Below are 166,293 nucleotides of genomic sequence, written 5' to 3' on the forward strand. Positions count from 1 at the left end.
ACAACACCGGTATGCCCGAGGTCTTCTCACCGCAGCCGGTGTTCACGCTGGTCGACTACCAGGTCACGAACGTCGACATCTTCGTCATCGTGGGGGCCATCGTGCTCATGGTGATCCTCGACCAGTTCGTGAAGCGCTCACGCCTCGGACGAGGCATCCGGGCCGTCGCCATGGATCCCGAGGCCGCCGCGCTGATGGGCGTCAACCGCGACCGTGTCATCCAGGTGACCTTCCTCGTCGGCGGCGTCATGGCCGGAGCCGCGGCGGTCTTCTACATGCTGAAGATCGGGATCACCCGCTACGACGTCGGCTTCATCCTCGGCGTCAAGGCCTTCACGGCAGCCGTCCTCGGCGGTATCGGCAACCTGCGCGGTGCCCTCCTCGGCGGCTTCGTCCTCGGCCTCGCGGAGAACTACGGCTCCGCCCTCGTCGGCACGCAGTGGAAGGACGTCGTCGCGTTCGTCCTGCTGATCCTCATCCTCCTCTTCCGGCCCACCGGCCTGCTCGGTGAGTCGCTCGGAAAGGCCCGCGCATGAGCACCACGAGAACCGTCACCGGCCCCACCGTCAAGGCGCCCCGCCCGGGGTTCAAGGAGCGGGTGGACTCGCTGCCCAAGCCTGCGAAGATCGGCCTCTGGGTCCTGTTCGCGATCTTCCTGTTCCTGCTGCCGATGCTCAACATCCCCGTCATCACCACCGAGGGCTCGGACTTCGGCGGCGTGCTCTTCACGGTCTCCACGTATGTCCTCGTGGCGCTGGGCCTCAACATCGTCGTCGGCTACGCCGGCCTGCTCGACCTCGGCTACGTCGGGTTCTACGCCATCGGCGCCTACACCGTCGGTGTCCTGAGCTCCGAGCACGCCAACCTCTCGTGGATCGTCGTGGTGCCCATCGCGATCGGTGCGGCCATGCTCTCGGGCGTCATCCTCGGCGCCCCGACGCTGCGGGTGCGTGGCGACTACCTCGCCATCGTCACGCTCGGCTTCGGTGAGATCGTGCGCCTGTGCCTGGTCAACTCGCAGTGGCTGGGTGGTGCGCAGGGCATCTCCAACATCCCGAAGCCCCCGAGCCTGATCGTCTTCAGCGTGCCCAGCATCGACTGGAGCGGCGGCGTGCCGGTCGTCGACCTCAGCACGACGTCGACGTTCCTCAAGTTCGGGATCAGCGACTTCGTCCCCTACTACTGGCTCGCCCTCATCGTCATCGGTCTCGTCCTGCTCTTCGACATCCTCGTCAAGAACAGCCGGGTCGGGCGGGCCTGGGAGGCGACGCGTGAGGACGAGGACGCCGCAGAGCTGATGGGCGTGCCCACCTTCCGGTTCAAGCTGCTCGCCTTCGCCCTCGGTGCCGCGATCGGTGGGCTCTCCGGGGCCCTGTTCGCCACCAAGGCGGGCTTCATCTCGCCCGACAGCTTCATCCTGCTGCTGTCGATCCTGTTCCTCGCCGCCGTCGTCGTCGGTGGCGCCGGCAACCGGTGGGGCGTCATCGTCGGCGCGATCGTCGTCGGCTACTTCCCGGAGCGATTCCGTGACTTCGCGGACTTCCGCGTGCTCGTCTTCGGCCTCGCCCTGATGCTGCTCGCGATCTTCCGCCCCCAGGGCCTGCTGCCGCCGAAACGCACGGTCCGTGCCAAGCGTGCCGATGCCAGACAGGCCGTCCTCGAGGAAGGAGAAGACAATGTCTGAGGCAGTCCAGCCCGACCAGACCGACCAGCCCGACCAGACCGACCAGACCGACCAGATCGACCAGACCGACCAGCCTCGCCAGCCGTTGTCCGTGGACGAGGTCACCGAGATCAACCCCGACGTCGTCATCGCTCCCGAGGACATCGGCGTCCCGGTCGTGGCCGAGGGCGAGAAGCTGCTCGAGGTCGACGAGGTCACCCTGCGCTTCGGCGGCGTCGTGGCGCTCAACGAGGTGAGCTTCCACATCAACAAGGGCGAGATCCTGGGCCTCATCGGTCCCAACGGCGCCGGCAAGACGACCTGCTTCAACGTCATGACGGGCGTCTACCAACCCACCTCCGGTGCGGTGCGCTACCTCGGCGAGCCGCTCGGCAAGCGCAAGAAGTTCGCGATCACCAAGCTGGGCATCGCGCGCACGTTCCAGAACATCCGGCTCTTCGCCAACATGACGGCGCTCGAGAACGTCCTCGTCGGCGTCGACGCGCACCACACGACCGGTGTCGTCTCGGCGATGTTCCGCCTGCCGAAGCACCGCAAGGAGGAGTCGCAGGGCTACGAGCGGGCCATGGAGCTGCTGACCTTCATGGGGCTCGACGGCAAGGCCGACGAGCTCGCGCGCAACCTCCCTTACGGCGACCAGCGCCGGCTCGAGATCGCGCGTGCCCTGGCCACGAGCCCGCAGCTGCTCTGCCTCGACGAGCCGGCGGCCGGCTTCAACCCGGCGGAGAAGGCCAAGCTCATGGAGCTGATCCGCACGATCCGCGACCAGGGCTACACCGTGCTGCTCATCGAGCACGACATGAAGCTCGTCATGGGGGTGACCGACCGGATCGTCGTCCTCGAGTTCGGCCGCAAGATCGCCGAGGGCTCGCCTGCGGAGATCCGCGACAACCCCGCGGTCATCGCCGCCTACCTTGGAGTTGATGAAGAAGATGCTTCTTGAGGTCAGCGGCCTGTGCGTCAACTACGGGCGCATCGAGGCCATCCGGGACATCAGCTTCACGGTCGAGGAGGGCGAGATCGTCACCCTCATCGGGGCCAACGGTGCCGGCAAGACGACGACGATGAAGACCGTCTCGGGACTGCGCCCTGTGCGGGCCGGCACGGTCTTCTTCAACGGCAAGGACATCACCCACACGCCCTCGCACGAACGGCCGGTCCTCGGCATCTCGCAGTCACCCGAGGGCCGCGGGTGTTTCGTCGGCATGACGGTGATGGAGAACCTCGAGATGGGCACCTACGCGCGCCCGGACCGCAAGAGCAAGGCGGTCAAGGACGACCTCGAGCGCGTCTTCGAGCTCTTCCCACGCCTCAAGGAGCGCAGCAACCAGGCCGCCGGCTCGATGTCGGGCGGGGAGCAGCAGATGCTCGCGATGGGCCGTGCACTCATGGCGAAGCCGAGGCTGCTGCTGCTCGACGAGCCCTCGATGGGCCTCGCGCCGAAGCTCATCCAGCAGATCTTCGACATCGTGACGGAGATCAACAGCCAGGGCACCACGGTGCTGCTCGTCGAGCAGAACGCCGCCCAGGCGCTCAAGCGGTCGCACCGCGCCTACATCCTCGAGACGGGCGAGATCGTCCGGGAGGGCACGGGCCGGGAGCTCGCCGACGACCCCGCTGTCAAGGCGGCCTACCTCGGCGGTGACGTCTAGGCGCCTTCTCCGCGTCGGCGGCCACACGGCATACCGGCGCAGAGGCCGCTTCGGAATCCGAAGGGGGGTGCCACGACGGCGGTCGTGGCACCCCACCTCCGGGAGGAGCGACCTGCCGATTCCTCTTCCGTCCGAGCGTCTATGGTCGTAGTCTCAGCCGGGTGACCTCAGGGCTGGAACGGGAGGAATGATGGGGCGAGCAGTGGTCTCGGTTCAGCGCGTCGACGAGGGGTTGCACTCGCAGTTCATCGAACTGTGGATCACGCACCGGATCGAGGGGGGAACCACCCCGGAGGCGGCCCAGCGCCTCGCGCTCGACGGCACCCTGCGAAATGCCTTGCAGCGCAACGACATCTGCGCCTTCATCGCGTTCATCGATGATCGTCCGGCGGGTTACGTCGTCCTCGCGGACTCGACACGGAGCTTGCTCGTCGACTCGCCGTGCGTGTCGATCGACATGCTCTTCGTGCACCCGGACTTCCGCCGCCAGGGCATCGGGCGCTCGTTGCTCTCGTCGGCCAGCCGCTACGCAGACCGTCAGGGCTGCGAGCACCTCGCCAGTGCGGTTCCCGCAGGTGACCGCGAGGCAAACCGCTTCTTCGCGCGTCTCGGCTTCGCCCCCGAGACGGTGCGTCGCGTGGCGTCCTCCGCGGCGCTCCAGCGCAAGCTGGCGGGGGAACCGCGACCCCAGCGGGTGTCGCTCGACCTGCTGCAGCGTCGCCGTGACCTGCGGGCGAGGGCGCGGGCGCCGCGGCACGACCCGAAGATCGCCGGCTGACCGGGCTCCTCTGCTGCTCGTCCGTCAGGCCCCGGGGGCTACGTCCCGCAGCAGGCAGGTGATCCTCGAGGTGCAGAGGCGCCTGCCGTCCTCGTCGGTGACGACGACGTCGTAGCTGACCAGCGTGCGCCCGGCGCTGAGCAGGGTCGCCGTGCCGGTCACGACGCCCGCCCGGGCGGCGCGGTGGTGGGTGGCGTTGATGTCGAGGCCGACCGCCACCCGTCCCGGCCCGGCGTGGAGCTGGGCGCCGATCGAGCCGAGCGTCTCCGCCAGGACGACGCTCGCGCCGCCGTGGAGCAGGCCGTACGGCTGGGTGTTGCCCGCGACGGGCATCGTCGCGACGAGGCGGTCCGGAGACACCTCCGTCAGCTCGATCTGCATGCGCTCGAGGAGCGTGCCCTCCGCCATGGACCGCATGTCGTCGAGGGTCTGGCCAGCCGCCTGCGTCGAAGAGTCAGTCATGGGCGCGATCGTATGCGCCCACGCGGGCTTCGCCCCCGTGCGCCCCAGAAGACCCGCGTGGTGGCCGTCCATCCAGGCCGGCTCGGTGCCGCGCATCGTGGCGTCGGTGGGCGCCACTAGGCTTCCGGTGTGAGCCGACTTCTCCTCCTCGACGGACACTCGCTGGCCTATCGCGCGTTCTTCGCGCTCCCCGCCGAGAACTTCTCCACGAGCACCGGGCAGCACACCAACGCCGTCTACGGTTTCACCTCGATGCTCATCAACATGCTGCGCGACGAGGAGCCGTCGCACGTGGTGGTGGCCTTCGACAAGGCGCGCCACTCGTTCCGCACCGAGGAGTACTCGGACTACAAGGCGGGCCGCGCCCGCACTCCCGACGAGTTCCAGGGGCAGATCCCGCTCGTCAAGGAGATCCTCGACGCGCTGCGGATCACGTTCATCGAGCTCGACGGCTACGAGGCCGACGACATCATCGCGACGATCGCCACGCAGGCCGAGGCCAAGGACGTCGACGTGCTCATCTGCTCGGGTGACCGTGACACGTTCCAGCTCGTCTCCGACCGGGTCACGATCCTCTACCCCGTCCGCGGCGTCTCCGAGGTGTGGCGCATGGGTCCCAAGGAGGTCGAGGAGAAGTACGGCGTTCCCCCGACCCGCTACAGCGACCTCGCGGCCATGGTCGGTGAGAGCTCCGACAACCTCCCCGGCGTGCCCGGGGTCGGCCCCAAGACCGCCGCGAAGTGGATCACCCAGTACGGCGACCTCGACGGCATCGTCGCGAGCATCGACAAGATCCCCGGCAAGGCGGGTCAGTCGCTGCGTGACCACCTCGACCAGGTGCTGCGCAACCGGCGCCTCAACCAGCTCGTCAAGGACAGCCCGGTCGGCGTGGAGATCGAGGACCTCCAGCGCAGCCAGTGGAGCCGCGAGGAGGTCCACACGGTCTTCGACGGTCTCGAGTTCCGCGTCCTGCGCGACCGCCTCTTCGCGACCGTCGAGGCAGCCGCGCCCGAGGCCGAGGAGGGCTTCGACGTCGACGGGCAGGTGCTGGCCCCCGAGGCCGTGCCCGCGTGGGTGGCCGAGCACCTCGCGGCGGACGAGCGTTCCGGTCTGTCCGTCGCCGGCACCTGGGCCCGCGGCACCGGCGACGCGAGCGGGATCGCCGTGGCGGCTCCGGGAGGCAGCGCCGCGTGGATCGACCTGCAGACGCTGACCCCGGAGGGCGAGGCCGCGCTGGGCGCCTGGCTCGAGGACGCCACGCGCCCGAAGGCGATGCACGACGCCAAGGGTCCGATCGAGGCGCTCGCCGCCCGCGGCTGGTCTCTCGGTGGGCTGACGAGCGACACCCAGCTCGCGGCATACCTCGTCAAGCCGGACCAGCGCACCTACCACCTCGACGACCTCGTGCTGCGCAACCTGCACCGCGAGCTGAGCGGGTCGGCCCCGACCGACGGCCAGGGCATGCTCGACTTCGGCGGCGACGCCGACGAGCAGGCCGCCCAGAAGGAGATGGTGCGCGCGACGGCCGTGCGTGACCTCGCCGCCGTGCTCGACGAGCAGGTCGCCGCCACCGGCGGCGAGCAGCTCCTGGCAGAGGTGGAGATCCCGCTCGTCGACGTCCTGGCCCGCATGGAGCGCACCGGCATCGCCGTCGACGTGCCGGGCCTCGACTCCCTCGAGGGCGACTTCGCGGCCAAGGTCGCGCAGGCCCAGCAGGACGCCTGGGACGCGATCGGCGGCGAGAAGATCAATCTCGGTTCGCCCAAGCAGCTCCAGGAGGTGCTCTTCGGCACCCTCGGCATGCCGAAGACGAAGAAGACGAAGACCGGCTGGACCACCGATGCCGACGCGCTGACCGACCTCTTCACCAAGACCGAGCACCCCTTCCTCGAGGCGTTGCTGCGTCACCGTGACGCGGCGCGCCTTCGCGTCACGGTCGAGGGACTGCAGAAGTCGGTGGCCGACGACGGCCGCATCCACACCACCTACCTTCAGACCATCGCGGCCACGGGCCGGCTCAGCTCCACCGAGCCGAACCTCCAGAACGTCCCGATCCGCACCGAGGAGGGGCGTCGCATCCGCGAGCTCTTCGTCGTCGGCGAGGGCTACGAGGCGCTCATGTCGGCCGACTACTCGCAGATCGAGATGCGCGTCATGGCGCACCTGTCCGGCGACGAGGGGCTCATCGAGGCCTTCCGCACCGGTGAGGACCTCCACAAGTTCGTCGGCTCGAAGGTGTTCGGCGTCGAGCCCGACGACGTCACGTCCGCCATGCGCTCCAAGGTCAAGGCGATGTCCTACGGCCTCGCCTACGGCCTGTCGGCCTTCGGCCTGTCCAAGCAGCTGACCATCAGCACCGAGGAGGCGCGCGGGCTCATGGACGGCTACTTCGAGCGCTTCGGTGGCGTCAGCCACTACCTCAAGGAGGTCGTCGCCGAGGCCCGGGGGACCGGCTACACCGCGACGATGTTCGGCCGTCGCCGCTACCTGCCCGACCTGACCTCCGACAACCGCCAGCGCCGCGAGATGGCCGAGCGGATGGCGCTCAACGCCCCGATCCAGGGCTCGGCCGCCGACATCATGAAGGTCGCGATGATCGGGGTGGACCGGGCGCTGGTCGCGGCCGGGGCGAAGTCCCGCATCCTGCTCCAGGTCCACGACGAGCTCGTCCTCGAGGTGGCGGCCGGCGAGCGCAACGACGTCGAGAAGATGGTCCGCCACGAGATGGGTCATGCCGCCGAGCTGGACGTGCCGCTCGACATCAACGTCGGGGTCGGGCACTCCTGGCACGACGCGGCGCACTAGGCCGTCACCCCGGAGCGGGCGGTTCGAAACATCCCTTAGATCACGGTTTGGAAACAGCTGGGCTTCTTGTCCCATTTGTCGCACCGTGATCGACCCCCACGGACATACTGACCGGTAACTTGCACCCGCCAACGGAGACGGGTGCTTTTACTGTGAGGTGGACATGGTCAGAAGCCTGGTCACAGGTCTGTGTCTCGCCGTCTTCGCGGCGGTCATCATCGGGCTGAGCAGCGTGCTCGGTCTCGACCTCGAGCACGTCGCCCTTCTCGGCGCGGCACTCGGTGGTGTTCTCGGGCTCGTCCCACACGCTTCCACCTGGGGAAAGGTGGCCGGCTTCCTCGCGGGCTTCCTCCTCGCCTGGCTCGGCTTCGGGCTGCGTGCCGCCGAGCTGCCCGACTCGTCGGCCGGTCGCGCCGTCGCGGCGTTCGTCGTCGTGGCACTCATCGCGGTCGTCACCGCGGCGAGTCGTGGCCGCCTGCCGCTGTGGAGTGGTCTGGTCGGTGCCGCCTCGATCGTGGGCGCCTACGAGTCGGTGTACACCAACGCTCCGTCGCAGTTCCTCAGCGAGTCCCCGGCGGCGGCCACGACGGTGCTCCTCGCCGTCGGTCTCGGTTACCTGGCAACGAACCTGCTTGCGCCGCAGGCGAACCCGTCGCACTCGGCCGCACGGCATCGTTCGTCGGCCGAACGGGCCGAGGAGTCTTCACCGGACTCCGGCACAACCACCGATCTCGATGGCCTCATGACAGGAGCCACCCGATGAGCAAGCGGACCCTCGCCACCATGGTCGCCGGACTGGCGGCCATGCCCACGCTTCTCCTGCTCGCTGCGTCACCGGCGGCCGCCGCCGGTGACGGCTCGGTGCAGGTGTCCAACACGGAGACGGTGCAGGCCTACCTCGACGCGTCGGGCAAGGTCGACGTCGCCCGTGTCTACGAGCAGGTCGCGATGAAGGGCCGGGGCACCGTCGACCTGCGCAACCCGGTCGAGGCGCAGGGCCTGCGCAACCTCGACGGCTTCGGCGCCTTCGAGGTCAAGGACGGCGTCATGCTCGGCCACTTCGACGTCGACGGCGAGCAGCAGCTTCGTACCCTCAGCGACTTCACGAAGAAGCTGCCGCTCGAGGTGCAGGTCACCTACCTGCTCGACGGCCGGCCCGTCGAGCCCGGTGACGTCCTGGGCCGCAGCGGTCATCTCGAGGTCCGCTACGCCGTCAAGAACGTCACCGGGACCCCTCAGGTCATCACCTTCGACGACGGCACCGGCCACAGTGCCTCTGCCACCCAGAGCGTCGTCATCCCGATGGTCGGCTCGCTCACGACGACCCTGCCCGACACCTTCACGAACGTCAGCTCCAAGGAGGCCAACGTCGCCGGCGACGGTCGAGGCGGGACGAAGCTGACCTTCACCATGACGCTCTTCGGCCCCATCGGCACGCCCACCGCGACCTTCGGCTACGCGGCCGACATCGTCGACGGCACGTTGCCCAAGGCCAACGTGTCGGCGCTGCCGGTGAGCCCGCTCGACAGCCCGTCCTTCAAGGGCGGGGCCGCGAGCTACAAGAGTGGTGCCACGACCGGTGCGACCCTGACCGCCGGTGCCACCGAGATCGACGCCAACCTGCTCAAGCTCCGCGACGGGGCGAGCACGATGCTCGCCGGTCTCATCCAGCTGCGCGACGGTGCGAAGAAGCTCGACGCGGGTCTCGGGGCCCAGGCCCTGCCTGGGTCACGCACGCTCGCCAGCGGTGCCGGCCAGCTCAAGGACGGCACGTCCAAGCTGCGCTCCGGCGCCGGGGTGGCGAAGGACGGCTCGTCCAAGGTCGCCGACGGAGCCAGCCAGGTCGCCGGCGGGGCCGGCCAGCTCGACGCCGGCGCGAAGAAGCTGAGTGGTGGGGCCGCGCAGGTCGACGGCGGTGCCGCGCAGGTCGCGGGCGGTCTGCACCAGGTCGGCGACCAGGCGCCCCAGCTGCTCGACGGTCTCGCCCAGGTCGCCGACGGCCTCGACCGGGTCGATGCCGGCCTGACCCAGCTCTACGACGGCGTCGGCGGGCTCCCCGAGCAGGCGAAGCCGCTCCACGCCGGCATCGCCAAGCTCCGTGCGGGCCTCGGAGCCAAGGGCCAGGAAGGCACGCTCATCGACGGCGTCGACCAGATCCGCTCGGGCCTGGCGACAGCCACCGAGGACGGGGGCAGCCTCGACCAGCTCAAGGGCGGCGTCGACCAGTCCAAAGCCGGTGTGGACCAGTCCAAGGCCGGAGTCGACCAGGTGCGCTCAGGCCTGGACGACGCCCTTTCCGCCGGCGGCGGCATCGACCAGCTCGCTGGCGGCGTCGCGTTGGCGAAGAGCGTCGACTGTGGGGACACGTGCAAAGGGATCCTGGCGCAGGTCCAGTCGGGACTGACCGACCTCAGGACGAAGACCGGGACCGCTTCCGGCGGACTCGACCAAGTCTCGGCAGGTCTGGCCAAGGTGTCGCCCGGCCTCGGCCAGGTGTCCGATGGCCTGGGCCAGCTCAAGGGCAAGCTCAGTGACGCCGCCTTCGGTCTCGCCAGGGTCGAGTGCGGGCTGAGCAACACGACGCTGTCCGTCTGCGACCCCAAGGTGCCCGGCCTGCTCGAAGGCGTCGACCTCGTCGACACCGGCGTGTCCACGCTCGTCGACGGTGTCGTCGGGAAGGTGCAGGGCGGCATCGGAGGGCCGAAGGACACGCCGAAGAACCTCACGCTGCGCGGTGGCGTCAACGGCCTCCAGGACGGCGTCGACCAGCTCGGTCTCGGTGGTCTCGACCTGCTCGACGCCATCGACCAGCTCACGGTCGGGGCGGACCAGGTCCACGGTGGAACCTCGCAGGTCGCGACGGGGGCCAAGGACCTCGGGGCAGGTGCCGCCAAGCTCGCGAACGGGTCCAGTGACCTGGCGACCGGCGCCGGCCAGCTCGATGCCGGAATCGGCACGCTGGCGGACGGCGCAGGACAGCTCGATGACGGGGCCGCCAAGCTCAAGGACGGCGCCGGTCAGCTGTCCGACGGCCTCGCCGATGCGGCCGACGGCACCAGCCAGCTGGCCGCGGGTCTGTCGGACGCCGCCGCGGGCGCGCCACAGCTCAAGGACGGGGCTCAGCGCCTGTCCGACGAGGGGACGAAGAAGCTCGTCGAGGCCGGCAAGGCGACGGCGGCGGACTACGGCGAGAAGTACGCCCTCATCGAGGTCGGTGCCCGGCGCGCCAAGGCCGAGGGCATGGCCTACGGCGCCCCCGAGGGTGCGGCCGGTGCGACGGCGTACTCCTACGAGCTCGCGGGTGTCGACGGAGAAGGTTCTGCGAACGCCGGTCGCGCGGCTGCTGCCGCAGGCGTCTTCGGCCTCGCGGGTGGCTCGGTGCTGCTGAGGCGACGCTTCCTCTGACCGCTGTTGTCGGGAGGCCACGAACCGGGACCGGTTCGTGGCCTCCCGCCGTTTCCTCTTCGCAGATCGTTCAGCGGGGCTTGCGGCAGACGAAGATCGCCGTCCCGGGGATGACGCGCCCGCGCAGCGGCGACCACCCGCCCCAGGGCTCCTCGTGCCCCACGGGCCACTCCGGCTCCACGAGGTCGACGAGCACCAGCCCGGCGGCCGAGATCTCGCGCACCCGGTCCCCGAGCGTGCGGTGGTGCTCGACGTACGTCGCCCGCCCCGCGTCGTCCTGCTCGACGTACGGGGTGCGATCGAAGTACGAGTGGCGGGCGGTGAGGCCGCCCGGCCCCGGATCGTCGGGGAAGGCCCACCGCACGGGGTGGGTCGTCGAGAAGACGAACCGCCCGCCGGGCCGCAGCACCCGGGCGGCCTCCGCCATGACGACGTCGGAGTCTGCGACGAACGGCACGACGCCGTATGCCGTGAAGACCGTGTCGAAGGACGCGTCGGCGAAGGGGAGGGCACGGCCGTCGCACTGCACGAACGGCACGTGGACGGTGGCGTCGAGGGCGGTGTCGAGGCTGTCGTTGACGGCAACCCCGGTCGCGACCATGCCTGCGGACAGGTCGGTGGCCACGACGGTCGCGCCGTGGGCGGCGAGCCAGCGCGAGCACTGGCCGGAGCCGGCGCCGATCTCGAGGACCACCGTGCCGGCAGGGTCGCCGAGCAGGCGCGCGTCCTCCTCGCGCAGGCGCTCGGGGCCCCAGACGAAGTCGGTGTCCCCGAGGAACGACCCGTGCTCGACGTAGTACGACGTGGCCTCCCGGTCCCACCACGTTCGGTTGGCCGTGGCCGTCTCGGCCGGGGGAGCGGGACGTCGGGTGGCCTCGGTGGGCGTGCTCACGGCATACGTGCTCTCTTTTGACCGGGTACTGACAGCGCGGATAGGATTGCCGAACACATTCGTGTGCGCACGATCAGTTGTAAACCTGTCCACAAGGCATCGGGGCGCGGGCCGTCAGGTCGCCGTCGCGAGGTCACCAATCTAACCGTCCACAATCGGAGTTCCTACTACATGACTGCCAACACGGTCGAGAAGACCGCGCCTGAGATTGCGATCAACGACATCGGCTCTCAGGAAGACATCCTTGCGGCGATCGACGCCACCATCAAGGACTTCAACGACGGCGACATCGTCGAGGGTGTGATCGTCAAGGTCGACCGGGACGAGGTCCTGCTCGACATCGGATACAAGACCGAGGGCGTCATCCCCTCGCGCGAGCTGTCCATCAAGCACGACGTCGACCCCGGCGAGATCGTCAAGGTCGGTGACGAGGTCGAGGCCCTCGTCCTCCAGAAGGAGGACAAGGAAGGCCGTCTGATCCTGTCCAAGAAGCGTGCGCAGTACGAGCGCGCCTGGGGCACGATCGAGAAGGTCAAGGAAGAGGACGGCGTCGTCACCGGCACCGTCATCGAGGTCGTCAAGGGTGGTCTCATCCTCGACATCGGCCTCCGCGGCTTCCTGCCCGCCTCGCTCGTCGAGATGCGCCGTGTCCGCGACCTCCAGCCGTACGTCGGCAAGGAGATCGAGGCCAAGATCATCGAGCTCGACAAGAACCGCAACAACGTGGTCCTGTCGCGCCGTGCCTGGCTCGAGCAGACGCAGTCCGAGGTGCGCACGACGTTCCTCAAGGAGCTCCAGAAGGGCCAGGTCCGTTCGGGCGTCGTGTCCTCGATCGTCAACTTCGGTGCGTTCGTGGACCTCGGCGGCGTCGACGGTCTCGTCCACGTCTCCGAGCTGTCGTGGAAGCACATCGACCACCCGTCCGAGGTCGTCGAGGTCGGCACCGAGGTCACCGTCGAGGTGCTCGACGTCGACATGGACCGTGAGCGTGTCTCCCTGTCGCTGAAGGCGACGCAGGAGGACCCGTGGCAGCACTTCGCTCGCACGCACGCCATCGGCCAGGTCGTCCCCGGCAAGGTCACCAAGCTCGTCCCCTTCGGTGCGTTCGTTCGCGTCGAGGACGGCATCGAGGGCCTCGTGCACATCTCCGAGCTGGCCGAGCGCCACGTGGAGCTGCCGGAGCAGGTCGTCAACGTCGGCGACGAGATCTTCGTCAAGGTCATCGACATCGACCTCGAGCGTCGTCGCATCTCGCTGTCGCTCAAGCAGGCGAACGACCAGGCCGTCTCGGCGTCGGAGTTCGACCCGACGCTCTACGGCATGGCCGCCGAGTACGACGAGCAGGGCAACTACAAGTACCCCGAGGGCTTCGACTCGGAGACGAACGAGTGGCTCGAGGGCTTCGACGCCCAGCGCGAGAAGTGGGAGCGTCAGTACGCCGAGGCCCACGCCCGCTGGGAGGCCCACAAGGCGCAGGTCGACGCCGCGACGAAGGCCGACGCCGAGGCTGCGGCCAACGCCGGCTCCGCGACGTCGTACTCGTCCGCGACCGGTGACGTCGCCGAGGCCGGTGACACCGACCGTGGTGACCGTGGCGAGCGCGCTCCGCGCAACGCTCCGGCTCCCGTCGAGGGCACCCTGGCTTCGGACGAGGCGCTCGCGGCGCTGCGTGAGAAGCTGACCGGCAACTGAGCCCCACCGCTCAGGGCTGACCGCTCTGGAGAAGCCCCGGACCCCACAGGGTCCGGGGCTTCTCCGCGTCCCGGCTGCGGTGAGGGCTGAGGGCCCCACGCCAGGAGTTCAGACACGCGTTGAATGCCCGACGTGGCAAAGCCGCTCTCGGTGCATCCGCGCCGCTAGGTTGGCCGGGTGCAGTCATCGCTGACCGAACCCCGCAGCCCCGCGCCCGAGGTGGGGCCGCCGCCGGAGGTGGGGCCGCCGCCGCGGCGCTCGAGCGGACGGGCCTGGGAGTGGACGCTCGCGGCGCTCCTGCTCCTGCCCAACCTCGTCCTGCTCATCGTCTTCACCTACCGCCCGCTCCTCGACAACATCCGGCTGTCGTTCACGGACTGGAACATCTCCTCGCCCGTCGCCAACCCCGTCGGGCTGTCGAACTACATCGAGTGGTTCGGGCGGGACGACACGAAGATCATCGTGCGCAACACGGTGGTCTTCACCGTTGCGACGGTCGGCATCTCCATGGCGCTCGGCCTGGGGCTCGCGCTCCTGCTCGACCAGAAGCTCCGGGGTCGCAACCTCGTGCGGTCGGTCGTCTTCGCTCCCTTCGTCATCTCGGGGGCGGCGATCGGGATCGCCTTCCAGTTCGTCTTCGACCCGCAGTTCGGGCTCGTCCGGGACCTGCTCGCGCGGATCGGCGTCGCGTCGCCGGACTTCTACCAGCAGCCGGGCTGGGCGCTGTTCATGGTGACGGTCACCTACATCTGGAAGAACCTCGGCTACACGTTCGTCATCTACCTGGCGGCGCTCCAGGGGCGACGGGCCGATCTCGACGAGGCGGCCGAGATCGACGGCGCCTCCGCCTGGACGCGCTTCCGGCGTGTCCTCATGCCACAGCTGCGCCCGACGACGTTCTTCCTCTCGATCACGGTGCTGCTCAGCTCGGTCCAGGTCTTCGACATCATCAACGTCATGACCCGGGGCGGCCCCCAGGGCAACGGCACGACCACCCTCGTCTACCAGGTCTACCAGGAGACGTTCGTCAACCAACGCGCCGGCTACGGCGCCACCGTCGCCACCGTCATGTTCGTCATCCTGCTCGCCGTGACGGTCGTGCAGGTGCGGTTCATGGACAGGGGGAAGCAGGCATGAGCACGTCCACGGTCGTCGAGGACCTCGACGAGGAGAAAGCCCCTGAGGTGCACGCGCGGCGCCGGCGACGCCGCGCGGCGCACAACGTCGAAGCCTCGACGCACCACCGCGGGCCCGCCTGGACGGCAGCGGGATACGCCGGCATGGTTCTCATCGTCCTCGTCGTCGCCGTCCCGCTCTTCTGGATCCTCATCACGTCCTTCAAGGAGCGTGGCGACATCTACGTCCGCCCCGCCCAGTGGTGGCCCAACCCGGCGACCGGCGCGAACTACAGCGAGCTGACGACCCGCATCCCGTTCTTCGACTATGTCCGCAACTCGGTCATCATCACGTCGGCGACGTCGGTCGCGAAGATCGTCCTGGGCGTTCTCAGCGCGTACGCCCTGTCGCTGCTGCGTTTTCCCGGACGCTCCATCGTCTTCCTCGTGGTCATCGCGGCCCTCATGGTGCCCAACCAGATCACCGTCATCAGCAACTACGCCCTCGTCGCGCAGCTGGGCTGGCGCAACACCTACCAGGGCATCATCATCCCGCTGGCGGGCGTCGCGTTCGGCACCTTCCTCATGCGCAACCAGTTCCTCAACCTGCCCGGAGAGATCATCGAGGCGGCGCGCCTCGACGGAGCCGGCCCGATGAAGCTGCTCTGGCGCGTGGTCCTGCCGATGTCGTGGCCGACGCTCGTCGCCTTCGCCCTCATCACGGTCGTCAACGAGTGGAACGAGTACCTCTGGCCGTTCCTCATGTCCGACGACGAGACGACGGCGCCCCTGCCGGTCGGCCTGACGTTCCTGCAGAACAACGACGGCGTCACGAACTGGGGCCCGGTCATGGCCGGCACCGTGCTGGCGATGCTGCCGATCCTCGTGCTGTTCCTCTTCCTCCAGCGACAGATGATCAAGGGACTCACCGCCGGGGCTGTCAAGAGCTGAACCCGCAGCTGCTGCAGCGCGATTCGCCGTTCATCCACGTCCCACCGACCCAACCCACCACCACAGGGAAAGGCACCATCCATGAACGAGTTCTCACGCCGAGGATTTCTCGGCCTCGCCGGTGCTGCCGGCATCGCCGGGCTCTCCGCGTGCGCCGGCACCGGCACGGCCCCGTCGACGGGCGGCGGAGGCGGCTCGAGCAACACCGTCGAGTTCTGGAGCAACCACCCCGGCAACAGCAAGCCGGTGGAGCAGGCGATCATCAAGGCGTTCGAGGCCGCGAACCCGAGCCTCAAGGTCAAGCTCGTCGACGCCGGCAAGAACTACGAGGAGGTCGCGCAGAAGTTCAACGCCTCCCTGGCCGGTGGCCAGCTGCCGGACGTGGTCGTCGTCTCCGACGTCACGTGGTTCAACTTCGCGCTCAACAAGCAGCTCGCCCCGATGGACGAGCTGCTGTCGTCGGCCAAGATCGACACCAGCGACTACGTCGACGCGCTCTACAACGACTACAACCTGGGCGACAAGCACTACGCCCTGCCGTTCGCGCGGTCCACGCCGCTCTTCTACTACAACAAGGACCTCTGGAAGGCTGCCGGCCTCGAGGACCGCGGGCCGAAGGACTGGGACGAGTTCCTCACGTGGGCACCGAAGCTCAAGGCGGCGGCGGGCTCGGACAAGATCGTCATGGAGCTCCCCGACGGCTCGAACTACCTCGACTGGGTCTTCCAGAACATGGTGTGGGGCTACGGCGGCGCCTACTCCAAGGAGTGGACGCCCACCTTCTCGGACCCCAACACCGTCAAGGCCGGCGCCTACCTGCAGAACCTCGCCAAGAGCGGCTTCCTCAAGCTCTCGAAGGACCCGGCGCCCGACTTCACGGCCGGCATCGTCGGCTGCAGCATGATGTCGACCGGCTCGCTCGGCGGTGTCGCCAAGGACGCGAAGTTCCAGTTCGGCACGGCGTTCCTGCCCGGTGAGGGCAACTGCCCCACCGGCGGCGCCGGCGTCGGCATCCCGGCGAACATCTCCGACGAGCGCAAGAAGAACGCCCTGAAGTTCATCGAGTTCCTGACGAACGCGCAGAACACCGTCACCTTCACGCAGGCCACCGGCTACATGCCCGTGCGCAAGTCGGCCGTCGACCTGCCGGCGGAAAAGGCGTTCCTCGCGAAGAACCCGAACGCCAAGACGGCCATCGAGCAGCTGCCCAAGACGCGGTCCCAGGACAACGCGCGCGTGCTCCTGCCCGGCGGCGGGGCACGCATCGGCAAGGGCCTCGACCAGATCGTCCAGGGCCAGGACGTGGCAACGGTCTTCAAGGGTCTCGACGCCGAGAGCCAGCAGGTCTTCGACTCGCAGATCAAGAGCAAGCTCAGCGCCTGACGTACTGCGCGACCCGGTCGCATGCCGTCCGGCGCGTTCCGCACGGAGCCGCCGGACGGCATTCCGGACCCGACCAGAACGACCCGAGAGGCCAGCACATGGCAACCGTGTACTTCGACGAGGCGACTCGTCGGTTCTCCAAGGACGACAGCCCCGCCGTCGACAGCATCACACTCGACATCGCCGACGGTGAGTTCCTCGTCCTCGTCGGGCCCTCGGGCTGCGGCAAGTCGACGACGCTGCGCATGCTCGCCGGCCTCGAGCCGATCGACGGAGGGCGGATCCTCGTCGACGGGCACGACCAGAAGGGTGTGCGGCCGCGTGACCGCGACATCGCCATGGTCTTCCAGAGCTACGCGCTCTACCCCAACATGACCGCGGCCCAGAACATGGCCTTCGCGCTCGACAACGCCAAGGTGAGCAAGTCGGAGACGAGGCAGCGCGTCACCGAGGCCGCGAAGATCCTCGAGCTCGAGCAGCTCCTCGACCGCAAGCCGGGCCAGATGTCCGGCGGCCAGCGCCAGCGCGTCGCCATGGGCCGCGCCATCGTGCGCAACCCCAAGGTCTTCTGCATGGATGAGCCGCTGTCCAACCTCGACGCCAAGCTCCGGGTGTCCACCCGCTCGCAGATCGCCGGCCTCCAGCGTCGTCTCGGCATCACGACGGTCTACGTCACCCACGACCAGGTCGAGGCCATGACGATGGGTCACCGCGTCGCGGTGCTGCGCGACGGGAAGCTGCAACAGGTCGACACCCCGGAGCGGCTCTACGACCACCCGGTCAACACCTTCGTCGCGGCCTTCATCGGGTCACCGGCGATCTCGCTCGTCGAGTCCGTCGTCCGGGAGGGCGTCGCCCGCGTGCACGGCGTCGACGTGCCCCTCGACCGCGCGGTGGCCGGTCGGGCAGGCGAGAAGGTCGTCGTGGGCCTGCGCCCCGAGTCATGGCACGTCGTCGGGACGCCGGAGCAGGGCCCGGGCGCGACGTCGGTGGCGCTCAACGTCGAGCTCGTCGAGTCGCTCGGGGCGGAGTCGTTCGTCTACGGCCGTCCGGTCGATGCCGACGAGACGGCGGATCGGGTCACGGTCCGCCTCGACAAGCGCACCCACCTGCGGGTCGGGGACGTCGTGCACGTCGAGCCGAACCGTGGCGAGGTGCACCTCTTCGACGCCGGGTCGGGCGAGCGGATCGAGGCCTGAGATGCCCGCACGCCCCGGTCCCTGGGCCGCCGGCCGGTTCGACGTCGAGGGCCATCGCGGGGCCCGGGGCCTCGTCGTGGAGAGCACGCTCGCCGGCTTCGGGGCCGCCTACGACGCGGGCGTGACCGGAGTCGAGCTCGACGTCCGGCTCACCGCGGACGGCGAGGTCGTCGTCTGGCACGACGCCGTGCTGCTGCCGGAGAAGTGCCTCCCGACCGGGCGCGACCTCGTCGGGGCCCGGGTCGCCGACCTGACGCTGGAGCAGCTGCGCACGGTCGACGTGGGCAGCCGGACGCTGGAGGGCTTCCCGGACCAGCGTCCTGCGCCGGGCGCGCGCATCTCGACGCTCGGGGAGGTCCTGGCCCACGGGCTGGAGCGTGCTCCGGACGTGTGGTGGACGATCGAGCTCAAGATCGACCCGCGCGACGCCGCGGAGTCGGCGGGCCGGCGTCGACTGCTCGAAGGCGTGCTCGCGAGCGTGCACGCGGCGGGGCTCGAGCACCAGTGCTTCGTGCACTCCTTCGACTGGGCGGTCCTCGAGCTCTCGGCGGAGCTCGCACCGGGCGTGCTCCGCTCCGCGCTCGTGGCGCCGGAGACGTGGGTGCCGGGAAGCCCGTGGACGGGCAGCGTCGTGGTGGGGGAGTCGCACGACATGTGCGACGGCGCCGTCGCCGTCGGGGCGCAGGTGATCTCGCCGGCGCACGAGCTCGTCGACGAGGGCCTCGTCGAGCGGGCCCACACGGCGGGACTCGCCGTGCTGCCGTGGACGGTCAACGACCCCGGGCGCATGGTCGAGCTCGTCCGGGCAGGGGTCGACGGGCTCGTCACCGACTATCCCGACCGGGCCGCCTCGGCGCTGTCACGCGCCTCCACCTGACCCCTCGCGGCAGCGAGGGACCGGACCGTGGTCCGGCCCCTCGCTCCCCCTCCGTTGCCCCTTCGGGCGGGAGCCGGGGCGCTCGTGGCACACTCGTGCGATCGGCAGATAGCGGTCGCAGCCGCGAGTGCAGCAGCTGGATGGGGACCCCTGGACCCCACCCATTCGCTAGAACGCCGTTCCAGCGAACTCATGATGCTTTTCGAAGGGCACCGATGTCAACAGACCGGGCGTACGACAACCGCTCGCGTGCGGAGGCGGCCCTGGCGACCCGGCGCCGGATCATCGACGCAGCCCGGGCCATCCTGTTGCGCGACGGCTACCACGCGATGTCCGTCAACGCCCTCGCGTCGTCGGCCGGGGTCAGCTCGCAGACCGTCTACAACGCCATTGGCGGCAAGGCGTCGGTCGTCAAGGCCGTCTACGACGTGCTGCTCGTCGGCGACGACGCCCCCGTGGCCATGCAGGACCGGCCGGAGTTCCGGGCCATGTCACAGGCTCCGGACCGCGAGGGTTTCGTGCGCGCGTATGCCGCCCTGTGCGCCATCATCTACGAGCGCGTCGGACCGCTGCTCGGCGTGCTCCTCGCCCAGGGCTCGGGCGGTGACACGGGCCTGCAGGAGTTCGTCGCGACGATCGACCTCGAGCGCCGCGTCGGCAACACGAACGCCCTGACAGCCCTCGAGGCGGCCCACGGGCTCCCGACCCGGTTCGACCGCGAGCGGTTCACCGACACCGTCTGGACCGTGACCGCCCCCGAGATCTACGACCGCCTCGTGCGACGCTGCGGGTGGACCCACGCGATGTATGCCGCGTGGCTGGCCGACGCGCTCGTCGCGACCTTCGACCGTGCCAGCACCGGAAGCCAGGAGGACTGACCATGCCCCGGCAGATCGCCACCAACACCGACGTCGACCGTGAGGCGATGCTCGACTTCGTGCGCCCCCGCCACTCCATGGTGCTCATGACGCAGCGCTCGGACGGCCGCCCGCAGGCCTCCCCGGTCACCGGCGGCGTCGACGAGCAGGGCCGCATCGTCATATCGACCTACCCCGAGCGGGCCAAGACGGCCAACGCCCGCCGCCGGCCCCAGGTCAGCGTCCTCGTGTTGTCCGACGACTTCGGCGGCGAGTGGGTGCAGCTGGACGGTGACTGCGAGGTCATCGACCTCCCGGAGTCCGTCGAGCCCCTCGTGGACTACTTCCGCGCCATCTCCGGCGAGCACCCCGACTGGGAGGAGTATCGCCAGGCGATGCGCGACCAGGGCAAGTCGCTGCTCCGGGTCACCCCCACCCGGTGGGGTCCGGTGGCCAAGGGCGGCTTCCCCGCGCGTCTGGCCTGAGACGTCCACGGGCCCGACGCCCCTAGGCTGGCCGAATGCTGCGCGTCGGGGTCACCGGAGGAATCGGTTCGGGCAAGTCCACGGTCTCGCGTCGACTGGGCGAGCTCGGCGCGCACGTCGTCGACGCCGATGCCGTTGCGCGTGAGGTCGTCGAGCCGGGCGAGCCGACGCTGCAACGGATCCGGGAGCGCTTCGGCGAGGGTGTGATCCGCGCCGACGGCTCGCTCGACCGGGGGTCTCTGGCCGCCATCGTCTTCCCCGACCGTGACGCCCTCGACGCCCTCGACGCCATCACCGGGCCCGCGATAGCGTCCCGGGTTGCCGGGCAGCGGGCCGCCGCTCCCCGTGACGGTGTCTCCGTCTACGACATGCCCCTCCTCGTCGAGCGCGGCCTCTGGGTGCACGAGCACCTCACCGTCGTCGTCGAGGCCGACGTCGAGACCCGGGTGCGCAGGCTCGTCGAGCAGCGAGGCCTCCAGGAGGAGGACGCCCGACACCGCGTCGCCGCGCAGGCCACCGACGCACAGCGGCGGGCCGTCGCCGACGTCGTCCTCGACAACTCCGGCACCCCGGACGAGCTCGAGCGCGCCGTCGACGCGTTGTGGGCGGAGCGCTTGCAGCCGTATGCCGTCAACCTCGCGTCCGGCACCCGGTCCCGCCGCTCGGACCTGGCAGCCGACGTCATCGTCGCGCCTCGCGCCGACTGGGAGCCCCGCGCCGAGCGCGTCGTCGCCCGAGTCGCCGCGGCGCTCGCGGCCACCGGCGTCGTCACCGAGGTGTCGCACATCGGCTCGACGTCCGTGCCGGGCCTCGTCGCCAAGGACGTCATCGACGTCCAGGTCGGGGTGCACCACCTCGCCGACGCCGACCGTGACGACGTGCGCGCAGCCTTCACCGACGCGGGCTACGTCTTCAACCACGGCATCCACACCGACACGCCCCACTCCGGTGGCGCCGACCCTGCGGAGTGGCGCAAACGCTTCCTCGGTGGGTGCGACCCGGACAACCACGTCCACGTCCATGTACGCGAGAAAGGCTCTGCGGGTTGGCGATTCGCGCTGCTCTTCCGAGACTGGCTGCGCCACGAGCCCGCTGAGCGGGACGTCTACGCGGCCGAGAAGCGGCGCCTGCTCGCACTCCACGAGAGCACGTCGGACTACGTGGCGGCCAAGGAGCCGTGGTTCGAGGGCGCGTGGCAGCGCGCCACGGACTGGGCCGAGCGCACGGGGTGGCAGCCGCGCTAGGGAGGCACCCGGCATACGCACGCGGTGCGTGGTGTTGTGGCTGGCATGCGCGGTGAGTACAAGGTTCCCGGTGGCAAGCTCGTGGCGGTCGACCTCGAGGAGGTGGATGGGCGGCTCGCGGGAGTCAGCGTGTCCGGAGACTTCTTCCTCGAGCCCGACGAGGCGCTCGGCGACATCAACGCGGCGCTGACGGGGATGCCCGTCGACGCCGGTGTCGAGCAGCTGGCCGGGGCCGTCACCGGCGCTCTCGCCGATGACGTGTCGCTCATCGGCTTCACCGCCGAGTCGATCGGCATCGCGATCCGCCGCGCCCTCGGCAAGGCGACCGGGTGGGACGACCACCACTTCGACGTCATCCCGGCCCGCGTGCTCGACCCGGCCCTCCACGTCGCCCTCGACGAGGTCATCGCCCACGAGGTCGCCTCGGGGGAGCGGCCCCCGACGCTGCGCTTCTGGGACTGGGACAGCCCGCTCGTCGTGATCGGCTCCTTCCAGTCCGTCCGCAACGAGGTCGACCCGGAGGGCGCGCAACGACACGGCATCGACGTCGTGCGTCGGGTCTCCGGAGGGGGCGCGATGTTCATGGAGCCGGGCAACACCATCACGTACTCCCTCGCCGTGCCGACCTCGCTCGTCGAGGGCCTGAGCTTCGAGCGCTCCTACTCCTTCCTCGACGAGTGGGTCATCGAGGCGCTCGCCGACATCGGAGTCGACGCGCACTTCGTGCCCCTGAACGACATCGCGAGCGACCGCGGCAAGATCGGCGGCGCTGCCCAGAAGCGCTTCGCCTCCGGCGCCGTGCTCCACCACGTGACGATGGCCTACGACATCGACGCCGACAAGATGCTCGAGGTGCTGCGCATCGGCCGCGAGAAGATGAGCGACAAGGGCACGAAGTCGGCCAACAAGCGGGTCGACCCGATGCGCTCGCAGACGGGCATGACGCGTGACGCCATCCTCGAGTCGTTCGCGGCGTCCTTCGCGCGTCGCTACCGCTCGAGCGGCTCCGACTACCGGCCGGACGAGCTGGCTGCCGCCCAGCGGCTCGTCGACGAGAAGTTCGCGACCCCGGAGTGGACCCACCGCGTGCCCTGACGTCGAGGACGGCGTGTCGGCTCCGACGTCCCTCCCGAAGCGGCAGACTGACCGCTCGCGAACCGAAGGGACCACCCATGAAGTACGTCATCCTCATCCACTCGAACCCCCAGCCGTGGGGGCACCCGACCGGTGACTTCGTCGCCGAGGCGCTCGCCCGGCCTCAGGAGGAGCGCGACGCCGGGGGCGCAGCCTTCGACGCGATGCTCGAGGAGCTCTCGAAGAGCGGGGAGCTCAAGGGCGGCGAGGCCCTCGGCGACCCCACGTCCTCCCGGCTCTACCGTTGGGCTGCCGACGGCACCGTGGCCACGGACGGGCCGTATGCCGAGAGCAAGGAGCACCTCGCGGGCTTCTTCCTGCTCGACGTCGCGTCCCGGGAGCGGGCGGAGGAGATCGCGGTCAACTTCGCCGGGCCCGGCGACACCGTCGAGCTGCGCCCCGCGTATGTCTGGGACGAGTCGCCCGAGGGCTGACGGCCGCGCCGCCCGGGGGACCGAGCGCATCGGCCGCGGTGGGGTCGGTCCGGGTCGCTCCGGGTCGGGCTCGGGGTCTGGGTCTGGGTCTGGGTCAGAGCCAGCACGCGTGACGCACGGCGACCGCCACGGCCGGCGCCAGGGGCAGCCGTGGGACCAGTGTGGCGCCGACGGCGTGGTAGAGGTCGGCCTTGCCGGGCCACACGGTGTCGGTGGGCACGTTGTGCTCGTCGAGCTGGTGGTGCCAGGAGCCGTGCACGTCATCGACGAGCGCCAGCCGGATGTGGTCCCACCACGTGGCGTAGTGGTCGGCGTAGGCCTGCCGTCCGGTGCGCTGGTGCAGCGCCGCCGCTGTGGCGGTGGCCTCGGCGGCCACCCAGTGCATGCGGTCGCGCACGACCGGGGCTCCGCTCCAGTCCGTGGTGTAGACGAAACCCGGGTTGCCGTCGACGTCCCAGCCGTCGGCCACCGCACGGTCGAAGAGCGACTCGGCGGCCCGGAGCAGCGCCGGCGACGCGGCATCCCCTGCGGCGAACGCGGCGGCCTCCCCGTGCAGCATGAGCCGAGCCCATTCGAGGGCGTGACCGACCGTCGCCCCGTAGGGCTTGAACGGGTCGTCGGGTCGGTCGGCGTGGTGTTCGAGCTGCACCTGCCACCTGTCGTCGAAGTGCTCCGGCACGCGCCACGCGTTGTCGGCGGCCCAGGCCGCGACGCGGTCGAGGATGCCGAGTGCCCGCGCGCGGCAAGTCGCGGCCGTGTCGCCGTCCCCGAGAACGTGGGCCAGCACGTCGGAGGCGGCGAGCATCGCCTCGGTCGAGTGCATCGCCGCGTTGATGCCGCGGTAGCCGTCGAGCTGCTCGAAGCCGGTGTCCCAGAGGTCGACAGGCAGCTGCTCGTGTGCGTCCCAGAAGCGGGTGTCGAAGACGGCGAGTGCGTCGCGCAGCAGCTGCGCGGCGCCGGGGCGCCCCGCCGCCGTGGCCGTCGATGCGGCGAGCACGACGAACGCGTGGTCGTAGCACGCCTTGCCGGTCGCAGGGCGGCCCGTGGCGTCGAGCGAGGGATACCACCCACCGTGCTCCGGGTCGCGCAACGGGCCGGTGAGGCCGGCCAGTGCGGCGTCCGCGACGGGTCCGCTGCCTGGCAGTCCGAGGAGTGCGCCGAGCGAGTAGACGTGGACCATGCGTGCCGTGATCCACGTGTGCAGTCCCCGCTCAGGAGCTGGGCGTCCCCGATCGTCGAGCCACCATGCGCCCCCGCCCTGTGCCGCGCACTGCGCGCCGAAGGCGAGCAGGTCCCGACAGTGGTCGTCGAGCCAGGCGCGGTGTGTGGCCTGACCGAACCACGGCACGGCCGCGCCCGTCACCGCGCCCGTCACCGCGCCCGTCACCGCGCCCGTCACCGCGCCCGTCGCAGGCGGAGCGTTGCGAGCTGGAACGGGCGGAGCGAGAGCCGCCCGTCGGCGTCGAGCAGCACCGAGCCTTCCTCGAGCGGTCGCTCGAGCAGGTCGGTCTCGACGATCTCGGCCACGTCGAAGCCGGGCACGAGACGAGCCTGCGCCCGACCACCGTGTGCCTCGTAGAGGCGCACGACCACGTCACCGCTCCGGTCCTCGGCCATCTTGACCGCCTCGACGACGACGGCCTCCGACCCCTCCACCCGGACCAGGGGGTCGGGCACGGCCGCGCCTGTCACCCGCCGCAGGGGGAGGTTGATGCGGTAGCCCTCACGCACGGCCTCGGGGATGCCGGCACCGACGACGAGTCCGACACGCAGCCGGTGGCGGCCCTGGTCGGCCTCCGGGTCCGGGTAGGCCGGGGCCCGCAGGAGCGAGAGGCGCACTGTCGTCGTCGTCCCGCCGGACTCCCGCGTCGCGCGGCCGATGTCGTGACCGTAGGTCGAGTCGTTGACCACGGCCACGCCCCAGCCGCTCTCGCCCACGTGCACCCAGCGGTGCGCGCAGGTCTCGAAGCGCGCCACGTCCCACGAGGTGTTGCTGTGCGTCGGACGGTGCACGTGGCCGAACTGGATCTCGGAGGCAGCCCGTTCGGCGTGCACGTCGATCGGGAAGGCGAGCTTGAGCATCTTCTGGCGCTCGTGCCAGTCGATGTCGAGGTCGAACCCGATCACGCTGCTGCCGGCCTCGAGCGTGATGAGCTGCTCGATCCGGGAGGAGCCGAAGGAGCGCACGACCAGGACCCTGGCGCGTGAGTCCTCACACGCGTCCACCTTGACGACGTCCGCGGACACGAGGTCGGTGGTGTGCCGCCGGTAGTGCTCGTCGATGTCCCACGCATCCCACTGCGTCGGGGTGTCCCGGTGCAGCTGGAGCAGGCCACCCCTCGTGCCCGGCGCGAGCGTCTCCCGGGCGCCGGCGCGCAGGTCCAGCACCGAGGCGAGCAGGCCGTCGGCATCGACGACGGCTCGGACGATCCCGTTGTCGAGGACGATGCCGCCTGCGTCATCGTGCTCGACGGTGACGGGCTGCCTTGTCGCGTGGACGTCTTCGGGGTCACTGCGGGTCCCGCGGTCATCTCCCGCCTCGGCCTCGGCCGCGGCTGCCGCCCCGGCCCCGAGCGCAGCCGCGCCGTCGACGGCATACGGCGCCGCGTTGAAGACGAGGGGTTGGCCACCCTCTCCGGCTATCTCGGCGAGCGAGGTGGAGATGAGCGCCTCCAGCCGCTCCGCCACCTCGGCGTAGCGCTCCTCCGCCTCACGGTGCACCCAGGCGATGGACGTGCCGGGCAGGATGTCGTGGAACTGCTGGAGCAGAACCGTGTGCCAGGCCTGCTCGAGCGCGTCGTAGGGGTATGCCGTGCCGCCCCGGACGGCGGCCGTCGTGGCCCAGAGCTCCGCCTCGCGCAGCAGGTGCTCGCTCCGGCGGTTGCCGCGCTTGGTGCGGGCCTGCGAGGTGTAGGTGCCACGGTGGAACTCGAGGTACATCTCGCCGCTCCACACGGGCGGGTCGGGATACTCGGCCTGGGCGTCCCGGAAGAACTCGTGGGGGCCTCCCAGCTCGACCCGGGGCGAGCCCTCGAGGTCCCTGGTGCGAGCGGCGGCGGCTAGCATCTCGCGGGTGGGACCACCGCCACCGTCGCCGTAGCCGAAGGGCAGCAGCGAGGTGTTGGCCCGGCCCTTCTCGGCGAACTGGCCCTCGGCCCGGGCGAGGTCCTCGGCCGACACGAGGGAGTTGTAGGTGTCAGCGGGCGGGAAGTGGGTGTATATCCGGCTGCCGTCGATGCCCTCCCACCAGAAGGTGTGGTGCGGCATCCGGTTGGTCTCGTTCCATGACGGCTTCTGCGTGAGGAACCACCGGGCCCCGGCAGCGGTCGCGATCTGCGGCAGGGCGGCGGTGTAGCCGAAGGAGTCCGGGAGCCACACGTCGAGCGGCTCTACCCCGAGCTCCTCGGCGAAGAAGCGCTTCCCGGCGACGAACTGTCGGGCGAGCGCCTCACCCCCGGGCATGTTGGTGTCGGACTCGACCCACATGCCGCCCACCGGCACGAAGCGGCCTTCGCGCACCCGGGCGCGGATGCGCTCGAAGAGCTGGGGCTGCGTGTCCTTGACCCAGGCGTACTGCTGCGCGGACGAGCAGGCGAAGACGAGGTCGGGGTTCTCGTCCATGAGCGCGAGGACGTTCGAGAAGGTGCGGGCGCACTTGCGGGCCGTCTCGCGCGTCGGCCACAGCCAGGCGGAGTCGATGTGGGCGTGCCCGACGGCAACGACCCGGTGCGCCGTCGCGTCGGCGCGAGCGTCCAGGACGGCACGCAGCGCGTCGCGGCCGGCGGTGGCGGTGCCCGCCACGTCCTCGGGGTCCACGGCGTCGACCATGTCCTCGAGCGCGCGGACCACCGTGGCCCGGCGGGAGGACGTCGGCGGCAGCTGCTCGATCAGGCCCGTGAGCGCGATCACGTCCTGGTGCAGCTCCCACACCGTGACATCGAGCTCGGCGAGGTCGGCCGCACGCCAACGGTAGAGGGGGACCTGACCAGCGGTGGCGAGGTCGCCGAGGCGGGTCGGCTCGAAGGTGAAGGCGCCGCCGCCGGCGACGTCGGGATTGGCCGAGGCCTCGAGCAGCAGGTCGACCGAGTCGCCGGGGGCGGCGTCAGCCTGCCGGATGTAGCGGTTGCGCGGGTGCAGGCCCTTGATCACCGTGCCGTCCGGCCGGTAGGCGGTGGCCTCCGCCTGGAAGCCGGGGTGCGTGTCGGAGTAGCCCAGGTCGACGACGACCTCGACCCTGGTGCCCTCGGTGCCCCAGCCCGCTGGCACGTCTCCCGTGACCCGGAACCACGTCGTGCCCCAGGGGCGACCCCACGGTGTACCGGGCTCGATTGGCTCGAAGTCCGAACCGACGGCCTCGGCGAAGGGGACCGGCTCGCCGGGCACCACCCAGTGCCGGGTCGACAGCGCCTCACGGCGGCGGTAGAGCGAGGGGATGACGCGCTCACGGACGAAGCGGTCGACCCGCATCTCGACGAGCTTGGTGTTGTCGTGCACGACGGAGGATTCCTCTCAACCTTTGACGGAGCCGGCGAGGGCGAAGGAGCCCCCCGCGAGGCGTTGGACCAGCAGGTACAGCACGAGCACCGGCACGGAGTAGAGCACCGAGAACGCGGCCAGCTGGCCGTACGCGATCGCGCCGTTGGTGCCGAAGAAGGTGTAGATCGACACGGCAGCAGGCTGTTTCGCCGGGTCGAGGAGCAGCACGAAGGGGACGAAGAAGTTCCCCCATGCCTGGGTGAAGACGAAGATGAAGACGACGGCGAGGCCAGGTCGCATCAATGGGACGACGACCCGGCGCAGCGCCTGCATCGCGCTGGCGCCGTCGACCCATGCGGCCTCCTCGAGCGAGACCGGCACGCTGTCCATGAAGTTCTTCATCATCCACACCGCCATCGGCAGCGACGTCGCCGCGAGGAAGAGGATGGTGCCGGGCATCGAGTCGAGCAGGCCGAGGGTGACGAAGAGTGCGTAGACGGGCACCATGACCGCGGTGATCGGCAGGCAGCTGCCGAAGAGGATCGTGTAGAGGAAGCTGCGGTTGAACCGCATCCTGTACCGCGAGAGGGGGTATGCCGCGAGGACCGCCACCAGGACCGTGATCAGCGCCGTGCTGCCCGAGATGACGAGCGAGTTGAGCAGCGGTGTGAAGGTGAGCTCGGGCGTCAGCACGGTGCGGTAGTTCTCGAGCGTTGGTGACGTGGGGACCGTGACCGACACGGTGGCAGAGGGGTTGATCGACGCCAGCAGCAACCAGGCCAGCGGCACGATGAACGCGACGGCGACGATGACGAGAGCGGCACCCGCAGCGAGGGAGGACCCCTTGCGCGTGGGCGACGACAGCTGTGGCGGAGCCGGACTCGGCGCCGGGGCAGCGACGGTGCCCGCCGCGGCGGCCACGCGCGACGGCTCGCGGCGCGAGGCCTGGGTGGTGGACTCGGTCATCAGTCGACCTCCGGCTTGAGGACGCGGACGTAGACGAGGGCGAAGGCCGCGCCGATGACAAGCGTCACGGTGGCGATGGCGGTGCCGTAGCCGACCTGGGCGAACTTGAAGGCCTGCTGGAAGGCGAGAACGGGCAACGTCGAGCTCTTCGTGCCGGGGCCTCCTCCCGTCATGACCCAGATCAACGTGAAGACGCCGAGCGTCTGCAACGTGGTCAGCATCATGTTCGTGGCGATCGCACGCCGGATCATCGGCAGCGTGATGCGGCTGAAGCGCTGCAGGGCGTTCGCGCCGTCGATCTGCGCCGACTCGGTGATCTCCGGTGGGACCTCGGCCAGGGCGGCGTTGTAGACCATCATCGAGAAGGCCGTGCCGCGCCACACGTTGGCGAGGATGACCGAGAGCATCGGGAACAGGATCAACCACGACGGGCCGTCGGGCCCCAGCCAGCCCAGGGCGGTGTTGAGCGTGCCCTGGGAGGAGAAGAACGCATACAAGGTGAAGGCGGCGACGATCTCGGGGAGCACCCAGGCCATGACGACGAGGGCGCTGACGAGGGAGCCGAGCCGCTTGGGACCGGCGCGCAGCAGCAGCGCCAGCGCCATCCCGAGGACGTTCTGGCCGATCACCGCAGAGGCCACGACGAAGAGCAGCGTGAGCCAGGCCGACTCCCAGAACTGGCCGCTCGACAGTAGTCGCGTGTAGTTGTCGAGACCGACGAAGTCCGGGTTGGCGGCACGGTAGCCCGACATGGCCGCGTTGGTGAGCGAGCCGTAGAGCGCGTACCCGATGGGGCCTGCGAGGAAGATCGCCATCAGGACGATCGCGGGGCTGAGCGGCAGCAGCCGCAGGGCCGCCCGCGCCCGCCCCTTCACGGGTGCGCCGGGTCCGCCGGGACGGGAGCCGACCGGAGCCGGCTCCCGACGCGTCGGGCCCTGAGTGTCCAGGGCGGTCATCTCAGCCTGCCTGGGTCTTGTCCTGGCCGACGATGCCCAGCAGGCTCTGGTCGTACGTCTGCGTGGCGGCGTCCGGAGTGGCGGCTCCCGTCGCCACCGACTCGACGGCGACCTGGATCGCACCGGAGATCTGGCTGTAGTCCGGCGTCGCGGGGCGGAAGTGCGTCACCGGGACGAGCGACGAGAAGAACTTGAAGGACGGGTTGTAGGCGAGGTACTTGGGGTCGCTCGCGACATCCTTGCGCACCGCGATCTGGCTGTTCTCCGTGTCGTACTTCAGCGCGTTCTCGCGGTTGAGCGCCACACCGATGAAGTCGACGGCGGCCTGCTTGTCGGGCGCGTGGGCGCCGACCGACAGCAGCCAGCCTCCTGACATGGACGTCGAGCCCGGCTGCTGGCCGTTCTGCGTCGGCATGGGCGCGTAGCCGATCGACTGCTCCCACTCGGGCCAGGCGTTGTCACCCTTGATCCACTGCCCGGGCATCCACGAACCGTCGAGCGCGATCGCGAGCTTGCCCTTCGGCAGCAGCTCGGTGGAGACCCGGCTGCCGACCGTGGCATCGAGGGCGAGGTCGAGGTTCGGCCCGAGCTTCTCGCCGTACACGGTCTTGTAGAAGCCGAGGGAGTCCTTGAACCCCTTGGAGCCCGTGACCCACTTCTTCGAGCTGGTGTCGAAGAGGGTGCTGTCGGTGCCGTAGAGCAGCATCTCGAAGCCCTGCATCGAGGTGCCCTCGCCGTTGGACTTGCCGGCGTAGATGTTGAGGGGGGTGACGCCAGGGAGCTTGGTCTTGATCGTCCGGGCAGCGGTGAGCACGTCGTCCCACGTCTTCGGCTGCCACTGCGTCGGGAGCCCGGCCTGGGCGAAGAGCTTCTTGTTGTAGTAGAGAGCACGGGTGTCGGTTCCCATGGAGACGCCGTACGTCTTGCCGTCGTCCCCGAGTCCGGCCTGCTTCGCGGTGTCGTCGAACTGCGACCAGTCGGCCCACTTGGCCAGCTGCTCGTCGATGGGGGAGAGGTAGCCTGCCGCTGCGTCGGAGCGCACCTGGAAGCTGTCCTCGTAGATGACGTCGGGAGCGGTGGACGCCGAACGGTTCATCAGGGCGAGCTTGGTGAAGTACTGGTCCTGCTCGGCCTCGATCGGCACGAGGTTGACCTTCTTGCCCTGGTGGGCTGCCTCATACTCCGTCTTGGCCTTCTTGAGGACGGCGTCGAGCTGCGTGAACTGCGACGTGCGCTGGTAGGCGACGGTGAGGGTGTTGGCGTCGCCACCACCCTGTCCGGGGGCGCCTGAGCTGGAGGATCCGCAGCCCGCGAGGACGACGGAGATGCTGAGGGCGGCGGCGCTCAGCGCGACGGCACCGTGTCTGCGGTTCATGAGTGATGGCCCCTTTGCTCCGGTCGAGTCGTCTTTGACTCGCGTTGCGGCCTTTTATACATCAAATGGAGTTATTGGTGTCAAGGGCCTGATCGCACCTCGGGAGGGCTCGCGCCGACGGCCCACGTTCTCGGGAAGGCGGGGCGAATCGAGAGCCCGCCTGGGCCTAGCGGGTCACGAGCAGGGTCGTCGAGCGAGGGCTGAAGGCCTCGTCGAGCACGAGGCAGGCCGCTCCCACGGCGGCGACATCGGCACCCACGCTCGTGCCCCGCACCGTGACGGAATGGATCGTGGAGGCCGCAGCCGACGAGCGGAGCAGGTCGGGCAGGATGCGGAGGAAGACGGGCGCCAGTCCGTCCCAGAGCGGGCCCCCGAACACGACCTCGTCCAGGTCCAGCAGGTCGACCACGTCGGCGGCCGCCTTTGCGAACCGTTCGGCCATGGCCTCGAGCAACTGGATGGCGTCCGCGTCCCCGCCCCTCGCCAGCTGACAGAGCCTGCCGAAGGCATCGCCGATGACATCCCGGTGGTCGACGTCCACAGCTCTGCCGTCGTCCTCGGTCATTCGGTCAGGTGGGTCGAGCGGGCCGATGCCGCGACGGCGTGCCGTCTCGACGAGGACGCGTGGAGAACACGCCTCACCGATGCAGCCACGCTGACCACACGCGCAGAGAGGGCCGTCGGGATCGGTGAGGAGGTGGCCCATCTCTCCGGCGTTGCCGGACGGGCCACGGTAGACCTCGCCACCCAGGACCAGACCCGCACCCACTCCGGTCCCGATGTAGAAGAAGACAGCACTGCCCCGCTCTCCGATCGCGCCGGTCCAGAGCTCGGCGACCGCGGCGGCCACGACGTCCTTGTCGAGGAGGACGCACAGGTTCGTCGCTGCGCTCAGGGCGTCGCGGATGGCGACCCGGTCCCAGCCCGGCAAGTTGGGGGGACGGACCAGGGTGCCGGTCGAGGCGTCCACCGGTCCCGGTGCGGCCACCCCGAGGCCGACGACTCGATCGGGTTCGACTCCGGAAGCCGTGATGAGGGCGGACACCTCCTGGGCGACCTCGGTCAGCACCTGGTCGGGGCCCAGGCCCGGACGGAGCGGCCGCACCGAGCGGGCCACGGGACGGCCGACGAGGTCGAGGACGACGAAGGTCATCAGAGCCGGGTCCAGGTGGACCCCGACGGCGAACCGGCTACGGGGGGCGAGGCGAAGCAGCGTTCGGGGCTTGCCGGGGCCGGCCACGCGTTTTCCCGCCTCCACGACGAGCCCGGTCGAGAGCAGACGGCGGCAGATGTTGGAGACCGCCTGCGGCGACAGGCCCGTCAGAGTCGCGATCTCCACCCGGCTCAGTCCTTCGACGCGGTGCCGGATGGCCTCCAGGACGACCACCTGGTTGTAGTCGCCGACGCGTGGCAGGTTGGAACCGCGCCGGGCAGTCGCCGTCTGCGAGGCGGGCGTCGCGGTCCCGGAGCGGTTCACGGGCTCATGGTGACACGCGCCGTGAGCGGAGCCGCGAAGGCCGCGCGATCCCGGTCCGGGAGTGGGCGCTGTCGGAGGTGCGACGTACGGTTGAGCCATGCGTCCCACGACCGACCTCCAGCGCACGGTGGCACCCTTCGAGGTGATCTCCGAGTACACCCCGAGCGGTGACCAGCCGACGGCGATCGCCGAGCTCGCGCGGCGCGTCAAGGCCGGCGACACCGACACGGTCCTGCTCGGTGCCACCGGCACCGGCAAGTCGGCGACGACGGCCTGGCTCATCGAGCAGGTCCAGCGGCCGACCCTCGTCATGGCGCCCAACAAGACGCTCGCCGCGCAGCTGGCCAACGAGTTCCGGGAGCTGTTGCCCAACAACGCCGTCGAGTACTTCGTCAGCTACTACGACTACTACCAGCCCGAGGCCTACATCCCGCAGACCGACACCTACATCGAGAAGGACAGCTCGGTCAACGACGAGGTCGAGCGGCTGCGGCACTCCGCCACCAACTCGCTGCTCACCCGTCGCGACGTCATCGTCGTCGCGTCGGTGTCGTGCATCTACGGTCTCGGCACCCCTCAGGAGTACGTCGACCGGATGGCCCGGCTCAAGGTCGGTCAGGAGGTCGTGCGCGACGACCTGCTGCGGCGTTTCGTGGAGATGCAGTACACCCGCAACGACCTCGCCTTCACCCGCGGGACGTTCCGCGTCCGGGGCGACACGGTCGAGATCATCCCGGTCTACGAGGAGCTCGCGATCCGGATCGAGTTCTTCGGTGACGAGATCGAGCGCATCTACACCCTGCACCCGGTGACGGGAGAGGTCGTCAACGAGGAGCAGGAGATGTACGTCTTCCCGGCCTCGCACTACGTCGCCGGACCGGAGCGCATGGAGCGGGCCATCCGCGGCATCGAGCTCGAGCTGCAGGACCAGCTGGCGCTCTTCGAGAAGCAGGGCAAGCTCCTCGAGGCCCAACGCCTGCGCATGCGCACGACCTACGACCTCGAGATGATGCGTCAGGTCGGCTTCTGCAACGGCATCGAGAACTACAGCCGCCACATCGACGGCCGCACCTCCGGGTCCGCCCCCAACTGCCTCATCGACTACTTCCCCGAGGACTTCCTGCTCGTCCTGGACGAGTCGCACCAGACGGTGCCCCAGATCGGTGCGATGTACGAAGGCGACATGTCCCGCAAGCGGATGCTCGTCGAGCACGGGTTCCGACTGCCGAGCGCCATGGACAACCGCCCGCTGAAGTGGGAGGAGTTCCTCGAGCGCATCGGCCAGACCGTCTACCTCTCGGCGACGCCGGGGGAGTACGAGCTGGCCAAGTCCGGCCCGCCGGTCGAGCAGATCATCCGCCCCACGGGCCTCATCGACCCCGAGGTCGTGCTCAAGCCGACCAAGGGCCAGATCGACGACCTCATGCACGAGATCCAGGAGCGCACGAAGCGCAACGAGCGCGTCCTCGTCACGACCCTGACGAAGAAGATGGCCGAGGACCTCACCGACTACCTCCTCGACAAGGGGATCCGGGTCCGCTACCTCCACAGCGACATCGACACCCTGCGCCGCGTCGAGCTGCTGCGTGAGCTGCGCACCGGGGTCTTCGACGTCCTCGTCGGCATCAACCTCCTCCGCGAGGGGCTCGACCTGCCCGAGGTCTCGCTCGTGTCGATCCTCGACGCCGACAAGGAGGGTTTCCTCCGCTCCGCCCGGTCGCTCATCCAGACCATCGGGCGCGCGGCCCGCAACGTGTCGGGCCAGGTCCACATGTACGCCGACAAGATGACGCCGTCGATGGAGCAGGCGCTCGACGAGACCAACCGGCGCCGTGAGAAGCAGATCGCCTACAACACCGAGCACGGCATCGACCCGACGCCGCTGCGCAAGAAGATCGCCGACATCACCGACCTGCTCGAGCGGGAGGACGCCGACACCCAGGAGCTGTTGGGCTCGGGGCGCATGCAGTCCCGTGGCAAGAGCGGCTCTGGGCGCGGCGCGATGGCGGCCGACGTCGGGGTGTCCGCGGGCGGCTCGACCAACCGTCCGGCGGACATGGCCGCGGCGGACCTCGCCGGGCTCATCCAGGAGCTCACGACGCAGATGCACCAGGCGGCGGCGGAGCTGCACTTCGAGCTGGCCGCCAGGTTGCGCGACGAGATCGGCGAGCTGAAGAAGGAGCTGCGGCAGATGAGTGCCGCGACGCGGTGAGGAGCGGACGATGACGAGGGGGGTGTCCCAGGGACAGGTGGCCGCCCGGCTGCGGGCCGCCGCCCTCGCTCTTCCCGGGGCCTGGGAGGACTCGCCCTGGGACGGTGACACGGTCGCCAAGGTGGGCGACAAGATCTTCGTCTTCCTCGGCGCGGAGTCGATCGGGGTCAAGAGTGCCCGCAGTCGCACCGAGGCCGACGAGTGGCTGCACCGTTACCCGGGCGACGCGACCGTCATGGCCTACATCGGCCGACACGGCTGGAACACCCTGCGCACCACCGGGGCCATCGACGAGGACGAGCTGCTCGAGGCGATCGAGAACTCCTACGACATCGTCGTCTCCGGGCTTCCACGGCGTTCTCGCCCGGGCACCGCCCACGGGGAGCACTGACACGGGGAGCACTGACCTGGACCGCCGCCGCGCCCGAGGGGCGGTCCTGATTTGAGGCACGACCGCCGGAGTGAAAGACTCAGGCGTTCACGGAGGGGAGTATCCCCGACACGACGGGCTCGTCATCACGGAGTGGGTCTCACCGCCTCTCCCGGTCCCGTCGGTCCGACTCCAGGTCGGGCGGGAGAGACCTCCGGTTACTGATCTGGTGACCGGAAGGTTGTGCCCAATGAACATTCCCGTTTGGGGTTGGTTCCTCACGATCGGCCTGATGGCCGTGTTCCTGCTCATCGACATCTTCGTCATCGCGAGGCGTCCGCACGTCCCGTCGATGGCCGAGGCAGGTCGACACCTCGCCTTCTACGTCGGGGCGGCCGTGCTGTTCGGCCTCTTCGTGTGGTTCGAGTGGGGCGGCCAGTACGCCGGCGAGTTCTATGCCGGCTGGCTGACGGAGTACTCCCTGTCGGTCGACAACCTCTTCGTCTTCCTGCTCATCATGGCCAGCTTCAAGGTGCCGCAGAAGCTGCAGCAGTCGGCGCTCATGGTCGGCATCGTCATCGCGATCATCCTGCGCGGCATCTTCATCGCGCTGGGAGCCGTCGTCATCAACGCGTACTCCTGGGTCTTCTACATCTTCGGCGCGTTCCTCGTCTACACCGCCGTCAAGCTCGCCACCGGCGGCGAGAGCGACGACGACGAGTACCACGAGAACCGCCTGATCCTCTGGATCGAGAAGCGCTTCCCGGCCACCAAGGAGTGGAACAGCACGCGACTCACGGTGATCGAGAACGGCAAGCGCCTCATCACCCCGATGCTCGTCGTCATCCTCGCGCTCGGCACGACCGATCTGCTCTTCGCGCTCGACTCCATCCCCGCGATCTACGGGCTGACGAAGGAACCGTTCCTCGTCCTGACGGCCAACATCTTCGCCCTCATGGGTCTGCGGCAGCTCTACTTCCTCATCGGCGGCCTGCTCAAGAAGCTCGTCTACCTCAGCATCGGTCTGGCCGTGCTGCTCGCCTTCATCGGCGTCAAGCTCGTCATGCACGCCCTCCACGAGAACAACCTGCCGTTCATCAACGGCGGCCGGCCCATCGAGGGCGTGCCGGACATCCCGATCCTCGTGTCGCTGGGAGCCATCGTGCTCATCCTCGGTGTCACGACCGTCGCCAGCCTCTGGAAGTCAGCTCGCGACGCCCGACTCGAACCGGCGGACGCCGCCCGCTGAGGGTTGCGTCCGAGCGCCGGGCCGCCCTCGACGCGCAGGCGACGCACGACGCTCCGTGAGGCTGCGCCGCGGGAGCTGAGTCTCGGGCTCCGGACCTACGAGCCGGCCACCGGCAACCGGAGGGTGGCGCGCCGTCGGCGCAGGCTGGCGATGACGGCGCGCTGGTGCCGCAGCAGTAGACGCCGCTCGGGATTGGTGACGAGTCGTCCACCCATCGGGACGAACGTGGGCAGGTGACGCAAGCGGTCCTCGGTGGACTTGAGGGCGCCGATGAGCTCGCGGATGCTCATGTCGGACATGTTCGCGGTCGATTCCTCGGCGGGAGCGAGCAGGTTCTGCAGGTTGGACATGTGAACTCCAAAGCCGTGCTGGGCACGGCCGGTGTCGTCAGCTGGGAGGGGAAGCGCGGCCCACACGTCGCGCCCCGATCGGGTGGCGCTCGAGGTGTGGGTCGTGACTGCGAAGATACGTTCTCTCCACTCCGGGCGGCAGGGACCTAGGTCCCGAACCGGACGAACGACTTTCGCCCCCAACGTGGACCGTCAGCCCAGGTCGGGCGACGGTGCGGTGCCTCCGCGGACCCGGTGGGCGACGACCCAGCCGATGAGGGCGGGCACGACCATGACGGCGAAGACCACGGCATACGCACCAGGAACGGCGGAGCCGGCGCCGGCGAAGACGATGGCCGATACGGCGATGGCGGTGGCAGCACCCGAGGAGTCGCCGATCTGCAGGGCCGAGCTGACGAAGCCCTGCTCGCCCGCCCCGGACCGGGCGAGGGCCTGGGCCGTGACCCGCGGGTAGAGCGTGCCGATCCCGAGGCCGACCGCGGGAAACAGGGCGATGACGACCCAGGTGGGGGCGGCGAGAGCCACGGCTGCGGCGAGCCCGAGGAGGGAGAGCGTGATGGCACCCAGCGACACCGCAGCCGTGCGGCCGATCTCGAAGTGGCGGTCCCAGCGGCCCTGCACCCAGGAGCCGACGAACCACGTCACGCCGGTGATCGTCAGCGCGACGCCGGCGAGGCTCGGGCTCAGACCGTCGCGCTCCGTGAGCAGCCGCGGGAGGTAGACCTCCGCGCCGCTGAAGGCGGCGAAGGCGAGCGCGCGCAGGGCGATGTCGGTCGGCAGCCCACGGGCCGCCCGCAGGGTCCCGCGCGGCGTCAGCGGCAGGAGGGTGAGCGCCACGACGACGAGCGCGAGCACCCCGGACGTGATGCCGAGGGGGTCGAGGCGGCCGGCGGCCCCGTTGAGGGCGAGCACGGCGACGGCAAGGGCGACCGACGCGGCGATCGAGCGCGTGCGCCACGGCACCTCGACCACCTCCTGCCGCAGCCCGGCGAGAATGCGCCCGAGGAGCACCGCGGCGACCACGAGGACGACGAGGGCCAGGCCGAAGACCCAGCGCCAGCCGATCGTCTGGGTGATGAGCCCGGCCACGAAGGGGCCGGCTATTGACGGAACGACCCAGGCCGCCGAGAAGCCGGCGAGGATCGCCGTGTGCAGGCGCTGCGGGTAGACGCGGGTCACGAGGACGTAGAGGGCGGTGCTCGTCATCCCGGCTCCCAGACCCTGCACGACCCGTGCGGCGACGAGGACCCCCATCGACGGCGCGAGCCCGGCGACGACGAGACCGGCGGCGAAGAGGGCCAGGCCGAGGAGCAGGGGCAAACGGGGACCTCGACGGTCGGCGAGGTTGCCGGACCAGACGATGCTGACGAGGCCGGACGCGAGCGTCGCCGTGAAGGCCATGGCGTAGAGGGAGGCGCCGTCGAGCTCACGGGCGATGGTCGGCATCACCGTCGTCAGGGCCAAGGCCTCGAACGCGTGCAGGGAGACGAGGGCGAGCACCCCGACGGTCGTGGCCCGCAGCGCGGCGGACATGATGCCGCCACCGTCGTCGGGGACGGTCGAGGCCGCGTCAGGGTGCATCGTGCCCGAGGCCATGCGGCGAGGCTAGGACTTCGAGCCGACGTGAGGTCAACCCCGTCATCACCCGGGGCCCAGGGCTGCGTCGGGTGACTCGGCACGCGACTGTGCCCCGAGCACGACCGCACTGGCGAGCACGACGAGCACCATGCCGGCCACCTGACTGCGGTCAAGGACCTGGTGGAGCACGATGAGACCGGCGAGCGCCGCCACGACGGGCTCGAGGCTGAGCAGGATGCCGAACACGTGCTGGGCGAGGTGGCGCAGGGCGACGAGCTCGAGCGAGTAGGGCAGCACCGACGACAGGACGGCGATGCCGAGGCCCAGGGCGACGTCGGCCGGCGTCCACCGGTCTACCGAGGTCAGGCCCAGCGGAGCGACAGCGACCGTCGACACGATCAGTGCGAGCGCCAGACCGTCGAGGCCTCCGAACGCCTTCCCGGTGCGTTGGCTGAGGACGATGTAGGCGGCCCACATGACTCCGGCGAGCGCGGCGAAGCCGACACCGACGAGGTCGAGCCGGTTCCACGACGTGTGCAGCACCCCGGACACGAGCACGACGCCGACCGCGGCCGCGGCGACGGCGATGACGTCCCGGGGACGTCTGCTCAGGGCGGCGGCGAGCCCGAGGGGTCCGAGGAACTCGATCGTCACGGCGACACCGATCGGCAGGTGCGCCAGCGAGGCGTAGAACGAGGTGTTCATCGCGGCGAGCGCCAGTCCGAAGAGCACAACCGTGCCCCAGTCGGACCGGCTGCGTCCACGCCACGACGGCCGGGCGACGGCATACAGGATGACCATGGCGAAGAGCAGCCGCAGGAGCACCGAGCCGGTGGCTCCGATCCGCGGGACGAGCGTGGCGGCGAAGGCACCGCCGAACTGGACGGAGACGACTCCGGCGAGGACGAGCAGGGGGGCGCTGCGGCGATCGACGCTCACGGCATCGGCAGGCGCCCGGCGGCCACGAGGGTGGCCACGCGGTCCGCCGGGAGGTCCTCCTCGACGAGGACGCCGCCGGTCTCGGACGCGTGGACCATGCGACCGGGGCGCACGACGATGCCGACGTGGTGGATCCGCCGGCCGGGTCGGGCGAAGAAGTAGAGGTCGCCCGGCCGGACCGCGTCGAGCTCCACCGCTGCCGCGAAGTCGGCCTGCGCGTACGCGTCGCGAGCCACGACCACGCCCATCCGTCGCCACGTGTGCAGGACGAGGCCGGAGCAGTCGAAGCCGAAGGGGGAGACGCCGGACCAGAGGTAGGGCAGCCCGATGTGCCGGCGGGCCTCGGCCACGGCCGGGTGGGCGGCGTCCTCCCCGTCGGGCACCGCGTCGTCGAGCTCGGCCGTCGGGGCGGTTACCGGGGTGGACCCGGCGACCGGGGTGAGATGGGCGCTCGGCACCCAGCCCGGGTAGCCGCGGTCGTCCTTGGGGGAGAGCTGCCACGGGGCGACCACCCGGGACCACGAGCCGGAGGTGTCCGTGACGCAGACGGGCTCACCCTCGAGCAGCTGCGTCTCGACCCGGCCGTGCAGACCGAGACGGCCGTCGCCCGACTCGTCGTCGGCGGTCCTGGCGTCCAGGGCGGCCAGCCACCCTTCGACGTCCGGGTCGTCGGCCACGACAGGCGCGTCGACGAGGCGCGGACTCTCGGGGCTGGACCAGACCGTCGTCACCGGGACGCGGACGACATGGGTGGACGTGACGGGGCTGACGGCGACGGGCGAGCTCACGCCCGCCATCCTCGCACCACGGGACGACGGCGCTCGGGCGGCCCGGACGGTGGGACCCACCTCCCGCCACAGGGACGTGTCGGTTCTCGAACGAAATGCGTGCCGACCTCGACGATCCACTGGTCCGCAGTCCTCCGGAGCCGTACCGTCAGAGGTATGGCAGAGCGAATCACCCTCGAGGGATTCGATCCCCCGAAGAACCGACGACACAGCCCCGACGGCGACCTCGTCGACGTGCAGGGCTGGCTCCACGCGCCGGTGGACTGGACCGGTGGCCCCCGCCTGGAGCACGCCTGGCGGGAGCGACACGGCCGGTCCCGCCTCGGTGTCGGCCTCTCGGTCGCGAACAACCCGAGGCGGCACCTCCTCCTGACCAACGTCCCGGCGGACCTCGACTTCGTCCGGTCCGAGCTCGAGTCGCTCATCGCCGCGCTCGACCCGGACACCACGTCGGACCTCGAGGACGCTCAGTAGCCGGCGCCACCCCTCGACGAGGCGCACCCACCCTGCCGTGCGCACCTCGCGGGCGTGAACCCCGTCGTCCCGCCCCCGACCCGTGGGTCGCGCTCGTACGCTGAGCGAGTGGCCAGACCGGCGATCATCACCGTGGACGACGACGCGCCGGTCTCGGCCGCGATCGCGAGGGACCTGCGGGCCCGCTACGGCGCCGAGCACCGCATCCTGCGCGCCTCCTCGGGGGCCGAGGCCCTCGACCTGGTGGCCCGTCTCGTCCTGCGTGGCCAGCCCCTCGCGCTCGTCGCCTCCGACCAGCGGATGCCGGGGATGACGGGCATCGAGCTGCTGGCCCGGGTGCGGGTCGATGTCCCGGACGCCAAGCTCCTGCTGCTGACGGCGTATGCCGACACGGACGTCGCGATCTCCGCGATCAACGACATCGGGCTCGACCACTACCTCCTCAAGCCGTGGGACCCGCCCGAGGACCGGCTCTACCCCGTCGTCGACGACCTGCTCTCCGACTGGCACAACGCGCACCCCGAGCACACGAACGACGTCCGTGTCGTGGGCCACCGGTGGTCCGAGGCGAGCCACCTCGTGAAGACGTTCCTCGCCAACAACCACGTGCCGTACGTCTGGCTCGACGTCGAGCGGGACGAGGAGGGGGCTCACCTGCGCGACCTCGCGGGCGCCGGGCCCGAGGACCTGCCGCTCGTTCTCGTCCCCGACGGCGACACCCTCCGCTCCCCGACACCGGTCGCCGTCGCGACGGCCCTGGGGCTGCGCACCCGCGCCGAGCGCGCCCTCTACGACCTCTGCATCGTCGGCGGCGGTCCGGCCGGCCTCGCTGCCGCGGTCTACGCCGCGTCCGAGGGCCTGAGCACCGTCGTCGTCGAGCACGACGCCCCCGGCGGGCAGGCAGGTCAGAGTGCGGCCATCGAGAACTACCTCGGCTTCCCTCGCGGGCTGTCCGGCGCCGACCTCGCCCAGCGGGCCATCGCCCAGGCCCGTCGGTTCGGCGCCGAGATGGTGCTGGCCCGGGACGTCGTCGCCCTCGAGGCCCGGGGCCCCGTGCGCGCCGTCCGCCTCGAGGGCGCCGACGACATCGAGGCCCGCAGCGTCGTGCTCGCGACCGGCGTCTCCTACCGTCGGCTCGACGCCCCAGGCATCGACACACTGGCCGGGCGCGGCGTCCACTACGGCTCGAACGCCGGCCAGGCAGCGGCCTGCGCGGGGGACGAGGTCTACGTCGTGGGCGCGGCCAACTCCGCCGGTCAGGCGGTCCTCAACCTGGCCCGCTATGCCAGCCGCGTCACGCTCGTCGTGCGCGGTGAGGCGCTCGAGGCGAGCATGTCGCAGTACCTCGTCCAGCGGATCCGGGCCGACGAGCGCATCCGCGTCCTGTGCCGCACCGAGGTCGTCGGGGCGGCCGGTGACGGCCACCTCGAGCGGCTGACCCTCTCGGACCGGCACACCGGCGCCACGACGGAGGTCGACGCCGCCTGGCTCTTCGTCTACATCGGCGCCTCGCCACGGACCGACTGGCTCGGTGCCGACGTCGTGCGCGACGACCACGGCTTCGTGGTGACCGGGCACGACCTCGTCACCGGTCGGCAGGCACACCGGTGGGCGCTCGCGCGTCCGCCGTTCGCCCTGGAGACGAGCCTGCCCGGCGTCTTCGCCGCGGGCGACGTGCGCTCGGACTCGATGAAGCGGGTCGCCTCGGCCGTCGGTGAGGGCTCGATGTCGGTCTACTTCGTCCACCGCTACCTCGCCACCATCTGACCAGCCGACCGACGGGACCCCCGCGATGCTCGAGCTCTCCGACCTGCGGACGGTGCCGCTCTTCGACGGGCTGCGCGACGACCAGCTCGAGGAGCTGCTCGCCGGTGGCGCGGAGGTTCCCATCGTCCCCGGCGAGGTGGTCTGGACCGAGGGCGACCGCGCCGACTACTGGTGGGTCGTCGTCGACGGGACGCTCGACCTGTCGCGCCACATCGGCCGTGAGGACGTCGTCGTCGGCCGGATGGACGTGCCGGGTCGCTGGGCGGGCGGCTTCCGGGCCTGGGACGAGCACGGCGTCTACCTCGCGACGGCGCGGGGCGTCGTGGCGGGCCGGCTGCTGCGCGTCCCGGCCGAGCGCCTCCACGAGCTGGCCAACCTGTGGTTCCCCTTCGCCGCGCATCTCGTCGCCGGCCTCTACGGCACGGCGAGGTCGATCGAGGCGACGGCCCGCCAGCGCAGCGGACTCGTCACGCTCGGGACTCTCGCAGCCGGGCTGGCCCATGAGATCAACAACCCTGCGGCAGCGGCCGCACGCTCGGCCGCCGAGCTCGAGCGCGCCTGCGACGGCCTGCTCGACGCGTTGCGCCAGATGGCGACGAGCGGCGTGACCGCGACGCAGTTCGGCGAGCTCGACGCCTTGCGTCGCGAGCTCGCGCCCTTGACGGCGCTGCCGGACCCCCTCGAGACGGCCGACCGGGAGGAGGAGCTGGGGGAGTGGCTCGACGGCTCCGGGGTCGCGCGCCCGTGGGAGCTCGCGGCCTCCCTCGTCTCCGCCGGCGCCGACGTCGACTGGCTCGAGCGGGCGGCCGCGGTGTCCCCGGGCGACGGGCTCGAGGCGTCGTTGGGCTGGGTCGCGCGCACCATCGACGTCTCATCGCTGCTGGCGGAGGTGCGCGAGTCGACCCGTCGGGTCTCCGAGCTGGTCGCCGGGATCAAGTCCTACTCCCAGATGGACCGGGCCTCGCACCAGCGGGTCGACGTCCGGGAGGGACTCGAAAGCACCCTGCTCGTCATGGGCCCGCGGCTGCGGCCCGGGATCACGGTCGTGCGTGACTGGGGCGCCGACGTGCCGCTCGTCGACGGCCTGCCCGGCGAGCTCAACCAGGTGTGGACCAACCTCGTCGACAACGCCGTCGACGCGATGGACGGGACCGGCACCCTCACCGTCACGACGCGTCGGGACGGGGACGCCGTCGTCGTCGAGGTCGGTGACACCGGGGCGGGCATGCCCCCCGAGGTGCAGCAGCGCGCGTTCGAGCCCTTCTACACGACCAAGGAGGTCGGGCGGGGGACCGGCCTCGGCCTCGACATCGCCCACCGCATCGTCGTCGAGCGCCACGGCGGCTCGGTCGAGATCGAGTCCCGGCCGGGCGACACACGCCTGCGGGTCCGGCTGCCCGTCGAGGGCCCCCACGCACCGTCGCCCTGACGACGTCGTGGACGCGACGGCATACGCCTTCACCCGGGCATCGCGGGAGTATGCCGTCCGCTCGGCTCAGCGGGTCACCAGCCGCGGGCGCGCCACTCGTCGAGGTGCGGTCGCTCGGCGCCGAGCGTCGAGTCGTCGCCGTGCCCGGGGTAGAACCACGTGTCGTCGTCGTAGACGTCGAAGACACGGGTCGTGACGTCGTCGATGAGCGAGTCGAAGCTCTGGCCCGGGTTCTTCGTATTACCGACGCCACCGGGGAAGAGGCTGTCACCGGTGAAGAGATGGGTGTGACCGGCCGCGTCGTCGGGGTCGGCGTAGGCCAGGGCGATCGAGCCCGGCGTGTGGCCGCGGAGGTGGACGACGTCGAGGGTGATGTCGCCGAAGGACACCATGTCGCCGTGCGCGACACGCACGTCAACCGGGACGGGGAGCGCGTCGGCATCGTCGGCCCCGGCGACCGTGCGGGCACCGGTCGCCGCCACGACCTCGGCGAGCGCGCCGACGTGGTCGTGGTGCTGGTGGGTCGTGACGACGGTGGCGAGTCCCTCCCCGCCCGAGGCGACGAGCTCGAGCAGCCGGTCCGGCTCGGCGGCCGCGTCCACGAGCAGCTGCTCACCGGTCGACCGACAGGTGAGCAGGTAGGCGTTGTTGCCGAAGCCGCCCACCTCGCACTTGCGGATGGTCAGGGCGGGCAGCCGGCGCACCCCGGCCGGCCCGGCGGCGGTGACGTGCCCGGTGTAGGAGTCGTCCTGGTCGGTCACGGTCAGCCTCCGAAGGGAAGGGTCGGGACGGGCCCGTCGAAGCGGACGCCGTCGGTGCGTCCGCGGGCGAGCCACAGCAGCACCTGCGCAGCTGAGCCCGTCACCCGCGTCGCCCCTCCACCCACGACGTGGTCGTCGCCCTCGTCCGTGACGATGTGGAGCGAAGGCGGCGCGTCGGCGTGGGCGAGGCGGTTGGCCGCGTCGCGTACGAAGAGCGCCACGACCTCTGCGGGGGCGCTCGCGAAGGTGTAGCCCGCGTCGAGGTCGACGTGGTGGAAGACGAGCTCGCGCAGCCGCATGAACGGCACGACCCCAACCGCGACGGGAAATCCGCCGGGAGTCCGCTCGACCCGCACCTCGGAGTGCTCGGGTCGCAGTGCCTCGAGCCGCTGGGCGAGGCGCGCCGCGGTGGTCCGGAGGTCGGAGGCCTGGTCGTCGGCCGCGCGGCGGGCCCCGCGCTCGATGTCGGCGTCTCGCGACGCGACATCGTCGTACATCGTGCCGGGGCTGCCCGTCAGGGCCACGTCGCACACGCGGACGAGGGCGTCCGCGTTGCGGGCGAGGTGCGACAGGACGTGGCCCCGGGACCATCCCTCGCACAGGGACGGCGCGAGGACGGCGTCGTTGCGGAACGACGCCGCCGTCGAGACCAGGCGGTCCGTCTCGGCGGCGACCAGCTCGGGTGTCACGTCAGCGTGCCGCATGCGTTGCCTCTCTCGTCTCCACTTTGGCCGCCTTCGCCAGCGCCAGCGCGGCGCCGACCAGCGTCAGGTGCGAGAACGCCTGGGGAAAGTTGCCCACCATGCGCTCCCCGATGGGGTCGTACTCCTCGGACAGCAGGCCGACGTCGTTGGTCAGGCCCACGAGGCGGTCCATCAGCTCGGTGGCCTGCGTCGTCATACCCGCCCGCGCGTAGGCCGTCACGAGCCAGAAGGAGCACGCCAGGAAGGGGTGCTCGTCGCCGGAGAGGCCGTCGACGCCGGTGTCGGTCCGGTAGCGCAGGACCAGCCCACCGCGCATCAGGTCGGCCTCGACGGCAGCGATGGTGCCGAGCATCCGCGGGTCGTCGCCGTCGACGATGCCGATGGACGACAGCATCAGCAGCGACGCGTCGACCTCGGTCGTGTCGTAGTGCTGGACGAAGGTGTTCCGTTCGGCGTCGAACCCCTTCGTCAGGACCTCGTCGCGCACCCGGTCGCGCAGCTCCCGCCACCGCTCGACGGGCCCGTGGAGACCGTGCTCCTCGACAGCACGGACGGCACGGTCGAAGGCGGCCCACACCATGGCGCGGGAGTGGGTGAAGTGCCGCAGCGGGCCGCGGATCTCCCACAGTCCGTTGTCGGCCTCCTCCCAGTGCTCGGCGAGGTGGTTGACGAGGGCGCACTGCAGGTTCCACGAGTCGTCGGTCTCCTCGAGCCCGCGCGACCGCGCATGCCCGAGTGCGATGAGGACCTCGCCGAGCACATCGGTCTGTCGCTGGTCGACGGCGGCGTTGCCGATGCGCACCGGACGCGACGCGGCATACCCCGGCAGGTGCCCGAGCACCCGCTCGGGGAGGTCACGTCCGCCGTCGACGCGATACATGATCTGCATGTCCTGCGGGTCCCCGGCGATGGCTCGCAGCAACCAGTTGCGCCACAGCGCGGTCTCCTCGAGGTAGCCGCAGCCGAGCAGCGCCTCGAGCGTCAGCGCGGCGTCGCGCAGCCAGCAGAAGCGGTAGTCCCAGTTGCGCTCGCCACCGAACTCCTCGGGGAGGGAGGTGGTCGGCGCCGCGACGATGCCGCCGGTCTTCTGGTGGGTCAGACCGCGGAGGACGAGGAGCGAGCGCGTCACGGCCTTGGCATAGGGACCCACGTAGTCGCTGTGGGCGGCATACACCTCGCTCCGCGCGATCGTCTCGCGGATGCGGGCCCGGACCCGCAGCGGTGGGGGGATGGGGTCGTAGCTGCGGAACCACGTCGTCGAGAAGGTGAAGGTCTGGCCGGCCGTGACGTCGAACTCGTCGACGTGGTGGCCCTTCTGGGCGTGGGGGAGCCGGGCGCCGCGCAGCACGAGCATGTCGGGGCCCGCGATGGCCGTGATCACCTCGTCGACGCGGTCTCGGCGGTCGTCGGTGTGCCGGGCCACCCAGGGGCGCGTGCGGCCGTAGTCGAACCGCACCGTCCACTCGTGGAGCACCCGGACGGTTCCCTCGAGGCCCTCGACGCGGCGCAGCAGGTCGGAGCGACCGTCACCGAGGGGCATGAGGTCCGTCACGCGGATCCGCCCGGTGGCCGTCTCGTGGGTCGTCTCCAGCACGAACGAGTTGCCGACGTAGCTGCGGGTCGTCACCGCGTCGGGGTCGGCTGGGGTGATGAGCCAGCGCCCGTTGTCGGGGGTGCCGAGCAGCGCCGCGAAGCAGGCCCGCGAGTCGAAGCGGGGCAGGCACAGCCAGTCGACCGAGCCGCGACGGCTGACGAGGGCGGCGGTGCCGAGGTCGCCGAGCACGGCGTAGTCCTCGATCGGCGTCGGCACGTGCTGACTCATGGGATCGAGTATGCCGTCCCGCCGGGGCGAGCGCGGGAGGCTCGGGAGGCGTGTGGGCGGGGTGGACGGGAGGTGTCCGCAGGCGCGTGCCTTGTCCACCCTTGCGCTGCCGATGAGGGGACTGTCGGTGACCCCACCTAGCATGATGCGCGTGACTGCTACACCCACCGGCAACGCCCACTCCCTCGTCGTCCGCGGCGCGCGCGAGCACAACCTGCGCGACGTGTCCGTCGACCTCCCCCGAGACAGCCTCATCGTCTTCACCGGACTCTCGGGGTCGGGCAAGTCGAGCCTCGCGTTCGACACGATCTTCGCGGAGGGGCAGCGTCGCTACGTCGAGTCGCTCTCGGCCTACGCCCGGCAGTTCCTCGGACAGATGGACAAGCCCGACGTCGACTTCATCGAGGGTCTGTCGCCCGCGGTCTCCATCGACCAGAAGTCGACCAACCGCAACCCGCGCTCGACGGTCGGCACCATCACCGAGGTCTACGACTACCTCCGCCTGCTCTTCGCCCGCGCCGGCCGGCCGCACTGCCCGGTCTGCGGTGAGCCGGTCACCCGCCAGTCCCCGCAGCAGATCGTCGACCAGCTGCTGACGCTCGAGGACCGCACCCGCTTCCAGGTGCTCGCCCCCGTCGTGCAGGGTCGCAAGGGCGAGTTCGTCGACCTCTTCTCCGAGCTGCAGACGAAGGGCTTCTCGCGCGCCCGCGTCGACGGCGAGGTCGTCTCACTCACCGAGCCGCCGGCCCTCGAGAAGCAGAAGAAGCACACCATCGAGGTCGTCGTCGACCGCCTCGTGGCCAAGGGCGACGACAGCGGCTCGAAGCGTCGCCTCACCGACTCGGTCGAGACCGCTCTCGGCCTCGCCGGTGGCGTCGTCATCATCGACTTCGTCGACCGGGACGCCAAGGACAAGGAGCGCGAGCGGCGCTTCTCCGAGAAGATGGCGTGCCCCAACAACCACGCCCTGGGCATGGACGAGATCCAGCCGCGGTCCTTCTCCTTCAACTCGCCGTTCGGCGCGTGCCCGGAGTGCACCGGCATCGGCACCGAGCTCGAGGTCGACCCCGAGCTCGTCGTGCCCGACGACGACCTGTCGCTCGCCGAGGGCGCCATCGCCCCGTGGGCCCAGGGCTCCGGCTCGGCCGAGTACTTCCAGCGCGTCATGGGGGCGCTCGCCGAGGACATGAAGTTCTCGATGGACGCGCCGTTCCGGGCGCTGCCGTCCCGCGCCAAGGAGGCGCTGCTGCACGGCCAGAACTACAAGGTCCACGTCAAGTACAAGAACCGCTACGGCCGCGACCGCTCCTACACCACCGGCTTCGAGGGCGTCGTCCCGTTCATCAAGCGCCGTCACTCCGAGACCGACTCGGAGTGGAGTCGCGACCGCTACGAGGGCTTCATGCGCGAGGTGCCGTGCCCCGTCTGCAAGGGCGCGCGACTCAAGCCCGAGTCGCTCGCCGTGCTCCTCGGCGGCAAGAACATCTCCGAGGTCTGTGGGCTGGCCATCAACGAGGCCGCCGGCTTCCTCGACACGGTCGACTTCACGGCACGCGAGAAGCAGATCGCCGAGCGTGTCATCAAGGAGATCGACGCCCGTCTGGGCTTCCTGCTCGACGTCGGCCTCGACTACCTCTCGCTCGACCGTCCCGCCGGCACGCTCTCGGGCGGCGAGGCCCAGCGCATCCGGCTCGCGACCCAGATCGGGTCCGGCCTCGTCGGCGTGCTCTACGTCCTCGACGAGCCGTCGATCGGTCTGCACCAGCGGGACAACCACCGTCTCATCGAGACGCTGACGCGCCTGCGCGACCTCGGCAACACGCTCATCGTCGTCGAGCACGACGAGGACACGATCGCGACCGCCGACTGGGTCGTCGACATCGGCCCGGGCGCCGGTGAGCACGGCGGCCACGTCGTGCACTCGGGGTCCGTCAAGGGCCTGCTCGAGCACCCCGACTCCCTGACCGGCATGTACCTCTCGGGTCGCCGTGAGATCCCGTCGCCCGAGGTCCGCCGCGGCCACGACGGTCGCCAGATCACCGTCTCCGGGGCCCGCGAGAACAACCTGCAGAACGTCTCGGTGAACTTCCCCCTGGGCAACCTCGTGGCGGTCACCGGTGTCTCCGGCTCGGGCAAGTCGACGCTCGTCAACGACATCCTCTACAACGTCCTCGCCAACAAGCTCAACGGTGCGCGCCACGTGCCCGGCCGGCACAAGACCGTGACCGGTCTCGACCAGCTCGACAAGGTCGTCCACGTCGACCAGAGCCCGATCGGACGCACGCCGCGGTCGAACCCCGCGACCTACACCGGCGTCTTCGACAACATGCGCAAGCTCTTCGCCGAGACGACCGAGGCCAAGGTGCGCGGCTACCAGCCGGGCCGGTTCTCCTTCAACGTCAAGGGTGGCCGCTGTGACGCGTGCTCGGGCGACGGCACGATCAAGATCGAGATGAACTTCCTGCCCGACGTCTACGTCCCCTGCGAGGTGTGCCACGGGGCGCGCTACAACCGGGAGACGCTGGAGGTGCACTTCAAGGGCAAGACGATCGCCGACGTGCTCGACATGCCCATCGAGGAGGCCGCCACCTTCTTCGAGGCGGTCCCCGCGATCGCGCGCCACCTCAAGACCCTCAACGACGTCGGCCTGGGCTACGTGCGCCTCGGTCAGCCGGCGCCGACCCTCTCCGGTGGCGAGGCCCAGCGCGTCAAGCTCGCGAGCGAGCTGCAGAAGCGATCCACCGGACGCACCATCTACGTCCTCGACGAGCCGACCACCGGCCTGCACTTCGAGGACATCCGCAAGCTCCTCGACGTGCTCCAGGGGCTCGTCGACAAGGGCAACACCGTCATCGTCATCGAGCACAACCTCGACGTCATCAAGAACGCCGACTGGATCATCGACATGGGGCCCGAGGGTGGCTCCGGTGGTGGCATGGTCATCGCCGAGGGCACCCCCGAGCACGTCGCCGAGGTGGCGGCCAGCCACACCGGGCGCTTCCTCAAGCCCATCCTCGAGCGGACCGCGCGCACGACCGCCGGCGGCACGACGCGCACCCGCACGAAGAAGGCCCAGAGCGCGGCGGGCTCCCAGCGAGCTGACGGCAAGAGCACAACGAAGTCCCGCACAGTGAAGTCGACGGCGGGTGGGCGCGCACGCGCAAGCTCCACCACGGCCGCTGCGAAGAAGACCACGTCGAGCACGACCGTCAGCAAGACGCGGTCCTCCACCACGACCCGGAAGAGGAACGCATGACCGAGGGCACCCCCCACCCCGCGTCGGACCGCGGACTCCACGAGCGGGTCGGCGCCCTCACCGACCGTCGTGGCGTCCTCAAGGTCGTCGGCGTCGTCGTCGGCGCCGGGGCCCTGGCCGCCTGCAGCAGCCCGAACGCCACCCCGTCCTCGGACGGGGCCTCGCCGGGATCGGGCGGCAGCACGCCGACGTCCGAGATCCCGGTGGGCGGCGGCAAGGTCTTCGCCGACAGCCAGACCGTCGTCACCCAGCCGACCGCAGGCACCTTCAAGGCGTTCGACGCGGTGTGTCCCCACCAGGGCTGCACCGTCGGGTCCGTCGAGGGTGGGCAGATCATCTGCCCCTGCCACCAGAGCCACTTCGACGCCGCCACCGGCAACGTCGTCTCGGGTCCCGCGCCCACGGGCCTCACCGCCAAGAAGATCACGGTGACGGGCGGCACCTTCTCCGTCAGCTGAGGGCCCGGGCGGCGTGCGGGGGCGTCGGTGGCCCGACATAGGGTGGGACCGTGGCGGACCCGACGACCTACCGACCGAAGCCGGGGGAGATCCCGACCGACCCGGGCGTCTACCGTTTCCGCGACGCGCACGGCCGGGTCATCTACGTCGGCAAGGCCAAGTCGCTGCGCCCGCGTCTGTCGTCCTACTTCCAGGACATCACCGCCCTGCACCCGCGCACGGCCACGATGGTCACGACCGCCGCGTCGGTCGAGTGGACCGTCGTGCGCACCGAGGTCGAGGCGCTCCAGCTCGAGTACTCCTGGATCAAGGAGTTTGACCCGCGCTTCAACGTCAAGTACCGCGACGACAAGTCCTACCCCTTCCTCGCCGTCACGATGGGCGAGGAGTTCCCGCGCGCCCAGGTGATGCGCGGCGCCAAGCGCAAGGGCACCCGCTACTTCGGGCCCTACGGCCACGCGTGGGCGATCCGCGAGACCCTCGACCTGCTGTTGCGCGTCTTCCCCGTGCGCACCTGCTCCTCCGGCGTGTTCAAGCGCGCGGCAGCGAGCGGGCGGCCGTGCCTGCTCGGCTACATCGACAAGTGCTCGGCGCCCTGCGTCGGACGGGTCACGCCCGACGAGCACCGGGCCATCGCCGAGGACTTCTGCGACTTCATGGGCGGCAACACGGCCCGTTTCGCCAAGCGACTCGAGACCCGGATGAAGCAGGCGGCGGCCGAGCTCGACTTCGAGCAGGCCGCACGCCTGCGCGACGACATCGGCGCCCTGACGAAGGCGCTCGAGAAGCAGACCGTCGTCCTCGGTGACGCCACCGACGCCGACGTCTTCGCCCTCTCCGACGACGACCTCGAGGCCGCGGTCCAGGTCTTCCACGTCCGAGGCGGTCGTATCCGCGGCCAGCGCGGGTGGGTCGTCGAGAAGGAGAGCGAGGACGTCCCGACGCTCGTCGAGCACCTGCTGCTGCAGGTCTACGGCGACGCCGACCGCGACGCGATCCCGCGGGAGGTGCTCGTGCCCGCACTGCCCGCCGACGTCGACGCCGTCACCGAGTGGCTGTCGTCGGTCCGGGGCTCGGCCGTCAGCGTCCGAGTGCCCCAGCGCGGTGACAAGCGCACCCTGATGGAGACCGTGCGCCGCAACGCCGACCAGTCGCTCGCCCGGCACAAGGTGGCCCGCGCCGGCGACCTGACCCTGCGCAGCAAGGCGTTGCAGGAGCTGCAGGACTACCTCGGCCTCGACGACGCCCCGCTGCGCATCGAGTGCTACGACGTCAGCCACGTGCAGGGCACCAACGTCGTCGCCTCGATGGTGGTCTTCGAGGACGGTCTCGCGCGCAAGAGCGAGTACCGCCGCTTCATCGTCCGAGGGGCCACCTCGGGTGACGACGGTGCCGAGCCCGTCACCGTGGACGACACGGCCGCGATGCGGGAGGTCCTGACCCGCCGGTTCCGGCGCTACCTCGAGGACGCCGAGGGGGCGGGTGACCTCGACCTGTCCACGGGGGTCGTCGGTGCCTCGTCCGAACCGGCGCAGACCTCGGCCAACGACTCGACGAACGGCTCGACGAACGGCTCCAGCGGCTCCTCCGACGACGACGACGAGCCCTCCGCCTCCGGGCCCATCGACCCCGAGACGGGCCGACCGCGACGCTTCGCCTACCCGCCCAGCCTCGTCGTCGTCGACGGCGGACTGCCCCAGGTCAACGCGGCGCAGGCGGTGCTCGACGAGCTCGGCATCGAGGAGGTCGCCCTCGTCGGCCTCGCCAAGCGTCTCGAGGAGGTGTGGTTGCCCCGGGAGGACCACCCGGTCATCCTGCCGCGCACGAGCGAGGGTCTCTACCTGCTCCAGCGGCTGCGCGACGAGGCGCACCGGTTCGCCATCACCTTCCACCGCCAACGCCGGTCCAAGGCCATGACGACGTCCCAGCTCGACGGCATACCCGGCCTAGGCGCCAGTCGTCAGAAGGCGCTGCTGCGCCAGTTCGGTTCGGTCAAACGCCTCCGCGCCGCGGACATCGCGGACATCATGGCCGTACCGGGCTTCGGCCGGTCGCTTGCATCAGCGGTCGTCAGCCACTTGGCTGAGGGTGCACCCCAGGAGCCAGCCGTGAACCTCACGACGGGAGAAGTGCTCGAATGACCGCCGACAGCAGCCCAGCCGCCCAGACGTCCCTGGCCGATGCCCCCATCGTCATCGTCACCGGCATGAGCGGCGCCGGCCGCAGCACCACCGCCAACGTCCTCGAGGACCTGGGCTGGCTCGTCGTCGACAACCTGCCGCCCCAGCTGCTCAGCCATCTCGCCGAGCTGCGCGACGAGGCCCGGGCGCGCAACCCCGAGGCACACCTCCAGCAGGTCGCGGTCGTCGTCGACGTCCGCGCCGGTGGGTGGTTCTCCCAGCTCGAGGACGCCATCGGGGCGGCCCGGGCCCGGGGCGAGCGCCCCAGCCTCGTGTTCCTCGACGCGACCGACGAGGCGCTCGTGCGGCGCTTCGAGAGCGTCCGTCGCCCGCACCCGCTGCAGGGCGACGGCCGGCTCCTCGACGGCATCCAGCGCGAGCGCGAGCTGCTCCTCGACCTGCGCTCGACCGCCGACGTCGTCATCGACAGCTCCGGCCTCAACGTCCACCAGCTGAGCGCCAAGCTGTCCTCGCTCTTCGCCGGCGACCGGCGCGTGCAGCTTCGGATCGCCGTCATGTCGTTCGGGTTCAAGTACGGCCTGCCGCTCGATGCCGACGTCGTCTTCGACATGCGCTTCCTGCCCAACCCGTACTGGGTCCCCGAGCTGCGGGCCCTGACCGGACGTGACACGCCGGTCAGCGAGTTCGTCATGCGGCAGGAGGGGGCCGACGAGTTCCTGAGCCGGGCCGGCAGCCTGCTCGACACGATGATCGACGGCTACGTCCGCGAGGGCCGCCGCTACGTCACGGTCGCCGTCGGCTGCACGGGTGGCAAGCACCGGTCCGTGGCGATCGCCGAGGCGCTGAGCGGTCGGCTCCGGGGACGCGACCGCGTCGACACCTTCGTCGTCCACCGGGACCTGGGCCGCGAGTGAACGGGTGACCAGTACCTTCTCCGTGACTTCTTCACGTCCACCCCTCGGCTCTCCACACCAGCGCCGCATCGTCGCGCTAGGCGGTGGACACGGGCTCGCCGCTGCCTTGTCCGCCCTCCGGCTGCTGACCGACGACGTCACCGCCGTCGTGACGGTCGCTGACGACGGCGGCTCGAGCGGGCGCCTGCGCGAGGAGTTCGACGTCCTCCCGCCCGGCGACCTGCGCATGGCGCTGGCGGCGCTCTGCGACGACAGCGACTGGGGCCACACGTGGCGCGACGTGCTGCAGCACCGTTTCGCCGGGACGGGTGACCTCCAGGGCCACGCGCTCGGCAACCTCATGATCGTCTCCATCTGGGAGCTGCTCGGCGACACCGTCCAGGGACTCGACCTCGTCGGGCGTCTCCTGGGCGCCCGGGGGCGGGTGCTGCCGATGGCCGCCGAGCCGTTGGAGATCGTCGCCGAGATCCGCGGCCACGATCCCGACCGGCCCGAGGAGACGGTCGAGGTGCGCGGACAGCACCGGGTCGCGTCGTCTCCGGGCATCGTCTCCTCGATCGGCATCGTCCCGACCTGTCCCGAGCCCTGCCCCGAAGCCCTGGCCGCCGTTCGCGAGGCCGACTGGGTGATGCTCGGCCCCGGGTCGTGGTTCACCTCTGTCATGCCCCACCTGCTCGTCCCGGCCCTCGCCGATGCACTCGTCACGACGTCGGCCAGACGCCTGCTCAACCTCAACCTCGAGGTGCACATGGGGGAGACCCGCGACTTCCGGGCCGAGGACCACCTCGCATCCTTCGCGGCCAACGCCCCCGACGTGCGCCTCGACGTCGTCCTCGCCGACCCCAGCGTCGTTCCCGACGACGCGTCCCTGCGGGCCGCCGCGGCCGAGCTCGGCGCCGAGCTCGTCGTCTCGCCCGTGGCGGCCAAGGGCGAACCGGGTGTGCACGACCCCCTGCGGCTCGCGGCGGCGCTGCGCGACGTCATCTCCTGACACGACCTGACGCGACCGGGCCGGTCGGCCGGAACGAACCGGCGAAACGGCTCCCACGGGCCTGGTGCGGCGCTCGGTCCGGTCGGTTGCACCACCTCGCGCCGACCGAGCCGTCATTGCCGTCACCAGCCGTCACGAGCCGTCACGAGCCGACGACGTATGCCGTCCCGCGGGCTCGGCGACACGGCATACGCCGGCGTCGGGGAACAGACACGACGACAAAGCCCAGCACCTCGGGCGCGAGGGTGCTTGATCGGGGTGGCAGGATGGCGCCCATGGCCATGACAGCAAAGGTGAAGGACGAGCTCTCGCGCCTCGAGGTGACCAAACCCTGCTGTCGCAAGGCCGAGGTCGCCACGATGCTCCGCTTCGCCGGCGGCCTGCACATCATCGGGGGACAGATCGTCGTCGAGGCGGAGCTCGACACCGCGAATGCCGCGCGACGCCTCCGCCGCAACATCGCCGAGGTCTACGGCCACAAGAGCGACATGCTCGTCCTGGCCGCGGGCGGACTGCGCCGCGGCTCGCGCTACGTCGTCCGCGTCGTCGAGGAGGGGGCGACCCTGGCCCGCCAGACCGGGCTCATCGACACCCGCGGTCGCCCCGTCCGCGGTCTGCCGCCCAAGGTCGTCAGCGCGGCGACGTGCGACTCCGAGGCCGCGTGGCGAGGCGCCTACCTGGCCCACGGCTCGCTCACCGAGCCGGGCCGCTCGTCGGCGCTCGAGGTGACCTGTCCCGGGCCCGAGGCCGCGCTCGCCCTCGTCGGCGCAGCCCGGCGGCTCGGCATCCAGTCCAAGGCTCGTGAGGTCCGCGGCGTCGACCGCGTCGTCATCCGTGACGGTGACGCCATCGGAGCGATGCTGACGCGCCTCGGCGCCCACGACGCCGTGATGGCGTGGGAGGAGCGTCGGATGCGGCGCGAGGTCCGGGCCACGGCCAACCGACTCGCCAACTTCGACGACGCCAACCTGCGCCGTTCGGCGCGGGCTGCCGTCGCTGCCGGCGCACGGGTCGAGCGCGCCATGGAGCTGCTCGGGGAGGACATCCCCGACCACCTGCGCGAAGCCGGTGTGCTGCGGCTCGAGCACAAGCAGGCGAGTCTCGAGGAGCTCGGCCAGCTCGCCAAGCCGCCGATGACCAAGGACGCCGTCGCCGGCCGCATCCGACGATTGCTCGCCATGGCCGACAAGCGCGCCGAGGAGCTCGGGGTGGCCGGCACCGACGCGAACCTCACGCCCGACATGCTGGAGAGCTGAGCGGTTCCGTCACCCCGCCCGCCGCTTCGCCGGACGACCTCTCGCGCGCTGAGCGGATGCTCACCCAGCCCTGAGACTGCCGCCTCGCCGGCGTCGGTGACGCACTAGGGTGGATGTGATCGCGGTCGCAACGGGGCGGCCCTAGGTCTGGCTTTTCCGTCCGAAACAGTCTCACCGAAGAGGTGCACAGCAGTGACCGTTCGCGTTGGTATCAACGGCTTTGGCCGCATCGGCCGCAACTTCTTCCGCGCCATCGTGGCGTCCGGAGCCGACATCGAGGTCGTGGCCACGAACGACCTCATGGACAACAAGACCCTCGCCCACCTGCTCAAGTACGACTCGATCCTGGGCCGTTTCCCCGGTGAGGTCTCCTACGACGAGACCTCGATCATCGTGGACGGCAAGGCCATCCGTGTCTTCGAGGAGCGCGACCCCGCCAACATCGACTGGGCCGGCGTCGGCGCCGACATCATCGTCGAGTCCACCGGCTTCTTCACCGACGCGCAGAAGGCCAAGGCCCACATCGACGGTGGCGCCAAGAAGGTCATCATCTCGGCCCCGGCCAAGAACGAGGACATCACCATCGTCATGGGTGTCAACCACGACCTCTACGACGCCGACAAGCACACCGTCATCTCCAACGCCTCGTGCACGACGAACTGTCTCGCACCGATGGCCAAGGCGCTCAACGACGAGTTCGGCATCGTCAAGGGCCTCATGACGACGATCCACGCCTACACGCAGGACCAGAACCTGCAGGACGCGCCGCACAAGGACCTCCGCCGGGCCCGTGCCGCCGCCCTGAACATCGTCCCCACGACGACCGGTGCCGCCAAGGCCGTGTCCCTCGTGCTCCCGGAGCTCAAGGGCAAGCTCGACGGCTACGCTCTCCGCGTCCCCGTGCCCACCGGCTCGGCGACCGACCTGACGTTCGAGGCCGGCCGCGAGACCACGGTCGAGGAGGTCAACGCCGCGGTCAAGGCCGCCGCCGAGGGCCCGCTCAAGGGCTTCCTCGTCTACACCGAGGACCCCATCGTGTCCAAGGACATCGAGACCGACCCCGCGTCGTGCATCTTCGACGCCGGCCTCACCAAGGTCATCGGCAACCAGGTCAAGGTCGTCGGCTGGTACGACAACGAGTGGGGCTACTCCAACCGCCTCGTCGACCTCGTCGCGCTCGTCGGCACCTCCCTCTGAGCCACCCGGCCACCGTCCTCGGTGCTCCTCTGCGAGCATCCGGGACGGTGGCCGCACTCGTGTCCAGCCGTGCCCGGCTGAATCCCCAACTGACGAAGAGGCATCCAGCGTGAAGACCACCAGCGACCTCGGGGACCTGCGCGGCAAGCGCGTCCTCGTCCGGTCAGACCTCAACGTGCCGCTCGACGGCTCGACCATCACCGACGACGGCCGCATCCGCGCCTCGGCCCCGACGATCAAGGGCCTGGCCGACGCCGGCGCCCGCGTCATCGTCTGCGCCCACCTCGGCCGCCCCAAGGGCGCCCCCGAGGCCAAGTACTCGCTCGCCCCCGTCGCGAAGCGCCTCGGCGAGGTGCTCGGCACCGACGTCGTCTTCGCCGAGGACACTGTCGGCGACGACGCCAAGGCCAAGGCCGCGGCGCTCGAGGACGGCCAGGTGCTGCTCCTCGAGAACCTTCGTTTCAACGCCGGCGAGACCGCCAAGGCCGATGACGAGCGCGCCGAGTTCGCCGGCGAGCTCGCCTCTCTCGCAGACGTCTTCGTCTCCGACGGCTTCGGGGTCGTGCACCGCAAGCAGGCCTCCGTCTACGACGTCGCCCGCCTGCTCCCGCACGCGACGGGCGACCTCGTGTCGACGGAGGTCGACGTCCTGCGCCGCCTCACCTCGGACCCGGAGCGGCCGTATGCCGTCGTCCTCGGGGGCGCGAAGGTGTCCGACAAGCTCGGCGTCATCGGCAACCTCCTCGGTACGGCCGACCGTCTCCTCATCGGCGGCGGCATGGTGTTCACCTTCCTCGCGGCCCAGGGCCACGAGGTCGGCAAGAGCCTGCTCGAGACCGACCAGATCGACACGGTCAAGGGCTACCTCGACCGCGCCGAGAAGGAGGGCGTGGAGATCGTCCTGCCCGTCGACGTCGTCGCTGCCGACGCGTTCAGCGCCGACGCCGCTCACGAGGTCGTCGCGGCCGACGCGATCCCGGCCGACCGGATGGGCCTCGACATCGGACCCGAGTCCAGCGCGCTCTTCGCCGACAAGCTCGCCGACTGCCGCACCGTCTTCTGGAACGGACCGATGGGTGCCTTCGAGATGGCGCCCTACGCCGCCGGCACCAAGGCTCTCGCGCAGGCCCTCGTCGAGGTGACGAGGGCGGGCGCGCTCACCGTCGTCGGCGGTGGTGACTCCGCTGCGGCGGTGCGCCAGCTCGGCTTCGAAGACGACCAGTTCGGCCACATCTCCACCGGCGGCGGCGCCAGCCTCGAGTACCTCGAGGGCAAGGAGCTGCCCGGTCTCACCGTGCTCGAGGAGGGCGACGCCTGATGGCGAAGAACACCAAGCCGGTCGGGCGCGTGCCGCTCATGGCCGGCAACTGGAAGATGAACCTCGACCACCTCCAGGCGACGCACCTCGTGCAGAAGCTCGACTGGACGCTGCGCGACGCGAAGCACGACCACGCAGCCGTCGAGGTCGCCGTGCTCCCGCCATTCACCGACCTGCGCTCGGTCCAGACCCTCGTCGAGGGTGACAAGCTCGACCTGAAGTACGGCGCGCAGGACCTGTCGCCGCACTCGTCCGGTGCCTACACCGGCGACATCTCGGGCGCCTTCCTGGCCAAGCTCGGGTGCACCTACGTCGTCGTGGGACACAGCGAGCGACGCGAAGGGCACGCAGAGACCGACGCGGTGGTCAACGCGAAGGTCAAGGCGGCATACGCCCACGGCCTGACGCCGATCCTCTGCTGCGGCGAGGGGCTCGACGTGCGCAAGGAGGGCCGTCAGGTCGAGCACGTCGTCGCGCAGCTGCGCGAGAACCTCGCCGGCGTGCCCAAGGAGCAGGCCGCGTCGATCGTCATCGCCTACGAGCCCATCTGGGCCATCGGCACCGGCGAGGTCGCGACCCCCGACGACGCGCAGGAGGTGTGCGCGGCGATCCGCACGTTGCTCGCCGAGCTCTACAGCGGCGACGTCGCCGACGGCGTCCGCGTCCTCTACGGCGGCAGCGTCAAGGCGAACAACGTGGCGGCGATCATGGCCCAGGAGGACGTCGACGGCGCCCTCGTGGGCGGCGCCTCGATCGACCCGGCCGAGTTCGCGTCGATCTGTCGCTACCGCGACCACCTCGCCACCTCCTGAGCGGCTCCTACGGCCGGACGGACTCCGACGGGTGCGTTCGGCCGTAGGGGCCTCGGGCAGGTATCCTTGCCCGAGCCCCGGAACATGTGGGGGAGGGGCCGACCGGCCCCACCGACCCCCGGGACCCCGACGATTTGGAGTGACCACGTGGATGCGGTTCGCATCGTGCTGCAGGTCCTGCTGGTGCTGTCCAGCCTGGTCCTGACCTTGTTCATCCTGCTGCACAAGGGCAAGGGTGGCGGCCTGTCCGACATGTTCGGCGGGGGCATGTCCACGTCGCTCGGAGGGTCGTCGGTCGCCGAGCGCAACCTCGACCGCTTCACGGTGGCCGTGGCTCTGGTCTGGGCGACATCCATCATCGGGCTGGGCATGCTCGCCCGCTTCGTGAGCTGACAGGAGACGTAGATGGCCAGCGGTAACGCCATTCGTGGAAGCCGGGTCGGCGCCGGCCCGATGGGCGAGGCAGAGCGTGGCGACTCCGCCCCTCGCGTGCACATCTCCTACTGGTGCGCGAACGGGCACGAGACGCGCCCGAGCTTCGCCGAGGAGCCCGGCATGGTCCTGCCCGACACCTGGGACTGCCCGCGCTGCGGCCTCCCGGCCGGCCAGGACAAGCAGAACCCTCCGGCGGCGCCGAAGGTCGAGCCGTACAAGACGCACCTCGCCTACGTGAAGGAGCGCCGCAGCGACGCTGACGGCGCTGCGATCCTCGACGAGGCCCTCAGCACCCTGCGCGAGCGCGGTCTCATCCAGTGACCTCAGTGGCCGTCCCACCAGGGCGGCCGCACGACGAAGGGCCCGGGAGATCCTCCCGGGCCCTTCGTCGTGCCACGCGCGGTGCGACGACGTATGCCGTCCGCTGGCGGGGCGCTTCCTAGTCGAGTCGCGAGGCAGCCGGGGCGTCGAGGAGCCACAGCGTGGCGTCGCCGCCGCGGGGACCGGCCGCCGGGACGTCCCACCGGTCGGCGTCAGGAGCGAGCGCAGCCTTCACCGCGTCGGCCTTGTCGTCGCCGGCGACGAGGAACCACACCTCGTGGCTGCGCTCGAAGCACTCGAAGGTGAGGCTGACGCGATCGGGTGGCGGCTTGGGCGAGTCGTGCACGGCGACCGCGATAGCGTCGGTGAGCCGCTGGGCGGGGTGGTGCGGGAAGAGCGACGCGACGTGACCGTCGGGACCCACGCCGAAGAGCACGACGTCCCAGGCCTTCTGGCCGTGCTCCCGGATCGTCCGACCGTACGCCTCGGCGCTGGCCTCGGCGCTCTCGGACGTGTCGGGTCCGGCCACCCGGTGCACCTTCGCCGGGTCGAGCCCCAGCGCGCTGAGGCCCGCCTCGTCGTTCTGGGTGTCGTTGCGATCGGGATCGCCGGCCGGGAGGTAGCGCTCGTCGCCCCACCAGACGCGGACCCGCGACCAGTCGACGGCCGAGCGGCCCGGCGTCGCCAGGACCGAGGCGATGATCGCCGACCCCATCGACCCGCCGGTGAGGGCGACCTGCGCCTCGGGGTTGCGCGTCTGGGCGTCAACGAGCGCCGTGACGAGCCGGGCCGCGGCGCCGTCGGCGAGGGCCCGCTTGTCCGGGTGGACGACGACCCTGGGCTCGGCACTCACGAGGACGCCGCCCCGGAGGCGCTCTTGGCCGTGGCCTTGGTGGCAGTCGCCCTCTTGGTCGTGGCCTTGGTGGCAGTCGCCCTCGTGGCCGTGGCCTTGGTGGCAGTCGCCCTCTTCGCCGTGGCCTTCTTCGCCGTGGCCCTCTTGGCGGTGGACTTCGTCGTCGCCGTGGAGGTCGCCGCCGAGGCCGTGGCCTCCTTCGCCGTCGTGGCCTTCTTCGCCGCCCCTGTGCCGTTCGCGGCCGCCTTCTTCCGGGCCTTGTCCGACTGCTTCTCGCGGGGCGTGCGCTTGCCGGCGAGCTTGCGCGCCGTCGCCGTCCGGACCTCCTCGGTCTCGGCGTGCTCGGGTGCCGGTGGCGCGGCGATCATGGCGCTGGCCTCCTGCGCCGACTCGTCACGGCCGAGGCGGGCGGCGAGACGACGCGACTCTGCGGGGTCGGGCGCCTTGCCGGCCTTGGCCGCCGCCGCGGCCGTGAGACGCACCGGCTGGAGGGCGCCGAGGCCGTGCAGGAGCGCGTCCTCGTAGGCATCGTCGGGGTCGAGGCGACGGAGCTCGTCCGCCAGGCACTCCGGGAGCTCGCGGCGCGGGAGACTGATGCGCCGGTCCGGCTGGCCCGTCTGCGACAGGGTCGCGACGACGTCTCCCGGGCGCACGAGGTCGATGGGGCCGCTCTTGCGCTCGAGACGCACCGAGGCGATGCCCGAACCGCGCGGCGTCGACACCCGGTGAACGGGCACGCGGAGCCGGCGCGAGAGCCAGGCCGCCAGCAGGTCGGACGACGGGGAGTCGGGGGCACCGCTGACGACGGCGCCCGTGATGGGCTCGTAGGGCGGCTGGTCGAGCGCCGCTGCGAGCAGGCCACGCCAGCGGGTGATGCGGGTCCAGGCGAGGTCGGTGTCGCCCGGCGCGTAGCTCGCCGCCCGCTTCTTCAGCATCAGCCGGGGGTTCCTGTGCTGGGCCACGTCGGTGATGCGACGCTGGGCCATCGCGCCGATGGGATCCTTGCCGACGTCGGCCGGGGCCTCGCCGGGCCACCAGGCGACGATGGGGGAGTCGGGCAGCAGCAGCGGCACGACGACGCTGGGGCCGTGGTTGGCCAGGGCGCCGTAGAGCCGCAGCACGACGATCTCGCTCGCTCCGGCGTCCCCACCGAGGCGGATCTGGGCGTCCAGGCGGTTCTTGCCGCGGCGGTCGCCCGCGATGACGACGACGATGCGACAGGGGTGCTGTCGGCTCGCCTGGTTGGCCACCTCGATGGCGCTGCCGGCGTCGGTGTCCTCGACGACGACGACGAGCGTCAGCACACGCCCGAGCGCCAGCGCGCCCACCTCGTTGCGCAGGCGCACCAGGGTCTTGCTGATCCCGGTGGTGGTGGTGTCGGTCAGGTCCCGGATCACGGCATCCTCCACGTACGTCCATCGCGTTCGAGCATCCGGTCGGCCGAGGGCGGTCCCCACGTCCCGGCGGGGTACTGCTCCGGCTTGCCCGACTTGGCCCAGTGCCTCATGAGCGGGTCGAGGATCCGCCAGGAGGACTCGACCTCCTCGTGTCGGGGGAAGAGCGGCGGGTCGCCGAGGAGCACGTCGAGGATGAGGCGTTCGTATGCCTCGGGCGAGGCCTCCGTGAACGACGAGCCGTAGCCGAAGTCCATCGTCACGTCACGGACCTCCATCTGCGCCCCGGGCACCTTGGAGCCGAAGCGCAGTGTGACGCCCTCGTCGGGCTGGACGCGGATGACGATGGCGTTCTGGCCGAGCTCCTCCGTCGCGGTGTGCTCGAAGGGAAGGTGTGGCGCCCGCTTGAAGACGACCGCGATCTCGGTGACCCGTTTGCCGAGGCGCTTCCCGGTGCGCAGGTAGAAGGGAACACCCGCCCACCGGCGGGTGTCGACCTCGAGGGTCACCGCGGCGAAGGTCTCGGTGACAGACGTCGGGTCCACGCCCTCCTCGTCGAGGTAGCCGACGACCTCTTCCGCGCCCTGCCAGCCGGCGGCATACTGCCCGCGGGCGGCTCCCTTGTCGAGGTCCGCAGGGAGACGGACCGCGGAGAGCACCTTCTCCTTCTCCGCGCGAAGGTCCTTGGCGTCGAAGGAGACCGGCTCCTCCATCGCCGTCAGCGCGAGGAGCTGGATCAGGTGGTTCTGGATGACGTCGCGTGCTGCACCGATGCCGTCGTAGTAGCCAGCGCGGCCGGCGATGCCGATGTCCTCGGCCATCGTTATCTGCACGTGGTCGACGTAGTTGGCGTTCCACACCGGCTCGAAGAGCTGGTTGGCGAAGCGCAGGGCGAGGAGGTTCTGGACCGTCTCCTTGCCGAGGTAGTGGTCGATGCGGAAGACCGAGTCGGGGGGGAAGACGCTCTCGACGATCTCGTTGAGCACCTGGGCGCTCTTGAGGTCGTGGCCGAAGGGCTTCTCGATGATGACGCGTCGCCAGCTGTCACCCTCGGCGGTGGTCAGACCGCACCGCTCGAGCTGCTCGCACACGGTGGCGAAGAAGCCCGGCGGGATGGAGAGGTAGAAGGCGTGGTTGCCACCGGTGCCGCGATCCGCGTCGAGCTCCGCAACCGTCTTGGCGAGCAGGTCGAACGCCGCGGGATCGTCGAACGTGCCGGGCACGAACCGGAAGCCTTCGGAGAGGTTGCGCCACACGTCCTCGCTGAAGGGCGTGCGGGCATGCTGCTTGACGGCGTCGTGGACGACCTGGCCGAAGTCCTGTGTCGCCCAGTCACGGCGGGCGAAACCGACGAGCGAGAAGCCCGGCGGCAGCAACCCGCGGTTGGCGAGGTCGTAGATCGCCGGCATCAGCTTCTTGCGGGCGAGGTCACCGGTCACCCCGAACAGCACGAGTCCACAGGGTCCCGCGATGCGGGGGATGCGCTTGTCCTCGGCCGTACGGAGCGGGTTGTGACCGTGCGAGATCCGCGCGGGACTCATGCACGCCCTCCTGCCAGCAGCACCTCGCGCAGCTGCGCGAGACCTGTGTCGTGGTCGGTCAGGTGGAGCTGGAGCACGGGACGACCGTGGTCGGCGAGGACCGCGGCGTCGCCGCCCGCCTGGGAGGCGATGAAGTCGCCGAAGGTGAACTCACGACCGGGGATCGAGAGGTCCTCCTTCGGGGCGGTCGTCACCTGGACGTAGACGCCGACGGCCGGGCCGCCCTTGTGGAACTGACCGGTCGAGTGCAGGAAGCGGGGGCCCCAGCCGAACGTCGTCGGACGCTCGGTGCGGCGCGCCAGAGGCACCCGGCACTCGGCCAGCTCGGCGTCGGCGAGCCGGTCGAGGTAGGCCATGACAGAGACGTAGCCGCGCTGCGGGTCGAGCTGCGCGAAGAGGGCGTCGAGAGCAGCCGGCACGGTTCGGGCGTCGCCCAGCCAGCCGTCGGGGCCGCCCAGGGTGCGGATCTCGATGGCCCCGTCCGTCGCGGCCGGGTCGGCGGTCGCGGCGGTGCCCTGGTCGAGCAGGGCACGAGCAGCCTTCTTGGCGCTCTCGACGTCGGGCTGGTCGAACGGGTTGATGTCGAGGAGGCGACCGGCCACGGCCGTCGCCACCTCCCAGAGGAGCAGCTGGGCACCCAGGGCGCCGCCCACGCGTACCTCCGACGCGACGTCACCTCCGGCAGCGAACTCGCTGTCGGCGGACACGAGACGCGCCACGGTGACGTCGGCTGCCGGCCAGGTCACCTCGGGGTCCTCGTCCCCCCCGACGACGACGGGCAGCACACCGGTGCCGTTCTTGCCGGTGGACTCGGCGATGAGCTGCTCCGCCCAGTCGGCGAATCCGACGATGCCCGAGCCGTCGTCGACGAGGACGAGCTTGTCGCGCAGTGGGTCGGTGCCGCCCATGGCGGCACCGAGGCGCAGGCCGGGGTTGGCGTCGTCGTCGCTCGCGAGGACGTCGGCCACGGACTCCGCCTCGTCGAGGAGGGCCTCGACGTCGACCCCGGCGAGGCCGCTCGGCACGAGGCCGAAGGCGGTCAGGGCGGAGTAGCGACCCCCGACGTTCGGGTCGGCGTTGACGACGCGGTAGCCCTTGGCGCGCGACTCCTCGTCGAGCGGGCTTCCCGGGTCGGTGACGATGACGATGCGCGACGCCGGGTCGATGCCGGCATCGGTGAACGCCTGCTCGTAGGCGCGTCGCTGGGAGTCCGTCTCGACCGTTGAGCCGGACTTGCTCGACACGACGACGACCGTGTGGTCGAGGTCGTCGCCGAGGGCGCGGCGGACGTAGTCGGGGTCCGAAGAGTCGAGCACGACGAGCGGCTTGCCCGCCGTCGCGCAGATGACCTCCGGCGCGAGCGAGGACCCGCCCATGCCGCAGAGCACGACGTGGTGGAGGCCCTGCTCCGCGAACGAGTCGCGCAGGGCGGCGATCTCACCGACGAGGGGGCGGGACGAGCGGGGGAGACCCACCCACGACAGGCGGATCCGCGACTCGGACTCGGCGTCCGGACCCCAGAGGGTGGGGTCCTGGGCGAAGAGCCGGCTGGCGACGGAGTCCTCGACGAGGGTCGGCACGTGCCTCCCGATCGCGTCCGCCGCTGCTCCTGATGCGCTGACGGACAGCGAGCTCATGCGGTCACCTTCTCCATCTCTGCCGTGACGCCGTCCAGCAGCTCCCCCCAGGCCTTCTCGAACTTCTCGACGCCCTCGGTCTCGAGCTGGTCGACGACCTCGGTGTAGGAGACGCCGACCCCTTCGAGGTCATCGATGAGGTTGCTGGCCAGCTCGTAGCCGCCGGTCACCGTGTCGCCGTGGATGTCGCCGTGGTCCGCGGTGGCCTCGAGCGTCGTGCCCGGCATCGTGTTGACGACGTCGGCCGTGACGAGCTCGGTGACGTACATCGTGTCGGGGTAGGCCGGGTCCTTGACGCCGGTGGAGGCCCAGAGCGGGCGCTGGACGTTGGCGCCCGCCTCGGCCAGCGAGGCCCAGCGCGGCGTCGAGAAGACCTCCTCGAAGGCCTGGTATGCGAGGCGCGCATTGGCGAGACCCGCCTTGCCCCTGAGCCCGCGGGCCGTGTCGGTGCCGATGGCGTCGAGGCGCTTGTCGATCTCGGTGTCCACGCGGGAGACGAAGAACGAGGCGACCGAGTGGATCTTCGACAGGTCGTGGCCGGCCGCGTGGGCCTTCTCCAGCCCCTCGAGGTAGGCGTTCATGACGGCGCGGTAGCGATCCAGGGAGAAGATCAGCGTCACGTTGACGCTGATGCCCTCGGCGATGGTCGCCGTGATGGCAGGCAGGCCCGCCTTGGTCGCGGGGATCTTGATGAGGACGTTCGGCCGGTCGATGTCGGCATACAGCTGCTTGGCCTGCTCGACGGTCTTGTCGGTGTCGTGCGCGAGGCGCGGGTCCACCTCGATGGACACGCGACCGTCGACACCCTTCGTCGACTCGTACAGCGGGAGGAAGAGGTCGCAGGCGCTTCGCACGTCGGAGGTCGTGAGCTCGTGAACGACCTCGTCGACGCCCTTGCCGGCCTTGGTCAGCGCGGCCAGGTCGTCGTTGTAGCGCTCGCCCTTGGACAGGGCGGCCTGGAAGATCGACGGGTTGGAGGTGACTCCGACGACGTTGCGCTCGGTGATGAGCTCCGAGATCTTGCCGGTCTCGATGAGCTCGCGGGACAGGTCGTCGAGCCAGATCGAGACGCCTGCGTCTGAGAGCGCCTGGGTGTTCGGGTTGGTCATGCTGGTCACTTCCCCTTGCTCGTAGCGGATGCGGCTGCCGCGCCGGCGGCGTTGCCGCTGCCGGTCTGCGCGTCGCCACCCATGACGTCGGTGGACGCGCTCTGGGCGGCGCGGGCCGGGTTGGTCTCGGTGACCCCCGGGGCCCTGGTCGCGGAACCCTTGGCAGCCTTGATGGAGTCCTTCGCCGCCTTGACGACCGCGTCGGCCGTGATGCCGAACTCGCGGTACAGGGTGGCCTGGTCGGCGGAGGCGCCGAAGTGCTCGATGCTGACGATGCGCCCGGCGTCGCCGACCACGTCGTGCCAGCCCATCGAGATCCCCGCCTCGACGCTGACGCGGGCCCGGACTGCCGGCGGCAGAACCTTGTCCTGGTAGGAACGGCTCTGCTTCTCGAACCATTCCCGGCACGGCATCGACACGACGCGCGTCGCGATGCGGGACTTCTCGAGGCGCTCGGCGGCCTGGACCGCGAGCTGAACCTCGGAGCCGGTCGCGACGAGGACGACGTCGGGGTCACCGGCCCGCGACTCCTGGACGAGGACGTAGGCGCCCTTGGCGACCCCGCTCGTCTTGCCGTACTTCTTCCGGTCCCACGTCGGCACCGGCTGGCGCGTCAGGCACAGTGCTGCGGGGCCGTCGCCGTTGGTGAGGATCTGCGCCCACGCGGCCGCCGTCTCGTTTGCGTCCGCGGGACGGACCACGTCGAGTCCGGGGATCGCGCGGAGGGCGGCGAGGTGCTCGATCGGCTGGTGGGTCGGGCCGTCCTCGCCGAGGCCGATGGAGTCGTGCGTCCACACGTAGGTGACCGGAGCCTGCTGGATCGCGGCCAGTCGCACGGCCGGGCGCATGTAGTCGGAGAAGACGAGGAACGTGCCGCCGTAGGGACGGGTGAGGCCCTCGAGCGCGATCCCGTTGAGGATCATGCCCATCCCGTTCTCGCGGATGCCGAAGTGCAGGGTGCGGCCGAAGGGCCCGCCCTTCCACTCGCGGGTCTGCTTGCCCTGGGGGATGAAGGAGGGCTGGCCCTCCATCGTCGTGTTGTTGGACTCGGCGAGGTCGGCGGAGCCGCCCCACAGCTCCGGCATGACGTCGGCGAGGGCGGTGAGCACCTTGCCGGAGGCGGCGCGCGTCGCCACGCCCTTCGCGTCGGCCGGGAAGGTCGGCAGCGCCCTGGCGAGACCGGACGGGGCCTTGCCGGCGAGGATCCGGTCGAGCAGGTCGGCGCGGTCGGGGTTGGCCTTGCGCCAGGCCTTGTATGCCTTGTCCCACTCGCGGTGGGCGGCCTTGCCCCGCTTGACGACGTCGCGGGCGTGCTTGAGGACGGCGGGCTCGACGGCGAAGGTCTTCTTCGGGTCGAAGCCGAGCAGCTCCTTGGTGGCGCCGATCTCCTCGTCGCCGAGGGCCGATCCGTGGGACTTGCCGGTGTTCTGCTTCGTCGGGGCGGGCCACGCGATGATCGTGTGGAGCACGACGAGGGTCGGCTTGTCGGTCACCTTGTCGCCGGAGCGGATGGCGGCGAGGAGGGCGTCGACGTCCTCGACGTAGGTCGCGCCGTCGGCGTCCTGGCGCCAGTCGACCTCGACGACGTGCCAGCCGTAGGCCTCGAAGCGTGCGGCCACGTCCTCGCTGAACGCGATGTCGGTGTCGTCCTCGATCGAGATCTGGTTGGCGTCGTAGACGACGGTGAGGTTGCCGAGCTCCTGGTGGCCGGCGAGCGCGCAGGCCTCGTGGGAGACGCCCTCCTGCATGTCACCGTCGGAGGCGATGACGTAGACGTGGTGGTCGAAGGGGCTCGTGCCCGGCTTCGCGTCCGGGTCGAAGAGGCCGCGCTGACGGCGCTGGGCCATCGCCATGCCGACGGCGGACGCGAGGCCGGAGCCGAGCGGGCCGGTCGTGATCTCGACACCGGGGGTGTGGTGGACCTCGGGGTGGCCGGGGGTCAGCGAGCCCCACGTGCGCAGCGACTTGAGGTCGTCGATCGAGAGGCCGTAGCCGCTGAGGTAGAGCTGGATGTACTGCGTCAGGCTCGAGTGCCCGCAGGAGAGCACGAACCGGTCGCGTCCGAGCCACGTGGGGTCGGAGGGGTCGTGCGTCATGACGTTCTGGTAGAGCAGGTAGGCCAGCGGGGCCAAGGACATGGCCGTGCCGGGGTGGCCGTTGCCGACCTTCTGCACGGCGTCGGCAGCGAGCAGCCGGGTCGTGTCGACCGCGCGCACGTCGAGGTCGCTCCACCCGGCCTTCCTCGCCACGGGGAGTGGCAGACCCGGGTCGCGCTGTGCCAGCAGGCCCTTCGTCTTCGCCGTCCGCGTGGTGGTGGATCTGGTGGTCTTCTTCGCCTTCGGGGCGGTGCTGGACGCAGCAGTGGGCACGGAACGGTTCTCCTTCAACAAAGGGGTTGATCACGTACGGCCACGAGCCTAGTCCCCGCGCTGTGAGGGACGACACCTCGCCCGGTGGTCGGCACCGCGGCGTGCCGACCGTGGTCGGCGACGGTCTAGACTTGCGATCGCAATGCTCACGTACCCAAGGGGTCGGAGCGACGTACCAGCGGTGAGGATCTTCGTGACAACGGTGGACCCCCGCGCCGACCTCTCGGCGCTCCACGGTCCGGACGGCAGCGGGGTGAAGTTCCTCGTCGGACAGTACGTCTCGCTGATGAAGCCGCGGATCATCGAGCTGCTCCTCATCACGACGATCCCCGTGATGTTCCTCGCCGAGCAGGGCGTCCCGGACCTCTGGCTGGTCGTCGCGACGGTCGTCGGCGGCACGCTCTCGGCGGGCGCCGCCAACACCCTCAACTGCTACATCGACCGCGACATCGACGCCGTCATGCACCGCACGAGCCGACGACCTCTGGTGACCGGCACGGTGAGCCCGCGTGGCGCCCTCGTCTTCGGTGCCGCGCTGACCGTCGGTTCGACGCTGTGGCTGGGGCTGCTCGTCAACTGGCTCAGTGCCGGGCTCGCCCTCGGCGCGCTGCTCTTCTACGTCTTCGGCTACACCCTGCTGCTCAAACGCCGCACGGCGCAGAACATCGTGTGGGGCGGCGCGGCGGGGTGCATGCCGGTGCTCATCGGCTGGTCGGCCGTCACCGGGTCACTCAGCTGGTCGGCGTTCATCCTCTTCCTCGTCATCTTCTTCTGGACGCCGCCGCACTACTGGCCGCTCTCGATGCGCTACAAGGACGACTACGCGGCGGCCCACGTGCCGATGCTGCCGGTCGTCGAGCGCTTCGTCGTCGTCGCGCGGCAGGTCGTCGCCTACTCCTGGGCGATGGTGCTGACGTCGCTGGCGCTCGTGCCCGTCCAGCAGGTCGGGTGGGTCTACACCACCGCTGCGGTCGTCGCCGGTGCGCTCTTCCTCACCGAGGCGCACCGACTCCTCGCCAAGGCACGGGCGGGCGCGGCCGAGGACGTCCTCAAGCCGATGCGCCTGTTCCACTTCTCGATCACCTACCTCACCATCCTGTTCGTGGGGGTGGCGCTCGACCCCATCTGGCACCTGTCCCTCCCGTTCTTCTCCTGAGAAACCCCTGATCGAAAGAGCGATCCGTCCGGTCGGAATGCTCTTTCGATCGGGTTTTACGGGGAGGGGGCTTCGCGAGGGGCGCGGCGAGGGGGCGTATGCCGGGTGGCGCGGTCAGGACGTCAGCGCGCCGTTCTCGAGGTAGAGCGTCCCTCCGTCGTGCCGGTGCAGGGCCGTGAGGAGCCGCTCGTTGTAGGGCGCCACGTGTCCCGGCCAGTCGCTTGGTCCGGTCCAGTGGACGTCGCGGATCTCGCGCTGCTGCAGGTGCGCCCGCTCGATGACGGCGGGGTCGACGGTGCCGAGGTCGAAGACGAAGACCGTGGCGTCGGCCCACCCGTGCAGGGCCGGTAGCCAGTTGACCGCGAGCAGGGGGCCGGCGCTGACGACGAGGCCCAGCTCCTCCCGGACCTCGCGCACGACGCAGGCGGCCGGGGACTCGTGCCGATCGACGACGCCGCCGGGCAGGTCCCACTCGCGCTTGTAGACGAGCTCGCACAGGAGCACGTGACCCGAGCCCGATCGCAGGACGCCCTGGGCGATGGCCCGCTTGGTCGGCAGCGTCGAGTCGAGCATCGCCGTGAAGCCCTCCTGCGTGTCCGGGTGGGCGTCGTCCCGGCGCCGGCCGAGCACGACGGTGTCCTGGCGCACGCCGCCCAGCGTCGCGTTCCCGCGCAGGTGCCCCTCACGCCGCAGGCCCGCCCGGAGCGCGGTGCGCACCGACGCGCGGTTCTCCGGGTTGACGTGCGCCTCGACGCGTTCGAGGCCGAGCGCGTCGAAGGCCCACTCGACGAGCAGGCGCACGGCCCGCGCCCCCAGCCCCTGCCCGCGGAAGGGCGCGTAGACCGCCCAGGAGAGGACGCCCACGCCGGGATCCTGCACCCGGACGTCCACGGTGCCGGCGGCGCGTCCGCGCCACTCGACCAGGTAGGTGACCTTGGTCCGGGTCGCCCACTCGGCGCGGGTCCGTTCGATCCAGTCGCGATGCTCGGCCGCCGACGGCTCGATGACCGGGAAGTCGAACCAGCGGGCGATCTCGCGGTCGTGCAGGGTGCGCGTGACGGCACTGTCGTCGAGCGTCCACGGACGCAGCACGAGCTCGCCCTCGCGGAGCGTCGGCTGGTCGGTCACCACCCCAGCCTAGGGAGGTCCTGCGACCCGCCGGGTCAGACGGGGTGGCGTCTGGTCGAGAGCACACCGAAGGTCAGGGCGACCACTAGCAGGCTGGCGCCGAGCATGTGGACGAGGACGAGGATCTCCGGGAGCTTCGTGAAGTACTGCACGTAGCCGATGAAGCCCTGCCCGATCGTCACGAGCAGCACCATGGTCCAGGCCCGACGTGCCTCGTCGGTCGTGGCGCTGATGCGCACCGCGACCAGCGTGGCGATGACGAGTCCGCAGAAGAGCATGACGGCATCGGCGTGCATCCACGACACGAACCGTGGGTCGAAGCCGGTCCGTGCCGGCCGGTCGGCATCACCGGAGTGCGGTCCGGAGCCGGTCACGATGACGCCGAGGGTCAGCACCACCGCGCCGACCGCGCTCGTGCCGAGCGCCAAGGTCCGGGCGAGCGGATGGACGACGAGCTCGCCCGGACCCGACACGTCGTCGCGGGCTCCACGCACGAGCGCCGCCGACAGGGCGACGAGCACCATGGAGAGCAGGAAGTGCGGCATGACGCTCCACGGGTTGAGTCCCGTGAGGACGGAGATCCCGCCGAGCACGGCCTGCGCGGGGATGCCGGCGAGGACGCCGATCGCGACGAGGTGGAGGCGCCGACGCTGCGGCCACTGGGTCAGGACCACCCAGAGCGAGACGAGCGCAAGGACGCTCACGACACCGGTCAGCGTGCGGTTCCCGAACTCGACGAGGTCGTGGTAGGAGCTCGCCGGCGTGCGGACCGGCGTGAACGAGCCGGGCTGGCACTCCGGCCAGGTGCTGCACCCCAGCCCGCTGCCGGTCAGGCGCACGATGCCCCCGGTGACCACGATGCCGACCTCCCCGACGAGGTTGGCGAGCAGGAGCGGACGGACCCAGCGCAACGGGACGGCAGGAAGGTGACCCGCCGCCCGGGCGAGACGGCTCGTGCCGGTCGCACGGTCGACGGGGGTCACGGTAGGTGTGGAGGACACCCCGCAAGGGTATGCCGCCGCGCGCGGTGCTCCCGCATCACCCTGGACCGCTCGGGACCGGCCAGCGACGCCTCTGACCACCGTCAGGCGAGGTCGTGCCAGACCACTTGGGAGCCGGCGTGGCCGGCCACGACGACCGTCACGACCGCGGCGACGGCCGTGAGCACGACGAGCGTGCCAGCGAGCAGCTCGACCGCGTGCCCGCGGGGCGACTCCTCCTCCGGCGGCCGCACGAGCCAGAGCGCAGCGAGGGTGAGGACCATGAAGAGGAGACAGAACAGCCGGGCCCGGTCGCCCCACGCCACGTGCGTGCTCAGCAGGTCGAAGTCGGTCGTGCCAGAGCGCACGCGCGACACGCGGCGCTGCAGGGCCTCGCCGCTCTCGGCCGCGACGAAGGCCGAGACGCCGGACACGACGGCGCCGGCCGCGGTCGGCCAACGCAGCACGCGCCGCCAGTCGGGGCGGAGGACGTAGGCGACGGCGGACACTGCCGACAGGGGCACGAGCACGACGACGGCGTGGATCACGAGGGCATGCGTCGGAAGGCCGAAGATCTCGTCGAACACATCGCCTCCAGGCCGGTCGGGTCGTCGGGTGTCGCGCGGTCCGGCCAGTCTCGTGCGTTCAGTCGTCGAATCGGAAGAGACGCGCCGCGAGGACCGTGGCGACCAGTCCCCAGGCGAGGACGACACCGAGGGCGGGCAGGTTCAGCACTCCGTCCACGAGCGCCGACCGGAGGCCGTCGGCGAGCCCGGCCGAGGGCAGGTAGGCAGCGACGTGGGACACGCCTGGCGGCAGCTCCGTGCGTGGCACGATGACGCCGCCCAGCCCGAGGAGCAGCACCCACACGAGGTTGGCGATCGCCAGCACGGCCTCGGCCCGCAGGGTGCCGGCGAGCAGGAGGGCCAGGGCCACGAAGGCCCACGTGCCGACGACGACGAAGAGCACGGCATACGCGATCCCGGACGTCTCCGGCTGCCACCCGAGGACGAGCCCCAGGGCGGCGATGACGCCGATCTGCAGCACCTCGGCGGCGAGCGTGGCCAGCACCTTGGCGGCGACGAGGCCGCCGCGGCCGAGAGGCGTGACCCCGAGGTAGCGCAGCACCGCGTAGCGACGGTCGAAGCCGGTCGAGATGGCCTGCGCGGTGAAGGCGGTCGAGATGACGCACAGGGCGATGACCCCGGCCGTCGCGACGTCGATGCGCGTGCCGGGACCCAGGCTCGGCGAGGTGGTCAGGCTGAGCCCGACGAGCGCCATCGCGGGGAGGACCAGCGAGACGAGGAGCTGCTCACCGTTGCGGAGCAGGCTCCCGACCTCGAACCCGGCCTGGGTGACGATGCGGCGTCGCTGCGTCGCGGCCCGTGGGGTGACGGAGGTCCTGGGTGTGGTCGGGGTGCTCACGCGGCTCCCTTGCGGGTCAGGCTGAAGTAGACGTCCTCGAGGGAGCGGTTGCCGGTCACCGATCCCGGCGTGCCCTCCGCGACGGTGCGTCCGGCATTCATGATGACGAGGTGGTCGGCGAGCCGCTCGGCCTCCTCGAAGGAGTGGGTCGTCACGACGACGGTGGTGCCTGCGTCGCGCTGCTCGGCCACGAGGTCCCACACGTCGAGGCGGCCGTGCGGGTCCAGGCCCGCCGCGGGCTCGTCGAGGAAGAGGACCTCGGGGCGACCCAGGAGCGACGCAGCGAGGGCGAGGCGCTGCTTCTGGCCGCCCGACAGCCGGCGGACCGTCGTCGACGCGAAGTCCGTGACGCCGAGTCGACGGGCGACCGAGTCGACGTCGACGGGGTCGGCGTAGAGCCGGGAGAGGTGGTGGAGCAGGCGCAGCGGCTTGGTGCCGTTGGGCAGGCCACCGGCCTGCAGCATGACGCCGACACGGGCGCGGTGGTCGGCGCTCGCCTGCCACGGGTCGGTGCCCAGCACCCGCACCGTTCCGCTGTCGGGACGGCCGAGCCCGACCGCGCACTCGATGGCGGTCGTCTTGCCCGCCCCGTTGGGGCCGAGCACCGCCGTGATGCGTCCGACCGGGGCGCTCCACGTCAGTCCGTCGAGGGCGGCGACCTGACCGAAGGTGCGGCGGAGGTCGGACAGTGTCACCGCAGCGGTCATGGTTCATGAGTCTAGGCTCGGTCCCGACGACCCCGGTCATCGCACCTCGGTCGCCGCTGGCGTACCCCCTCCGCCGTGCGACCACCGCCCCCTTCTCGACCGACCGACCACTCGACCCTGACGGAGAGCCCCACCCGTGAAGATCGACCCAGCCGCCAGGCCCTTCATCGCCCTGGCCGCCGTGCCCACGGTGATCGCCGCACTGGCCCGCCGACCGCGTACGACCGCCGCCCTCGGACTGCTGACGGCAGGGGTGACCCTCTTCTTCCGCGACCCCGACCGCACCCCGGACCACACACCGGTCTCGGACCCGGACGTCGTGCTCGCGCCCGCCGACGGCATCGTCATGCACGTCGGGGAGCCCCAGGCCGGCATCGCACCTCCCGGTGAGTGGCAGCAGGTCAGCATCTTCCTGTCCCTGCTCGACGTGCACATGAACCGCTCGCCCTACGGCGGCCGGGTCGTGGACGTGACCCACACGCCCGGTCGGTTCCTCGCCGCGTACCGTGCCGAGAGCGCCACGAAGAACGAGCGCAGCGAGATCATCGTCGAGCGGGTCGTGCACGGACAGCGCCGCCGGATCATCTACCGCCAGCTCGTCGGGCAGCTCGCGCGCCGCATCGTGACGCGGATCGAGCCGGGCGACGAGATCGCCACCGGCACCCGGATGGGACTGATGAAGTTCGGTTCCCGGATGGACGTCTTCGTCCCGCCAGAGGTGCGGCTCGAGGTGTCCAAGGGCAAGCGCGCCATCGGGGGAGAGACGGTGCTGGGTCGCTTCCCGGCGGCGGACCCCTCGTGAACGGCGACTCGGCGTCCGACGAGCGACCTCGGCGGCGTGACCGCGTGGGCCGGCGGATGAGGCTCGTCTCGGCCACGGGCGCTCGCGTCATCCCCCTCGACCGGCTCAACCCGCGCGTCCGTGCCCGGGCCACGCTGCCGAGCCTCTTCACCCTCGGCAACATGCTCTGCGGGTTCTCCTCGGTGCTGCTGTCCTTCCAGGGACACTTCCGCACGGCAGCGGTCCTCGTCGGGATCTCGATCGTCCTCGACATCTGCGACGGTGCCGTCGCCCGTGCCGTCGGGGCGATCACCCCGTTCGGCCTGCAGTTCGACTCGCTCGCGGACCTCATCTCCTTCGGGATCGCGCCCGCCGTCCTCGTCTACACGTGGGCGCTGCCGGCCTATCCCGTCTGGGCCTGGGCCGGGGCGATGTTCTGGCTGGCCTGCGCCGCCTACCGCCTGGCCCGCTTCAACGTCACCATCGACCCGCTGGCCGACAAGCGCTACTTCGTCGGCCTCGCGAGCCCGGGTGCGGCCGGCGTCGTCATCTCCACCGTGCTCGCCATCGGCGACCCGCTCTACGACTGGGCGCCGCTCGTCCCGGTAGCGGCAGGCGTCGTGCCGGCGGCCCTCATGGCGTCCTCGTTCCGATTCCGGTCCTTCCGCGACCTGCTCTCGCCGCGGCACCTCCGGATCACGGTGCCACTCGGCGTCCTCATCGCCCTGGGGCTCGCGCTCTTCCCCGGGGCGACGGGCATGGCGCTGGCCTACGGCTACGTGCTCACGTGCCCGCTCGGGTGGGTCACGGCGCCGCTGCGCCGGCGCTGGTTCGGGGAGGACGCCGTGGCCCCGCCACGCACCCGGATGCCGTCGGTGATCATGCCCCCGGAGCTCGACGAGGACTCCGACGACGACGCGGATGACGACGCGGATGACGAGCTCGACGACCGGGGTGGCCGGTAAGGCCGTCCTAACTGGAAGTGTGCGGCCCATTTACGTCACAATGGTGTGGTGTTTATCGGTGAGCACGCACCGCGTGAGACGAAAGACGGCGAGGACGTCCAGCACGTCTCGCCGCTCGAGTCCCGCACGCGCTCACGAGTTCTCCACATGGTCTCCGCCGACGGCCCGATCACGGCTGCCGAGCTGGGCCGTCACCTCGACCTGACGCCTGCCGCGGTCCGCCGCCACCTCGACGCCCTCGTCGAGCAGGGCGCCGTCGTGCCGCACGAGCCCACCGGCGGGCGCCGCGGGCGCGGGCGCCCTGCGCGCGCCTACGTCGTGTCCGATGCCGGGCACAGCGCGCTCGAGGCCGACTACGACTCGCTCGCCGTCGAGGTGCTGCGCTACCTGGAGGCACACGCCGGCCCGACCGCCGTCAGCGACTTCGCCCGCGCCCGCGTCGGCGCCCTCGAGGAGCGGTATGCCGCCCGCCTCGACGCAGCGGGAGACGCACCTGCCGCTCGCACCGAGGCGCTCGTCGAGGCGCTGAGCGAGGACGGCTTCGCCGCGACGGCCCGACCGGTGGGCGCCGGTGGGCTCACTGGGGTCCAGCTGTGCCAGGGGCACTGTCCCGTGCAGCACGTCGCTGCCGAGTTCCCGGCCTTCTGCGAGGCCGAGACCGACGCGTTCTCGCGGCTGCTCGGGGTGCACGTCCAGCGTCTCGCGACCCTCGCCGGCGGTCACCACGTCTGCACCACCTTCGTCCCGACCGGTGGGATCGGCACTCGCCCCCGGAAGACCACGCAGCCCTCGGGTGTTGACCCAGAGGCTGCCCAGACCCGCACGAGCACCAGCACGAGCACCAGTACCGACACGCTCACGCACGTTCAGGAAGGTTCCTCATGACCACCCACATCGAAGAGCTCAACCCCGGCCTCAAGGGCATCGGCACCTACGAGTACGGCTGGGCCGACAGTGACGTGGCCGGGTCCACGGCGCGTCGTGGGCTCAACGAGGACGTCGTGCGCGACATCTCGGCCCGCAAGAACGAGCCCGAGTGGATGACGAAGCTGCGCCTCAAGAGCCTCAGCCTCTTCGGCAAGAAGCCGATGCCCGCCTGGGGCTCGGACCTCACCGGCATCGACTTCCAGAACATCAAGTACTTCGTGAAGTCCACCGAGAAGCAGGCGGCCACGTGGGACGACCTGCCCGAGGACATCAAGAACACCTACGACCGGCTGGGCATCCCCGAGGCCGAGAAGCAGCGCCTCGTCTCCGGCGTCGCCGCCCAGTACGAGTCCGAGGTCGTCTACCACCAGATCCGCGAGGACCTCGAGGCCCAGGGCGTCATCTTCCTCGACACCGACACGGCCCTGAAGGAGCACGAGGACCTCTTCCGCGAGCACTTCGCGACGGTGATCCCGGCCGGCGACAACAAGTTCGCCGCGCTGAACACGGCCGTGTGGTCGGGTGGCTCGTTCATCTACGTGCCCAAGGGAGTCCACGTCGACATCCCGCTCCAGGCGTACTTCCGCATCAACACCGAGAACATGGGCCAGTTCGAGCGGACGCTGATCATCGCCGACGAGGGCTCCTACGTGCACTACGTCGAGGGCTGCACCGCCCCGATCTACAAGTCGGACTCATTGCACTCGGCTGTCGTCGAGATCATCGTCAAGAAGAACGCCCGCGTGCGCTACACGACGATCCAGAACTGGTCCAACAACGTCTACAACCTCGTCACCAAGCGCGCGACGTGCGAGGCCGGGGCGACGATGGAGTGGGTCGACGGCAACATCGGGTCCAAGGTCACGATGAAGTACCCCGCCGTCTTCCTCATGGGCGAGCATGCCAAGGGCGAGACGCTCTCGATTGCCTTCGCCGGTGAGGGCCAGCACCAGGACACCGGCTCCAAGATGGTCCACGCGGCGCCCAACACCAAGAGCTCGATCATCAGCAAGTCCGTCGCCCGCGGCGGCGGCCGCGCGAGCTACCGCGGTCTCGTGCAGGTGCTCGAGGGTGCGTCGCACTCCGCGTCCACGGTGCGCTGCGACGCGCTGCTCGTCGACACGATCAGCCGTTCGGACACCTACCCCTACGTCGACATCCGTGAGGACGACGTCTCGATGGGTCACGAGGCCACCGTCTCGAAGGTGTCCGAGGACCAGCTCTTCTACCTCATGTCCCGCGGCATGGCCGAGGACGAGGCCATGGCGATGATCGTGCGCGGCTTCATCGAGCCGATCGCCCGTGAGCTGCCCATGGAGTACGCCCTCGAGCTCAACCGCCTCATCGAGCTCCAGATGGAAGGAGCCGTCGGCTGATGGGCCTTCTGGCTGACACGACCACCGACACCCCCGACATCACCGAGACCCAGCAGAGCGAGACCACGGTGCCCGACGCCGCCCCCACCATGACCGCAGCCCGCCCCGGCGCGTCGGCCCACACCGACTCCGCCGCGGCCTTCGTGCCCGACCAGTCGCGTGCCGAGCGCACGGCGTCGTTCGACGTCTCCGCGTTCCCGCTGCCGACAGGTCGGGAGGAGGACTGGCGCTTCACGCCGGTCAAGAAGCTCGCCGGCCTGCTGGCCGAGGGCGCGTCGGGCCGGCTCGACTGGACCACGAAGCTCCCCACCGGTGTGACGACCTCGACGATCACGTCCGAGCAGGCGCAGGAGCTCGGCATCCTGCCTCCCCAGGACCGCGCGGCCGTCGTCGCCGGAGCGGCCGCCGACGGCGCGCTGCTGCTCGACATCCCGGCCGAGGCCGAGCTCGACGAGCCCGTGCGGCTCTCGCTCGCCGGCCAGGGCGGCGAGCCCGTCCACGGCCACCTCGTCGTGCGCGCGGGACGCTTCTCCAAGGCGACGGTCGTCGTCGAGCACACCGGCTCGGCGCGCTACTCCCAGCTCGTCTCGGTCGTCACCGGCGACGGCTCCGACCTCACCGTCGTGTCGGTGCAGCGCTGGGCCGACGACGCCCAGCACCTGGCGCAGCACGACGCCCTCGTCGGTCGGGACGCCCACTACAAGCACCTCTCGGTGAGCCTCGGCGGCGAGGTCGTCCGCGTCAACGCCAACGTGCGTTACGCCGGCCCCGGCGGTGACGCCACCCTGCTCGGCGTCTACTTCGCCGACGCCGGCCAGCACCTCGAGCACCGCTCGTACATCGACCACAACGCGCCGCACTGCAAGAGCCGGGCCACCTACAAGGGCGCGCTCCAGGGCGAGACGGCCCACACCGTGTGGGTCGGCGACGTGCTGATCCGCGCGGAGGCCGAGGGCACCGACACCTACGAGCTCAACCGCAACCTCGTCCTCACCGACGGTGCCCGCGCCGACTCGGTGCCGAACCTCGAGATCGAGACCGGCGAGATCGAGGGCGCCGGGCACGCCTCTGCCACGGGCCGTTTCGACGACCTGCAGCTGTTCTACCTCCAGTCGCGCGGCATCAGCGAGGACGAGGCCAAGCGCCTCGTCGTGCGCGGCTTCTTCGCCGACATCATCCGTGAGATCCCGCTCGCCGACCTGCGCGACGAGATCACCGCGGCCATCGAGGAGGAGCTCGCGTCCACGGCATACGCCGCTCCCACCCAGCAGACCCCCAGCATCCCCAGCACGAACAAGGAGAACTGACCCATGAGCACGCTCGAGATCAAGGGACTGACGGTCTCGGTCGAGACCGAGGACGGCCCCAAGGAGATCCTGCGCGGGGTCGACCTCACGGTGAAGTCGGGGGAGACCCACGCGATCATGGGGCCCAACGGCTCCGGCAAGTCGACGCTGGCCTACAGCATCGCCGGCCACCCGAAGTACACCGTCACCGGCGGCACCGTGACGCTCGACGGCGAGGACGTCCTCGCCATGAGCGTCGACCAGCGCGCCCGCGCCGGTCTCTTCCTCGCGATGCAGTATCCCGTCGAGGTGCCGGGTGTCACCGTGAGCAACTTCCTGCGCACGGCCAAGACGGCCATCGACGGCGAGGCGCCCAAGCTGCGCACGTGGGTCAAGGACGTCAAGGCGGCCATGGGCAACCTGCGGATGGACCCCGTGTTCGCCGAGCGCAACGTCAACGAGGGCTTCTCCGGCGGCGAGAAGAAGCGCCACGAGATCCTCCAGATGGAGCTGCTCAAGCCCAAGGTGGCCATCCTCGACGAGACCGACTCGGGGCTCGACGTCGATGCGCTCAAGATCGTCTCGGAGGGCGTCAACCGCGCCAAGGAGTCCACGGACCTCGGCGTCCTGCTCATCACCCACTACACGCGGATCCTGCGCTACATCAAGCCTGACTTCGTGCACGTCTTCATCGACGGCAAGGTCGTCGAGCAGGGTGGACCCGAGCTGGCCGACCGTCTCGAGGACGAGGGCTACGACCGCTACCTCGTCGCGACTCCGGCCGTGGCCGCCGAGGCCTGAGCGCCATGACCGACGTCCTGCCCTTGACGGACGGGGAGCTCGCCGCGATCCGCGGCGACTTCCCCATCCTGGCGCGCACGGTGCGCGGCGGCAGGCCGCTCGTCTACCTCGACTCGGGGGCGACGTCGCACAAGCCGACGGCCGTCCTCGACGCCGAGCGTGCCTTCTACGAGCAGCACAACGCCGCGGTCCACCGCGGCGCGCACCAGCTCGCGGAGGAGGCGACCGACGACTTCGAGGCCGCCCGCGCGACCATCGCGTCGTTCATCGGGGCGCCCGCCGACGAGGTCGTCTTCACGAAGAACGCCACCGAGGCGCTCAACCTCGTCGCGTACGCCTTCTCCAACGCCGCCCCGACCGACGAGCCCAAGGACGAGCGGTTCGTGCTCGCACCCGGTGACGAGATCCTCGTGACCGAGATGGAGCACCACGCCAACCTCGTGCCGTGGCAGGAGCTCGCCCGACGCACGGGCGCGACCCTGCGTTGGGTGCCGGTCGGTCCCGACGGCGCACTAGACCTGAGCGGCCTCGACGAGCTGCTCACCGAGCGCACCAAGGTCTTCGCCTTCACGCACGTCTCCAACGTGCTCGGCACGGTCAACTCGGTCACCGAGCTCGCGGCGCGGGCGCACGCCGTCGGGGCGCTCGTCGTCGTCGACGCGTGCCAGTCGGTGCCGCACCTCGCGGTCGACGTCGCGACGCTCGGCGCCGACTTCATCGCCTTCAGCGGCCACAAGATGTACGGCCCGATGGGGGTCGGTGTGCTGTGGGGCCGTGGTGAGCTGCTCGAGGTCATGCCGCCGTTCCTCACGGGCGGCTCGATGATCGAGCTCGTCACGATGGAGCGCTCGACCTACGCGCCCGCCCCCCAGAAGTTCGAGGCCGGCGTGCCCAACGCCGCGCAGGCCGTGGGCCTGGCCGCCGCGGTGCGCTGGATCGAGGCGATCGGCATCGACCGCATCCACGCGCACGAGGCGTCCCTCGTCGAGCAGCTCCAGCGGGGCCTGGCCGAGCGCGCCTGGGTCCACGTCGTCGGACCTGACGTCGGCACCCCCCGGGGTGGCGCCGTCGCGTTCGTCGTCGACGGTGTGCACGCCCACGACGTCGGGCAGGTGCTCGACGACGCGGGGGTCGCCGTCCGGGTGGGGCACCACTGCGCGTGGCCGCTGCACCGCGCCCTCGGCGCCGCGGCGACGACCCGCGCGTCCTTCGCCGTCCACAACACGCCCGCCGACGTCCAGGCGCTGCTCGCGGCTCTCGAGCGGGTGCCGGTCATCTTCGGCACCGACACCGAGAGGAAGGCGAGCTGATGGACCTCTACCAGGAGCTCATCCTCGAGCACTCGAAGCGACCGCACCATGCCGGCCTGCGCGAGCCGTTCGACGCCGAGGTGCACCACATCAACCCGACGTGCGGCGACGAGGTCACCCTCCGCGTCGACGTCACCGGCACCGGTCCCGGCGCCGTCGTCACCGACATCTCGTATGCCGCCCAGGGCTGCTCGATCTCCGTCGCCAGCACCTCCGTGCTCGCCGAGGAGGTCATCGGCCACCCGGTCGACGAGGCCCTCGAGACGTTCGAGGCCATGCGGACGATGCTGACCTCCAAGGGCAAGGTCGCCGGCGACGAGGACGTCATCGGTGACGGGGTCGCCTTTGCCGGCGTCTCGAAGTACCCCGCCCGCGTCAAGTGCGCCCTGCTCGGGTGGACCGCCTTCACCGACGCGCTCGCCCGAGCCGGCGTAGACATCTCTTCCACGAGTTCGCCCTCCCCACAAGGAGTTTCGTCATGACAGCAACCACCACCCCGCCCAACGTGGCCGACGTCGAGGAGGCCATGCGCGACGTCGTCGACCCCGAGCTCGGCATCAACGTCGTCGACCTCGGCCTCGTCTACGGCATCACCGTCGACGCGCAGTCGCACGCCGTCCTCGACATGACGCTGACGTCGGCCGCCTGCCCGCTCACCGACGTCATCGAGGACCAGACGGCGCAGGCCCTCGAAGGCCTCGTCACGACACATCGCATCAACTGGGTGTGGATGCCGCCGTGGGGCCCCGACAAGATCACCGAGGACGGCCGCGAGCAGCTGCGCGCCCTCGGCTTCAACCTCTGAGCCGACGCCACCCGCGCCCGTGACGACGCGCCTCATCGAGGTCGACCCCGAGCGGTTCGACCGGTGGATGGCGGGCTTCGCCGAGCGACACGGCCCCTACGACGCCGCCGAGGAGACCACTCCCGGCGGCGTCGTCGTGTCCGCGCGCGCCGCCGACGGATCCACTGTCGTCGCAACGCCGTTCGCGCACGAACCGCTCGGCGTCATCCTCATCCGGCGGGGAGGGTATGCCGTGGGGCTCGCCCTCACGGGTGCGTTCACGGCCTCCAAGGTCGGCACCCGGCACGTGCAGTCGCGGACAGCGGCTGGAGGGTGGTCGCAGCAGCGGTTCGCGCGTCGCCGGGGCAAGCAGGCCGACGAGCTCGTCGACGCCGTCGTCGGGCATGCCCGACGGGTGCTGCTCGGGGACGACGAGAGCCCGCGGGCCGGTGCGGACGGCATACCTCATGGACTCGTCGTCGGGGGAGACCGCACGCTCGTGCGGGAGGTCCTCGAGGCGAGCGCCCTGCGCGCGCTCGCCGGGCTGCCGATGCGTGAGCTCTACGACCTGCCCGACCCGAAGCGCGACGTGCTCGAGACCGCGCTCCGGCGAGGCCGCGCGGTCCGCATCGAGCTCACCGACCCCTGACGATCGACCCTCGGACAATCGAAAGAGCGATCCGTCCCCCAACAATCGAGAGAGCGATCCGTCCGGACGGATCGCTCTTTCGATCAGGAGCGGACGGATCGCTCTTTCGATCGGGTGGTGGACGTCAGCTGACGGTGCCGACGCCGAAGGTGTTGCACTGGTTGATGTCGCCGGTCTGGTAACCCTGCGTGAACCACTTCTGGCGGGCGGCCGACGAGCCGTGCGTCCAGGTCTCGGGGGTGACGCGCCCCTGGACCTTCTGCTGGATGCGGTCGTCACCGACGGCGGACGCGGCCGAGAGCGCGGACTGGATGTCGGCGTCGGTGATGGGCTTGAGCAGCGGGGTGCCGCTCGCGTCGGTCGTCTCGGTCGCGTGCTTGACCCACGTACCGGCCAGGCAGTCGGCCATCAGCTCCATGCGGACCGACCCCGAGTTGGGGCCTTGCGGGTCCTGCTGGGCGCGGTTCAGGATGCCGAGGAGGTCCTGGACGTGGTGGCCGTACTCGTGGGCGATGACGTACTCCTTCGCGAGCTGGCCGCCGTTGGCGCCGAACTTGCTCTGGAGCTCCTGGAAGAAGCTCGCGTCCACGTAGACCTTCGCGTCCAGGGGGCAGTAGAAGGGACCCACCTGCGCGTTGGCGGTGCCGCACTTGGACTGCGTCTGGCCCTGGTAGATCACGGTCTTCGCCGGCTCGTAGTTCAGCTGGTACTTCGGCAGCGTCTTGGTCCAGTAGTCCTGGACGCTGTTGACGGTCGCGACGATGAGGCACACGTCGTTCCGGTTCGCGTCGGCGCCCGTCTTGCACTGGGAGAACTGCCCCTGGTCGACCTGTCCGGCGGCCGCGACCTGGTCGCTCTGGAGCTGCTGGGAGGGGAGGCCGCCGGCGGTGCTGCCCGAGTCGCCCCCACCGAGGATCTTGCCGCCACCGAAGATGAGCATGAGCACGAGGAGGATGAGGCCGCCGATGCCGCCTCCGACCTGGATGCCGCCGGGGAACCCTCCGCCTCCGCCGCCCCCACCACTGCCGCCGCTCTGCACCTGTGAGGTGTCCAGCTGGGCGTTGTCGTTGAAGCTCATGTGCCGCTCCTCGGGCTCAGGACCGGGGGCCTCCCCGGTCCGGTCGTGATCACCCTAGTGCGCGGTGACCGGTGTGCGTCGGCGGCTTCGGCGCCGCCCTGGCGGGGTCGTACCCGCTCCGGCGGGTTCAGCCCTGGGAGGGCGGCTGCGGCCGGCCCCGGCCGTCGTCGGGGGCGCCGGCCGCCTTGACGAGACGTGCGGCGAGGTCCTCGGTGGCCTGCACGAGCGCGGGTGACCCGACCACCTCGAACGTCAGCGGCGTGACGGCGAGCTGGCGGGCGTACCAGTCGGGGTCGTCGGTCGTCGCCCGCAGCCGGATGCCTCCGTCGACCCGCTCGAGGTGCCCCAGGCTGCGCGGCAGCCACCGGGACGCCTCGTCGAGGTCGGCCCGGAGGAGCACGTCGACCTCGTGCCGCCACCCCTGCGAGAGGTGCTCTTCGAGGGTGCGGAGCGCGTCGAGGTCCGCGGGCGGGGTGAACCGCTGTGACGTGGGAAAGGCCGAGAGCACGCGGTCGACCCGGAGGGCGCGCTGGGCACCGCTCGTGTGCGACCAACCGAGGAGGTACCAGCGACCGTGGCGCAGGAGGACCGCCCACGGATCCACCTCCATCGGTCGTTCGCGTCCGTCCTCGAGCCGGTAGTCGATCAGCACCCGCCGCGCCGACGTGCAGGCCTCGACGAGCTTGGCCGTCAGGAGCGGGTCGACGCGCAGGCTCGGGTTGGGCGGCGGCCCGGTGATCCGACGGACGGCCCGAACCGGCTCGGCGACCTGCTGGGGGAGCGCCCGCAGGATCTTGGACAGGGCGGCCCCCACGAGCTCGGTCGGGTCGGCCGCTCCCCGGTGCCCCTCGAGCACGGCCATGACGAGACCGAGTGCCTCGGCGGCGGTGAACATCAGGGGCGGCAGACGCAACCCACGGCCGACGCGGTAGCCACCGTGCGGTCCCGTGACCGACTCGATGGGCACCTCCGCCTCGCGGAGGATGGCGACATAGCGTCGAGCAGCCCGCTCGGTCACGCCCAGGTGGTCACCCAGCCGCTGGGCGGTGATGCCGGGGCTGTCCTGGATGGCCTCGAGCGCGAGGAGGGCCCGCGCCGTCGGACTCGTGTCGTGCCGCATGCCACCACCTCCCGGGCGCCCGCCGATCGTCAGTCCGACGGTAGCGCCCGGGACCGACGCCGTGCACCGAGTCGTCGCGCTCCTATGCTCGTCGCATGGCCGTCCTGGGGACCAAGGTGCACGTGCCGACGCTGCGCCGTGACCTCGTCGATAGGCGCCGGCTGACGGCGCTGCTGACGGAACGGCTCGCCGAGGGGGCCCTGCCCCGCCTGGTGCTGGTGTCGGCACCCGCAGGCTTCGGCAAGACGACCGCGCTGGCCCAGGGAGTTGCACCCGTCGCGGCCGGCCAGGGCCACGTCGCGTGGCTGTCGCTCGACAAGGACGACAACGACCCGCGACGCTTCCTCGAGCACCTCGTGGCCGCGCTCCGGACCGGGGGTGAGTTCCCCGAGGCGGCTGCGTTGGTGGCTGCACAAGGAGCACCCGAGTCGGTGCTGACCAGTGTGGTCAACGAGCTCGACCTCCGGCCCGGCCGGACGGTGCTGGCGCTCGACGACTTCCACGTGGTCGTGGCACCCGAGGTGCACGCGATGGTGACGTTCCTGCTGGACCACCTGCCGCCACAGGCCGGTCTGGCGATCGCGACGCGGTCCGACCCGCCTCTGCCGCTGCCCCGGCTACGGGCGCGCGGCGAGCTCGTCGAGCTGCGTGCCGCCGACCTGCGGTTCACTCCCGACGAGGCCGGCGCCTTCCTCACCGACGTGATGGGCCTGGACCTGGGCGACGCGCAGATGGCCGCTCTCGAGACCCGCACGGAGGGGTGGGTCACCGGGCTCCAGCTTGCTGGTCTCTCGCTGCGCGGGATGGACGACACCGCTTCCTTCGTCGCCGACTTCGCCGGCAGTCACCGGTTCGTGCTCGACTACCTCGTCGACGAGGTGCTGCGTTCGCAACCCGAGTCCTCGCGTCGGTTCCTGCTCGACACCTCGGTCCTGCAGCAGCTGACCGGCGAGCTGTGCGACCGCCTCACGGGCGGAGCCGACGGCGCCGCACTCCTCGAGGCGCTGGACCGCGCCAACGTGTTCATCGTCCCGCTCGACGACCACCGCGACTGGTACCGCTACCACCACCTCTTCGCCGAAGCCCTTCGGGCGCGGCTCGCGGCAGAGCGACCGGAACGGATTCCGCTGCTCCACCGGGCCGCCAGCGAGTGGTATGCCGCGAACGGCCTTCCCGAGGAAGCTGTCGGGCACGCCCTGTCGAGCGGCGACCCGGAGCATGCGGCCGACCTCCTCGAGGCTGTGCTGCCGGACCTGCGGCGTCGACGCCGCGACGTCATGCTGCGCGGATGGCTGACCGCGCTGCCCGTCGAGGTGGTGTTCGAACGTCCGTTGCTGGGCACCTACCTCGCCTGGACTCGCTTGGTCGAGGGCGACGTACAGGGCGTGGAAACCGTTCTGGCGCAGGCTGAACGGGCTCTCGCGCAACGCCCGCCGACCGCCCCTGTCGACGCCTCGACCGCGACGTCCGAGGAGCTGCGCACGCTGCCCGCGACGATGGCCATCTTCCGGGCGTCGGCCGCGCAGGCCCGAGGTGACACCGACGCCATGGCTCAGCATGCCCGCGAAGCCCTGGCGCTCACCGGGCCGGACGACCACATGGCCCGGGCGGGCGCACTCGGCTTCCTGGGGCTCGCTGCCTGGGGGAAGGGTGACGCCAAGGAGGCGGTCGACACGTTCTCCGGAGCGGTCCGCAGCATGGCCGAGGCCGGAGACGTCGCCGACCAGCTCGGCAGCACGGTGGCCCTGGCCGGCATGTGGGTGGCGAGGGGGAGACCCGACGAGGCCAGGCGGCTCCAGGAGGACGCCCTGGCGACGTCCCAGCGGCATCCCGGTGCCGCACTGGCCACCCTCGGCGACCTGCACGTCGGTCTGGCCGACGTGCTCGTCGAACAGGATGAGCTCGAGGCCGCGGCTGAGCACCTGGACGCCGCCCGGGCGCTCGGTGAGTCCGCGTCCCTGCTGGAGAACCGCTATCGCTGGTACGTCGCCATGGCGCGTCTGCGGCGCGCCGAGGGCGAGCTCGAGTCGGCGGCTGAGCTGCTCGCGCAGGCCGAGCAGTTGCACCTGCCGGGCTTCTTCCCCGAGGTGCGCCCCATTCCGGCCCAGCTGGCGCGCCTACGGATCGCGCAGGGTCGACTGGCGGACACGTGGCGCTGGGCCGACGGCGAGCAGGTGCTGCGGGTCGACGACGTGTCCTACCTCGCTGAGTTCGCCCAGCTCACCTTCGTGCGTCTGCTCCTTGCCCAACACCGCGCGGACGGCGACCAGAGCCACCTGGACGACGCGCTACGCCGGCTCGACCTCCTGGCTCCGGGCGCGCGCCGTGATGGTCGGGACGGCAGTCTCCTGGAGATCCGGATGCTCAGGGCGCTCGTGCACCATGCCGACGGTGACGAGGCGGCGGCCGTCGCCGAGCTCGGTGCCGCTCTCGAGGCGGCCGCCCCGGTCGGCTACGTCCGCCTCTTCCTCGACGAGGGCGCCCCCCTGTCGGAGCTGCTCACGATCACGGAGCGGTCGCCCGCAGCCTCGGCTCTCGTCGACCGGCTCACGCACGCGGCGTACGGGAGCCCGGTGGTGTCGTCCCGGGTGCCGCGGGTCGACGGGCTCAGCGAACGAGAGCTCGACGTGCTGCGGCTGCTGGCGACGGCCAGGACCGGACCGCAGATCGCGAGCGAGCTGTTCGTGTCCGTCAACACGCTACGCACCCACACCAAGCACATCTTCACCAAGCTGGGCGTCAACACCCGGCGGGCCGCGGTGGTCCGCGCCGCCGAGCTCGGCCTGCTCTGACCGGTCGCCGCAGGGATCACCACCCCAATCACATCGCTTGGTGATTCGGTGACACCGTCGCCGTTCCTATGTTCGAGCTGTCCCCGGAACCCCCGGGACCGCCTCCGGCAAAGGAACCCCATCATGACCATCACGACCTCCCGTCTCGGCCAGGCGGCCGGCATCGCAACCGCCGTCGCCGGCACGATCTTCGTCCTCGTGCAGATCAACCACCCCGCCATGGAGGTCGCCTCCGTGACGACGACCGACTGGTTCGTGCGCAGCACCGCCAAGACCGTCATGACCGCCCTCGCGCTGGCCGGTATCACCGGCTTGTACCTGCGTCAGCGCGCCACGGTCGGGGTCTCCGGCCTGGTCGGCTACCTGCTGCTCAGTGCCGGCTACTTTCTGATGTTCGGAACCGAGTTCGCGGCTGCGTTCGTGCTGCCGACCGCAGCGACGTCGGCGCCGGGCTACGTCAACGACGTCGTCGTCGCCGCGTTCGGTGGGCACGCGACGGGGGACATCGGTGCTTTGACGACGGTCTTCGCGGTCACCGGGGCGGCTTACGTCGCAGGCGGACTCGTGTTCGGCATCGCGACGTTCCGCGCAGGCATCCTCTCGAGGTGGGCAGCCGCCCTGCTCGCCGTCGGGAACCTCTCCACCGTTGCCCTCGCCGTCCTTCCGGCCTCGTTCAACCGCCCACTCGCCGTCCCCACCGGCATCGCCCTGATCGGTCTCGGTGTCTCGCTGTGGCGTGACCAGCGCCGCGAGGCGTCCGGCACGCTCGCCCCCGCGGCCACTGCCGCCGGCCGGCCGCAGGCCGCGGTCCGATGACGACCCGGCAGCGGGGGTGGCGCGTGCCGGCAGCCCTCATCGCGTTGAGCCTGATCCCCGTCCTGGCTGGCACCGCGCGCCTGGTCGAGCTGAACGGCGGCCCGTCGCTCATCCCGAGCGACCCCAGGTTCACCGCCTCCCCGCTGCCCGTCGTGGTGCACATCGTCTCCGCGACCACGTATGCACTCCTCGGCGCCCTGCAGTTCGCTCCCGGACTGCGGAGTCGCCGCCCGGGATGGCATCGAGCATCGGGCCGAGTTCTCGTGGTGGCCGGCCTCGGGGTGGCGGTGTCGGCCCTGTGGTTGACGCTGTTCGTCCCGCCCCAGCCGGGCTCCGGGCCGCTGCTGTTCGTGCTGCGGCTCGTCTTCGGCCCCGCGATGGCCACGGCCCTGCTCCTCGGAGTCGTCGCGATCCGACGGCATGACGTCATGACCCACCGGGCCTGGATGACCCGCGCCTACGCCATCGCGCTTGCTGCCGGGACCCAGGCCTTCACCGAGGGCGCGGGTGCTGCCCTGTTCGGGCACAGCCCCCTTGCGCTGGACGCCTCCAGGGCGGCGGCCTGGGTCGTCAACCTGGCCGTCGCCGAGTGGGCGATCCGCCGCCACAGTGCCGCTCGGGGTCGCCGCGGAGGGCGGGTCCTGGCCGGGGTCGGCCGACCATGACCACCTGCTACGAGTTCCGGGTCGCCGGGCACCTCGACGAGCACTGGACGCGCGTCCTCGACGGCCTCGCCCTTCGACACGACCCTGACGGGACGACGACCCTCACGGGGCCGGTGCGCGACCAGGCCGAGCTCCATGGACGGCTGGCCCGGCTCCGCGACCTCGGCGCCTCACTGCTGTCGGTGCAGGCCCTGCCCGACGAGCCCGGCGTCTCGAGGCACCCGCTGTCTCGGCTCGACTGGCCCCGGACCACCGAGCGTCTCGAGCTGCGGCCCGCGCTGCGAGGGGATGCCGACGCGACGTGGCGTTTCCGTCGCCTGGAGTCGGTCAGCCGGTGGCTGACGGAGGCGCCGGACGGGCTCGAGTCCTACCGCACGACCTTCGAGGACGAGGACAGGATGGCCACCACCCTCGTCGTCCAGCTGGACGGACGCATCATCGGCGACCTCATGCTCCGCGTCGAGGACGCCTGGTCACAGAAGGAGGTCGCCGAACAGGCTCGCGAGGTGCAGGCGCAGCTGGGGTGGGTGCTGGACCCGCACTTCACGGGGCACGGCTACGCGACCGAGGCCGTGCGCGACCTGATGCGAATCTGCTTCGCGGAGCTACGAGTTCGGCGAGTCGTGGCCACCTGCTTCGCCGACGACATCCCGTCCTGGCGGGTCATGGAACGCGTGGGCATGCGTCGGGAGCTCCATGCCGTCGGAGACGCCCTGCACCGGTCGGCCGGCTGGAGCGACACCTTCTCGTATGCCGTCCTGGCCAGCGAGTGGAGCGTCTGACCTGATCGTCAGAGGCCGTCCATGAGGACGGCCGCCACGGCGGCAGGTCGCGCGAGGAAGGGCGAATGGCCCCCCGGCAGCTCGATGGGTTCGACACCCAGCCGGTCGCGGGCAACCCGTCGCGACCACGCGGGATCGACGACCTGGTCCTCGGCACAGACGACCGACAAGGTCTCCACCTGTGGCCATGTGTCGAACTCGGCGACGTCACGCCACATCGAGCGCTGGAACCTCAACCGTGCGATGGACGCGTCTGCGACGTCGGGTGGACAGTCGTGGTACAGCACGCGTCGAGCACCGGCGTCCGTGAAGCGGAACCGGCCCTCCGTGTCGAACTCGAGGTCTGAATCCTCCAGTGGCACATCGCGATCCGCGTCCTCCGTGGCCAGCGACTCGAGACTCGTCCCGGGAGCGCCCACCACTCCGGCGAGCATGACCATGCGTCGTGTCGGCACCCGGTGAGCCACCAGCGGCGCGAGGAGTGCGCCCAAGGAGTGACCCACGACCACCACCTCGCCGACGCCGTCCGGCAACGCGGCGACGGCGGCGTCAGCGGACTCGGTCAAGCCGGCGTCAAGGCTTTCGCAAGGGAGGTCGGGCGCGGTCGTCCGGTGCCCGGCGGCGTCCAGGATCGTGGACACCGGATCCCAGCACCAACCGCCGTGACAGGCCCCATGGAGCAGCAGGAAGTGCGCCATGGGCCCGACGATACCTCCGGGCTCGACCTCCACGTGGGCGGAATGAGCCACGCGCCGGGCCGGCGTCAGCGCCAGAAGTCGGTCAGCACCTCCACGAGAGCAGCGCCCTGGAGGTAGCCCCCTCGGGCGGCTTGCGGACGGGTTGACGGATCCAACGCATTGGCGTCGAAGACGTCACCCGCGCCGCTGTCCGGGAACACCGTCTCCACGCGGCTGCCGCCTGCGCGCAGCTCGTCGACCTGGGTTGCAAGGTCCATGCCCCACTCGAGCGGCATGCGCGTCCTGCCACCGAAGGGAGACAGCACGAGCACCCGTCCGCAGCCCGCCGCAAGGTCGGCGTTCTCGCTGCGGCGGTAGCCGCCGTTGATGTACCGGCGCTCACCGATGCGGTAGGGCGTCATCGCCGAGGTGCTCGCCGCCACGGCATCCACGAGGTCCACTCCGCTGTGGCGGTCGAAGACGACGGGCTCGCCGGTCTGCGCATCGACGGCTGTGATGAGCACGCGCTGGTGCGGCCACTGCTGGCTGGGCAGCCGCGCGGCGACGATGTCGCGCCAGCGAGTCCGGCTCGACGTTTCCGAGGCATCCAGCTCGAGCGCCGCAGCCCCCATCCTGCGGCGCATGTCCGACGGATCCGTCGCCGAGCTGATGACGCGGTTCGACCACTCCAGGTAGCTCGGGCCCGAGACGCTCGGGGCGCGTCCCGTGCCCGCTCCGGCCCCGCCGGTCCGGGGCTGGTGCACCTCGGCGAGGGTGGCGGCATACACGTCGGCCGGCCTGGTGCCGCTGGTGATCTGGGCAGCCACCGTCGAACCTGCGGAGGTCCCGATGATGAGGTCGGCACCGGTCACATCGATGCCGGCGTCGGCCAGTCCGGCAATGAGACCGAGCTCCCAGGCATTGCCCGCCGCTCCGCCGCCGGCGAGAACCAGCGCTCGCTCGGTGGAGTGGCCCGACTGTCCGGTGGGGTCGACCTGCTGGTGTCTGCTGTCCATGGGAGTCGCCTTTCGCCAGTGGCGTGTCGACGGATCCGGTGACGGTCGACGCTGGTCGGCGCATGATGGGCCCATGCCCGACGAGCCGTCAACCGGTCCCCAGCCGGAGACACCGCACGGCGCCGGTTCCGGTCAGCCGGGCCCTGCTCCGGCGCCGGAGACCTACGTCTGGGCACTGGTCGCCCTCTGCGTCGTCATCCTCCCGCAGGTTCTGGTGCCGGCGAAGCTGCGTGAGGGACCCCCGCTCGTCGTGCCCGCCATCGAAGCGGCCGTGGTCCTGATACTCCTCGCCGTGGCTGCGAAGCCGGGACCCGTCCCACGGGCGGCTCGCCCCTTGGTGCTGTCGCTGGTCGCCGTTCTCATCCTGGCGAACACCGCCGCCGCGGTCAGGCTCGTGGCACTCGTCCTGCGAAGCACCCCCGAAGGCGAGTCGCCACCCACCGTGACCCAGCTCCTCGTCACGGCGGTCACCCTGCTCGCCGCCAACATCGTCACGTTCGGGCTGCTCTACTGGCAGATCGACGGCGGCGGCCCCGACGTGCGCCGGGCGGGTGCCGGGCGCTATCCCGACTTCCAGTTCCCCCAGACCGGCACCCCGGGACTGGCGCCACCCGACTGGCAGCCACGATTCCCGGACCACCTCTACCTGGCGTTCACCAACGTCGTCGCGTTCAGCCCCACCGACACCCTCCCACTGACCCACCGCGTCAAAGGGTTGATGGCGATCCAGTCGATGATCTCCCTCGGGGTCCTCGTCGTGGTGCTGTCCCGGGTGATCAACATCCTTCCCCCGTGAACCGGGTCCGGTCACGGTCCGCGGGGCAGACGGGTGCGCGCTCGTCAGCCGGCGACGAGGGAGGTGAACAGCTCGCCGTACTGGATCAGGTGGCGGTCGCCGAGGTACGCACTGGTCACCCGTTCGTGGGCGGCGGCCCCGAGCCGCGCCCGACGTTCCGGATCCTTGAAGAGGCCCGCGGCGAGGGCGGCGAAGCGCTCGAGATCCGTGGGGTCTTCGAGCAGCACCCCGCTGCGGCCGTCCTCGATCTGGTCGGTGATGCCGCCCACGGCCGAGGCGACGACCGGGCGCTTCTTCCACATCGGCTCGGTGACGGTCAGCCCGAAGCCCTCCATCAGGCTCTTCTGCACGACGACGGTCGCGTGCCGCTGGAGCGCGTTGACGAGGTGTGCGTTCTCGTCGACGTCGTCCATGGGAAGGCAGCACAGGTGCACGCGGGCACGCTTCGACGGCGGAAGGGCGGCACGCAGCCCCCGGCACTCGCCGAGCACCTGGGCGCCCTCGGGGTCGTCACTCACCCCACCGACGTTCGGCCCCACGAGCAGCAGGTGCACGCCGTCGGGGAAGCGGTCCACGTGGTCGGTGAACCCGGTGAGCACGCCGGCCATGTCCTTGAGGTGGTCCCACCGGCTGACCTGCAGCAGCACGTCGGCGGCCGGGGGCAACGGTCGGTCCTCGTCCAACAACAGACCGCGGTGGACTCGGACCGTGCCCTCAGTGCCGTCGCGGCGGACGAACGCGAGAGTGCCGTCCCCCGTGAGCTGCTCGACGATACCGGCCCGGTGCAGGGCCCCCCGGATGCTGTCGGTCGTCATGGGCGCGTTCTTCGCGCTGAACGGGTCGAGCGACGGCGGTATCACCCAGACCCGGGGCGTCGGCAGCCAGGCTGGCGCGTACTCTCTCCGCGAGAAGACGCACGCGTCGGCGGCCTCGACGAACGGCCGGAGGAACTCCCAGCCGCGGCCGGTGTGCCCGTCGGCCCGGTCGGCTCCGATGTGACAACGCCAGACGACGTGCGCGCCCCGGTCCCGGAGCGCGCCCGCCATGCCGGCGGTCTGCGGATCGTGAAGCAGCACAATGTCGCCGGGATGCACCCGGTTCTGCCAGACCTCGAGGTTGCGGGCCATCACATCGCGGTAGTGGTCCCTGTCGGCCTCGTCGAGGCCGCCCCGGTCCCCGGCGAAGCCGTGGAGCAGGTTGTGCAACCGTTTGGTCACGGTGAAGAACCGCTCGTCGCCCGTGAGGACGAACCAGCGCGTCTCGACACCGGCGCCCTGCCCGTAGGCCACCAACGTCTGGAGCATCTCGGCCACGCCGCCACCCCGCTCGGTGGAGCTGACGTTCCACACCGTCCGGCCCCTCAGCAGCAGGGAGGATCGGTCGGCAGCCTCTTTCAGGAGCGCAACCCGTTCCGGCGGGAGCACCCGGGCAAAACGATCGATCGGTTCGGCACTCACCGACACCTCACGCATACTTCATCTTCCCGCACCCCGCACGCCCTGCCAGCGTTCCGCTCGCAACCCGACGTCAGGCCGGGTATGCCGGGTGGCGCTACGCGTCGTCCGTGTCGACCCGCGCCGCCTCGTCCGAGGTGAGAAGGACGACGTTGCCATCAGGGTCGTCGATCATGGCAGCGTAGGGGCCCGCGGTCTGGGTGGGTGGCATGCGGCTGGGATGGCCTGCGGCGACGAGGTCGGCCCAACGCCGGTCGACCGCTGCGTTGTCGCCGACATAGAACTCGAGCAGCTGCTGGTAGCCCCCAGCCGGGCGCGTCCAGGCAGGATCGTGAGTGGCGGCGAAGGATGTCGTCAGCAGCAGGCTGACGCCGCTGCCCATTCGGTGAATGACGACCGGCCGACCGGACACCGGATCGGGGACGTCGAGACCGACGTCGCGGTAGAACGCGATCGACGTCGCCAGGTCGCGAACCTCGAGGATCAGCATGCTGAGCTGGATCTCCATCGGCCCACTCTCCCACCGGCCGCTTCACGCCGGCATTCCCAGCCCGCATCGAGCACCCCGCGGTACTGTCTCCGCGGCAATCCGCTTCGGACCATGGGGGACACGTGTCGCACAAGGTGGCGGGGTTGGTCATCGCAACAGCACTGCTTGGCCTCGCCGGCTGCGGGGCGGGAGAGCCCTCCGCCCCTCCCGCCCCCGCCACTTTCGCCACGGTGCAGCCGACGAAGGTGACCAAGCTGCTGACGTTCGTCGTCGAGAACCACTCGTTGGACCAGATGCGCGAAGCCATGCCGTTCACGGCAGCACTGGGCCAGGAGTTCGCCCACGCGACGAGCTACCGCGCGGTGGCGCACCCCTCGCTGCCGAACTATCTCGCGATGACGGGTGGCAGCACGTTCGGCGTCACCGATGATGCCCCGCCGTCCAGTCACACGACCGACCAGCCGTCGGTGTTCGGCCAGGCGCTGTCGGTGGGCAAGACGGCGAAGGTGTATGCCGAGGGGATGCCCGGCAACTGCGCACCGGAGAACTCGGGACAGTACGTCGTCAAGCACAACCCGTGGCCGTACTACCTCAGCGAGCGGTCCTCCTGCCTCCAGTACGACGTGCCGTTCCCGGAGCTGAGCAAGGATGCCGCCGCGGGACGGCTGCCCAACGCCGGCATGGTGATCCCAGACCTGTGCAACGACGCCCACGACTGCGATCTCTCGGTGGCCGACGACTGGCTCCGGACCGAGATCGGGACGGTGATGGCCGGTCCCGACTGGAGGGCCGGACATCTCGCGATCGTGGTCACCGCCGACGAGGACGACCACCACCAGGACAACCTCGTCCTGACCGCCGTGGCGCACCCGTCCCTGCACGGCGCCGTCGTCACCACGCCGCTGAGCCACTACTCGCTGGCCCGCCTCTACAGCGAGGTCGTCGCGGCAGCGCCGCTCGGGGAGGCCGCCGCCGCCCCCTCGATGGCGACGGCCTTCGGACTGGATCTCGCCGGCCGCTGAGGGAAGGGGCGCGTCGCCTCGCTGCGGCGTGCGATCCTGTCAGAGGGTTCGTCTGCCAGTGGGGAGTGCAACCTTGAGGCTCGAGCAGCTGTACCGGATCCGCTTCACCTACCCGGAGAGTTGGGTGGTCGGGCTCGAGGGCGGGTGGGAGCAGCACCTGATGATCGCCGAGGGGCGATGCGAGGGCCAGATCTCCGGCCGCTTCCGCGGTGTGAACTTCCCGCAGCGTCGGACCGCGACGGGGCCCTTCCGTCCGGACTTCCGTGCCGTCATCGAGACGGACGACGGAGCGACGCTGATGTTCGAGTGGCACGGCTACGGTCGTGCCTACCCTCCAGGGCGACGTCAGATCGTCGGTTCCGTCCTCCACCTCAGCGACAACGCCCGCTACCGCCGCCTCAACGATGTCGTATGCGTGTGTGTGGGCGAGGTGCGTGCGCCGGATGACCCTGCGGCACAGAGCTCCGATCTGGTCATCGATGTTGCGGAGCTCGTCTGGGAACCCATCGTGGACTGACGACAGCGCCCCGCCGGTCCTGTCGTGCTCACCACGAGGTCGGCTTCTGGGGCTGGTAGAGCCAGACGTCGAAGAAGTGGTCGAGGTTCATCCCCGAGATCTTCTCGGCCAGGGCGACGAACTGGGAGGTCGTGACATTGCCGTAGCGGTTCTGCGTCACCCAGGCGCGCATGATGTGGAAGAACGTGTCGTCACCGACCTTGTTCCGCAGCGCCTGCACCGTCATCGCGCCACGGTCGTAGACCGTCCCGTCGAAGAGGTGCGCCGCGTCTCCCGGGTTGCCGGGCGGGGGAGCCCAGAACGACGTCTTCGAGGCGGGGGTGTTGTACAGCGTGTCGAAGTAGCCCTGGGCACTCTTCTGGCCGTTGTGCTCGCTCCAGATCCACTCCGACCACGTCGCGAAACCCTCATGGAGCCAGATGTCCGGCCAGCGGCGGAGAGTGACCGAGTCTCCGAGCCACATGTGCGAGAGCTCGTGGGCAACCGTCGTCTCATCCGGCATCCGGTCGTAGACCGGCTTCGTCTGCGTCTCGAGCGAGTAGCCCACGGCCGGGGCGTTGTCCGCGACGGAGCCGACGGCGTTGAACGGATAGGGCCCGTAGATCGACTCGTAGAACTGCACGATCTGCGGAAGCTTCCGGAAGACGTTGCCCGAGGGGAGGGTCGGGTCGATGGCGACGTAGGAGGGGATGGTTCCGACCTTCGAGACCGTCAGGTCGAAGCGACCGAGGGTGGCCGTGGCGAGATACGGAGCCATCGGGTCGCTCTCTCGCCAGACCCAGGTCGTGCGTCCTCCCGACGACCGGTGCGACACGAGCACGCCGTTCGCCATCACGGTGAGGCCCTCGGGAACGGTGACGTGGAAGTCGAAGGTCGCCTTGTCCTGCGGGGTGTCGTTGACCGGGTACCAGCCGGGTGAGCCCTGCGGCTCCCCGACGACGAAGGCGCCGTCAGCGGTCGGGACCCACCCCTCGATCGACCCGTCGGGGTCGGTCACCACTCGGGGCACACCGGTATACGCGATCGAGACCGTGAACGAGCGACCGACGCGAAGACCGCTGTCGGGTGTGATGACGAGCTCCTGGTCGCCGGCACGCTCGTAGGCTGCTGGAGAGCCGTTCACCTGCACCTTGGAGATGGTGAAGCCCCGGAGGTCCAGGTCGAATCGCGAGAGGTTCTGCGTTGCGGTCGCGGTGATGACAGCCCTGCCGGTGAGCTGTTTCGAAGCGGGTTCGTAGCCCAGGGTCAGCGAGTAGTGGGAGACGTCGTAGCCGCCGTTTCCCGCTTGTGGGAAGTAGGGGTCGCCTGCTCCGGAGGACCCTGGCGTGTAGATGCCCGCCACCGCCGGTCCCGCGCTGGTCAGGACCACCGCAGACGCCGCGAGCAGGGCACTCGTCCGTCGTGTGAACATCCTCGCCAACCCCCTGGTTGTCATCGTGGACCCTTCGAGGGTAGGGCCGGGACCGGGCCGCGATGCCTGCTTTCAGGGAATGCCGTCGGCATGTCGGCGAGTCGACAGCGGCATCGAGTGAAGCAGGCGCTACCCCTTCACGTACGCGAACGTCTCGACGACCTTCCCGTCCCGCACGCGCATCACATCGACGCCACGAACGTGCCCGTCGGCCCAGTCGTACCGCCACAGGACGAACGCCCGGTCCTCGAAGGTCGTGACCTCCTCCATCGTGAACCGCGCCTCCGGAGACTGGACGAAGAACTCCTGGCACGCACTCAACACCGCCGCACGGCCGATGTGCCGGGTGCCGTCGGGCGGGTTGGTGGTCTCGAAGACGCACTCCTCATGCACCACCAGCGACAACGCGTCGATGTCGTGACTGTTGAGTGCGTCGTGGAACCGCTGGATCGCTTCACGGGTCTCGTCGCTCATCCTCGCCTCCTGTGGTCCATGATGCTCCCGCCGCGGGACCGCCCGCGGGACCGCCCGCGAAACCCTGCGGTCAGCGGGGTCAGCGGTCAACGACGCAGCGGAAGCTGATGTGCGTCGTCGACGTGTCGACCGACTGCGGGGAGCGGGCGGCCGGACGGTAGCGCAGGCAGTACTCGGGCGCGCAGAGATGCGAGCCGCCCTTGAGCGCCTTGCGGACCGACGGGTCCGTCGTCGAGCCGTCGGCTTCCGTGGGCCGCGCGGGCGAGCAGCACGCGTGCTGCACGACGTGACGGTCGGCATACGTCGTCGTCGTCCACTCCCAGACGTTGCCGATCAGGTCTTCGAGGCCGAGATGGTTGGGCGGGAACGAGCCCACGGGCGACGTGCCGACCCAGCCGTCGGCGCCGGTGTTGAGATACGGAAACCGGCCCTGCCAGGTGTTGGCCATGAGGCGTCCGTCCGGACGGACCTCGTCGCCCCACGCGTACGTCGTGCCGGTACCTCCGCCGGCGGCGTGCTCCCACTCGGCCTCGGTGGGCAGGCGCCGACCGGCCCACGCGGCATACGCGGTCGCGTCCTCGAACGCCACCTGCACGACGGGGTGGTCGTCCTTCCCGGTGAGTGCGCTGCCCTCGCCGAAGGGCTCACGCCACGTGGCGCCGGGCACCCAGGTCCACCACTGGCGCCAGTCGCCGAGGTCCACCGGTCCGGGAGTCGGCCGGAAGACGAGTCCCCCCGGGGCGAGGTCTTCGGGCGCGACGCCGGGGTAGAGCGTCGGGTCCAGGGGTCGCTCGGCGACGGTGACGTATGCCGTGTCGCGGACGAAGCGTGCGAACTGGGCGTTGGTCACCGGGTGGCGCTCGACGGCGAGCGCACCGACGGTCTCGTCGTGGATCGGGCCCTCGTCCCGGTAGAAGCGATCCGCTCCCATGGCGAACGAGCCGCCTGACACCTCGACCAGCGCCGTCAGCCCCGTGGGCGTCGTCACGCTTGACACGCTACCCCGAGACCCTCGTTGCGGCAGGCGGACGCTGAGGCACGGCGACACGTCACCCCGTCCGGGCGATGCCGCGGCGTCGCGATGGCGGTTGTCTCGGGGGAAGGCGAGCCGACCTGGCGCGCTCGAACTCGGCGGGCGAGCAGTCGCCTTCGTCACGAAACAGATTCGAGGAGCCATGAGCGTCCCGTTCAAGGGCAAGGTCAACGTCGACATCCGGGACTCCGTGGAGGACTGGGGGCCCTTCGCGCCGCCGAAGGCGCCGGACGGGTCGCCCAACGTCGTCTACATCGTGCTCGACGATGTGGGCTTCTCGGCGATGAGCTGTTACGGCGGTCCGATCGAGACCCCGAACATCGACAAGATCGCGGGCGACGGGGTCCGCTACACCCAGTGGCACACCACCGCGCTGTGCTCGCCGACGCGCTCCTGCCTGCTCACGGGGCGCAACCACACCCGCAACAGCATGGCCTGCATCACCGAGGGCGCCAGCGGCTTCGCCAACGCCAGCGGCACCATCCCGCCCGAGAACGGCATGTTGTCGGAGATCCTCGGCGAGCGGGGCTGGAACACCTACATGGTCGGCAAGTGGCACCTGTGCCCGACCGTCGAGATGAACCTCGCGTCGACGCGTCGGAACTGGCCGACGGGACGAGGCTTCGAGCGGTGGTACGGCTTCCTCGGCGCCGAGACCAGCCAGTGGTACCCGGAGCTGACCTACGACAACCACCCCGTGGACCAGCCGAGGTCGCCCGAGGAGGGCTACCACTTCGGCGAGGACATCACCGACAAGGCGATCGAGTTCATCATGGACGCCAAGGCGGTGGCGCCGCAGAAGCCGTTCTTCCTCTACTACGCCCCCGGCGCCTGCCACGCACCGCACCACGCCCCCAAGGAGTGGATCGAGAAGTACGCGGGCCGGTTCGACGAGGGCTACGAGGCGATGCGCGAGACCACGCTGGCCCGCCAGATCGAGATGGGTATCGTCCCGCCGAACACCGAGCTGCCGGCGATCAACCCGCTCGGCACCCCGGAGACGCGCACCGGTCCCGAGGGGCAGCCCTTCCCTCCCGTGGACACCACCCGTCCGTGGGACTCGTTGTCGGAACAGGAGCAGCGGCTCTTCTCCCGGATGGCCGAGGTGTATGCCGGGTTCCTCTCCCACGCGGACGCCCAGATCGGTCGGCTGCTCACCTACCTCGAGCAGACCGACCAGCGCGAGAACACGTTGGTCATCCTCGTGTCGGACAACGGGGCCAGCGGCGAGGGCGGCCCGAACGGGTCGGTCAACGAGATGCTGTTCATGAACGGGATCCCCGACGACATCGACGCCAACCTCGCCATGCTCGATGACCTGGGTGGGCCGAAGACCTACAACCACTACCCCAACGGGTGGGCGATGGCGTTCAACACGCCCTTCAAGATGTGGAAGCGCTACGAGCTCAACGGCGGCACCTCCGACCCGTGCGTGATCTCCTGGCCGGCCGGCATGACCGCCAAAGGCGAGATCCGCGAGCAGTACCACCACGCGATCGACCTGGTGCCCACCGTGCTCGACGCCCTCGGCATCGACGCCCCGGCCACCATCAAGGGCCACACCCAGAGCCACTTCGACGGCGTGAGCATGCGCTACAGCTTCGATGACGCCAACGCCCCCGGCGAGCGGCAGACGCAGTTCTACTCCATGCTCGGGTCGCGGGGCATCTGGCACGACGGCTGGAAGGCCGTCACCACCCACCCGACGATCAGCGGGTGGGGGCACTTCAACGAGGACCAGTGGGAGCTCTACCACGTCGACGTCGACCGCTCCGAGTTGCACGACCTCGCGGCCGAGCAACCCGACAAGCTCCGCGAGATGGTCAACCTCTGGTACGCCGAGGCCGGCGCCAACGAGGGCTTCCCGCTCGACGACCGGTCGGCGCTGGAGATCCTCGTGTCACCGCGCCCGCAGCTCTCCGCGCCGCGGGGCCGCTACGTCTACTACCCCAACCACGCCGAGGTGCCCGAGGCCCAGGCCGTCGTCGTTCGGGGCCGGTCGTTCGTCATCGGCGCGTTGGTCGACCTTCCCGAGCCGGGTGCCCAGGGCGTGCTCTTCGCGCAGGGGTCCCGCTTCGGTGGTCACAGCCTCTACGTCAAGGACAACCGGCTGCACTACGTCAACAGCTTCGTCGGCATCGTCGAGCAGAGAGTGGTCGCGACGCAGGACCTGCCGACCGGCGAAAACCTCATCCTGGCAGCGTCCTTCGAGAAGGACGACGGCGAAGTCACACCGGTGGCGACCGGCGTCCTGTCCCTCTTCCACGGCGACGCGAAGGTCGGTGAGGGGCGGATCAAGCTCCAGCCCGGCAGCTACATGATCGCCGGCGAGGGCCTGGCCGTCGGCCGCGACGTCGGCGACCCGGTGACACAGGACTACCCCGGCGAGCGTCCCTACCGCTTCACCGGAGGCACGATCAAGCGGGTCGCCGTCGACGTCAGCGGCGAGCCGTACATCGACCTCGAGCGTGAGGCCCAGGGGATGCTGATGCGCGAGTGAGCGGCGAAAGGTGCCTCGGAGGGAGGAGGACAGACTGCTGCGCGGCTGCGTCCAGCTACGCGTCGCGGTGATCATCCTGGCGCCTGGCGGTGTTGGGGTGGACGGTTCTCCCCGCGCGAGCCTGGCGACGAACTGCTCGATGCGTCGGCTTCGGGTCTCGGCACGCTTGGCGGTCTCGATGTGTCGCTGCGGCGGCCGGGGGTGTCTCACTGGAGAGGGAACGGCGACTGCGACCACCAGGGCTGTGATTCGAGACTCACGTGCTGGACCCACTTGACCCACCAGAAGCCACGGCGTCCGGGGGCGACCAGCCTGACGGGCCCTCCATGGCCGGGCGAGAGCGGTATGCCTCCTACGTGCGTAGCGAGCAGCAGAGTGGGAGCGTCCTCGGAGGGGAAGCGTCTGGTGTAGCCAGTCACCGAACGCACCGCAATCGATCCGGAGGTGTGGGGGCCGAGCAGCGTGTCGAGCTGGACGCCTCGCCAGGTCTGTTCGGCGCACCAGCCGCCGGTGCAGTCGAGGACGGCCGACCGGGTCGTGCTGGTCATCGCGAGCAGGTCGTCGTGGGAGATCCGCAGCGTTCCCTCGCCGGGTCGGCCGACCTGCAGCTCGTAGGCCGCCGGGTCGATGGTGGGCACATCGTCGGTGAACCACTGCGTGACGGGCATCAAGGCGGGTTGCCCCGACCCGAGCTCGTAGGACCCGGTTGCACGGCGTCGTGCCCCAGCGAGCCCGGCCAGCGACGTAGCGGACTCCAGAGCCGCGTACGCCAGTGCGGCGGTGCCGGCGACGGCGATCGCCCGCAGCGCCGTTCGTCGAGACAGGTCGGTCGCGCGGACCCGCTGCCGTCGGAGGACCACATGGCGCAGAGCGAGTGGTACGGCTGCCACTGCGGCCGCGACGTGCACGGCGAGCACATTGAACCCGGCGACCTGAAGCGGACCGAGCGTGGCGTGCACGATTCCGGCGAGCAAGCTGACCGCAACGGCAATCGCGAACGCGACCGCCACCGCGTGCCTGCGGCGACGGCGTAAGCCGCGTCTGACGATCACGCTCTTCCACGGGGCGAGCACCAGGATGCCGAGGCCCAGGACGCCGTGGACCCAGCTCACTGTCCTGGATCCAGGCCAGCCCTCGACTCCGAAGGCCACCCAGCCGGTCACGAAGGAACCCGCCAGGAGCACGAGGAGCGCGAGGTTCGTCCACCGGCTCCGCCGGGGCGATATGACCATCAACCCAGTGTGCCGCGGGGACCAGTTAGTGTCGCGACGCAGAGCGTTTCCTCGCCCTGCTTTCTCACGAAGGTGGGTGAACGGGCGGAACGTATGCCGCAGGTGCGGCGAGAGAGTCGTTGCCCGTGGTGAGCCACCGTCCCGGACTCAGGTGCACCGGATCCGGACGACGAGGACCGTTGCCCCCGTGAGTCATTCGGGGGCAAGACACAGACGCCGCGAGGTTGGACCCGGCATAGACAGATCACCACACTGTGGCTACTTTGGGCAGATCGTCGAGGGGGAGCACTGCCACTTCGGACCGATCGAGAGGGATACGTCCATGTCTCGTCACGTGAAATCCTGCCGTCCGCCCATCACGTCTCCGGGGGCCTGACGTGTCCGGCGCCGGTCCCGAGCTGAAGAAGACGCTCAACCAGCGACAGCTGACGATGATCGCCATGGGCGGCGTGATCGGGGCCGGCCTGTTCGTCGGGTCGGGAACGGTCATCCACGACACCGGACCGGGCGCGTTCCTCACGTACGCGTTGTGCGGTGTCCTCATCATCCTGGTGATGCGGATGCTCGCCGAGATGGCCGTGGCCAACCCGTCGACGGGCTCGTTCGCCGACTACTCCCGCAAGGCGCTCGGCGACTGGGCCGGCTTCTCCGTCGGCTGGCTGTACTGGTACTTCTGGGTCATCGTCGTGGGCTTCGAGGCCGTGGCCGGGGCCAAGGTGCTCAACTTCTGGCTCCCGGGCGTGCCGACCTGGGTGCTCAGCCTCGTCCTCATGCTCCTCATGACGGGCACCAACCTCATCTCGGTCTCGTCGTTCGGCGAGTTCGAGTTCTGGTTCGCGGGGATCAAGGTCGGCGCGATCATCGTCTTCCTCGTCTGCGGTGGGCTGTTCGTGCTCGGGATCTGGCCCAATGCCAACCTCGACTTCAGCAACCTCACCGCACACGGTGGGTTCTTCCCGAACGGCAAGCTGGCGATCACGGCGGGGGTCGTGACGGTCATCTTCTCGATGGTCGGCGCCGAGATCGCCACGATCGCGGCAGCGGAGTCGAACGACCCGGAGCGGGCCGTCTCCAAGGCCGCCAACTCGGTGATCACCCGCATCGCGATCTTCTTCGTGGGCTCGATCTTCCTGCTCTGCGTCATCCTGCCGTGGAACTCCGCCACGCTCGAGGCGTCCCCGTACGTCGCGGCGTTCAAGGAGATGGGCATCCCGTATGCCGACCACGTGATGAACGCCGTCGTGCTCACCGCGGTCCTCTCGTGCCTGAACTCCGGCCTCTACACCGCCTCCCGGATGCTCTTCGTCCTGGCGGCTCGACGCGAGGCTCCGGCCTCGATGGTGTCGGTCAACTCGCGCGGCGTTCCGGTCGTCGCCATCCTGGCCTCGTCCGTCGTCGGCTTCCTCGCCGTGATCATGGCGGCCGTCTCGCCCGACACCGTGTTCTCCTTCCTGCTCAACTCGTCCGGCGCCGTGATCCTCTTCGTCTACCTCCTCATCGCGATCTCGCAGATCATCCTGCGCTACCGGGCCGACCCGTCGACGCTCAAGGTGAAGATGTGGTGGTTCCCGGCGCTCTCCGTGATCACGACCCTGGGCATCGTGCTCGTGCTGGTCCAGATGGGACTGACCGAGGACGTGCGGATCCAGCTGGTGCTGAGCCTCGTGTCGTTCGCCGTCGTCCTCGTCCTCTTCTTCATCAACCGGGCCCGCATCGCCCGCTTGCCCGAGCGGGTTGCCCCCGCGCAGACCGGCGAGGCGCGCCGCGTGCTCGTCCTGGCGAACCAGACGCTCGAGGCCGACGAGCTGATCGGGGAGCTGCAGCGCATCGACGCGATGGGCAAGGCGACGTACTACGTCTGTGTCCCGGCCAGCGCGGTGGAGACCGGCACGGCGTCGACCCACGGCGCGGTGTCGGTCCGGGATGCGACGACCGAGGCGGCGCAGGGGCGGCTGGACCGGACGCTCGAAGCGCTCACGGCGCACCATCTCGACGCCTCCGGAGGCATCGGCGACTACCGGCCGTTGCGTGCCCTGCGCACGGCGGTGCGCCAGTTCGATCCCGACCAGATCGTCATCGTGACGCTTCCCGCCGCCGAGTCGGTGTGGCAACGGTTCGAGGTCGTCGACCGCGCGGCCGAGCTCGGGGTGCCGGTGACCCACGTCGAGGCGGCCTCGCTGGTCGCGCAGGTGTGATCGATGACGATCGTCGTCGCCTTCACCGCCCAGGACAGCGGCACCTCGGCTCTCGAGCTGGCGGGCGTGCTGTCGCGCTCCACCGGCGAGCCGCTGGTCGTCGCCGTCGTCGTCACGACCCCGCATGCGGCGGGGGTGCCGGACTTCATCGACGGTGACTACGTCGGTCCGCTCACGGACTGGGGGCGCGCCGTCCTCGACCAGGCCAGAACGAGTCTGCCGACCGGCGTCGAGGCGTCCTTCGAGGTGCGTCAGGCGTCGTCGATCCCCGGCGGCCTGCTCGAGCTGGCGGCCGACGTCGACGCGTCCGCCATCGTGCTCGGCTCGTCGACCAAGGGCCCCCTCGGCCGGATCTCACTTGGCAGCGTCACCGACCGGCTCGTGCACTCCGCACCGCTGCCGGTGCTCCTCGCCCCGCGCGGCTATCGCGCCGGAGCGACGGCACGCGTCCGCCGGGTCAACATCGGCTACGGGGGATCCAAGGGTGCGGGGCACGTGGCTGTCGTGGGGGCGCGACTGGCCGAGGCGCTCGGCGCGGGAGTGCGGGTCGTGTCGTTCGCCGTCCGGCCTCCCCGGAGGTTCTACGGCGGGGTGGAGGAGTCGGCCGACGAGCTCGTCGTCGACCGGTGGGTGAAGCGCCTGAAGGATGCCCTCCTGAAGCAGGTGGAGGCGGCCGACGCCGGCCGTCTGGGTGACCGTCTCGCGCGATCGCTCGTGGTGGGTGAGGGTGTGTCCTGGAGCAAGGCGATCTGGGACGTCGAATGGAGCGACGGCGACCTTCTGGTCGTCGGTCCGAGCTCATCGGCCCCGGCCGCCCGGCTCTTTCTCGGCTCCCGGGCCTCCAAGATCGTCCGCTCGGCGCCGGTTCCCGTCTACCTCGTCCCGGCCCCGGGCCGCCGAACCCACTGAGCTCGCCCCCTAGCGACGATCCTCGCGAGACGAGAGCCGTCTGGCCAGGTAGGGCGCCGTGGCACTGCCCTCGACCCGTGCGACCTCCTCCGGAGTGCCAGCCGCCACGACGCGACCGCCTTCGTCCCCGCCGCCTGGGCCCAGGTCGATGACCCAGTCGGCGCTGGCGATGGTGTCGAGATGGTGCTCGACGAGCACGACCGTGTTGCCGGCGTCGACGAGCGCGTGCAGCTGACGCAGCAGCAGCGCGACGTCGGCCGCGTGCAGCCCGGAGGTCGGCTCGTCCAGGAGGTAGAGCGCGTGGCCACGGCGGGCCCGCTGCAGCTCGGTCGCGAGCTTGATCCGCTGCGCCTCGCCGCCGCTCAGCTCGGTGGCCGGCTGCCCGAGGCGGAGGTAGCCGAGGCCGACCTCGCGCAGCGTCAGCAGGCTCCGGGCGGCGGCGGGCACGTCGGCGAGGAAGTCGGCCGCCTCGTCGACGGTGAGGCCTAGCACGTCGGCGATGTTTCTGCCGTCGTAGGTCACCTCTAGCGTCTCCGCGTTGTAGCGGGCGCCGTGGCAGGTCGGGCACGGTGCATACGTGCCCGGTAGGAAGAGCAGCTCGACCGACACGAACCCCTCGCCCTGGCACGTCTCGCAGCGGCCCTCGGCGACGTTGAAGGAGAAGCGTCCCGGCCCGTAACCGCGCTCGCGCGCCTCGGGGGTGGCGGCATACAGCTTCCGCACGGCGTCGAAGAGGCCGGTGTACGTCGCGAGGTTCGAGCGCGGCGTGCGTCCGATCGGGCGCTGGTCGACGCGAACGAGGCGGTCGAACGACTCGAGCCCGGTCGCGTCGTCGACGTCGATCTCGAGCTCGGTCTCCTCGGCGTCGTCGGGGGCCTGGCCGAGGTGCCGGCGCACGAGCTCGGCGAGCACCTGGGTCACGAGCGTCGACTTGCCCGACCCGGAGACGCCGGTCACGGCGGTGAGGACGCACAGGGGCACGTCGACCGAGAGGGCATCGAGGTTGTGCCGGCTGACGCCGCGCAGGTGCAGCCAGCCCTGCGGCGTGCGCTCGTGCGGCTGCAAGACCTCGGCGCGGCCGAAGAGGTGCTGGCCGGTGACCGACGCCTCGACCTGCTCGAGCCCCTCGACCGGGCCGGAGTAGAGCACCTGACCACCCTGCTCGCCGGCGCCCGGGCCGATGTCGACGACCCAGTCGGCGCGCCGCACGATGTCGAGGTCGTGCTCGACGACGAAGAGCGAGTTGCCCGACCGCTTGAGCGCGTCGAGGACCCCGAGCAGCGGCTCGGCGTCGGCCGGGTGGAGCCCGGCCGACGGCTCGTCGAGCACGTAGACGACGCCGAAGAGCCCCGAGCGCAGCTGGGTCGCGATGCGCAGGCGCTGGGCCTCACCGGGGGAGAGCGTCGTCGACCTCCGCCCCAGAGACAGGTAACCGAGGCCGAGGTCGAGCAGCACCGCGACGCGCTCGACGAGGTCGGTGCAGAGGCGGACCGCCACCTCGGTGGCCTCGCCCGACGTGGCCGACGACGTGGCCGGACCGGCCTCGGTCAGCTCGGCCACGGGTCGCAGCAGGGCCGAGAGGTCGGTGAACGACAGCGCGTTCGCCTCCGCGATGCTGAGCCCGCGGAACGTCACCGCGAGAGCGTCCTGCCGCAGCCCCGTGCCGCCGCAGGCCGGGCACCTGACGCTGCGGACGAAGCGGAGCGCCTTGTCGCGCATCATCTGGCTCTTCGTGTCGGCGAGCGTGTGGCGGACGTGCTTGCGGGCGCTCCAGAAGGTGCCGTGGTAGTCGCGGCCCGTCGAGTCGTCGGGCTCGCCCTTCCGGTCGACGAGCACCCGCGGCTGCTCGTCGGTGTAGAGCAGCCAGTCGCGGTCCTTCTTCGGCAGGTCGCGCCACGGCACGTCGACGTCGATGCCGACGGCTCGCGTGACCCGCACGAGGTTCTTGCCCTGCCAGGCGCCCGGCCACGCGGCGATCGCGCCCTCGCGGACGGTGAGCGACGGGTCCGGCACGAGCAGGTCCTCGGCCACGTCGTGCGCCTCGCCGAGGCCGTGGCACTCGGGGCACGCCCCGGCCGCGGTGTTGGGCGAGAACGCCTCCGCCTCGAGACGCTGAGTGCCCTCGGGGTAGCTGCCGGCGCGCGAGTAGAGCATCCGCAGCAGGTTCGACAGCGTCGTCAGCGTGCCCACGGTCGAGCGCGAGCTCGGTGCGCCACGGCGCTGCTGCAGCGCCACCGCGGGCGGCAGCCCGGTGACCTCCTGCACGTGCGGCGCACCGACCTGCTGGAGCAGGCGGCGGGCGTAGGGCGCGACCGACTCGAAGTAGCGGCGCTGTGCCTCCGCGTAGAGCGTGCCGAAGGCGAGCGAGGACTTGCCCGACCCAGAGACACCCGTGAAGGCGACCATGGCGTCGCGCGGGAGGTCGACGTCGACCGTCTTGAGGTTGTGCTCCGCGGCGCCGCGGACGTGGACGAAGTGGTCGATCGGGTCGCTGTGCACCACCCCTGTCTAGTCGTTGCCGCCCCCGCGGGCACCACCGGCCCCGGTCGGGTGCACGACCCAGACGTTGGGCTCGACGTAGACGGCCACCCCGTGCTCGAGGTCGCAGTGCACCGGGGTGAGCGCTCGAGGCACGCGGACCGGTCCGGTCCGGTCGAACGGCAGCCCGGTCCACTCCCGCCACTCTTCGAGGGTGCCGGGCACGACCATCGAGCGGGGGGCCACCGCGTGGATGCGGCCGCCCGCCCGCACGTGCACCCGCAGCCACGGGTCGACCGGCAGACCGTCCTCGCGCACCCGGAACGCATACGTCCTCATCGGCTCGTCGACGTCGTCCTTGCCGTTGGGTCGGACGGGGGCGACGAGCGTGGCGAACCCGTGCCGGGCCGCGTTCTCGCGCATCGCCGCGAGCATCTGCCCGGACAGCCCCTGCCCTTTGCGGTCCGGCCGGACGGCGATCTCGATCGCCGAGACGGTGTCGGGCTGGCGGCCGTGCAGGCTGGTCAGCAGACCGTTGCGGATGACGAAGTCCCACCCGTTCTCGGGCAGCGCGCCGTCGCCCTGCTCGAAGGGGATCGAGTGGGCGACCGCGACGACCTCGCCAGCGTCGTCCTGCGCGATGAGGACGAACTCGGCGAAACGGGTCTCGACGTTGCCGTAGTAGAGGCCGCCGATGGGGTCGTGCCGCATGAACTCCGGCCACGAGCTGGGCATGGTCCACATGGCCTCGGCGAGATCGGGCCGGTCGGCGAGCCGGGAGATCGTGAGCTTCACACCGACATGGTGCCCGCTTGGCAGGGCCGTGCGGGCGGACCGGCCGGAGCGAGGTGCCTGAGGTATGCGTTCCGCCCCGTTTCGGCGGTTCGTTCCGGTCAGTCTGCCCGGGCGTGCCTACCGGCCGGGCAGGTCCCTCTGGGGTCAGGAGACGACGACGGCGTCCGGCGTGGTCGTGGTCAGCCGCATCCGGACCGTCACCTCGTCGCCGACCTGCGGGGGAGTGACGCCCTCGGGAAGCACGATGAGGCTGCACTGCATGTGCGGCGGCTCCGCGAAGCGCGGCATCACCCCGGACACCGTGAACGGCGACCGCACCCGGTGGGCCGCCTCGAGGACGCCCTCGGTGACCGCGATCGCCCGCGACCGGGCCGTCGCGGCCGACGACGGGCTCTCCATGGCGACACCGTGCGACGTGCCGCCACTGACGACGACGAGCTGCCCGGCGGCGATGGCGCGCTGCCGGTAGCCGACGCGCGTGCCCTTGCTGACCGGCCGCACGTCGAGCACGTGCGCGCGCACCTCGTAGGAGCCCTTGTCGGCATACCAGAGGTCGGTGCCGATGCGTGGGCGGAACTCATGCTCTGGGAATCGCGTTGCGAGAGTGCCCAATTCGGCTGCAGAGACGTGCGAGACGAACCACGTGAGCACGCCGGGGACGGCGGCGATGAAGCCCGCGATCTCCTCGACGTGACCGGTGCCGAGCGGCAGGTGGAGCGTCACGCCGACGGCGTCCGCCGACCCCGCGAGCTCGGCGACGTCGGCAGCAGGGGCCCCGAAGCGGTTCATCGACGTCAGGCCTTCGACGACGACCCGCGCATCGCCGAAGACACCCCGGAGGCTCGAGACATCGGCGTGGTTCGTCACCGTGTGGATGAGGCGACGGTCGGCGACCTGGGGCTGCCCGGAGTGGATGGCCGCCCGGAAGGGCTCCATGACGAGCACGTCGCCGCCGAACTCGGCCAGGGCAGAAGGGACCTCGGCATACGTGCCGACAGCGACCATCGGGACGCCCATCCGGGTGGACTCGGCGCACAGCAGGTCGCGGCCGAAGCCGTAGCCGTTGCCCTTGATCACCGGGACGACGCCGGGGTGGTCGGCGACGAAGCGGTCGTGACCGGCGCGCCAGCGCTCACCGTCGACGTGCAGGACGAAGGACACGATGCGTCACCGCCGCTTCATGTAGAGGTCGAAAGCCTTGTAGAGCAAGCGATTCAGCGGCAGGTCCCACTCGCCGGCCAGCCGCACGGCCTCGCCGCCCGTGCCCACCTTGAACCGGATGAGGCCGATGTGGGGGTTGGCCTCGTCGACGGTGTTCGTGATGCCACGCAGGTCGTAGACCGCAGCGCCCGCAGCAAGGGAGTCCTGCATCATCCGCCACTGGATCGCCGTCGACCCCTGGAGCTCGCGCTTGGCCGCCGACGACGCGCCGTAGGAGTACCACGCGTGCTCGCCGACGCGGATGAAGATCGTCGCGGCGAGGACGTCGCCGTCGTGCTCCGCGAGGTAGACGCGGATCCGCTCCGGGTCCTCGGACGCCAGGGCGGCATACATCTGCTCGAAGTACGCGAGCCCGCGCGGGGTGAACCGGTCGCGCTCGGCGGTCTCGACGTAGGTGCGGTGGAAGGCAGGCAGGTCGGTGGCGTCACCGACGCGCACCTTCACGCCGTTCTTGACGGTCTTCTTGATGTTGCGGCGCCACAGCTGGTTCATCCCGGCGAGCACGTCGGCCTCGGTGCGTCCCGCGAGCGGCACCTGGAAGACGTACTCCGGCTGCCCGGCGGCGAAGCCGTCCTCGGGACTGAGGTGCCGGAAGCCCAGTCGTTCCAGCTGGGCGACGACGGCCGTCCCCACCGGCTCGACGACGTCGGGGGCCGCCTCGTCGTAGCGACGGATCGCCGGGTCGGCGATGGCCTCCTTGATCGTCGCCGTGCCCCAGCGGTGCGTCGCGACGGGTGGTCCGACACGCAGCGCGAAGGCACCCTTGGCCTTGAGGTGGTCACGCAGGGCGCGGAGCAGCTCGACGAGCCGTGGCGAGGACCAGTCGATGCCCGGCCCCTCGGGGACGTACGCCAGCGACCGCTTGATCCGCGGCAGCGAGCGGTGCAGCACCAGCGCGGCGCCGACCATCTCGTCGCCCTCGAACCAGCCGACCGACTCGGAACGCCAGTCCTTCTTCACGTCGGCCCACGCGGGCGTCTGGAGGAAGCTCGCCGACGGCTGGGTCCGCAGCCACGCGAGGTGCTCGGCTGCAGTGATGTCACGGACGGAGATGGGCGAGTTCACGCTGGCTCACGCTACCCGAGCGCGACGGTGCGGCCGACTCGCCTCGCCCGCCACCCGGCATACGCCCTCGCCCGCCACCGCCGCGTGCGGGCTCGACGGGGTCTTGACCTTCGACCCGGTCGAGGGCCCAGTCTTCTCCTCATGCCCGCCCACCCCGTGCCCGAGCCGGACCACCGCCTGACGATCGGTGAGGTCGCCCGTCGCAGCAGCCTCACCGCGAGCGCCCTGCGCTTCTACGACCGCGAGGGGGTGCTCGTGCCCGCCGACGTCGACCCCGTGACGGGCTACCGGAGGTATGCCGTCGCGCAGGTCCGCGCCGCGCGCCTGCTCGCGTCGCTGCGCCGGGTGGGCATGCCGCTCGCCGAGGTGGCGCTCGTGCTCGACGAGGACGCCCTCGGGGCGTCCGGTGCGGCGGCCGACGTCGTCGCCGCACACGAGCAGCGGCTCGTGGACGGCCTCGCGGACGCCCGGCGGGAGATCGTGCGGACCCTGGCGCTCCTCGCCGAGGGCGCCGGGCGCGACGCCAGGGGAGCAGGCGGAGGCGAGCGAGGCGGGCGAGGCGGGCGAGGCGGGGGAGCGGGCCGCCGGGTCGCGGTCCGCGCCGCCGACCTCGTCGCAGCCATGAGATCGGTCCGGTTCGCCGTCGCACCGGGGGAGCCGGTGGCCGGTGCGCCCGGCGGGGTCGACCTGCGCGTGCTGACCGGGATCCTCGTCGAGCTGTGCAGCGGGGAGGTGCGGTGGGTCGCGACCGACCGCTACCGCCTCGCGGTCGGGTGGGCCCCGGCGCTCGGCGGGCACGTCGACCTGCCGACCGAGCCCGTGACCGCTGTCGTCCCCGTCAGCTGGGCGGACCGGGTCGCCGAGGCCTGTGCGCGCGCGGACCCGGACGCCGAGGTGGTGGTCGAGGTGGGGCCCGGTCGGGTGGGGGTGGTCGTCGACGGCGAGCTGCTCGCGACCCCGGTCGTCCCGGGCTCGTTCCCCGACTACCGGAGCATCGTCGCCTCGGAACCGAGCCGGGACCCCGTGGACGCAGCGGGGCTGCCGGCACTGCTGCCGCTCGAGCTGCGATCGGTCGGCCTCGTCGTGCGCGACGGTTCCGTGCACCTCGCGCCGTCGGACGACGCCGGCAGCGCGGATGTCTTCGTCGACCCGGAGTTCCTCCACGAGGCGCTCGCCGTGGCGGGACCGCGTCCCACCCTGGTGCTCGACGGTCCCCTGCGCCCGCTCGCGATCCGTGGGAACGGCGCCGGCTTCTCCGTCCTCATGCCAGTCGCGCCCGAGGGCTGGCGCCGGTGAGCGTCCTCGTCCACCTGTGCCGCAGCTGCACCCACCAGCAGCCCTGGCACGAGTCCGGCAACGGCGGCTACACGCCGTGCCGGTGCTGCCGCGCCGGTGTGCCCGACCCCGACCCCACGCCCACCCTGCTGCCCACGACGAGCTCGCCACACGGCATTCGCGAACCCCTGTGGCAACCCGGATCCCAGCGCAACGCGGGCACGATGCACGCCTCGCGCACCTGCGACTGCGCTGCGTGCCATCAGGCCGCCGAAGCGATAACGCGTCGAGAGCACCCCCTCGCGGCTCCTAGACTGGTGGGGTTGTCCGGCCGCTGACGTAGTGCGGCACCGATAGGAGGAATGCCGTGATCGTCGCCACCGGGATCGAGCTGCGTGCGGGAGCGCGCCTGCTCGTCGAGGACGCCAGCTTCAGGATCGACTCCGGCGACCGCATCGGTCTCGTCGGGCGCAACGGTGCGGGCAAGACCACCCTGACGAAGGTCCTCGCCGGCGAGGGGCAGCCCGCCGCGGGCACCGTGACTCGCACCGGCGCCGTCGGCTACCTCCCGCAGGACCCCCGCACCGGGGACCTCGAGATCCTCGCCCGCGACCGCATCCTCTCGGCCCGCGGACTCGACACCATCGTCCGCGAGCGCTCCGAGGCCGAGGCCCGGATGGGCAGCGACGACGAGAAGGTGCGCGACAAGGCGATGCGCAAGTACACCCGCCTCGAGGTCGAGTTCGAGGCCCAGGGCGGCTATGCCGCCGAGTCGGAGGCCGCGTCCATCGCGAGCGCCCTCGGCCTCGACGAGCGCATCCTCGGCCAGCCGCTCAAGACGCTGTCCGGCGGACAGCGCCGCCGCGTCGAGCTGTCGCGGATCCTCTTCTCCGGCAACGAGACCCTGCTCCTCGACGAGCCGACGAACCACCTCGACGCCGACTCGATCGTCTGGCTGCGAGAGTACCTCCGCGCCTACAAGGGCGGGCTCATCATCATCAGCCACGACGCCGAGATGCTCGACGCGGTCGTCAACAAGGTCTACCACCTCGACGCCAACCGCTCGGCGCTCGACGTCTACAACGTCAACTGGAAGACCTACCTCCAGTCGCGCGAGACCGACGAGAAGCGTCGTCGCCGCGAGCTGCAGAACGCCCAGAAGAAGGCCGGCGCCCTGCTCGCGCAGGCCGACAAGATGCGCGCCAAGGCGACCAAGGCGACCGCGGCCCAGAACATGGCCAAGCGCGCGGAGCGCCTCCTCGCCGGCGTCGAGAGCGAGCGCGTCCAGGACAAGGTCGCCAAGCTGCGCTTCCCGAAACCCGCCGCCTGCGGCAAGACGCCCCTGCGAGCCTCCGGGCTGTCACGGTCGTACGGCTCGCTCGAGGTCTTCACCGACGTCGACCTGGCCATCGACCGGGGGAGCAAGGTCGTCGTGCTCGGGCTCAACGGCGCCGGCAAGACGACCCTGCTGCGGATGCTCGCCGGGGTCGACACCCCCGACACGGGCGAGGTCGAGCCCGGGCACGGGCTGCGCCTCGGCTACTACGCCCAGGAGCACGAGAACCTCGACGTCACCCGGTCCGTGCTCGAGAACATGAAGTCGGCCGCCCCCGAGCTGGGCGAGACCGAGGTCCGCAAGGTGCTCGGCTCGTTCCTCTTCTCCGGTGACGACGTGCAGAAGCCGGCGGGCGTGCTGTCCGGCGGGGAGAAGACGCGCCTGTCGCTCGCGCTGCTCGTCGTGTCGGCCGCCAACGTGCTCCTCCTCGACGAGCCCACCAACAACCTCGACCCCGCGTCGCGCGAGGAGATCCTCGGCGCGCTCAAGACGTACGAGGGAGCCGTCGTCCTCGTGACGCACGACGAGGGAGCGGTCGACGCCCTCGAGCCCGAGCGCATCCTGCTCCTGCCCGACGGCGTCGAGGACCTGTGGGGTCCCGACTACAAGGACCTCATCTCGCTCGCCTGACCGATTCGTCCAGCCGCCGGCGCTACCTTGTCGCCATGACATCCGAGCGGCGAGGACGACGTCGGCGCGAGACGCGGTCGAGCGCGGGGGAGAACCGCCTGTGGCCCGCCCTCGCAGTAGTGGTCGCGGCGCTCGCGTATGCCGTGCTGCCCGAGGGCCTGCTCGTCGGTCCTCGCCTCGCGATCCCGGTGGTCGAGCTCGTGCTGCTCGGCGCCCTGCTCGTGACAAACCCGCGACGGATGGTGCGCCAGACACGGTGGTCCCGTGGCCTGTCGATCGCCCTCGCGTGCGTGGTCATCGCGGCGAACCTCGTGGCGCTGGGCATGCTCGTGCGCGCCCTCGCCTCGGCGAAGCCGGGCGGTATGCCGCTCCTGCTGGCCGGCATGCAGGTCTGGCTGACCAACGTCATCGGATTCGGTCTGCTCTTCTGGGAGCTCGACCGAGGAGGGCCCGTGTCACGCCACACCCTCGCCCGGGACCGGCTGCCGGCGGCGGACTGGCGCTTCTCCCAGGACGAGAACCAGGACACGGTCATCGAGGTGGCCGCGACATCGAGCCAGCGGACCAACTGGCGGCCGGAGTTCATCGACTACCTCTACGTGTCGCTCACGAACTCGAGCGCCTTCAGCCCCACAGACACGATGCCCCTGACGCCTCGCGCCAAGGCGCTCATGGGCCTCGAGGCGACGGCAGCACTGCTCACGTCGCTGCTCGTCGTGGCGCGAGCGATCGGTGCCCTGGGGCAGTGAGTCGACGGGCAGTCATGCATAAGCAAACGCTTTGGCTCAGATAATGGACGGTTATTGTATCTTCCGTGGTGCCTCGCGACACTGGACGACATGCCGACCGACCACCACCTCGCCTGCCCGTTCTGCTCGGGCGATGACGTGACACCGTTCCCCGACCCGACCGCAGCGTGGTCGTGCCTGGACTGTGCGCGCGTCTTCCGGGTCGAGCTCGTGCAGCCGGCCTCCGTCAGCGGGTGGGGCATCCTCCGGGTCGTCCTGCCGACGCCGGCGGTGGGGTCGGCCGCAGCCTGATCGCTCCGGACGCTGGCGTGACCCACGGGTAACCTGCGTCCATGACGCATCCCCACCTCATCGTCGAGACCGACGGGCCCGTCCGCACCCTCACGCTCGACCACCCGGAGAGGCGCAACGCGCAGACCCCCTCGCTGTGGGCCGCGCTCGCCGACGAGGCGCGCTCGGTCCCCGAGGACGTACGCGTCGTCGTCCTCCGCGGGGCTGGTGACGCCTTCTCCGCCGGGATCGACACGGCCATGTTCACCCCTGAGGGCGTGCCGGGCGAGGAGAGCGTGGCCCAGCTCGCCGCTGGAGGTGCAGAGGCCGTCCAGCGGGGCATCGCGACCTACCAGGAGGGTTTCACCGCGTGGGGCGAGTGCCCGGCGGTCGTCGTGGCCCAGGTGCACGGCTACGCCATCGGCGCCGGCTTCCAGCTCGCGCTGGCTGCCGACCTGCGGATCGCGGCACTCGACGCGTGGTTCGCGATGCGGGAGACGAGCCTCGGGCTCGTGCCCGACCTCGGCGGCACCGGGCCGCTCGTCCACCTGGTCGGCTACGCCCGCGCCCTCGAGATCTGCGCGACGGGACGCAAGGTGTCGGCGCCCGAGGCCCACAGCATCGGGCTCGTCGGCTCGCTCGCGCCGGCAGCCGACCTCGAGGAGGCCACGGCCTCACTCGTCGAGGCGTTGCTGGCCGCGCCGGAGCCAGCCCTGCGCGCTCTCAAGCCGCTGCTGCGCGGGGCGGTGGCCGGCGACCGGCACGGACAGCTCGCCCGTGAGCGCGAGGCTCAAACCAGCCTGCTCCGGACCATGCTCGGAGGCTCCGGCGACTGATCACGTTCAGGGGCCGCAGCCCGCGCGGGCATGTTCCGGCGGGGGGTTCGAGCGGTCGATCCGGGGGCGAGGGAATCGCTGTCGGTGCTCCGCGGTTGGATGAAGGGACTGAAGGAGGTCGGTGCCGTGGGCATGCAACCGTGGATGGCGATGCGATCGATGTCGCGTGACTCGTCGGTGGCGGAGCGGAGCCTGTCGCCGGGCACCCGTCGCCGCGTCCTGACGTATGCCGCGCCCTACCGTTCGGCGATCATCACCTTCCTCGTCGTCGTGGTCCTCGACTCGGTGCTGGTCGTCACGGTGCCGCTCCTGCTCAAGAGCCTCGTCGACGACGGCGTGATCCCCAAGGACTCCTCCGTCGTCATCAAGCTCTCCTTGGTCGTCGCGGTGATCGCGATCACCGACGCCGTCCTGACGGTGGTCTCGCGGTGGTACTCCTCGCGCATCGGTGAGGGCCTCATCAACGACCTCCGCACCCAGGTCTTCGGCCACGTGCTGCGCCAGCCCATCGCGTTCTTCACACGCGCCCAGACCGGCTCGCTCGTGTCACGGCTCAACAACGACGTCGTCGGCGCCCAGCAGGCCTTCACCTCGGTGCTGTCCAACGTCGTCTCCAACGTCGTGTCGGTCGTCCTCGTCGTGGGGGCGATGCTGGCGCTGTCGTGGCAGCTGACCCTCGGATCGCTCCTGCTCGTGCCGCTGTTCCTCATCCCGGCCAAGCTCATGGGCCGGCGCCTCGCCAGCCTCGCGCACCGGCAGATGACGCTCAACGCCGACATGGGCACCCGGATGACCGAGCGCTTCAACGTCGCCGGTGCCCTGCTCGTCAGGCTCTTCGGCACGCCTGCGCGTGAGGAGGCCGAGTACGCCGAGCGAGCCGGACGCGTCCGCGACATCGGCATCCAGATCGCGCTCAACCGCACGATGTTCATGGCCGCCCTCTCGCTCGTCGCAGCGCTCGCGACAGCGATGGTCTACGGCTTCGGCGGCGTCATGGCCGTCAACGGCACGCTGTCCGTCGGCACGCTGCTGGCGCTCGCCGCCCTGCTGGCCCGTCTCTACGGCCCGCTGACGTCGCTGTCCAACGTGCGCGTCGACATCATGACGGCGCTCATCTCCTTCGAGCGCGTCTTCGAGGTGCTCGACCTCGAGCCGCTCGTCAAGGAGAGCCCCGACGCCGTCGCCCTGCCCGACGGTCCGCTCGGCGTCGAGCTCGAGCACGTGGCGTTCCGCTACCCGTCGGCCGACGAGGTCTCGCTCGCCTCGCTCGAGTCGGTCGCCTCGGGCGACCGTCGCGGCAGCGGGGAGGTGCTCCACGACATCACCGTCGCGGCGCCTGCCGGTCACCTCATCGCCCTCGTCGGACCCTCGGGCGCCGGCAAGACGACGCTGACCTCCCTCGTGTCCCGGCTCTACGACCCGAGCGAGGGCGCCGTGCGCATCGGTGGGGTCGACCTGCGCGACGTGACGATGACCTCGCTGCGCGACCGTGTCGGTGTGGTCACCCAGGAGGCGCACCTCTTCCACGACACGATCCGCGCCAACCTGCTCTACGCCCGACGCGAAGCCACGGACGACGAGATCCACGCGGCCCTGCGGGCAGCCCAGATCAGCGCGCTCGTCGACGAGCTGCCCGAGGGTCTCGACACGGTCGTCGGCGACCGCGGCCACCGGCTCAGCGGCGGCGAGAAGCAGCGGCTCGCCATCGCGCGCCTGCTCCTCAAGGCCCCCGACGTCGTCGTGCTCGACGAGGCCACCGCCCACCTCGACTCCGAGTCCGAGGTCGCCGTCCAGCGGGCGCTGGACGCCGCTCTCGAGGGCCGCACCTCGATCGTCATCGCCCACCGCCTCTCGACCATCCGTCAGGCCGACCTCATCGTCGTGCTCGACCATGGCCGGGTCGTGGAGACCGGACGCCACTCCGAGCTGCTCGCCCGGGGCGGCCTCTACGCCGACCTGCACGCCACGCAGTTCGACGACCAGCCCCTCGAGCGGGCCGAGCGGCAGGACGCGCGCAACGGCAGCGACGGCGCCGGCCCGACCGACCCGACCAACCCGACGGCCGAGGCTCCCGAGCTGCTCGGACGCGTCTGAGCCGAGCTCGCGCAACCGGAGGGCTGCCGCCGGCGGCCCGACTGGGAGGGGCGTCCGTTCAGCGGGCGAGCTGCTGGAGCGCCCAGGTGTTGCCATCCGGGTCGCTCAGGTGCGCGTACTTGACGCCACCCATGTCCTGGACGGGGGACACGTCGATGCCGGCTCGCGACAGCATCTCCCGCGCCTGCTCGATGTCGTCGACCACGAGGTGCAGGTTCTGCACCCGGGGGGCATCGGGCGCGCTCATCCCGACCCCGATGACGATCGAGCAGCTCGATCCCGGAGGCGTCAGCTGCACGACCCGCATGCCGTTGCCCGGCTCGACGTCGTGGTCGACGACGAAACCCATGCCCTCGGCATAGAACGTCTTGCTCCGGTCGACGTCAGAGGTGGGAAGCGGGACGAGTTCCAGGCGCATGTCCATGGCAGAGGGCTCCTTCGTGGTGGCGACGCGGCATACGGTGTCGGGCTGCCACCGGCCGTGACAGCGAGCTCGAACCTTCTCACCCCCGGGGTCTGCGAGGGGGGAGGACGCGACTCAGGCGTCCTCCTCGTCCCAGATCCGGACCTTCTTCACCGTGACCGGGGCACCCTCGGGCCCGCCCGCCTCGGCCCGGCGTGCAGCCGCCTCCCGCCGGATCGCGAAGAAGATGAAGACGAGGCCTCCGGGCATGAACAGCCACCACTGGTAGGCGTACGCCTGGTGCGGCCCCAGGTCCTCCTCGGGCTTGGGAAGCAGGGTCAGCGGATGGTCCCCCCGGACGGCCGCCGGCTCCTCGGCGCCGAGCACGACGTAGGCGTCCACCTTGCTCAGCGAGGGCACCTGAGCCCGCGCGTCGTCGACGCTGATGCTCGTGAGCTGCGGGGGCGGCACGTCACGGTGGAGGTTCACCTCGCCGGTGCGCAGCCAGCCGGTGACCTGCACTGCCCCCGACGGCGCGGGGTCGACCGGGGGGCTCGTCTCGGCGTCAGCGGCGTTGGGCACCCAGCCGCGGTCGACCAGCAGGGTCAGCCCGTCGGTCTGCAGCGGCGTCAGCACCTCGAAGCCGACCGTCTGGTCGAACGTGCGGTTGCGCACGAGCAGGTCGGTGCCGACGGCATACGTCCCCGTCAGCGAGACGCGTGTCCACTGCCGCTCGGCGGGGAGGGGGCTCTCGACGAGAGCGGGCACGAACGGGACGGGCGCGGCACCGTAGTTGTGGGCGATGGCCTCGACCTTGGTGCGCTGCTCGACGTGTCGGCCCCACTGCCACCGGCCGAGGTAGAAGCAGGCGACCCCGAAGAGGACCGCGACGAGGGTCCAGAGCAGCCAGCGCCGCGTCAGCCAGAGTCGAAGCACAGTTCGACGGTACCCGGCCTGAGGGCGGACCCGAGCATCGGCCCGTCTCTGACCTGCGGTGATGTCACGGGGGCGCCTCCTCAGTCCGCAGAGAGTCCACCGGAGCGCCTAATGGCGCTATGTGACTCGACGAATGGGAACGATGGCTGCGGCGCCGAGGAATGCGCAAAGGCCGGCGACGAGATAGAGGGCCGAGTAGCTGTTCCCGCGGATGCTCAGAATCGCCGGCGCGAGAGCGGGCGCTAGAGCGAACGGCAGGGCCCCAGCGATGTTCAGCACGCCGAGGTCCTTGGCGGCCGAGCCGGCGTCGGGCAGAACGTCGACGACGAGGGCGAGGTCGACGGCCATGTACATCCCGAAGCCCAGGCCGCCGATGGCCATGCCGAGCAGGTACCCACCGGTCCCATTGGCTGTGGCGATGATGACCAGTGCGGCGGCGTAGATCACTGCGGCGGCCATGACGAAGATCTTCCGCCGTTGGAGCCGGTCGGACAGGCGGCCGGTGAGCGGTGAGGCGATGATCAGGGCCACGGACTGGGCCAGGGTTCCGAGGTAGATCTGGTGCGCGGCCTCGCTCTGCGCGACGCCGACCTGGTCGATCAGGTAGTAGGCCTGGTAGGTCACCAGGAAGGCGTAGGCCATGACCAGCATGAACCGGCTGGTGAAGGCCCAGGCGAAGTCGGGGTTGGCGCGTGGGCTGACGTAGAACGTCCTGAGGAGCTGGCGCAGCGACCATGGTGGCTTGTCGGCGACGTCGAGCCGGCGGTCAGCAAGGGTGGAGGTGAAGATGGTGACGAATACGCCGCCGACCAGCAGGGGCGCGAGAAACGTCATCAGCGGGAGTCCCTCGAAGGCCTGCACCAGGTAGGTGGCAGCAACCGACGCGACCGGAAGGCAGACGCCGAGGATGCCGGAGACCAGGCCGCGCTGCGTGGCGGGGACCTGGTCGGGCAGGACTGCTGCCTGGGCGGCGAGCAGGGCGTTGAGGAAGACCTGGGCGATGCACCAGCCGACGAGCACGACCCCGATGTCGGGGGCGAGCGCGACTGTCAGGGTTCCCACCGCCCCGCCCGTCAGGCCGACCAGCATCCACGGCCGCCGCATCCCCAGCGGTGAGGTAGTGCGGTCACTCAAGCGGCCGAACAGCGGGTTGCTCACGATGGCCAGCAGCGAGCCGACGCCCGTGACGAGCGCGAGGTTCTTCGGTGCGTCGTCGATCCCGACCAGGTCGTTGACCTTCAGTGCCAGCGACACCAGCAGCGGACCGAGGAAGAGCAGCGACCCGCCCGCGTAGGACAGGGCGTACAGCGTGACGAACCGTCGCCCGACGCGGGGTGGGTCGAGCCGCGCGAGGGTGGCGCCTCGACGTGGCGAGCCAGGATCAGGTGGTTCCATACCGCCTGCCTCGTCCTCGGGGAGATGAGATGACCAGCATCCTGCAGGTGACGTGTGCTGCCAATAGGCAGTCCGCGGTGGACCGGTCAGCGGTCTGATGAGGTCAGGCGGCTCGTCGGGACAGGAGCCGCATCCGCACGCGGTGCAGCGGGGGCATGATCCCGTAGATGACGATCGGCACCGCGATGGTGGCGAGTACGAACGTCCGCAGGACCGGCCCTGCCTCGGTGAGCAATGGACCGATCGACAGGTTGAGCACGGTGATGGTCGGGAAGACCGCGATCCAGATCATGAGTGCCAGCTGGTGCTTGGTCGGCGGAGCAGTCGGCTTCGGTGGGACTTGTCCTGCCGCAGTCGTCGGGTTGGGACGAGGAATGGGCTGGGCGTCGGGCACGGTGATCTCCTGGTGCGTGAGATGGGTTGGGTTGAGCGGCAGTCGCCGCCGCGAGTTCCCAGTTGGCAATGGGCGGGATGAGGCTCAGATGGGGCGTTGGAGCCTGAAGTTGGTGACGGCGATCGGGAGGTCTTCGTCGACGAGGTCGTTGTTGATGGCGATGGCGGCGGCCGAGCCCTCGCCTGCTGCGGTGATGACCTGGGCGCGCGGGTTGACCGCGTTCCCGGCTGCCCAGACCCCTTGGATGCTGGTGCGCCCGGTGGCGTCGACGGCCACCCAGCCGTTGTCGTGGGTTGCGCAGCCGAGGTCGGTGAGCAGCGTGTCGTGGGGGACGAAGCGTGGCCGGACGAACACAGCGGTCCGGGGAACCACCTGACCGGTTGCCAGCTCGACCCCTGCAAGACGGTCGTCCTCGACCACGAGCCGGGTGACGGGGGCGTCCATGACGTCAATGGCACGGGCGGCGAGCTGTTCTCTCTGCTTGGCGGTCAGGGGCTGCCCGTTGGCGAAGTAGACGACGTCGTGGGACCACTGACGGATGAGGTGGGCGTGCGCGAGCGCTTCCGGCGAACCGCCGAGGACGCCCAGGGGCTGTTCTCGGACCTCGTGGCCGTGGCAGTACGGGCAGTGGAGCAGGTCTCGACCCCACCGTTCGCGCACACCTGGCAGGTCCGGCACGTCGTCGCGCAACCCAGTGGTGACCAGCACGCGACGGCTCCTCATCGCGGACCCGTCGTCGAGCCGGATCTCGAAGCTCATCCGCCCGGCACCGGGGTGGGCAGGGTGCGGTGTGATGGCGTTGACGTGGCCGGCCAGCAAATGGCCGCCGTAACCGGCGACCTCAGTGCGGCCTGCGGCCAGCAGCTCCCGGGGAGCCAGGCCATCGGAGCCCAGGAAGCCCTGCATATGAGCGGCGGGTGCGTTGCGGGGTTGCCCGGCGTCGACCACGGCTACCCGTCGCAGGGCGCGGGTCAGGACCAGGGCGGCGGACAGGCCTGCGGCACCCCCGCCGATCACCACGACGTCGTATTCGTTCATGCCACGAGAGTCGCGGTGCAGGGCAGCCGAGGGCAACGGTTGTTGCTGATTCCGGGAATGGCGCGGTGCAATGGGCGGCGTGACGACGACACGTAGCCCCCGCTCGGCCGACCCCGCTGGCCGTGGCGGCGGCTCTGCGGTGGCTCAGGCCCTCGAGGGGGTGCCTGCGCGGCTGAGGCGCGTGCGCGGACAGCGTGGGTTCACGTTGACTCAGGTGGCCGAGCTGACCGGCCTGTCCAAAAGCACCTTGTCGCGGCTCGAGACGGGTCAGCGGCGTCCGAGCCTTGAGCTGCTGCTTCCCCTTGCCCAGGTCTACCGGGTGCCGATCGACGACCTCGTGGGTGCCCCCGACGTGGCGGACCCGAGGATCAGGCTCAAACCTCGACGTCTGAACGGGCGCACCGTGTTGCCGTTGACTCGACCCGGGGGTGTGCAGGCGTGGAAGATCATCGTGCCGGTCTCCCAGACGACACCCAACCCACGGACGCACGACGGTTTCGAGTGGCTCTACGTGCTCTCCGGCCGGATGCGGCTCGTTCTCGGCGACCAGGACCTCGTGCTGGGCGTGGGGGAGGCAGCCGAGTTCGACACCCGGGTGCCGCACTGGTTCGGCGGCACCGGCGACGGCCCGGCCGAGGTGCTCAGCATCTTCGGGCGCCCCGGCGAACGCATGCAGGTGCGTGCCGCCGGCCGCGACGCACCTGAGCCGCACCAAGATCCGCACCTTTAAGGGGAGGCGCCGCGAAGGGCGCCGACGAGCAGGGGACGCCGGGGTTCCCGGTGGGCAGACGCCATCGGCGTCCCTCAAGTACGCTCCAACTGCACGGGCTGCACCGAGAGGAGCCGCCGATGGGTGACCTCCTGGTGGAGACCAAGCTGCTCGTTCCGCGGCCTCACCGGAAGCTGGTACCGCGCCGCCGCCTCACCGGCATCGCCGAGCGTGCCTTCACCTCTGCCTTGACGGTGGTGTCTGCTCCAGCGGGTTTCGGGAAGACGACCCTCGTGGCGCAGCTGGCGGCGGTATCCGACGAGGTTCGCGGCGGGCGCTCGGTGGCCTGGGTGTCGCTCGACGAACGTGACGCCGACCCGCGCCGCTTCTGGTCCTACGTGCTGAATGCAGTGGAGCGCACGAGCCCTGGCGCCGCCGCATCGGCACTGGACCTTCTTGAGTCGGCGACCGGGTCGCTCGAGGGTGTCATCGTCGCCCTGGTCAACGAGCTGAGCGTCCACCCGGGGGAAGTCACAATTGTGTTGGACGACTACCACCTCGTCGATGACGCCGCCATCAGCGACGACGTGGCCTTCTTGCTCGACCGCCGACCACCACAGCTGCATCTCGTCATCGGCACCCGTGCGGACCCCGCCCTCCCGTTGGCCCGCCTCCGCGCCCGGGGCGAGCTGGTCGAGGTGCGCGCCAACGACCTGCGCTTCACCGCTGACGAGGCGGCCGCGTACCTCAACGACGTCCATGGTCTCGACCTGAGTGCCAGCGACGTCTCCTCACTCGAGTCCCGGACCGAGGGATGGATCGCCGCCCTGCAGCTGGCGGCAGCCTCGCTTCGCGGCCGCGAGGACAAGACGGCCTTCATCTCCGGGTTCGCGGGCGACGACCGGTTCGTCGTCGACTACCTCGCCGACGAGGTGCTGGACCGACAACCTGCCCCACTCCGCCGCTTCCTGCTCGAGACGTCGGTGCTCGAGCGCCTGAGCGGACCGCTCTGTGATGCGGTGACCGACAGAAAGGACGGCGGGTCGACGTTGGTCGCGCTGGAGCGGAAGAACCTACTCATCGTGCCGCTGGATGACCGTCGCCAGTGGTACCGGTACCACCATCTCTTCGCTGCTGTCCTTCGTTCCAGGCTGCTCACCGAGACGTCCATCGACGTGAGCGTGTTGCACGAGCGCGCCAGCGCGTGGTTCGAGCAGGTCGGCGAGATGGATGCGGCGGTTCGGCACTCGGTGGCGGCAGGGGATCTGGTCCGGGCCGCCGACCTCGTCGAGCTCGCCGCGCCGGCCCTGCGCCGGCAACGAAGCGAGGGCGTGATCAGGGGGTGGATGGACGTCATCCCCGACGAGGTCGTGCGAAGGCGGCCGGTGCTGGCCAGCATCTTCATCGCGGCGTTGATGGCCGACAACGCGTTCGGTGGGGTGGGGAAGCGACTGGACGACCTGGAGGCGGTGCTGGCAGGGCCGGCTGAGGCCGTGGTGGTGCGCGACCGGGCACAGGCGGAACGGCTCCCGGCCCTGAACGCGACGCATCGGGCGGGACTGGCGCTGGTCGCCGGTGACCTCGACCTCACCATCTCCCACGCCGAGAGCGCCTTGGCCCTGGCAGGTACCGACGACCGCCTCACCCTGGCGGCTCCTCGTGCGCTGAAGGGACTGGCGTCGTGGGCGGTTGGGGACCTACGGTCCGCGTACGACGGGTACACGGCGGCAGCGCAGGACCTCGCGGCAGCCGGGCACGTCGCCGACGTCCTGGGGTGCACGGTGACTCTCGTGGACCTGGCCCTGACGCTCGGCCGGCTCGGCGAGGCCCGGCGCCTGGCGGGCGAGGCGCTGGACCTCGCCCGGTCGGCGACCACAGGTGAAGTGGTGCGCGGGACGGCCGACATGTGGGTTGCGCTGGGCCGCGTCGCCTGGCAGTACGGTGACGCTGCCACCTCGGCGCGCCATCTCGAGCAGGTGGCCGACCTGGGGGAAGGCGCCGGCCTGCCCCAAGAGCCGTACCGCTGGCGCGTCGCCATGGCGGACGTGCGCGCAGCGGCAGGCGACTGGCGCGGTGCGGACGCCCTGCTCGAGGAGGCGGATCGCCTCTACAACGGGGACTTCTCCCCGAACGTGCGGCCGGTGGCCGCGACCCGGGCGCGGTTGTGGGTCCGTGCCGGTGACCTTGCCGCAGCGCGAGAGTGGGCCAGGGAACGAGGGCTGTCCCCCCGGGAGGACGTCACGTACGTTCGCGAGTACGAGCTGCTCACGCTGGCGCGGATTCTGCTCGCCCAATGGGCGGTGTTGCCGGACCCCGTGACGCTCACCGACACGATGCATCTCCTGGAACGACTCCGAGAGGCTGCTGAGGCCGGTGGCCGGGTCGGTACCACCGTCGAGGTGGCCGTCGTGACGGCGCTGGCCCGCGACGCCGCCGGGGACCGGCCCGGGGCCCTTCGGTCGCTACGGATGGCCCTGGCCGTCGCTGAGCGCGAAGCATGGGTTCGGGTGATCGCCGATGACGCCGAGGGGCTACGTCCCCTCCTCGACGAGGTGGAGCGCCTCGACGGGCGCTCGCAGTTCCTGACTGATGTGCGTGCAGCCGCCGGCGCGCCACTGTCCCCGACCGGCGCACCTCCGCGCGACGGAGGGAGCCGTTCGCTGCCGAGTCGGGACCAGGGACGGGCGGCCACGCGGGATCCGCATGCCGCGTACGTGGAGCCGCTCAGCGAGCGTGAGCTCGAGGTGATGCGGCTGCTCGGGTCGGACCTCGACGGGCCGGACATCGCGCGCCGGCTCAGCGTCTCGCTGAGCACGGTGCGCACGCACACCCAGCACATCTACGCCAAGCTCGGGGTCAACAACCGACGCGCCGCGGTGCGCCGCGCCCACCAGCTCGGTCTTTGAGGCGTCGCCCTCGCACGGAGCCGCCGGACACCGGTCCCTGACGGCATCCACGAATCATCACCGCGGTCATCACCTGTGATGACGCGCCCTCATCACCCCGGCTCCTACGTTTCCGGACATCAACCGGAGCCCACCACCACCTGGCGGGCAGAGGCGAGGGAGGGGTCTGTGGACGGGATCACCAGGGATGAGCCGGGCGGCTGGTACGAGATTCGTCTCGACGCACGCTTGGACCCCCGCTGGGCGTCCTGGTTCGACGGCTTCGATCTCAACCCGGGCGAGGGCGGCAGCACCGTGCTTCGCGGTCGGGTCGCCGACCAGGCGGCGCTGCACGGGGTCCTGCGCAGGGTGCGGGACATCGGTGTCCCGATCATCTCGGTCGCCCAGGTCGACCTCGCGTGAGCTCCCAAACACCAGTTCGCACAACGCACGACAAGGAGAACCCCATGAGCACGCTGCAGACCACCACCACCAGCCGACCTGGGCACGCGCCCAGGAACTCGGTGCGGACCATCGCCTCCATCGTCGGCTGGCTCTTCATCGTCACCTACATCACGTCGATCGCGGCAAAGGTCGCGTTCTATCCGCCACTCTTCGAGGGCGACTACGTCACCGGTCCGGGGCAGGACACTCGAGTGCTCTGGGGCGCTGTGTCCGAGGCCGTGCTGATCATCGCGAACATCGGCTCGGCCACCTTCTTGTGGCCGGTTCTGAAACGACAGCACGAGAGCCTTGCCATGAGCTACGTGGCAGCCCGGATCATGGAGAGCGTCTTCATCGCAGTCGGCGTCCTCAGCGTGCTCACGGTCGTGACGCTGCGCCAGGGCTACGTCGGCGCCCCCGCGGGTGCGGCGGCCGGGCTGACGGTCGCCGGCGACGCCTTCCTCAGGCTGCAGGAGTGGACGTTCGGCCTCGGACCGTCCTTCGTGGTCGGAGTGGGCAACGGAGTCATCCTGGGCTACCTGATGTACCGCTCTCGTCTCGTGCCGCGCAAGCTGGCCGTCCTAGGACTGGTCGGTGGGCCGCTGATCATCCTGTCCGGTGCCGCCGCGATGGTCGGCATCATCGAGCTCGACGGGACCTGGCAGGTACTGGCAACGGCCCCCGAGTTCTTCTGGGAGCTGGGCCTGGGGATCTACCTGGTCGTCAAGGGCTTCAAGCCGTCACCGGTCACCGCCGGAATGGACGACGAGCGATGATCCGCGTCGAGAGCGTCACCAAGCGGTACGGGGCTCACACCGCCGTCGACGACGTCACCTTCACCGCCGAATCGGGCCGGGTCACCGGCTTCCTCGGCCCCAACGGAGCGGGCAAGTCCACCACGATGCGCGTGATCGTCGGCCTCACCCCACCCACGACCGGGGCGGCGCACGTCCTGGGGTGCCGCTTCACCGACCTGCCCAACCCCGGCCTGGACGTCGGCGTCCTGCTCGACGCCTCCGCTCAGCACGGCGGCCGGACGGGACGCGAGATCCTCACGCTCTCGCAGAAGACCATGGGCCTGCGGACCGATCGGGTCGACGAGATGCTCGATCTGGTGAGCCTCACCGACGCGGAGGCGGGCCGACGCGTGCGTGACTACTCGCTCGGCATGCGGCAGCGACTGGGCATCGCCCAGGCGCTCCTGGGGGAGCCGGCCGTGCTCATCCTGGATGAGCCGGCCAACGGCCTCGACCCGGCGGGGATCCGCTGGATGCGCGATCTGTTGCGCGGCCACGCCGACCGAGGCGGCACGGTGCTGCTGTCCTCACACCTGCTGCACGAGATCGAGGTGGTCGCCGACGACCTCGTCGTGATCGGCAACGGCCGGACCGTGGCCCAAGGCACGAAGAGCGAACTGCTGGCCTCCGCCGGAACGCAGGTCCGTACCCGGCACCCTGAGCGGCTGGCCCTCGCCTTGACGAGCGCTGGTGTCGTGGTCCACTACGGCGACGCGACGCTGCGCGCGGATGCCGACTCCGAACGAGTCGGTCAGGTGGCCCACGAGGCCGGCATCCCACTCATCGAGCTGCGGACCGCGGACGGTGCCGGCCTGGAGGAGCTCTTCCTCGAGCTCACCGCCGACACCCAGCGAGAGGGCTTCGATCACCAACCGATCCACGCCCACCAGCAAGGAGCAGCCGCATGACTGCCACCACGGCCGCCGGCCCCCCTCATGCCGCGGCGCGCCCCAACGACATCACGACCAACGGCGTCAGCCCACGCATCCGCCTGACCCGCATCGTCGGGGTCGAGCTGCGCAAGTCCTTCGACACACGCTCCGGCCTGTGGCTGCTCGCCAGCATCGGCCTGGCCGCCCTGGTCACGACCGGTGCCGTCATCGCCTGGGCGCCGACGGACGAGTTCCGGTATAGCCAGTTCACCCTCGCCATCGGCATGCCGATGTCGATCATCCTGGCCATCATCACGGTCCTGTCGGTCACGTCCGAGTGGAGCCAGCGCAGCGGTCTGACGACTTTCACTCTCGTGCCGCATCGTGGCAGGGTCATGGTCGCCAAGGCCATCTCGGCCTGCCTCGTCGCGGTGACCGCCTCCGTCGTGGCCTTCGCCGTCGGTGCCCTGGGCAACCTCGCTGGGTCCGCCATGGCCGACATCACCCCGGTGTGGGACCAGGACCTCGCCGACGTCGGCTACTTCGCGCTCGGAACGATCTCGCTGATGCTGGTCGGGTTCACCCTGGGTGCCCTCATCCGCAACAGCGCCGGAGCCGTTGTGGCCTACATGGTCTATGCCTTCGTCACCCCCGGACTCCTCGCCTTCCTCGCCTTCAGCCAGAAGTGGTTCCGCGACCTGCGTCCCTGGATTGACCCCAAGTACAACCAGGACGCACTCATGAAGGGCGGGCTCTCCGGGGAGCAGTGGTCCCACCTGGCGCTGACGAGCGCCGTTTGGCTCGTGTTGCCGCTCGTGATCGCCGTGGTCACGCTTCGGCGCTCGGAGGTGAAGTAGCCATGACCCAAGCAGGCTCCCCCACCGCCCCTTCGACGCCGAGACCATCTCCGGCCAATTCACCCGCGCGGTCCTCCAGATCCGCTACGGTTCGCCCGACGCCCTCAAGGTCATCACCGTCCCCACGCCGACACCGCGACCTCACGAGGTACTCGTCCGGGTCGGGGCTGCATCGGTCAACGCCCGCGACTGGCACATCATGCGCGGCGAGCCCCGTCTCGCCAGACTCCTCGACCGGAGCAGCTTCGGGCTGCGACGTCCTCGCCATGCGGTCCGCGGCACCGACGTCGCCGGCATCGTCGAGGCGGTCGGCGCCGACGTGACGCACTGGCGGGTCGGCGACCTCGTCTTCGGAGAGGGAGCTGCGGCATTCGCGGACCACGCCGTCGTGCCCTCGGGCGCCAACCTGCCAGGCGCGGCAGGACGTCGGACACGACGACGTGCTCGCCCCGGCCGTCGTGGCCCACGAGCCCTGGGACCGCCACGCCGACAGTGCTCACGTCGTCGGGGCGCCCCCTCGCCTCGAGCCCACTGAGGGCTGCGAGAAAGCCGTCGACTACAGCGTCGAGCTCGGCCGGCTCCGACTCCGACCCGGTGGCCAACCGGTGCTCGGCGAGGACCCCGCCGTCGGCGTCGGTGGCCCGGGGCACAGCAGCTTCGTCCCGCCGACGTCGATGCCCAAGTGCATGCTGCGAGCCTTTCACGCGGACGGGCTCAGCGAGAGAGCAGCATGGCCCTTGGTCAAGACGCGACCAAGACTCTCGGTGGGGCAGCACCGGCGTCGTCCTTCTGGCGACCCTGAGAAGCAGGCCCAAGCGAGCCGCGCCTGTCGTCCTGGCCAGCCAGCCAAACGTCACATCACCGCGGTTCACCGGCTTGGGGCAACATCGGCTGCACCATCGGGCCGGGTCGTTGCAGTACCCGGCCTAAGGGCGGACCCGAGTACCGGCCCGTCTCTGACCTGCGGTTACGTCACGTCGCCGCCTCCTCAGTCCGCGGAGAGTCCGCAGGAGCGCCGAGGACCACGTCGACGGCGTCACGCGTCCGGTCGTCGGAGTCGGGCCACAGATGGCTGTAGGTGTCGAGCGTTTCGGCCGCAGTGGCGTGCCCGAGTCGTGCCTGCACAGTCTTGACGGACTCCCCGTGTCGGATCAGCAGGCTCGCGTAGTAGTGCCGTAGCCCATGGAACTTGAAGCCGGGCACTCCGGCTCGCTCGGTCAAGGTGCGCCAGGGCTTCCAGAAGCTCGACCGCGAGTGGGGTTGGCCCAGGGTGCCCACGAAGACGAGACCATCGGGCCCTGCAGGGAACGCGTGCAGGTGCGCGGCAAGAGCGTCGACAATCACCTGGGGGAGCGGGATCTCGCGAACGCTGGCGGCCGTCTTTGGGGGTCCGAACACAGGGCGGCCGTTCTCGACGCTGACCAGCTGCTGGTCGACGGTCAGCGACCGACGCAGGAAGTCGACTCGGTCGACCGTCACGCCGAACAGCTCACCCTGGCGCATTCCCGTCCCTGCTGCGGTGAGGATGAGTCCTCGGATGTGCGGAGCAGCGAGCTCGGCCAACGTCTGCACCTGAGCCGTGGCGAGTGGCACGACGTGGGGACGGGTGACTTTGGGCAGTCGCGTGCCGACCGCGGGGCTCGAGACGATGCGGCGATCTGCTACGGCTGCCTTCAGCACCGTGGCGAGAATGCCGTGCGTGACCGACACGGTAGAGGGCGCGAGCGTCAGGCTCAGCCGCTTGATCAGGGCCTGCACGTCGGTGGGTGTGATGCTGTCGAGCCGGCGAGCGCCAAGCGATGGGTAGATGTGGCAGCGAAGGTTGTGCTCGTAGAGGGCGGCGGTGGCGGGTCGGTGGACCTGGGCAAGGCGCCAAGGCTCGGTGAAGTCGCGGAGCGTGATCTGGCCTGCCTTCGGTGCGACGTACTGACCGGTGACGATGGACGCGCTCACTTCGTCGAGCCACCGCTGGGCGTCTGTCTTCCGGGTGAAGTGTCGTGCGTGCTCCTTGCCCTCCGCGTCGCGGTAGCGGGCACGCCACTTCCCGTCCGGCCGCCGGGCGACGTTTCCCATCTTGGGGCTACCGCTCCATGGCGTACTGGTCGGCCACCCAGGCGGTCACGTCGTCAGCGCGGTACAGCACTCGGCGCGGACCCATCTTGAAACTTTTCGGTCCGATGCCGATGTGACGCCAGTAGCGCAGGGTTGGTTCGGGGACCCTGATCATCTGGGCCACCTCAGCGGAGTTGAGCAAGGGCCCAACGTGATTTGTCGGGACGCTCAAAGGGGCGCTCTTTGTGGTGTTGACCCGTTCGGCAGGCCGGGCGTTCGCAATCGTCATCGCACACTCCTCCCATTCACCGCGCATACCAACGGTGTGGGGCACCGCCGGAACGCGGCGCAGGCGCAGCAGAGTGACGACTACCGTTTCGGCAGCACGCCGTTGGCGAGCCGTTGGAACGGCTCGTCAACTGAGTGGCCCTCGTCCGGAGACTCAGCGGACGTCTGCTGAGGCTCCGGCGGGTCCCAGTGCTGACGCACCGCGGCAACAGCGTGGCTTTCGCGGCGGAGTGACGCGCCTGCTCCACACGCTCGCGGAAGGCGGAGGTCGCGCCGGTGTCGATGCCATTGGCTTTCGTCGTGAGAGTCAAGTCGGGATACCCATGCTGCCGTCAAGGAGTGTCGCTGGAGTCCCGTCTCCTTGCCCAGGACGCTTCAAGTCAGCCATCGCGCCGGTGAGGCCACCGCAAGGTACAACATCGCCGTGACCTTTCGTGGCTCTGCTAGCTCGAGCGGGCAGTCGGCGGGCTGCAGCGGGTGGTGCAGCATGCCAACCAGACCTTGAGTATCGCGATGCTCAACGAGGTTCGGGCGGGGCTGGTCGCGTTCACAGTGCGGAAGCGCGGGCGCAGCGGAGGCCACCGCCGAGGAGTTGGTCGAGGTGTTCCGGCTGGACGGGTGACGCACTGGTCCTCGCGGCTGCTGGGGCGACATCTGGGGATCAGCAACGGGACCATCGCGAAGGCCTGGCGCGACTACGGCGTCGCGCCGTGGCGGGTCGAGACGTTCAAGTTCTCCACCGACCCGGAGCCGGTCCCGAAGGTCACCGACGTGGTCGGGTTGTACCTGGCGCCCTCGGAGAACGCGATCGTGCTGTGCATCGATGAGAAGTCGCAGATCCAGGCCTTGGACCGGACCGCTCCGATGCTGCCGATGCAGCCCGGCCTGCCCGAGCGCCGGACCCACGACTACAAGCGTCACGGCACCACGACGCTGTTCGCATCGCTGGAGAACGCGACCGGGAAGGTCACCGGAGCCTGAAAACCCAGGCACCGGCACCAGGAGTTTCTCGCGTTCCTCAAGCAGGTCGCCCGCGCCTACCCCGACACCGGCAACGGTGTACAGCTGCACCTGGTGATGGACAACTACGCCGCGCACAAGCGCGTCGAGATCCGCGACTGGCTGGCCGCGAACCGCGGATCCACGTCCACTTCACCCCGACCTCGGGCTCCTGGCTCAACCTCGTCGCGGTCTGGTTCGGCATCATCGAACGCCAAGCGATCCACCGCGGAACCTTCGGCTCCGTCAAGGACCTCAAAACCAAGATCAGAGCCTTCGTCGACGGCTGGAACGACCAGAGCCACCCCTTCGTGTGGACCAAAACCGCCGACGAGATCCTCAAGAGGGCCAACCGTCAGACCACTTCAAACACGGACCACTAGGCACCTATTGTTAACACCCGGGTCGCATGGGTCTGCCCAGGGGTTTGGTTGACACCTGACGTGTGAGGATTCGTCCTCGCTGGAAGGATGCCTGTCATGCCGAAGCCGTATCCCAAGGAGTTCCGCGACGACGTCGTGGCTGTCGCCCGTAAGGGCGGCGCTCCGTTGAAACAGATCGCGAAGGACTTCGGGATCTCCGAGGGCTGCCTGTCGAACTGGCTGAAGGCCGCCGACGTCGAGGACGGTCACCGTCCCGGCGTCACGGTCAAGGAAGCCGCCGAGCTACGGGAAGCGCGCAAGCGGATCCGGCTGCTCGAGCAGGAGAACGAGGTCCTGCGCCGGGCGGCTGCCTACCTGTCACAGGCGAACCTGCCGGGAGAATAGTCTTCCCGCTCGTCCGAGAGATGGCCGCGACCGGTGCCCCTGACGCCTCTGTCAGGGTGCCGGTCGCGGTGGCGTGCAGGGTGCTGGGCCTGACGACCCAGGGGTACTACAAGTGGCTCAAAGAGCCTGTCTCGCAGCGGGACTGGGACGACGCGCACCTGATCGAGGCCGCCCTCGGGATCCACGCCGAGGATCCCGGCCTCGGGTACCGGTTCATCACCGACGAGCTCGCCGACCTCGGCATCCTCGCCAGTGAGAACCGGGTCTGGCGGCTGTGTTCGGCCCAAGGCATCCTCGCGGCCCATCACCGACGGCGAGGGTCGGGCCGGCGGCCGGGCCCACCGGTGCACGATGACCTGCTCAAGGCGGCCGATGCGACGGGGCGGCCCGGCCGCGACTTCACCGCCACCCGGCCGAACGAGAAGTGGTTGACCGACATCACCGAGCACCCCACCGCGGAGGGCAAGCTGTACCTGTGTGCGGTCAAGGACTGCTACTCCAACAAGATCGTGGGCTACTCCATCGACTCGCGCATGAAGTCCTCCCTGGCCGCCGGCGCCATCCGTAACGCGATCGCGCTGCGCGCTCCGGCGGGCACCATCCTGCACAGCGACAGGGGCAGCCAGTTCCGGTCCAAGAAGGTGATCCGGCTGCTGAAGAACAACGGCCTGCTCGGGTCGATGGGGCGGGTCGGCGCCTGTGGTGACAACGCGGCCATGGAGAGCTTCTTCTCGCTGCTGCAGAAGAACGTCCTGGACACCCGGCGATGGGAAACCCGTGAGGAGCTGCGGCTCGCGATCGTGGTCTGGATCGAGACGAAGTACAACCGGCGCCGCCGGCAACGCGGCCTGGGGAAGCTCACCCCGGTCGAGTTTGAGATGATCTACACGGCCGCAGACGCGGCCTGAGAACCATCAACCCCGATTGTCAACCAAACCGGGGGCAGTCCCCATAGTTATTGGGGGATCAGTCCCTGCTGAGTAGCGTTGAAGTACGACACGATGTTGCGGGCGAATACGAGGCAGATCTCGTCGTTGCCGATGAATGGTGCCGCACCAAACTGCGCCTTCAGGAAGGCAGCGAGCACGTCCAGGTCACCGATCGGGAAAGTGTCCAGCAGGCTCATCGCCTTGTACACCAACACATCGGCGAATACTTCTGCGTTGGTGTTGAGATGGGGCCACTGCATCATGCCCTTTACTAGCACGTAGCCCTGCACCTGCTTCGCGCCACTGCCTGCGTGCTGAGCGTCGGCTACGCGTAGCCCTGTGAACCCGCTAGAGGACTCGAACGGCCCATTGCCGAGGACGCTCGGCTCTGAGGTCATGTCGGCGCTGACTCCAGACACAAGGAAGTAGCGCCACTCGTCGCCGGGGTGGCCGAAGAGGTCGTCGTCGCCTGTGAGGTCGAACGCGGATTGGTCGTAGGTAGAGGGCGGCTGAATGTAGTACACGACCGTGCCGTCCGTCGTTGCGACGTAGTCCTCCTGCAGCGAGTGGAACGCTTTGCCGTCGTAGTACTGGATCGGGTTGCCATTGACGTCCTGGTAGACGGTGATGTCAGGGCGAGCTGAGATGTTGACGGTGAAACCGTTCGGGTCCGTGTAGACGGAGTACAGCGGCCGATCCGCCAACGGGTCGATGACGTCGTAGAGCCTGGTCGAGCCGGGCACGGCGCGGCCCAACAGGGGCACCGTGTTGAGCCCGAGCACCGAGGTAGTCAGCTGGCTGAGCAGCTTGGTGTTTGCACTGTCGCCCCAGCTGACGATGGACGTCGCTTGCTTGATCAGGTCGAAGGGGACCACGTTGTTGCCCAGCACGGGCAGTCCGATGTTCGGACCTGATGTAGCGATCGAGCCGACGCTCCCGCCCGATGCGGTCGGCACGCTGAGCACGACGTTCGCCTCGATGTCGTTGTCCGGGTTGTGCGGCGGCCGTGGTCCGACAGCGTCCAGCGACGTGAAGAGGAAGTCGGACGCGGGGTCGAGGACCGGGACGGCCATGATCGGCATGATCTGCGGCACCACGACCGCGTCGGTCGAAACCGGGGGCAGGAAACGCTCGACGTAGGTGACCCGGTAGAGAACCCGCCATGGGATCGACTTGTGTTTCTGCGCCGAGCGCATCGCCGCCGCATCCGCCTCCGGGCTGTTGGCGAGCCAGACCGGGTCGACGACCTGGTCCCAGAAGTTGTCCGCGTTCTCCTCGGTCGGCTGCAGGAAGAAGGCGTAGCTCCGGAACTGCTTGACCTTGCCGGGCCGGTCGTACGGCTCGAGCGCACCGGTGTTGCCGGAGGCGTTCCCCGACGCGTACGACGGCTGTGGCTGCGTGTAGGTCTGGCTGTCGTCGAGGTTGTTGGACGTCGGCAGCCCGGCGCCTGAGGAGACGTTGGGCACGATGTTGTAGACCAACCCGTCTGAACCGACCATGAGGTTGAGCCCGCTCTGGTTGTTGGGGTTGAACATCGAGTTGTACCGCATCACGAAGTGCGCGTCGTTGTTGGACGCGTAGCGCATCTGGGTGTCGCTCTCGAGACCGTCGAACGATGCGGCGATGTCGAACGACGAAGTGCCGGTCGTGTTGTAGCTCGACTTGATCGAGAACTTGCTGGTGTAGGTGTAGGCGAACTTGAAGTCGATGACGGTCAGCGCGGCGGCCGCAAGCTTGATGTTGAAGTTGACGTTGGCGACCGCAGTATTGCCCGAACTGGTCGTGTAGACCTCGTCGTACGTCGTCGTGTAGACGTGCTTGACCTCCTGGGTGCCACCACGCGCGGACCACAGGTACTCGTTGTAGAAGTCGAGACCCGGCGTGAGCCGCGAGTCCGTCGGCCAGGCCTGCTCGTTGTACTGGGACTGGTAGATGGCCAGGGCATTGAAGGCCTGCTGGTCGATCTGGCGCTTCAGCCGGTAGGCCTCGACGATCCGCATGTAGCTGGCGTCGTGGCCAACCTCGCCTGAGGAGAAGTTCTTGTCGTAGAGCGGCGCCATCTCCCCGGTCGACGTCGTGTAGGTCTGGACCCCGTTCAGCAACGTGGCCGGCTCGTAGACGTAGCCGACGACCCCGTCGAGGATGCCCGGTCGCAGGTACTGGCTGTTCATCCGGAAGGACACGATGTTGAGGTCACGCGGGATCTGGCTGTTCGGGATCCGGACGAAACCGAAGACCGTGTTCGTCTGGACGAGCGTCTGCTGGTAGACGTCGAGGGTCTGCGACGTGACGAAGGCCTGGCCGTACGGCGAGGGCGCGAACACACGCGACCCGAACTTCTCGTCGTTCGGGACCTTGGGGAGGGCGAACGGCGGGTTGGGCGAGGTGAAGCCACCCAGGCTGGGGTTCGGCAGGATCGCGCTCTTGGACGCCGCCACACCGGCGGTCGCGCTCTGCGTGGTCACACTGTTGAGGTTCGCCATGAAGAGGTCGCCTGTGACTGGCGACAACGTGCCCTGCAACTTCACCGTGTACTTGTTCGACTCGTCCAGCTTGTTGGTCGACGTGATCTGCGACCCGTCTCCGCTGGTCCATGTGTACGACCCGCCGCCACCGAGCGTGGTGAAGATGGAGAACACGAACTTCTCGGCCGACATCCCGAAACCGAACGGCGCGATGTGCATATTCAGGCCGAACTGCGCCCCCATGTTGTCGCTGAAGTCGATTTTGTTCTCGTCCGAGCTGTCATACCCCCGTTGGAGTTTCAGCGTGACCGAGGACGGTGCGCTGAACGTGATCGAGGTAGCACCTGCGTAGGAGGCCTTGTTCGTGAGGTTGGCCATCGGCGCCGGTGGTGCGCCCTCGATGTAGCCGATGAGCTGGACGTCACCCTGCTCCTGCGAGACCCAGCTGAGCACGAGGTCGCCGATCTTCTTGCCGGCGTAGAGCGTGAGCACCCCGTCCTTCAGGTAGACATATGCCTCGTTCAGCTCCCCCGCGAGCGAGGCGGTCAGCGTGTTCAGCGTCACCGAGTACGTCGTCAGGTAGGGGACGGTGTCGCAGACCGTCAGCGCGACGCCGGGTGGTGTGTAGAGGTTCGGTGTGACCAACGGTCCACACCGGCCGACAGCGGGGCAACCGGCGAGGTCCAGCGAGGCCGAGGACAGATCCAGGTCGAGGGTCGCTACGGCGTTGGTGACCGCGATGTTGTCGATGTACTTGTTCATCGGCAGGATCGGAGCGTTGATCGCCTCGACCGCGAACGAGCCGCTGAGGTAGAGGATGAGGAACGGCTCGTTGGTGGACACCAGGCGCCCGAACATGTCGTCCACCACCTGGTGCTGCTGCCGGATGCTTCGCCACATGCTGACCTCGGCCAGCCGGTAGAGCCCCGCGTTGACGGTGAGGTCGACGCTGCCGGCGCTGTACCCCGTCATCGACGACGGCACCTGGGCACCGGTGACGAGCGACAGGGACATCCGGTAGCCGTTCACGTAGAGCGCAGCCCCCTCGCGCTCATGTCCGGACAGCGGTGCGAGGTAGGCGTTCGCCAGGTTCGTCGACGTCGCGACCGCATCGGAGTCGTAGGGGTTGTTGATCAAGCCGTTCGCGTCGTAGGTCGCAGACCAGGTGCCGACCAGCCCTGCCTTCACCATGTCGTCTGAACTCGCGTTCGCGAGGTCGACGACGGTGCCGTCGTCCTTGCGGATGCCGGCGTGGTCGATCGCGCCATTGAACAGATACACCTGCCGGATGTTGCCGACGGCCCCGCTGGCGTTGCCCAGCGGCACCGCTGTCCCGTCGTCGGCGAACGCCGCGCCGATCAGCAGGTGCGCTCCGCCGGTCGGGTTCACGGCCAGACCAGGGTCGCCGTTGGTCACGGTGTGGTCGGTCGACACCGACTGCCAGGTCCCGAACGTCCCGTCGTCATTGACCGTGCGCACCGAGATCGTGACCGAGTACTTCTTGGGCGGCGGGGCAGCCAGGCTGGTCAGGAACTTCGCGGTGCGCGTGTTCGCGCCTTGGCCTGCGGGGGCGACACTCGAGATGGTCACGTCGCCACCGCCGGAAGGGAATCCGGACGAGTGACCGCTCATCCCGCTCGTGTTGAGTGTCCCGAGGTCGGAGGTGTCGAACGGCGCGGCGTACGGGTCGGAGCTGTCGTCGCGCCCGGCCGGCGTCGTCGTGTGCTTCACGATGATCATCTGGAAGAACTGGCCGTTCGAGATCGCCGGGCCCACGAACAGCGGGCTGAGCTCGCTGTTGGCGTCGGTGAACTGCAAGGTCACGGCGCCGCCGCTGATTCCGACTCGGTAGGACATGCTCAGCTGCGGGGTCGTGACATCTGACGCCGTCCCCTTGTAGAGCAGCCCTTGCTCGATCGAGGCGTCCGAGACGGCGAAGGTCATGGCGATGCTGAAGTCACGGTTGAAGTTGTAGCTGCTGCCTTTCTTCACCTCGAAGCCGGCGCCCTGGCAAAGCATCGTGTAGGGCTGCTGGTAGGTCAGCGCGACGTGCCGCCAGCCGGACGAGAAGACCGGCGGGGTCGCGGCGGCGTGCAGGACGGTGTTGTTGATGCCGAGGTAGATGTTCGAGTCGTCCTCGAAGTCCACATCGACGTAGTACACGAGTGGGTTGCTGGTGCTCGATGAGTAGCTCACCGGGTGGTACGCCGAGGGCGTCGACGCCGGGATCGAGTGCCAGAACTCCAGGCTGAAGTCGCCCTGGGTGGTCATCAGCGAGTCGACCAGCGGATCGGTTGACGTGATGGGCGTCTTGTACGCGGCGGCGAAGCTCAGGCTCGGCGTGGACGTCTCGGCCACGAACGTCGTGAAGGCGTTGTAGCCACCGGTCTCGAAGGTCAGCGGGTAGGACGGCGTGAAGGTGAAGGGCCCGGCTTGGGTGAAGGTCGGGAGCAGCGCCGGCACGTCGACCTTGACGACGTTCGCGTTGCTCCCGGCGGCGTAGACGATGTCGTAGAGCGTGGTGGTGCCACTCGGGTCGGCCGCCGGGAACTGCGCGACACCCGTGCCGGACCGCGTCACCGTGGTCGGCTGGGACGTGAAGCCGTAGACGAGCCCGAACTGCGTCTCGACGTTGGACGTCGAGGTGGCGGCCCACATCGTGCCGGGGTTGATCCCCGACGGTGCAGCATCGCCGGCGGTCGTCCCCTCCGTGACCAGGTACGTCGTGCCGCTCAGGTCGAACACGGCGAGCTGCTGCTGCGTCGCGGCCGGGTCGGACGCGTAGACCGTGTACGACTTCTGGACTGCGACGTAGACGGCGCCTGACTTCACGAAGGTGTAGAGGACGTTCTTGTAGACGAAGAAGTCGGCACCGGCCGACTCCGGAGTCCCGGGGTAGACATTGAGGACCGTCGTGCCGGCAGTCACGGTGCCGATAGGCGCGACGGCGCCGACATAGTTGCCCGCGGCCGGCGGCGTCGGGGACAGCGTGAAGACCAGGCTGGAGTCGAGCTTGAAGGTCAGGGCCGGCTGGGCGATCAGGTAGCTCTTGGCGCCGGTGATCGCGAGCAAGGTGTGACCCGGGCCTTCTGCGTACTCGTAGACCTGACCAGTCAGCGTGAAGGTCGAGTTGGGGATCGGCTCGCCGCTCTCGACGGTGATGTCCGTGGCGAGCGGTGAGACGTTGTCGTTGCCGACGATGGCATGGGGGGTGCGGTTGGTGTCGATGAGGTAGTTGAAGCCGTTGAGGCTGAACATGGTGGGGTTGGGCACGAGCGGGTACGGCCGCTTGTCGGAGTCGGTTACGACAAGGCGGACCGGGTCCAACGTGTAGGTGACGCCGGAGATGAAGAAGCTCGGCGCGATGTACGCCGTGAACTGCCCGACTACCGACGCTGCGTTGAAGATGTCAAGATCGGCGAAGATGAACTTGGCCTTCGTGGCGTCGAACCGGTTGGTAAGGGTGAAGCTGGAGTTGGTGATCGGGATCGACTTCTGGCCCTGGCCGAGGAGACTGCCGGTGCTCACCGTGTTGTAGGTGATCAGGTAGACGTCGTCGTTGACCGAGATCAGGTCGCGGTTGGGCTGGATCGGGAACGTCGCGGCGATCGACACGGGCAGGTCGTCTGCATCGAGGGTTACGGTGAAGACCACGGACGGGTCGGAGAGGGTGAAGGTGTTGGGGCCGGCGAAGGGTCGGGGTGCCGCGCCGGCTCCGACGACCGAACAGGTGGAGTAGTCCGGGCCGACCGGGATGCCGCCGATCGTGTAGAGGTTGCCGTTGATCTCGAACGAGTTGCGGTTGACCGGGATCGGCGAACCGCCGGCCACGGGTTCGACTTCGTCGATCTCGACCGCGACCGTGTTCGCGCCGACCGTCGCGACACCGGCCTCCACGTTCGCGCCGGAGATCACCGGGAAGTGCACCCGGACGTCGTCGTAGTGGATGAGATACGTCTTGCCGTCGCCGGCGGTGAACGCGTACTCCGTGATCTCGGGAAGGTAGGACAGCGCCTCGACGCGGTTGTCCGCCTCATCGACGACGTAGGTCACGCCGGTGAGGGCGTCGACGAAGAAGTTGTTGGAGTACGCGAACTCCGCCGTGACCGGGTTGTTTCCGCTGGCGTCGAAGGAGAAGGTCACCCCGCCGGCCGAGTCGGTGAAGGTGCGCACTGCCCCGGCCACCGTGACCGGGAAGGTGTTCTGCGGGTGTCGATTGTCGGTCGCCGACGTGGCGCTGACGGTGTACGTCACCGACTGGCCGTCGACGGTGGCCGTGAGCTGCTGGGTCCCGGTGTTGAACGTGACGCCCGCCGGATGGATGGTCGCGTTCTCGAGGGTGTCGTCGAGCGCGTAGGTCAGCGGACCGGCGGTCAGCGTCTGGTTCGGCGGTGCACCGGCCAGGGTGGCCAGGTTGGTGGCACGCACGACGTTGACGGCGTTGATGGTGTAGAGCACGTCCCCGTCGACCGAGAAGCCGTCGTCGAGGCTGATCACCCAGCCCTTGACGACACTGCCGCCGCGGACCGTGTAGGCATGGTTCGATAGCGGGTCGGCTTCGGGCACGATGAAGCGGCCGTTGACCATCGGGTAGTACGGGCCGGCGGCGTTCTCGTAGGCGATGGGCACGTTGACGGTGTACGTCGCCGGTCCGGTCGTGAACTGGTTGTTCTGCACGGCGTAGACAGCCGGCGTCGCCTGGTCGTCGACGGCGACGGTGACACCCGTGGCCACGACTGCCAACGCGATCAGCACGTCGGTGGTGCTCGGCGCAGGGAAGGGGTAGGACGCGTTGTTGGAGTCGACAAAGGTCACCGTGGTGCCGTCGACGACGCAGGTGTACGTGATCCGCGTGACCGGGTCCACGAAGTAGCCGCCGGTGAGCGAGGTGCCCACGCCCGTGAGCGTCGGCACGACGGTCGGCCCTCCGGTGAACGTCAGCGCGTCCACGGTGACGACCCCGGCGGCGACAGTGATCGTGTAGCGGATCGGCATCGCGAACTGCCCACCGGAGACGGGGAACACGTTGAAGATGTCGCCGGAGGCCGATCCAGTGTCTGCGACGGGAATCGAGATGTAGTAGGTCGAGCCGCCCGGCACCTCGAAGTACGCTCCCGCGCCCAGGTTGCTGAAGATCTCGTAGCTGTTGCCCTCGTGCACCGCCGTGTTGCCGCTGAGCGTGAACGTCATGCCTGCCGTCGTGTCGGTGAACTCCCCGTTGGCGATGGCGTAGCAGTGCTGCCCGTCGAAGGCCGCGACGTCCACCGGCCGCCCGACGTGGATGGTCTGAGTGCCGAAGGTGAACTGGTTGGGACTGAGGGGCCCGGTCGGGTTGACCAGGTAGGTCTTGGCACCACCGGCCGGGATCGCCACGGCATCGGTGCGCACCGTGTAGGTGCGCCCGCCGGCGGCGAACTGCGGCGGGGTCCCGGTCAGCCGGAAGTAGTCGGTGCCGTCGAAGGCCGCCACGTCGTTGACCGTGTAGGTGGCCCCGTCGGTGAAGGTCGACCGGGTGTACGGCGCCGTGCCGGACAGCGCCAGGGGAGTCGGAAGGGACACGACGCCGTCCAGCCCGATGTCGTACGTCGTGCCAGCGTCCTCGAAGGTGCGGTACACGAGGATCGGATAGACGACCTCGTCGCCGACCACGGTGGTGTTGTTGATCTGGTAGACGATCCCGGCGATCGTCACCGTGTTCGCGTTGGGCTCGGTCGTGACCGTGAAGCTGCGGTCGGTCGTGCTGATCGTGTACGTCACGCCGGACGAGGTGAGCGGGTAGGTGGCGCCGTTGCCGACCAGCTGGCCGTTCAGGGTGTCGATCTCGTAGACGTAGTTCTCGACAACAACGACGTTCCCCTGCGTGATGTTGAACTGCCCGGAGATGGACGCGCCGTTCAATGAGCCCTGCTTGAGCGTGATGGTGTACTGCACGCCGTTCAGCAGGAACTGAGTGTTGCCCGCGGACATCGGGTAGACGTTGCCGCCGCCCACGACGGTGTTCGGCTGGACGTTGGTGTTGATGACGTAGACCTCGCCGTTGACGGAGAACTGGTACGGGTTGACGAGGTAGGTCTGGTGGGCGCCGGTCACACTGGCGTAGCCACCGGCGGGATCGCGGTCGAAGGTGTAGAAGTTCCCGCCGATGGTGAACATCTGCGGCGCGGTCATCAGGGCATGTGTCGCCGGCGTGCCCGTCGTCGATGCGGAGTAGGGCAGCATCGGCGTCCCGTTGACCGTGTACGCCCCGCTGGCGTATCCGATCACGTAGCCATAACCGGTGCTCGAGGCGAAGGCCAGGCCGATCGCGACCGACACCGTGGTCGACGTCGCGCCAGCCTTGATGGTCACCGCCCCGTGCACCGGGTCGTACGCGTACTGACGACCGATGACCCCCAGCACGAGGTTGGCCAGGGCGCCCGCGTCGTTGAAGACGTCGACCGTCGCGACCATGCCACCCATCGCGACGGAGAACGGTGTGAGCGCGATGGGCGAGGGCGCTTCGTTCCCGGCGGGCTGGTCCAGGGCCGTCATCGTCACGGTGTAGGCGCCACCCTGCGGCGGGTTGAAGGTGAACGTCGTGCGATCGACGGTGACGTGCGCGTTGTCGGGGTCGAACCGGTAGCTCCGGCCGCCGACCACGAGGCTGTACCTGGACGTCACGCCGTCGGACAGGGTGGTCGACAGGTTCAGGGTGTACGTGCTGCCGTTGAACGTGAACCTGGGCAGCGTGACGACGGCATAGATCGGGTTGGTCGGGTCGGTCGCGTCCACGAAGTACTGGGTGCCGCCGAGGGTGGCGGACTTGCCCGTCGAGTCCATCACCGAGTTGGTCACGGCGTTGTAGGTGTAGAAGACGGTGTCATCGGCCTTCATGGTCGTGCCCGGCGTCGGGTTGCCCGCGATCGCCGGCGGGACGGCACCCGCTCCCTGGAAGGCCTTGCTGAACGGCGTGCCGATCAGTCCGCCCAGCCCGTTCCCGCCGAAGGGGCCGGTCGCCGGCCCTGGCGGGACGGTCGCGCGTGGGATGACGACGCTGCCGTCCGCGGACTGCAAGGTGGCGGGCAGCATCCGGTCGAGCCCATGCGAGATCGTCCCGTAGTACGGGATTGCCTTGCCGCTCTTTGGGTTGATCGGCGTGATGGTCGTCGACCCGTCGATCGCGAACGCCGTTGTCCCCGAGTAGATCTGGGAGATCTGCACCGGTTGGCGACTCGCCGCGGCGACGTTGAGCTGGTAACCGTTGAAGCCCGGAGGGCCCACGATGGGAGCCGCCGGCACCGATCCCCCGACGGCCTGGATCGGCAAGTACGCCGGAGCCTGGCCGGGCGACGACGCGCCGAACGCCGCGTAGATCAGGTTGGACACCTTGTTGATCTGGGCCACCAGGTCCTGCGGGTTCACGTTGTTCGGCGTCTCAGGGATGATCGGGGCCGCGCTGAGGTTCCCGGATGCCCCCAGCGTGACTCGCAGGGTGAAGCTCGACGACTCCAGGATCCCGCCGTTCGGCGAGTAGAGCGCATAGCTGAAGAGCTCGTAGTAGTTGCCGTCGGCGTCGATGAAGTACTTCGCGACCTTGTTGCCGGTGCCCGACCCGTCGTCGACGAGGCACATGGCGTAGCCCTGGTCGACCAGTTCGAACGTGGCGCCCTTCAACGTCCAGTAGTGATCGCGCGAGAAGATGAAGAAGTCGTACTTCGTGGGCAGGCCGAAGAGCGGGAAGCCGTTGGGTCCAACGGGATTCGACCCGATCGAGGCGACGTCGCGGTCCGCCTTCTTGCTCAGGAACACCGAGCCGGTCACGCCGTTCGCCAGGTGGAGGTTCGCGGAGACGACCGAGCTGTACGTGTCCATCATCCCGAGCTGCTCGGGATGCACCGGGTTCTGCAGGCTGAGGATCAGGGACCGGGTGCGGTTGGTGAAACCCGGGTCCACAACCGACGGCGGCACATTCGGGATGAAATTCGGCACGCCCGACGGCGTGAAGGTGTCATAGGTCATGCTCCAGAACTGCCGCGGCAGGCTGACGTCGGTGTTGAAGTACGCGACGTCGAAGCCCATCGTGTCGGCGATCTGCTCGAGCAGCGGGACCTGTGAAGGCGGCACGTCGTTGACGTCGAAATGGTCCGGGCTGGAGAACGCGTAGCCGCTTGCGCCGAGATAGCCGTTGAGGAAGACGATGCCCTTGGTCGTGTCGGTGCTGTCCACCGTATCGATCGTGCCGAGGTCGTTGTTGTCGTACTCGAAGAGCACGCCCAGCGCCATGTTCGTCGTCGACGACACCGACGAGATGAAGCTAGAGCCGGTCTGGTCGTTGGACAGCGCCGACTCCTCGATGCTGTAGACGACGCCGGAGACGGACAGGAAGCCCTTGACCGACATCCCCATGTACGCCGACTCCACGGATGTCGCGACCGGCCGGTTGTGCGCGGAGTAGATGATGTTTGGCCGGTCCATGCCGATGCCGTCCGGAAGGATCTGCTGGGCGCAGATGTTCCGGGGCGTGAGTCGTTGCGGCTGCACGTTGGCCGAGCGCCAGCAGATCCCTTCCTGAATCTGGCCGTTGGTGAGTGCCAATACCTGTTGTTTCGGCTGTAGGGCGTACTTGTGTGCCAGGTCGTTCGGCGTGAAGAGGACGACGAGAGGGTCGTAGACGAAGTGGAGCTTCTGCAGTGACAGCACCGGCTGACCCTCGGCGTCGATGTTGACGTCGTGGTCCCACGTGACGCCGTTCACCGTGTCGTCCGCGTGGGCGACGATCTCCGGGTAGATGAATGTCCAGAACTGTTGGCCGACGAAGTCCGCGATCTCGGCCACGAAACCCTTGCTCGCGTCGAGCTCGGGGATGGGCACGAAGATCGTCGGCACGTAGAACGTGTCACCGGTGATGCTGGTGAAGTCGAGGTCGTCGAGCGTGTCGACCATGGTCTCCGGTGTGTAGCTCGCCCCGAAGAACTGCAGCTGGCTGCGCTTGTGCCGCGCACCCTGTGCCAGGGCCAGGTTGCCCGTCGTCGCGGGCACGTAGGTGTCGATGAGAAGGCCGGCGGTCGCGCCGAGTCCGCCGACCGCGCCGAGCTGCGGGCAGTTCGCGACCGCGCGGAGCATGTAGACGAGGTTGTTGTACGGGATGAGCTCGAACTCCTGCCCCGTCGGCTGCAGGAAACCGTCGAGCGTCATGAAGTCGCCCGTGGTCTGGAAGCCCGTGCCCAGCGCCGCGTTGATGTCATCGATCGAGATCAGCGTCGTGCTGGCCTGCCCGGCGACATAGATCTCCTTGGGGAAGGTCAGCGGCTGGTTCTGACCGATCTGCAGGTCCGCGGTGCCTGCCGTCGCGTCGATCGAGAAGTTGACGAATTGCTTGGCGCCGACATCGTTCGTCGTCACGGCCACCACGTAGGGCTTGTTAGCGACCGAGATCGTCTTTGCCGCGTCGTACTGGCGGTCGGAGAACGTGTACGTGAGCTTGTACAGGTGCGCCGGCGACCGCTTGTCGACGGCGAAGGCAGCGTCCAGCCGCAGGGGGACGAGATCGCCGGCACCGAACGCCATGTACGCCGCGGACCCACGGGTGTGCGTCGCCCGCATCAGGTGGCAGTCCGCGCTCCAGTTCTTGCGTCGGCAGGCGAAGTACGGCGTCCTGCTCTGGCTTTCGTTCTCGTGGAACACGCCGTGAGGCGCGAGGGAGTACGGCAGGTTCGTGAAGATGGCGGTCTGGGAGTACGCCATCTCCTCAACCGGGAACGGGTAGTGCTCGAACGCCAGGTCGTCGTACCCGCCCAGCGTGTCGAACAGCGAGTAGAGGTAGCCCAGCCCGAGCTCGTCGGTCTTGCTCAGCAGGTTGTTGTACTCGACACCCTGACGGGCGAAGTGGCCGTACTGGTCGTGCACCATGGCCGGCACGATGATCGACATGTTGTAGCAGGTGCGCGTCTGCAGGACGACGACCCGGACGTAGTACGGGTCATAGTTCAGGTGCTTCGTCGGCATCGGCAGCTGGTCGAACACGTCCTGATCGGCCGGCACCATCTCGACCAGGAAGGCCTCACCGGTGCCGGAGTTGAAGACGGTGAAGCCATAGACGGTCTGCCGTTGGAAGCGCTTCTTCGACTGTTGCGCTCCGGCTGCCGATGACCGGTCCTGCAGCACGGCCGCAGCCGGGTTGAGTTCCTTGGTGTACGACAGGGCGGCCGCCCCCTGTTGGGCGGTCTGCATCTTGGCGCTCAGCACGTGCGCGCTGCTGTCGATGGCGGCATTGGCCACGAAGCCCGGGCTGAGGTTGGTGACGGCTCGACCGGTGACAGCGGACTCGACAACGTCCTGCGCCACGACCCCGCCGCTCGTCGCGGTGGACGGTGAGATGAACGTGGCGTACGGGTTCCCCTGCTGCAGCTCCTCGGGCAAGGCGATCCGCTCCGCATCAAGGGAGCCGAAATCCATTGCGGTGAAAGTAGTCTCGACCGTGGCGGCGATAAGCTCGACAACGGACTCCAATGCCGCCTGCAGGCGCCCTTGGTCGACGCTCTGGGTGATCGGGTCGAACGGGAAGCCCCAGATGGGGGTCACCGTCATCTGTTTCCGGTCGGTGTCGAGGTAGAGATGCATTGGCTCGCCGCGCCCGTGGACGTCCGCGCCGATCCGCGTTGCGCCCCCTTGCGCCTGCGCGACGCGCTGGTCCTGCGTCGCTCCGGAGTACTCGACGTCCAGGTAGGGGTCGTGCTTGTTCGCGAACTGCCAGTACTGGCTGCTCGGCCAGGCCAGCGGGGGGTAGGGACGCGTGCTGGGGTCGAAGTCGAGCGCCTGCAGCTCGATCACGCTCACCATGTACCGGGTCGCCCCGATCACGATGCTGTCGTCAGCCGGCACGAACACGTACTTGAGCGTCGAGCCGACCAGCACCGGGCGGACTAGGCCCATCAGCACGGGACTGGGTGCGAATGCCAGCGCGGACGTGTCATCCGGAGCGGAGTTGATGACAGCGCTGGACAGGTACACGTTGGCCGTGCTGACCGAGCCGATCTGACGCGTGTCGACGTTGATGTTCGAGTAGACGAAGACCGAGCTGTCGGTGATCTGGAGCCGGTACGCCGGCGCACCGCTGACCTGCGCATCGAGGGACATCGAGCCGTTGCCTCCGGCTCCCGGGAGGTCGCCCGCCCGAACGTGGAGGAAGACCGGCACCGACCAGACGGTCATCGTGTCGTCGCCCCCGACGAAGCTCCCGAAGTAGAGATCACCGGCGTGTGGCGTGGACTTGTCCGACGGCTTCGGGCTGGCGACGCTGACGCCCGAGGCGATGGGCAGCTGCCCGGCGTCGAGCACGTCGTACGTGCTCGCCTTCTGGTCATAGGTCAACCGAACCGTGTACGCCGCGGCCTGCGTGATCCCGCTGGTGCCCACGGCGGGTGCCGGCAGCGTCAGCTGCAGCTTGGGGTAGAGCCGCACAGTCGTTGTGTCGCCGGTGAAGATCATCGAGCCGACGAACGTGTGCGTCTTGTCCGGCGCAGTCGCCCTGTCGGTCGCCGTCGAGCCGTCGGCCCCGCGCACGCTGAGGGTCGTGCGTGTGAGGGAGAGCACGTAGACGATGCCGGGCCGGAAAATCACCTTCAGCTTGGCGAGCGGCAGGTCGTACGGCGGCAGCGCTGGGTCGACGTCAGTGCGCTCCATCAGGTTGGCGACGTGGCCCGGGGCCTGGGCCAGGAACGTGGCCGCGTCGCCCAGCTGTTGCTCCGGAAAGTGGGTGTCGATCTCCAGGCTCGCAATGCCCGTGCCGTCGAGCGCCTCGATGGGGATCGAGGCCGTGAGGCCGGCCTGCACCGTGACCGGTCCCGGCGTCGGACCGGCTGGCGCGTTGGCCCCGGCCCCGATGACCTGCTCGAGTCGCGACAGTCCGTTGTCGGCGAGCACTGGACGCACGCTCACGGCCTCGACGTGGGGAGTGGGCGCTGCAGGGTTCGGGGTTGTCGTCACGCTGACGACGACGGGGACCTCGAGCTGATCGACGACGGGCGAAGATGCGGCCCGAGAGCTCAGGTTGAAGTCCAGCGCAGCGGCCGTGGTGAGGAGCCCGAGGCCGGCCGCCGCGTCACTCGACGAGGCGGTGTCGATCATGCCGACCAGCGTGTCGACCGCATAGAGGTACTGCGCCTGGCGCAGCTTGGTCACGACGCTCTGCAGCGAACCCCCGCTGAGGAAGACCTGGGCGGGGTCGTAGACCGTCGTCGGTTTCATGGGCGCGTCGGTGGCCGCGGTAAACTGCGCGTTGGCGGCTTGGTAGTCCCAGATCGGTACGCCGAACGATTTAGTCCAGGCGTTGTCTCGGTAGAAGCCGATGATCCGCTGGTCGGCGAAGACCTGTGCCGGAGAAGGTGATTGGTAGGTCAGCTCTGCGACGCCCAGTCGCACGCTGGAACCCACCATAGAGGTCGTGTAGACCTTCGCCGCCTCGAACGTGTAGGTCGTAAACGTGTGGTCGGGCGAGGCGGCGGTGGCCACGGTCTGCAGGTTCAGCGCCGTCGCGGCCGATGCGTCGTAACCGGGACCGCCCTCAAACACCACCGTCTGCCCGATGCGGCTCACGTAATCGGTGCCGGCACTGATCCGATCCCTGGTGTATACCGTCGGCAGCGTGAACGACGTGGCGCCGAGCTCGTTGTGCTGCGTGAGATCGTAGACGAGCGCAGTCACAAGCGGGACGATGGTCGGGCTCTGGTCGTAGATTTGCTCGTTGTGGGTGATGATGAAGTCGTCGAGTGGGACGACCTGAGAGACCGCGGAGCCAAACACGACAGCGCGGAGTCCGGTAGCCGGGTCGTAGCCGTTCTCCAAGGGTGTCGAGTAGTCGACCTCCGGGTCCAGATCTAGATCAGAACCTATCCGGCCGGGGACGTAGCAGTACCTCGCCTGGTCGAAGACCGGGCTCGCCGCGAGGGCCATGTACATCTCGCGGATGCCTTCGTCCGTGCCGGGGTAGGTGATCGCGCCGGAGGATCGGGCGACGGTGTCGGCGGTCGGCGCGATGGACAGGCGGAACCCGGCACCCATACGGATGACGAGGAAGAGCCGGGTTGCGCCGAGACCCTGATACGGGTCGACGTCCGAGCCCGCCATGACGTTGCTGAAGCTTTGGTGGATGTCGTTCGCGTCATAATAGCGCTTACCGAGCCAGTTCAGCGCGCTGTAGAACCATGCGGGCGCCCACGTGGGGGGACCCCAGAAGATGGGCGGACCGCTGACGATCTTCTGTTCAGCTGCCGGCAGGTCCCCCTGGATCGGTCTGACGATCATGCTGGCAGTGGACGTCTTCTCGATCATGAGAGCCTCCGAGGTTGTGGCCGAAACAGGCGGGGAACGTTTAGGCGGGCATAGGGGGCGAAGCTCTGGCGCTGACGCATCCCCGATGCCAGAGGGCCGGGGACGGTCAAAACCGCCGCGTCGAGTCGGAGTGACGGGATCGTCGCCATAGAGATCAAGCCCGCGAGGCGCGGCCTAGTGCGCACTGTGGCCGGTTTGGAGGCGGCAGAGCTCGCTTTGCTGATCATGATGCAGCCTCCCGACGTGCCTGCTGCGATCAACCAGTGCCATAAAAGATACCCGTCACGATTTGACCTTCGCGGGCGATTCGTGATAATCGTTCATCGGGTCGAGCCTGACGCTTGGATGATCTGCGCATTCCGCACCAGGTGTCGCAGACGGCCCGGACTTCAGACCCTCGGAGAACGCGCCAATAAGATGGAGCGCACTCTCTAGTGCGGCGTGTCGTTAGTTCATAGACGGTTTGGGTTGGGACCATGAGGCATGGCGAATCGTCCGGCCCCGGCTTTGGCTCTGCGTGATGGCGATCGGGCCGAGCTGGTCCGGTTGACGCGGTCGACGGCAGCCCGGGCTGGCCTGGCGCGGCGTGCCCGGATCGTGCTGGCGGCTGCGGACGGGGAGGCGAACGAGCGGATCGCCGAGCGGCTCGGGGTGTCGAAGGCGACGGTGCTCAAGTGGCGTGGCCGGTACCAGTCCCGAGGTCTGGTGGGGCTGGGCGACGACCCGCGCTCGGGCCGGCCGCGGACGATCGACCATCGCCGGATCGTGTCGGTCACGCTGGCTCCGCCGCCCAAGAGGTACGGGGTGACGCACTGGTCGTCCCGGTTGTTGGCCCGGCACCTGGGCATCGGGAACAAGACGGTGGCAACGGCGTGGCGCGAGTACGGGGTGCAGCCGTGGCCGTCCGAGACGTTCAAGTTCTCCACCGACCCGCAGCTGGTCGCGAAGGTCACCGATGTCGTCGGGCTCTACCTGTCGCCGCCGGAGAACGGGATCGTGCTGTGCGTGGAGGAGAAGTCCCAGATCCAGGCGCTGGACCGGACCGCGCCGATGCTGCCGATGCCACCCGGCCTGCCCCAGCGCCGCACCCACGACTACGTCCGGCACGGCACCTCGACGCTGTTCGCGGCGCTGGAGGTCGCCACAGGCAAGGTCACCGCCGCGTGCAAGCCGAGGCACCGGCACCAGGAGTTCCTGGCATTCCTCAAACAGGTCGCCCGCGCCTATCCCGACACCGGCGACGGACGGCAGCTGCATCTGGTCATGGACAACTACGCCGCTCACAAGAAGGCAGAGGTGCGCAACTGGCTGGCCGCGAACCCACGGATCCACGTCCACTTCACCCCAACCTCCGGGTCCTGGCTCAACTTGGTCGAGGTCTGGTTCGGGATCATCGAGCGCCAAGCCATCCACCGCGGCTCGTTCGGCTCGGTCAAAGACCTCAACGCCAAGATCCGCGCCTTCATCCAGGGATGGAACGACCGCTGCCACCCGTTCGTGTGGACCAAGACCGCTGAAGAAATCCTCAGGAAAGCTAACCGTCAGTCAACTTCAAACACGGTCCACTAGTGGCTGCGTGGCGAGGCGGTACGGGGCCCCAGTTGCTCAACCGCCCGGTCGACCTCGGGAGAGCTGAACCTGCGGCTCTCCGCTCCACCGCTCGACGGGGCCGGCCAGCCTCCGGAAGGCCTGGTCGGACGGGCTTTCAGAGTTAAATTCAACTCAAGGGCCAGTCGCCTTGCGTGGGTGTCCATGACTCCACGAGGGCGGTGGCGCCATGGATAACGCCTGGCACAGCTTCTCGACCGCAGCGTTCTATGACCCAAGCCACCGCCGCCTCGGTGGCTCTCGTCATCGGGACTCACAGCTCGGACGTCATCGGCATTCACCCAGTGGTTGGAGGCCGCGCCCCTCAACCTGGCGCACCGCGCTTTCCAGACCGCGTGCCCAACCGGGCCATCGAGCAAATTGGCAGGAGTACGCCAGCGTCGGCAGGTCGACTGACGAAAGGTCCAGAGCCACGCCGGTCATGCCCCCAACGAGATCGCACACAAGCGGGCCCGAGCAGCGGTCACGGTTCTCTGTGACGGCGTGTACACGCGGACTCCGAAGTCGAGACACCCGACGGGAGTGTCCATTACGGGGATCACGACGTTCGCCACTCGCCTCCATACTCCGGGGGCGGTTGCCGTAGACCGCGGCGATGCTGCGCAAGACGCCTTCCATTGGTTCCGACCAGTGGTCGAGTGCGTATGCATCCGTGTCGGTATCCCACGCCGTGTAGGCGGCGACGATGTGTCGCACGCCCTTACGTCCGCGAGTACGCGCTGGTGGCGTCCCGGGTCCGCATGACGAGAACTCGCAGCAAGCCATCCACGAACTCCTGAAGCATGGCTGGGCACCCCAGCCTTGGGCCAAGGTGCTGGGGACGTGACCCGGGAGTCGCGCGTATGTGCACGACGCGTTCAATCGTGGTCGTGGTCGCGGTCCACCGAGGCGTCGGCCCCCAGGCTCATCGACGAGCTGCGCGAGATCTAATTCCGCAGAGCGTCTGTACGGTCTCTATCAAGGTAGAACGCCTGCGATGCCGATTGAAGGCTTAGAATGAGCCTCGTCGCCATATTTCCCTCGCGCTGTCAATCAGCCCGGTGCCCACCTCCACCTCTGCGCCGGCGGCCCGGCTCAGCAGTTTGCGGGAACTTACGAAGGGCAGTCTGTCAATCACCCACCCCCAAAGACGCTCAGTTGCGGGTTCTAGCACGTCAGGTGCGACCGCACCTACAAGGCCGCCTACAAATGCGCCCGGCGGCCCCCCAATAAGTAAGCCGAATCCTGCCCCGCCGGCGAACCCGAGCGCCTTGGGGCCGGCCCCGACGATAAAGCTGTGTGTATAGGCGAGGTCCTCCCGGCGAGTGCCCAGATCCTTGGCTACCTTCGTGGCCTCGTTTGCGAGTGCACGTCGCGCTTCGACTGTTTCCTGAGAGTCGTCGGCGCCCAACGCCCGGCGACGTAACTCCCGATAGCTCTCCACTGAATTCTTGTGGCGCAGGTCGAGTGCTAGTTTTAGCAACGTGGCAGTCCCCCCGCCTCGCGCGTTAGTCTGTTGCAGCAGGTAGGGCAGAAACGATGGCGTCCAAGGCAGAACTTCGTCGCGCCACCCTGGCTGGCCGGCCAGCCGCTCACCGACCCTACTCCAGAGCGCACCCTCTGCGGATGGAGCACCTTGGTCCACAGGTAGCCCGGCAGCAGCCATCAATCGTCCACGGCGCGGCGAAAGCACATGCGGCAGACCGCTCAACTGCGCATAGCCGGCGAACAGCAGGTGCCCCACGAGGAACTGCGCAACAGTTCGGCTAACCTCATCCGGGAGATCCGCCTCGAGGTGACTAATATCTGGGGCCCATTGATAACCTAAGTCTGCCAGGTATCGCGGGATCTGTCGGGCAACTGCCGCTGGGACGAACGGTCCCTTTGCGATCCGGTCATGGAGGTGTGCGACGACCGCATTCCGGATTGGTTCATATACGGCGGCGTCAACGCGCACGTCGTGGATGATTGTATCGCCGCCGGCCCGGTTAATCTTGTCCGATAGGGGGTCGAATGTCACCGAGTAGTCGAAGGCCGGTACTCGCTCGTGGAGAACGAGCAGGTCAAAGAATGTTACTAGCCCGCCAATGTCCTCGCCGATTTGAGTCCAGGATTGGTCCGCAGCCCCGCCCGCGCGCCGCGCAGGGCCATCAGCGAGGAATAGGTCACCGATCCTGTACACCACCGGATCCACAACCACCTCGTAGCCGGGGTCTCGAACTAGTAGCGGCCAAGAATCCAAGCTAGTGATGCGCAGATCCGCCAGATGGCTCATCCCTGCCTCCAGGCCGCCCGTCCCCGTACCGCGGAAGGAGGCAGCGGTTGTTCGCGAGCGGTCTGATAATTATGCGCGCTACGAGACGGCAACGGAAGAGTGCCCGCGCAGAGCGCTACCGTATCCATCGATCGCACCCCGCTCGCCCCGCATGTTGCCACATCACAAAGCGCGGACCTGATGCTCGACGGATCGCGCAGCGTCCGCAGTCCTGGCGCGACGGGGTCGAGGTCGTCGCGATGGACGGGTTCACCGGGTTCAAGACCGCCACCGCCGAGGAGCTGCCCGACGCCGTCACCGTGATGGACCCCTTTCATGTCGTGCGATTGGCCGGCGACGCCCTGGACCGGTGCCGCCGCCGGGTCCAGCAGGACCTCCACGGCCATCGCGGCCTAGCCGGCGACCCGCTCTACGCGGCACGGCGCACCCTGCACACCGGCGACGGGCTACTCACCGACCGGCAGACCCAGCGGCTGCAGGTGCTGTTCGCGTCCGATGAGCACGTCGAGATCGAGGCGACCTGGGGGATCTACCAGCGGATGATCGGCGCCTACCGCCAACCCGACCGCGCCCGAGGACGCGAACTGATGCACGCGGTCATCGAGTCGATCAGTAAGGGTGTCCCCGCCGCACTGACCGAGCTCATCACGCTGGGCCGCACCCTGAAGAGGGCCACTGACGTGCTCGCCTATTTCGACCGGCCGGGCACCTCCAACGGACCCACCGAGGCCATCAACGGCCGGCTCGAGCACTTGCGCGGGTCCGCCCTTGGCTTCAGCAACCTGTCATTGCCAGCTACCACGACCTGCGGCACGTCGAGGCCTCGTTCCGGATGAGCATGAGCGACCTGCGAGCCCGACCGATCTTCCACCACACCCGCGAGTCGATCGAGGCCCATCTGACCAACGTATTCACCGCGCTGGCCGTAGCCCGTCACCTGCAGAACCAGACGGGGATGAGCATCAAGAAGATCGTCCGGACGCTGCGGCCGCTGCAGCAGATCACGCTCACCATCGCCGGCCACGCACACACCGCAGCCGACCCCCTCACCGACAACGCCCGCGAAATCCTCACCGCGACCGACACCCGCTGGCCGACACACTAAAACGGCACGACTCGGGTCAGTGGGTCGGGCGAATTGCTATTTGGGCGGTAGGCACCAGATCCCGGACACGCCCTTTCTGGGCGGTGTGGGCAACTTGCGCTAGAGGGCGATTGAGCGGACCTCCGGCTGCCGGTACTGCGAGGGCGCGATCTCCATGGGCAACACGCGGGCGGTTTGGGCAGCGGCTCTCTGCGCCGCCCATAGATTCTCGTGAAGGTGCGGCAGGTCGTGAGCCCTGGCCTCAACCATGCGTCCTCCTAGGCTCGCGCTCAGGCGCGACGGGTCACCCTTGGCGTGTCGTGCGTGGATGAAGAGGACCCCTGAGCTGTGCAGCCGAGACGCCGACGGCGTGACCAGAGTCGTCAGCCAGGCAATGTCGCTAGCTCCCCGCAGGAGCGCTTGGTAGGCGGCCGATAGATCGTCCGGCTCGGGACCTGCGGCTCCCGTGAAACCGCTGAGGGCGGTGTAGAGGCGACGGGAGGCCTCAACGTATGGCCGGGACGGCGGCATACCCGTGGACGTCTGCGTCCAGGACTCCGCGGCGCCTTGTAGCGTCAGCGCGGACGTGCGTAACTGTCCTCGGGCGCCTGCACGGTGGGCATCTCCGGGCGCGGTTCCTAGCACCACGTCCAGGGCCGCGTAGATGTGGACGCCTTGGCGGTTGATGTCCTGCAGGACGGCAACGCTGGGCACCATGTCCTGAAGGTCGTCTCGCGCCGCGGAGGCCCACTGGTGCAGGGAGCGCTCGAGTTCTGCGGCCGGTGCGTCGGGTGCATGATCGGGCGCCGGTATCGCAGGATTCTGGAGCCCGCGCAGCGGCGCCGCGCCAGGCAAGAGCGCAGCAGCCTCAGCCGCGTACCGAGCGATCGACAGGGGGCGGTCGGCGGCGACCGGGTCACAGAGGGCGAGCGCTCGCCTAGCAGCCGCCTCGGTGACGGAGAGCGTCTGCGCGGCAAGCGAGAGGACCGACTGAGCGTGCAGTTCTGGAGCGCTGGGGTCGAGGCGGTGGAGAACCAAGAGGTCGTTCAAGGCGCCGAAAGTGCATGAGAGCCGGGAGATGGAGTGCCGGTCGTCGGTCGAGGGTCGGGCGACGCCGCCACGGGTCATGACCTCGCTGCGCGGTATGCGGTACCCGGTGCTTGTTGGGGCGGCCAGGAGTGTGCCGCTGGTGATCCGCTTGCGCACCACGTTGTCGCTGATGCCGAGCAAAAGTGCCGATTCCTTGATGGAGAAGTCCGGCCGGTCGTCGACGGGCTGAAGCGGGCGGGGGTAGGTCCGCATCACTTGATGGAGTTGCGCTGCAGCCTCCTCGCTGGAGAGCCTGCCGGTGAGTGCGCCGTCGAGCTCGTGAAGCAGGCGGTAGACGGTCTGGTCGAGTGACTCCCATTGCTGTCGCGAGATCGGGGCGTCGGTCTGCTGGAGCTGGGCGAGGACGCATCGGGCCCGGTCGATCAGGTCCATCGCGGTCGTCGCCATCAGGAGCCGGCCTTCGGCTCGGTCGGCCGACTGATGTCGAGTGTGTGGGCGTTGGTCGAGAGGTCAGCGATGTGCGCGCGCCAGAAGGGAAGGTCCAGCGGGGCGTCCGCGGCGGACAGCTGGTCAAGAGCGCCAAGGGCTGCGGTGAAGTGCTCGTGGAGTCCACCGACTTGGACGGGCAACATCACGGGCATGGGGTTGATGGCGGCGGCAAGGAGGCGGACCGTGCCGGCCATGGCTGACCAAGGGTCCAGCGGATTGCCCATGGCACGCGCCTCGGCTTGGTCTGCGGCGCAATGCAGTTCGGCGGAGGCGCGATCGAGGAGGCTGGTCGAGGACATAGCAGTGGGGGCCCCTTCTGGTTCAGGTGAGTGACGGAGTCGCCGGTGCGCGCCACATGGAGGGATGAGCGGCAGGTTGACCGCGCATCGCGTGCTCGAGGGCCTTGACGTAGGTGTCGCGTGGGTTCCAGCCGTGTCGGGTCATTTCGGCGGCTGAGTCGCGTAGGAGCTGGTGGCGCTCCGTGGCGGGCAGCTGGCCAGCGAGCGTGGCGATGAGGTCGACGGCGTCGCGGATGGGGTCGCCTGCTTTGTAGAGCAGGGCCCGGATGATGTCTCGCCCGGGGACGACCGTGTGGGGCATGTCGTCGCGGGTCTCTTGCGACGGCGCCGGGAGGAGATCTCGAAGGCCGTTTGGTCCGTGGGTGGCGAGCCAGTCCGCCGGGTCGATGCCGGACGGCATACGCGTGGCCAGGACGGGGGAGCGCTGCTCGAGGCAGGCCTCTGCGACCCAGCGGACGGTGCCCCGCTGTCCCGCTTCGTCCCCGTCGAAGGTGATGCGTGGGGGCCGCTGCGTCAGCGCCAGCACCGCGCGCACCTGCGCGGGCGACACGGACACACCGTTGGTCGAACAGACCGCGACGCGCTGCGTCGCTCCGCTGGCGGCAGCGGCTGCCGCGACGGCGAGGGCATCGATCGCTCCTTCGACGACGAGCACCTCCGCGTCGGCGGCGAGCGAGTGGTGGGTCGGGCGGTACAAGACCTGCGACTTGTCGAAGACCGGTGTCCGCGTGGGGTTGCGGTACTTGGGCGCGGCCGGGTGGCCGCTGATGTCGCGGCCAAGGAAGCCGTGAATCTGACCGGTGGCGTTGATGATCGGAAAGATGAGGCGGTTGCGGTAGGTGTCGATGAGCCGGCCACCTCGCGTCCTCATGGCCAGGTCCATGCCGATGAGCTCGTGGTCGTCGACGCCCGCACAGCGCAGGTCCTCGGTGAGAGCGACCCAGCCGTGAGCGGCGTGTCCGACGAACCGCTGGCCGGCGAACTCGCGTGTCAACGGTTCGAGGTTTAGGCCGCGGCGGTGGAGCAGGTAGTGGGCGGCGAAGGTCGTCCCGACGGGGCTGGCGAAGTGCCCCCAGGCGAGCTCATTGATTTCGAAGGCGCGGTTAGGCGGGATCGCGGCGGCAGCGACCCCCGGGACTGCGTGAAGCCGCGGTCCTGATCGAGGGACGAAGAGGGGGCCGTCTCGGTACTGGCCCCCGTCGAGCTCGGTGACGGCCTCGACGAAGCCGAGGTTGCGGGTGCGTTGCACGAAGTCGATGACGTCGCCGCTGGCGCCGCACCCGAAGCAGTGGAAGCGGTCCGGGACGCGGTCCACCGACAGCGATGGGGTCTTGTCCTCGTGGAAGGGGCAGCAGCCCATGTAGCCGTGCCCGCGTGGCTGCAGCTCGATGCCGGCGGCCGCCATCACCTCAGGGAGCGGATGCCGGGCCCGGATCGCCTCGACGTCGACGGTCGGTCGCTGGAGGGTCACAGCTGCACCTCGGCCACCGGCGCGGGTGTGCGGGCTGCGGCGTCGAGCGCGGCGCTGTAGGAGCCGACGAGCTGGGTGAAAGTCTCGATGGGCATGTGGATGTCGGTGTCGGTGGCGTGTGCGAAGGCGCGGTCGACGGCGGCACGTGAGGCATTCGTGGAGAGGACGGCATACTCCTGCCACGTCGGGTCGTAGGCGTAGAGCAGCCCGTGGGTGGCCTCGTCGCCGTCGAGGCGCAGGGAGCTCCGCTGGTTGCTTCGTGGTCCCCAGCGCATGCCGTAGTCGCGGTCGACGCCGCGGATGTTGCGGTGCTGGCTGTCGAACGCCTTGGGGCCGACCCATTCGATGCTGGGCTTTGGGGGAGTGGTGAGCGGTCGGGCGCCGTATGCCGCCTGGCGCAGCTCGTGGAGGTCGGTGGTGCCCGCGTCGAGTGCGGTCGTGATGCGCTCGGCGATGGTGAAGGGGTCGTGGCCCAGCTCGGGGGCTAGCAGCTGGGCGGTGGCGTGGGCGTATGCGTTGCGCTGACCGAGGCGGTACCAGTAGTCGATGGGGTCGTGCTCTTCGACGTTGAGGCTGGCGTTGCGGGCCAAGGCCATGAGCTGGTCGACGACACCATCGTGTGGGAACGGTGTGCGTGGTGTGGGGTGCGCGGTGGCTGACATGACGACCCTTCCCTGCGCGGGCCCTCCCGCGCTTCTCGAAGGGAGGACTCTGCGTCTGGGACACCATCCGTCAGGTCAGTTCGATTGGGAGTCAGCCGGTTTCGTCGTGGTCCAAGAGGCGACCATGTCGTCGCGGTGGCCGGCGACCGAGCATTGGGTCTTGGAGACCTGGTCGGCGAGGAAGAGCTGTGCGTCGTGCAGCGCGCGGATGAAGTCCATCGCGGCGGTGGGGGAGGCGGTGTCGGCGTAGTCGGCTCGCTCGTGGTCCCGGAGGGCGGAGAGGATCTCGATGAGCGCGGTGTGCTGGGCCCAGCAGGGCGGGATGACGCGGGGCTCCAGGGCGAAGCGGCGGACGAGGTCGTTGACCCACTCGTCGAGCTCACACATCCGGTCTCGGGTCTCGTCCTCGGTGAGGGAGGGCCAGTGGACCGGGCCGCGGAGCTGGCCGAAGGTCCGCTCGAACGGGTCCTCGCCGAAGTCGAGAGGCTCGGCTGCAGTCACGGTGTCCGTGTGACCGTGCGCTGCCGACTCGTGTCAGGGCGTTCGGCGCACGCTTGGCGGAGGGCGGCGATGATCGCGGCGGTTGCGGTTTGGCGGTCGGTCCGTCGCCAGGTCGGGTGCGAGTCGATGATGGCGTGCAGGGCCTTGTGGTCGCGCCGGCAGAGGGGCAGCAGGTCGCGGAGCGACTCGGCGCCGAGCCGGTCGTACGTCGCGTGGTGCAGGTGCCCGGCCTTGAGCGTCCACCGCCGGCCGCACACCAGGCAGGAGGGCTCGACGCCGGCGGCGGTCAGCCACGCGGCATACCACTGCTTGCGCTTGTCGGACAAGGCGTGGGAGTTGATGTAGGCGTCGTAGGAGGTTCGACGGCTGCGTGGTGATCCTGCTCTGTCAGGGATGGGCGTGGCTGGCATGGCGGATCTTCTGCTCGAGGTCGAGGCGGACTGCGGTGAGGTCCTTCGCGTCCTTGCGCTTGGTCCACGGGCTCATGGCGAGCGCGATCGGCGGGGCGGAGCGCAGGAGGAGGACGGCGGATCCGAACGGGAGGGTGCGCAGCTCGGCCGGGGTCAGGATCGGGACGTCGCTGGTCGAGGTGGATGTCGAGTGGCGGCCGTCGTGGCCGGTGCTGCGGCTGGTGACCTCCTTCGGGCGCGTGCCGATGAGCTTCGACAGGTCGTCGAGGTCGCGGGCGTTGGAGCCGCCGCCGAGGATGAGCTTGACGATGGCGGCGTCCCAGATCGCTGATGCGGCGTGTTCGCCCCAGACGGCGCGGGCCTGGGCCAAGGACTGCAGCACGACCGTCGTGGCGATGCCGGAGCCGCCGCCGTCGGACATGAGTGAGGCGAGCGAAGGCAGCGGGTAGTTGGCCGCTTCGTCGAGGATCATCGACAAGGGAGGATCGAGCCGGGAGGCGGGGGAGCAGGCGGCCTGGCGGCGGGCGACCTCGAGGACGTCCTCGAGGAAGGCGCCGACGAGGCCGGCTGTCGCGGCCGCGCCGGTCGAGGTACCGAGCAGGTAGACGGTGCCGTTGTTGGCGAGGACCTCCGCCGGGTCGAGCTGCTCGCCCGCGGCAGGGGAAGCAGCGGCGAGGACCCGCGGGTCGGCCAGGGCTGCGAAGGCGATCGAGACCATCGCCCAGACGGAGTCTCGCTGTCGCGGGTCGGCGCTGATGATGGAGTCGAGGCCTTGGTGCCACGCCTGGGCTGCGGTCGGGTGGGTGCCGAGGATCATGACGGCTTCGCGCGCGTGGACTGCGGAGAGGGACCAACGGTAGAGGTCGCCGGCGTCGCAGCCGCCGAGGGCGGCGGCGTGCAGGAGCGCGCGGACGGCTTGCTCGGCCGAGGACTGCCAGAAGTTGGCGTCGGTGGTTCCCGACGCAGCGCCCTTGGTGAGGGCCTTCGCGCGGACCATCGCCACGTGCGGGTCCTCGCAGCCACGGATGGGGGACCAGCGTGTCGTGGACGGTATGCCGGGGGCGAGGCCTTGCGGGTCGAAGACGGCGACCGGGCCGACGCTCTGCCTAGCGCGGAGGGTCGCGGTGAGGTTGTCCGGGCGGGTGCTAGTGGTAACCACCGCTCCGGGCGCCTCCAGGATGGCCGGGATGACGAGATGCAGTCCCTTGCCCGAACGTGGCGGCCCGAGGACGACGGTTGAGTCCTCGACCGTCACAAAGCATTGGACGCCGCGGCTGTGGCCGACGGCGTGCGCAACCGACTCGGCTGAGCTGCCAGGGAAGGATGGCCGCAGGGCGGCGACGCGGTTCTTGACGCGAGCGGCTCCGGCGGCAGCTCTAGCCTCGGAGCGTGACGCGATGCCCGCACGCGAGACCCAGCCGTTGTCAGAAGACGAGGCGGCGCGGTGACGTCGCGCGAGCTCTGCTGGGGCGGCGATCGCAAGGATGAGCAGCGAAAGCAGCCCCCAGTAGGTGGACGCCGACCCCACATCGACACCCCAGGCCGCGACGGGATCAGAGGGATGGAGCAGCAGCCGCGCCACTCTCGGTGCCGACAGCGAGGGCGATGGGCTGTCACGGAGCCAAGCTCCCGTGAGGGCGGCAAGCCAGAGCAGCAGACATCCGCCGAAGGCGCCGGCGAGCGCCCACAACATTGTACGGTCGCTCTGGGACTGCTGTCGCTCTGCCTGACTCATGAACCGATGACGATCGCGTTGGGGCACGAACCACGACGGGTAACGCTGAACGCTGACATGTTCGTGAGCGTCCGGAACTGCCGATGTGCGGACAACCAGCATCGCGCTGGTGCAGGGTGGAGTCGTGAAGGCAAACGCGACGATTGACATGCATGACGAAGTCGGTGGTGGGTTGATCGAGCCCATGCCATCGCCGTGCCAGTCCCTGATCCTCCGCGTCGAACTCGACAACGCCGATGACGCTCCTGTCGACCTTGGCGTGCGCATCACGACTCTGTCCGGGGATCCAATCGCGCCCGGAGTGTCGGGAGTCGCTGTCGACTTGGGCTTCTGGTCGGATCTGGCAGACGTATACGTCGTGCCGACCACCCGCTTCACCTTGCGGTACCCAAGCCGTGTCGTCGGCACTGGCCGCGTCCTCGACGTTCTGCCGTTCGATACGCACTGAAATGCCGCGCTTAGGACGGCTACGCTCGTCCGACTTTGCCGCGCTGAGGACGGCTACGATCGCCCGACCATGCCGCTCTCCGAGCGATCGTGTCGATGTCAGGACGTCCCTATTCGGAGGCGTCTAGCGCCTTTGAGGGCGCGGCGAGAACTACGATCGCGGCCATGCAACCGCTGGCTGAGCTGACGCTGACCCGACCGTGGCATTGGGGAATAGCCATCTTGGGCGACCCAAGGGCCGAGGTGCCAACGGACATCAAGGGCAAGGTGGTGGCCACCGGTCGCGACGTGATCGTCTTGAGCGTCCGGCACGCGCAGGACATCGACGCAGACAAGTTCGAAGGTGACGGGGACTGGGCCACCGCAACGATTCACCTACGTTCTCTGGTCGAGAGCGATAGAACGGAGCGGCACGTCTTGTGTGACACCGTCATTGCCACGCCTGAGGAAACCGTGTCGATCGGCGACGCTGAAGGGATGCTGGTGATTCCTGCGCCGGGCGTGCGCACCCGTCTCATCGTGTCTGCCGACGATGCCGACACCACCGGACTAGAGACGGTTTGGGTCGACCTGGTTGCCGTTGAGGACTGAGCGGGTCGCCGAAGCGCGAACGTCCGACAATGCCGCCGAGCGGCGGTCGGGATCGGAACCTCAGTCGCCCTGAACGAGCAACACGGCACCTGGGATCTCCACGCCGTGCTCAGCCAGCGCGCGCAATCGCTGAAGCCCTCTCGCCTCTGGCCCCGGCTTGGCAAATGGCAAAAGGGCCGCCGCCTCTTCCGCGACCGCGGCAAGGTCTTCGCGCGTGAACTCCACGTCGGCATACGCCTCGATCCGGCTCAGCGTGGTCAGCTCTGGAAGCTGATCTACGCGGAGTTGGTTCTCCATCGGCAGAAGCCGATCGAAGTCGCCCGCAGCGTCGAAATATCCGCCTGACGGATCGGGCAGCGTGACGGCCCTTCCGGCGATCAGCAGGGACACGAGGATCGGCATGCCCGATTATCACGTGGTCGCCGGTCAGAAACGCATCCGGACATGCCGCCGTGCGGCCGTGATGAGAACGCTCAATCCGGTCTAGGTCACCTGCTTATCCACAACTGGCGATCCATCGGCGTCGACCAGAAGCGTGATCGAGGCCGCGAAGCCGTCCCAGACCTGAAGGTAGCAAACCCCCGTCTCCCGATCTCGTAGGATCCGCGTCCGCGAAGACAGGCCCTTCTTCTGTTCATACGCAACGTCGAAGCGGACCTCTGCTTGGTTCATGCATGGAAACCCTACGGGCCCCTCACTCCATGCTTACGACTGCCCTCTGACCGTCCGTGGTGGGCGGTGAACGTTGTAAGAATCTGGCCCGGCGAGCGTCCCGGCCATCGCGGCCATTGCCGCGCAGCGCGGTCCACACCGCTCAAGCTCGGTCCGAAGTCTTCCTCATTTGCCGCAAGTCGCGACGTCACGGCGGGCCGTACCGAGCCCAGATTTGATCGCGCACCACACCTTCCAGCGGCGTTGCATCGAACGCGCCCCCGCTGTCGTACGCACTCTCGAACTTTCGTTGCTCAAGCTCGGCGACGGTGTACCACCCAGGCCCGTAGTCTTCCTCGGGCGGACCCTGCCGGCCGTCGAGCCAGCAAACCTTGCACCACAGCCACTCATGACGTTGGCGGCCGAAAGGCCAGCTGCGATAGTGCGTCACCTGGGTGAGGAGATGTGCTTCCGCTTGGCCGTTTCTGCTCAGTTCCCAGACGGCGTCCCGATACGGGTCGAGCCTTGGATCTCGCGGCCAATGCTCCTCGGACGAGATAGGTTCCTCGGACGACATAGGAGTGGTCTACCTCAGATGTCAGGGCAGCCGACGGAAGTCGCCAGCGAACGTCCTCAACTGCCGCGACGCGTGAATCGCGCGGGCGCTTAGTTGCACCTCGAGCATGAGAGCATCACGGCGTGACCCAGGAGCTGAGTCGGCCGCAGCCATCGCTACCGCGGCGGATCGGCTCAAAGGTTGCGGAGCTGGTAGGTGAGGCCGTGGGAGAGGCCATCTTCGCTATTCTCGCGTGCTCAGTCGCTGGGGTTGTGATTACGGGCTTCATCTGGGGGTGGAATCGCCACCCGGCGGCGACGGTCACCGCTAGTGCGGCGATGGCCTGTCTGATCGGCTACGGCGCTTGGAGCCTCCGGCCAGAAGCACGACGGGCGCGTGAGCGTGGACAGGGCCGGCGGATTGCCGCCATCGCCTCGGGGGCCCTGCTCGTGACAGCCGTGTGGCTGCTCTACGTCATCGCCTACTGCAGCTGCGTCTGAGGAAACGGCAACGGGGTCGGCACCCCGCCGATGTCCGGTCGAGTGAACGTCCTCTTCTGCCGCCGACCGGTCGCGCGAGTTCAGGACCTCCTCCCGGGCTGGCGTCTGCATTCAGCGGACCCGAGAAACTGCTGATGGTCCGGGCAGAGTCAGCGCGGCCCCGCGCCACCCGGATTGCGATTCACCTTCGCTATGGCGACGGGGGCATGAAGGACGCGATGTCGCCATAGGCGCGCATCGCGTCGATCCGATCGTCCGCCAAGTCGTACGCAACGCAGAAGGGGATGCGATCTCCGTCGCCGGTGCCGGCGCATGCCCCTTCGAGGTAGGCGACGCCTTGGGCAGACATCAGCTGACGGGTGCTCAGATCCGTCATGCGAGCGTGCAAGCCGTTGATGGCTCCTTCCACGGCCTCAGCCCCGCGGACTACCGCGCCACTCTGAATCGTGGTCCATGTGACGTCCTCGGTGAAGAACTGCTGGAATCGGCCCGTTTCAAGAGCTGCGAAGTAGGCGGACATCGTCTGGCTGGTGTCGTCGGTCGGCATCCAGGCTCCCTGCCTCGGCAATCACGAAAGGGTCCACTCAGTGTGCGCCGCTTCCGGCGGATCCTCTAGGGGCCTCTGCGCCCGAAGCCCGTGGGGACCTTGACCGCACATGCCGCCGGGCGGCCATGCCGAGGGGTGGATGGGTTAGCCGGCGGACACCCCGGGCTGGTTGAGCGCTCCGAAAGGGATATGCACGCTTGGTGCCGCTTCGGCCGTGCTCTCCAGATGGAGCAACTGATCGTCGAAGAAGATGTGAGGTCGGAGAGCCTCGATGATGGGCGCCTTCGCGATGCCACCAAGAAAGAACGCGTCGTTAACGTTGACGCCCCAGCTCTTCAGGCTTCGGATTGCGCGCTCGTGTGCCGGCGCATTCCGAGCAGTTACGACGGAGACGTGCAGCCTGATCCAATAGTCAGGGTCCGCCAGCTTCCGCTCCTCTTCCTTCGTCTGGATCACATTGATCTTCGCCAAGAAGTCTTTGAGCGGACCGGGCTCTTGAGGGACGTGGGCCTGGTCCCGCTCATAGGCGTGGAACTCCTTGAGCCCGCCGGTCTGGAAGATTTGCTCGGAGGCGTCATCCCCGAGGACGCCGTCGAAGTCGAAAGCGATACGGAGGTCAGGGTCGGCCATGTCGTCAGCAGCCGCCGAATCGAGAACGCGGCCTGCGGGGAGACCAAGAGCCGCAGCTTGCAGGACGCTCGTGCGATCGCTGGAGAGAAACAGCGACATGCCTAGCGCCGGCATGAACTTGTACGGAGACTTGCCCCGCATGAACACGGCGCGGCTGATTTGAAGCTGATGATGCTCGACCGAGCGCATCACGCGGAGGCCTGTGTCCGGGTCATTTCGTGACAACACGATGACCTCAACTGATGTACTGACCGGGGACGTTGGTCAACCGGTTGATGGGCGGTTGGTTCCCGCAGGCCGAGTGGGGCCGGTGGTGATTGTAGGCGTGTAGCCAGGCAGGCAGGGCTGCTCGTCTGGCTGCTTCGCTGTCGTACTGCCGGGCGTAGGCCCACCCGTCGGCCAGGGTGCGGTGGAAGCGCTCGATCTTGCCGTTGGTCTGCGGCCGGTACGGCCGGGTTCGCTTGGGCGTGATGCCGAGCTCGGCGCAGGTGTCGCGCCACAGGAACGACCGGTAGGCCGACCC

At 69.6% G+C, this 166,293-nt stretch carries 137 protein-coding genes and 4 pseudogenes (1 of these 141 running past the window's edge); 78 read left to right on the plus strand and 63 right to left on the minus strand.

The annotated features are described in order from the left end of the window. The 5 genes from AC1DIW_RS15765 to AC1DIW_RS15785 form a co-directional block, all read left to right on the plus strand. Window positions 1–536 carry the 3' portion of a branched-chain amino acid ABC transporter permease gene (locus AC1DIW_RS15765; protein ID WP_442278034.1) on the plus strand. It extends 454 nt beyond the left edge of the window, so 536 of the gene's 990 nt are visible here — the last part of the coding sequence; its start codon lies off the left edge, out of view; its stop codon occupies window positions 534–536. Beyond that, on the plus strand, window positions 533–1,684 hold the full coding sequence (locus AC1DIW_RS15770; RefSeq protein WP_442278035.1) for a branched-chain amino acid ABC transporter permease: 1,152 nt from the start codon (window positions 533–535) through the stop codon (window positions 1,682–1,684). Before AC1DIW_RS15765 ends, AC1DIW_RS15770 begins: the two co-directional genes overlap by 4 nt. Continuing rightward, window positions 1,677–2,627, plus strand: a complete 951-nt coding sequence (locus AC1DIW_RS15775) for an ABC transporter ATP-binding protein (protein WP_478109332.1) — start codon at window positions 1,677–1,679, stop codon at window positions 2,625–2,627. Before AC1DIW_RS15770 ends, AC1DIW_RS15775 begins: the two co-directional genes overlap by 8 nt. Next, a complete protein-coding gene (locus AC1DIW_RS15780) occupies window positions 2,617–3,336 on the plus strand; it encodes an ABC transporter ATP-binding protein (protein ID WP_478109499.1) in 720 nt (239 codons plus the stop codon). The genes AC1DIW_RS15775 and AC1DIW_RS15780 overlap by 11 nt, the downstream gene beginning before the upstream one ends. A gap of 202 nt (window positions 3,337–3,538) precedes the next feature. Next, entirely contained in the window at window positions 3,539–4,114 is a 576-nt protein-coding gene (locus AC1DIW_RS15785; RefSeq protein WP_442278037.1) for a GNAT family N-acetyltransferase, read from the plus strand. Window positions 4,115–4,138: 24 nt separating this feature from the next. Here AC1DIW_RS15785 and AC1DIW_RS15790 read toward each other — a convergent pair whose 3' ends face one another. Next, complete coding sequence (locus AC1DIW_RS15790; protein ID WP_442278038.1) at window positions 4,139–4,576, minus strand: hotdog fold thioesterase; 438 nt, start codon at window positions 4,574–4,576, stop codon at window positions 4,139–4,141. A gap of 129 nt (window positions 4,577–4,705) precedes the next feature. On the opposite strand from AC1DIW_RS15790, the gene polA reads away from it, so the two are divergent. The 3 genes from polA (at window position 4,706) to AC1DIW_RS15805 (ending at window position 10,786) form a co-directional block, all read left to right on the plus strand. Then, the gene (gene polA, locus AC1DIW_RS15795; RefSeq protein WP_478109335.1) at window positions 4,706–7,381 is read left to right on the plus strand and encodes a DNA polymerase I; all 2,676 of its coding nucleotides are present in this window, start codon (window positions 4,706–4,708) and stop codon (window positions 7,379–7,381) included. 163 nt (window positions 7,382–7,544) lie between these two features. After that, window positions 7,545–8,144 carry a hypothetical protein gene (locus AC1DIW_RS15800; protein ID WP_478109337.1) on the plus strand — a complete coding sequence of 200 codons (600 nt, stop codon included), beginning with the start codon at window positions 7,545–7,547 and terminating at the stop codon, window positions 8,142–8,144. Next, window positions 8,141–10,786 carry a hypothetical protein gene (locus AC1DIW_RS15805; protein ID WP_478109338.1) on the plus strand — a complete coding sequence of 882 codons (2,646 nt, stop codon included), beginning with the start codon at window positions 8,141–8,143 and terminating at the stop codon, window positions 10,784–10,786. The genes AC1DIW_RS15800 and AC1DIW_RS15805 overlap by 4 nt, the downstream gene beginning before the upstream one ends. 70 nt (window positions 10,787–10,856) lie before the next feature. Here AC1DIW_RS15805 and AC1DIW_RS15810 read toward each other — a convergent pair whose 3' ends face one another. Beyond that, a complete protein-coding gene (locus tag AC1DIW_RS15810) occupies window positions 10,857–11,678 on the minus strand; it encodes a class I SAM-dependent methyltransferase (RefSeq protein WP_442278042.1) in 822 nt (273 codons plus the stop codon). A gap of 171 nt (window positions 11,679–11,849) precedes the next feature. On the opposite strand from AC1DIW_RS15810, the gene rpsA reads away from it, so the two are divergent. The 11 genes from rpsA (at window position 11,850) to AC1DIW_RS15865 (ending at window position 23,049) form a co-directional block, all read left to right on the plus strand. Continuing rightward, window positions 11,850–13,370, plus strand: a complete 1,521-nt coding sequence (gene rpsA, locus AC1DIW_RS15815) for a 30S ribosomal protein S1 (RefSeq protein ID WP_442278043.1) — start codon at window positions 11,850–11,852, stop codon at window positions 13,368–13,370. Window positions 13,371–13,547: 177 nt separating this feature from the next. Continuing rightward, window positions 13,548–14,507 (plus strand): carbohydrate ABC transporter permease, encoded by a 960-nt coding sequence (locus AC1DIW_RS15820; RefSeq protein ID WP_442278044.1) that lies wholly within the window; start codon window positions 13,548–13,550, stop codon window positions 14,505–14,507. Continuing rightward, window positions 14,504–15,436, plus strand: coding sequence for a carbohydrate ABC transporter permease (locus AC1DIW_RS15825; RefSeq protein WP_478109341.1), 933 nt, complete (start codon window positions 14,504–14,506; stop codon window positions 15,434–15,436). The genes AC1DIW_RS15820 and AC1DIW_RS15825 overlap by 4 nt, the downstream gene beginning before the upstream one ends. Before the next feature lie 81 nt (window positions 15,437–15,517). Then, window positions 15,518–16,819, plus strand: coding sequence for an ABC transporter substrate-binding protein (locus tag AC1DIW_RS15830; protein ID WP_478109343.1), 1,302 nt, complete (start codon window positions 15,518–15,520; stop codon window positions 16,817–16,819). 98 nt (window positions 16,820–16,917) lie between these two features. Beyond that, on the plus strand, window positions 16,918–18,018 hold the full coding sequence (locus AC1DIW_RS15835; RefSeq protein WP_478109345.1) for an ABC transporter ATP-binding protein: 1,101 nt from the start codon (window positions 16,918–16,920) through the stop codon (window positions 18,016–18,018). 1 nt (window position 18,019) lies between these two features. Then, window positions 18,020–18,895 carry a glycerophosphodiester phosphodiesterase family protein gene (locus tag AC1DIW_RS15840; RefSeq protein ID WP_478109347.1) on the plus strand — a complete coding sequence of 292 codons (876 nt, stop codon included), beginning with the start codon at window positions 18,020–18,022 and terminating at the stop codon, window positions 18,893–18,895. A 215-nt stretch (window positions 18,896–19,110) separates the two neighbouring features. Then, window positions 19,111–19,773: a TetR/AcrR family transcriptional regulator gene (locus AC1DIW_RS15845; RefSeq protein WP_478109349.1), complete on the plus strand. Its 663-nt coding sequence runs from the start codon at window positions 19,111–19,113 to the stop codon at window positions 19,771–19,773. Between the two features lie 2 nt (window positions 19,774–19,775). Further along, the gene (locus AC1DIW_RS15850; protein WP_478109351.1) at window positions 19,776–20,237 is read left to right on the plus strand and encodes a PPOX class F420-dependent oxidoreductase; all 462 of its coding nucleotides are present in this window, start codon (window positions 19,776–19,778) and stop codon (window positions 20,235–20,237) included. Between the two features lie 35 nt (window positions 20,238–20,272). Further along, window positions 20,273–21,481, plus strand: a complete 1,209-nt coding sequence (coaE, locus tag AC1DIW_RS15855; RefSeq protein ID WP_478109353.1) for a dephospho-CoA kinase — start codon at window positions 20,273–20,275, stop codon at window positions 21,479–21,481. A 45-nt stretch (window positions 21,482–21,526) separates the two neighbouring features. Then, the gene (locus tag AC1DIW_RS15860) at window positions 21,527–22,576 is read left to right on the plus strand and encodes a lipoate--protein ligase family protein (protein ID WP_442278159.1); all 1,050 of its coding nucleotides are present in this window, start codon (window positions 21,527–21,529) and stop codon (window positions 22,574–22,576) included. 77 nt (window positions 22,577–22,653) lie between these two features. Then, the gene (locus tag AC1DIW_RS15865; RefSeq protein WP_442278052.1) at window positions 22,654–23,049 is read left to right on the plus strand and encodes a YciI family protein; all 396 of its coding nucleotides are present in this window, start codon (window positions 22,654–22,656) and stop codon (window positions 23,047–23,049) included. A 94-nt stretch (window positions 23,050–23,143) separates the two neighbouring features. Here the strand turns inward: AC1DIW_RS15865 and AC1DIW_RS15870 are convergent, their stop codons facing one another. The 6 genes from AC1DIW_RS15870 to AC1DIW_RS15895 all read right to left on the minus strand — a co-directional run bounded on the left by AC1DIW_RS15870 (window position 23,144) and on the right by AC1DIW_RS15895 (window position 32,299). Continuing rightward, entirely contained in the window at window positions 23,144–24,448 is a 1,305-nt protein-coding gene (locus AC1DIW_RS15870) for an AGE family epimerase/isomerase (RefSeq protein WP_478109356.1), read from the minus strand. After that, window positions 24,445–27,543, minus strand: coding sequence for an alpha-mannosidase (locus AC1DIW_RS15875; RefSeq protein WP_478109358.1), 3,099 nt, complete (start codon window positions 27,541–27,543; stop codon window positions 24,445–24,447). Before AC1DIW_RS15875 ends, AC1DIW_RS15870 begins: the two co-directional genes overlap by 4 nt. Window positions 27,544–27,558: 15 nt before the next feature. Continuing rightward, on the minus strand, window positions 27,559–28,491 hold the full coding sequence (locus AC1DIW_RS15880) for a carbohydrate ABC transporter permease (RefSeq protein ID WP_478109359.1): 933 nt from the start codon (window positions 28,489–28,491) through the stop codon (window positions 27,559–27,561). Continuing rightward, window positions 28,491–29,447 (minus strand): carbohydrate ABC transporter permease, encoded by a 957-nt coding sequence (locus tag AC1DIW_RS15885; RefSeq protein ID WP_478109361.1) that lies wholly within the window; start codon window positions 29,445–29,447, stop codon window positions 28,491–28,493. Before AC1DIW_RS15885 ends, AC1DIW_RS15880 begins: the two co-directional genes overlap by 1 nt. 1 nt (window position 29,448) lies before the next feature. Further along, window positions 29,449–30,822: an extracellular solute-binding protein gene (locus AC1DIW_RS15890; RefSeq protein WP_478109363.1), complete on the minus strand. Its 1,374-nt coding sequence runs from the start codon at window positions 30,820–30,822 to the stop codon at window positions 29,449–29,451. 166 nt (window positions 30,823–30,988) lie between these two features. Then, window positions 30,989–32,299, minus strand: a complete 1,311-nt coding sequence (locus tag AC1DIW_RS15895; protein ID WP_478109365.1) for an ROK family transcriptional regulator — start codon at window positions 32,297–32,299, stop codon at window positions 30,989–30,991. Window positions 32,300–32,396: 97 nt separating this feature from the next. On the opposite strand from AC1DIW_RS15895, the gene uvrB reads away from it, so the two are divergent. From uvrB to AC1DIW_RS15910, 3 genes are all read left to right on the plus strand, one after another. Then, window positions 32,397–34,511, plus strand: coding sequence for an excinuclease ABC subunit UvrB (gene uvrB / locus AC1DIW_RS15900; protein WP_478109366.1), 2,115 nt, complete (start codon window positions 32,397–32,399; stop codon window positions 34,509–34,511). Between the two features lie 10 nt (window positions 34,512–34,521). Further along, complete coding sequence (locus AC1DIW_RS15905; RefSeq protein WP_478109367.1) at window positions 34,522–34,902, plus strand: MmcQ/YjbR family DNA-binding protein; 381 nt, start codon at window positions 34,522–34,524, stop codon at window positions 34,900–34,902. A 229-nt stretch (window positions 34,903–35,131) separates the two neighbouring features. Further along, window positions 35,132–36,130: a TerC family protein gene (locus AC1DIW_RS15910; protein WP_442278061.1), complete on the plus strand. Its 999-nt coding sequence runs from the start codon at window positions 35,132–35,134 to the stop codon at window positions 36,128–36,130. Window positions 36,131–36,225: 95 nt separating this feature from the next. Here AC1DIW_RS15910 and AC1DIW_RS15915 read toward each other — a convergent pair whose 3' ends face one another. The 4 genes from AC1DIW_RS15915 to AC1DIW_RS15930 all read right to left on the minus strand — a co-directional run bounded on the left by AC1DIW_RS15915 (window position 36,226) and on the right by AC1DIW_RS15930 (window position 39,785). Continuing rightward, a complete protein-coding gene (locus AC1DIW_RS15915) occupies window positions 36,226–36,480 on the minus strand; it encodes a hypothetical protein (protein ID WP_442278062.1) in 255 nt (84 codons plus the stop codon). Between the two features lie 192 nt (window positions 36,481–36,672). After that, on the minus strand, window positions 36,673–38,076 hold the full coding sequence (locus AC1DIW_RS15920; RefSeq protein WP_478109370.1) for an MFS transporter: 1,404 nt from the start codon (window positions 38,074–38,076) through the stop codon (window positions 36,673–36,675). Between the two features lie 45 nt (window positions 38,077–38,121). Next, window positions 38,122–38,997: an EamA family transporter gene (locus AC1DIW_RS15925; RefSeq protein ID WP_442278064.1), complete on the minus strand. Its 876-nt coding sequence runs from the start codon at window positions 38,995–38,997 to the stop codon at window positions 38,122–38,124. After that, window positions 38,994–39,785 carry a C40 family peptidase gene (locus AC1DIW_RS15930; RefSeq protein WP_442278065.1) on the minus strand — a complete coding sequence of 264 codons (792 nt, stop codon included), beginning with the start codon at window positions 39,783–39,785 and terminating at the stop codon, window positions 38,994–38,996. The genes AC1DIW_RS15925 and AC1DIW_RS15930 overlap by 4 nt, the downstream gene beginning before the upstream one ends. Window positions 39,786–39,941: 156 nt before the next feature. Here AC1DIW_RS15930 and AC1DIW_RS15935 point away from each other — a divergent pair, with 156 nt between their 5' ends. From AC1DIW_RS15935 to AC1DIW_RS15945, 3 genes are all read left to right on the plus strand, one after another. Continuing rightward, window positions 39,942–40,259 carry a hypothetical protein gene (locus AC1DIW_RS15935; protein WP_442278066.1) on the plus strand — a complete coding sequence of 106 codons (318 nt, stop codon included), beginning with the start codon at window positions 39,942–39,944 and terminating at the stop codon, window positions 40,257–40,259. A 108-nt stretch (window positions 40,260–40,367) separates the two neighbouring features. Then, complete coding sequence (locus tag AC1DIW_RS15940) at window positions 40,368–42,026, plus strand: NAD(P)/FAD-dependent oxidoreductase (protein WP_478109373.1); 1,659 nt, start codon at window positions 40,368–40,370, stop codon at window positions 42,024–42,026. Window positions 42,027–42,051: 25 nt separating this feature from the next. After that, window positions 42,052–43,455: a sensor histidine kinase gene (locus AC1DIW_RS15945; protein ID WP_478109375.1), complete on the plus strand. Its 1,404-nt coding sequence runs from the start codon at window positions 42,052–42,054 to the stop codon at window positions 43,453–43,455. Between the two features lie 74 nt (window positions 43,456–43,529). Here the strand turns inward: AC1DIW_RS15945 and AC1DIW_RS15950 are convergent, their stop codons facing one another. From AC1DIW_RS15950 to AC1DIW_RS15960, 3 genes are read right to left on the minus strand one after another with little or no spacing between them, the layout of a single operon-like run. Next, on the minus strand, window positions 43,530–44,222 hold the full coding sequence (locus AC1DIW_RS15950; protein ID WP_478109501.1) for an MBL fold metallo-hydrolase: 693 nt from the start codon (window positions 44,220–44,222) through the stop codon (window positions 43,530–43,532). After that, on the minus strand, window positions 44,219–44,920 hold the full coding sequence (locus tag AC1DIW_RS15955) for a maleylpyruvate isomerase family mycothiol-dependent enzyme (RefSeq protein ID WP_478109377.1): 702 nt from the start codon (window positions 44,918–44,920) through the stop codon (window positions 44,219–44,221). The genes AC1DIW_RS15950 and AC1DIW_RS15955 overlap by 4 nt, the downstream gene beginning before the upstream one ends. Next, window positions 44,907–46,742 (minus strand): glycoside hydrolase family 15 protein, encoded by a 1,836-nt coding sequence (locus tag AC1DIW_RS15960; RefSeq protein WP_478109378.1) that lies wholly within the window; start codon window positions 46,740–46,742, stop codon window positions 44,907–44,909. Before AC1DIW_RS15960 ends, AC1DIW_RS15955 begins: the two co-directional genes overlap by 14 nt. A 142-nt stretch (window positions 46,743–46,884) precedes the next feature. Between AC1DIW_RS15960 and uvrA (AC1DIW_RS15965) the strand changes: the two genes are divergently transcribed. The 11 genes from uvrA (AC1DIW_RS15965) (at window position 46,885) to AC1DIW_RS16015 (ending at window position 59,841) form a co-directional block, all read left to right on the plus strand. Next, window positions 46,885–49,998, plus strand: coding sequence for an excinuclease ABC subunit UvrA (gene uvrA, locus AC1DIW_RS15965; protein WP_478109503.1), 3,114 nt, complete (start codon window positions 46,885–46,887; stop codon window positions 49,996–49,998). Beyond that, on the plus strand, window positions 49,995–50,456 hold the full coding sequence (locus tag AC1DIW_RS15970) for a Rieske (2Fe-2S) protein (protein WP_478109380.1): 462 nt from the start codon (window positions 49,995–49,997) through the stop codon (window positions 50,454–50,456). Before uvrA (AC1DIW_RS15965) ends, AC1DIW_RS15970 begins: the two co-directional genes overlap by 4 nt. A 50-nt stretch (window positions 50,457–50,506) precedes the next feature. After that, window positions 50,507–52,597, plus strand: coding sequence for an excinuclease ABC subunit UvrC (gene uvrC / locus AC1DIW_RS15975; RefSeq protein ID WP_478109381.1), 2,091 nt, complete (start codon window positions 50,507–50,509; stop codon window positions 52,595–52,597). Then, on the plus strand, window positions 52,594–53,511 hold the full coding sequence (rapZ, locus tag AC1DIW_RS15980; RefSeq protein ID WP_442278074.1) for an RNase adapter RapZ: 918 nt from the start codon (window positions 52,594–52,596) through the stop codon (window positions 53,509–53,511). Before uvrC ends, rapZ begins: the two co-directional genes overlap by 4 nt. A 22-nt stretch (window positions 53,512–53,533) precedes the next feature. After that, window positions 53,534–54,502 carry a gluconeogenesis factor YvcK family protein gene (locus tag AC1DIW_RS15985; protein WP_442278075.1) on the plus strand — a complete coding sequence of 323 codons (969 nt, stop codon included), beginning with the start codon at window positions 53,534–53,536 and terminating at the stop codon, window positions 54,500–54,502. A gap of 275 nt (window positions 54,503–54,777) precedes the next feature. Continuing rightward, window positions 54,778–55,758, plus strand: coding sequence for a DNA-binding protein WhiA (whiA, locus tag AC1DIW_RS15990; RefSeq protein WP_442278076.1), 981 nt, complete (start codon window positions 54,778–54,780; stop codon window positions 55,756–55,758). Window positions 55,759–55,950: 192 nt separating this feature from the next. After that, complete coding sequence (gap, locus tag AC1DIW_RS15995) at window positions 55,951–56,955, plus strand: type I glyceraldehyde-3-phosphate dehydrogenase (protein ID WP_478109384.1); 1,005 nt, start codon at window positions 55,951–55,953, stop codon at window positions 56,953–56,955. A gap of 109 nt (window positions 56,956–57,064) precedes the next feature. Continuing rightward, a complete protein-coding gene (locus tag AC1DIW_RS16000; protein ID WP_478109386.1) occupies window positions 57,065–58,273 on the plus strand; it encodes a phosphoglycerate kinase in 1,209 nt (402 codons plus the stop codon). Then, a complete protein-coding gene (gene tpiA / locus AC1DIW_RS16005) occupies window positions 58,273–59,085 on the plus strand; it encodes a triose-phosphate isomerase (protein WP_442278079.1) in 813 nt (270 codons plus the stop codon). The genes AC1DIW_RS16000 and tpiA overlap by 1 nt, the downstream gene beginning before the upstream one ends. A 147-nt stretch (window positions 59,086–59,232) precedes the next feature. Beyond that, window positions 59,233–59,478 carry a preprotein translocase subunit SecG gene (gene secG, locus AC1DIW_RS16010; protein ID WP_442278080.1) on the plus strand — a complete coding sequence of 82 codons (246 nt, stop codon included), beginning with the start codon at window positions 59,233–59,235 and terminating at the stop codon, window positions 59,476–59,478. Window positions 59,479–59,490: 12 nt separating this feature from the next. Beyond that, window positions 59,491–59,841: an RNA polymerase-binding protein RbpA gene (locus AC1DIW_RS16015; RefSeq protein ID WP_442278081.1), complete on the plus strand. Its 351-nt coding sequence runs from the start codon at window positions 59,491–59,493 to the stop codon at window positions 59,839–59,841. 118 nt (window positions 59,842–59,959) lie between these two features. Here AC1DIW_RS16015 and pgl read toward each other — a convergent pair whose 3' ends face one another. The 6 genes from pgl to tkt are packed head-to-tail and all read right to left on the minus strand — an operon-like array spanning window position 59,960 to window position 68,744. Then, window positions 59,960–60,694: a 6-phosphogluconolactonase gene (pgl, locus tag AC1DIW_RS16020; protein WP_478109389.1), complete on the minus strand. Its 735-nt coding sequence runs from the start codon at window positions 60,692–60,694 to the stop codon at window positions 59,960–59,962. Next, a complete protein-coding gene (locus AC1DIW_RS16025; RefSeq protein WP_478109391.1) occupies window positions 60,691–62,091 on the minus strand; it encodes a glucose-6-phosphate dehydrogenase assembly protein OpcA in 1,401 nt (466 codons plus the stop codon). Before AC1DIW_RS16025 ends, pgl begins: the two co-directional genes overlap by 4 nt. Beyond that, on the minus strand, window positions 62,088–63,629 hold the full coding sequence (gene zwf / locus AC1DIW_RS16030) for a glucose-6-phosphate dehydrogenase (protein WP_442278084.1): 1,542 nt from the start codon (window positions 63,627–63,629) through the stop codon (window positions 62,088–62,090). The genes AC1DIW_RS16025 and zwf overlap by 4 nt, the downstream gene beginning before the upstream one ends. Beyond that, entirely contained in the window at window positions 63,626–65,266 is a 1,641-nt protein-coding gene (locus AC1DIW_RS16035) for a glucose-6-phosphate isomerase (protein ID WP_478109393.1), read from the minus strand. The genes zwf and AC1DIW_RS16035 overlap by 4 nt, the downstream gene beginning before the upstream one ends. Beyond that, the gene (gene tal, locus AC1DIW_RS16040) at window positions 65,263–66,375 is read right to left on the minus strand and encodes a transaldolase (protein ID WP_478109394.1); all 1,113 of its coding nucleotides are present in this window, start codon (window positions 66,373–66,375) and stop codon (window positions 65,263–65,265) included. Before tal ends, AC1DIW_RS16035 begins: the two co-directional genes overlap by 4 nt. A 5-nt stretch (window positions 66,376–66,380) precedes the next feature. Then, a complete protein-coding gene (tkt, locus tag AC1DIW_RS16045) occupies window positions 66,381–68,744 on the minus strand; it encodes a transketolase (RefSeq protein ID WP_478109396.1) in 2,364 nt (787 codons plus the stop codon). Between the two features lie 181 nt (window positions 68,745–68,925). Here tkt and AC1DIW_RS16050 point away from each other — a divergent pair, with 181 nt between their 5' ends. Further along, window positions 68,926–69,900: a heme o synthase gene (locus tag AC1DIW_RS16050; protein ID WP_478109398.1), complete on the plus strand. Its 975-nt coding sequence runs from the start codon at window positions 68,926–68,928 to the stop codon at window positions 69,898–69,900. Window positions 69,901–70,014: 114 nt separating this feature from the next. Here the strand turns inward: AC1DIW_RS16050 and AC1DIW_RS16055 are convergent, their stop codons facing one another. From AC1DIW_RS16055 to AC1DIW_RS16075, 5 genes are all read right to left on the minus strand, one after another. Next, entirely contained in the window at window positions 70,015–71,028 is a 1,014-nt protein-coding gene (locus AC1DIW_RS16055) for an NUDIX hydrolase (protein WP_442278089.1), read from the minus strand. Window positions 71,029–71,063: 35 nt separating this feature from the next. Next, a complete protein-coding gene (locus AC1DIW_RS16060; protein ID WP_442278090.1) occupies window positions 71,064–72,029 on the minus strand; it encodes a COX15/CtaA family protein in 966 nt (321 codons plus the stop codon). Window positions 72,030–72,112: 83 nt separating this feature from the next. After that, window positions 72,113–72,595: a DUF2231 domain-containing protein gene (locus AC1DIW_RS16065; RefSeq protein WP_478109400.1), complete on the minus strand. Its 483-nt coding sequence runs from the start codon at window positions 72,593–72,595 to the stop codon at window positions 72,113–72,115. A gap of 58 nt (window positions 72,596–72,653) precedes the next feature. Continuing rightward, entirely contained in the window at window positions 72,654–73,433 is a 780-nt protein-coding gene (locus tag AC1DIW_RS16070) for an ABC transporter permease (protein WP_442278092.1), read from the minus strand. Beyond that, entirely contained in the window at window positions 73,430–74,140 is a 711-nt protein-coding gene (locus AC1DIW_RS16075; protein ID WP_478109403.1) for an ABC transporter ATP-binding protein, read from the minus strand. The genes AC1DIW_RS16070 and AC1DIW_RS16075 overlap by 4 nt, the downstream gene beginning before the upstream one ends. Before the next feature lie 136 nt (window positions 74,141–74,276). Between AC1DIW_RS16075 and AC1DIW_RS16080 the strand changes: the two genes are divergently transcribed. Genes AC1DIW_RS16080 through AC1DIW_RS16125 form a run of 10 tightly spaced genes read left to right on the plus strand, consistent with a single transcriptional unit; the run spans window position 74,277 to window position 83,019 of the window. Further along, window positions 74,277–74,942 (plus strand): phosphatidylserine decarboxylase, encoded by a 666-nt coding sequence (locus AC1DIW_RS16080; RefSeq protein WP_478109405.1) that lies wholly within the window; start codon window positions 74,277–74,279, stop codon window positions 74,940–74,942. Window positions 74,943–74,998: 56 nt separating this feature from the next. Further along, window positions 74,999–75,886, plus strand: a complete 888-nt coding sequence (locus AC1DIW_RS16085; RefSeq protein WP_478109407.1) for a CDP-alcohol phosphatidyltransferase family protein — start codon at window positions 74,999–75,001, stop codon at window positions 75,884–75,886. Window positions 75,887–75,931: 45 nt separating this feature from the next. Further along, on the plus strand, window positions 75,932–76,771 hold the full coding sequence (locus AC1DIW_RS16090) for a helix-turn-helix transcriptional regulator (protein WP_478109409.1): 840 nt from the start codon (window positions 75,932–75,934) through the stop codon (window positions 76,769–76,771). Beyond that, window positions 76,768–78,189 (plus strand): Fe-S cluster assembly protein SufB, encoded by a 1,422-nt coding sequence (sufB, locus tag AC1DIW_RS16095; protein ID WP_442278097.1) that lies wholly within the window; start codon window positions 76,768–76,770, stop codon window positions 78,187–78,189. Before AC1DIW_RS16090 ends, sufB begins: the two co-directional genes overlap by 4 nt. An 8-nt stretch (window positions 78,190–78,197) precedes the next feature. Then, on the plus strand, window positions 78,198–79,496 hold the full coding sequence (gene sufD, locus AC1DIW_RS16100; protein WP_478109504.1) for a Fe-S cluster assembly protein SufD: 1,299 nt from the start codon (window positions 78,198–78,200) through the stop codon (window positions 79,494–79,496). A gap of 3 nt (window positions 79,497–79,499) precedes the next feature. Beyond that, window positions 79,500–80,276 carry a Fe-S cluster assembly ATPase SufC gene (gene sufC, locus AC1DIW_RS16105; RefSeq protein WP_442278098.1) on the plus strand — a complete coding sequence of 259 codons (777 nt, stop codon included), beginning with the start codon at window positions 79,500–79,502 and terminating at the stop codon, window positions 80,274–80,276. 5 nt (window positions 80,277–80,281) lie between these two features. Then, the gene (locus AC1DIW_RS16110) at window positions 80,282–81,586 is read left to right on the plus strand and encodes a SufS family cysteine desulfurase (RefSeq protein WP_478109411.1); all 1,305 of its coding nucleotides are present in this window, start codon (window positions 80,282–80,284) and stop codon (window positions 81,584–81,586) included. Continuing rightward, complete coding sequence (sufU, locus tag AC1DIW_RS16115) at window positions 81,586–82,068, plus strand: Fe-S cluster assembly sulfur transfer protein SufU (RefSeq protein ID WP_478109413.1); 483 nt, start codon at window positions 81,586–81,588, stop codon at window positions 82,066–82,068. Before AC1DIW_RS16110 ends, sufU begins: the two co-directional genes overlap by 1 nt. After that, window positions 82,065–82,391, plus strand: a complete 327-nt coding sequence (locus AC1DIW_RS16120; RefSeq protein ID WP_442278101.1) for a metal-sulfur cluster assembly factor — start codon at window positions 82,065–82,067, stop codon at window positions 82,389–82,391. The genes sufU and AC1DIW_RS16120 overlap by 4 nt, the downstream gene beginning before the upstream one ends. A 19-nt stretch (window positions 82,392–82,410) precedes the next feature. Continuing rightward, a complete protein-coding gene (locus AC1DIW_RS16125; RefSeq protein ID WP_478109414.1) occupies window positions 82,411–83,019 on the plus strand; it encodes an acVLRF1 family peptidyl-tRNA hydrolase in 609 nt (202 codons plus the stop codon). Between the two features lie 124 nt (window positions 83,020–83,143). Here AC1DIW_RS16125 and ypfJ read toward each other — a convergent pair whose 3' ends face one another. Beyond that, window positions 83,144–84,097 carry a KPN_02809 family neutral zinc metallopeptidase gene (ypfJ, locus tag AC1DIW_RS16130; protein ID WP_442278103.1) on the minus strand — a complete coding sequence of 318 codons (954 nt, stop codon included), beginning with the start codon at window positions 84,095–84,097 and terminating at the stop codon, window positions 83,144–83,146. A 127-nt stretch (window positions 84,098–84,224) separates the two neighbouring features. Next, window positions 84,225–85,217: a helix-turn-helix transcriptional regulator gene (locus AC1DIW_RS16135; RefSeq protein WP_442278104.1), complete on the minus strand. Its 993-nt coding sequence runs from the start codon at window positions 85,215–85,217 to the stop codon at window positions 84,225–84,227. A gap of 95 nt (window positions 85,218–85,312) precedes the next feature. Between AC1DIW_RS16135 and AC1DIW_RS16140 the strand changes: the two genes are divergently transcribed. The 4 genes from AC1DIW_RS16140 (at window position 85,313) to AC1DIW_RS16155 (ending at window position 90,272) form a co-directional block, all read left to right on the plus strand. Further along, on the plus strand, window positions 85,313–88,009 hold the full coding sequence (locus tag AC1DIW_RS16140; protein WP_442278105.1) for a winged helix-turn-helix domain-containing protein: 2,697 nt from the start codon (window positions 85,313–85,315) through the stop codon (window positions 88,007–88,009). 123 nt (window positions 88,010–88,132) lie between these two features. Next, on the plus strand, window positions 88,133–88,825 hold the full coding sequence (locus tag AC1DIW_RS16145; RefSeq protein ID WP_442278106.1) for a hypothetical protein: 693 nt from the start codon (window positions 88,133–88,135) through the stop codon (window positions 88,823–88,825). After that, complete coding sequence (locus tag AC1DIW_RS16150; RefSeq protein WP_478109415.1) at window positions 88,822–89,490, plus strand: DUF2306 domain-containing protein; 669 nt, start codon at window positions 88,822–88,824, stop codon at window positions 89,488–89,490. The genes AC1DIW_RS16145 and AC1DIW_RS16150 overlap by 4 nt, the downstream gene beginning before the upstream one ends. Beyond that, window positions 89,487–90,272, plus strand: coding sequence for a GNAT family N-acetyltransferase (locus AC1DIW_RS16155; RefSeq protein ID WP_442278108.1), 786 nt, complete (start codon window positions 89,487–89,489; stop codon window positions 90,270–90,272). The genes AC1DIW_RS16150 and AC1DIW_RS16155 overlap by 4 nt, the downstream gene beginning before the upstream one ends. An 8-nt stretch (window positions 90,273–90,280) precedes the next feature. Here AC1DIW_RS16155 and AC1DIW_RS16160 read toward each other — a convergent pair whose 3' ends face one another. Together AC1DIW_RS16160 and AC1DIW_RS16165 are read right to left on the minus strand one after the other, a co-directional pair. Continuing rightward, complete coding sequence (locus AC1DIW_RS16160) at window positions 90,281–90,970, minus strand: alpha/beta fold hydrolase (protein ID WP_442278109.1); 690 nt, start codon at window positions 90,968–90,970, stop codon at window positions 90,281–90,283. A 65-nt stretch (window positions 90,971–91,035) separates the two neighbouring features. Next, window positions 91,036–91,965, minus strand: a complete 930-nt coding sequence (locus tag AC1DIW_RS16165; RefSeq protein WP_442278110.1) for a patatin-like phospholipase family protein — start codon at window positions 91,963–91,965, stop codon at window positions 91,036–91,038. A 73-nt stretch (window positions 91,966–92,038) separates the two neighbouring features. Here AC1DIW_RS16165 and AC1DIW_RS16170 point away from each other — a divergent pair, with 73 nt between their 5' ends. Then, entirely contained in the window at window positions 92,039–92,761 is a 723-nt protein-coding gene (locus AC1DIW_RS16170) for a hypothetical protein (RefSeq protein WP_442278111.1), read from the plus strand. A 44-nt stretch (window positions 92,762–92,805) separates the two neighbouring features. On the opposite strand, the gene AC1DIW_RS16175 is transcribed toward AC1DIW_RS16170, so the two are convergent. Beyond that, window positions 92,806–94,110: a glycosyltransferase gene (locus AC1DIW_RS16175; RefSeq protein ID WP_478109417.1), complete on the minus strand. Its 1,305-nt coding sequence runs from the start codon at window positions 94,108–94,110 to the stop codon at window positions 92,806–92,808. Window positions 94,111–94,312: 202 nt separating this feature from the next. After that, on the minus strand, window positions 94,313–94,723 hold the full coding sequence (locus AC1DIW_RS16180; protein ID WP_442278113.1) for a VOC family protein: 411 nt from the start codon (window positions 94,721–94,723) through the stop codon (window positions 94,313–94,315). 212 nt (window positions 94,724–94,935) lie between these two features. Here AC1DIW_RS16180 and AC1DIW_RS16185 point away from each other — a divergent pair, with 212 nt between their 5' ends. Beyond that, window positions 94,936–95,727 carry an alkaline phosphatase family protein gene (locus AC1DIW_RS16185; protein ID WP_442278114.1) on the plus strand — a complete coding sequence of 264 codons (792 nt, stop codon included), beginning with the start codon at window positions 94,936–94,938 and terminating at the stop codon, window positions 95,725–95,727. A 73-nt stretch (window positions 95,728–95,800) separates the two neighbouring features. Next, window positions 95,801–96,244: a DUF3237 domain-containing protein gene (locus AC1DIW_RS16190; RefSeq protein ID WP_478109419.1), complete on the plus strand. Its 444-nt coding sequence runs from the start codon at window positions 95,801–95,803 to the stop codon at window positions 96,242–96,244. 28 nt (window positions 96,245–96,272) lie between these two features. On the opposite strand, the gene AC1DIW_RS16195 is transcribed toward AC1DIW_RS16190, so the two are convergent. From AC1DIW_RS16195 to AC1DIW_RS16205, 3 genes are all read right to left on the minus strand, one after another. Beyond that, window positions 96,273–97,655: a M1 family metallopeptidase gene (locus AC1DIW_RS16195; RefSeq protein ID WP_478109421.1), complete on the minus strand. Its 1,383-nt coding sequence runs from the start codon at window positions 97,653–97,655 to the stop codon at window positions 96,273–96,275. Between the two features lie 129 nt (window positions 97,656–97,784). After that, the gene (locus AC1DIW_RS16200; protein ID WP_478109423.1) at window positions 97,785–98,219 is read right to left on the minus strand and encodes a nuclear transport factor 2 family protein; all 435 of its coding nucleotides are present in this window, start codon (window positions 98,217–98,219) and stop codon (window positions 97,785–97,787) included. Next, window positions 98,209–99,117: a formylglycine-generating enzyme family protein gene (locus tag AC1DIW_RS16205; RefSeq protein ID WP_478109425.1), complete on the minus strand. Its 909-nt coding sequence runs from the start codon at window positions 99,115–99,117 to the stop codon at window positions 98,209–98,211. The genes AC1DIW_RS16200 and AC1DIW_RS16205 overlap by 11 nt, the downstream gene beginning before the upstream one ends. Window positions 99,118–99,304: 187 nt before the next feature. Between AC1DIW_RS16205 and AC1DIW_RS16210 the strand changes: the two genes are divergently transcribed. Further along, entirely contained in the window at window positions 99,305–101,662 is a 2,358-nt protein-coding gene (locus tag AC1DIW_RS16210; protein ID WP_478109427.1) for an arylsulfatase, read from the plus strand. Window positions 101,663–101,782: 120 nt separating this feature from the next. Here the strand turns inward: AC1DIW_RS16210 and AC1DIW_RS16215 are convergent. Beyond that, window positions 101,783–101,944: pseudogene (locus AC1DIW_RS16215) on the minus strand (YdeI/OmpD-associated family protein); the annotation flags it as partial. Continuing rightward, a complete protein-coding gene (locus tag AC1DIW_RS16220; RefSeq protein WP_478109429.1) occupies window positions 101,869–102,894 on the minus strand; it encodes a molybdopterin-dependent oxidoreductase in 1,026 nt (341 codons plus the stop codon). The pseudogene AC1DIW_RS16215 and the gene AC1DIW_RS16220, both read right to left, overlap by 76 nt. A 377-nt stretch (window positions 102,895–103,271) precedes the next feature. Between AC1DIW_RS16220 and AC1DIW_RS16225 the strand changes: the two genes are divergently transcribed. Together AC1DIW_RS16225 and AC1DIW_RS16230 are read left to right on the plus strand one after the other, a co-directional pair. After that, the gene (locus AC1DIW_RS16225) at window positions 103,272–105,089 is read left to right on the plus strand and encodes an amino acid permease (RefSeq protein ID WP_442278120.1); all 1,818 of its coding nucleotides are present in this window, start codon (window positions 103,272–103,274) and stop codon (window positions 105,087–105,089) included. 3 nt (window positions 105,090–105,092) lie between these two features. After that, entirely contained in the window at window positions 105,093–105,998 is a 906-nt protein-coding gene (locus AC1DIW_RS16230) for a universal stress protein (RefSeq protein ID WP_478109430.1), read from the plus strand. Window positions 105,999–106,007: 9 nt separating this feature from the next. Here AC1DIW_RS16230 and uvrA (AC1DIW_RS16235) read toward each other — a convergent pair whose 3' ends face one another. From uvrA (AC1DIW_RS16235) to AC1DIW_RS16250, 4 genes are all read right to left on the minus strand, one after another. Next, on the minus strand, window positions 106,008–108,497 hold the full coding sequence (uvrA, locus tag AC1DIW_RS16235) for an excinuclease ABC subunit UvrA (protein ID WP_478109432.1): 2,490 nt from the start codon (window positions 108,495–108,497) through the stop codon (window positions 106,008–106,010). Window positions 108,498–108,506: 9 nt separating this feature from the next. After that, window positions 108,507–109,271 carry an N-acetyltransferase gene (locus AC1DIW_RS16240; protein WP_478109434.1) on the minus strand — a complete coding sequence of 255 codons (765 nt, stop codon included), beginning with the start codon at window positions 109,269–109,271 and terminating at the stop codon, window positions 108,507–108,509. 144 nt (window positions 109,272–109,415) lie between these two features. After that, a complete protein-coding gene (locus tag AC1DIW_RS16245) occupies window positions 109,416–110,432 on the minus strand; it encodes an alanine racemase (protein WP_478109435.1) in 1,017 nt (338 codons plus the stop codon). A gap of 6 nt (window positions 110,433–110,438) precedes the next feature. After that, complete coding sequence (locus AC1DIW_RS16250; RefSeq protein ID WP_478109437.1) at window positions 110,439–111,557, minus strand: lipid II:glycine glycyltransferase FemX; 1,119 nt, start codon at window positions 111,555–111,557, stop codon at window positions 110,439–110,441. A 141-nt stretch (window positions 111,558–111,698) separates the two neighbouring features. Here AC1DIW_RS16250 and AC1DIW_RS16255 point away from each other — a divergent pair, with 141 nt between their 5' ends. The 6 genes from AC1DIW_RS16255 (at window position 111,699) to AC1DIW_RS16280 (ending at window position 118,747) form a co-directional block, all read left to right on the plus strand. Next, the gene (locus tag AC1DIW_RS16255) at window positions 111,699–112,853 is read left to right on the plus strand and encodes a DNA polymerase III subunit beta family protein (protein WP_478109439.1); all 1,155 of its coding nucleotides are present in this window, start codon (window positions 111,699–111,701) and stop codon (window positions 112,851–112,853) included. Between the two features lie 346 nt (window positions 112,854–113,199). After that, entirely contained in the window at window positions 113,200–114,798 is a 1,599-nt protein-coding gene (locus AC1DIW_RS16260) for an ABC-F family ATP-binding cassette domain-containing protein (RefSeq protein WP_478109441.1), read from the plus strand. A gap of 35 nt (window positions 114,799–114,833) precedes the next feature. Further along, window positions 114,834–115,547 carry a hypothetical protein gene (locus AC1DIW_RS16265; RefSeq protein ID WP_478109443.1) on the plus strand — a complete coding sequence of 238 codons (714 nt, stop codon included), beginning with the start codon at window positions 114,834–114,836 and terminating at the stop codon, window positions 115,545–115,547. Window positions 115,548–115,637: 90 nt separating this feature from the next. Next, window positions 115,638–115,838, plus strand: coding sequence for a hypothetical protein (locus AC1DIW_RS16270; RefSeq protein ID WP_478109445.1), 201 nt, complete (start codon window positions 115,638–115,640; stop codon window positions 115,836–115,838). A gap of 41 nt (window positions 115,839–115,879) precedes the next feature. Continuing rightward, entirely contained in the window at window positions 115,880–116,653 is a 774-nt protein-coding gene (locus tag AC1DIW_RS16275; protein ID WP_478109447.1) for an enoyl-CoA hydratase/isomerase family protein, read from the plus strand. Window positions 116,654–116,752: 99 nt separating this feature from the next. Then, window positions 116,753–118,747, plus strand: coding sequence for an ABC transporter ATP-binding protein (locus AC1DIW_RS16280; protein ID WP_478109449.1), 1,995 nt, complete (start codon window positions 116,753–116,755; stop codon window positions 118,745–118,747). 58 nt (window positions 118,748–118,805) lie between these two features. Here AC1DIW_RS16280 and AC1DIW_RS16285 read toward each other — a convergent pair whose 3' ends face one another. The 5 genes from AC1DIW_RS16285 to AC1DIW_RS16305 all read right to left on the minus strand — a co-directional run bounded on the left by AC1DIW_RS16285 (window position 118,806) and on the right by AC1DIW_RS16305 (window position 122,913). After that, entirely contained in the window at window positions 118,806–119,171 is a 366-nt protein-coding gene (locus AC1DIW_RS16285; protein ID WP_478109451.1) for a VOC family protein, read from the minus strand. A 114-nt stretch (window positions 119,172–119,285) separates the two neighbouring features. After that, complete coding sequence (locus tag AC1DIW_RS16290) at window positions 119,286–120,086, minus strand: SURF1 family cytochrome oxidase biogenesis protein (protein ID WP_442278133.1); 801 nt, start codon at window positions 120,084–120,086, stop codon at window positions 119,286–119,288. Between the two features lie 117 nt (window positions 120,087–120,203). Next, a complete protein-coding gene (locus AC1DIW_RS16295; protein WP_442278134.1) occupies window positions 120,204–121,481 on the minus strand; it encodes an MFS transporter in 1,278 nt (425 codons plus the stop codon). A 103-nt stretch (window positions 121,482–121,584) separates the two neighbouring features. After that, a complete protein-coding gene (locus AC1DIW_RS16300; RefSeq protein ID WP_442278135.1) occupies window positions 121,585–121,875 on the minus strand; it encodes a putative antibiotic biosynthesis monooxygenase in 291 nt (96 codons plus the stop codon). Window positions 121,876–121,959: 84 nt separating this feature from the next. Continuing rightward, window positions 121,960–122,913 (minus strand): NAD(P)/FAD-dependent oxidoreductase, encoded by a 954-nt coding sequence (locus AC1DIW_RS16305; RefSeq protein ID WP_478109454.1) that lies wholly within the window; start codon window positions 122,911–122,913, stop codon window positions 121,960–121,962. A 79-nt stretch (window positions 122,914–122,992) separates the two neighbouring features. Here AC1DIW_RS16305 and AC1DIW_RS16310 point away from each other — a divergent pair, with 79 nt between their 5' ends. The 7 genes from AC1DIW_RS16310 to AC1DIW_RS16340 all read left to right on the plus strand — a co-directional run bounded on the left by AC1DIW_RS16310 (window position 122,993) and on the right by AC1DIW_RS16340 (window position 130,012). Next, complete coding sequence (locus tag AC1DIW_RS16310; RefSeq protein WP_478109455.1) at window positions 122,993–123,643, plus strand: helix-turn-helix domain-containing protein; 651 nt, start codon at window positions 122,993–122,995, stop codon at window positions 123,641–123,643. A gap of 119 nt (window positions 123,644–123,762) precedes the next feature. Beyond that, window positions 123,763–126,528, plus strand: a complete 2,766-nt coding sequence (locus AC1DIW_RS16315; protein WP_478109456.1) for a winged helix-turn-helix domain-containing protein — start codon at window positions 123,763–123,765, stop codon at window positions 126,526–126,528. A 168-nt stretch (window positions 126,529–126,696) separates the two neighbouring features. Continuing rightward, window positions 126,697–126,930 (plus strand): hypothetical protein, encoded by a 234-nt coding sequence (locus AC1DIW_RS16320; RefSeq protein WP_442278139.1) that lies wholly within the window; start codon window positions 126,697–126,699, stop codon window positions 126,928–126,930. Window positions 126,931–126,974: 44 nt separating this feature from the next. Next, complete coding sequence (locus tag AC1DIW_RS16325) at window positions 126,975–127,727, plus strand: DUF4386 domain-containing protein (RefSeq protein WP_442278140.1); 753 nt, start codon at window positions 126,975–126,977, stop codon at window positions 127,725–127,727. Continuing rightward, a complete protein-coding gene (locus AC1DIW_RS16330) occupies window positions 127,724–128,656 on the plus strand; it encodes an ABC transporter ATP-binding protein (RefSeq protein ID WP_478109458.1) in 933 nt (310 codons plus the stop codon). The genes AC1DIW_RS16325 and AC1DIW_RS16330 overlap by 4 nt, the downstream gene beginning before the upstream one ends. After that, on the plus strand, window positions 128,653–129,477 hold the full coding sequence (locus AC1DIW_RS16335) for an ABC transporter permease (RefSeq protein ID WP_478109460.1): 825 nt from the start codon (window positions 128,653–128,655) through the stop codon (window positions 129,475–129,477). The genes AC1DIW_RS16330 and AC1DIW_RS16335 overlap by 4 nt, the downstream gene beginning before the upstream one ends. 112 nt (window positions 129,478–129,589) lie before the next feature. Next, window positions 129,590–130,012 (plus strand): alcohol dehydrogenase catalytic domain-containing protein, encoded by a 423-nt coding sequence (locus tag AC1DIW_RS16340; RefSeq protein WP_442278162.1) that lies wholly within the window; start codon window positions 129,590–129,592, stop codon window positions 130,010–130,012. Between the two features lie 437 nt (window positions 130,013–130,449). Here AC1DIW_RS16340 and AC1DIW_RS16345 read toward each other — a convergent pair whose 3' ends face one another. Both AC1DIW_RS16345 and AC1DIW_RS16350 read right to left on the minus strand, forming a co-directional pair. Further along, window positions 130,450–131,550 carry a tyrosine-type recombinase/integrase gene (locus tag AC1DIW_RS16345; protein ID WP_478109462.1) on the minus strand — a complete coding sequence of 367 codons (1,101 nt, stop codon included), beginning with the start codon at window positions 131,548–131,550 and terminating at the stop codon, window positions 130,450–130,452. Window positions 131,551–131,557: 7 nt separating this feature from the next. Then, window positions 131,558–131,845: a helix-turn-helix transcriptional regulator gene (locus tag AC1DIW_RS16350; protein ID WP_478109507.1), complete on the minus strand. Its 288-nt coding sequence runs from the start codon at window positions 131,843–131,845 to the stop codon at window positions 131,558–131,560. 590 nt (window positions 131,846–132,435) lie between these two features. Between AC1DIW_RS16350 and AC1DIW_RS16355 the strand changes: the two are divergent. Continuing rightward, a pseudogene (locus AC1DIW_RS16355) lies at window positions 132,436–133,199 on the plus strand (IS630 family transposase); the annotation flags it as partial. Between the two features lie 96 nt (window positions 133,200–133,295). Beyond that, window positions 133,296–134,491, plus strand: a protein-coding gene (locus AC1DIW_RS16360; protein ID WP_478109464.1) for an IS3 family transposase whose coding sequence is annotated in 2 segments (ribosomal slippage) — window positions 133,296–133,574 and window positions 133,577–134,491 — 1,194 coding nt in all. Because the reading frame shifts where the segments join, the coding sequence is not laid out codon by codon here. A gap of 47 nt (window positions 134,492–134,538) precedes the next feature. Here the strand turns inward: AC1DIW_RS16360 and AC1DIW_RS16365 are convergent. Next, a complete protein-coding gene (locus AC1DIW_RS16365; RefSeq protein ID WP_478109466.1) occupies window positions 134,539–150,258 on the minus strand; it encodes an RHS repeat domain-containing protein in 15,720 nt (5,239 codons plus the stop codon). A 510-nt stretch (window positions 150,259–150,768) separates the two neighbouring features. On the opposite strand from AC1DIW_RS16365, the gene AC1DIW_RS16370 reads away from it, so the two are divergent. Beyond that, window positions 150,769–151,854, plus strand: a complete 1,086-nt coding sequence (locus AC1DIW_RS16370; protein ID WP_478109468.1) for an IS630 family transposase — start codon at window positions 150,769–150,771, stop codon at window positions 151,852–151,854. A gap of 1,030 nt (window positions 151,855–152,884) precedes the next feature. Here the strand turns inward: AC1DIW_RS16370 and AC1DIW_RS16375 are convergent. Continuing rightward, window positions 152,885–154,147: a hypothetical protein gene (locus AC1DIW_RS16375; protein WP_478109470.1), complete on the minus strand. Its 1,263-nt coding sequence runs from the start codon at window positions 154,145–154,147 to the stop codon at window positions 152,885–152,887. A 191-nt stretch (window positions 154,148–154,338) separates the two neighbouring features. Between AC1DIW_RS16375 and AC1DIW_RS16380 the strand changes: the two are divergent. After that, window positions 154,339–154,983, plus strand: a pseudogene (locus tag AC1DIW_RS16380) (ISL3 family transposase); the annotation flags it as partial. Beyond that, window positions 154,932–155,252, plus strand: a pseudogene (locus AC1DIW_RS16385) (IS1634 family transposase); the annotation flags it as partial. The pseudogenes AC1DIW_RS16380 and AC1DIW_RS16385, both read left to right, overlap by 52 nt. A gap of 99 nt (window positions 155,253–155,351) precedes the next feature. Here the strand turns inward: AC1DIW_RS16385 and AC1DIW_RS16390 are convergent. From AC1DIW_RS16390 to AC1DIW_RS16420, 7 genes are all read right to left on the minus strand, one after another. Then, the gene (locus AC1DIW_RS16390; RefSeq protein WP_478109471.1) at window positions 155,352–156,728 is read right to left on the minus strand and encodes a helix-turn-helix domain-containing protein; all 1,377 of its coding nucleotides are present in this window, start codon (window positions 156,726–156,728) and stop codon (window positions 155,352–155,354) included. Continuing rightward, window positions 156,728–157,069: a hypothetical protein gene (locus tag AC1DIW_RS16395; RefSeq protein ID WP_478109473.1), complete on the minus strand. Its 342-nt coding sequence runs from the start codon at window positions 157,067–157,069 to the stop codon at window positions 156,728–156,730. Before AC1DIW_RS16395 ends, AC1DIW_RS16390 begins: the two co-directional genes overlap by 1 nt. A gap of 22 nt (window positions 157,070–157,091) precedes the next feature. After that, a complete protein-coding gene (locus AC1DIW_RS16400) occupies window positions 157,092–158,540 on the minus strand; it encodes a CHC2 zinc finger domain-containing protein (RefSeq protein ID WP_478109475.1) in 1,449 nt (482 codons plus the stop codon). Continuing rightward, complete coding sequence (locus AC1DIW_RS16405; RefSeq protein WP_478109477.1) at window positions 158,537–159,202, minus strand: hypothetical protein; 666 nt, start codon at window positions 159,200–159,202, stop codon at window positions 158,537–158,539. The genes AC1DIW_RS16400 and AC1DIW_RS16405 overlap by 4 nt, the downstream gene beginning before the upstream one ends. Before the next feature lie 75 nt (window positions 159,203–159,277). Then, window positions 159,278–159,703 carry a hypothetical protein gene (locus AC1DIW_RS16410; protein WP_478109478.1) on the minus strand — a complete coding sequence of 142 codons (426 nt, stop codon included), beginning with the start codon at window positions 159,701–159,703 and terminating at the stop codon, window positions 159,278–159,280. Beyond that, window positions 159,700–160,113: a hypothetical protein gene (locus AC1DIW_RS16415; RefSeq protein WP_478109480.1), complete on the minus strand. Its 414-nt coding sequence runs from the start codon at window positions 160,111–160,113 to the stop codon at window positions 159,700–159,702. Before AC1DIW_RS16415 ends, AC1DIW_RS16410 begins: the two co-directional genes overlap by 4 nt. Then, window positions 160,091–161,368, minus strand: a complete 1,278-nt coding sequence (locus AC1DIW_RS16420) for a type IV secretory system conjugative DNA transfer family protein (RefSeq protein WP_478109482.1) — start codon at window positions 161,366–161,368, stop codon at window positions 160,091–160,093. Before AC1DIW_RS16420 ends, AC1DIW_RS16415 begins: the two co-directional genes overlap by 23 nt. Before the next feature lie 604 nt (window positions 161,369–161,972). On the opposite strand from AC1DIW_RS16420, the gene AC1DIW_RS16425 reads away from it, so the two are divergent. Further along, window positions 161,973–162,296 (plus strand): hypothetical protein, encoded by a 324-nt coding sequence (locus AC1DIW_RS16425; protein WP_478109483.1) that lies wholly within the window; start codon window positions 161,973–161,975, stop codon window positions 162,294–162,296. Between the two features lie 164 nt (window positions 162,297–162,460). After that, a complete protein-coding gene (locus tag AC1DIW_RS16430; RefSeq protein ID WP_478109484.1) occupies window positions 162,461–162,886 on the plus strand; it encodes a hypothetical protein in 426 nt (141 codons plus the stop codon). 60 nt (window positions 162,887–162,946) lie between these two features. Here the strand turns inward: AC1DIW_RS16430 and AC1DIW_RS16435 are convergent, their stop codons facing one another. The 3 genes from AC1DIW_RS16435 to AC1DIW_RS16445 all read right to left on the minus strand — a co-directional run bounded on the left by AC1DIW_RS16435 (window position 162,947) and on the right by AC1DIW_RS16445 (window position 164,114). Further along, entirely contained in the window at window positions 162,947–163,288 is a 342-nt protein-coding gene (locus tag AC1DIW_RS16435; RefSeq protein ID WP_478109486.1) for a hypothetical protein, read from the minus strand. A gap of 81 nt (window positions 163,289–163,369) precedes the next feature. Further along, window positions 163,370–163,558: a DUF6440 family protein gene (locus tag AC1DIW_RS16440; protein ID WP_478109488.1), complete on the minus strand. Its 189-nt coding sequence runs from the start codon at window positions 163,556–163,558 to the stop codon at window positions 163,370–163,372. Window positions 163,559–163,745: 187 nt separating this feature from the next. After that, window positions 163,746–164,114, minus strand: coding sequence for a hypothetical protein (locus AC1DIW_RS16445; RefSeq protein ID WP_478109489.1), 369 nt, complete (start codon window positions 164,112–164,114; stop codon window positions 163,746–163,748). 317 nt (window positions 164,115–164,431) lie between these two features. Here AC1DIW_RS16445 and AC1DIW_RS16450 point away from each other — a divergent pair, with 317 nt between their 5' ends. After that, complete coding sequence (locus AC1DIW_RS16450; RefSeq protein ID WP_478109491.1) at window positions 164,432–164,593, plus strand: hypothetical protein; 162 nt, start codon at window positions 164,432–164,434, stop codon at window positions 164,591–164,593. A gap of 190 nt (window positions 164,594–164,783) precedes the next feature. On the opposite strand, the gene AC1DIW_RS16455 is transcribed toward AC1DIW_RS16450, so the two are convergent. The 3 genes from AC1DIW_RS16455 to AC1DIW_RS16465 all read right to left on the minus strand — a co-directional run. Further along, on the minus strand, window positions 164,784–165,140 hold the full coding sequence (locus tag AC1DIW_RS16455) for a nuclear transport factor 2 family protein (protein ID WP_478109493.1): 357 nt from the start codon (window positions 165,138–165,140) through the stop codon (window positions 164,784–164,786). A 144-nt stretch (window positions 165,141–165,284) separates the two neighbouring features. Next, entirely contained in the window at window positions 165,285–165,959 is a 675-nt protein-coding gene (locus AC1DIW_RS16460; protein WP_478109509.1) for a 5'-nucleotidase, read from the minus strand. A 46-nt stretch (window positions 165,960–166,005) separates the two neighbouring features. Beyond that, window positions 166,006–166,293, minus strand: a 288-nt coding sequence (locus AC1DIW_RS16465) for an integrase core domain-containing protein (RefSeq protein WP_478109495.1), incomplete at its 5' end; no start/stop codon positions are given.

The organism is Terrabacter sp. 01T434, from assembly GCF_056398545.1.

Coding starts and splice junctions, on each gene's coding strand:
- AC1DIW_RS15770 (WP_442278035.1), top strand. CDS start 533: ATGAGCACCACGAGAACCGTCACCGGCCCCACCGTCAAGGCGCCCCGC.
- AC1DIW_RS15775 (WP_478109332.1), top strand. CDS start 1,677: ATGTCTGAGGCAGTCCAGCCCGACCAGACCGACCAGCCCGACCAGACC.
- AC1DIW_RS15780 (WP_478109499.1), top strand. CDS start 2,617: ATGCTTCTTGAGGTCAGCGGCCTGTGCGTCAACTACGGGCGCATCGAG.
- AC1DIW_RS15790 (WP_442278038.1), bottom strand. CDS start 4,576: ATGACTGACTCTTCGACGCAGGCGGCTGGCCAGACCCTCGACGACATG.
- AC1DIW_RS15800 (WP_478109337.1), top strand. CDS start 7,545: ATGGTCAGAAGCCTGGTCACAGGTCTGTGTCTCGCCGTCTTCGCGGCG.
- AC1DIW_RS15805 (WP_478109338.1), top strand. CDS start 8,141: ATGAGCAAGCGGACCCTCGCCACCATGGTCGCCGGACTGGCGGCCATG.
- rpsA (WP_442278043.1), top strand. CDS start 11,850: ATGACTGCCAACACGGTCGAGAAGACCGCGCCTGAGATTGCGATCAAC.
- AC1DIW_RS15825 (WP_478109341.1), top strand. CDS start 14,504: ATGAGCACGTCCACGGTCGTCGAGGACCTCGACGAGGAGAAAGCCCCT.
- AC1DIW_RS15830 (WP_478109343.1), top strand. CDS start 15,518: ATGAACGAGTTCTCACGCCGAGGATTTCTCGGCCTCGCCGGTGCTGCC.
- AC1DIW_RS15835 (WP_478109345.1), top strand. CDS start 16,918: ATGGCAACCGTGTACTTCGACGAGGCGACTCGTCGGTTCTCCAAGGAC.
- AC1DIW_RS15840 (WP_478109347.1), top strand. CDS start 18,020: ATGCCCGCACGCCCCGGTCCCTGGGCCGCCGGCCGGTTCGACGTCGAG.
- AC1DIW_RS15845 (WP_478109349.1), top strand. CDS start 19,111: ATGTCAACAGACCGGGCGTACGACAACCGCTCGCGTGCGGAGGCGGCC.
- AC1DIW_RS15850 (WP_478109351.1), top strand. CDS start 19,776: ATGCCCCGGCAGATCGCCACCAACACCGACGTCGACCGTGAGGCGATG.
- coaE (WP_478109353.1), top strand. CDS start 20,273: ATGCTGCGCGTCGGGGTCACCGGAGGAATCGGTTCGGGCAAGTCCACG.
- AC1DIW_RS15860 (WP_442278159.1), top strand. CDS start 21,527: ATGCGCGGTGAGTACAAGGTTCCCGGTGGCAAGCTCGTGGCGGTCGAC.
- AC1DIW_RS15865 (WP_442278052.1), top strand. CDS start 22,654: ATGAAGTACGTCATCCTCATCCACTCGAACCCCCAGCCGTGGGGGCAC.
- AC1DIW_RS15880 (WP_478109359.1), bottom strand. CDS start 28,491: ATGACCGAGTCCACCACCCAGGCCTCGCGCCGCGAGCCGTCGCGCGTG.
- AC1DIW_RS15885 (WP_478109361.1), bottom strand. CDS start 29,447: ATGACCGCCCTGGACACTCAGGGCCCGACGCGTCGGGAGCCGGCTCCG.
- AC1DIW_RS15890 (WP_478109363.1), bottom strand. CDS start 30,822: ATGAACCGCAGACACGGTGCCGTCGCGCTGAGCGCCGCCGCCCTCAGC.
- uvrB (WP_478109366.1), top strand. CDS start 32,397: ATGCGTCCCACGACCGACCTCCAGCGCACGGTGGCACCCTTCGAGGTG.
- AC1DIW_RS15905 (WP_478109367.1), top strand. CDS start 34,522: ATGACGAGGGGGGTGTCCCAGGGACAGGTGGCCGCCCGGCTGCGGGCC.
- AC1DIW_RS15910 (WP_442278061.1), top strand. CDS start 35,132: ATGAACATTCCCGTTTGGGGTTGGTTCCTCACGATCGGCCTGATGGCC.
- AC1DIW_RS15915 (WP_442278062.1), bottom strand. CDS start 36,480: ATGTCCAACCTGCAGAACCTGCTCGCTCCCGCCGAGGAATCGACCGCG.
- AC1DIW_RS15920 (WP_478109370.1), bottom strand. CDS start 38,076: ATGGCCTCGGGCACGATGCACCCTGACGCGGCCTCGACCGTCCCCGAC.
- AC1DIW_RS15935 (WP_442278066.1), top strand. CDS start 39,942: ATGGCAGAGCGAATCACCCTCGAGGGATTCGATCCCCCGAAGAACCGA.
- AC1DIW_RS15945 (WP_478109375.1), top strand. CDS start 42,052: ATGCTCGAGCTCTCCGACCTGCGGACGGTGCCGCTCTTCGACGGGCTG.
- AC1DIW_RS15955 (WP_478109377.1), bottom strand. CDS start 44,920: ATGCGGCACGCTGACGTGACACCCGAGCTGGTCGCCGCCGAGACGGAC.
- AC1DIW_RS15960 (WP_478109378.1), bottom strand. CDS start 46,742: ATGAGTCAGCACGTGCCGACGCCGATCGAGGACTACGCCGTGCTCGGC.
- uvrA (WP_478109503.1), top strand. CDS start 46,885: ATGATGCGCGTGACTGCTACACCCACCGGCAACGCCCACTCCCTCGTC.
- AC1DIW_RS15970 (WP_478109380.1), top strand. CDS start 49,995: ATGACCGAGGGCACCCCCCACCCCGCGTCGGACCGCGGACTCCACGAG.
- rapZ (WP_442278074.1), top strand. CDS start 52,594: ATGACCGCCGACAGCAGCCCAGCCGCCCAGACGTCCCTGGCCGATGCC.
- whiA (WP_442278076.1), top strand. CDS start 54,778: ATGGCCATGACAGCAAAGGTGAAGGACGAGCTCTCGCGCCTCGAGGTG.
- tpiA (WP_442278079.1), top strand. CDS start 58,273: ATGGCGAAGAACACCAAGCCGGTCGGGCGCGTGCCGCTCATGGCCGGC.
- AC1DIW_RS16015 (WP_442278081.1), top strand. CDS start 59,491: ATGGCCAGCGGTAACGCCATTCGTGGAAGCCGGGTCGGCGCCGGCCCG.
- zwf (WP_442278084.1), bottom strand. CDS start 63,629: ATGAGTCCCGCGCGGATCTCGCACGGTCACAACCCGCTCCGTACGGCC.
- AC1DIW_RS16035 (WP_478109393.1), bottom strand. CDS start 65,266: ATGAGCTCGCTGTCCGTCAGCGCATCAGGAGCAGCGGCGGACGCGATC.
- tal (WP_478109394.1), bottom strand. CDS start 66,375: ATGACCAACCCGAACACCCAGGCGCTCTCAGACGCAGGCGTCTCGATC.
- AC1DIW_RS16075 (WP_478109403.1), bottom strand. CDS start 74,140: ATGACCGCTGCGGTGACACTGTCCGACCTCCGCCGCACCTTCGGTCAG.
- AC1DIW_RS16085 (WP_478109407.1), top strand. CDS start 74,999: ATGAGGCTCGTCTCGGCCACGGGCGCTCGCGTCATCCCCCTCGACCGG.
- sufB (WP_442278097.1), top strand. CDS start 76,768: ATGACCACCCACATCGAAGAGCTCAACCCCGGCCTCAAGGGCATCGGC.
- sufC (WP_442278098.1), top strand. CDS start 79,500: ATGAGCACGCTCGAGATCAAGGGACTGACGGTCTCGGTCGAGACCGAG.
- AC1DIW_RS16110 (WP_478109411.1), top strand. CDS start 80,282: ATGACCGACGTCCTGCCCTTGACGGACGGGGAGCTCGCCGCGATCCGC.
- sufU (WP_478109413.1), top strand. CDS start 81,586: ATGGACCTCTACCAGGAGCTCATCCTCGAGCACTCGAAGCGACCGCAC.
- AC1DIW_RS16120 (WP_442278101.1), top strand. CDS start 82,065: ATGACAGCAACCACCACCCCGCCCAACGTGGCCGACGTCGAGGAGGCC.
- ypfJ (WP_442278103.1), bottom strand. CDS start 84,097: ATGAGCTTCAACGACAACGCCCAGCTGGACACCTCACAGGTGCAGAGC.
- AC1DIW_RS16135 (WP_442278104.1), bottom strand. CDS start 85,217: ATGCGGCACGACACGAGTCCGACGGCGCGGGCCCTCCTCGCGCTCGAG.
- AC1DIW_RS16140 (WP_442278105.1), top strand. CDS start 85,313: ATGGCCGTCCTGGGGACCAAGGTGCACGTGCCGACGCTGCGCCGTGAC.
- AC1DIW_RS16145 (WP_442278106.1), top strand. CDS start 88,133: ATGACCATCACGACCTCCCGTCTCGGCCAGGCGGCCGGCATCGCAACC.
- AC1DIW_RS16150 (WP_478109415.1), top strand. CDS start 88,822: ATGACGACCCGGCAGCGGGGGTGGCGCGTGCCGGCAGCCCTCATCGCG.
- AC1DIW_RS16155 (WP_442278108.1), top strand. CDS start 89,487: ATGACCACCTGCTACGAGTTCCGGGTCGCCGGGCACCTCGACGAGCAC.
- AC1DIW_RS16160 (WP_442278109.1), bottom strand. CDS start 90,970: ATGGCGCACTTCCTGCTGCTCCATGGGGCCTGTCACGGCGGTTGGTGC.
- AC1DIW_RS16165 (WP_442278110.1), bottom strand. CDS start 91,965: ATGGACAGCAGACACCAGCAGGTCGACCCCACCGGACAGTCGGGCCAC.
- AC1DIW_RS16170 (WP_442278111.1), top strand. CDS start 92,039: ATGCCCGACGAGCCGTCAACCGGTCCCCAGCCGGAGACACCGCACGGC.
- AC1DIW_RS16180 (WP_442278113.1), bottom strand. CDS start 94,723: ATGGAGATCCAGCTCAGCATGCTGATCCTCGAGGTTCGCGACCTGGCG.
- AC1DIW_RS16195 (WP_478109421.1), bottom strand. CDS start 97,655: ATGTTCACACGACGGACGAGTGCCCTGCTCGCGGCGTCTGCGGTGGTC.
- AC1DIW_RS16210 (WP_478109427.1), top strand. CDS start 99,305: ATGAGCGTCCCGTTCAAGGGCAAGGTCAACGTCGACATCCGGGACTCC.
- AC1DIW_RS16220 (WP_478109429.1), bottom strand. CDS start 102,894: ATGGTCATATCGCCCCGGCGGAGCCGGTGGACGAACCTCGCGCTCCTC.
- AC1DIW_RS16230 (WP_478109430.1), top strand. CDS start 105,093: ATGACGATCGTCGTCGCCTTCACCGCCCAGGACAGCGGCACCTCGGCT.
- AC1DIW_RS16255 (WP_478109439.1), top strand. CDS start 111,699: ATGCCCGCCCACCCCGTGCCCGAGCCGGACCACCGCCTGACGATCGGT.
- AC1DIW_RS16265 (WP_478109443.1), top strand. CDS start 114,834: ATGACATCCGAGCGGCGAGGACGACGTCGGCGCGAGACGCGGTCGAGC.
- AC1DIW_RS16270 (WP_478109445.1), top strand. CDS start 115,638: ATGCCGACCGACCACCACCTCGCCTGCCCGTTCTGCTCGGGCGATGAC.
- AC1DIW_RS16275 (WP_478109447.1), top strand. CDS start 115,880: ATGACGCATCCCCACCTCATCGTCGAGACCGACGGGCCCGTCCGCACC.
- AC1DIW_RS16280 (WP_478109449.1), top strand. CDS start 116,753: ATGAAGGGACTGAAGGAGGTCGGTGCCGTGGGCATGCAACCGTGGATG.
- AC1DIW_RS16285 (WP_478109451.1), bottom strand. CDS start 119,171: ATGGACATGCGCCTGGAACTCGTCCCGCTTCCCACCTCTGACGTCGAC.
- AC1DIW_RS16295 (WP_442278134.1), bottom strand. CDS start 121,481: ATGGAACCACCTGATCCTGGCTCGCCACGTCGAGGCGCCACCCTCGCG.
- AC1DIW_RS16305 (WP_478109454.1), bottom strand. CDS start 122,913: ATGAACGAATACGACGTCGTGGTGATCGGCGGGGGTGCCGCAGGCCTG.
- AC1DIW_RS16315 (WP_478109456.1), top strand. CDS start 123,763: ATGGGTGACCTCCTGGTGGAGACCAAGCTGCTCGTTCCGCGGCCTCAC.
- AC1DIW_RS16325 (WP_442278140.1), top strand. CDS start 126,975: ATGAGCACGCTGCAGACCACCACCACCAGCCGACCTGGGCACGCGCCC.
- AC1DIW_RS16330 (WP_478109458.1), top strand. CDS start 127,724: ATGATCCGCGTCGAGAGCGTCACCAAGCGGTACGGGGCTCACACCGCC.
- AC1DIW_RS16335 (WP_478109460.1), top strand. CDS start 128,653: ATGACTGCCACCACGGCCGCCGGCCCCCCTCATGCCGCGGCGCGCCCC.
- AC1DIW_RS16345 (WP_478109462.1), bottom strand. CDS start 131,550: ATGGGAAACGTCGCCCGGCGGCCGGACGGGAAGTGGCGTGCCCGCTAC.
- AC1DIW_RS16350 (WP_478109507.1), bottom strand. CDS start 131,845: ATGCGCGGTGAATGGGAGGAGTGTGCGATGACGATTGCGAACGCCCGG.
- AC1DIW_RS16365 (WP_478109466.1), bottom strand. CDS start 150,258: ATGATCGTCAGACCGATCCAGGGGGACCTGCCGGCAGCTGAACAGAAG.
- AC1DIW_RS16370 (WP_478109468.1), top strand. CDS start 150,769: ATGGCGAATCGTCCGGCCCCGGCTTTGGCTCTGCGTGATGGCGATCGG.
- AC1DIW_RS16375 (WP_478109470.1), bottom strand. CDS start 154,147: ATGAGCCATCTGGCGGATCTGCGCATCACTAGCTTGGATTCTTGGCCG.
- AC1DIW_RS16390 (WP_478109471.1), bottom strand. CDS start 156,728: ATGGCGACGACCGCGATGGACCTGATCGACCGGGCCCGATGCGTCCTC.
- AC1DIW_RS16395 (WP_478109473.1), bottom strand. CDS start 157,069: ATGTCCTCGACCAGCCTCCTCGATCGCGCCTCCGCCGAACTGCATTGC.
- AC1DIW_RS16405 (WP_478109477.1), bottom strand. CDS start 159,202: ATGTCAGCCACCGCGCACCCCACACCACGCACACCGTTCCCACACGAT.
- AC1DIW_RS16415 (WP_478109480.1), bottom strand. CDS start 160,113: ATGCCAGCCACGCCCATCCCTGACAGAGCAGGATCACCACGCAGCCGT.
- AC1DIW_RS16430 (WP_478109484.1), top strand. CDS start 162,461: ATGCAACCGCTGGCTGAGCTGACGCTGACCCGACCGTGGCATTGGGGA.
- AC1DIW_RS16435 (WP_478109486.1), bottom strand. CDS start 163,288: ATGCCGATCCTCGTGTCCCTGCTGATCGCCGGAAGGGCCGTCACGCTG.
- AC1DIW_RS16440 (WP_478109488.1), bottom strand. CDS start 163,558: ATGAACCAAGCAGAGGTCCGCTTCGACGTTGCGTATGAACAGAAGAAG.
- AC1DIW_RS16445 (WP_478109489.1), bottom strand. CDS start 164,114: ATGTCGTCCGAGGAACCTATCTCGTCCGAGGAGCATTGGCCGCGAGAT.
- AC1DIW_RS16450 (WP_478109491.1), top strand. CDS start 164,432: ATGGCCTGTCTGATCGGCTACGGCGCTTGGAGCCTCCGGCCAGAAGCA.
- AC1DIW_RS16455 (WP_478109493.1), bottom strand. CDS start 165,140: ATGCCGACCGACGACACCAGCCAGACGATGTCCGCCTACTTCGCAGCT.
- AC1DIW_RS16460 (WP_478109509.1), bottom strand. CDS start 165,959: ATGCGCTCGGTCGAGCATCATCAGCTTCAAATCAGCCGCGCCGTGTTC.